This window comes from Microbacterium galbinum, from assembly GCF_023101185.1.
In the GTDB taxonomy this organism is placed as follows: Bacteria; Actinomycetota; Actinomycetes; order Actinomycetales; family Microbacteriaceae; genus Microbacterium; species Microbacterium galbinum.
Map to the genome: position 1 here is coordinate 3,029,487 of NZ_CP078077.1, position 227,944 is coordinate 3,257,430.

219 protein-coding genes, 5 tRNA genes and 1 other RNA gene (2 of these 225 only partly in view) are annotated in these 227,944 nt (G+C 68.4%); 86 read left to right on the top strand and 139 right to left on the bottom strand.

Annotation, left to right across the window (positions count from 1 at the left end; translation table 11 throughout):
- From rpoZ to KV396_RS14795, 26 genes are all read right to left on the bottom strand, one after another.
- Positions 1-239, bottom strand: partial view of a DNA-directed RNA polymerase subunit omega gene (gene rpoZ / locus KV396_RS14670; protein WP_247622455.1) — the 5' portion only. 19 nt of this gene lie to the left of the window's left edge; only the first 239 of its 258 coding nucleotides appear in the window; the start codon lies at positions 237-239; its stop codon lies off the left edge, out of view.
- 65 nt (positions 240-304) lie between these two features.
- Entirely contained in the window at positions 305-1,213 is a 909-nt protein-coding gene (gene gmk / locus KV396_RS14675) for a guanylate kinase (protein WP_247622454.1), read from the bottom strand.
- On the bottom strand, positions 1,206-2,051 hold the full coding sequence (gene pyrF, locus KV396_RS14680; RefSeq protein WP_247956176.1) for an orotidine-5'-phosphate decarboxylase: 846 nt from the start codon (positions 2,049-2,051) through the stop codon (positions 1,206-1,208). The genes gmk and pyrF overlap by 8 nt, the downstream gene beginning before the upstream one ends.
- Positions 2,048-5,335 carry a carbamoyl-phosphate synthase large subunit gene (gene carB / locus KV396_RS14685; RefSeq protein ID WP_247956177.1) on the bottom strand — a complete coding sequence of 1,096 codons (3,288 nt, stop codon included), beginning with the start codon at positions 5,333-5,335 and terminating at the stop codon, positions 2,048-2,050. Before carB ends, pyrF begins: the two co-directional genes overlap by 4 nt.
- Positions 5,335-6,480 carry a glutamine-hydrolyzing carbamoyl-phosphate synthase small subunit gene (gene carA, locus KV396_RS14690; RefSeq protein ID WP_247956178.1) on the bottom strand — a complete coding sequence of 382 codons (1,146 nt, stop codon included), beginning with the start codon at positions 6,478-6,480 and terminating at the stop codon, positions 5,335-5,337. The genes carB and carA overlap by 1 nt, the downstream gene beginning before the upstream one ends.
- The gene (locus tag KV396_RS14695; protein ID WP_247956179.1) at positions 6,477-6,989 is read right to left on the bottom strand and encodes a PH-like domain-containing protein; all 513 of its coding nucleotides are present in this window, start codon (positions 6,987-6,989) and stop codon (positions 6,477-6,479) included. Before KV396_RS14695 ends, carA begins: the two co-directional genes overlap by 4 nt.
- The gene (locus KV396_RS14700) at positions 6,986-8,290 is read right to left on the bottom strand and encodes a dihydroorotase (protein ID WP_247622449.1); all 1,305 of its coding nucleotides are present in this window, start codon (positions 8,288-8,290) and stop codon (positions 6,986-6,988) included. Before KV396_RS14700 ends, KV396_RS14695 begins: the two co-directional genes overlap by 4 nt.
- Positions 8,287-9,252, bottom strand: coding sequence for an aspartate carbamoyltransferase catalytic subunit (locus KV396_RS14705; RefSeq protein ID WP_247622448.1), 966 nt, complete (start codon positions 9,250-9,252; stop codon positions 8,287-8,289). The genes KV396_RS14700 and KV396_RS14705 overlap by 4 nt, the downstream gene beginning before the upstream one ends.
- Positions 9,249-9,779: a bifunctional pyr operon transcriptional regulator/uracil phosphoribosyltransferase PyrR gene (pyrR, locus tag KV396_RS14710; RefSeq protein WP_247956180.1), complete on the bottom strand. Its 531-nt coding sequence runs from the start codon at positions 9,777-9,779 to the stop codon at positions 9,249-9,251. Before pyrR ends, KV396_RS14705 begins: the two co-directional genes overlap by 4 nt.
- A gap of 68 nt (positions 9,780-9,847) precedes the next feature.
- Positions 9,848-10,363: a hypothetical protein gene (locus tag KV396_RS14715; RefSeq protein ID WP_247632190.1), complete on the bottom strand. Its 516-nt coding sequence runs from the start codon at positions 10,361-10,363 to the stop codon at positions 9,848-9,850.
- 4 nt (positions 10,364-10,367) lie between these two features.
- Complete coding sequence (locus KV396_RS14720; RefSeq protein ID WP_247956181.1) at positions 10,368-11,945, bottom strand: Rieske 2Fe-2S domain-containing protein; 1,578 nt, start codon at positions 11,943-11,945, stop codon at positions 10,368-10,370.
- A gap of 123 nt (positions 11,946-12,068) precedes the next feature.
- Positions 12,069-15,035, bottom strand: coding sequence for a DEAD/DEAH box helicase (locus tag KV396_RS14725; RefSeq protein WP_247956182.1), 2,967 nt, complete (start codon positions 15,033-15,035; stop codon positions 12,069-12,071).
- Between the two features lie 54 nt (positions 15,036-15,089).
- On the bottom strand, positions 15,090-15,500 hold the full coding sequence (gene nusB, locus KV396_RS14730) for a transcription antitermination factor NusB (protein WP_247622443.1): 411 nt from the start codon (positions 15,498-15,500) through the stop codon (positions 15,090-15,092).
- A 3-nt stretch (positions 15,501-15,503) separates the two neighbouring features.
- Positions 15,504-16,064: an elongation factor P gene (gene efp / locus KV396_RS14735; RefSeq protein ID WP_247622442.1), complete on the bottom strand. Its 561-nt coding sequence runs from the start codon at positions 16,062-16,064 to the stop codon at positions 15,504-15,506.
- 73 nt (positions 16,065-16,137) lie between these two features.
- Positions 16,138-16,575, bottom strand: a complete 438-nt coding sequence (aroQ, locus tag KV396_RS14740; protein ID WP_247632187.1) for a type II 3-dehydroquinate dehydratase — start codon at positions 16,573-16,575, stop codon at positions 16,138-16,140.
- Positions 16,572-17,660, bottom strand: a complete 1,089-nt coding sequence (aroB, locus tag KV396_RS14745; protein ID WP_247956183.1) for a 3-dehydroquinate synthase — start codon at positions 17,658-17,660, stop codon at positions 16,572-16,574. The genes aroQ and aroB overlap by 4 nt, the downstream gene beginning before the upstream one ends.
- Positions 17,657-18,175 (bottom strand): shikimate kinase, encoded by a 519-nt coding sequence (locus KV396_RS14750; RefSeq protein ID WP_247956184.1) that lies wholly within the window; start codon positions 18,173-18,175, stop codon positions 17,657-17,659. Before KV396_RS14750 ends, aroB begins: the two co-directional genes overlap by 4 nt.
- The gene (gene aroC / locus KV396_RS14755; protein ID WP_247632184.1) at positions 18,159-19,388 is read right to left on the bottom strand and encodes a chorismate synthase; all 1,230 of its coding nucleotides are present in this window, start codon (positions 19,386-19,388) and stop codon (positions 18,159-18,161) included. Before aroC ends, KV396_RS14750 begins: the two co-directional genes overlap by 17 nt.
- 70 nt (positions 19,389-19,458) lie before the next feature.
- Entirely contained in the window at positions 19,459-20,190 is a 732-nt protein-coding gene (locus tag KV396_RS14760) for a shikimate dehydrogenase family protein (protein ID WP_407665537.1), read from the bottom strand.
- A gap of 85 nt (positions 20,191-20,275) precedes the next feature.
- Positions 20,276-21,784 (bottom strand): endolytic transglycosylase MltG, encoded by a 1,509-nt coding sequence (gene mltG / locus KV396_RS14765; RefSeq protein ID WP_247956186.1) that lies wholly within the window; start codon positions 21,782-21,784, stop codon positions 20,276-20,278.
- A gap of 2 nt (positions 21,785-21,786) precedes the next feature.
- Positions 21,787-22,260: a Holliday junction resolvase RuvX gene (gene ruvX, locus KV396_RS14770; protein WP_247632181.1), complete on the bottom strand. Its 474-nt coding sequence runs from the start codon at positions 22,258-22,260 to the stop codon at positions 21,787-21,789.
- Complete coding sequence (gene alaS, locus KV396_RS14775; RefSeq protein WP_247632180.1) at positions 22,257-24,917, bottom strand: alanine--tRNA ligase; 2,661 nt, start codon at positions 24,915-24,917, stop codon at positions 22,257-22,259. Before alaS ends, ruvX begins: the two co-directional genes overlap by 4 nt.
- Before the next feature lie 58 nt (positions 24,918-24,975).
- Positions 24,976-25,164 carry a hypothetical protein gene (locus KV396_RS14780; protein WP_247622433.1) on the bottom strand — a complete coding sequence of 63 codons (189 nt, stop codon included), beginning with the start codon at positions 25,162-25,164 and terminating at the stop codon, positions 24,976-24,978.
- Between the two features lie 121 nt (positions 25,165-25,285).
- Complete coding sequence (gene rpsD, locus KV396_RS14785; protein ID WP_247622432.1) at positions 25,286-25,915, bottom strand: 30S ribosomal protein S4; 630 nt, start codon at positions 25,913-25,915, stop codon at positions 25,286-25,288.
- A 150-nt stretch (positions 25,916-26,065) separates the two neighbouring features.
- Positions 26,066-27,373: an acyltransferase family protein gene (locus KV396_RS14790; protein ID WP_247956187.1), complete on the bottom strand. Its 1,308-nt coding sequence runs from the start codon at positions 27,371-27,373 to the stop codon at positions 26,066-26,068.
- A 61-nt stretch (positions 27,374-27,434) separates the two neighbouring features.
- Complete coding sequence (locus KV396_RS14795) at positions 27,435-28,874, bottom strand: replication-associated recombination protein A (protein ID WP_247956188.1); 1,440 nt, start codon at positions 28,872-28,874, stop codon at positions 27,435-27,437.
- Positions 28,875-28,961: 87 nt separating this feature from the next.
- Here KV396_RS14795 and KV396_RS14800 point away from each other — a divergent pair, with 87 nt between their 5' ends.
- The 3 genes from KV396_RS14800 to KV396_RS14810 all read left to right on the top strand — a co-directional run bounded on the left by KV396_RS14800 (position 28,962) and on the right by KV396_RS14810 (position 31,341).
- Positions 28,962-29,261, top strand: coding sequence for a hypothetical protein (locus tag KV396_RS14800; protein ID WP_247956189.1), 300 nt, complete (start codon positions 28,962-28,964; stop codon positions 29,259-29,261).
- Positions 29,262-29,373: 112 nt separating this feature from the next.
- On the top strand, positions 29,374-30,726 hold the full coding sequence (locus tag KV396_RS14805) for a DUF349 domain-containing protein (protein ID WP_247956190.1): 1,353 nt from the start codon (positions 29,374-29,376) through the stop codon (positions 30,724-30,726).
- A gap of 63 nt (positions 30,727-30,789) precedes the next feature.
- Positions 30,790-31,341, top strand: a complete 552-nt coding sequence (locus tag KV396_RS14810; RefSeq protein ID WP_247956191.1) for a type IV toxin-antitoxin system AbiEi family antitoxin — start codon at positions 30,790-30,792, stop codon at positions 31,339-31,341.
- Here KV396_RS14810 and KV396_RS14815 read toward each other — a convergent pair.
- From KV396_RS14815 to pdxS, 10 genes are all read right to left on the bottom strand, one after another.
- Positions 31,328-33,577 (bottom strand): RelA/SpoT family protein, encoded by a 2,250-nt coding sequence (locus KV396_RS14815; protein WP_247632174.1) that lies wholly within the window; start codon positions 33,575-33,577, stop codon positions 31,328-31,330. The genes KV396_RS14810 and KV396_RS14815 overlap by 14 nt on opposite strands.
- A 75-nt stretch (positions 33,578-33,652) precedes the next feature.
- Positions 33,653-34,642 carry a protein translocase subunit SecF gene (gene secF / locus KV396_RS14820; protein ID WP_247622425.1) on the bottom strand — a complete coding sequence of 330 codons (990 nt, stop codon included), beginning with the start codon at positions 34,640-34,642 and terminating at the stop codon, positions 33,653-33,655.
- Complete coding sequence (gene secD, locus KV396_RS14825; RefSeq protein WP_247956192.1) at positions 34,642-36,369, bottom strand: protein translocase subunit SecD; 1,728 nt, start codon at positions 36,367-36,369, stop codon at positions 34,642-34,644. The genes secF and secD overlap by 1 nt, the downstream gene beginning before the upstream one ends.
- Positions 36,370-36,424: 55 nt before the next feature.
- Positions 36,425-36,817 (bottom strand): preprotein translocase subunit YajC, encoded by a 393-nt coding sequence (locus KV396_RS14830; RefSeq protein WP_247632171.1) that lies wholly within the window; start codon positions 36,815-36,817, stop codon positions 36,425-36,427.
- Between the two features lie 73 nt (positions 36,818-36,890).
- Positions 36,891-37,916 carry a Holliday junction branch migration DNA helicase RuvB gene (ruvB, locus tag KV396_RS14835; protein WP_247956193.1) on the bottom strand — a complete coding sequence of 342 codons (1,026 nt, stop codon included), beginning with the start codon at positions 37,914-37,916 and terminating at the stop codon, positions 36,891-36,893.
- The gene (gene ruvA, locus KV396_RS14840) at positions 37,909-38,511 is read right to left on the bottom strand and encodes a Holliday junction branch migration protein RuvA (protein WP_247956194.1); all 603 of its coding nucleotides are present in this window, start codon (positions 38,509-38,511) and stop codon (positions 37,909-37,911) included. Before ruvA ends, ruvB begins: the two co-directional genes overlap by 8 nt.
- Positions 38,512-38,520: 9 nt before the next feature.
- Positions 38,521-39,108, bottom strand: a complete 588-nt coding sequence (gene ruvC, locus KV396_RS14845; protein ID WP_247956195.1) for a crossover junction endodeoxyribonuclease RuvC — start codon at positions 39,106-39,108, stop codon at positions 38,521-38,523.
- Between the two features lie 45 nt (positions 39,109-39,153).
- Entirely contained in the window at positions 39,154-39,915 is a 762-nt protein-coding gene (locus tag KV396_RS14850; protein ID WP_247624689.1) for a YebC/PmpR family DNA-binding transcriptional regulator, read from the bottom strand.
- Positions 39,916-39,988: 73 nt separating this feature from the next.
- The gene (gene pdxT / locus KV396_RS14855; RefSeq protein ID WP_247956196.1) at positions 39,989-40,597 is read right to left on the bottom strand and encodes a pyridoxal 5'-phosphate synthase glutaminase subunit PdxT; all 609 of its coding nucleotides are present in this window, start codon (positions 40,595-40,597) and stop codon (positions 39,989-39,991) included.
- Positions 40,587-41,480, bottom strand: coding sequence for a pyridoxal 5'-phosphate synthase lyase subunit PdxS (gene pdxS / locus KV396_RS14860; RefSeq protein WP_247956197.1), 894 nt, complete (start codon positions 41,478-41,480; stop codon positions 40,587-40,589). Before pdxS ends, pdxT begins: the two co-directional genes overlap by 11 nt.
- A gap of 90 nt (positions 41,481-41,570) precedes the next feature.
- Here pdxS and KV396_RS14865 point away from each other — a divergent pair, with 90 nt between their 5' ends.
- The gene (locus KV396_RS14865) at positions 41,571-42,878 is read left to right on the top strand and encodes an aminotransferase class I/II-fold pyridoxal phosphate-dependent enzyme (RefSeq protein WP_247956198.1); all 1,308 of its coding nucleotides are present in this window, start codon (positions 41,571-41,573) and stop codon (positions 42,876-42,878) included.
- A gap of 46 nt (positions 42,879-42,924) precedes the next feature.
- Positions 42,925-43,776, top strand: coding sequence for a pyridoxal kinase PdxY (gene pdxY / locus KV396_RS14870; RefSeq protein ID WP_247956199.1), 852 nt, complete (start codon positions 42,925-42,927; stop codon positions 43,774-43,776).
- Positions 43,777-43,778: 2 nt separating this feature from the next.
- Here pdxY and KV396_RS14875 read toward each other — a convergent pair whose 3' ends face one another.
- The 3 genes from KV396_RS14875 to KV396_RS14885 all read right to left on the bottom strand — a co-directional run bounded on the left by KV396_RS14875 (position 43,779) and on the right by KV396_RS14885 (position 46,727).
- Positions 43,779-44,324, bottom strand: a complete 546-nt coding sequence (locus tag KV396_RS14875) for an HIT family protein (protein ID WP_247622415.1) — start codon at positions 44,322-44,324, stop codon at positions 43,779-43,781.
- Positions 44,321-46,246, bottom strand: coding sequence for a threonine--tRNA ligase (gene thrS, locus KV396_RS14880; protein WP_247633972.1), 1,926 nt, complete (start codon positions 46,244-46,246; stop codon positions 44,321-44,323). Before thrS ends, KV396_RS14875 begins: the two co-directional genes overlap by 4 nt.
- A gap of 121 nt (positions 46,247-46,367) precedes the next feature.
- A complete protein-coding gene (locus tag KV396_RS14885) occupies positions 46,368-46,727 on the bottom strand; it encodes a YnfA family protein (RefSeq protein WP_247956200.1) in 360 nt (119 codons plus the stop codon).
- 149 nt (positions 46,728-46,876) lie between these two features.
- Between KV396_RS14885 and KV396_RS14890 the strand changes: the two genes are divergently transcribed.
- The 5 genes from KV396_RS14890 to KV396_RS14910 all read left to right on the top strand — a co-directional run bounded on the left by KV396_RS14890 (position 46,877) and on the right by KV396_RS14910 (position 51,273).
- Positions 46,877-47,827: an alpha/beta fold hydrolase gene (locus KV396_RS14890; protein ID WP_247956201.1), complete on the top strand. Its 951-nt coding sequence runs from the start codon at positions 46,877-46,879 to the stop codon at positions 47,825-47,827.
- Between the two features lie 19 nt (positions 47,828-47,846).
- The gene (locus KV396_RS14895; protein WP_247622412.1) at positions 47,847-48,251 is read left to right on the top strand and encodes a DoxX family protein; all 405 of its coding nucleotides are present in this window, start codon (positions 47,847-47,849) and stop codon (positions 48,249-48,251) included.
- Between the two features lie 38 nt (positions 48,252-48,289).
- A complete protein-coding gene (locus tag KV396_RS14900; RefSeq protein ID WP_247956202.1) occupies positions 48,290-49,636 on the top strand; it encodes a cryptochrome/photolyase family protein in 1,347 nt (448 codons plus the stop codon).
- A gap of 91 nt (positions 49,637-49,727) precedes the next feature.
- Positions 49,728-50,891, top strand: coding sequence for a MalY/PatB family protein (locus KV396_RS14905; protein WP_247956203.1), 1,164 nt, complete (start codon positions 49,728-49,730; stop codon positions 50,889-50,891).
- Positions 50,892-50,979: 88 nt separating this feature from the next.
- Positions 50,980-51,273 carry a hypothetical protein gene (locus KV396_RS14910; RefSeq protein ID WP_247956204.1) on the top strand — a complete coding sequence of 98 codons (294 nt, stop codon included), beginning with the start codon at positions 50,980-50,982 and terminating at the stop codon, positions 51,271-51,273.
- Positions 51,274-51,844: 571 nt separating this feature from the next.
- Here KV396_RS14910 and KV396_RS16840 read toward each other — a convergent pair.
- The gene (locus KV396_RS16840) at positions 51,845-52,183 is read right to left on the bottom strand and encodes a helix-turn-helix domain-containing protein (RefSeq protein ID WP_407665538.1); all 339 of its coding nucleotides are present in this window, start codon (positions 52,181-52,183) and stop codon (positions 51,845-51,847) included.
- Between KV396_RS16840 and KV396_RS16845 the strand changes: the two genes are divergently transcribed.
- The 8 genes from KV396_RS16845 (at position 52,161) to KV396_RS14945 (ending at position 58,167) form a co-directional block, all read left to right on the top strand.
- Positions 52,161-52,412, top strand: a complete 252-nt coding sequence (locus KV396_RS16845; protein ID WP_407665539.1) for a helix-turn-helix domain-containing protein — start codon at positions 52,161-52,163, stop codon at positions 52,410-52,412. The two genes, KV396_RS16840 and KV396_RS16845, sit on opposite strands and share 23 nt — an antisense overlap.
- 192 nt (positions 52,413-52,604) lie before the next feature.
- Complete coding sequence (locus KV396_RS14915; protein WP_247957606.1) at positions 52,605-53,657, top strand: CHAT domain-containing protein; 1,053 nt, start codon at positions 52,605-52,607, stop codon at positions 53,655-53,657.
- 266 nt (positions 53,658-53,923) lie between these two features.
- Complete coding sequence (locus KV396_RS14920; protein ID WP_247956205.1) at positions 53,924-54,160, top strand: hypothetical protein; 237 nt, start codon at positions 53,924-53,926, stop codon at positions 54,158-54,160.
- A gap of 448 nt (positions 54,161-54,608) precedes the next feature.
- Positions 54,609-55,559 (top strand): hypothetical protein, encoded by a 951-nt coding sequence (locus KV396_RS14925; RefSeq protein ID WP_247956206.1) that lies wholly within the window; start codon positions 54,609-54,611, stop codon positions 55,557-55,559.
- 42 nt (positions 55,560-55,601) lie between these two features.
- Positions 55,602-56,651 carry a GIY-YIG domain-containing protein gene (locus tag KV396_RS14930; protein ID WP_247956207.1) on the top strand — a complete coding sequence of 350 codons (1,050 nt, stop codon included), beginning with the start codon at positions 55,602-55,604 and terminating at the stop codon, positions 56,649-56,651.
- Between the two features lie 201 nt (positions 56,652-56,852).
- Positions 56,853-57,137, top strand: a complete 285-nt coding sequence (locus tag KV396_RS14935; protein WP_247956208.1) for a hypothetical protein — start codon at positions 56,853-56,855, stop codon at positions 57,135-57,137.
- On the top strand, positions 57,134-57,676 hold the full coding sequence (locus tag KV396_RS14940; protein WP_247956209.1) for a hypothetical protein: 543 nt from the start codon (positions 57,134-57,136) through the stop codon (positions 57,674-57,676). The genes KV396_RS14935 and KV396_RS14940 overlap by 4 nt, the downstream gene beginning before the upstream one ends.
- A gap of 14 nt (positions 57,677-57,690) precedes the next feature.
- Entirely contained in the window at positions 57,691-58,167 is a 477-nt protein-coding gene (locus KV396_RS14945; protein ID WP_247956210.1) for a hypothetical protein, read from the top strand.
- 20 nt (positions 58,168-58,187) lie between these two features.
- Here KV396_RS14945 and KV396_RS14950 read toward each other — a convergent pair whose 3' ends face one another.
- Positions 58,188-58,517, bottom strand: coding sequence for a hypothetical protein (locus KV396_RS14950; protein ID WP_247956211.1), 330 nt, complete (start codon positions 58,515-58,517; stop codon positions 58,188-58,190).
- A gap of 609 nt (positions 58,518-59,126) precedes the next feature.
- Here KV396_RS14950 and KV396_RS14955 point away from each other — a divergent pair.
- Positions 59,127-59,516 (top strand): hypothetical protein, encoded by a 390-nt coding sequence (locus tag KV396_RS14955; protein WP_247956212.1) that lies wholly within the window; start codon positions 59,127-59,129, stop codon positions 59,514-59,516.
- Between the two features lie 58 nt (positions 59,517-59,574).
- Here KV396_RS14955 and KV396_RS14960 read toward each other — a convergent pair whose 3' ends face one another.
- Positions 59,575-60,810: a Fic family protein gene (locus KV396_RS14960; RefSeq protein ID WP_247956213.1), complete on the bottom strand. Its 1,236-nt coding sequence runs from the start codon at positions 60,808-60,810 to the stop codon at positions 59,575-59,577.
- 151 nt (positions 60,811-60,961) lie between these two features.
- Positions 60,962-61,630, bottom strand: a complete 669-nt coding sequence (locus KV396_RS14965) for a DUF3841 domain-containing protein (RefSeq protein WP_247956214.1) — start codon at positions 61,628-61,630, stop codon at positions 60,962-60,964.
- A 262-nt stretch (positions 61,631-61,892) separates the two neighbouring features.
- On the opposite strand from KV396_RS14965, the gene KV396_RS14970 reads away from it, so the two are divergent.
- Positions 61,893-62,825, top strand: coding sequence for an AraC family transcriptional regulator (locus KV396_RS14970; protein WP_247956215.1), 933 nt, complete (start codon positions 61,893-61,895; stop codon positions 62,823-62,825).
- A gap of 185 nt (positions 62,826-63,010) precedes the next feature.
- Here the strand turns inward: KV396_RS14970 and KV396_RS14975 are convergent, their stop codons facing one another.
- Positions 63,011-67,291 (bottom strand): DUF7927 domain-containing protein, encoded by a 4,281-nt coding sequence (locus KV396_RS14975; RefSeq protein ID WP_247956216.1) that lies wholly within the window; start codon positions 67,289-67,291, stop codon positions 63,011-63,013.
- Between the two features lie 1,236 nt (positions 67,292-68,527).
- Complete coding sequence (locus KV396_RS14980) at positions 68,528-72,835, bottom strand: DUF7507 domain-containing protein (RefSeq protein ID WP_247956217.1); 4,308 nt, start codon at positions 72,833-72,835, stop codon at positions 68,528-68,530.
- 603 nt (positions 72,836-73,438) lie between these two features.
- Here KV396_RS14980 and KV396_RS14985 point away from each other — a divergent pair.
- The 3 genes from KV396_RS14985 (at position 73,439) to KV396_RS14995 (ending at position 74,705) form a co-directional block, all read left to right on the top strand.
- A complete protein-coding gene (locus KV396_RS14985) occupies positions 73,439-73,789 on the top strand; it encodes a histone-like nucleoid-structuring protein Lsr2 (RefSeq protein ID WP_247956218.1) in 351 nt (116 codons plus the stop codon).
- 335 nt (positions 73,790-74,124) lie between these two features.
- Positions 74,125-74,520: a VaFE repeat-containing surface-anchored protein gene (locus KV396_RS14990; protein WP_247956219.1), complete on the top strand. Its 396-nt coding sequence runs from the start codon at positions 74,125-74,127 to the stop codon at positions 74,518-74,520.
- Complete coding sequence (locus KV396_RS14995; protein WP_247956220.1) at positions 74,517-74,705, top strand: LPXTG cell wall anchor domain-containing protein; 189 nt, start codon at positions 74,517-74,519, stop codon at positions 74,703-74,705. Before KV396_RS14990 ends, KV396_RS14995 begins: the two co-directional genes overlap by 4 nt.
- 132 nt (positions 74,706-74,837) lie before the next feature.
- On the opposite strand, the gene KV396_RS15000 is transcribed toward KV396_RS14995, so the two are convergent.
- From KV396_RS15000 to KV396_RS15015, 4 genes are all read right to left on the bottom strand, one after another.
- Positions 74,838-75,638 carry an LPXTG cell wall anchor domain-containing protein gene (locus tag KV396_RS15000; protein ID WP_247956221.1) on the bottom strand — a complete coding sequence of 267 codons (801 nt, stop codon included), beginning with the start codon at positions 75,636-75,638 and terminating at the stop codon, positions 74,838-74,840.
- A gap of 462 nt (positions 75,639-76,100) precedes the next feature.
- Positions 76,101-76,865 (bottom strand): hypothetical protein, encoded by a 765-nt coding sequence (locus KV396_RS15005; RefSeq protein ID WP_247956222.1) that lies wholly within the window; start codon positions 76,863-76,865, stop codon positions 76,101-76,103.
- 77 nt (positions 76,866-76,942) lie between these two features.
- Positions 76,943-77,236 (bottom strand): hypothetical protein, encoded by a 294-nt coding sequence (locus KV396_RS15010; protein ID WP_247956223.1) that lies wholly within the window; start codon positions 77,234-77,236, stop codon positions 76,943-76,945.
- Positions 77,237-77,414: 178 nt separating this feature from the next.
- Complete coding sequence (locus KV396_RS15015) at positions 77,415-78,137, bottom strand: hypothetical protein (protein WP_247956224.1); 723 nt, start codon at positions 78,135-78,137, stop codon at positions 77,415-77,417.
- Between the two features lie 572 nt (positions 78,138-78,709).
- Between KV396_RS15015 and KV396_RS15020 the strand changes: the two genes are divergently transcribed.
- Entirely contained in the window at positions 78,710-79,918 is a 1,209-nt protein-coding gene (locus tag KV396_RS15020) for a hypothetical protein (RefSeq protein ID WP_247956225.1), read from the top strand.
- Positions 79,919-79,973: 55 nt separating this feature from the next.
- On the opposite strand, the gene KV396_RS15025 is transcribed toward KV396_RS15020, so the two are convergent.
- The 5 genes from KV396_RS15025 to KV396_RS15045 all read right to left on the bottom strand — a co-directional run bounded on the left by KV396_RS15025 (position 79,974) and on the right by KV396_RS15045 (position 85,600).
- A complete protein-coding gene (locus KV396_RS15025; RefSeq protein WP_247956226.1) occupies positions 79,974-80,474 on the bottom strand; it encodes a GNAT family N-acetyltransferase in 501 nt (166 codons plus the stop codon).
- Positions 80,475-80,610: 136 nt separating this feature from the next.
- Positions 80,611-84,360 carry an ATP-binding cassette domain-containing protein gene (locus KV396_RS15030; RefSeq protein WP_247956227.1) on the bottom strand — a complete coding sequence of 1,250 codons (3,750 nt, stop codon included), beginning with the start codon at positions 84,358-84,360 and terminating at the stop codon, positions 80,611-80,613.
- A 944-nt stretch (positions 84,361-85,304) separates the two neighbouring features.
- Positions 85,305-85,376 (bottom strand) — tRNA-Val (locus tag KV396_RS15035).
- 26 nt (positions 85,377-85,402) lie between these two features.
- Positions 85,403-85,473 (bottom strand) — tRNA-Cys (locus KV396_RS15040).
- 54 nt (positions 85,474-85,527) lie between these two features.
- Positions 85,528-85,600: transfer RNA gene (locus KV396_RS15045), tRNA-Gly, on the bottom strand.
- A gap of 151 nt (positions 85,601-85,751) precedes the next feature.
- Between KV396_RS15045 and KV396_RS15050 the strand changes: the two genes are divergently transcribed.
- The 7 genes from KV396_RS15050 (at position 85,752) to KV396_RS15080 (ending at position 91,608) form a co-directional block, all read left to right on the top strand.
- Positions 85,752-85,824: transfer RNA gene (locus KV396_RS15050), tRNA-Val, on the top strand.
- A gap of 131 nt (positions 85,825-85,955) precedes the next feature.
- The gene (locus KV396_RS15055) at positions 85,956-86,744 is read left to right on the top strand and encodes a helix-turn-helix domain-containing protein (RefSeq protein ID WP_247632160.1); all 789 of its coding nucleotides are present in this window, start codon (positions 85,956-85,958) and stop codon (positions 86,742-86,744) included.
- A 105-nt stretch (positions 86,745-86,849) separates the two neighbouring features.
- On the top strand, positions 86,850-87,815 hold the full coding sequence (locus KV396_RS15060; RefSeq protein ID WP_247956228.1) for an ABC transporter substrate-binding protein: 966 nt from the start codon (positions 86,850-86,852) through the stop codon (positions 87,813-87,815).
- Positions 87,812-88,702, top strand: a complete 891-nt coding sequence (locus tag KV396_RS15065; RefSeq protein WP_247956229.1) for a siderophore-interacting protein — start codon at positions 87,812-87,814, stop codon at positions 88,700-88,702. The genes KV396_RS15060 and KV396_RS15065 overlap by 4 nt, the downstream gene beginning before the upstream one ends.
- A 10-nt stretch (positions 88,703-88,712) precedes the next feature.
- Entirely contained in the window at positions 88,713-89,741 is a 1,029-nt protein-coding gene (locus tag KV396_RS15070) for an iron chelate uptake ABC transporter family permease subunit (RefSeq protein WP_247956230.1), read from the top strand.
- The gene (locus KV396_RS15075) at positions 89,738-90,802 is read left to right on the top strand and encodes a FecCD family ABC transporter permease (RefSeq protein WP_247956231.1); all 1,065 of its coding nucleotides are present in this window, start codon (positions 89,738-89,740) and stop codon (positions 90,800-90,802) included. Before KV396_RS15070 ends, KV396_RS15075 begins: the two co-directional genes overlap by 4 nt.
- The gene (locus tag KV396_RS15080; protein ID WP_372491935.1) at positions 90,799-91,608 is read left to right on the top strand and encodes an ABC transporter ATP-binding protein; all 810 of its coding nucleotides are present in this window, start codon (positions 90,799-90,801) and stop codon (positions 91,606-91,608) included. Before KV396_RS15075 ends, KV396_RS15080 begins: the two co-directional genes overlap by 4 nt.
- A 9-nt stretch (positions 91,609-91,617) precedes the next feature.
- Here the strand turns inward: KV396_RS15080 and KV396_RS15085 are convergent, their stop codons facing one another.
- Complete coding sequence (locus KV396_RS15085; protein WP_247632155.1) at positions 91,618-92,394, bottom strand: SDR family NAD(P)-dependent oxidoreductase; 777 nt, start codon at positions 92,392-92,394, stop codon at positions 91,618-91,620.
- A gap of 85 nt (positions 92,395-92,479) precedes the next feature.
- Between KV396_RS15085 and KV396_RS15090 the strand changes: the two genes are divergently transcribed.
- The 3 genes from KV396_RS15090 to KV396_RS15100 all read left to right on the top strand — a co-directional run bounded on the left by KV396_RS15090 (position 92,480) and on the right by KV396_RS15100 (position 95,567).
- Entirely contained in the window at positions 92,480-93,031 is a 552-nt protein-coding gene (locus KV396_RS15090; protein WP_247956232.1) for a TetR/AcrR family transcriptional regulator, read from the top strand.
- Between the two features lie 24 nt (positions 93,032-93,055).
- Positions 93,056-94,105, top strand: coding sequence for a 2,3-butanediol dehydrogenase (locus KV396_RS15095; protein WP_247956233.1), 1,050 nt, complete (start codon positions 93,056-93,058; stop codon positions 94,103-94,105).
- Positions 94,106-94,238: 133 nt separating this feature from the next.
- Positions 94,239-95,567, top strand: a complete 1,329-nt coding sequence (locus KV396_RS15100) for a flavin monoamine oxidase family protein (protein WP_247632152.1) — start codon at positions 94,239-94,241, stop codon at positions 95,565-95,567.
- A gap of 28 nt (positions 95,568-95,595) precedes the next feature.
- Here KV396_RS15100 and KV396_RS15105 read toward each other — a convergent pair whose 3' ends face one another.
- Both KV396_RS15105 and KV396_RS15110 read right to left on the bottom strand, forming a co-directional pair.
- Complete coding sequence (locus tag KV396_RS15105) at positions 95,596-96,900, bottom strand: ABC transporter permease (protein ID WP_247956234.1); 1,305 nt, start codon at positions 96,898-96,900, stop codon at positions 95,596-95,598.
- Entirely contained in the window at positions 96,897-97,598 is a 702-nt protein-coding gene (locus KV396_RS15110) for an ABC transporter ATP-binding protein (protein WP_247622391.1), read from the bottom strand. The genes KV396_RS15105 and KV396_RS15110 overlap by 4 nt, the downstream gene beginning before the upstream one ends.
- 154 nt (positions 97,599-97,752) lie before the next feature.
- Between KV396_RS15110 and KV396_RS15115 the strand changes: the two genes are divergently transcribed.
- Entirely contained in the window at positions 97,753-98,940 is a 1,188-nt protein-coding gene (locus tag KV396_RS15115; RefSeq protein ID WP_247956235.1) for a sensor histidine kinase, read from the top strand.
- Complete coding sequence (locus tag KV396_RS15120) at positions 98,937-99,605, top strand: response regulator transcription factor (protein WP_247956236.1); 669 nt, start codon at positions 98,937-98,939, stop codon at positions 99,603-99,605. Before KV396_RS15115 ends, KV396_RS15120 begins: the two co-directional genes overlap by 4 nt.
- A gap of 70 nt (positions 99,606-99,675) precedes the next feature.
- Here KV396_RS15120 and KV396_RS15125 read toward each other — a convergent pair whose 3' ends face one another.
- The 4 genes from KV396_RS15125 to zapE all read right to left on the bottom strand — a co-directional run bounded on the left by KV396_RS15125 (position 99,676) and on the right by zapE (position 103,124).
- Positions 99,676-100,059 carry an SPW repeat domain-containing protein gene (locus KV396_RS15125; RefSeq protein WP_247622388.1) on the bottom strand — a complete coding sequence of 128 codons (384 nt, stop codon included), beginning with the start codon at positions 100,057-100,059 and terminating at the stop codon, positions 99,676-99,678.
- 81 nt (positions 100,060-100,140) lie between these two features.
- Positions 100,141-100,695 (bottom strand): type II toxin-antitoxin system PemK/MazF family toxin, encoded by a 555-nt coding sequence (locus KV396_RS15130; protein ID WP_247956237.1) that lies wholly within the window; start codon positions 100,693-100,695, stop codon positions 100,141-100,143.
- A 32-nt stretch (positions 100,696-100,727) separates the two neighbouring features.
- On the bottom strand, positions 100,728-101,966 hold the full coding sequence (locus KV396_RS15135) for an ammonium transporter (RefSeq protein ID WP_247622386.1): 1,239 nt from the start codon (positions 101,964-101,966) through the stop codon (positions 100,728-100,730).
- 114 nt (positions 101,967-102,080) lie between these two features.
- Positions 102,081-103,124 carry a cell division protein ZapE gene (zapE, locus tag KV396_RS15140; protein ID WP_247956238.1) on the bottom strand — a complete coding sequence of 348 codons (1,044 nt, stop codon included), beginning with the start codon at positions 103,122-103,124 and terminating at the stop codon, positions 102,081-102,083.
- 130 nt (positions 103,125-103,254) lie between these two features.
- Between zapE and KV396_RS15145 the strand changes: the two genes are divergently transcribed.
- Both KV396_RS15145 and KV396_RS15150 read left to right on the top strand, forming a co-directional pair.
- Positions 103,255-104,148 (top strand): sulfurtransferase, encoded by an 894-nt coding sequence (locus KV396_RS15145; RefSeq protein ID WP_247622384.1) that lies wholly within the window; start codon positions 103,255-103,257, stop codon positions 104,146-104,148.
- 19 nt (positions 104,149-104,167) lie between these two features.
- Entirely contained in the window at positions 104,168-104,599 is a 432-nt protein-coding gene (locus tag KV396_RS15150; protein WP_247622383.1) for a SufE family protein, read from the top strand.
- Here the strand turns inward: KV396_RS15150 and KV396_RS15155 are convergent.
- Complete coding sequence (locus KV396_RS15155) at positions 104,583-105,737, bottom strand: alpha/beta hydrolase family protein (protein ID WP_247956239.1); 1,155 nt, start codon at positions 105,735-105,737, stop codon at positions 104,583-104,585. The genes KV396_RS15150 and KV396_RS15155 overlap by 17 nt on opposite strands.
- A gap of 25 nt (positions 105,738-105,762) precedes the next feature.
- Here KV396_RS15155 and KV396_RS15160 point away from each other — a divergent pair, with 25 nt between their 5' ends.
- The 5 genes from KV396_RS15160 to KV396_RS15180 all read left to right on the top strand — a co-directional run bounded on the left by KV396_RS15160 (position 105,763) and on the right by KV396_RS15180 (position 111,877).
- Positions 105,763-106,344, top strand: a complete 582-nt coding sequence (locus KV396_RS15160) for a DUF3000 family protein (protein WP_247956240.1) — start codon at positions 105,763-105,765, stop codon at positions 106,342-106,344.
- Positions 106,337-107,530, top strand: a complete 1,194-nt coding sequence (locus tag KV396_RS15165) for a ribonuclease D (protein ID WP_247622380.1) — start codon at positions 106,337-106,339, stop codon at positions 107,528-107,530. The genes KV396_RS15160 and KV396_RS15165 overlap by 8 nt, the downstream gene beginning before the upstream one ends.
- Positions 107,531-107,603: 73 nt before the next feature.
- Positions 107,604-108,809, top strand: coding sequence for a thiolase family protein (locus KV396_RS15170; protein ID WP_247622379.1), 1,206 nt, complete (start codon positions 107,604-107,606; stop codon positions 108,807-108,809).
- Entirely contained in the window at positions 108,809-110,977 is a 2,169-nt protein-coding gene (locus KV396_RS15175; RefSeq protein ID WP_407665542.1) for a 3-hydroxyacyl-CoA dehydrogenase NAD-binding domain-containing protein, read from the top strand. The genes KV396_RS15170 and KV396_RS15175 overlap by 1 nt, the downstream gene beginning before the upstream one ends.
- Before the next feature lie 204 nt (positions 110,978-111,181).
- Positions 111,182-111,877 carry an SPFH domain-containing protein gene (locus KV396_RS15180; RefSeq protein ID WP_247622378.1) on the top strand — a complete coding sequence of 232 codons (696 nt, stop codon included), beginning with the start codon at positions 111,182-111,184 and terminating at the stop codon, positions 111,875-111,877.
- A 12-nt stretch (positions 111,878-111,889) separates the two neighbouring features.
- Here KV396_RS15180 and dxs read toward each other — a convergent pair whose 3' ends face one another.
- The 5 genes from dxs to dut all read right to left on the bottom strand — a co-directional run bounded on the left by dxs (position 111,890) and on the right by dut (position 118,750).
- Entirely contained in the window at positions 111,890-113,830 is a 1,941-nt protein-coding gene (gene dxs, locus KV396_RS15185) for a 1-deoxy-D-xylulose-5-phosphate synthase (RefSeq protein ID WP_247622377.1), read from the bottom strand.
- A gap of 155 nt (positions 113,831-113,985) precedes the next feature.
- Positions 113,986-116,820: an aconitate hydratase gene (locus KV396_RS15190; protein WP_282185355.1), complete on the bottom strand. Its 2,835-nt coding sequence runs from the start codon at positions 116,818-116,820 to the stop codon at positions 113,986-113,988.
- Positions 116,821-116,974: 154 nt separating this feature from the next.
- Positions 116,975-117,721: a DUF3159 domain-containing protein gene (locus KV396_RS15195; protein ID WP_247956241.1), complete on the bottom strand. Its 747-nt coding sequence runs from the start codon at positions 117,719-117,721 to the stop codon at positions 116,975-116,977.
- Positions 117,718-118,305 (bottom strand): DUF3710 domain-containing protein, encoded by a 588-nt coding sequence (locus tag KV396_RS15200; protein ID WP_247622374.1) that lies wholly within the window; start codon positions 118,303-118,305, stop codon positions 117,718-117,720. Before KV396_RS15200 ends, KV396_RS15195 begins: the two co-directional genes overlap by 4 nt.
- A complete protein-coding gene (gene dut / locus KV396_RS15205) occupies positions 118,298-118,750 on the bottom strand; it encodes a dUTP diphosphatase (protein ID WP_247956242.1) in 453 nt (150 codons plus the stop codon). Before dut ends, KV396_RS15200 begins: the two co-directional genes overlap by 8 nt.
- Before the next feature lie 12 nt (positions 118,751-118,762).
- Here dut and KV396_RS15210 point away from each other — a divergent pair, with 12 nt between their 5' ends.
- Positions 118,763-119,227 (top strand): DUF3093 domain-containing protein, encoded by a 465-nt coding sequence (locus KV396_RS15210; RefSeq protein ID WP_247956243.1) that lies wholly within the window; start codon positions 118,763-118,765, stop codon positions 119,225-119,227.
- Positions 119,228-119,316: 89 nt separating this feature from the next.
- On the opposite strand, the gene KV396_RS15215 is transcribed toward KV396_RS15210, so the two are convergent.
- On the bottom strand, positions 119,317-119,610 hold the full coding sequence (locus KV396_RS15215; RefSeq protein WP_247622371.1) for a DUF4193 domain-containing protein: 294 nt from the start codon (positions 119,608-119,610) through the stop codon (positions 119,317-119,319).
- Between the two features lie 198 nt (positions 119,611-119,808).
- On the opposite strand from KV396_RS15215, the gene sepH reads away from it, so the two are divergent.
- Complete coding sequence (gene sepH, locus KV396_RS15220) at positions 119,809-120,894, top strand: septation protein SepH (protein WP_247956244.1); 1,086 nt, start codon at positions 119,809-119,811, stop codon at positions 120,892-120,894.
- Between the two features lie 11 nt (positions 120,895-120,905).
- Here sepH and KV396_RS15225 read toward each other — a convergent pair whose 3' ends face one another.
- Positions 120,906-121,976, bottom strand: coding sequence for an alkaline phosphatase family protein (locus KV396_RS15225; RefSeq protein ID WP_247956245.1), 1,071 nt, complete (start codon positions 121,974-121,976; stop codon positions 120,906-120,908).
- A gap of 95 nt (positions 121,977-122,071) precedes the next feature.
- Between KV396_RS15225 and KV396_RS15230 the strand changes: the two genes are divergently transcribed.
- Positions 122,072-124,513: a DNA gyrase/topoisomerase IV subunit A gene (locus KV396_RS15230; RefSeq protein ID WP_247956246.1), complete on the top strand. Its 2,442-nt coding sequence runs from the start codon at positions 122,072-122,074 to the stop codon at positions 124,511-124,513.
- A 12-nt stretch (positions 124,514-124,525) separates the two neighbouring features.
- Here the strand turns inward: KV396_RS15230 and KV396_RS15235 are convergent, their stop codons facing one another.
- Entirely contained in the window at positions 124,526-125,344 is an 819-nt protein-coding gene (locus KV396_RS15235; protein WP_247956247.1) for an alpha/beta fold hydrolase, read from the bottom strand.
- A gap of 202 nt (positions 125,345-125,546) precedes the next feature.
- Between KV396_RS15235 and KV396_RS15240 the strand changes: the two genes are divergently transcribed.
- Positions 125,547-125,783, top strand: a complete 237-nt coding sequence (locus KV396_RS15240) for a hypothetical protein (protein ID WP_247956248.1) — start codon at positions 125,547-125,549, stop codon at positions 125,781-125,783.
- Between the two features lie 22 nt (positions 125,784-125,805).
- On the opposite strand, the gene KV396_RS15245 is transcribed toward KV396_RS15240, so the two are convergent.
- A complete protein-coding gene (locus tag KV396_RS15245; RefSeq protein WP_372491549.1) occupies positions 125,806-127,884 on the bottom strand; it encodes a DNA gyrase/topoisomerase IV subunit B in 2,079 nt (692 codons plus the stop codon).
- A 179-nt stretch (positions 127,885-128,063) separates the two neighbouring features.
- On the opposite strand from KV396_RS15245, the gene KV396_RS15250 reads away from it, so the two are divergent.
- Entirely contained in the window at positions 128,064-128,282 is a 219-nt protein-coding gene (locus tag KV396_RS15250) for a DUF7455 domain-containing protein (protein WP_247622365.1), read from the top strand.
- 79 nt (positions 128,283-128,361) lie between these two features.
- Here KV396_RS15250 and KV396_RS15255 read toward each other — a convergent pair whose 3' ends face one another.
- The gene (locus KV396_RS15255) at positions 128,362-129,399 is read right to left on the bottom strand and encodes an alanine racemase (protein ID WP_247956249.1); all 1,038 of its coding nucleotides are present in this window, start codon (positions 129,397-129,399) and stop codon (positions 128,362-128,364) included.
- On the bottom strand, positions 129,396-130,100 hold the full coding sequence (locus KV396_RS15260; RefSeq protein WP_247956250.1) for an alanine racemase C-terminal domain-containing protein: 705 nt from the start codon (positions 130,098-130,100) through the stop codon (positions 129,396-129,398). Before KV396_RS15260 ends, KV396_RS15255 begins: the two co-directional genes overlap by 4 nt.
- Positions 130,101-130,184: 84 nt before the next feature.
- On the opposite strand from KV396_RS15260, the gene KV396_RS15265 reads away from it, so the two are divergent.
- Positions 130,185-131,201: a sugar-transfer associated ATP-grasp domain-containing protein gene (locus KV396_RS15265; RefSeq protein WP_247956251.1), complete on the top strand. Its 1,017-nt coding sequence runs from the start codon at positions 130,185-130,187 to the stop codon at positions 131,199-131,201.
- Between the two features lie 67 nt (positions 131,202-131,268).
- Here KV396_RS15265 and KV396_RS15270 read toward each other — a convergent pair whose 3' ends face one another.
- The 3 genes from KV396_RS15270 to KV396_RS15280 all read right to left on the bottom strand — a co-directional run bounded on the left by KV396_RS15270 (position 131,269) and on the right by KV396_RS15280 (position 134,315).
- Positions 131,269-131,961 carry a coenzyme F420-0:L-glutamate ligase gene (locus tag KV396_RS15270; protein WP_247622361.1) on the bottom strand — a complete coding sequence of 231 codons (693 nt, stop codon included), beginning with the start codon at positions 131,959-131,961 and terminating at the stop codon, positions 131,269-131,271.
- Entirely contained in the window at positions 131,961-133,205 is a 1,245-nt protein-coding gene (locus KV396_RS15275) for an RNA polymerase sigma factor (RefSeq protein ID WP_247956252.1), read from the bottom strand. Before KV396_RS15275 ends, KV396_RS15270 begins: the two co-directional genes overlap by 1 nt.
- Before the next feature lie 168 nt (positions 133,206-133,373).
- Positions 133,374-134,315, bottom strand: coding sequence for a proteasome assembly chaperone family protein (locus tag KV396_RS15280; RefSeq protein ID WP_247622359.1), 942 nt, complete (start codon positions 134,313-134,315; stop codon positions 133,374-133,376).
- A gap of 114 nt (positions 134,316-134,429) precedes the next feature.
- Between KV396_RS15280 and KV396_RS15285 the strand changes: the two genes are divergently transcribed.
- From KV396_RS15285 to sucB, 3 genes are all read left to right on the top strand, one after another.
- Complete coding sequence (locus tag KV396_RS15285; protein ID WP_247956253.1) at positions 134,430-135,902, top strand: leucyl aminopeptidase; 1,473 nt, start codon at positions 134,430-134,432, stop codon at positions 135,900-135,902.
- A gap of 1 nt (position 135,903) precedes the next feature.
- Positions 135,904-137,277 (top strand): dihydrolipoyl dehydrogenase, encoded by a 1,374-nt coding sequence (gene lpdA / locus KV396_RS15290; RefSeq protein ID WP_247956254.1) that lies wholly within the window; start codon positions 135,904-135,906, stop codon positions 137,275-137,277.
- Between the two features lie 69 nt (positions 137,278-137,346).
- Positions 137,347-139,119: a 2-oxoglutarate dehydrogenase, E2 component, dihydrolipoamide succinyltransferase gene (gene sucB, locus KV396_RS15295; protein WP_247956255.1), complete on the top strand. Its 1,773-nt coding sequence runs from the start codon at positions 137,347-137,349 to the stop codon at positions 139,117-139,119.
- 11 nt (positions 139,120-139,130) lie between these two features.
- Here the strand turns inward: sucB and KV396_RS15300 are convergent, their stop codons facing one another.
- Complete coding sequence (locus KV396_RS15300; RefSeq protein WP_247956256.1) at positions 139,131-140,603, bottom strand: hypothetical protein; 1,473 nt, start codon at positions 140,601-140,603, stop codon at positions 139,131-139,133.
- Between the two features lie 169 nt (positions 140,604-140,772).
- On the opposite strand from KV396_RS15300, the gene KV396_RS15305 reads away from it, so the two are divergent.
- Positions 140,773-141,480, top strand: coding sequence for a DUF4191 family protein (locus tag KV396_RS15305; RefSeq protein ID WP_247622354.1), 708 nt, complete (start codon positions 140,773-140,775; stop codon positions 141,478-141,480).
- Positions 141,481-141,542: 62 nt separating this feature from the next.
- Here the strand turns inward: KV396_RS15305 and KV396_RS15310 are convergent, their stop codons facing one another.
- Complete coding sequence (locus tag KV396_RS15310; RefSeq protein ID WP_247622353.1) at positions 141,543-142,730, bottom strand: RimK family alpha-L-glutamate ligase; 1,188 nt, start codon at positions 142,728-142,730, stop codon at positions 141,543-141,545.
- A 25-nt stretch (positions 142,731-142,755) separates the two neighbouring features.
- On the opposite strand from KV396_RS15310, the gene KV396_RS15315 reads away from it, so the two are divergent.
- Complete coding sequence (locus tag KV396_RS15315) at positions 142,756-143,235, top strand: ATP-dependent zinc protease family protein (protein ID WP_282185356.1); 480 nt, start codon at positions 142,756-142,758, stop codon at positions 143,233-143,235.
- A gap of 4 nt (positions 143,236-143,239) precedes the next feature.
- Here the strand turns inward: KV396_RS15315 and KV396_RS15320 are convergent, their stop codons facing one another.
- Positions 143,240-143,671 carry an RDD family protein gene (locus tag KV396_RS15320; protein WP_247622351.1) on the bottom strand — a complete coding sequence of 144 codons (432 nt, stop codon included), beginning with the start codon at positions 143,669-143,671 and terminating at the stop codon, positions 143,240-143,242.
- A gap of 143 nt (positions 143,672-143,814) precedes the next feature.
- Between KV396_RS15320 and glnA (KV396_RS15325) the strand changes: the two genes are divergently transcribed.
- Positions 143,815-145,239, top strand: a complete 1,425-nt coding sequence (glnA, locus tag KV396_RS15325; protein ID WP_247622350.1) for a type I glutamate--ammonia ligase — start codon at positions 143,815-143,817, stop codon at positions 145,237-145,239.
- Between the two features lie 66 nt (positions 145,240-145,305).
- On the opposite strand, the gene glsA is transcribed toward glnA (KV396_RS15325), so the two are convergent.
- From glsA to KV396_RS15345, 4 genes are read right to left on the bottom strand one after another with little or no spacing between them, the layout of a single operon-like run.
- On the bottom strand, positions 145,306-146,244 hold the full coding sequence (gene glsA / locus KV396_RS15330) for a glutaminase A (RefSeq protein ID WP_247956257.1): 939 nt from the start codon (positions 146,242-146,244) through the stop codon (positions 145,306-145,308).
- A gap of 33 nt (positions 146,245-146,277) precedes the next feature.
- On the bottom strand, positions 146,278-146,616 hold the full coding sequence (locus KV396_RS15335) for a YciI family protein (RefSeq protein ID WP_247956258.1): 339 nt from the start codon (positions 146,614-146,616) through the stop codon (positions 146,278-146,280).
- A 43-nt stretch (positions 146,617-146,659) separates the two neighbouring features.
- The gene (locus tag KV396_RS15340; RefSeq protein ID WP_247956259.1) at positions 146,660-147,355 is read right to left on the bottom strand and encodes an ABC transporter ATP-binding protein; all 696 of its coding nucleotides are present in this window, start codon (positions 147,353-147,355) and stop codon (positions 146,660-146,662) included.
- Complete coding sequence (locus KV396_RS15345; protein WP_247956260.1) at positions 147,352-148,419, bottom strand: ABC transporter permease; 1,068 nt, start codon at positions 148,417-148,419, stop codon at positions 147,352-147,354. The genes KV396_RS15340 and KV396_RS15345 overlap by 4 nt, the downstream gene beginning before the upstream one ends.
- A 163-nt stretch (positions 148,420-148,582) precedes the next feature.
- Here KV396_RS15345 and KV396_RS15350 point away from each other — a divergent pair, with 163 nt between their 5' ends.
- From KV396_RS15350 to KV396_RS15360, 3 genes are all read left to right on the top strand, one after another.
- Positions 148,583-149,764, top strand: coding sequence for a sensor histidine kinase (locus KV396_RS15350; protein WP_247956261.1), 1,182 nt, complete (start codon positions 148,583-148,585; stop codon positions 149,762-149,764).
- The gene (locus tag KV396_RS15355) at positions 149,761-150,387 is read left to right on the top strand and encodes a response regulator transcription factor (protein WP_247956262.1); all 627 of its coding nucleotides are present in this window, start codon (positions 149,761-149,763) and stop codon (positions 150,385-150,387) included. The genes KV396_RS15350 and KV396_RS15355 overlap by 4 nt, the downstream gene beginning before the upstream one ends.
- A 111-nt stretch (positions 150,388-150,498) precedes the next feature.
- Positions 150,499-151,656: an AI-2E family transporter gene (locus tag KV396_RS15360; protein WP_323131830.1), complete on the top strand. Its 1,158-nt coding sequence runs from the start codon at positions 150,499-150,501 to the stop codon at positions 151,654-151,656.
- Here the strand turns inward: KV396_RS15360 and KV396_RS15365 are convergent.
- The 4 genes from KV396_RS15365 to KV396_RS15380 are packed head-to-tail and all read right to left on the bottom strand — an operon-like array spanning position 151,643 to position 157,151.
- On the bottom strand, positions 151,643-152,563 hold the full coding sequence (locus KV396_RS15365; protein WP_247622341.1) for a diacylglycerol/lipid kinase family protein: 921 nt from the start codon (positions 152,561-152,563) through the stop codon (positions 151,643-151,645). The two genes, KV396_RS15360 and KV396_RS15365, sit on opposite strands and share 14 nt — an antisense overlap.
- Before the next feature lie 48 nt (positions 152,564-152,611).
- Positions 152,612-155,587 carry a bifunctional [glutamine synthetase] adenylyltransferase/[glutamine synthetase]-adenylyl-L-tyrosine phosphorylase gene (locus KV396_RS15370; RefSeq protein WP_247956263.1) on the bottom strand — a complete coding sequence of 992 codons (2,976 nt, stop codon included), beginning with the start codon at positions 155,585-155,587 and terminating at the stop codon, positions 152,612-152,614.
- Positions 155,588-155,596: 9 nt separating this feature from the next.
- Positions 155,597-156,934 (bottom strand): type I glutamate--ammonia ligase, encoded by a 1,338-nt coding sequence (gene glnA, locus KV396_RS15375; protein WP_247622339.1) that lies wholly within the window; start codon positions 156,932-156,934, stop codon positions 155,597-155,599.
- A gap of 13 nt (positions 156,935-156,947) precedes the next feature.
- Entirely contained in the window at positions 156,948-157,151 is a 204-nt protein-coding gene (locus KV396_RS15380) for an SPOR domain-containing protein (RefSeq protein ID WP_247622338.1), read from the bottom strand.
- Positions 157,152-157,220: 69 nt separating this feature from the next.
- On the opposite strand from KV396_RS15380, the gene ppgK reads away from it, so the two are divergent.
- Positions 157,221-157,967 (top strand): polyphosphate--glucose phosphotransferase, encoded by a 747-nt coding sequence (gene ppgK / locus KV396_RS15385; protein WP_247622337.1) that lies wholly within the window; start codon positions 157,221-157,223, stop codon positions 157,965-157,967.
- A 61-nt stretch (positions 157,968-158,028) separates the two neighbouring features.
- Here ppgK and rnpB read toward each other — a convergent pair.
- The 4 genes from rnpB to KV396_RS15405 all read right to left on the bottom strand — a co-directional run bounded on the left by rnpB (position 158,029) and on the right by KV396_RS15405 (position 161,340).
- An RNA gene (rnpB, locus tag KV396_RS15390) (RNase P RNA component class A) lies at positions 158,029-158,391 on the bottom strand.
- A 35-nt stretch (positions 158,392-158,426) separates the two neighbouring features.
- The gene (locus KV396_RS15395) at positions 158,427-160,130 is read right to left on the bottom strand and encodes a bifunctional 3'-5' exonuclease/DNA polymerase (RefSeq protein WP_247956264.1); all 1,704 of its coding nucleotides are present in this window, start codon (positions 160,128-160,130) and stop codon (positions 158,427-158,429) included.
- Between the two features lie 19 nt (positions 160,131-160,149).
- Positions 160,150-160,881, bottom strand: coding sequence for a zinc ribbon domain-containing protein (locus KV396_RS15400; RefSeq protein ID WP_247956265.1), 732 nt, complete (start codon positions 160,879-160,881; stop codon positions 160,150-160,152).
- A gap of 33 nt (positions 160,882-160,914) precedes the next feature.
- The gene (locus KV396_RS15405) at positions 160,915-161,340 is read right to left on the bottom strand and encodes a YchJ family protein (RefSeq protein ID WP_247956266.1); all 426 of its coding nucleotides are present in this window, start codon (positions 161,338-161,340) and stop codon (positions 160,915-160,917) included.
- A 42-nt stretch (positions 161,341-161,382) separates the two neighbouring features.
- On the opposite strand from KV396_RS15405, the gene KV396_RS15410 reads away from it, so the two are divergent.
- Complete coding sequence (locus KV396_RS15410; protein ID WP_247956267.1) at positions 161,383-162,231, top strand: aldo/keto reductase; 849 nt, start codon at positions 161,383-161,385, stop codon at positions 162,229-162,231.
- 7 nt (positions 162,232-162,238) lie between these two features.
- Here KV396_RS15410 and KV396_RS15415 read toward each other — a convergent pair whose 3' ends face one another.
- Positions 162,239-163,075: a helix-turn-helix transcriptional regulator gene (locus KV396_RS15415; RefSeq protein WP_247956268.1), complete on the bottom strand. Its 837-nt coding sequence runs from the start codon at positions 163,073-163,075 to the stop codon at positions 162,239-162,241.
- 100 nt (positions 163,076-163,175) lie between these two features.
- Here KV396_RS15415 and KV396_RS15420 point away from each other — a divergent pair, with 100 nt between their 5' ends.
- A complete protein-coding gene (locus tag KV396_RS15420) occupies positions 163,176-163,940 on the top strand; it encodes an SDR family oxidoreductase (protein WP_247956269.1) in 765 nt (254 codons plus the stop codon).
- 57 nt (positions 163,941-163,997) lie between these two features.
- On the opposite strand, the gene KV396_RS15425 is transcribed toward KV396_RS15420, so the two are convergent.
- Positions 163,998-164,951, bottom strand: a complete 954-nt coding sequence (locus tag KV396_RS15425; protein WP_247956270.1) for an L-lactate dehydrogenase — start codon at positions 164,949-164,951, stop codon at positions 163,998-164,000.
- Positions 164,952-164,992: 41 nt separating this feature from the next.
- Here KV396_RS15425 and KV396_RS15430 point away from each other — a divergent pair, with 41 nt between their 5' ends.
- Both KV396_RS15430 and KV396_RS15435 read left to right on the top strand, forming a co-directional pair.
- The gene (locus KV396_RS15430) at positions 164,993-165,907 is read left to right on the top strand and encodes a methyltransferase family protein (RefSeq protein ID WP_247956271.1); all 915 of its coding nucleotides are present in this window, start codon (positions 164,993-164,995) and stop codon (positions 165,905-165,907) included.
- 274 nt (positions 165,908-166,181) lie between these two features.
- The gene (locus tag KV396_RS15435) at positions 166,182-167,270 is read left to right on the top strand and encodes an AAA family ATPase (RefSeq protein ID WP_247622328.1); all 1,089 of its coding nucleotides are present in this window, start codon (positions 166,182-166,184) and stop codon (positions 167,268-167,270) included.
- Positions 167,271-167,305: 35 nt separating this feature from the next.
- Here the strand turns inward: KV396_RS15435 and KV396_RS15440 are convergent, their stop codons facing one another.
- From KV396_RS15440 to KV396_RS15605, 34 genes are all read right to left on the bottom strand, one after another.
- Positions 167,306-167,620, bottom strand: a complete 315-nt coding sequence (locus KV396_RS15440; protein ID WP_247632109.1) for an HU family DNA-binding protein — start codon at positions 167,618-167,620, stop codon at positions 167,306-167,308.
- A 125-nt stretch (positions 167,621-167,745) separates the two neighbouring features.
- The gene (locus tag KV396_RS15445) at positions 167,746-168,309 is read right to left on the bottom strand and encodes a hypothetical protein (RefSeq protein ID WP_247632108.1); all 564 of its coding nucleotides are present in this window, start codon (positions 168,307-168,309) and stop codon (positions 167,746-167,748) included.
- Positions 168,310-168,312: 3 nt separating this feature from the next.
- Positions 168,313-168,723: a flagellar assembly protein FliW gene (locus tag KV396_RS15450; protein ID WP_247632107.1), complete on the bottom strand. Its 411-nt coding sequence runs from the start codon at positions 168,721-168,723 to the stop codon at positions 168,313-168,315.
- Entirely contained in the window at positions 168,720-169,607 is an 888-nt protein-coding gene (gene flgL / locus KV396_RS15455) for a flagellar hook-associated protein FlgL (protein ID WP_247632106.1), read from the bottom strand. Before flgL ends, KV396_RS15450 begins: the two co-directional genes overlap by 4 nt.
- Before the next feature lie 14 nt (positions 169,608-169,621).
- The gene (gene flgK / locus KV396_RS15460; protein ID WP_247956272.1) at positions 169,622-171,028 is read right to left on the bottom strand and encodes a flagellar hook-associated protein FlgK; all 1,407 of its coding nucleotides are present in this window, start codon (positions 171,026-171,028) and stop codon (positions 169,622-169,624) included.
- Between the two features lie 7 nt (positions 171,029-171,035).
- On the bottom strand, positions 171,036-171,518 hold the full coding sequence (gene flgN, locus KV396_RS15465; RefSeq protein WP_247956273.1) for a flagellar export chaperone FlgN: 483 nt from the start codon (positions 171,516-171,518) through the stop codon (positions 171,036-171,038).
- A 122-nt stretch (positions 171,519-171,640) separates the two neighbouring features.
- On the bottom strand, positions 171,641-171,889 hold the full coding sequence (gene csrA / locus KV396_RS15470; protein WP_247622321.1) for a carbon storage regulator CsrA: 249 nt from the start codon (positions 171,887-171,889) through the stop codon (positions 171,641-171,643).
- An 89-nt stretch (positions 171,890-171,978) separates the two neighbouring features.
- The gene (locus KV396_RS15475) at positions 171,979-174,045 is read right to left on the bottom strand and encodes a flagellar biosynthesis protein FlhA (protein ID WP_247956274.1); all 2,067 of its coding nucleotides are present in this window, start codon (positions 174,043-174,045) and stop codon (positions 171,979-171,981) included.
- Between the two features lie 38 nt (positions 174,046-174,083).
- Positions 174,084-175,187 (bottom strand): EscU/YscU/HrcU family type III secretion system export apparatus switch protein, encoded by a 1,104-nt coding sequence (locus tag KV396_RS15480; protein WP_247956275.1) that lies wholly within the window; start codon positions 175,185-175,187, stop codon positions 174,084-174,086.
- Positions 175,184-175,945, bottom strand: a complete 762-nt coding sequence (locus KV396_RS15485) for a flagellar biosynthetic protein FliR (protein WP_247956276.1) — start codon at positions 175,943-175,945, stop codon at positions 175,184-175,186. The genes KV396_RS15480 and KV396_RS15485 overlap by 4 nt, the downstream gene beginning before the upstream one ends.
- The gene (fliQ, locus tag KV396_RS15490) at positions 175,945-176,220 is read right to left on the bottom strand and encodes a flagellar biosynthesis protein FliQ (protein ID WP_247622317.1); all 276 of its coding nucleotides are present in this window, start codon (positions 176,218-176,220) and stop codon (positions 175,945-175,947) included. Before fliQ ends, KV396_RS15485 begins: the two co-directional genes overlap by 1 nt.
- The gene (fliP, locus tag KV396_RS15495; protein ID WP_247633968.1) at positions 176,217-177,026 is read right to left on the bottom strand and encodes a flagellar type III secretion system pore protein FliP; all 810 of its coding nucleotides are present in this window, start codon (positions 177,024-177,026) and stop codon (positions 176,217-176,219) included. Before fliP ends, fliQ begins: the two co-directional genes overlap by 4 nt.
- 155 nt (positions 177,027-177,181) lie before the next feature.
- On the bottom strand, positions 177,182-177,610 hold the full coding sequence (locus tag KV396_RS15500) for a flagellar biosynthetic protein FliO (RefSeq protein ID WP_247956277.1): 429 nt from the start codon (positions 177,608-177,610) through the stop codon (positions 177,182-177,184).
- A 2-nt stretch (positions 177,611-177,612) separates the two neighbouring features.
- On the bottom strand, positions 177,613-178,272 hold the full coding sequence (locus KV396_RS15505; RefSeq protein ID WP_247622315.1) for a FliM/FliN family flagellar motor switch protein: 660 nt from the start codon (positions 178,270-178,272) through the stop codon (positions 177,613-177,615).
- Positions 178,272-179,192, bottom strand: coding sequence for a flagellar motor switch protein FliM (locus tag KV396_RS15510; RefSeq protein ID WP_247956278.1), 921 nt, complete (start codon positions 179,190-179,192; stop codon positions 178,272-178,274). Before KV396_RS15510 ends, KV396_RS15505 begins: the two co-directional genes overlap by 1 nt.
- 3 nt (positions 179,193-179,195) lie before the next feature.
- Entirely contained in the window at positions 179,196-180,011 is an 816-nt protein-coding gene (locus KV396_RS15515; RefSeq protein WP_247622313.1) for an OmpA/MotB family protein, read from the bottom strand.
- Positions 180,008-180,817: a motility protein A gene (locus KV396_RS15520; protein ID WP_247956279.1), complete on the bottom strand. Its 810-nt coding sequence runs from the start codon at positions 180,815-180,817 to the stop codon at positions 180,008-180,010. The genes KV396_RS15515 and KV396_RS15520 overlap by 4 nt, the downstream gene beginning before the upstream one ends.
- A 2-nt stretch (positions 180,818-180,819) precedes the next feature.
- On the bottom strand, positions 180,820-181,035 hold the full coding sequence (locus tag KV396_RS15525; protein ID WP_247622311.1) for a flagellar FlbD family protein: 216 nt from the start codon (positions 181,033-181,035) through the stop codon (positions 180,820-180,822).
- Between the two features lie 105 nt (positions 181,036-181,140).
- Positions 181,141-182,307 carry a flagellar hook protein FlgE gene (locus KV396_RS15530; protein ID WP_247956280.1) on the bottom strand — a complete coding sequence of 389 codons (1,167 nt, stop codon included), beginning with the start codon at positions 182,305-182,307 and terminating at the stop codon, positions 181,141-181,143.
- 21 nt (positions 182,308-182,328) lie between these two features.
- On the bottom strand, positions 182,329-182,760 hold the full coding sequence (locus tag KV396_RS15535; protein WP_247622309.1) for a flagellar hook capping FlgD N-terminal domain-containing protein: 432 nt from the start codon (positions 182,758-182,760) through the stop codon (positions 182,329-182,331).
- 11 nt (positions 182,761-182,771) lie between these two features.
- On the bottom strand, positions 182,772-184,148 hold the full coding sequence (locus KV396_RS15540; RefSeq protein ID WP_247956281.1) for a flagellar hook-length control protein FliK: 1,377 nt from the start codon (positions 184,146-184,148) through the stop codon (positions 182,772-182,774).
- The gene (locus tag KV396_RS15545) at positions 184,145-184,567 is read right to left on the bottom strand and encodes a hypothetical protein (protein ID WP_247956282.1); all 423 of its coding nucleotides are present in this window, start codon (positions 184,565-184,567) and stop codon (positions 184,145-184,147) included. The genes KV396_RS15540 and KV396_RS15545 overlap by 4 nt, the downstream gene beginning before the upstream one ends.
- Positions 184,564-185,892: a FliI/YscN family ATPase gene (locus tag KV396_RS15550; RefSeq protein ID WP_247956283.1), complete on the bottom strand. Its 1,329-nt coding sequence runs from the start codon at positions 185,890-185,892 to the stop codon at positions 184,564-184,566. The genes KV396_RS15545 and KV396_RS15550 overlap by 4 nt, the downstream gene beginning before the upstream one ends.
- On the bottom strand, positions 185,889-186,545 hold the full coding sequence (locus KV396_RS15555) for a FliH/SctL family protein (RefSeq protein ID WP_247956284.1): 657 nt from the start codon (positions 186,543-186,545) through the stop codon (positions 185,889-185,891). Before KV396_RS15555 ends, KV396_RS15550 begins: the two co-directional genes overlap by 4 nt.
- Positions 186,542-187,621, bottom strand: a complete 1,080-nt coding sequence (locus KV396_RS15560; RefSeq protein ID WP_247622304.1) for a flagellar motor switch protein FliG — start codon at positions 187,619-187,621, stop codon at positions 186,542-186,544. Before KV396_RS15560 ends, KV396_RS15555 begins: the two co-directional genes overlap by 4 nt.
- Positions 187,618-189,255, bottom strand: coding sequence for a flagellar basal-body MS-ring/collar protein FliF (gene fliF / locus KV396_RS15565; RefSeq protein WP_247622303.1), 1,638 nt, complete (start codon positions 189,253-189,255; stop codon positions 187,618-187,620). Before fliF ends, KV396_RS15560 begins: the two co-directional genes overlap by 4 nt.
- A 2-nt stretch (positions 189,256-189,257) precedes the next feature.
- On the bottom strand, positions 189,258-189,578 hold the full coding sequence (fliE, locus tag KV396_RS15570; protein ID WP_372491548.1) for a flagellar hook-basal body complex protein FliE: 321 nt from the start codon (positions 189,576-189,578) through the stop codon (positions 189,258-189,260).
- Entirely contained in the window at positions 189,578-189,970 is a 393-nt protein-coding gene (locus KV396_RS15575) for a flagellar basal body rod protein FlgC (protein ID WP_247956285.1), read from the bottom strand. Before KV396_RS15575 ends, fliE begins: the two co-directional genes overlap by 1 nt.
- Positions 189,967-190,314 (bottom strand): flagellar basal body rod protein FlgB, encoded by a 348-nt coding sequence (locus KV396_RS15580; protein WP_247622301.1) that lies wholly within the window; start codon positions 190,312-190,314, stop codon positions 189,967-189,969. The genes KV396_RS15575 and KV396_RS15580 overlap by 4 nt, the downstream gene beginning before the upstream one ends.
- A gap of 109 nt (positions 190,315-190,423) precedes the next feature.
- Complete coding sequence (locus KV396_RS15585) at positions 190,424-190,699, bottom strand: hypothetical protein (protein WP_247622300.1); 276 nt, start codon at positions 190,697-190,699, stop codon at positions 190,424-190,426.
- A gap of 5 nt (positions 190,700-190,704) precedes the next feature.
- On the bottom strand, positions 190,705-191,118 hold the full coding sequence (gene fliS, locus KV396_RS15590) for a flagellar export chaperone FliS (protein ID WP_247956286.1): 414 nt from the start codon (positions 191,116-191,118) through the stop codon (positions 190,705-190,707).
- A gap of 20 nt (positions 191,119-191,138) precedes the next feature.
- Complete coding sequence (fliD, locus tag KV396_RS15595) at positions 191,139-192,500, bottom strand: flagellar filament capping protein FliD (protein WP_247622299.1); 1,362 nt, start codon at positions 192,498-192,500, stop codon at positions 191,139-191,141.
- A 101-nt stretch (positions 192,501-192,601) separates the two neighbouring features.
- Positions 192,602-193,465: a flagellin N-terminal helical domain-containing protein gene (locus tag KV396_RS15600; protein ID WP_247622298.1), complete on the bottom strand. Its 864-nt coding sequence runs from the start codon at positions 193,463-193,465 to the stop codon at positions 192,602-192,604.
- Positions 193,466-193,571: 106 nt separating this feature from the next.
- Positions 193,572-194,429 (bottom strand): sigma-70 family RNA polymerase sigma factor, encoded by an 858-nt coding sequence (locus KV396_RS15605; protein WP_247956287.1) that lies wholly within the window; start codon positions 194,427-194,429, stop codon positions 193,572-193,574.
- A 195-nt stretch (positions 194,430-194,624) separates the two neighbouring features.
- Between KV396_RS15605 and KV396_RS15610 the strand changes: the two genes are divergently transcribed.
- From KV396_RS15610 to KV396_RS16850, 3 genes are all read left to right on the top strand, one after another.
- On the top strand, positions 194,625-195,218 hold the full coding sequence (locus tag KV396_RS15610; protein ID WP_247632088.1) for a molybdopterin-dependent oxidoreductase: 594 nt from the start codon (positions 194,625-194,627) through the stop codon (positions 195,216-195,218).
- On the top strand, positions 195,215-195,940 hold the full coding sequence (locus KV396_RS15615) for an FAD-binding oxidoreductase (RefSeq protein ID WP_247956288.1): 726 nt from the start codon (positions 195,215-195,217) through the stop codon (positions 195,938-195,940). Before KV396_RS15610 ends, KV396_RS15615 begins: the two co-directional genes overlap by 4 nt.
- Before the next feature lie 86 nt (positions 195,941-196,026).
- Positions 196,027-196,281 carry a DUF6510 family protein gene (locus KV396_RS16850; RefSeq protein WP_407665605.1) on the top strand — a complete coding sequence of 85 codons (255 nt, stop codon included), beginning with the start codon at positions 196,027-196,029 and terminating at the stop codon, positions 196,279-196,281.
- Here the strand turns inward: KV396_RS16850 and KV396_RS15620 are convergent.
- A tRNA-Val gene (locus KV396_RS15620) sits at positions 196,241-196,313 on the bottom strand. The two genes, KV396_RS16850 and KV396_RS15620, sit on opposite strands and share 41 nt — an antisense overlap.
- Before the next feature lie 152 nt (positions 196,314-196,465).
- On the opposite strand from KV396_RS15620, the gene aceE reads away from it, so the two are divergent.
- The 6 genes from aceE (at position 196,466) to KV396_RS15650 (ending at position 204,096) form a co-directional block, all read left to right on the top strand.
- Positions 196,466-199,192: a pyruvate dehydrogenase (acetyl-transferring), homodimeric type gene (gene aceE, locus KV396_RS15625; RefSeq protein WP_247956289.1), complete on the top strand. Its 2,727-nt coding sequence runs from the start codon at positions 196,466-196,468 to the stop codon at positions 199,190-199,192.
- 31 nt (positions 199,193-199,223) lie between these two features.
- Positions 199,224-200,420, top strand: a complete 1,197-nt coding sequence (locus KV396_RS15630; protein ID WP_247633966.1) for a PucR family transcriptional regulator — start codon at positions 199,224-199,226, stop codon at positions 200,418-200,420.
- Between the two features lie 100 nt (positions 200,421-200,520).
- Complete coding sequence (locus KV396_RS15635) at positions 200,521-201,441, top strand: ACP S-malonyltransferase (RefSeq protein ID WP_247956290.1); 921 nt, start codon at positions 200,521-200,523, stop codon at positions 201,439-201,441.
- A complete protein-coding gene (locus KV396_RS15640; RefSeq protein WP_247622287.1) occupies positions 201,438-202,439 on the top strand; it encodes a beta-ketoacyl-ACP synthase III in 1,002 nt (333 codons plus the stop codon). Before KV396_RS15635 ends, KV396_RS15640 begins: the two co-directional genes overlap by 4 nt.
- A gap of 68 nt (positions 202,440-202,507) precedes the next feature.
- Complete coding sequence (locus KV396_RS15645; RefSeq protein ID WP_017202249.1) at positions 202,508-202,756, top strand: acyl carrier protein; 249 nt, start codon at positions 202,508-202,510, stop codon at positions 202,754-202,756.
- A gap of 95 nt (positions 202,757-202,851) precedes the next feature.
- On the top strand, positions 202,852-204,096 hold the full coding sequence (locus KV396_RS15650) for a beta-ketoacyl-[acyl-carrier-protein] synthase family protein (RefSeq protein ID WP_247956291.1): 1,245 nt from the start codon (positions 202,852-202,854) through the stop codon (positions 204,094-204,096).
- 65 nt (positions 204,097-204,161) lie between these two features.
- Here KV396_RS15650 and yczE read toward each other — a convergent pair whose 3' ends face one another.
- Entirely contained in the window at positions 204,162-204,860 is a 699-nt protein-coding gene (gene yczE, locus KV396_RS15655) for a membrane protein YczE (RefSeq protein WP_247956292.1), read from the bottom strand.
- A 72-nt stretch (positions 204,861-204,932) separates the two neighbouring features.
- On the opposite strand from yczE, the gene yczR reads away from it, so the two are divergent.
- Complete coding sequence (gene yczR / locus KV396_RS15660) at positions 204,933-206,336, top strand: MocR-like transcription factor YczR (RefSeq protein WP_247956293.1); 1,404 nt, start codon at positions 204,933-204,935, stop codon at positions 206,334-206,336.
- Positions 206,337-206,509: 173 nt separating this feature from the next.
- Here the strand turns inward: yczR and KV396_RS15665 are convergent, their stop codons facing one another.
- Complete coding sequence (locus tag KV396_RS15665; protein WP_247956294.1) at positions 206,510-207,013, bottom strand: DUF3145 domain-containing protein; 504 nt, start codon at positions 207,011-207,013, stop codon at positions 206,510-206,512.
- 183 nt (positions 207,014-207,196) lie between these two features.
- On the bottom strand, positions 207,197-207,970 hold the full coding sequence (locus KV396_RS15670) for a hypothetical protein (RefSeq protein WP_247622282.1): 774 nt from the start codon (positions 207,968-207,970) through the stop codon (positions 207,197-207,199).
- A gap of 175 nt (positions 207,971-208,145) precedes the next feature.
- On the opposite strand from KV396_RS15670, the gene KV396_RS15675 reads away from it, so the two are divergent.
- On the top strand, positions 208,146-210,146 hold the full coding sequence (locus KV396_RS15675; protein WP_247956295.1) for a DUF262 domain-containing protein: 2,001 nt from the start codon (positions 208,146-208,148) through the stop codon (positions 210,144-210,146).
- A gap of 48 nt (positions 210,147-210,194) precedes the next feature.
- Entirely contained in the window at positions 210,195-211,442 is a 1,248-nt protein-coding gene (locus KV396_RS15680; protein ID WP_247956296.1) for an alpha/beta fold hydrolase, read from the top strand.
- A 105-nt stretch (positions 211,443-211,547) separates the two neighbouring features.
- On the opposite strand, the gene KV396_RS15685 is transcribed toward KV396_RS15680, so the two are convergent.
- From KV396_RS15685 to glgA, 3 genes are all read right to left on the bottom strand, one after another.
- Complete coding sequence (locus KV396_RS15685) at positions 211,548-211,805, bottom strand: type B 50S ribosomal protein L31 (protein ID WP_021200734.1); 258 nt, start codon at positions 211,803-211,805, stop codon at positions 211,548-211,550.
- Between the two features lie 92 nt (positions 211,806-211,897).
- Positions 211,898-212,683 (bottom strand): ABC transporter ATP-binding protein, encoded by a 786-nt coding sequence (locus KV396_RS15690; protein WP_247622279.1) that lies wholly within the window; start codon positions 212,681-212,683, stop codon positions 211,898-211,900.
- Between the two features lie 17 nt (positions 212,684-212,700).
- The gene (gene glgA / locus KV396_RS15695; RefSeq protein ID WP_247956297.1) at positions 212,701-213,885 is read right to left on the bottom strand and encodes a glycogen synthase; all 1,185 of its coding nucleotides are present in this window, start codon (positions 213,883-213,885) and stop codon (positions 212,701-212,703) included.
- A 46-nt stretch (positions 213,886-213,931) separates the two neighbouring features.
- On the opposite strand from glgA, the gene glgC reads away from it, so the two are divergent.
- From glgC to KV396_RS15710, 3 genes are all read left to right on the top strand, one after another.
- Positions 213,932-215,176, top strand: coding sequence for a glucose-1-phosphate adenylyltransferase (gene glgC / locus KV396_RS15700; RefSeq protein ID WP_247622277.1), 1,245 nt, complete (start codon positions 213,932-213,934; stop codon positions 215,174-215,176).
- A gap of 47 nt (positions 215,177-215,223) precedes the next feature.
- Positions 215,224-215,859 carry a phosphoserine phosphatase SerB gene (serB, locus tag KV396_RS15705; protein WP_247956298.1) on the top strand — a complete coding sequence of 212 codons (636 nt, stop codon included), beginning with the start codon at positions 215,224-215,226 and terminating at the stop codon, positions 215,857-215,859.
- A gap of 72 nt (positions 215,860-215,931) precedes the next feature.
- Positions 215,932-216,630, top strand: a complete 699-nt coding sequence (locus tag KV396_RS15710; RefSeq protein WP_247956299.1) for an alpha/beta fold hydrolase — start codon at positions 215,932-215,934, stop codon at positions 216,628-216,630.
- 68 nt (positions 216,631-216,698) lie between these two features.
- On the opposite strand, the gene KV396_RS15715 is transcribed toward KV396_RS15710, so the two are convergent.
- Entirely contained in the window at positions 216,699-217,409 is a 711-nt protein-coding gene (locus KV396_RS15715; protein ID WP_247622274.1) for a beta-ketoacyl-ACP reductase, read from the bottom strand.
- Positions 217,410-217,552: 143 nt separating this feature from the next.
- Between KV396_RS15715 and KV396_RS15720 the strand changes: the two genes are divergently transcribed.
- The 4 genes from KV396_RS15720 to KV396_RS15735 are packed head-to-tail and all read left to right on the top strand — an operon-like array spanning position 217,553 to position 219,466.
- Positions 217,553-218,065, top strand: a complete 513-nt coding sequence (locus tag KV396_RS15720; protein WP_247622273.1) for a DUF4190 domain-containing protein — start codon at positions 217,553-217,555, stop codon at positions 218,063-218,065.
- A gap of 53 nt (positions 218,066-218,118) precedes the next feature.
- Positions 218,119-218,469 carry a DUF3099 domain-containing protein gene (locus KV396_RS15725; protein ID WP_247956300.1) on the top strand — a complete coding sequence of 117 codons (351 nt, stop codon included), beginning with the start codon at positions 218,119-218,121 and terminating at the stop codon, positions 218,467-218,469.
- Positions 218,466-218,660, top strand: coding sequence for a hypothetical protein (locus tag KV396_RS15730; protein ID WP_247632074.1), 195 nt, complete (start codon positions 218,466-218,468; stop codon positions 218,658-218,660). Before KV396_RS15725 ends, KV396_RS15730 begins: the two co-directional genes overlap by 4 nt.
- Entirely contained in the window at positions 218,657-219,466 is an 810-nt protein-coding gene (locus KV396_RS15735) for an SURF1 family cytochrome oxidase biogenesis protein (protein ID WP_247956301.1), read from the top strand. The genes KV396_RS15730 and KV396_RS15735 overlap by 4 nt, the downstream gene beginning before the upstream one ends.
- Positions 219,467-219,468: 2 nt before the next feature.
- Here KV396_RS15735 and KV396_RS15740 read toward each other — a convergent pair whose 3' ends face one another.
- The gene (locus KV396_RS15740) at positions 219,469-220,047 is read right to left on the bottom strand and encodes a pyridoxine/pyridoxamine 5'-phosphate oxidase (protein WP_247956302.1); all 579 of its coding nucleotides are present in this window, start codon (positions 220,045-220,047) and stop codon (positions 219,469-219,471) included.
- A gap of 35 nt (positions 220,048-220,082) precedes the next feature.
- Positions 220,083-221,681, bottom strand: a complete 1,599-nt coding sequence (locus tag KV396_RS15745) for an ABC-F family ATP-binding cassette domain-containing protein (RefSeq protein ID WP_247622268.1) — start codon at positions 221,679-221,681, stop codon at positions 220,083-220,085.
- Between the two features lie 162 nt (positions 221,682-221,843).
- Here KV396_RS15745 and KV396_RS15750 point away from each other — a divergent pair, with 162 nt between their 5' ends.
- The 4 genes from KV396_RS15750 to KV396_RS15765 all read left to right on the top strand — a co-directional run bounded on the left by KV396_RS15750 (position 221,844) and on the right by KV396_RS15765 (position 225,854).
- On the top strand, positions 221,844-222,461 hold the full coding sequence (locus KV396_RS15750) for a DedA family protein (protein ID WP_247956303.1): 618 nt from the start codon (positions 221,844-221,846) through the stop codon (positions 222,459-222,461).
- A gap of 5 nt (positions 222,462-222,466) precedes the next feature.
- Positions 222,467-223,720 (top strand): sensor histidine kinase, encoded by a 1,254-nt coding sequence (locus KV396_RS15755; protein WP_247956304.1) that lies wholly within the window; start codon positions 222,467-222,469, stop codon positions 223,718-223,720.
- Positions 223,717-224,385 carry a response regulator gene (locus tag KV396_RS15760; RefSeq protein ID WP_247956305.1) on the top strand — a complete coding sequence of 223 codons (669 nt, stop codon included), beginning with the start codon at positions 223,717-223,719 and terminating at the stop codon, positions 224,383-224,385. The genes KV396_RS15755 and KV396_RS15760 overlap by 4 nt, the downstream gene beginning before the upstream one ends.
- A 137-nt stretch (positions 224,386-224,522) precedes the next feature.
- Positions 224,523-225,854, top strand: a complete 1,332-nt coding sequence (locus KV396_RS15765) for an acyltransferase family protein (protein WP_247956306.1) — start codon at positions 224,523-224,525, stop codon at positions 225,852-225,854.
- On the opposite strand, the gene KV396_RS15770 is transcribed toward KV396_RS15765, so the two are convergent.
- Positions 225,823-227,187 carry an MFS transporter gene (locus KV396_RS15770; RefSeq protein WP_247956307.1) on the bottom strand — a complete coding sequence of 455 codons (1,365 nt, stop codon included), beginning with the start codon at positions 227,185-227,187 and terminating at the stop codon, positions 225,823-225,825. The two genes, KV396_RS15765 and KV396_RS15770, sit on opposite strands and share 32 nt — an antisense overlap.
- A protein-coding gene (locus tag KV396_RS15775; RefSeq protein ID WP_247956308.1) for a MalY/PatB family protein crosses the window boundary here: on the bottom strand, positions 227,184-227,944 show its 3' portion. The gene runs 394 nt beyond the window's last position; the window shows 761 of its 1,155 coding nt (coding positions 395-1,155); the start codon falls outside the window, past its right edge — the gene reads right to left on this strand; its stop codon occupies positions 227,184-227,186. The genes KV396_RS15770 and KV396_RS15775 overlap by 4 nt, the downstream gene beginning before the upstream one ends.

Consider the following 227,944-nt stretch of genomic DNA (forward strand, 5'->3'; position numbering starts at 1 on the left):
CGGAGCTTGTCCTCGTTGATCTCGTGCAGCGCGATCGTGAGCGGCTTGTCCTCGACCGAGGAGTCGACGAGCGGGCCGACGTTGTCGAAGAGGTTGCCCTCGTGCAGATCGGAGTAGTAGTCGTTGATCTGACGTGCGCGCTTCGACGCGTAGATCACGAGCTCGTACTTCGAGTCGACGCGGTCGAGCAGGTTGTCGATGGGGGGATCGATGATGCCCTTGGTGTGGTGTCCGGCCATGATGAGACCTCCTGATCAGGCGACGGGATCGTCGCGAAGACGGTGCGATGGGCGCGCGAGAGCACTCAGCGCGCAGAGCTTGAAGACAATTCTACGACCTCGTCGGCCGCAGCGGCGACCGTCTCGTTCACGATGAGGTGGTCGAACTCGTTCTGCGCGGCCAGTTCGACCTTCGCGGTGCGCAGTCGGCGCGCCCGTTCCTCGGGGCCCTCGGTGCCTCGTCCGACCAGCCGCTGCACCAGTTCGTCCCAGCTCGGCGGCAGCAGGAAGATGAGCGTGGCCGACGGCTCGGCGGCCCGCACCTGGCGCGCGCCCTGCAGATCGATCTCGAGCAGCACCGTCCTGCCCTCGGCCAGTGCGGCGTCGATCGGCGCCCGCGGCGTGCCGTAGCGGGAGCGGTTGTGCACGACGGCGTACTCCAGGAGCTCACCCTCGGCGATGAGCCGATCGAACTCGGCGTCGTCGACGAAGTAGTAGTGCACCCCGTCGACCTCGCCCGGTCGCGGAGCCCTCGTCGTGGCCGAGACCGAGAGGTGGATCTCGGGGTGGTTCTCGCGGATGTGCGCCGCCACGGTGCCCTTGCCGACAGCCGTGGGGCCCGCGAGGACGAGCAGTCGGCTGCGTGCCCCGCGCGGCTCCGGAACCGGGAAGCGGCCGTCGAGCCACTCCGCGAGCGCGGCGCGCTGACGCACGCCCAGTCCGCCGAGGCGCTTCACCGGGGAGATCCGCAACTCGTCGAGGACGCGATCGCGCTTGCCCGCTCCGATCGCCGGGAGCGCCAGCAGGAAGTCGGTGATCCGCAACGAACCCTCGACCGAGTCGGCATCCTCCGTCGCGCGCCGCAGCACCGCCTGCGGCGTCACCACGCGCGTGGTCAGATCGCGCTTGAGCGATGCGCGTGCACGCCGGCGTTCGACCGCCTTGCGCGCCGCCGCGGCGCGGTCGACCTCGGGAACCACCCGGACATCAGACATTCAGGGACTCCTCGTACTCTGCGACGCGCGCGGTCACGGCATCGGCCAATCCGTTCGGCCCGGCGGCGAGAACGCTCCGGCTCTCGCTCGCGATCACGCAGGGCGCCATGGTGCCGAAACGCGGGCGCAGATCCTGCGGGGTCGCGCCCTGCGCTCCGAACCCCGGGGCGAGGATGGGCGCGGGTGGGGCGAACGCCGCGATCGCGGCATCCGTCCAGACCACGGTCGCGCCGATCACGAAGCCCGCGCTCCCCCACTCGCCGTCGGAGACGGCGGCGGCGTTGCGCGTGGACACCTCGTCGATCACCTGCGCGGAAACGGTCGAGCCGCCAGAACCCGTCGACGCCTGCAGCGACCGCGCCTCGGGGTTGCTGGTCGCCGCCAGGACGAACAGCCCCTTCCCGTGCGTGTGCGCCAGAGCGAGAGCGCCATCGAGCGCCCCTACACCGAGGTACGGGTTCACCGTCAGCGCGTCGGCCTCGAGCGGCGAGCCCGGGGTCAGCCAGGCGGCCGCGTACGCATCCATGGTGCTGCCGATGTCGCCGCGCTTCGCATCGGCGATCACCAGCAGGCCCGCTCGCCGTGCAGCGGCCAGCACGTCCTCGAGGGCCGCGAAGCCCGCCGAACCGAAACGCTCGAAGAACGAGACCTGCGGCTTCACGAAGGCGACGCGCTCGGCGACGGCATCCACCGTGCGAAGACCGAACTCCCGCACACCTCGGGCGTCGTCGGCCAGACCCCACGACGCCAGCAGCGCCGCGTGCGGATCGATTCCGACACAGAGCGGGCCGCGCGCGAGGATCCCCGCGCGCGCCCGCTCACCGAAACCTGCACTCACACCGTGGCCTGACGGTCGAGCGCATACTCCTGCAGGCTCTTCACCTGGAAGCCCTCGTCGGCCGCGTCCATACCGCTCACGGCAGCGCCGAGCACGGCCATGGTCGTGAACAGCGCCTTGTCGGCGGCGACGGCCGCCGCGCGGATCTCGTAGCCGTCGGCACGCGCCGTGCCACCCGAGGGGGTGTTCACGACGATGTCGATCGCTCCGTCGTTGATCAGGTCGACGATGTTCTGCGCGCCCGACTCATGGGTCTCGCTGAACTTCTCCACGACCTGCACCGCGATGCCGTTGCGGGAGAGGATCTCCGCCGTGCCCTCGGTCGCGACGATCGTGAAACCGAGCTGCTGCAGCCGGTGCGCGGGCAGGATGACCGCCCGCTTGTCGGAGTCGGCGACCGAGATGAACACGGTGCCCGAGGTGGGCATGCCCCCGTATGCCGCCGCCTGGCTCTTGGCGAAGGCCGTCGGGAAGTCCTTGTCGATGCCCATGACCTCACCGGTCGAGCGCATCTCCGGTCCGAGCACGGAGTCGACGATCTTGCCGTCCTTGGTGCGGAAGCGCTTGAACGGGAGCACGGCTTCCTTCACCGCGACGGGCGAGCCGAGCGGCACCCGCGAACCGTCGTTCTCGGGCAGCATGCGCTCGGACTTCAGCTCGGCGATCGTGGAGCCGGCCATGACGCGGCTGGCCGCCTTCGCGAGCGGGATCCCCAACGCCTTCGAGACGAACGGGACCGTACGGCTGGCGCGCGGGTTGGCCTCGATCACGTAGAGCACGCCGGCGCTGATCGCGAACTGCACGTTCAGCAGGCCACGGACTCCGACGCCCTGAGCGATCGCGAGCGTCGCGGTGCGCACCCGATCGATGTCGCTGCGTCCGAGCGAGATGGGCGGAAGGGTGCAGCTCGAGTCGCCGGAGTGGATGCCGGCCTCCTCGAGGTGCTCCATCACGCCGCCGATGTAGAGCTCGGTGCCGTCGAACAGCGCGTCGACGTCGATCTCGATCGCGTCGTCGAGGAAGCGGTCGACGAGAAGGGGCTTGCCCTCCTCGATGACGACCTCGCCGGCGGTGCGCACGAAGTAGTCGCGCAGGCTCTCGGTGTCGTAGACGATCTCCATGCCGCGACCACCGAGCACGAAGCTCGGGCGCACGAGAACCGGGTAGCCGATGTCCTCGGCGACCGCCACGGCGCCGTCGACGTCGATCGCGGTACCGTGGCGCGGGGCCACGAGCCCGGCGGCGTCGAGGATACCGCTGAACAGTGCCCGCTCCTCCGCGAGGTCGATCGCGGCAGGACTCGTGCCGAGGATCGTGTACCCCGCCGCCTCGATGCCCTTCGCGAGCCCCAGCGGGGTCTGGCCGCCGAGCTGGCAGACGACACCCAGGATGGTGCCGCTGGCGGCCTCGGCGTCGAGGACCTCGAGGACGTCTTCGAGCGTCAGGGGCTCGAAGTACAGACGGTCCGAGGTGTCGTAGTCGGTCGACACGGTCTCCGGGTTGCAGTTGACCATGACGGTCTCGTACCCGGCATCCGACAGCGCGAACGACGCGTGCACGCACGAGTAGTCGAACTCGACTCCCTGTCCGATGCGGTTCGGTCCCGAGCCGATGATGACGACCTTGGTGCGTTCGGAGGGCTCGACCTCGGTCTCGAAGTCGTAGCTCGAGTAGTGGTACGGCGTGAGGGCGGGGAACTCGCCGGCGCAGGTGTCGACGGTCTTGTAGACCGGGCGGATGCCGAGGCCGCGGCGCACGCCGCGGATCTCGTCCTCGCTCTCGCCGCGGATCTCGGCCAGCTGCGCGTCGGAGAAGCCGTGCTCCTTCGCGTAGCGCAGGGTGGCGGCGTCGAGCTCGGGAGCGGTGCGCACGATCTCGGCGACCTCGTTGATGAGGACGATCTGGTCGAGGAACCAGGGGTCGATCGCGGTCGCGTCGAAGGCCTGCTCGATCGTCGCGCCCTTGCGCAGCGCCTGCTGCAGCACCACGATGCGACCGTCGGTCGGCGTCTTCGAGATCTCGAGGAGCTCTTCGACGGAGCGCTCCTCCGGACCCCAGTGGAAGCTCGAGCCGCGCTTCTCGAGGGAACGCAGCGCCTTCTGCAGGGCCGTGGCGTAGTTGCGACCGATGGCCATCGCCTCGCCGACCGACTTCATGGTGGTCGTGAGGGTGACGTCGGCGGCCGGGAACTTCTCGAACGCGAAGCGGGGCACCTTCACCACGACGTAGTCGAGCGTGGGCTCGAAGCTCGCCGGCGTCACGCCGGTGATGTCGTTCGGGATCTCGTCGAGGCGGTAGCCGAGGGCGAGCTTCGCCGCGAGCTTCGCGATCGGGAATCCGGTCGCCTTCGAGGCCAGCGCGCTCGAACGCGAGACGCGGGGGTTCATCTCGATCACGATGATGCGCCCGTTCTCGGGGTTCACCGCGAACTGGATGTTGCAGCCACCGGTGTCGACGCCGACGGCGCGGATGATGTCGATGCCGATGTCGCGCAGCTTCTGGTACTCGCGGTCGGTGAGCGTGAGCGCCGGAGCGACGGTGATCGAGTCGCCGGTGTGTACACCGACCGGGTCGACGTTCTCGATCGAGCAGACGACGACCGTGTTGTCGGACGTGTCGCGCATGAGCTCGAGCTCGTACTCCTTCCAGCCGAGGATCGACTCCTCGAGGAGCACCTCGTTGGTGGGCGAGTCGTGCAGACCCGCGCCGGCGATGCGCCGCAGGTCCTCCTCGTCGTAGGCGAATCCGGAGCCGAGGCCGCCCATGGTGAAGCTCGGGCGCACCACGAGCGGGTACCCGAGCTCGTCGGCGGCCGCCAGCACCTCGTCCATGGTGTGCGCGATGCGCGAGTCGGCCACGTCGGCGCCGGCGTCGAGCACCAGCTGCTTGAAGATCTGGCGGTCCTCGCCCTTGTTGATCGCCTCGAAGTTCGCGCCGATCAGCTCGACGTCGTACTTCTCGAGGATGCCGTGGTTGTGGAGCTGGATCGCCGCGTTGAGCGCGGTCTGGCCGCCGAGGGTCGGAAGGATCGCGTCGGGGCGCTCCTTCGCGATGATGGTCTCGATGACCTCCCAGGTGATCGGCTCGACGTACGTGGCGTCGGCGAAGTCCGGGTCGGTCATGATCGTCGCGGGGTTCGAGTTCACGAGGATGACGCGCACGCCCTCCTCGCGGAGCACGCGGCACGCCTGGGTGCCGGAGTAGTCGAACTCGCAGGCCTGGCCGATGACGATCGGGCCGGAGCCGATGACGAGGACGGAGTTGATGTCGTCGCGCTTGGGCATTACTTGGCGTCCTTCTGGCTGGCGATGACCAGGTCGCGGAACCGGTCGAAGAGGTAGTTGGCGTCGTGCGGTCCTGCCGCGGCCTCCGGGTGGTACTGCACCGAGAAGGCGGGGATGTCGAGAGCGCGGAGGCCCTCGACCACGTTGTCGTTGAGGCCGACGTGGCTGACCTCGACCTTGCCGTAGCCGTTCGGGCTGTCGAACGCGCCGTCGAGCGGAGCGTCGACCGCGAACCCGTGGTTGTGCGCGGTGATCTCGACGCGCCCGGTGGACTTGTCGAGCACGGGCTGGTTGATGCCTCGGTGTCCGAACGGCAGCTTGTAGGTGCCGAGGCCGAGCGCGCGCCCCAGCAGCTGGTTGCCGAAGCAGATGCCGAAGAACGGCAGGCCGTCGTCGAGCACGGCGCGCAGGAGCTCGACGTGGTCGCCGGATGCCGCGGGGTCACCCGGGCCGTTCGAGTAGAAGACGGCGACGGGGTCGATCGCGCGGATGTCGTCGATGGTCGACGTCTGCGGCATCACGTGCACCTCGAAACCGCGGGAGGCGAGGTTGTCGATCGTGGCCTGCTTCACCCCGAGGTCGAGGACGGCGAGGTTGCCGACCCGCTCCCCCAGCGCCGTCGTGATCGTGACGGCGTCGACCGAGACCTCGGCCGACAGGTTCTGACCCGCCATCTGCGGCGCTTCGCGCACGATGCGCACCTGCTCCTCGGCGTCGAGCGCGGCATCCGCTCCCGAGAAGATGCCGCCGCGCATGGAGCCGGCGGAACGGATGTGGCGCGTGATGGCGCGGGTGTCGATACCGCTGATGCCCACGATCCCGTCCTGCACGAGGACGTCGTCGAGCGAGGCGTTCGCGCGCCAGTTCGAGACGACGCGCGAGGGGTCGCGCACGATGTAGCCGGCGACCCAGATGCGGCGGGACTCGGGGTCCTCGTCGTTCATCCCCGTGTTACCGATGTGGGGTGCGGTCTGCAGCACGATCTGGCCGGCGTACGACGGGTCGGTGATCGTCTCCTGGTAACCGGACATTCCGGTCGAGAAGACGACCTCGCCGAGGGCGGTGCCGCGCGCGCCGTAGGCGCGGCCGGTGTAACGGGTGCCGTCCTCGAGGACGAGCACGGCGGATTCGGGAAGAGCGGTCATTCTGTGGCTCCTGTGTCGTGAGCGGCGGGGATGAGCCGTCGCAGGTCGGAGATGAGGTTCTGGGGATCGCCGGTGGCGAGTCGCAGGTAGGAATCGACGACGGTGTGGTCGTCGGCCCGCCAGTCGATCCGCACGAGTCCGCCCGGCTCGACCACGCGGTCGATGGTGACGGTCGCGCGGCCGATGTCGACCAAGCGGGAGGAGGCGAGGAACACGGTCGGTGCTCCGTCGAGGCAGAGCGCCACGCCGCGGTCCGTGATCGCGAGCTCACCGCGTGCGCGGTAGGCCAGCGGCGAGATCGCGAGGCGCTCGAGGGGCTGGTCGTGCTTCGTTGTCGAGACGTAGAGCACTTCATGACGCGACGCGACCTCGGCGTGCTCGGGCACTCCCAGCGGAGCGACGATCGCCGAATCGCGTCGCTGCCGTCGTCGCCACGAGAGCAGCATCGTCAGCAGGACGAGGAGGGCGACGGCGATGGTGATCGCGATCGCGATGTCCCGTGCGCTCATGCGTTCAGGCCCTCGACCAGCGAGCCGGCGTCGACCGTCAGCCGTCCACCGTGCACCGTGTACTCCACCCGACCGGGCAGGGCCCGACCGAGGTAGGGAGAGTTGGTGCTGCGCCCGTGCAGGTCCCCCTCGCTGAAGACGCCCTCGACCGAGGCGTCGTAGAGCGCGAGCTGCGCGGGCTGCCCGGCGAGGAGCGGTGTGCCGTGACCGGTGAGACGACCGATCCTGGCGGGGGTCGCGCTCATCACCCGAGCGACGTCTTCCCAGCCGAGCAGTCCGGTCTGCACCATCGACTGGTGCACGACGCGCAGGGCGCTCTCGAGCCCCACCATGCCGTTCGCGGCGGCCTGCCATTCGCACGCCTTCGCCTCGCTCGGGTGCGGCGCGTGATCGGTGGCCACGATGTCGATCGTGCCGTCCGCGAGGCCCTCGCGCACGGCGAGCACGTCCTCCTCGCGGCGCAGCGGCGGGTTGACCTTGTAGCGGGCGTCGTATCCTCGCACGAGCTCGTCGGTGAGGAGCAGGTGGTGCGGGGTGACCTCGGCGGTCACCGCGATCCCGCGCTTCTTGGCCCAGCGGATGATGTCCACCGACCCGGCGGTCGACAGATGGCAGACGTGCAGGCGCGACCCGACGTGCTCGGCGAGCAGCACGTCGCGCGCGATGATCGACTCCTCCGCGACCGCGGGCCAGCCCGTGAGCCCGAGCTCCGCCGAGACGGTGCCCTCGTTCATCTGGGCGCCCTCGGTGAGGCGCGGATCCTGTGCGTGCTGGGCGATGACGCCGTCGAAGGACTTCACGTACTCGAGGGCGCGCCGCATGATCAGCGGATCGAAGACGCAGAAGCCGTCGTCGCTGAAGACGCGCACCCGGGCGCGCGAGGAGGCCATCGCGCCGAGCTCGGCCAACCGCTCGCCCTTCTGCCCGACGGTGACCGCGCCGATCGGCTGCACGGTGGCGTAGCCGGCGGCCTCGCCCAGGGCGAGTTCCTGCTCGACGACGCCGGCGGTGTCGGCGACCGGCGAGGTGTTCGGCATCGCGAAGACGGCCGTGAACCCGCCGGATGCCGCGGCCCGCGTGCCGGTGAGGATGGTCTCGGATGCCTCGTAGCCGGGCTCCCGCAGGTGGGTGTGGAGGTCGACCAGGCCCGGCAGTGCGACCAGGCCCTCGGCGTCGATGACTCGAGCGCCGGCGCGGCTGAGACCGCTGCCGATCTCGGCGATCAGGCCGTCCTCGATGATGATGTCGGCACTGTCCGTGCCGAGCAGCTTCGCACCGGTGATGACGAGGGTCTCGCTCACAGGTCTCCCCCTCGTTCGTCGTCTCGTTCCCCTGCCAGCAGCAGGTACAGCACCGCCATGCGCACGGATACTCCGTTGGTGACCTGCTCCAGCACCGTGGAGCGAGGCGAATCGGCCGCTTCGGAGGAGATCTCCAGTCCGCGGTTCATCGGTCCGGGGTGCATCACAATGCTACCGTCCGGAAGACCGGCCACACGCCGTGCGTCGAGTCCCCAGCGCCGTGAATACTCCCGCTCAGTGGGGAAATACGCGGCATTCATCCGTTCGAGCTGGATCCGCAGCATCATGACCGCGTCCGGTTCGCCGGCCAGCGCCTCGTCGAGGTCGTAGACCACGCGGATCGGCCACAGCGATACGTTCTGCGGCACGAGCGTCGGCGGCGCGACGACGGTGACGTCGGCGCCGAGGGTCGTGAGCAGCCAGACGTTCGAGCGCGCGACCCGGGAGTGCAGCACGTCGCCGACGATCACCACACGCACGCCGGAGAGGTCGCGGCCTCGGCTGTCGGCACCGAACCGCCGCTTGCGGATCGTGAACGCGTCGAGCAGCGCCTGAGTGGGGTGCTCGTGCGTTCCATCGCCGGCGTTGACGACACCGGCGGAGATCCATCCGCTCGTCGCCAGCGTCTGCGGGGCGCCGGAGCCGGGGTGGCGGATGACGACCGCGTCGGCGCCGATCGCCTCGAGGGTCTGGGCCGTGTCCTTGAGGCTCTCGCCCTTCGACACGCTGGAGCCCTTGGCGGCGAAGTTGATGACATCGGCCGAGAGGCGCTTGGCGGCGGCCTCGAACGAGATGCGCGTCCGCGTCGAGTCCTCGAAGAAGAGGTTCACGACGGTCTTGCCCCGCAGGGTCGGGAGCTTCTTGACCTCGCGGGACTGCGTGTCGGACATGTCCTCGGCGACGTCGAGGATGCGAAGGGCGGTGGCGCGATCGAGGGTGCGGGTATCCAGGAGGTGCCTCATTCGCCGATCGTCACCTCCTCGGCCCCGTCGTTCTCGACGAGACGCACGTTGACGCGCTCGGTGCGCGCGGAGGGGATGTTCTTGCCGACGAAGTCGGGGCGGATCGGCAGCTCGCGGTGGCCGCGGTCGACCAGGATCGCCAGTCGCACGACGGACGGGCGGCCGATCGACTGGATCGCGTCGAGCGCGGCACGGATGCTCCGCCCGGAGAAGAGCACGTCGTCGACGAGCACGACCGTGCGCCCCTCGATACCGCCGGCGGGGATCTCGGTCGGACGCGGGGAACGCGTCGGATGCTTCGCCAGATCGTCGCGGAAGAGCGTGACGTCGAGCGCGCCCACCGGAACGGGACGCTGAGCGATGTCGCTGATCAGAGCGCCGAGGCGATGGGCGAGCGTCACTCCGCGGGTCGGGATACCCAGCAGGACGAGGTCATCGGCCCCTCGATTCGATTCGAGGATCTCGTGCGCGATACGGGTCAGAGCCCGCGAGATATCGGCTTCGTGCAAGACGGTGCGTGCACTCATCAGCCGCTCCCTTCTCCGCCTCACAGGACGGTGTTAAAGGTTGCTTTCCTCACCAGTCTAGCGGGGTGTCAGCGCCAGCCGAGCACGTCGCGGGCCCTCGCGTCCGAAGCGGGGCATTCATCCTCTGGTGCGGAGCGGAGGCGCTCGTGTGAAAGCATCGCCGACTCGGCACCGGCCGCAGAGGTGATCGCCGCGAGCGCGGCTGCGATGGGAGCCGCCGCCGTCTCGACGATTGCGGGAGTGCTCTCCGGGGCGGCGTGCGGATAGACGACGAGCTCGGCTATCCCGTTCGACACGCGCCGTGCCGTCGCGATGATGACGACCTGCGGCGTGTCGGACCGAGACGATTCCTCCCGGCGTCCGGCCAGGAAGCTCGCCAGGCGACTCCGCCGGTGCGCAGCCGCCCCTCGTCCGCTCGCTTCGAGGGCGACCGCGATCCATCCCGCCTCGTCGGCGGTATCGGCGAACGCGGACTCTCGCACAGCGAAACCCTGCTCGGCGAAGAAGTCCGTTGCGATGCGCAGGAGTCGATCGGTCGTCGAACGCACCACCCACCGCGCGCCCTCGAGGGCCGGGAGCGTCACGCGGTCAGCTCGCCTCGGCGAGCACGTCGCCGGCCGGCTCCTCGAGCTTCGAGGAGCGGATCGGGTGACCGCTCGTCGACAGGCAGCGACCGGTCTTCAGGTCCCACTTCCAGTCGTGCATGCTGCACGTGAGGATGCCGTCGCCGTCGACCGTTCCGGTGCGGGTGAGGTCGGCGCGCAGGTGCGGGCACCGACGCTGCACGAGCCAGTCGCCGATCTCGGCGTCCTCGGTCTGGTCGGTCTGCTCCTGGTACCAGTTCTCGACGTACTCGATGCGGTCGACCGACAGGCACTTGAGGAACGTCGTCAGGAACTCGTTGAACTTGCCGCTGCGCCCCACCTGGAACTGCATCGACAGGAAGATCGAGTTCGACCAGTCGATCTCGTGATCACGGATGTTCGTCGAGACGAGGTCGGCGGGGATCGTGTACCAGTAGACGCACTCCTCCCCCGCGTACTCGCGCACCTTGGCGCGCGGGAAGTCGACCACCATGTCGAGGTCGCCGATCCGGAAACGCACGTTGCCGCCGACGCCGAGACGGATCGTGCGGGACTTCTTCAGCAGCGGCTCCCACCACTCCTTGATCGCCGCGAGGATCTCTTCCGCGGGCAGCGCCTCGGCGCGCGAGGCCTCTTCGTCGCGGATCTCCTGCTGACGGCTGGCCCGCTGCTCCTCGAGGTAGTCCCACTTCTCGTCGAAGATGTGCGAGATCTCGGCATCGGTGTACAGCGTCTGCTCGGTCGTGACGTCACCCGAGGCGACCGTGACGACCGTGCCGGGGATGAAGAGCTGACCGTCGTACTGCGGCGCCAGCTCCTTCATGTGCGCGAGGAACTGCTTCTGGTCGGTGAAGATCGATTCGCCGTTGCGCCCCGTGCCGTTGAAGTCGAAGAGCTCGTCGCGCAGGAACATGGGCGGGCCCGCCATCGGGAACACGTGCGGCGCATCGACCTTCTCGATGTAGTACATCGCGCGCTTGTTCTGCGCCTCGCGCTTGAGCTGGGCGAAGTTCTGCTTCGCATCCATCGGGAGGTCGTAGACCATCGGCCACCAGATCGCGCCCGAGACCTGCGTGAAATACGCGTCAGGCTTGCCGAAGTGCAGCAGGCTGTCGAGGTCGAGCGGGTGCGAATCGTTCTGGTTCAGCACCGACCCGGTGCCGTCGTCGATGCTGAGCGAGGAGTCGCCGATCGGGCCGTCGCTGGGGGCGCGCAGCGGGGTGATCATGATCTTGAGGTCGCCGCGCTCGATGATCTCGCCCGCGGGCGCGTACGTGATGTTGGTGTAACCGAGGGCCCGGATGTCCTGCTCGAGATCGTCGATCGGGTACTCGGGCAGCAGCACCTCGATGTCCTTGCGGATGTACCGCTCGAGCAGCTTCGGGTCGAAGTGGTCGCGGTGACGATGCGAGATGTAGAGGAAGTCCGCTTCCCTCCCGAAGCGCTCCCAGTCGAGCGCGCGGTTGTCGGGGAAGGGGAACCAGGAGCCGAAGAAGGACGGTCCGAGCACGGGGTCGCAGATGATGTTCCCGCCGACCGTCTCGATGAACATCCCGGCGTGGCCGAGTCCCGTGATCCGCATTGCGCTCCTCCTGGTGCATCCCGGACGCCCCTGTTCGAGCGCCCTCCTGGACGGCACCGATTCTACCCGCGCCCCGCTGTGCGTCCGCAGCGACCGGGCCGTGGATAACCCGGTGTCGGGGACTCAGTCGTCGAAGAGTCCGCGGATGTCGTCCGCGGTGAGCGCCTGAGCGAAGAGGGCCTCGTCGTCCATCACGGCCGAGAAGAGCCGTGCCTTGCGCCGCTGCAGGTCGAGCACCTTCTCCTCGATCGTGCCTACCGAGATCATGCGATAGACGAAGACCTGCGCGGACTGTCCGATGCGGTGCGTGCGGTCGACGGCCTGCGCCTCGGCCGCCGGGTTCCACCACGGGTCCAGCAGGAAGACGTAGTCGGCCTCGGTGAGCGTCAGGCCGAACCCACCGGCTTTGAGGCTGATGAGGAAGACCGGCTGCGTGCCGTCCCGGAAGCCGTCGACGATCTCCTGTCGGCGCAGGGACGCTCCGTCGAGATGCGCATACGGGATGCCGGCGGCGGTGAGCCGTTCGGCGGCGAGGTCGAGGAACGACGTGAACTGGCTGAAGACGAGGGCGCGGTGGCCCTCCTCCTGCAGTTCGGCGACCCTCTCCAGCAGAACGTCGAGCTTGCGCGACCCGATCCGGCGATCGTTCGCATCGATGAGGGCCGGCGACAGGCTCAGCATCCGCAGCAGCGTCAGCGAACGGAACACGATGAACCGGTTGCGATCGAGATCGGGCAGCAGACCGAGCACCTTCTGACGCTCGCGCTGCAGCACGGCCTCGTACAGCGCGCGATGCGAGGCGCTGAGCTCGACCTCGAGGATCTGCTCCTGCTTCGAGGGGAGGTCGGGGGCCACGTGCTCCTTGGTGCGCCGCAGCACCAGGGGGCGGATCCGTCGCCGCAGCTGCGCGAGACGACGCTGACGGTAGGGGCCGCCCTCCTCGTTCTCGGGGACCTTGCCCTGCTCGATCGGCTGGATGTAGCGCTCACGGAACTTTCGGGCGGAGGGGAAGAGACCGGGTGCGGTGAGCTGGAGCAGCGCCCAGAGCTCGGTGAGGCTGTTCTCGAGGGGGGTTCCGGTCACGGCGATCGTCACGTCCGAGCGGAAGCCCGCGATCGCGCGGTGCAGTTTGGTCGCGGGATTCTTGACGAACTGGGCCTCATCGAGCACGATCCCCGCCCACTCGACCGCGGCGAAGGCATCCGCGTCGAGACGGGCGACCGCGTAGGTGGTGACGACCACGTCGGTGCCGAACGGCTCGGCCAGACCGGACGAGCGCGTCGCGCCGCGCACCTGCACCGCCAGCCCGGGGGCGAACCTGGCCGCCTCGGACTGCCACGTTCCGGCGACCGACGTCGGCGCGATCACGAGGAACGGCCGGCGCTCCCCCGTCTCGCGGGCATGCGCGATCAGAGTGAGGATCTGGAGTGTCTTCCCCAGGCCCATGTCGTCGGCGAGGATCCCGCCCAACCGGTGCTGCCAGAGGAAGGCGAGCCAGTCGAATCCCTCCTTCTGATACGGACGCAGCTCGGCGATGATCCCTTGCGGCATCGGTGCGGACGGCACACCCGTGGCAGCGCGCAGCCCTTCGGCCGTGGCCCGCCAGGTGACGGCGGGGAGAGCCTGATCGGCGAGATCCTCGAACTCCTCCCAGAGGTCGGTCTGATGACGGCTGATGCGGGGCCCGGTCTCCCACTCGTCGAGGTCGGCAGCCTCGTCGAGTAGTTCGCGCAAGCGGTCCAGCGCAGGATGCTGCAGCGAGAAGTAGCTCCCGTCGACGAGCAGGAGTTTCCTACGCCCCTTCGTCAGAGCGGTGAAGAGCGGTTCGAACGGGATCAGTCGGCCGTCGATGCGCACGAGCACGCCGAGGTCGAACCAGTCGGGGTCGGCGGACTCGACCGTCGAGACCGTCACCTCCGGTTCGCCGGTGAGCTCGTGATACGTCTTGCGTCGACCGGACACCTCGACGAGCACCCCCTCGACCTCGAGACGGGGGACGAGATGCGTGACGAACTCCGCGGCTTCGACGTCGTGGAACGTCCCTGTCGATGTGAAGCGCTCCCCCGTCGCCCGCTGCCAGACCGCGAGGATCGGTTCGAGGATTGCCGTCTCGGCCGCCCGATCGCGCACGCCGTGGGTGGACTCGTCGAGAGGCACGCGACCGAAGCCCCGGTACTCCCATTCGAACGCGAAGGCGATCGTGTCGCCGCGACGGAACGTGAGCTGGAGCACCGGTGTCGGCAGGGGCAACGGCGGAAGATCGACCCGCGCACTGCCGCGCACCTCGATGCGACGCGCCAGCAGCGGATACGCCTCGCGCAGGAACGCCTCTTCGTCTGCACGCGGCACGACCAGAGGGCCGGAAGCGGCGATCAAAGCGTGCACCGAGTCGCTGAGCGGGATCTCGGCCAGGACCACCCGCACCCGGTGTCCGTGGGAGGTCACGGCGTAGATGCCGCTGCGTCCGATCGGGCGGATGTCTGCGTCGCCGATCGTCTCACCGTCGAACTCGCCCACGGCCGACACCTCGAGGTCGCCCTCGTCATTCCTGGCGATGTCCGCGCGCACACCCGCACGGTCGGCCAGCACGACCTCGACATCCTTCTGCGTCGGGACGAGCGGGATTCCGAGTGCCGCGCCCGCGCGGAGGTGGGACCACAGCAGACGGGATTCGAGGTGGTCGACCAGCAACCAGTCACCCGCGGTGCCCGAGAGCAGTGAATCGCGCGCGATGCTCAGGAGGTCCGCGAACCAGCGCGAACGCTCACGCCCGTACCGCGCCGACGACCGCCGAACGGCGTCCCACGTGGCGCCGCCCTGTACCCACGCACCGCTGGCGGCGCTGCGCTCCAGAGGACGGATGCCGAGGAGGATCTCCCCCGTGCGCCGGGCGACGTCGCGAGGTGTCGCCGCACGGAGCGGTCGGGCCGCCCAGGGGTTGCCCCCACGCGACTCGCGGTAGCGGAGCTCGACACCGAGGGCGAGCGGAGCGAGGTCGTCGTCAGCGTCGTCGCGCGAACCGAGCAGCGCGCGCCACCCGTCGTCCGGACGCGACGGGTCGCGTCGCGCGGGATCGATCGGGAGCGCCATGGACCTCATCCTCCCCCGCACCTCCGACACGCGGCGGAGGTGCGATCAGAGCGTTCAGGCCGCGCGGGACACCCGACCGAGGACGCCGTGCACGAACGCGCCCGAGTCATCGGTCGAGAACTCCTTGGCGAGCTCCACGGCCTCGTCGATCGCGACGGCCGTCGGGACCTCGTCGTTGTGCAGGATCTCCCAGACGGCGATGCGCAGGAGTGCGCGGTCGACCGCCGGCATCCGCTCGATCTTCCACTCACGGCTGTGCGTGGTGATCTGCTCGTCGATCTCGTCGCGGTGATCGATGATGCCGTCGACGATCTCACGGGCGTACAGCCAGGAGGCCTCGCGAGCAGGTTCGCTCGCCGCCCGCTTGGCCTCGGCCGCGAGGGCGATGGCGACGTCGTCTCCGCGCACGTCGGCGGAGAAGAGGATGTCGAGTGCGCGCTTGCGCGCCTTCGTCCGAGCGCTCACGCCTTACTTCTCGCGACCCAGGTACTCACCCGTGCGGGTGTCGACCTTGATCTTGGTGCCGGTCTCGAGGAACAGCGGAACCTGCATCTCGTAGCCGGTCTCGAGGGTGGCGGGCTTCGTGCCGGCCGACGAGCGGTCGCCCTGCAGACCGGGCTCGGTGTACGTCACCTCGAGGATGACCGACGCCGGAAGGTCGATGTACAGCGGGTTGCCGTTGTTCAGAGCGATCGTGACCTGCTGGTTCTCGAGCAGGAAGTTCTTCGCGTCGCCGACCGTGGCCGCGCCGACCGTGAGCTGGTCGAAGTCGGTGGCGTCCATGAAGACGAAGCCGTCGCCGTCGTTGTACAGGTAGGTGAAGTCGCGGCGGTCGACGTTCTCGATGTCGATCTTCGCGCCCGCGTTGTACGTGCGGTCGACGACCTTGCCGGAGACGACGTTCTTGAGCTTGGTGCGCACGAACGCACCGCCCTTTCCGGGCTTCACGTGCTGGAACTCGATGACGCTCCAGAGCTGCCCGTCGATGCTGAGGACGACGCCGTTCTTGATGTCTGCGGTAGATGCCATGCGCTGAGAGTTCCGTTCCTGTGTGGTTTTCGCGGCCGCCCTCGCAGGGCGCGGACCCGGCCGACAGTAGATTCTACGGGATGAGGGCGGTGAGCCGTCGCACGGCCTCGGCGTACCCCTCCACGCCGCGCCCGATCACCCGCACGGCGGCGACGTCTTCGAGGTAGGAATGGTGGCGGAACTCCTCGCGCGCGTGCACGTCCGAGATGTGCACCTCGGCGAAGGGCAGGGCGATCCCGGTCAATGCGTCACGCAGCGCCACGGACGTGTGGGTGAGCCCGCCGGGGTTGATCACGATCGCGGCGCAGTCCTCGCGGGCGGCCTGGATCGCATCGATCAGGACGCCCTCGTGATTGCTCTGGATCGCCCGGATCTCGTAGCCCGCGGCGGCGGCGGCATCGGTCGTGAGACGCTCGACGTCGGAGAGCGTCGCCGTGCCGTAGACCTCGGGCTCGCGCGTGCCGAGCAGATTGAGGTTGGGGCCGTTGACCAGCAGAATCCGAGCGCTCACGCGCCGACCTCCTGGTAGGCGGCGAAGAGCAGCGACTCGTCGGGAGCCTGGAGAACGGTCGGCTTGGCGATGTCGTCGAGCAGGATGAAGCGGAGCATTCCGCCGCGGCTCTTCTTGTCGCGCTGCATCGTGGCCAGGAGTTGCGGCCAGGCGCCCGCGCGGTACGAGGTCGGGAGACCGAGCGACTCGAGAACCGCGCGGTGGCGCAGCGCCGTCTCGTCGGACAGGCGCCCGGCGAGACGCGAGAGCTCGGCGGCGAAGAGCATCCCCACCGAGATCGCCGCGCCGTGGCGCCAGCGGTATCGCTCGGCATGCTCGATGGCGTGTCCGAGCGTGTGGCCGTAGTTGAGGATCTCGCGCTGCCCGGCCTCTCGGAAGTCCTCCGAGACGACGGCGGCCTTCATCTCGATCGCGAGCTCGACGGCGCGGCGGAACTCGTCCGAGGCCGGATCCACGGCGCGTGCGGGATCCGCCTCGACGATGTCGAGGATCTCCGGTGCCCAGATGAAGCCGGCCTTCACGACCTCGGCGAACCCGGCCGTCGCCTCGTTGGCGCTGAGGCTGCGCAGCTCGTCCAGGTCGCCGATCACCGCACGCGGCGCCCAGAACGCCCCGACGAGGTTCTTGCCCTCCGCGGTGTTGATCCCGGTCTTGCCCCCGACGGAGGCGTCGACGAGACCGAGGACGGTGGTGGGCACCTGCACGAGCTGGATGCCGCGCAGCCAGGTCGCGGCCACGAAACCGGCCAGGTCGGTCACCGCTCCCCCGCCGTAGCCGATCACGGCATCCGTGCGCGTGAAGTCCGCCTGACCCATCACCTGCCAGCAGAAGGCCGCCACCTCGATGCGCTTGCCCTGCTCGGCATCCGGAATCTCTGCGAGCAGAACCTCGCGCGGACCGTTCTCGGTGTCCGCGAGGAGTCTGTCGCGCAGTTCGGCCGCCCGCGCGGCGAGCGTCGGAGGGTGCACCACGAGAATCTTGCGCACCGTGGGCGTCAGCGCCTCCGACACGCGGTCGAGGATGTCCCGACCGATCACGATGTCGTAGGCATCGTCTCCGGTGACGCTGATGGTCGTGGTGGTCATCGCTGCTCTCTCCTCCAGGTGACGATCTCGTCTGCGATCTTCTGCATCGGCCGGCGCGACGTGTCGAACGTCGCCGTGGCCACTTCTTCGTACCAGTCCCGGCGCGCCTCGAAGATCGAGGTCCATCGCTCCAGGGGATCCTCCGACTCGAGCAGCGGGCGCCCGGCTCCGCGGATCCGATCCGCGACCGCCTCGGGACTCACCGTGAGGAAGACCACGGGATGCGCGCCCAGCAGCGCGCGGGTCCCGGCATCCGTCACGGCGCCGCCGCCGAGGGAGATCACACCGCCCTCCGCGAGCGCGTCGGCGACCGCGAGCCGCTCCAGCTCGCGGAAGTGACCCTCGCCGTACTCGGCGAAGATCACGGGGATCTGGCCGTGGGCGGCGACGATGCGCTTGTCGGTGTCGATGAACGGCACGCCCAGGCGGCGTGCGACACGCCGCCCCACACTGGTCTTGCCCGCAGCCATGGGACCGACGAGCACCAGTGTGAGCGGATCAGTGCTGTTCGTCATGCGCGAGCAGCGCGGCCTCGGATGCCGGCGCGGTGCGCAACTCCGCCGGGATCGCCGCGAGGTATCCCTCAAGGTTGCGACGGGTCTCGCCGACGCTGTCGCCGCCGAACTTCTCGAGCACGGCCCGGGCGAGTTCGATGGCGACCATCGCCTCGGCCACGACGCCCGCCGCGGGGACGGCGCACACGTCGGAGCGCTGGTGGTGGGCCGTCGCGTCGTCGCCGGTCGCGATGTCGATCGTGCGCAGCGCATGCGGCACCGTGGCGATCGGCTTCATGCCGGCGCGCACGCGCAGCACGGTGCCGGTCGACATCCCGCCCTCGGTTCCGCCGGCACGGTCGGAGCCGCGGGTGATGCCGCCGTCGGTCGCGAAAAGCTCGTCGTGGGCGGCCGAGCCGCGACGACGTGTCGTCTCGAATCCGTCGCCGACCTCGACCCCCTTGATGGCCTGGATGCTCATGAGCGCCTGCGCGAGGCGGGCATCGAGCCGGCGGTCCCAGTGCACGTGCGAGCCGAGCCCCGGCGGGAGGCCGTAGGCGAGCACCTCGACGATGCCGCCGAGGGTGTCACCGTCCTTCTTCGCATCGTCGACCTCGGCGACCATCAGCGCGGAGGTGGTCGCGTCGAAGCACCGGAGCGGATCGGCGTCGAGGGCGTCGACGTCGTCCGGCGTCGGCAGCGGTGAATCCGCCGGCACGGCGACCGGTCCGATCGAGAGGGTGTGGCTCACGAGACGGATGCCGAGCTCGCTGAGGAAGGAACGGGCGACGGCACCCAGCGCGACGCGGGCGGCGGTCTCCCGAGCACTCGCACGCTCGAGGATCGGGCGGGCCTCGTCGAAGTCGTACTTCTGCATGCCCACGAGGTCGGCGTGACCCGGGCGGGGGCGCGTGAGCGGGGCGCCGCGGCCGCGGGACTTGTCGGTGAGCTCGGCGGGCTCGGGGTTCATGACCTCGGTCCACTTCGGCCACTCGGTGTTGCCGATGCGCAGCGCGATCGGGCTCCCCAGGGTCCTGCCGTGGCGGACGCCGCCGGAGATGCTCAGCTCGTCCTGCTCGAACTTCATGCGCGAGCCGCGCCCGTAGCCGAGTTTGCGACGCTGGAGGTCGGCCTGGATCGCCTCGGAGGAGATCGGGACACCGGAGGGAAGGCCCTCCATGATGGCGATGAGTTCGGGGCCGTGCGATTCGCCGGCCGTCAGCACGCGGAGCATTCCTCTAGTCTCCCATGCGCGGCCGCGCCCGCCGTCCGCGTTTCAGCGACGTGTCACAGAGCGCGCGGAGTCAGAGAGCGGCGCGCATCGCGGCCAGGACGGATGCCTCGTCGTCGAGCACGTGCGCCGGGTCACCGTGCAGGAAGACGCGGATCTGACGGATCGCCTGATGGAGCAGCATCCCGAGGCCCGACACGACGGGTGCGTCGCTCCACACCGCCGCCAGCGCCGATGGCCAGGGCGCGTAGGCGGCATCGAAGAGCACTCCCCCGCCACCCGCCAAAGGCAGGGCGACGTCTGCGGGAAGAGACGTACCCGACGGAAGCGTCGCGACCGTCAGATCCACCGGGGTGGGAGGCGAATCGAACGAGGCGACGGAGACGGTCACGCCGAGACTGCCGCCGAGATCGACCAGTGCCGCAGCGCGATCCGGCCGTCGCGCGCGGATCTCCGCCCGCTCGGCACCGATCTCCGCCGCAGCGACCAGGGCGGATGCCGCCGTCGCCCCGGCACCGAGGATGCGCACGGTGCTCGCCGCCCGCATCCCGTCATCGGCCAGGGCGTCGACGATCCCCCCGACGTCGGTGTTGAACCCCGCCGGCCCGCCGTCGAGCAGGAGCGTGTTCACGGCTCCCGTGAGCGTCGCATGGCGATCGCGCACCGCCGCGGCCCTGAACGCCTGTTCCTTGAGGGGCATCGTGAGCGAGAGTCCACGCCACGATCCGTCGAGCCCGGACAGCGCCGACGGCAGGTCGTCGGCGCTCACGCGGCGGCGGTCGTACTCCCAGTCCAGCCCGAGCACACGATAGGCCGCGGCGTGGAGCGCCGGAGACTTCGAATGCGCGATCGGATCCCCCCACACCGCGAGCCGGTGGGGGGAACGAGCGTCAGCAGCCGGCATCCGGATTCGCCCGGCACCATTCGCGCCACTTCTCGATGCCGGCCTGGTGCTCCTCGTACGTCTCCGAGAACTGCGTCTCGCCCGTCGACAGATCGATCGTGACGAAGTACAGCCAGGGACCGTCCTCGGGGTGCATCGCGGCATCGATCGCGGCGAAGCTCGGACTCGCGATCGGAGTCACCGGAAGACCCGTGCGCACGTAGGTGTTCCAGTCGTTGTCGTCTTCCAGAGCCTCGGCCGAGCTCGACACGACGCCCTCGTGCAGCGAGCCGTACCCGTACTGGGCCGTCGAGTCCATCTGCAGCTTCATGTCGATGTCGAGACGGTTCTCGATCACGCGGCTCACCTTCGCGAAGTCGGCCGTGCGGCCCTCGCGCTGGATGATCGACGCGATCGTCAGGATGCGCTCGGCGTCGGTATCGGGAACGCCGGCTTCGGTCAACGCCTCCCGTGTGCGATCGACCATGCGCTGGATGACCTGCGCCGCCGTCACCTCGGGATCGAAGGTGTACACGGCCGGGAACAGCCACCCCTCGAGGCTCGGCGCGTCGACGCCGTAGGCGGCGGGATCGGCGACGGCGGCTTCGAAGTCCTCCACCGGCAGACCGAGCGACTCGGCCATCGCCGCCAGGGAGGACTCGATCGTGCCGCCCTCCGACACCGACACCGTGTTCTCGAGCTTGTTGTCCTCGTTGCGCAACGCCTCGAGCGCGGCGGCGGCGGTCATCTTCTCCTGAAGGCGGTACACACCCGGGTAGAAGGTGACCGCGATGTTCTCCTCGATCAGGTAGTCGTAGAACACGTCCTCGGTCTTGGTGACACCGGCCTCGTAGAGTGCCGTCGACACCGGGCGTCCGGTATCGCCGTCCTTGATCGTGACGAAGGCTTCGCCGGAGGCTTGGCCGTCTTCGTAGTCCTTCGGCTCACCCCAGCCCATGACGTCGTTGATCTGCTCGCCGTAGGTGTTCATCGCCCAGGCGCCGGCGGCGGCGATACCGCCGACGATCACCAGGATGATGAGCAGCGCGATCAGACATCCGCGACGTCGCTTCTTCGGTGCCTTCGCCAGAGCGCGGTCGTCATCGGGAGCCACGAACAGAGCGTCGAGGCCTCCGCCGATCGGGGCCTCGCCCTGGACGGCTTCGGCGGTGGGAGCGGCGACGGGTGCCGGCTCCCTGCCTGCCGGCGCGATCCGCACCTCTTCGGCGGACGGATGCACGGGCTCGGCCGCCGACGTCACCGGGTCGACCGCCGGCTCGACTGCCGGGACGGGGGCGCCGACCGGGTCCACGGCGTCGGGCACGGCGGCGGGAGTCGCCTCGGGTGACGCGTCGCCTCGGCGCGCGGCCTCACGGGCGGCGCGCCGGGAGCCGGGCACCGGGGCGCTGTAATCGGCCGTCGGATGCTGCTGCGTCGGCTCGGGGAGGTTCGCGAAGAGATCGCCGAGCGGCTCGTTCGCATCGGGCGCGGAGGACGCGCCATCGCGTTCGGACATGTTCAGGGATGCTCCTCGTCGGACGGGACAGCGGCACCGGCCGGGTTTCCGGTGCTCTTCTCCATGTCGATCGCCTGCTGCAGCAGCACCACCGCGGCGACCTGATCCACAATGCTACGAGAGTTCTTCTGATTTCGACCTGAAGAACGCAGGGCCGCGTGCGCGGACACGGTGCTGAGGCGTTCGTCGACGAGCCGCACCGGGACCCCGGTGCGCGTGCGAAGGGCTGCGGCGAACTCCCGTGCGTCCACCGTCGACGCGGTGTCCGCGCCCTGCATGTTCACCGGGAGACCGACGACGAACTCCATCGGCTCGTACTCGGCCGCGAGCTCCACGAGCCGATCGATCGAGGTCTCCGAGCGCGGCACGGTCTCGACGGGGACGGCGAGCATTCCGTCTGGGTCGCACCGCGCGACGCCGACGCGGGCGCGCCCGACATCGATGCCGAGGCGCACCCCGCGTCGGAAACCGCTCACGCTGCGTGCAGCTCCTGGACGATGGCGTCGAGTGCGGCGGGCAGTGCCGCGGCATCCGTTCCGCCGCCCTGCGCGACGTCGTCACGCCCGCCGCCGCCTCCGCCGAGCACTCCGGCGGCGCGCTTCGCGAGCGCTCCCGCCTTCGCACCCGCTGTGCGGGCGGCGTCGTTGGTGGCGACGACGACGACCGGACGGCCGTTCACGACGGCGCCGAGTGCGACGACCGCGGCGTCGGAGCCGAGGCGGTCGCGGACGCCGAGCACGAGTTCGCGCAGATCGTCGGCCGAGGCCAGCTCACCGAGCGACTCCGTGGCGACGTGGAACGCGTCGATCCGGCGCGCCGCGTCGGCGATCGCGGGAATCTGTCCCGCGCGCTCCTTGGACTCGAACTGAGCGATGCGCTTCTCCGCCGCCTTGAGGTTCGCAGCGAGGTCGGAGATACGCTCGGCGAGCTGATCGCGCGGCGTTTTCAGCGAACTCGTGAGCTGCGAGACGATCGCACGCTCGGCAGCGAGCTCACGGAAGGCGTCGACGCCGACGAGGGCTTCGATGCGACGGTTGGATGCTCCCACCGACGATTCTCCGACCAGGCTGACGAGGCCGATCTCGGCGCTGGAGCCGACGTGGGTTCCCGCGCAGAGCTCACGCGACCACGGGCCACCGATGTCGACCATGCGCACCACGTCGCCGTACTTCTCGCCGAACAGCGCCATGGCGCCGGCTTCCTTCGCCTCGTCGAGCGAGACGATGCGCGTGGTGACCTCGAGGGCGTCGTGGACGGCCCGGTTCGTGATCTCCTCGATCTCGGTGCGCGTGTCGGCCGACAGCGCCTGCGACCAGGAGAAATCGAAGCGCATGTAGCCGGCGCGGTTCAACGAGCCCGCCTGCGTGGCGGTCGGACCGAGCGTGTCGCGGAGCGCAGCGTGCACGAGGTGCGTCGCGGAGTGCGCCTGACGGGCCGCGCGACGGTTGGCCGCATCGACGACCGTGGTGGCGGCGTCGTCGACGGCGACCGATCCGGTGCTCACCTGCACCGTGTGGCTGATGAGCCCGGGCACGGGACGCTGCACGTCGAGCACTTCGAGTTCGAAGCCGGGGCCCACGATCGTTCCCTTGTCGGCGACCTGACCTCCGGACTCGGCGTACAGGGTCGTCTCGGCGAGGACGACCTCGGCGATCTGGCCCTCCGATGCGCTGCGCACCGGCTGCCCGTCGACGAGGATGCCCAGGATGCGGGATTGCACCTCGAGTTCGGTGTACCCGTCGAAGCCGGTCTCGCCGAGAGCGCGCAGCTCCCGGTAGACGGAGACATCCGCGAGCTGACGCTTGCGGTTGCGAGCGTCTGCCTTGGCGCGGTCGCGCTGCTCGCGCATGAGCGTGTCGAACGCGCCGCGGTCGACCTCGAGCCCGGCTTCCTCGGCGACCTCGAGCGTGAGGTCGATCGGGAATCCGTAGGTGTCGTGCAGCAGGAAGGCCTCCGGGCCGCTCAGCGCCGTCTTGCCCTCCTTCTTGGTCTCGTCGAGCGCCAGGTCGAGGATCGTCGACCCCTGGGCCAGCGTGCGACGGAAGGTCTCCTCCTCGGCGAACGCCGACGCGGAGAGGGTCGACCAGTCGCGCTCGAGCTCGGGGTACGACGACTTCATCGCGTCGCGCGAGGTGGCGAAGAGTTCGGGGAAGACCGGCTCGTCGACGCCGAGCAGCCGCATCGCACGCACCGTGCGGCGCATGAGGCGACGGAGGATGTAGCCGCGGCCCTCGTTCGACGGACGCACGCCGTCGGAGAGCAGCATGAGCGAGGAGCGCACGTGGTCGGCGATGACGCGGAAGCGCACGTCGTCCTCGTGGACCTTGCCGTAGGTGCGGCCGGAGAGCTCGACGGCACGATCGAGGACGGGGCGCACCTGGTCGATCTCGTACATGTTCTCGACGCCCTGCTTGAGGAAGGCGACGCGCTCGAGACCCATGCCGGTGTCGATGTTCTTCTGCGGGAGCTCGCCCACGATGTCGAACTCGGTCTTTCCGCGGATGTTCTCGATGAAGTCCTGCATGAACACGAGGTTCCAGATCTCCAGGAACCTCGAATCGTCGGCCGCGGGGCCGCCGTCCTTACCGTACGCCGGTCCCCGGTCGAAGAAGATCTCGGAGTCGGGGCCACCCGGGCCGGGCTGACCCGTGTTCCAGTAGTTGTCGGCGCGTCCGAGGCGCTGGATGCGCTCGGGCTTCAGTCCGATGATGTCGCGCCAGATCGACTCGGCCTCGTCATCGGTCTCGTAGACCGTGACCCAGAGGTCCTTCTCGTCGAACGCGAAGCCGCCATCGGCCTCGCTGCTGGTGAGGAGTTCCCAGGCGTAGCGGATCGCGCCCTCTTTGAAGTAGTCGCCGAACGACCAGTTGCCGAGCATCTGGAAGAACGTGCCGTGACGGGCGGTCTTGCCGACCTCTTCGATGTCGTTCGTGCGGATGCACTTCTGCAGGTCGGCGATCCGCGGATGCGGCGACGGCACGACGCCCGTGAGGTACGGGACGAAGGGCACCATGCCCGCGACCGTGAACATCAGGGACGGATCGTCGCTGACGAGCGAGGCGGAGGGGACGATGACGTGGTCGTTCTTCTCGAAGAAGTCGAGATAGCGCTGCGCGATTTCCGCAGAATTCATAGGGGTGCCCGGGTGTCCTTGTTCGGAGGTGAGAAGTTCCGCGCGGTTGCGCGAGGGGTCAGTGGTCTTCCGGCTCGGTGAGCCGGGCCTCCTGCGCGCGGTACGCGTCGCCGATGAGCGCGGTGAAGCCGTTGATCCTGGCATCGACCTCGGCGAGGATGTCGTGCCCGCGGGGGTCCTTGTTCATGAAATGCGCAGCGACGAAGCCGCCGATCACGCCGATCAGGAACCACACCATGTTCTTCATGTCGTCATCCTTGCCTTGACCCGCGAAGGCGCGGTGTCTCCATCGTATGCAAAAACGACGAGAGGCGTCGGGTCACCCCGACGCCTCTCGTTTCGAACGCTGAGATCAGCGCCCTGTGGGCTCAGCGAGCCGCGTAGTACTCGACGACGAGCTGCACTTCGCAGGTCACGGGGACCTCGGCGCGCTTCGGACGACGGACCAGGCGGGCCTGGAGCTTGTCGAGCTCGACCTCGAGGTAGCCCGGAACGGGGGGCAGGACCTCGGCGTGACCGCCGGCTGCTGCCACCTGGAAGGGCTCGGTGCCCTCGCTCTTGGCCTTGACGTGGATGAGCTGTCCGGCCTTCACGCGGAAGGACGGGCGGTCGACGAGCTGGCCGTCGACGAGGATGTGGCGGTGCACGACGAGCTGGCGGGCCTGCGCCGTCGTACGGGCGAAACCGGCGCGCAGCACGAGAGCGTCGAGACGCATCTCGAGGAGCTCGACCAGGTTCTCACCGGTCAGACCCTCCTGGCGGCGGGCTTCGTTGAAGGTGTTGCGCATCTGCTTCTCGCGGATGCCGTACTGCTCGCGCAGACGCTGCTTCTCACGCAGACGGACGGCGTAGTCGCTGTCAGCCTTGCGCTTGGTGCGGCCGTGCTCACCCGGAGCGTAGGGACGCTTCTCGAGGTAGCGGGCGGCCTTCGGGGTGAGAGCGATGCCGAGGGCACGGCTCAGACGCACCTTGCGGCGGTCCTGGGACTTCGTGGTCACGAAGCTGTCCTTCCGATGACGTGGTCGCGTCTCTCGCGACTCACGGACGTATCACCCGCGTTCTTCCTCGGGGCGCACGCCGGGGCGCCGTCGAGGTGTGGTGTGAACGAGGAGATGCCCGAAAACTCGGTTTCGAGCCGCTCAAGTCTATCAGAGGCGCCGCGCGTCCCGCGATGCACCGGATTCCGCCGCCTCCTCCAGAGGCTCCGACTCTCGATCCGGACCGGGCCCGCCGACGGTGAGCCACGCGATCGCGAGTGCGATCGCCGCCAGAGCCACGGCGGTTCCGAGCGTGAGATAGCCCTGGGTGAGCACCCACCCGACGCCCGCCACGAGAAGCGCTGTCGCCGCGATCGCCGCCGGCAGCGGCATGGTGCGCGCCCTCTCGACCGGCCAGATCCGTTCGATCCGGGGGACGGCCGCGCAGAGCACGGCGAGCACCGCCACGATCGCGAGCGCCCACGGGATGCGTGTGATCCACCATGTGGGGGTGAGTACCGGCGGGAACGGCAGCCCCAGCGCCTGCTGTGCACCGACGACGATCGCCATCGCGACCGTATGCCACAGGTAGATGACCATCCCGTACATACCGAGGGCGCCGATGATCACGATCGCGGGGCGCAGACGCATGAGCGCGCGGATCGCCGGCTGAAGGAGCGTGAACAGGTAGACCTGCGCCAGACCGAGCAGGAGCAGGAGCACGGTCGGCGGGTTGAGGTTGGCGATCATGTCGGGGTCGTAGCCCAGCCCGAAGACGGCGACGCACATGAGGCCGTAGGCGGCGACGGCCAGCAGCAGGAGCAACCACCGCGGACGGCGCGAGTACCACTGATCCCGCACGCCGAAGCCGAGTTGCTGCACGAAGAGCCAGACGAAGAGCCAATTGAGGGCGCCGATCGGCAGACCCCCGAAACGAGAGACGAGATCGACGATCACGACGAGCGCGGCCAGGGTGAAGTACGTCGTCCAGGCCGCACGGCGGTGCAGCGCGGCCATCAGCGGTACGAACGAGGTGCAGATCGCGTACACCGCGATGAACCAGAGCGGCTCGGCGAGCCGGAACGCGAAGGTCCGGAGGAACTCGGCATCGGCTCCGCAGACCGCCATCACCGCGAGGGTGAGGAGCACGCCGAGCATCGCGAGGAACACCGGGCGCGCGAGTCGGAGGGCTCGGACGCGGATGTACTCCCCCGCCGTCTCCCCTCTCTTCTCGAGTCGGCGCCAGGTGGTGATGCCGGCGAAGCCTCCGGCGATGAAGAACGTGGGCATGATCATCCCGATCCAGGTGATCCAAGCCAGCGGCGTCCACTCCGCGAGTGCGTTGAAGGCACGGGGCGGATCGCCCTCGATGCCCATCTGGATCGCATGCAGCACGACCACCACCGGGAGGCAGATCGCGCGGACGAAGTCGATCGAGAGATCACGATCGGGCGGAATGCGAAGAGGAGAACGCGTCACCCGCACACTGTAGAGGGTCAGGCGTCCGCTGCGGGCGTCCGCTGCGCGCGGGGGCTGCGGGTCAGCGCCCGTCGAGAATGCGGCGGATCTTCTCGAGCCGCGCCGAGACATCGCGCTCGGCCCCCAGAGCCTTCGGCGCGTAGTAGCGGCGCCCCTGCAACTCGTCGGGGAGGTACTGCTGGGCCACGATGCCGAACTCGTTGTCGTGCGGGTACGCGTAGCCGCGGCCATGACCGAGCCGCTTCGCCCCCGGATAGTGCGCGTCGCGCAGGTGGAGCGGGACCCGGCCGAAGCCGCCCTTCCGGATGTCGGCGATCGCGGCGTCGATGCCCGCGTACGCCGCATTCGACTTGGCCGTCGTCGCGAGGTACACGGTCGCCTCGGCGAGCGGGATGCGCCCCTCCGGCATCCCGATGAAAGCGACGGCGTCGGCGGCGGCGACGGCGATCACCAACGCCTGCGGATCGGCGAGGCCCACGTCTTCGGAGGCGGAGATCACGAGCCGCCGAGCGATGAACCGGGGATCCTCTCCCGCCTCGATCATCCGGGCGAGGTAGTGCAACGCCGCATCGGCATCCGACCCGCGAATCGACTTGATGAACGCACTGATGACGTCGTAGTGCTCGTCTCCCTGACGGTCGTAGCGCAACAGCGCTCGGTCGACGGCCTGCGCGACGTCGTCGGCGGAGACTTCCGGGACGACGGATGCCGCACCGGCGGCTTCTCCCCCGGTATCGCCGCTCGCCACGTCGGCTTCGTCGTCGTCGGCGTCCTCAGCGTCCTCATCGTCGTCGCCGGCGTCTTCCGCGTCAGGCGGGCTCCCGTGCGAGAGCGCGACGGCCGCACCGGCCTCGAGGCCGGTGAGGGCACGGCGCGCGTCGCCGGAGGCGAGGCGGATGAGCGCGGCCCGCGCCTCATCGCTGAGCTTCACCGCGCCGTGCAGGCCGCGAGCATCGGTGACGGCGCGATCGACGAGCAGACCGATGTCGTCGTCGGTGAGAGGTTGCAGGGTGAGGAGGAGCGATCGCGAGAGCAGCGGCGAGATCACCGAGAACGACGGGTTCTCGGTCGTCGCGGCGATCAGGATCACCCAGCCGTTCTCGACACCCGGCAGGAGAGCGTCCTGCTGCGCCTTCGTGAAGCGGTGGATCTCGTCGAGGAACAGGATCGTCGTCTGACCGTAGAGGTCACGCTGCGTGATCGCCTCCTGCATGACCTCGCGCACGTCCTTCACACCCGCCGTGATCGCCGAGAGCTCGACGAAGCGGCGACCGGACGAACGGGCGATGGCCTGCGCGAGCGTCGTCTTACCGGTACCGGGAGGCCCCCAGAGGATGATGGAGACCGCGCCGGGCGACGATGCCTCGGGGTCGGCGAGGGCGACGATCGGCGAGCCGGAACGGAGCAGGTGCCGCTGACCGGCCACCTCGTCGAGCGAGACGGGACGCATGCGCACGGCGAGCGGTGTCTGCCCCGAGAGCAGGGCGGCGGCAGGGGTCATCCCTCCAGGCTAATGCGGTCCACCGACACCGGCGACGATATGCTCTGAGACGACGTCGCCCTGCGGCGTCGATGAGAGGAGCACGCAATGGCGGCACGCGGTTCGAAGAGCGCGCAGGAGCGCACCCAGGCCGAGCGCGCGCGGGTCTACGCGGCGCGCACGGCACAGCACCAGGAGAAGATCCGTCGCCGCGTGCGCGACAACGTGATCGCCGGCGTGGGTGGCGCGGTCCTCGTGCTCGCAGCGATCGCGAGCCAGGTGGCGCACGCACAGGTCACGGCACCGGAGCCCACGCCCACTCCCTCCTCGTCCGTCGAGCCGACCGCTCCGGTGGAGACCCCCGCCCCCACCGAGGCACCCGCTCCCGAGGAGACCCCGGCGGAGTGATCCGCGCCCGCTCCGACGCGGAGCGGAACGTCACCGCATCGCATCGTCGCGGCGTACTAGGCTGAACATCGTCCTTTCCGCCTCCCGCGGCCAACCGCGCAAGGAGAACACTGTGTCTGCCAACGAGTCCTCGAAGCCGACTCCCCCCGTCCCCGCTCCCCCGGCGAAGCCGCTGCCGCGCAAGCTGCCCGCCCCCGCCGCCGCCGTTCCGGCCGCGTCCACCGCCCCCGTCTCCAGCGATGCTGCGAAGTGGGGTCGCGTCAGCGAGGACGGCACGGTCGAGGTGCGCGAGGGTGAGAACTGGCGCGTCGTCGGCCAGTACCCCGACGGCACGCCCGACGAGGCGCTCGCCTACTTCGTGCGCAAGTACGAGGACATCGCCTTCAAGGTGCAGACCCTCGAACAGCGGCACCAGGCCGGCGGCGCGACCGCCAGCGATCTGGTCAAGCAGGCCGGGCACCTGGTCGACGAAGCCACGGATGCCGCCGCCGTCGGTGACCTCGCCGGTCTCCTCGAGCGGCTGCTCACGCTGACCGCGTCCCTTTCCGAGGCCACGGCCGAGGAGCAGCAGCGCGCGAAGGAGCTGCTCGACCAGGCCATCGCCGAGCGCACCGCGCTGGTGGAGCGCGCCGAGGCGATCGCCGCACGCGACCTCTCGAAGGTGCAGTGGAAGCAGGTCACCGCCGAGCTCGGTGAGCTCTTCGACGCCTGGCAGGCTCAGCAGCAGAACGGCCCGCGCCTGTCGAAGGGCCTGTCGCAGCAGCTCTGGAAGCGATTCCGCGACGCTCGTTCGGTCGTCGACAAGCACCGCCGTGCGTTCTACTCGGAGCTCGACGACACGCACAAGGCCGCCCGTGATGCGAAAACCCGCCTCATCGAGCGCGCCGAAGCCCTCGCCCCGCGCGGCACCGACGGGATTCCCGCCTACCGCACGCTGCTCGACGACTGGAAGGCCGCCGGCCGCGCAGGTCGAAAGGCCGACGACGCCCTCTGGGCCCGGTTCAAGGCCGCCGGAGACGCGCTCTACGCCGCGCGTGCCGAGCAGTCCGCCGCCGAAGAGGCCGAGTCCGCTCCCAAGATCGAGGCGCGTCAGGCTCTTCTGGAAGAGGCCAAGGCCGTCGCCGACGAGTCCAACATCAAGCGCGCCCGCGCCCTGCTCACGCGCATCCAGCGGCAGTGGGATGAGATCGGCCGCATCTTCCCCCGCGACAAGGAGCGCGCGCTCGACGACAAGCTCCGCGTCATCGAGCAGGCCCTCAAGGCCCGCGAAGAGGTCGACTGGAAGAAGAACAACCCCGAGACCAAGGCGCGCGCCAACGACATGAGCTCTCAGCTCCTCGAGGCGATCGAGAAGCTCGAGTCCGAGCTCGCCACGGCCGAGAAGTCGGGCGACAAGAAGGCGATCAAGGAAGCGTCCGACGCTCTCGAGGCGCGCCGCGCCTGGCTGAGCGCCCTCGGCGGCTGACGAGTTCTCCACAGCTCCCGTCCGAGCACACGACAGCGGGATGCCCTGGGCCACACTGGCCTGGTGCATCCCGCTTTCCTGTATCTGCCCGGCCAACGCCTGACACTGCCCGAGCTCACCGCCGCCCGCCTCGACGGCGACGTCGTCGACATCGGCGAGGCCTTCATCCCCGCCGACCTCGTCGAGGGCGCCGACGTGCGGGCAGCGTCGATCGCCACGATCGTGCACCCGGGCACCGCGGTCTGCGGGCCGAGCGCGGTATGGGTGCACGGTGCATGCGATGCGCCGCCGAACCCGCATCATCTTCGCCGTGCGGTGGCGAGGCGCATCCGCGCCGTGCAGAGTCCACGGGTGCGTTATCACGACACGCCACTCCCGGCCGAGGACCTCCTCCTCATCGGCGGCATCCCGATCACGACTGCCGAACGCACGCTGATCGATCTCGCGCTCGGGAGCCACCGGGAACCCGCTCTGGATCGCTGGGCGCACATGCTCATCGAGCACGATCCAGGTCTCATCGGGACCGCACGGGAACGCATCCGCACCCTGCGGCGCGTGCCAGGCTCTCGACGTGCCCTGGAACTTCTCGAGGGACTCGGTATCAGGAGGACGTGACGCGGTACACGTCGTACACCGCGTCGATCCTGCGCACGGCGTTGAGAACGCGGTCGAGGTGCACGGCATCGCCCATCTCGAACACGAACCGGCTGATCGCCAGTCGGTCGTCATTGGTGTTGACCGTGGCGGAGAGGATGTTGACGTGGTGCTCGCTCAGTACGCGCGTGACGTCGGACAGCAGACCGGAGCGGTCGAGGGCCTCGACCTGGATCTGCACGCGGAACACGCTCTTGGTGGTCGGCGCCCACGACACCTCGACGAATCGGTCCTGCTCGCTGCTCAGGGCCTTGACGTTGACGCAATCGCTGCGGTGCACCGAGACCCCGCTGCCGCGCGTCACGAAGCCGACGATCGGATCCCCGGGAACCGGCGTGCAGCACTTCGCGAGTTTCACGAGGATGTCGGCGGCGCCGCGGACGAGAACGCCGGAGTCGCCCGCACGCGGTTCGCGGGTCGGCACGCTGCCCGGCAGGTCGATGGCGCCGGTCGTGGTGTCGTTCGCGGCGACGTTGGCCGTGACCTTCTCGAGCACCGACTGGGTCGAGATATGCCCCTCGCCCACGGCCGCGTACAGCGCCGAGACGTCTTCGTAGCGCAGCTGCTGGGCGACCTCAGCGAACGAGTCCTGGCTCATCAACCGCTGCAGGGGCAGGTTCTGCCGGCGCATCGCGCGCGCGATCGCCTCCTTGCCCTGTTCGATGGCCTCTTCGCGCCGCTCCTTCGTGAACCAGCCACGGATCTTGTTGCGCGCTCGCGTGCTCTTGACGAATCCGAGCCAGTCCTGACTCGGTCCGGCATCGGGGTTCTTCGAGGTGAAGACCTCGACGACGTCGCCACTCTTCAGCTCGGACTCCAGCGGCACCAGGCGCCCGTTCACCTTCGCACCCATCGTGCGATGGCCGATCTCGGTGTGCACCGCATACGCGAAGTCGACGGGCGTCGCACCGGCCGGAAGACCGACGACGCGCCCCTTCGGCGTGAAGACGTAGACCTCCTTCGCGCCGATCTCGAACCGCAGCGAGTCGAGGAACTCCCCCGGGTCGGCCGTCTCGGCCTGCCAGTCGGAGATGTGCGCGAGCCAGGCCATGTCGGTGTCGGATGCCCGCACCTCGGCCTTGCCGCCGTTCATCCGCTCCTTGTACATCCAGTGCGCCGCAACGCCGTACTCGGCCTGCTGGTGCATCTCGTGCGTACGGATCTGGATCTCGACCGTGCGCCCCGCGGGGCCGATCACGGTCGTGTGCAGCGACTGATAGAGATTGAACTTCGGGGTGGCGATGTAGTCCTTGAACCGACCGGGCAGCGGCGTCCACCGCGCATGGATCGCACCCAGCACGGCGTAGCAGTCACGCACCGAAGCGACGAGCACGCGGATGCCGATCAGGTCGTAGATGTCGTCGAACTCGCGACCCCGCACCACCATCTTCTGGTACACGGAGTAGAGCTGCTTCGGTCGGCCCGAGACCTTGCCGCGGATGCGCAGATCACGCAGATCCTCGTCGATCTCCTCGACGACCTGGCTCAGATACTTCTCGCGCTGCGGAGTGCGCTGAGCGATGAGGCTGTGGATCTCGTTGTAGATCTTGGGGTGCAGCACCGCGAACGAGAGGTCTTCGAGCTCGGACTTGATCGCCTGGATACCGAGACGATTGGCCAGGGGCGCGTAGATCTCGAGCGTCTCCTTGGCCTTCTTCGCCGCCTTCTCCGGCGGGACGAAGCCCCAGGTACGAGCATTGTGCAGACGGTCGGCGAGCTTGATCAGGAGCACGCGGATGTCCTTCGACATCGCCACGATCATCTTGCGGACGGTCTCGGCCTGGGCGCTCTCGCCGTACTTGACCTTGTCGAGCTTGGTGACACCGTCGACCAGCATCGCGACCTCGTCGCCGAACTCGGCGGTGAGGTCGGTCAGCGCGTAGCCGGTGTCTTCGACCGTGTCGTGCAGGAGCGCCGCCGCGATGGCGCGCGGTCCGAGACCGAGCTCGGCGAGGATCTGCGCGACGGCGAGCGGATGCGTGATGTACGGCTCGCCGCTCTGCCGCTGCTGGCCGGTGTGCTTGTCCTTGGCGACCGCGTACGCGCGCTCGATCACCGAGAAATCACCGCGGGGGTGGTTGGCCCGGACGGTGCGGATCAGGTTGTCGAGGTCGTTGACCCTGGACGCGCGCGAGAAGATGCGGGGAACCAGACGCCGCAGGCTCGATCCCTGCGCCGGCGACTGTGCTTCCGCCATCCGCTCACCTCCGAATCAGAACATCAGACAATCCTACGTCCGTCCGGCGGGAGCGGCTCCCACCGGACGGATACGTCAGGCTTCGACCGTCGCGCGCAGGCGCGCTTCGCGGATCCGGGCGTCGCGCTCGCGGATCTGCGGCTCGTTCTCGCGGAAGAGCGAGTAGAGCGGAGCGGCGACGAACAGCGTCGAGTACGTCGCCACGAGGATGCCGACGAAGATCGACAGCGAGATGTCGGTGAGGGTCTCGGCACCGAGCCACAGCGATCCGATGAAGAGGATCGCTCCGACCGGGAGCGCCGCGACCACCGAGGTGTTGATCGATCGCACGAGGGTCTGGTTCACCGCCAGGTTGACGGACTCCCCGAACAGACGCGCCGATTTCTCGCCGTCTTCATGAGTGTTCTCGCGGATCTTGTCGAAGACGACCGTCGTGTCGTACAAGGAGTACGCCAAGATCGTGAGGAATCCGATCACCGCCGCCGGCGAGATCTCGAAGCCGGCCAGCGCGTAGACGCCGACGGTGATCACGAGCACGTCGAGCAGACCGATGATCGCTGCGGCCGACATCTTCCAGGTGCGGAAGTAGATCGCCAGGATCAGGAAGGTGAGGGCGAGGAAGATCGCCAGGCCCCACAGCGACTGGCGGGTGACGCTCTCACCCCAGGCCGGACCGATGAACGACGACGTCACCTCCGCAGTGTCGACGCCGTACGCGTCGGCGAGTGCCGCGGTGACCTGCTGCGTCTCATCGGCCGTCATCTGGTCGGTCTGCACACGGATGTCGTCACCGTTCACCACGACGACCTTGGTCGCCGACTCGGGCACGACCGACTTGACCGCGTCGGTGGCGATCTGCTGATCCGTGCTGTCGGGGGCCGCGACGGTGAACTGCGACCCGCCGGTGAACTCGATCGAGAACTGGATCGGACGGATCAGCGGCACCAGAGCCGAGCCCACGACCAGGATGATCGCGATGATGAACCACAGGCGGCGACGACCGACGAACGGGAAAGAGGTCTTCCCCGTGTACAGGTTGTTGCCGAACTCATTCATGGAAGGCATCAGGCGTCTCCCTCACTTCCGGCGTTGGTGGGTCTGTCACCCGCGAGAGCCTCCGCGCGCTTGCGCTCGGCGATGGTCTGACGACGCTCCGCCTCGCCGCGCGAACGCGAGTTGCGCGCGCCACGGCCGGCGGATGCCGTCGCGACCTCGCGGAACTGCGACCGATTGCGGTAGACGGCGCCCAGTGCTTCGGGGTCGAGCCCCGAGAGCTTGTGGCCGCCTCCGAAGAAGCGCGTGCGAGCGAGCAGTTGCATCACCGGGTGCGTGAAGATCACGAAGATGAACACGTCGATGATGGTCGTGAGGCCGAGCGTGAACGCGAACCCCTTCACCGTCGAGTCGGCCAGGATGTACAGCACGAGCGCGGCGAGGATGTTGATCGACTTCGAGATGTAGATCGTGCGCTTGGCGCGACCCCATCCGTCTTCGACCGCGGAGGTGATCGACTTGCCGTCTCGCAGTTCGTCTCGGATTCTCTCGAAGTAGACGATGAAGGAGTCGGCGGTGAATCCGATCGACACGATCAGACCGGCGACGCCGGCGAGTGAGAGACGGAAGCCGAGGCGCCACGCCAGGATGCAGATGACGATGTAGGTCAGCACACCCATCACCGCGATGGACGCGATGATCACCGTCCCGAGGGCTCGGTAGACGATGAGCGAATAGATCGCGACGAGGATCAGGCCGATGAGACCGGCGATGAGACCGATCTGCAGCTGCTGCGTACCGAGTGTCGCCGAGACGGTGTCGGAGCTCTGCACGGTGAAGCTCAGCGGCAGCGCTCCGTACTTGAGCTGATCGGCGAGAGTCGTGGCCGACTCCTGCGTGAAGCTGCCCGAGATGCTCGGCCGACCGTCGAGGATCACACCGTTCATGCGAGGCGCCGAGATGACGACGCCATCGAGCACGAACGCGAACTGGTCGCGCGGCGTCAGACCGTCGATGCGGTTCTGGTTGAGGCGGGTGCTGACCTTGCCGAACTTGTCGGCCCCATCCGGGTTCATCGTGAGCTGCACGAGCCACGCGCCGTTCTGCGGGTCGCGACCGCTCGCGGCGTCGTCGATCGCCGTTCCGTCGAGCTCGGCCGGGCCGAGCAGGAACTTGGCCTGACCGGTCTCGTCGCAGGCGATCATTGGCTGCTCGCTCGGCACGTTGGTGGGGTTGTCGGGGTTCGCGCAGTCGTAGGCGAGGAACTCCGCCTGCAGCTTGGGCGTGGCCCAGTTGAGGTCGCTGCCGTCGGTCGGCTCGGCCGTCGGCGTCGCCTCCAGCGAGGGGTCGGGGCTGGGGTACGGCGTCTCGTTACCGTCGTCACCGACGAAGGACGTCGTCGCGGCGGTCGTTGCCAGGACCGCTCGGAACTCGAGCTGCGCACTGCTGGTGATCCGCTCGCGCGTCTGCTCGTCGGCGACACCCGGGATCTGGACGACGATGTTGCGTCCGCCCTCGGTGGTGATGTCGGCCTCCGCCACGCCCGAGGCATCGACGCGCTGGCGGATGATCGAGGCTGCCTGGTCGAGCTGTTCCGCGGACGGCGCTGCCCCTTCCTCCGTCTCGGCCTGCAGCACGATCTGGGTGCCGCCCTGGAGGTCGAGTGCGAGCTCCGGAGCCCACGAGCTCTTCCCGAAGACGTACACCCCGGCCGCGTTGATGCCGAAGAGGACACCCGTCACGAGGAGCAGGCCGAGAAGGACCCGCCAGGCGTGACGGACAGGAGAGGATGAAGCCACGTGAGTTCAGCTTTCTGAGAGGCCGGATTCCGGGGTGCGGTCGAACGCCGCGGACTTACTTGTCGTCGGCGTCGCGGTCGAGGCGCGCGCGCGTCTCTTCCGGGGTCTCGGCGATCGGAGCGTCGGCTTCGACGACCAGGTCGTCGTCAGCGAGCTCGGTGTCGTCGGCGACGATGTCCTTGGGCTCGACGATGCGGAGGATCGCCTGGCTGTGCACCTCGATCACGACACCGGGGGCGACCTCGACCGACGCGGGGTGGTCGAGGTCATCGGGGTCGTAGGAGACGATCGTGCCGTAGATGCCGCCCTGCAGGAGCACGCGCACGCCGGGAACCGTCTTCGTCGCCTTCTCCTCCTGCTCGGCCTTCATCTGCTTCTGACGCTTGCGCGTGTTGAAGATCATGAAGACGAGGAGGACGGCCAGGAGACCGAAGAGGATGATTTCCATGGGGCGGAGCGCCTTTCTGAGGTGCACGCACCATCAACGGGCGCACAGAAGTTTCGGGGGAAGTCTTCTGTGATTATAGGTCATCGAAGCGAAGCGCTCCGTCGGGATGCGCCACACCCAGATGCGCATACGCCTCAGGCATGGCGACGCGCCCCCGCGGAGTGCGACCGAGGAAACCGATCCGGACGAGATAGGGCTCGACGACGCTCTCGACGGTCTCGGCCTCTTCGCCGACGGCGACGGCGAGGGTGCTCAGTCCCACCGGCCCCCCGCGGAACCGCCGCACGAGCGCTTCGAGAACGGCGCGGTCGAGGCGGTCCAGGCCGATGGGGTCGACGTCGTACAGTTCGAGAGCGGCGCGGACGTCGGCGATGGTCGCCGCTCCCCCACCGTGCACGAGCGCGTAGTCGCGCACGCGTCGGAGAAGGCGGTTCGCGATGCGGGGCGTCCCGCGCGATCGGCGGGCGATCTCGGACAGCGAATCGGACGGCAGATCGACGCGGAGGACCGCCGCGGATCGCGCGATCACCCGCTCGAGCTCGCCCTCCTCGTAGAACTCCAGATGACCGGTGAACCCGAATCGATCGCGCAGCGGATTCGGTAGCAGGCCCGACCGCGTCGTCGCTCCCACCAGGGTGAACGGTGCGAGTTCGAGCGGGATGCTGGTGGCCCCCGCCCCCTTGCCCACCATGATGTCGATGCGGAAATCCTCCATCGCGAGATAGAGCATCTCCTCGGCGGAGCGCGCCATCCGGTGGATCTCGTCGATGAAGAGCACCTCGCCGGGAACGAGGCTCGACAGGAGCGCAGCGAGATCGCCGGCGTGCTGGATGGCCGGTCCGCTCGACAGGCGCAGGGGGCGCTCGCTCTCGTGCGCGACGATCATCGCCAGCGTCGTCTTGCCGAGTCCGGGCGGGCCCGCGAGAAGGATGTGATCGGCGGGTCGGCTCTGGATGCGTGCGGCCTCGAGGAGGAGCTGGAGCTGGCCGCGCACCTTCTGCTGTCCGACGAACTCGCCGAGACTCGTCGGCCGCAGGGCGCCCTCGATCGCGAGCTCGGTCTCGTCGACGGGCTCGGAGGCGTCGAGTGCGTCAGCCACGTGCCGGCCCCAGCAGGGCAAGAGTGCGGCGGAGGAGCGGTGCGACGGCCGAACGCTCGGCATCGGATGCCTCTGCGGCCGTCTGCGCGGCGGCCTCGGCGGCGACCTTCTCCGACCATCCGAGTCCGATGAGGGCGGCCGCGACCTGACCCACCACGTCCACGGCGCCCGAGGGACTCGGCGCTGCCGCGACCGTCGGCTGCACCTTGCCGGCGAGCTGCACGACGATGAGCTTCGCGGTCTTGGGACCGATTCCGGACACGCGACGGAAAGGCGCGTCGTCCTCGGCGTTCACCGCCTCTGCGATCTGGTCGACGGTCAGGTGCGACAGCACCCCCAGGGCGGATTTCGGCCCTACGCCCGTCACGCTGATGAGGAGCCCGAAGACCTCGAGCTCGTCGCGCTCGGCGAACCCGAAGAGCGAGAGCGCGTCCTCGCGCACGATCAGGCTCGTGTGCAACCGCAACTGCTGCCCCACGGTGGCGGTGTGCGCGACGTCGGCCGGGACGGCGACGGAGAAGCCGACGCCGCCCACCTCGACGACGACTTGGTCGGAGGTCGAGTGCAGCACGGTGCCGTGCAGGGAGGAGATCATCCTCCCAGCCTAGGCCCCGCGTCGTACGTATGTTCGAGCGACACGCTCCGCGTCCGCCCAGGCGCGCTGGGCCGGCGTGAGCCCGCCCGCTGCGGATGGCGCCCCCGCGCCGCCTCGGCGCCAGGCGTGGCAAAGGGCGATGGCGAGGGCATCCGCGGCATCCGCCGGCTGCGGAGGCGCGTCGAGGCGCAGGATCCGGGCGATCATCGCCTGCACCTGGCGCTTGTCGGCAGATCCGTAACCGGTCACGGCGGCCTTGACCTCGCTCGGCGTGTGGGTCGCCGCGGGAAGACCCGCCTCTGCCGCGAGTAGCAGCGCGACTCCGCTGGCCTGAGCCGTGCCCATCACCGTGTGCGTGTTCTGCTGCGCGAACACGCGCTCGACCGCGACCGCCTGCGGAGAATGCGCGGCGATGACCTCACGGATGCCGGCGGCGACGATCGCGAGACGCTCGCCGATCGGCGCATCCGGAGACGAACGGATCACCCCGACGTGCACGAGCGTGCCGCGACGCGATCCGTCGACGTCGACGATGCCCACACCGCATCGCGTGAGGCCCGGGTCGATCCCGAGAACGCGCAGCGAAGAGGAGGTCACTCCCCCAGGCTAGGCCGCACCGTCGACGTCGGGCGCGTGGCGCGCCTAGCTGTCGTCGTTCTCGAGCTCGGCCTGCACCTCGGACGAGAGGTCGAAGTTGCTGAAGACGTTCTGCACGTCCTCACTGTCCTCGAGCGCGTCGATGAGGCGGAAGACCTTGCGCGCGGTGTCGGCGTCGATCTCGACCTTGAGGTTCGGCACGAACTCGACGTCGGCGGATTCGTAGTCGATGCCCGCTTCCTGCAGCGCGCTGCGCACGGTGACCAGGTCGGTCGCCTCGGTGATGATCTCGAAGCCCTCGGAGTGCGGCTCGATCTCCTCGGCACCCGCCTCGAGCGCCGCCATCATGACGTCGTCCTCGGTGGTCCCCTCGGCACCGACGACGATGACGCCCTTGCGCGAGAAGTTGTAGGCGACGCTGCCCGGGTCGGCCAGCGTTCCCCCGTTGCGACTGAGAGCCGTGCGCACCTCGGCTGCGGCACGGTTCTTGTTGTCGGTCAGACACTCGATCATGAGCGCCACGCCGTTCGGTCCGTATCCCTCGTACATGATCGAGGTGTACTCGACGGCCTCGCCGCCGATTCCGGCTCCACGCTTGACCGCGCGGTCGATGTTGTCCTTCGGGACGGAGGTCTTCTTCGCCTTCTGCACCGCGTCGAACAGCGTGGGGTTGCCCGCGAGGTCGGCGCCGCCGAGCTTGGCCGCGACCTCGATGTTCTTGATGAGCTTGGCCCAGGACTTGGCGCGCCTGGAGTCGATGATGGCCTTCTTGTGCTTCGTGGTGGCCCACTTGGAATGCCCGGACATAAGTCTCCACTCGTCGTATCCGCCCGTGGGCACGGCCCAGGGCATCGTCCAGTCTAACGAATCGAGACGTCGCCTACCGGGGTGCGCTCGCGTAGCGTCGTGCCTCGTCGAGGAAGAGCGCGTGGAATCCGGGCTCACCGTCCATCTCGGGATGGAAGCTCGTGCCGAGCAACGGCCCCTGGCGCACCGCGACCACCGCACCGTCGGGCAGGGCGGCGAGCATCTCCACCGCGGCCCCCGAGCGTTCCACGATCGGCGCCCGGATGAACGTCGCAGACACCGGGGCATCGCCGAGCACCGGCACGTCGAGGTCGATCTCGAACGATTCGGACTGACGTCCGAAGGCGTTGCGACGCACGTCGACGTCGAGGCCGCCGAAGGACTGCTGTCCCTCGATCGCGTCGAGCACGGTGTCGGCCAAGAGGATGAGCCCCGCGCACGTGCCGTACATCGGCATCCCCGCGCGGATCGCCGCGCGAATCGGCTGCTGGAGCCCGAACAGTCGCGCCAACTTGTCGATGACGCTGGACTCTCCGCCCGGCAGGACGAGCCCGTCGATCGCGTCGAGTTCCTCCGGGCGGCGCACGAGCACCACCTCCGCACCGAGCTCCGCGAGCAGGGCGGCATGCTCGCGCACGTCGCCCTGCAGCGCGAGGACGCCGACGGTCGGACTACCAGCCACGCTCGGAGAGCCGGTGCGGCGCGGGGAGGTCGGACACGTTGATCCCCACCATCGCCTCGCCCAGCCCGCGCGAGACCTGGGCGATCACACTCGGATCGCCGTGGAACGTGGTGGCCTTCACGATCGCCGCGGCGCGCTGGGCGGGGTTGCCCGACTTGAAGATGCCGGAGCCGACGAACACACCGTCCGCTCCCATCTGCATCATCATCGCGGCGTCCGCGGGTGTTGCCACGCCTCCCGCGACGAACAGCACGACCGGCAGCTTGCCCGTCGCCGCGACCTCGACGACGAGGTCGTAGGGCGCCTGCAGCTCCTTGGCCGCCACGTAGAGCTCGTCCTTGGTCATCGAACGCAGCACGTTGATCTCGCTCGTGATCTTGCGGATGTGCTTGGTCGCCTCCGAGACGTCACCGGTGCCGGCCTCGCCCTTCGACCGGATCATCGCGGCGCCCTCGTTGATGCGGCGCAGGGCCTCGCCGAGGTTCGTCGCCCCGCACACGAAGGGCACGGTGAAGCCGAACTTGTCGATGTGGTTGACGTAGTCCGCCGGCGACAGCACCTCGGACTCGTCGATGTAGTCGACTCCGAGCTCCTGCAGGATCTGCGCCTCGACGAAGTGGCCGATGCGCGCCTTCGCCATCACGGGGATCGAGACGGCGTCGATGATGCTGTCGATCATGTCGGGGTCGCTCATGCGCGAGACACCGCCCTGCGCACGGATGTCGGCGGGGACGCGCTCGAGCGCCATCACGGCGACGGCGCCGGCGTCCTCGGCGATCTTGGCCTGCTCGGCCGTGACGACGTCCATGATGACGCCGCCCTTGAGCATCTCGGCGAGACCGCGCTTGACCCGCGCGGATCCGGTGGTTGCCTGGTCGTTCATCGCATTCCTCTCGGCTGAGCCAATGACTCGTTTGATCTATGTCAAACCGTAGCATCGTCCCGGACGTTCTAGAATCGGTGTCGAGGACCCATGAGCGCCGAGATCACCGGAACGACCGCAGCAGACATCGCCGACAGCGTGCGCGGCCTGCGCGACCGCGGAACCCTCCGCCCCGGCGATGCGCTCCCCCCGGTCCGCGAACTCGCCGCCACTCTCGGTGTGAACCGCAACACCGCGGTGGCCGCCTACCGCCAACTCGCGCAGGCGGGGCTCGTCGTCTCGCGCGGGCGCGCCGGCACCACGATCGCCGGCGTCGAGGCGGTCGCCCAGGAGGGCTACGCGGCGGACACGGTCCTCCGCGACGTCGGCACGGGCAACCCCGACCCCCGGCTCATCCCCGACCCGTCCCCCGCACTCGCCCGCGTCACGGGGCGACCGGTGCTGTACGGCGAGCCCGTGATCGACCGCGGCCTCGACTCCTGGGCGCACGAGTGGATCGCCACCGACCTCGACCAGTCCGACTTCCGCGTCACCGTCACCAGCGGCGCGGTCGACGCCGTCGAGCGACTCCTCGCCCAGGCGCTCACCCGCGATGACGCGGTCGCGCTCGAGGACCCCTGCTTCCTCGCGAGCATCCACACGGTGCGACTCGGAGGGTACCGCGCCGTGCCCGTTCCGGTCGACGGCGAGGGGATGACGGTCGTCGGCCTCCGCGCAGCGCTCGACGCCGGCATCCGCGCCATCATCTGCACTCCGCGCGCGCAGAACCCCACCGGCAGCAGCCTGACGGCTGCGCGCGCGGCCGAGCTCCGCGCCGTGCTCGCCGACCACCCCTACGTGCTGATCATCGAGGACGACCACTTCTCGATGCTCTCGCAGCGCCCCTACGAGACCTTGATCGGACCGGGGCACCGGCGGTTCGCCCTCGTGCGCTCCGTCTCGAAGTTCCTCGGCCCCGACATGTGCCTGGCGCTCGCGGCCACCGACCCCGAGACGGCCGAGCGCCTGTCGATGCGGCTCAGCCCGGGGACGACCTGGGTGAGCCATCTGCTCCAGCGACTCACGCACGCCCAGCTGACCGACCCTTCCGCGCTCGCGACGATCGGAACCGCGGCCGCGCACTACGCCGAGCGCAACGCCACTTTCGCACAGCTCCTGCGCACCCACGGATTCGACGCCCCCGACTCCGACGGTCTCAGCCTCTGGGTCGAGCTCCCGCGCCCCGCGCGCGCCGTCGCCGAGAAGCTCATGCGCCGCGGATGGCTGGCCCGCACCGGCGACGAGTTCGCCCTCGACGAGAAGGCCGAGCCATCGCGGCATCTGCGGCTGACCGTCCATGATCTGTCCGACGCGGATGCCGCGGCCTTCGTCGCCGACCTCGTCGCGGCTTCCCGATGACCACCCGAAGCGGGAACGCACCCGCACTGAAAGAAAGGATCGGGAGATGAAGATCCTCTCCATCCAGTCCGCCGTCGCCTACGGTCACGTCGGCAACTCCGCCGCGGTGTTCCCGCTGCAGCGCATCGGCGTCGAGGTCCTCCCGGTCTACACCGTGAACTTCTCGAACCACACCGGGTACGGCGCCTGGCGCGGCCCGATGATCGATCCCGCCGAGGTGCGCGAGGTCATCACCGGCATCCAGGACCGTGGCGTCTTCGGCGGCATCGATGCGGTGCTCAGCGGATACCAGGGCGGTGAGGGCATCGGCGACGTGATCATCGACGCCGTCGCCCGGGTCAAGGCGGAGAACCCGAACGCCGTCTACGCGTGCGACCCCGTGATGGGCAACGCCAAGTCCGGCTGCTTCGTGGCGCCCGCGATCCCCGTGCTGCTGCGGGAGCGGGTCGTGCCGGTGGCGGACATCATCACCCCGAACCAGTTCGAGCTCGGCTTCCTCACCGAGACCGAGCCCGACACGCTCGAGTCGACGCTGGCCTCGGTCGACCTGGCGCGCGCGATGGGACCGCGCACGGTGCTCGTCACGAGCGTCGAGCGGCCGGACCGCGAGGAGGGAACCATCGAGATGCTCGCGGTCGACGACGAGGGTGCCTGGATCGTGCAGACGCCGCACCTTCCGATGAAGGCCAACGGGTCGGGCGATGTGACCGCTGCGCTCTTCACCGCGCACTACGTCGAGACCGGCAGTGCGCAGGTCGCCCTCGAGCGCACCGCATCGAGCGTCTACGACCTGCTGAAGGCGACGCTCGACTCCGGGGAGCGCGAGCTGCAGCTCGTCGAGGCGCAGGAGTTCTACGCGCACCCGCGCATGCAGTTCAGCGCCCGTCAGGTGCGCTGAGCTCAGGCCGCAGGCCAGGCGTTCGCGACGGCCTCCCGCACCTCACCGAGCAGCTGCGGGAGTGCCTTCGTCTTCGCGATGATCGGGAAGAAGTTCGCATCGGAGCGCCACCGCGGCACCACGTGCTGGTGCAGGTGCCCGTCGACACCCGCGCCGGCGACGGCGCCCTGGTTCATCCCGATGTTGAAGCCGTCGCAGCGCGACACCTCCGTCAGGACGCGCATCGCCGTCTGCGTCAGAGCGCCGATCTCGGCGACCTCTTCCGGGGTGGCCTGGTCGTACGTCGCGATGTGGCGGTACGGGCACACGAGCAGGTGACCCGAGTTGTACGGGAACAGGTTCAGCAGCACGTATGCCGTCTCACCGCGCGCGACGATCAGTCGCTCGGCATCCGGGTGCTTCGGCGCCTCGCAGAAGGGGCACTCCTCGCGCAGCGGCTCGGGCCCCGCCTGGATGTAGGCCATCCGGTGCGGGGTCCAGAGCCGCTGGAACTCGTCGGGGACTCCGGCGAAGTCCGACGCCGGCTCCAGCGGCTCCTCCGGGGTCACGCCAGGTCCCCCGCCGTCTGCACGAGCGTGTGCTCGGCGATCGCGGTGCGGATGCGGGCGACGGCATCCGCGATCGGGACACCGTTCTCCTGGGTGCCGTCGCGGTAGCGGAACGAGACCGTGCCGGCGGCGCGGTCCTGCTCACCGGCGATGAGCAGCAGCGGAACCTTGCCGGTCGTGTGCGTGCGGATCTTCTTCTGCATCCGGTCGTCCGACGTGTCGAGCTCGGCGCGCACACCGGAGTCGCGCAGCGTGGTGATGACTTCGCCGAGGTAGTCGGCGTAGTCCTCGGCCACGGGGATGCCGACCACCTGCACCGGCGAGAGCCACACCGGGAAGTCGCCGGCGTAGTGCTCGAGCAGGATCGCGAAGAAACGCTCGATCGAACCGAAGAGCGCGCGGTGGATCATGATCGGGCGCTTCTTCTGCCCGTCCTTGTCCATGAACTCGAGATCGAAGCGCTCCGGCAGGTTCGGGTCGACCTGGACGGTCGACAACTGCCAGGTGCGACCGATCGCATCGCGGGTCTTGAGGTCGATCTTCGGGCCGTAGAACGCGGCCTCACCCGGGACCTCGGTGAGCTTGAGCCCCGAGGCGACGGCGACGCGACGCAGGGCGTCGGTCGACGACTCCCAGAACTCGTCAGAACCGATCCACTTCGACTTCTCGTCGTCCTTCATCGACAGCTCGAGCTCGAAATCGGTGAGGCCGAAGTCCCGCAGCATCGAGAGGATGAAGTCGAGGACCTTCGCGACCTCTCCCTCGAGCTGGTCGGGCGTGACGAAGAGGTGCGAGTCGTCCTGAGTGAACCCGCGCACACGGGTGAGACCGTGCAGCGCACCCGAGAGCTCGTTGCGGTAGACCGTGCCGTTCTCGGCGAACCGCAGCGGCAGATCGCGGTAGCTGCGCGCGCGCTCCTTGTAGATCAGGATGTGCATCGGGCAGTTCATCGGCTTCAGGTAGTAGTCCTGGCCCTGCTTGGTGATGTTGCCCTCGTCGTCGCGCTCCTCGTCCATGACGATCGGCGGGAACATGCCGTCCTTGTAGGTGACGAGGTGGTTCGAGGTCAGGAAGAGGTCTTCCTTCGAGATGTGCGGGGTGTACACGTAGGTGTAGCCGCCCTCGATGTGACGCTTGCGCGCGTGCTGCTCCATCTCGCCGCGGATCATGCCGCCGCGCGGGTGCCAGACCGAGAGCCCGGATCCGATCTCCTCCGGGAAGGAGAACAGGTCGAGCTCCTTGCCGAGGCGACGGTGGTCGCGCTTCGCGGCCTCTTCGAGGCGGTGCTGATATGCCCGCAGCTCGTCCTTCGACGGCCAGGCGGTGCCGTAGATGCGCTGCAGCTGCGGGTTCTTCTCACTGCCGCGCCAGTAGGCGGCGGCGATGCGGGTGAGGTCCCAGCCGTTGCCGATCATGCGCGTGTTCGGAAGATGCGGGCCGCGGCAGAGGTCCTTCCAGACCACCTCGCCGTCGCGGGTGGTGTTGTCGTAGATCGTGAGCTCGCCCTCGCCGACCTCGACCGAGGCGCCCTCCGCCGCTTCCTTGCCGCCCTTGAGCCCGATGAGCTCGAGCTTGAACGGCTCGTCGGCGAGTTCGGCGCGGGCCTCGTCATCGGTCACCACGCGGCGCACGAACCGCTGGCCCTCGCGGACGATGCGCTGCATCTCCTTGGTGATCGCCTTGAGGTCCTCGGGCGTGAACGGCGAATCGACGCCGAAGTCGTAGTAGAAGCCGTCGGTGATGGGCGGGCCGATGCCGAGGTTCGCCTGCGGATTGATGCGCTGCACCGCCTGGGCGAGCACGTGCGCGGTCGAGTGGCGCAGGATTCCGAGCCCGTCGGGGCTGTCGATCGTGACCGCCTCGACCTCGTCGGCGTCGGTCACTGTGGTCGCGAGGTCCTTGAGGATGCCGTTGACGCGCATGGCGACGACGGATCGGTCAGAGAACAGGGCGAAGCCGTCTTTCGGCTGGGCGTTTTCAGGCACTGATCACTCCATCTGGGTCTGGATCTAGGCTACTCGCATGGCCGGGTCGTGCTGACCGTCACGCCCCCGGCTCGGTGGCCGTCTGCGTGACGACCGGAGCGAGGATGATGATCGCGGCTCCCACGAGGGCGATGGATGACCCCACCCAGTCCCAGACGGTCGGTTTGAAGCCGTCGACGATGATGCCCCACGCGAGCGATCCCGCGATGAAGACCCCACCGTACGCGGCCAGCACTCGGCCGAAGTTGGCGTCGGGCTGGAGTGCCGCGATGAACCCGTAGGCGCCGAGGGCCATCACCCCGAGCACGGCGAGGATCCACCCGCGCTCCTCCTTGATCGCCTGCCAGATCAGCCATGCTCCGCCGATCTCCGCGACGGCGGCCAGCACGAAGAGCACGATGATGCGGAACACGGTCATGCGGCCAGTCTGGCAGTCGCGTACCACCGGGCACGAGCGTCCGCTACCGCCGATGCGGTAGGCCGGAGTCCGCGCCCGGTCGATGTGCGCGCACGCGCCGTCGCGCGACGCTGGATCTGCGGCGCAGAGCGCGCCCGGAGAGGCTGGCGATGAAGAAGTTCGTGAAGAGAGGGCTCGTCACCCTCGTGGCCGTCACCGCGACGATCACCCTGGGTCTGGCGACGACGACCGTCGTGAACGTCGTCGCGACGGAGATCGAGAAGGAGGCGATCGAGCCGTACGGGATCTTCGTCAGCGTCGACGGTCATCGGATGAACGTCGTGATCACCGGCTCCGGTCCCACGGATATCGTCCTCCTCCCCGGATTTGGCACGGCGTCACCGGCGATCGACTTCTCCCCGCTCGTTAATGACCTCGCGACCGACCATCGCGTCGTCGTGATCGAACCCCTCGGCTACGGATTGAGCGACGGCACCGAACGCGCGCGGACGACCGAGAACATCGTCGCGGAGGTGCACGACGCCCTCGAGCAGCTCGACATCAACTCGTACGTGCTCATGGGGCACTCCATCGCGGGCATCTACGCACTCGAGCTGGCCGCGACGCACCCCGAGGAACTCCGCGGCTTCGTCGGGATCGACACCAGCGTGCCGGGGCAGCCACACATGGACACCGAGTTCCCGACAGGACTCATGGGCGCCGCCCGAACTCTGGGACTCGCACGCCTGTTGCTCGCGGTGGGCGGGGTCGGGCATGAGGGTGGGGCCTACTCCGATCATGACCGGGAGCAGATCGCGATGATCTCCCATCGCACGTCGATGGCGCCCACGTACCTCGACGAGATGGCGCACATCGCTCCGAACTTCGCGCAGGCCGAGGGACGTACCTTTCCCGATGATCTTCCGGTGCTGCTGTTCGCCGTAGCCGACAACGAGAAGAATCCGGACTGGGTCGCCCTGCACGAGGCCCAGGCGGCGAGCGTCGCCGACGGCACGGTGATACCCGTCGACGGCGATCACTATCTCCATCACACGCATGCGGCGGAGATCGCGGACGCATTCCGGAGCTGGGCGGCCGAACGGATGCCGTTTCCGCAGTGAACCGGGGTAGCGTGAGCGGATGACCCGTACGATCGCCCGGTGGATTCTCGCCGCAGGACTCGGCGCGATCGGCGTCCTGCACTTCGTCCAGACGCGCGGCTTCCGCGTGGTCGTGCCGGACTGGGCGACGCGCATGTCCGGGCTCGACAAGGAGACGATCGTGGTCGCCTCCGGTGCGGTCGAGATCGGGCTCGCCGCGGGGTTGGTCGCCCTTCCTCGGGAGCGCGCGCGGATCGGATGGGCCACTGCGCTGTTCTTCGCCGCCGTGCTGCCCGGCAACGTGCACCAGTGGCGCACCGGCCGTTCCACGCCCGGGCTCGACACCGACCGCCGTCGATTCGGGCGGCTGTTCCTGCAGCCGCTCCTCATGGCGTGGGCGGTGTGGGCCACCAGCGCCGAGGGTCGAAGTCAAGGCCGACGCTGACATTTCTCCGATCGCACGACGAGCGCCAGAATGGGGCGATGTCCTCCCCCTCGATCGTGTGGTTCCGTGATGATCTGCGTCTCGCCGACAACCCCGCGTTGCGCGCCGCGATCGATCGCGGGGAGCCGATCCTCGCCGTCTACGTGCTCGACGAGGAATCCCCCGGCATCCGACCGCTCGGCGGAGCGGCCCGCTGGTGGTTGCATCACTCACTCGCCTCGCTGAGCGAACGGCTGAGGGAGCGTGGGGGCGCACTGGTGCTGCGCCGCGGTCCCGCCGCCCGCGTGATCCCCCAGGTCGTGGCGGATACCGACGCCGGCGCCGTCTTCTGGAATCGCCGGTACGGCCGACCCGAGCGCGACATCGACGCCGAGCTGAAGACCGCTCTGCGGAACGACGGCGTCGAGGTCGCCTCCTTCGCGGGATCCCTTCTCCACGAGCCCTGGACGGTGACGACAGGGGCCGGTACGCACTTCTCCGTGTTCACTCCCTTCTGGCGGGCGTGCCTCTCGCTGCCCGCACCGCGACTCCCCCTCCCCGAGCCACGCGAGATCGACGGCATCCCCTCGGCTCCGGCATCGGACGACCTCGACGACTGGGCTCTGCTCCCCACCCGTCCGGACTGGGCGGAGGGACTGCGCGAGACCTGGGAACCCGGGGAACCCGCCGCCCGACGTCGGCTGCGCTCCTTCCTCGACGAGGACCTCGGATCCTACGACCGCGCACGCGACGAGCCTTCGGCCGGAGCCACCTCGCTCCTGTCCCCCCGCCTGCGCTGGGGGGAGATCAGCCCGTTCACGGTCTGGCACGAGGCGGTCTCCACGGACGGCGCGGGCGGGTTCCTCTCGGAGCTCGGGTGGCGCGAGTTCGCCTGGCACACGCTCTTCCACTTCCCCGACCTCGCGACGAAGAACCTGCGCCCCGAGTTCGACGCCTTCCCGTGGCCGCGGCTGAAGCCGTCGCACCTCGACGCGTGGCAGCGCGGCGAGACCGGCGTGCCCCTGGTCGACGCCGGAATGCGCGAACTCTGGCGCACCGGGTACATGCACAACCGGGTGCGGATGGTCACTGCGTCGTTCCTCGTGAAGAACCTCCTCATCGACTGGCACCGCGGCGAGGAGTGGTTCTGGGACACCCTCGTCGATGCCGATGGGGCGAACAACCCGTTCAACTGGCAGTGGGTCGCCGGCTCCGGTGCGGATGCCGCGCCCTACTTCCGCATCTTCAACCCCGAGCTCCAGGCCAAGAAGTTCGATCCGAAGCGCCTCTACATCTCGCAATGGGCATCGGATGCCCCCGCCGAGCCGATCGTCGACCTCGGGGAGACGCGGAAGGCGGCGCTCGCCGCGTACGACGTCGTCAAACGCGCACCCCGCGATCGGTGACCCGCCGCGGGGTCGACCCTCCGGCCCCGGCAGGGCGCGCTCCCCGTACGATCGAGGGAGCCCCCTCTCCCCTGCCGTGAAGGATCCCCGTATGTCCGTCGACCGCATCGACACCCTCACCGAGAACGATCTGCGAGAGGCGGGGAGCGTCAAGTGGACGACCTTCCCCGACACGATCGGCGCCTTCGTCGCCGAGATGGATTTCGGGGTCGCGCCCGCGGTGAAGGACGCGGTGGGCGATGCCCTCGAACAGGGCCTCACGGGCTACCTTCCACAGCATCTCGCCGACGAGCTCGCCGCCGCGACGGCCACCTGGTACGCCGCTCGCTACGGCTGGGAGATCTCGTCGGCGCAGGTGAAGCAGGTCCCCGACGTGATCACCGCTTTCGAGTACGCGATCGAGCAGTACACGGCTCCGGGGGCCGCCGTGATCGTCCCGACGCCGGCGTACATGCCGTTCCTCATGGTTCCCCCGATGCACGGGCGACGGGTGATCGAGGTGCCGAGCATCGTCGAGAACGGGCGCTGGGTGCTCGACCACGACGCGGTGGCGGCGGCCTTCGCCGAGGGCGGCGAGCTGCTCGTGCTGTGCAATCCGCACAACCCGCTCGGAACGGTCGCGACGCGCGAAGAGCTCGAACGGGTGGCGGAGACCGTGCACGACGCCGGCGGACGCGTATTCTCGGACGAGATCCACGCGCCGATCGTCTACGCCCCCGCCCGGCACATCCCCTACGCCTCGATCTCCGATGTCGCCGCAGGTCACACCCTCACCGCCACCTCCGCGTCCAAGGCGTGGAACCTCGCCGGTCTCAAGTGCGCGCAGATCATCGTCTCGAACGAGCGGGATGCGGAGCTCTGGGAACGCGAAGGAGCGTGGTCGGGGCACGGCACCTCGACGATCGGAGCGGTCGCCAACGTCGCCGCGTACGCCGATGGGGGCGAGTGGCTGCACGAGACGGTCGCCTATCTCGACGGTAATCGCCGAGCACTGGCCGCCCTGGTCGCCGAGCACCTTCCCCAGGTGCGGATGACCGTTCCGGAGGGAACCTACATCGCTCTCCTCGACTTCCGGGAGACCGGGCTGACGGGCGATCTGGGCGAGTGGTTCCGCGAGCACGCCGGTGTCGCGATGACGGACGGCGCCGCCTGCGGGGTGGCTGCGATCGGTTTCACGCGGTTCGTCTTCGCCCTGCCGCGGCCGCTCCTCGAGGAGGCGGTGCGTCGGATCGCAGCCGCGCTCAGCGCCCGCTGACCTGTGGAATGCTCCCGAGCCCTTCCGCTGGGCGGCTCGGCGTGGTTTGCTGTGGGCGGAGGGGTACCACTGGGGAAAGGGTACCGAAATGGGCGACGCCGATTCGCACGCCGACGCGCAGTTCGCAGCGGTCTGGACCGCCATCACGAGCCCGGTCGGGGGTCTCGCCGCCGGGATCATCGTCGCGCCCGCCATTCAGGACTACTGCCGGACGGGCTGGCTCGCGGGTGCGTGGGAGAGCGATTCTCCCGCGGGATGCGCACTCTTCCCCACGTGGATGTACGGAAGCAGCGCCTTCCCGACGGCACTCGGATTCGTCGCAGCGGCGATGGTCGGGGTGGTCGTCTGGCTCTTCGCGTACTTCGGCCACGAGAGTCACTGAAGTCCAGTTACCTCCCGGGCGAGCTCTTCGACGGCCGGAAACGCAAAAACCCCCGGCTGGACCGGGGGTTTCGTCTGTGCGCGATACTGGGATCGAAACTGGTGCTCAGGGGTCCCAGATCGCCTCGTACATGAGGCGATCCCAGTGTTTTCTAGGGCACGTGGTACACGTGGTACACCCAGGAACGGTCTAGGAACTCGAAGAATTGCCGCTCCCTGGTCCACGCAGGGTCCACGAAACATGGGTTCGAGAAGGAGCAGATTTCTGGCAACAGGTGCCCGAACACGTGCACCATGAGGCTGAAAGGGCGGCTCTCGTCACCGGATAGTTCGCTCATCCTTCGTGCTGTTTCAAGCCTCATAGTGTCTGCATCGGCCACTTGACGAAGCTCTCGGCCTCTCCTCACAGCAGGAGCTCGCCTTCTCTCGGATGCGATAGTCAGAGGCTGCAAGCGCGTCGCGATGACCATGCGGATGTCTCCGGCACGCGAGGGACGCTCAGGGCCTTGGCGGCCTATCGTCGGGCAACACACCCGAGGAGTCGTGGCTCGCGACAGCGAATCGTCAAGTAGCTACGCCGCGTTGTGTCGGCCGTAGAACACCTTGAACAGTGCAGCTTCCGTCACCCGAACGGGCCTACCCTTTCCACGACCACGTGGTCGGAAGACCTCGATCTCGCCAGCCTGCACCATACGGGTAACGGTGGACAGGCCTACGTTAAGGCGATCGGCGACCTCTCTCAGAGTGAAGGCCCTCAGCGGATCCGGCGTCGGCCGCTCAGAATCGTCGTTGGATCCTTGAAGAGACATGGCAACGACCTCTCTCCTCTCTGCCACGTGTGACTGATAGTCCGTGGACTCATAATCAGCATACCGCGAGCCTGGAAAAATGACAGTTCCTGCGCACCGCATCGCTTTCGGCGAGCACCTGCGCGAGCTGCGCCAGGTTCATGGATGGCCTTCACAGGAGGCTTTCGCTCATCACGTCGGTCTGGATCGAACCTATATCAGCGGCCTCGAACGTTCTCGGCGCAATCCCACGCTTGATGTCATCGTCAGGTTGGCACGGGGGCTTGACGTGCATCCTTCTGAGTTACTCGCGACCATCCCAAAGTGTGAGCAACAGGACTCGCGTACGTGACTCTAAGCACCGTAGCCGAAGTGGTGCCATCCCATAGAGAGTTCTTGGCTCGGAATCAACGTTCGGCGATTGTACTGAGCCATCTTTCCTTCGAGCCTCCCGGCCCAGGCAAGCCAGCTCCGCGCGCTCTGCCTTTCGTTGCCCGGCTTACATCAAGAATCGATGGTGTGACAGGCTGAAGCCGTGAACAGGATGCTTGTATGGACGTGTAGTGACGAGGATCTCCCTTACTCCGCCGAAGAGACCTCTCATCTTGAGTCCTTGCGTTCCGCTGACTTCGATGTCACTGTCGCGCCGCGATCATTGGATTGGGACAAGCTTGCAGCTTTCGCGAACGTGACCGAACCTTCGATCTTTCACTTTATAGGCCACGGCACGCGCGACGGAGACCTCGTGATTAGAGACGGAGCTAATCACGTGCGTCGACCTGCGACGGATGTTGTCAGGCTGGTTCGGGAAGCAAGCCCTGCACTAGAGGGCGTCTATCTCAGTGGGTGCTTCACAGCAAAGACTGCGCCGGAGCTGCTTGAGAGCCTGCCTCCGGCCGCAGGATGGGCGATCGGTACGACGGCCGAAGTTGACGATGAGCTCGCCACGCGGTTCGCCGAGCGCTTCTACGAGCACCTAATCGGAAGTGAGATGCGGCCACGGCAAGCATTCGAAGTTGCGCGCGTTTACGCGGAGTCCGATTGGGGGGAAGAGGTGTCGCACACTGCGTGGTTTAGGCGCTCTGATCTTCCGGCGGTGGAGGAGATGGCCAAGACGATCAGCTCCGCGCTCCGAACCATCTTCAACCGCTCCGCATTTTTGGAGCCCATGCGACAGGAACTTTCGATGCAGGCCCTCGATGACGCCCTGCTGGACGTGAGCCACACGCTCGGAACAGGGCAGGCGCTGTCGCGTCGCTATCAGACGCCGATCCCGGCTGCCTCAATTCCGGTCGAGTGGCTCCACGATCCCGCGATTCAATCCTTCGTTCGGGAGGCAAAGAGAGGCATCACCGCGGCGCGGCGCGCGCTTCGGGAGCTTTCGGAAGCCGCAGCAGGGGAAGACCACGTCGTAGGTAACGGTTTCCAGCTTGATCCGCACGCTCAGATCCAGTGGATGAGAAAGGTCAACGCCGTCGACTTAGCCCGCAACAAGGTTCTGCGGACTGCAAACAAGCTACTCACTCGCAATGGCGTGCCCCCTTTGCAAGTGATCTCGGTGTCGTTCGCTCGAAACGAGATGCCACATGTTTCCTGACTCTCTGCCGCGCGCGTGAGACCGTCAGGTCAGCATCCCTGAGAACACTGAAGTGCACAGATCATGCTCTGAATATGGGCGCAGGGCCCAAAACGCAGGGCACCGCTGACACTGACACTGACACTGACACTGACACTGACACTGACACTGACACTGACACTGACACTGACACTGACACTGACACTGACACTGTCATTGTCCCTGTCATTTGAAGTTGGAGAGCGTGTCCCTCCAAGACTGCGTCGGTCGCACCTGGGAATCGAGCAGTGCTTGAGCACGTCGGGTTCGTGGGAATCGTTCCGTTCGCAGAGACCAAGACCTCTGTTGCGCCGAGCACGCCGGGCCTCTACGCCGTGCTCCGCGACTCAGGGCTCGTGCCCGAGATGACCGAGTCGACGACATCGAGCCCGCTCCAGCCTCTGCAGAAGCGCTGGGTCGACGGTGCGAGCATCGTGTACATCGGGAAAGCCGGGATATCCGCAGCCGGCTCCTGCGATACGTGATACGTGGCAGAACCCACGGGCGCGGCCGATCGATCCGGCAGCTCGCTTATCAGGCGAGCTCATCGTCGCATGGCTCCTCTGTCACTCTGCGGTCGGGGGCGGGCCACGACCAGTGCCGGCCTGATGTGCCCGGCACCCAGCCTTCTGCTTCCAGCCCCGCCGCGAGGAGGTCGATGCTGTCGAGTAGGGATCCTGTCACCGCGAACCGGGTCACGGCTGCGACGGATTCGAGAACGCTGCTGGATGTCATCTCGATAGTGACGCACTCAGACGCTGTGACTGTCAAGACTGGCAGCGAGCAGCGCGGTGACGCGAGGCGTGAGACCGACGAACTTCACGATGCTCGCATCGCCGGCCTGGCCGTCCAAGACGTCAATGCTCATCCATACCAGCCGTCGGGCGCTATGTCAGACTGTGCTCACATCTCAGGAGTCGCAGGGGGAAACGCATGCCGACCGTCTTCATCGTCGATGGTTCAAATCTGCTGTTCGAAGACAGAAGGTACGCGGGGGCCGGACGACTGGACAGAGCACTGACTTCGTTGAAAGCCACGTATCCCGATGACGAGATCGTGGCGTTCGTCGATGCATCCGCCACAGTCACGGCGAAGAAGCGCGGCGATGACCGGGAACTGGGCAGAGTGCGCGATCGGCACAGAGTGCAGGTCACTCCCCCGGGTGTCCATGGCAAAGCCGACAGGTATATCTGCGATACGGCCGCCACCCTTCGGGACGCGGGGAGGGCCGTGCGAATCGTCTCTGGCGACAGTTACAAGGAACTGCAGGCCGAGTTCCCCTGGCTGCTCGAGAACAATAGATTCCTGGATGGGCGAGAGGTTGCCGGGTTGTGGACTTGGACGGATCGCAATGCTGTTCGAGCTCAACGCGCAAAGTCGCAGCCACAGACTTCGAACACTCGAAAGCAGCCGCACGCGTCGACCAGACCGACGACCGCCGAGCCGGCCGCGGACAGTCGTCTGCGCTCTCAGCCACACGGAGGATCCCAGCTGGCAGCCGTCGGAGTCATCGGTCGTCATCAGGAGGTCTTCCACATCCACGACGGTGGGCTCCGGCACCGCTGGTTCGCAGACGGCGAGTGGAGCCCGTGGCACGAGATGCCGTTGCCGAGCGAGGCTGCGCCGACTGCGGTAGCGGCGGGCGTCCACGGAGATTGGGTCGACCTGTTCATCGTCACTGAAGCCGGCGAGCTGTTCCACCGGTACTGGGAGGACGGGTGGAGCGAGTGGGAGGACTGGGGCCGCGGCTTCAACGGCTCGATCGCCGTGTCCAGCCTCGACGCGCCTCACCTTGAAGTCTGGGTGCAGCAGGAGAACAAGCTGGTGCATCGTTGGCAGTGGGACGGCGAATGGACCGCGGACTGGTACGAGTTCGTCGAGTAGATCGTGAAGGATCGCGTCTCGCCCCTGCGGAATACTGATCGCATGAGCGAGAGCACCTGGCATCAGCCCACGGCGGTGGCACCGCTTCGTGGTAATGAACGTTTCGCGGGAATCGAGGGCAGCGTCGTTGATTTCTGGCGCTTCGCCATGCCGGACCTGCGGATGAACAACGTCCGGGGGTACTTCGCCGAGTACCTGGTCTCCCGAGCGCTGGGGGTCGAACAGCTCAGGGTCGAGTGGGACGACTACGACGTCCTCTGGAAAGGCGTGAAGATCGAGGTGAAGAGCTCCGGCTACTTGCAGGCATGGGCACAGCAGGGCCCGTCGGCGATCGTGTTCTCCGGGCTTCGACGGAAAGCGCAGGGCGAGAACTGGGCTCTCGCGGATGAGGCGACCTACAAGGCCGACGTCTATGTGTTCGCCTGGCACACGACCCAGGAGCCCGACAAGTACGACGCCCTGGACGTCGATGCGTGGGCGTTCCATGTGCTCGCGAGAGAGCAGCTCGAGCAGCTCAATGTCGGGAGTCTCACGCTGTCGCGGCTGGAGGCGATCGGTACACGCACGGTCTACTCAGGACTTGCTGATGCGGTCGCTGCGGCCGCGGCGTTCGAGAGCGCTGTTCCTCTGGGATTGCCACTGCCGGCTCGGTGGGACCGGGGTGCGCTCGAGGAGGTGGGCTTCGAGGGATTCGCGCGCTTCTCAGAGCTCAAGACCTCATCTGCACCGAGCGTGCCGGGCATCTACATCGTGCTCCGCGAGTCAGAGCTCGTGCCCGAGATCACCGAGTCGACGACGTCGACCGCGCACGCGCCGTTCTCGCTGGAGCTTCTGCGGGCGAGCTGGGTCGATGGCGCGAGCGTCGTTTACATCGGGAAAGCCGAGAACATTCGCAGCCGGCTGCTGCAGTACGCGAGACGTGGCAGCAACCATGGAGGCGGCCGATCTATCTGGCAGCTCGCTGATCAGGACGAGCTCATCGTCGCATGGGTCCCGACGCCGGGAGAGTCCGCCGGAGCCGTCGAGATCCGCTACCGCGCAGCATTCACTCGCGAGCACGGGCGCTGGCCGTTCGCGAACAGGAAGAACTGACGCTCCCGCCCCGCGTCATGTGCCTCGATATCATCGAACCGCGGCATCCCGGCGCTCTGCAGCTCTGTCTGCGCGAGAGGGACGAGATCTGCCCGAACCGATGTGCGAAGTCGCGTGATGAAAGACCGCGACGAGCATCTTCTTAGTGAGCGCTCTCGCTCGATCCACTTCCCCTCACTCCCCCAGCAGGAAGAGCACATCATGACGACGACCACCCCTGATACCCGTCATGACATCGTTCATCTCGCACTCGTCGTGAAAGACGCGCGAGGCTTCACCCACTACTACGAGCAGCTGGCGACGACACCTGCGGCCGTGCGCGAGGCCTACGACCTGATGGCACGCGCGGCGCAGGACGTTCCCGCCTCGCAGGACGTGCCTTCCGTGGATGCGCTGGACGCCACCGATGCTGTTCTCGCCCGGCTGGGCGCAGGCGGTTCCCGTTTCATGTCTCGCCGTGTGCGCAAGACGAAGAAGGACTCATGACCACCCTGACGAAGCAGGACACGAAAATCGCGCGATCTCGATCCACGACGGAGTTACGAGTCGCCGCCGGGCTGCTCATCGCTCAGGGCGTCCTCATGGAGGGGCTGGTCGTGCTCGGCCTCATCGGGCTGGTCGCGGCGGGAGTCCTTCAGCAGACGGTCACCGAGAACGCGAAGATCTTCGCGCTGCCTTACCTGCAAGACAACCTCTACCTCATGATGATGATGAGCGGCGTCTTCGCCGTGCTTCGAGTGATTGGCGGCATCGCCTTGTGGCGTAACCGCCTGTGGGGTCTCGCGCTGTCACTGATCAACTGTGCCGTCACACTCGTGCTGATGATCTTCCTACTGCCCGCCGGCATCGTCGACGGCGTCCTCTCAGGTGGCGCACTCGTGCTGATCCTGCACGGCTGGCTCGGCAGGGATAACGATGGCCGCCCGCGCCTAGTGAGCACCACACGTCAACCGCTCCCGGCCTCTACCGCAGCGGCAGATGCACCCGAACGTGCAAGCCGCCGTCAGAGAAGGACCCAGGGATGAATGAGCCTCTCGGAATGGCGTCGGAGAGCGCCGCGCTCGTGGCCGCAGGCGCGGCACTGGCGAAGTTGCTGACGCCGGGTGACACAAAGATCGTGTACTCCCTGCTGGCGACGACCGCCGTCGCAGAGTCCCGGGTGATGGCGTTCAACCCTGATGGGCGCTATTCGACACCGGATGGTCGCGCGAACTCACCCCGCCTCACCGAAGAGCTGCGCGACGCAGCCCATGCACTTCGCGCCGCCTGCTACCGGCCGGGGGCAGGCACCTGGTTCGGTGCTGTACTGACAGTTACAGCCGCAGGCGACGTGTCTGCCGAGTACAACTACGACGACGAGCCGGCCTGGGACTCGCCCCTTGATCCGATCGCGTACGTCACAGACGCGAAGACGTTCCGCCGTGACGCCGAGCACCGGCCGCCATGGCTGGCCGCGCAGCTGGCGGAGGGAGAATCACGCATCGCGGCACGGGATGCGACGTCACCTCGGGACTAGCAGAGTTGTCGAGCCGAGATTCAGATCGAGGATGCAGTCACGCCAGGTAGAGCCAGCGCTCCGGTTGATGTACCCGTCGTGCTTATCGCGCGACGATACTGAGGTCGTCGGATGAACGCGAGGATGCCCGCGGTCACAGCCGCAGTCACGATCACTCCCCCGAGAGCCGTGATCGACAGTCTGAGAGGTGCCCACTCCAGCACGGCGATCGAGACCATGCTGAGCAGCAGACCCGTGGCCCACACACCGAGGAAGGACAGTCCGACGCCGCTGCGCCGAGCACCCAGCGCGATGCCGGCTACTGCCCCTCCGACGACGGCGAGCGTGGCACCGGTGGCGGAGAGCGTCATCAGAGAGTCTTCGATGTGGACGAACATGGTGGCGGACACGACTGCGGTACTCCTTGGTGCGAGAGATCTTCAGGGCAAAACCGGGACGACAGATATGCCGTCATTGATGAGACGCGGGAACTGGTGATTCATGACGCGAGTTCGCACATCGGTTCCAGAAAGTCCTGGCGTCAGCGTTGCCCGGCGCTCCGCGTGCAGCGAGGTTTCAGGAGGGCGGGAAGCCCCAGCATCCCGCCCTCTTGTTGAAAGTGGTCCCGAGATCGACGGAGGCGACCCCAGTGCGCCATGTCGATCCGGTCCCGAGCGCTCGTCCACCCCCTGCTTTGGATGAGCTGTCACTAGAGAGATGCAGGTGAGGATAATCTATTACGGCGTTTCCGCCGATGTCCTGATATTTCGCACGAAGGGCTGCCGAGCTTCCTGCTGTCACGCGCTGGTGGGTCAGCAGGCATGCCCGTCGTCGTACGCCGGGCTCAGAGAGTCTCCGTGCCCGCAACCTGGCCGACCGATGACGTGCCGATATCACTGCACCAGACGTCTGCGCAGCACTCGTGTCTTGGTGCGAGTGCATCGCGCTGAGAGGCAACGTCGCATGGTTGGCTTTTCTCTATGAAACGCACGCTGCCCCGGGTCCGGATCGCCGTCACGCTGTCTGCCGTTGCGGCACTTGTCGGGTGTTCACCTTCACCGGCGTCAGTGCAGCCGGAAGTGGACGCAGCGGTTGTCGCTTCGCTTCCGGAGGACTTCGCTGAGGCGACGACGACCTACGACGAGGCGTCGGATGAGTGTCTCACCATCGTGGCGATGCTCCCCGAACGCTACGGCCTGAGCGCCCGCTCAGTGCAGGAAGCTGTCGAGCTTCTGCGCGAGGGCGCGGCGACGTTGTCCTGTCGAGGTGTGCTCCGCGTTGTCGACGACGAGGGCGAAGTCCGCGACGTGAGTCATCTCCAGAAGTACTTGGATGTCGAAGCTCGGAACGGCGACCTCGTCATCCTCTGACGTCGCCGTCATGGTTGTGGTCTCGCGGCCCGGCAGAACTGGCGTCGGACACTCACCGTCAGTCGGCGGACACTCGCTCCAGAACGGGTGCGAAAACACCGTACTCGGGGCGTGGCGTGAAGGCATCCATGCGCCAGATGCCGGACTCGTATCGTCCCGGTGTGACTTCATCGACCAGCTCGAGTTCGATGAGCTTGCCCATATCGCGGCGGAAGAGTCGATCGGATGTGCCGTCGTACATCTCCGACACGAACGGGTTGAGGTAGCGGATCTGCTTGCGGGTCAGCTCGACCCCGTCCGGCATCGCGAGCACCACGGCACGGCGGCGACGTGCGGTATCCGTGGACGGTTCCATCTGGAACCGCTCATGAACATAGTTCACCCAGGCGACCACACGCTGATGGGCTTGCACTGTGCGGATCTGTTCGCGCAGCTGGTCTCGGAAGCCCAGCGCGCTGTACGCCACGAAGCCTGCGACATCCCTGCGCTTCGATGCGGCATCGAGCTTCTCGTAGTAACGACCACGCGTGCGGTTGTAGTAGTCCGACAGCAGATTGGTGCTGACGTACGGCACCAACCCGCAATGAGCGAGGATCGCGCATTCGATCAACCGTGCCGTGCGTCCGTTGCCGTCTCCAAAGGGATGGATCCAGGCGAGGTAGAGGTGAGAGAGGGTCGCGGCGAAGAACACCAGGAAGAAAGCCTGGTCGGGTGCGGAGTCTCGCTTCTCGGCCGCCTCGTCGAGGATGGTGTTGACCCATGTGCACAGTTTGTCCATCAGCAGCGGCACATCCTCGGCGGGAGCGCCACGGTAGTTGCCGACGACGATTGGGATGTCTCGGTACGACCCTGGATTGACGTGCTCGGCGACATCGAGATTCGCCATGAGCTCGCTGTGCTTGCCCAGGATCCACTCGGCGGAGATCCGGAACGCGCCGTCGGATTCCCAGACCTCGCGGCGAACGCTCGTGAGAGCGTCCAGTACGTTGCGCACTTCCTGCTCGAGGTACTGCTGCGATTCGGGGAGCCGTTTGTTGTTGTCGAGGATGTCGTTGACTTCCTCTTCGCTGAGGGTGTTTCCCTCGATCGCCGCCGACGCGAGTGCGCCTCGGCGCATGTACACACGGGCAAGCTCCAGAGCCACACCCGGCTGCAGCGGCGCACCGATCAGATGTTGGCACTTGGAGAACGATTCGCCCAGATGTGCCCAGACGATCTCGCTGAGGGTGCTCGTGGGGAAGTCGAACGTGATCCAAGGATGCGATGACTCGTAAAGTCGGGCGTCAGACGTCATCTGCGGAGTCTATCTAAGCGACCCCTCAATTGTCCAAGATGGTGTCCAACCTGATGTCCGGTTTAGCGTCCGTCAGTGGAAGTGAAGGATGGGGTCGCTCGGCAGGGCACGTGGGACGTTCCTCGATGCGAACGCCTGCCAGCGAGAGGAGCTAGACGCGGCTCTGGATCGACACTGCGTCGATGACGGCCTCGGTCCTGGTCTCGTGGACTGTTGCCTGCCACACAGAGCGCGACCGGATCCGCGACCGGTCGAAGATAGTCTCCCAGGAGCTTTCGAGCTCCGATCGCAGTTCCGTAGGCCACCTGCTGACCGGTACATGTCGCAGACCGGCAGCATCGCGCCGGGCGAGGAAGTCGTCGATGGTGGCGTTCCATCGTCTGTCGTACTCGTCCTCGGACTCGCCCGGCCGCGGCGGCACATCGAGAGTCGAGTTCAACACTGAGTGCCACTCGTCGAATTCCGACAGCAGCACACGCCCCCGCGGGATGCGACACGTCAGCATGACCTCGCCTGCAGCACGCCCGCACAGCAGGACCAACTCTGAGCGCGCAATTCTCGCCCACAGCCACCACGCGGTCGTGCCTGTGGTCGTCAGTCGCTCCGTCATCATCCGATTCATCCAGTCGTATGCGTCGGGCCACGCCGGCTCGGTGAGCTGGGGATCCTGACGCAGCTCCCCTGTCTCGAGCAAGGATGCGAACGCTGCCGCAGTCTGGATCGTGTGCAGCAGCAGGACATCCGCGTCGAGGTCGTACCCGATGCGGCCCGCGGGCACTGCCGCCTCTGGCAGCGCGGAGCGGGTCATGAATGGAGGCATGTCCACATCCTCTCCTGCCGTGGGACGCCATCAATGACGGCGGCGTGTCACATATTGAACGGCGATTCAGGGGCCATCGCGACGTGTGTTAGGAAGGAACTAACCCGTCGAATCGCGTAATGAATTCGGCTGAGCCGCGTCCCATCTATGGCACCGTCTTACGCCGCGTATGCGGTAGCAATTCGACGGAGTCCAAGAATTGTGTCGGTGCATGATGGGAAGCTGAATGCCGCATAGGCGAAGAAACCGCAGGGAATCGAATGTGGCATTCGTGCGCACGACTGTCGACGTGCAGGGGCTGGATGCGGCACGGAAAGATGACACGCTGAAGGATTATCTCGCGGCATCGAACATACGGATCGCGTCTTTGGGGGGCAAGCCGCTTCGGGGCGAGCTTTCGCGTTTTCGTGAGATCTCCTTCGCACGAGCCACTCTTCCGCAGTCGACGGTGGTATGGCCACGGGACCACTTGTCGCTCGACCGCGGCATCATCGTGATATCGCTGTCAGGTGGGCTGGAAGTGGAGTCTGAGGGCACTGTCTTCCGCAAGCCGCCCGGCTTGTTCCTCATCCCTCCCGGGCAGGAAGAAGTACTCTTCCACTCGACCGAAGAGGAGAACGAGCTCCTCTATGTCAGCACGAATGCCCGCCTCTTGGAGGACATCGATCTTTCGGGCACTCAGTACGACCCTCTGGTCCGTGTTCCGGACGGTGTTCTGGCCCCGCTCATCTCGTTCATCGAGACCGTCTGCGCGATATCCGTGGAAGACACGACCATGATCGCACCGCTCGAAGTCGCGGCGGTGGAGGTGGCGCGCTCGCTCGGCATTCTCATCGCTGACGGGGTCCCCGCCGGACTGAGCCTCTTCTCCCGCACGATGCGCGTGATCGCACGCGACTACCCCCGCCGTCGCCTGAAGCTCGCCGGTCTCGCCGAGGATCTCGATGTCTCGGAGCGCACGTTGCAGGCCGCCTTCGCAGCAGAGGGGACGTCGGTAATGCGGGAAGTGCGAGCGATTCGCGCGCGTGCCGCTCATGAGCGCCTTCTCACCAAACCGAGGACAACGTCCGCAGACCTGGCCTCCGCGGTGGGGTTCGGCTCGACTTCGTCTCTTATTCGCGCCATGCGAGAGTTCGCGCCCCACCCCGGAGCCGGAGTCGACACGGACGCCGACGCCGATGCCAAACGCCTGTAAGGTGCAGATCTTCGCTGAGGAAAAATCTCCGACAACGTTCAGAGCCGCAGTTGCGTATGCAACTGCGGCTCTGTCGTGTGACGCACGGCGTGAACGCGCAACTCGGCGGTGTTCGGTCCGCACAACAACTCAGGGGTGCGACGTCGCAGTCGCACCCCTGAGCGCTTAGATCACCTTCACGGCGATCAGGCGTTCGCACCCTCTCGACGCCGGCGGACACTCACGAGAAGTGCACCGGCTCCGAGCAGCAGCAGCGCGGTGAGAACCACTCCTGTTGCGATCTCCCCACCGGTGATGGCGAGTCCAGGACCAGGAGGGGTCTCGTGGGTCGTCTCCACCGGCGGCGGGACGATGGGCGGCAGGCCAGGAGGCGTTGCCGAGCCCTCGAGGTGGTTGTTCACGATGACGCCACCGGGCACGTTCGCATCCACCGTGACCGTGTACGTCACCACGACCTGTGCGCCGATGGGCAAGGTGCCCGTCCAGCTCAGCGTCGTCCCGGCGAGCGTGGGTGCCGGGGCCGCGTCACCGTTGACGGCGGCGGTGGGCGTACCCGTCAGGTCGGCGTGGTTGAGCACCTTCGACATGTCGTCGGTCAGGACCACAGGGTCGAGCACCGTGGCTCCGGTGTTGGTGCCGGTCACCGTGTAGGTGATGCGGTCGCCACCGTTGACGCGGGTGCCCGATGCCGGGTCGCTCGTCTTGGCGATCGTGAAGCCGGGCACCGGGTGCTCGGTCTCCACAGGCGGCGGCGTGATCGGCGGGAGGCCCGGAGGCGTTGCGGAACCCGATGCGACGTTGTTGACGATGGTGCCCGCAGGCACATCGGCATTCAGCGTCACCGTGTAGGTCAGCGTCACCGACTCTCCGACGGCCAGCGACCCGTTCCACGTCAACGTCGCTCCGTCCAGCAGAGGTGCCGAACCGAGAGACGCCGACGGGGTGCCCGTGAGCTCAGCATTGTTGAGCACCTCCGACAGGTCGTCGGTGATGGTCACCGGGTCAAGAACCAGAGCACCCGTGTTGGTGCCCGTCACCGTGTAGGTGATGGTGTCGCCACCCCGGACGGCAGAGCCGGATTCCGGGTCGCTCGTCTTGGTGAGTGAGAAGCCCGGTGCACCCGGGGTGGGGTGCTCGGTCTCCACCGGCGGCGGGACGATCGGCGGCAGACCCGGAGGCGTTGCCGAACCCTCCACGTGGTTGTTCACCACTGTCGCCGGCGGCACGTCAGCGTCCAGTGTCACCGTGTAGGTGAGGACGACTGCCTCTCCGACTGCCAGAGAACCGTTCCATGTCAGCGTCGTCCCGGTCAGCACAGGTGCTGCCCCGAGAGATGCCGTCGGCGTACCGGTGAGCTCCGCGTGGTTGAGCACCTGCGACATGTCATCCGTGATGATGACCGGATCGAGCACTGTCGCGCCCGTGTTGGTGCCCGTCACCGTGTACGTGATGGTGTCACCACCGCGAACAAGGGTTCCCGGAATGGGGTCGCTGGTCTTGGTGAGCGTGAAGCCGGGCACCGGGTGCTCGGTCTCCACCGGCGGAGGCGTGATGGGCGGAAGCCCCGGAGGTGTCGCCGAGCCTTCAGCAACGTTGTTGATGATCGTGCCTGCGGGCACGTCAGCATTCAGCGTCACCGTGTAGGTCAGGACCACCGACTCTCCGACTGCGAGCGAACCGTTCCAGGTGAGCTCGTTGCCATCGAGAACCGGGGCCGCTCCCTGCGATGCCGTGGGCGTGCCCGTGAGCGTCGCATTGTTGAGCACCTCGGTCAGGTCGTCCGTGATCGTCACCGGGTCGAGAACCGTCCCGCCCGCGTTGGTCCCCGTCACCGTGTAGGTGATGGAGTCTCCACCGTTGACGCTCGTTCCCGACACGGGGTCGGACGTCTTCGTCAGTGTGAATCCGGGCACAGGGTGCTCGGTCTCCACCGGCGGCGGCGTGATGGGCGGAAGACCCGGAGGCGTCGCCGAGCCTTCAGCGACGTTGTTGATGATCGTGCCTGCAGGCACATCATCGTTCAGCGTCACCGTGTAGGTGAGCGTGACCGATGCTCCGACTGCGAGCGTGCCGTTCCAGGTCAGCGTCGTACCCGTAACCGCGGGTGCAGCGCCCTGTGAGGCGGTCGGCGTACCGGTCAGCGTCGCGTTGTTCAGCACCTGAGACAGGTCGTCCGTGATCGTGACCGGATCCAGGACCGTCGCACCGGTGTTGGTACCGGTGACCGTGTACGTGATCGTGTCACCGGCGGCGACGGCCGTTCCCGACACGGGGTCGGAGACCTTCGTCAGCTCGAAGCCGGGCACCGGGTGCTCGGTCTCCACCGGAGGCGGCGTGATGGGCGGCAGACCCGGAGGCGTCGCCGAACCCTCGACCACGTTGTTGATGATCGTCCCAGCAGGCACATCCGCATCCAGCGTCACGGTGTAGGTCAGCGTGATGGATGCTCCGACGGCGAGCGAACCGGTCCAGGCGAGCTCGTCACCCGTCAGGACCGGAGCAGCCCCCTGCGATGCTGTCGGCGTACCCGTGAGCGTCGCATTGTTCAGCACCTCAGACAGGTCATCCGTGATCGTCACCGGATCGAGGACCGTGGCACCGGTGTTGGTACCGGTCACCGTGTAGGTGATCGTGTCGCCGCCGTTGACCTCGGAACCCGACACCGGGTCAGAGGTCTTCGTCAGCGTGAAACCGGGGTCGGCCGGCACCGAGACAGGCGTGTTGTAGATGATGCACGACACCTGGGTGCCCTGCTGCGTGTTCACCCCGAAGCCGGGGTTCGCGGTGGTTCCCGCGTTCGTGACCGTGATCGCAGCGCCGGTCTCCTGGTTGGTGCAGACGGCGTTGGAGCCCGCGACTGGGAACAGCTCGTAGCCGGTCTGCTGCGTCTCCAGCACCTGCACAGCACCAGACGTGGCGGGTGCCGTGTATGCGATACCGAAGTCGACGGTTCCATCAGCGGACGTCAGGGCCGTCGTGTCACCGACGAGCGAGACACCGGCTGCCGTGGTCGTCGCGGCCATCTCCCAGTTCTCACCCGGCGTCGCCTGAGCGATGGTGCCACCCTCTGGGACGATCATCTTCTGCACCTGCAGGCTGGCGTCGCAGTTCGCGGCCAGGGATGCGAGGTATTCGGAGGCCTGATCGAAGTCGGCCGCGCGGATGTAGTCCTCATTCTCGACCGTGCCGGAGATCGCACGGAGGTTGTACGCACTCGCAGGGGTCAGTGCCGGCCCGACACCCAGAGCGATGACATGCGAGCCCTGAGCCTTGAGCTGATTCGCCGAGAAGATTCCAGCATCGACGTCCTGCATAGAGTTGAACGCCGAGGAGCCAGCGTTAGGCTGCTCCGAGTAGGTGGTCGGGTTGCCATCGGTGAGCATCACGACGAGGTCGTAAGGGTTGCCGGAGTTGGCTGCGGCAGCGAGGCCACGGTCCCAGTTCGTTCCGCCACCTGAGACCCAGCCCGCATACTGCGCCTTGAAGGCGTCAGCCTCTGCGGCCGTCGTCACGGGCAGTGGTGTCGGGTTGTTGGTGGCACCGTTGCCTGGCGAAACCTGTGAGAACGAGAACAGCGACATCGTCGTGGGGCTTCCACGGAAGGCATCGACAAACTCACCCATCGTTTCCTTGAGCGAGGCGATTCCCGCATCCCCGAGCGACCCGGAGGTGTCCGCGACGATGGCGACGTTCAGACCGCACTGCCCCAGCGGTAGGGCGGGGTTGACACGAGACTGGTTGAACACACCAGTGGTGCGGGTGACGTTCGCCCCCTGCCCTTGACCGGGCGTGTTGTCGTCCGTGCGGACGCGCATGAAGCCGAGGTCGGGGTTTTCGAGTGCGGCAGTCGCCGTCATCGGCGTGGTCGACAGGTACGTCACACCGGCACGAAGCTGCGTATCGGTGCGGAAGCGGTAGTCGATGTCGAATTCTGGGGCAGCGCCAAAGCCGCCGACCCGCACGTCCGGATTCGAATACCAGCCCTCAGGAGAAGTTCCCGTCTGGGCAACCCAGAAGCGGGTGTCCTGCGGCACTCCCGTCGCCGACGGTGCTCCGGGGCGAATCGGGATGGTGAAGTTGCAGTCGCCATCGGCATCAGAGACACACGTCGTCCACGACCACGTGGAGTCGTACTGAGCACCTGAGGCCCCCTGCGTGAAGCCTGTCGGCGTCGGCTGCGATGAGGCCGTGCCCGCGCCGAAGAGTGAGAGCTGCACGCCGGCGAGGCCCTGCGCGGCACCCGTAGAACCAGCAGCGCGGTCGCCACCGACCTTCACGGAGATCACGGCGGTATCGGCCGCGGGCACAGGTACGACAGCCTGAGCGGACGGGACCGCTCCGAGGAGAGTCATGAAGGCCGTGGCCAGCACGACGAGCATCGCAAGACTCTTGCGACGGATGGAGTCCGAATACGGCCGCGCGTTCACGCCTAGTACGCCGCTCATTGAGCTCTCCCACCGAGACACGCCCTGTCAGGAGCGTGCTGTGAACCAGTAACCATCGAGATTCCCCTCTCAACGCGCGGTGCACCCGCGCCTCATGCATTCCCTCGCTGAGCATCGAGAAGTCGATTGCTTATCGGCACACAGCGCTAATACGACGGTGGCAGAAGAGATCTGCTCGAAGCCGGGTTTGCGAGCTTTGCCGGAGCAATTGCCGAAACTGCTGTACTGCATCACGGGAGCGCACCGTTCACCAGCTCCGGCTCGAAAACGGGTGCCTAATCATCCGCGTCTTGCAGCTGAGAGGAGGGATGTTCAGAATCAGCAATACCGCTATCAATTCGTGCCAGACCGGTCGTGCCGGATACCACTGTGCCAAAGTCCTGGAGGGGGGCATTCTCCCCTTGTCCGTACGGAGCTCTTGGTGGAGTCGACAGTTTCCCTTCGTGGACTCTGCCACGACACAAGAAAGCGCTCCAGGCGGGTAGACGGTGCGCAAGCGCGGCTCGTCCGTGGTGCGCACCGCCCGGCATATCCCGGCCGGTGCCCGGTTGTCCTCCCCGACCCGGGCATGGGGAGGGGAAGAGCACCCTTCGCTCTTCCCCTCCCCCTTCTTCCTGGCTCGACTGCGGGTACGCGCACGCGTCACGGCTGATGGCCGGAGACGTCATCTCCTCCGCGTCATGAAACGCCTGACACTGCGTCTCTCAGATATGACGTCTGCACGTGTTCTCCGCGTGCCACGAGAAGAGAAGGTCTCCGATGCGCCTGGCCAAAGACACACGCGTCCTCGAGTGGGCGCACGCGGAAGCGACGCTGGCAGCGGTCGTGGCGGATTTCACAGGAGCAGGGCTACCTGCGGGTCGCGTCATCGCCAGAGTCCGGCGAAACCGGCACGGTGAGCTGCGGGTTTTCTTGCGAGTCGACAGCCGAGCGATGCGGGCGAAGGCGGAAAGCGAGAACCATCTCGCCGTGATGGTGTGTTCGTTCCTGCAGCTGGGAGAGTCATTGCGCAGTCGCGACTGGCCACGCATCCCTGGCGTCGGCGTTCTCCGTCCCGCGATCCGCAACCACAAAGCTGTGTGGGTGACGCCCGCCGACCGTGCGTTCTGCGATCTGGGAACGCTCTTCGCGCCTGCGGCCGTCGCTCGATAGGTCACTCACGGGACGCTGTACCCACGCGAAGGGGCGGACCCTGGATGACCAGGACCCGCCCTTTCGTTCACTGTCTACTGCGTGACGTGGTCACGCAGTGCTGGGTCAGACCTGCTCGCGGCGACGACGGACGGCCATCAGCACTCCACCGCCGATGAGGAGCAGCAGCGCCATGCCGACCACGCCTGTCGCGATCTCGCCACCGGTGACGGCGAGGTTCGGTCCGGGTGTGAGGGTGACCCTGATCGTCGAGGAGTTCGACGGGACGGGGTCGCCACCCGTGATGGGGGTGCCCGAGGCGACGGCGGTGTTGGTGACCGCGCCGGCCGTGACATCAGCCTCGGTGGTGCGGTACGTCGCCGTGCAGTCCACGCTCGCGCCGGGTGCCAGCGAGGCTGCTCCGGGAGCGCAGGTGACTGCGGAGAGTACACCGGTTCCCGAGAACTCGGTCTCGATGACCGTCGCGTTCAGGATGGAGATGTTGCCGGTGTTGGTGATCCGGAACGTGTACGTGATCACCTGGCCCACGCCCACCACGCTGGCGTTGTCCGCGGTCTTGACGACCGTGAGCGCGGGCTGCGGGTCGGTGGGAACCTCAACCGTCGACGGGTCCGACGGGTCCGTCGGGTCGCCACCAGGGGTGGTGCCCGTCGCGGTCGCCGTGTTGGTGAGCGTCCCCGTATCGAGATCAGCTTGCGTCACCTCGTAGGAGGCTGCGCACTCGACGAACTGGCCAGGGAGGAGAACCACGTCCGTGGGACAGTTCACCGCCGACAGCTCACCGGTTCCGGAGAACTCGCCTTCCACGACCTCGGGGTCCGTGATGGTCACGTTCCCTGTGTTCGTGATCACGAAGACGAAGAAGATCTCCTCGCCCGCGGTGCTGATGTTCTGCACGTTCGCGGTCTTCACGATCGAGACCGACGCGTCCTGCGGGGTCGGCACGAGTGCGTCATCCGGGGTGGACGTGATGGGGTCCTCGCCCGGAGGCGTCGCGGTCGCGGTCGCCGTGTTGGTGACCTCTCCCGCGTCGATGTCGGCCTGCGTCAGCGCGTAGGTCGCCTCACAGGTGACCTGCCCGCCCGGGGCGAGCGATACAGCCTGCTCGGCGGGGCAGATGATCTCCGAGAGCTCCCCGGTGCCGGAGAACTGGGTCTCGTTGATGACGACCTCCGTGAGCGTGGTGTTACCCGTGTTCGTCACGACGAACGAGTACACGACCTCTGCACCGACGACGTACTCGTCGCCGGAGATCTCACCGGACTTGACGATGGTGAGCGCCGGAGCCTGCTCGACCGGAACCTCGACCTCGGACGGCGGAGTCTCCTCCACCGGGGTGCCGGTCGGGTCTTCGCCGCCGGCGGTCGCGGCGTTGGTGATGCTGCCCGCATCGACGTCCGCCTGCGTGACCACGTAAGTGGCCTCGCACGTGATGGTGTCACCGGGGGCAACCGTCGTCGTCAGGCAGACGAGAGCAGAGAGCTCTCCGGTGCCGGTGAAAGCGACCTCGGTCACGACGACATCACTGACCGTCACGTTGCCGGTGTTGGTCACCGCGAACGTGTACGTGAGCGTCTGGCCTGCCGCGGTGATGGTCCCCGTGTCCGAGGACTTCACGATGGCGAGGGACGCTGCCGGAGGGATCGTCACGGTCTCGTCCGACGGGTCGGACTCGATCGGGTCGCCAGTGGGCGGAGTGCCCTCTGCGGTCGCGGAGTTCGTGACCGTCCCGGCGTCGACATCTGCCTGGGTCAGCACGTAGGTCGCTTCGCAGGTGACCTGCCCCGCCGGTGCGAGAGGTGCCGTGGGGCAGACGATGTCCGACAGGTCACCGGTTCCTGAGAACTCACCCTCGTTGATGACGATGTCATCGAGGGTGACGTTGCCGGTGTTGGTCACCAGGAACGAGTAGGAGATCGTGTCGCCTACGGCGTTCGCCGTGTCCGGCGTCGCGGTCTTGACCACCGAGATGCCAGGAGTGGGCTCGGCCGTGACGACAGCGTCGTCCGGATCGGAGACGACCGGGTCACCGGTGGGCGAGGTCGCCTCGCCGGAGGCGGTGTTCGTGACCTCGCCGGCGTCGATGTCCGCCTGCGTGAGCACGTACGTGGCCTCACAGGTCACCGACGCGCCAGGAACGATCGACACTGCGGTCGCAGGGCACACGACCTCGGGTAGGACACCGGTGCCCGAGAACGCATCCTCGTTCACCGCCGCATCCGTCAGAGTGACGTTTCCGGTGTTGGTCAGCAGGAACGAGTACGTCACCGTCGCGCCAGCAGCAACGACCGAGTCGGGGGTGACCGACTTGACGAGCGTCAGCGCCGGAGCGGGAGTGACGGGGATGAGTGCGTCGTCCTCGTTGGACGTCACAGGGTCACCGCCCGGGGTCTCCCCCGTGGCGCTGGCCGTGTTGGTGACCTGCTCGGCATCCACGTCCGCTTGCGTCAGCGTGTAGGTCGCCGTGCAGGTGACGAACGCGTCAGGGGCGAGCGTTGCCGCCTCCTGGCCGCAGATGATCTCGGAGAGGTCACCGGTACCGGAGAACTCGTCCTCATTGATGACGATGTCCGTCACCGTCGTGTTGCCGGTGTTGCGCACCACGAACGAGTAGGTCACGACCTGGCCCTCGATGTAGGCGTCAGGCGTGTTCGGGGTAGCCGACTTCGTCATCTCGAGCTCGGGGCTCTGCGTGGCATCGACGTCTTCGGTGGAGTCGTTGGAGACCACCGGCTCGTCCGTGCCGACTGCTGTTCCCGTCGAGGTGGCCGTGTTGGTGAAGCCGCCGGCGTCGATGTCCGCCTGCGTCACGACGTAGGCCGCCTCGCAGGTGACAGCGGCACCGACCGCGAGCGGACCGGTCGGGCAGGTGATGTCGGACAGGTCACCGGTTCCGGTGAAGGTGCCCTCGGCGATGGCGATGTCCGTCACCGGGACGTTGCCGGAGTTGGTGACCTCGAACTCGTACGCCACGTTCTGACCGGCAGCGGTGACCGTGGTCACATCAGCCGACTTCACGAGCGTGAGCGCAGGAGCGGGAGCGACTACAGGAGTCTCGGTGTCTGACGGGGGCGAGGTGACCGGAGGGCCCACAGGCGGAGTACCGGTCGCCGTCGCGGTGTTCAGCACTGCGCCAGCGGTCACGTCTTCCGACGTGATCGTGTACGTCGCCGTGCAGGTCATGTCCGCGCCCACGGCGAGCGTGGTCGCCGGGCAATCGACAGAGCCGACCTTGGGGTCGTTGACGACGACACCCGTCAGCGCCACGTCACCGGTGTTGGTGACCAGGAACGAGAACGGAATCGTGTCACCTGCGTCGGTGATGCCGTTGCCGTTCACATCGGTGGGCGTACCCGCGTCCTTGACGATGGTGAGCGCCGGAGCCTGGAAGACGACCGTGGTGTCACCGGGAGGGTTCAGACCCACCTGGGTGACGTTGCCGGGGCCGTTGGTGAACGTTCCCGGGACCGGGGACGTGACCTGCACCGATGCGGTGCAGGAGACCTGACCGGCGGTGAGGTTACCGGTCACGGCCACCGAGCTGCCACCGGCGGTAGCAGTGACCACACCGGACGAGCAGGTCGTGGTCGCAGCCGTCGGGTTTGCGATGGTCAGGCCGGCAGGCAGGCTGTCGGTGAACGACCAGCCATTCTTCGCCGCGAGCTCGGAGGTGTTCGTGATCGTGAACGTCAGCGTCGACGTACCGCCGGTGGGCGCGATCGCTGGGCTGAAGGCCTTGTCCAGCTGAGGGGTGACATCCAGGACGCGGATGTTGTCGAACGCGCCGTCGTTGCCGTTGTCCGTACCCTGCTGGTTACGCATCACGATGCCCAGCGAGGTGCCGGGAAGAAGCGTCGACGAGTTGGCGACGAAGGTGCCGTATCGGACCTGCTCGTTGGGGTCGTTGGTGTTGGATCCCGGGGGGTACACACGCAGGTTTCCGGTGGTGCCCTGGTCCACGCACGGGTTGATGGGCGAGTCGGAGACAGGAATCTCTACCCCGGCGTCGGTGCGGAGATAGAAGCGCAGCAGGGGGTTCGGGAAACCACAGGCCGTGGCCGCCGCATCGACGGAGAAGGTGACGAAGCGATTCGGCTGCGGAATGGAGACCTGACCCACCGTGGCGAACTCGACCTGATTGGCCGAGATCGGGGTGACTCCGGCGACGCCAGCACCCGTGCCGTTGGAGTTCATCGACACGGCCCGGTTACCGCCCGCGTTACCGGTCAGCAGACCCAATGCGTACGCCTTCTGAGTCGTCAAAGCGAACTGACCCGCGTTCTCGCAGTAGTTCGCCGGCCGCGCTGAAGAGAAGGAAACGATGAAGCCGTTGCAGTTCACCGGGGACAGCCAGTACGAACTGGCCGTATAACTGATCCCCTGATCGCTGGCGTAGTTGGGAAGGCGGGTCACGCCGGTCCCATTCTGGAAGTCCTCTTCGTACAGGAGCGTCGGTGCGGACGGGACGCCGGGCTGGCCGGCGACCGCGAACGCGGGTTCGGGGGCGACCGTGGCCCCTACGGCGACGAAAGTACCTGCGAGCAGGGCCCCCGCCCCGATGCTGGCGAGGATTCGGCGGATCGCTGCGCGACCTCTGCCCCGTCCTCTACTCGGCGAATGGCTCGTCATCGTAATCCCCTCCGGGCGCGGTACTCACCGCACTCTCAGAAAAAACATAGGGGAGTCTCAGATAGCAGGGCAAACGACGATGCGCGTGGGATCCGTTCACGGCAAATCCTGATCGGAGGCCATTAACCCTGCATGCTGAGATGTTTTCACGGCCTGACCGGGGACTCCCCCTACGCATGTGACAGGTCTCCGCAAGGGGCTCGACAGAAAATGAACTTTCTCGTTCGGTTCGCAAACTTGAAGAAGTATTCAATGATTCGAACGACCACATGCGTGTGTGGTGCCCACACTCCGGGTAGTGGATCACGCCATCACTGAACCGAAATTCAGCACACGCACCTCTGCGCGCCGCTTTCGCGTTCTCCGGCCGGTCACTACGGTGATCTGATGGCCAGAATCCCGAAGCCCATCGAGTACACGAGTATCGACGATCTCTCCGGTGGAGAAGTCGCAGGCGAGGACCTTCAGACGGTGATGTTCTCGATCGGCACGAAGGCATATGAGATCGATCTGAGTTCGGAGAACGCCCAGAAGCTGGTCGAGCTCCTCGAGCCCTATGTGGATGCTGCACGGCCCGTGTCGAGGTCACGGCTTGCAAGGAAGCATGCGCGTGCCGCCGGCAATGGTCATCGCGATCTGGATGCTGTGCGCGTCTGGGCGCGGAAGAACGGGCACACAGTGTCTGACAAGGGCAGGATCCCGAACGACATCCTCAGCGCGTACAACGATGCGCATTGATACCGACATCACGACGGAGTGCTCGTGGAAAGAGAATCGGGGAGGGGCGTGAGGGGCACCCCTCCCCGCGCCCGCGCCGCTACAGCGGGGGCCCCGGTGGGAGAACCGGGACAGTGTTCGGGTCACTGCACTAGGTGAGACGCGAACTGACAGGATTCATTACGCGATAACGACAAATATTCACTGCGGCGCTCGGGTGTGTGGATGAGCGTTGCGGCGGGGGCGCTCACGCGATCTCCGAGCCGTAGGCGGCAGAATCCAGATGAGGGAGGCGGCCCCCACCGCCGCCCTCATCCGTGACGCACAGGTCCCATGCACCGACCGAGGAGTACACCGTGGACGGTGAGCTCTTCGACAAGGTGACCGCTGCAGGTGCGAGCATCACCGGTCAGACGACGTTCACACCTGCGCAGGCCGATGGCAGCGTCAGCGTGGACTTCGTCATCCCGAAGGACTTCGCCGGCAGGACCCTCGTCGCATTCCAGAGCGTCACCGCCGATGGCGTGACCGTTGCAGAGCACACCGACATCGACGCCGTCGCACAGACGGTCGTCGTAGAGGACATCGCACCGACGGACCCCCTGTCGACCCCACCGATCCACCCGTGGACCCGACTGATCCGCCGGTGGATCCGACTGATCCGCCGGTGGATCCCACGAACCCGCCCGTGCTCCCGACTGATCCGCCCGTCAATCCGACGGAGCCCACCGACCCGAGAACCACACCGGTGAACGACCCGACAACCGTGATGCCGCCGACGCCGGTCGGATCTGATGTCGCAGCGGCGCATCTCGCGACGACGGGCGGCGATGCGCACGTGTCCGGAGGAGTCGTAGCAGGTCTGGTCCTCGCGATCGGAGCGGCACTGACCATGATCGGTCGTCGCCGTTCCGAAGTGCTGAGCGAGGACGCGTGACACGTCTGAGCTGAAAAGACCCAACCCCTGCACGAGAACGTGCAGGGGTTGGGTCGTTGGCTGGTGACAGAACAGGACGAGGCCGACCATCCCTTTCGGGGTGGTCGGCCTCGGCCTCAGTCAGATGCGTGCTCAGGTCTCCGCAGCCACGCGAGTGATGATGGTGGAGATGCTGACGGTCGCAGCGTTGGAGGTGAGTCCGTTGCTGTCGGACACGGTGTACTGCACTGACGTGAGCAACTGTTCGATGTCAGCGATGCTGATGAACGAGCCCACGGGCACCGTCAGCGACACCGTGATGATGCCGGTTGCCGGGTCAACGCTGGCGACCAGGTGCTCGGTCTCGATGTTCCGCTGCACGCCAGGAGTGGAGGGGTCGAGGTCGATGGTCGCCGCATCGAGTGTGGCCGGTGCGGTTGCGGATGCGTTGGCGAGCACGTCGAAGGTGAACGCCGGCGCTGCGACGATGGCGAGCTGGTCGTCCGAGCCGGGGACGAAGTCACGCTGGCTGTTCTGCCACTCGAAGGTGGCTACCGTTCCAGCGCCGCCCGCAGCGACCGGGGCGACGGCTTCGGGCTCGGGCTCCACCGGGTCCGGGTTCTCCGGGTCCGTCGGGTCCGTCGGGTCGACGGGCGGGTCGACCGTGGGCTCGGGCGTGGGGGTCACGACCGGAGCGGTGGGCTCTGTAGTCGTGACGGTGTCGCAGTTGTCCGTCGCGGCGTAGGCCTGCGTCGGAACGAGCGCAGCTCCTGAACCGCCGAGCACGACGGCCGCGGCGAGAGCCCAGGCCATTGCTGCACGACCCGGCCGTCGTGTACGTCTCTTCGCACTGACGATCAGTGCCACTCCGACGACGGTCACCAGAACCCCCACGAGGAGGAGAGGCCACGAGAAGTCGCCTCCGGTCTCCGCGAGAATCGTGCAGTTATCCATGTTCTACCTCTCCCTCGGGGCACCCTGGGTACGGGTGCCTCGTATATGAGACCTTCCGTGCGCGATTTCATTACGCGGGCACAGAAAATCCTGCTCTGTTGCATTCGCAACCAGCCGGCGGCGGTGCCGGCCCGCACGCACCCCTTCACGCAGTCTCAGGTGCGCTTGTGGATGCGATTGTGGATGCGATTGTGTGATGTGCGGGTGAACCCCAACTGCTCATAGGCATCGCATGGCGGTGTCGTCCGCGTGACTGCAACGTCAGCCCGGGCGGACACGTCGAAGGACTCGCACGGCCAGGCGATAGGCGACGGGACCGTCCAGCGAGAAGCGGGCGGCGAGCGATTCGACATCCCACAGCGTTCAGCGTTCGAGCGCGAGACAGCGCATTTCAGCGCAACCTTCCATGAGACCGCAGCAGGATTTCAACTCTGAGCGAGGAGGAGCGCGAGGCCGCCCATCTCAGCTCTCGTTGCGTGGAAGTTCAAGCGCGATCTTGCGCTGTATCTCGAATGGAAGCACTCCCGCGAGTGGCGTCATCTGACGAAGGTCGTTGCCGTGCTCTCCCTCGAGGCGAGACAGATCGATCACAGCCTCGGGCCCTCGCCGGATCGCATCCTCCCACTCCGAGAGCCACCCGCGGGCGAGGGGGCTCCGAGCCCGCGGGATCTGCTTCGCGATGTTGCGGAGCATAATCTCTCGAGCACGCTCCCAGTCGGCCAGAACGTAAGGCTCGACGGCGGCGTGAAGGGCACGGCTGAGAATCACCGTGCGATCCACGCGTCCAGGGCTGCCGGCGCGAGGGGAGCGCCCAAGGGAGGGATACGCGACCCAAGACTCTGTGATTGGTGCGTCGTGGGGCACGACCGCGTGCTCGCTGGGTATGGACGCACGTCGGAGTTCAGGGTGAAACGCTTCCCATGCATCCTCGACAAACATGGGGAGATTCAGTTCCGACCAGTGCTCAATGAGCAGGTCGCGAGCGATGAACTGAGCGATCTCGGCTTCGCTGCCTGCCTCTCGCAGAACGGTCTCGTACATCGTGCGGATCCGGACCGGCTCCGCGAGGTCATAGCTGTGGGCAGGGGTCCAGTCGATCTGCACGGGAAGCGTCACGATGCCGGCGGCTGCGCCTCTGAGGTCGGCGAGGTTGTCGACGACGAAGATGGGCTTCGTGTGTGAGAACCCCATCCGCGTTCCAGGAGCGACCGCCTGATAGACCTCCATCCCGATACCTCCTCCGGCTAATCTGCAGGTCAGGACACGATAATCCCACCACGGATCCGAATCGTAGTCTCGACCTACTAATCGCGGTCGTGGAGATCCGTGTCCTTCTCCTGTGACTGCCAGTTGTCGAACAGCGCTCGAATGTCTGCCTCGGTGAGCGGGCGGGCCGTGCGCATGACGTAGTAGTCAACGAATCGCCGCACGTCATGGGAGTAGTACACAGGACCGTCCGCGCTGATGGCGTATGTCTTCGTCATCATGTACTCGCGGAACCTCACCATGTGTTCACATAGGACACCCTCGAGGAGCGCCTCGGAGTAGCCATACTCGTGATCGGGTTCGGGAAGCGGATCGGCAGCTGGCGTAGCCATAGTTCGATCATCCCGGTTTCACGACGCTTTCGTAAACATCATGGCTGGATGACGAAAGCCCTCCGCTTCCGTTGACGTAATGGAACCCTAGTGTTCTCGGCGTCTCGGTACAGGCTGGCAAACGGATGGTCGCGGGCGACATCCGTTCGGGTCAGCGCGTGTTCGTGTAGGGCGCGTACTAACGGATCGTCTTCGTGGAGACCGCCCGTAACCACCCGCTGGAGGTCTCACCATCAATGATGGCGTCCACGGCCTCCAGGGTCATCTCAACCATCGTCCCGTCCGTCCACCCCGAAGCCACGGCTTCGTCGACGAACACCGTCAGGTCCTGGGCTCCGCCCTGTGCTTTCAACATGACAAAGTAGTCGCCGGTTGCGCCGGTCATCCACAGATCGGACATAAAGAGTTCGCCTGTGAGCGTGAAGCGATCTCCTGTCTTGATGCCGCCCATTTCGGCAGAGTTAAGCTTGTCGAGGAGTTCATCGACAGTCGTTGACACTCCGTCCGACACCTCGGTCGCCGACTCTTCCTCCACAGGCGCACTCTCCTCGGAATCAGCCAACGGTTCACTGCTCGGCGCGACTGCTTGCGCGCTGGGCGTTTTCACCGGAGCTGGCTCCACGTCGCCGTCATCGTTGCTGAAGGTAGCCATGATGCCGATGAAAATAAACAAGACGACCAACACCCCGCCGATGATCGCAAGCACGCGCCACGGCGTCTTCGACGAGGGACGACGGAAGACGAGCTCTGAGCGTAGTTTGCCGGGATTTTGGCTGACCAGCTCCCAGCCGTCGCCCTCGCGTTTCGAGATCGTCTTTTCCTCGGTGCCCCGGATAACCTTGACTGTCTCGGTGTCGTACTTAACGTCCTTGTCGGACGGTGCGCCAGTCTTCAGAGCCACTGTTCTTCCTCTCGCTGATCCCCGAGAGAAACCATCGCTGCAGGGCATTCATCCGGAGTGTATCGAACTCGGAGAGCGCCACTGGGGGTGGAGGGACCAGCTGGTCGCAGCATCGACGGCTTCCGATACGGTGCTCGTATGAATCGGCCAGTGAACGACCGGCAGCTCGAAGTCCTGCGATGGATCGCCGACGGCTGCCCCGCGGGCAAATGGGCCGAGGACGACAACGTTCACAAGATCAGTGCCGCAGCGCCTAAGTCTCGAGGCCTCGCGACCGTCACCGGCCACGGCAGAACTTGGTCCGCCATGGTCACCGACGCAGGCACGCACTACCTAGAGCATGGCAGCTATCCACCCAGCGCCCCCTCGGCCACCGTCACCGCCGGCCGCCGCACACGTCGCGAAAGACTCCCCAACCTCGATCTCAGCGAGGGCGCGTCAGAGACACTCTCGGAGCGAACGCCCTCATCATTCAGTTCCAGGAACAAAGGCAACTCACTATCCCCGACCCGGAGGAGTCGGTCCGGGCGCGCTATCGACGAGTGCTGCGCGCATGCAGGGTCCACCACCTGGTGCCGGATGGGCAAGAGCTACGCTTCACCGGGCGCAGCTCCGGTGACATCGTCATCATGCTCGGTTCCGGATCAGCCGTTGGCACCACGAACTGGGACCGCATCAGAACGACGGCTCGAACGGTCACGACGAACCTCGACGCGCTCCGCACCGCTCTAGAGACGACGAAGATCCTGCACTCGGTCAACGAAGTGCTTCGTCCCCGCGCCATGGAAGTATTGCTGAGTCTCGCTGAGGAACTACGCGCGCACGGACTCAGGCTCGGGGTGAACGTTAAGCTCAAGACACCGAAGCTGTTCATCCAGGTCGACACCCGCCGCCGGAGCCTCGAACTGACAGAGCTCCTGGACGAGGTGCCTCACGTCCCGACGGACGCAGAGCAGCGAGAGCTCCGGCGCTCACCATGGAAGCAGATTCCGAAGTTCGACAGCGTACCGTCCAGTCGCCTGCAACTCGAGATCGAACGAGACGGTTCACACCAGGTCGACCTCGGACGCCAGAGCTACCGGTACGAGCACAATAGCGACAGCTGGTCCGACGAGAAGAAGAAACCGCTTAAGAGCCAAGTCCGCGAGATCGCACGCGCGATCAAGAAGGGCGTGGTCGACGACGCCGATGCGCTGGAGCGCGAGAAGCAACGCCATGCCGAGGCGCATGAAGCATACGAGCGCGAGAAGGCCACCGAGCGACGAGCATGGGAAGCGGTACATGAACGCGCCCGCGCGAAAGCCCTCCTCGTTCAACGAGAGGTGATCTTCGTGCGCGCGTTCGAAAGCTGGCAGGGAGCGCAGGAGCTCCGAGACTTCGCAGGGCAGCTCGAAGCCGAAGCAACCGCGAAAGGGCTGCTGGCAGAGCGACCCAGGCTGCAGGAGTGGGTGGAATGGGCGCGCAGCCGCGCGGACGAATTCGACCCGATCATGAACATCGAGCACCTCGATGACGGCATCTTCGACGCGGAGCCGTCGGCGAATAGCCCGCGACCCCACATGGAGGGCTGGGATCCGTCAGCACCGCACAAGGACTACAGCATCGCTCGCGACTTCCCGGAGAATCAGACGCAGAATGCGCCCGAGCCGCGGGGCGTGGCACCCAGGTATGCGCGACAGGCCAAGTTGATGGCGTCGCTAGGTCAGGTCGCCTGGATTCCTAACTGCGCTGCCGCGCTCAATAGCGTGAAGTCGGTCTGTGATCTACGCGGCTCCACCTAGCAGGTGCCCCTCGGGGTGCCGGTCGTGAAGTAGTGCTAGCGAGCATGGGTGGTGTCTATCGGGGTCGACTGACCTTCCAGACCCGATAACCTTGGCCTCGCCGAATGTCCAGGCAACGGTCCGGATACACGCCTAGGTTGACGCGTTCGAGCGTCGCACCCAAGTCGTTCGAGAATCGCGCGTTCATCGCACGCGCGGCGTTTTTGCTCTCCTGCGTCGCGAACACGATGTCGCGCACGGGCTCCTCTGATGCGGCGGCGGAGAGCAGTGTGCACCCGACTCCCCTCCGCTGCATAGAAGGAACTACCGCCACAACCTGCACGAACAATGGGTTGGATGCCTCCGCCCCCGGAGACGCGACGCAGAAGCCGACATGCACGCCTTCGATCTCAGCGAAGAACACCAGCCGATCTCTGATCGTCTGAGGATTAGCTTCCAGGGAAAGCACGGTGATGGGTTCGCATGCTAGCTGCATGTCCCACATGCGGCGGGCATCCTCCTCCGGCGTGGGCGAAGCCGAGCGGATCGAGACCTGCGATGGGATCAGTGCACGCAAGTCTTCATGCCAGCGAAGAAGTCGCTCGTCGCGAGAAGGAGGGAATGTTGGCTCGAAAGAAGCGAAGTCGTTCTAATCCAATGTTCCTCCTGAAGACAATCGAGGTTCCGAGGGTGCGATCCGATCGCGGTTGTGCTCAGACAAGGACTTCGACCGTCCGCCCAGATCCGAAGAGCTTCTTCGTGACCTTGATGCGGCCGGCGGTTTCGAGGTGCTTGAAAACGGTATCGAGAGAGGGAACTCCGCTGGGGTAATCGAACTTGGCACCGGGTCCGTCGGCGAGCTTGGTGTACGGCGCGCCAAGCATGCTGACGACTTCGACGACGTCGTCAGCGCTGATGTCCTTCGCTGAGAGCACCAACTGTCGCATAACCGCACCAACGGCTTTGGCAACACGTGCGATCCGCCGCACTTCGTCCAACGGCAGTTTGAGTGATTCCGTACGGGCGAACTCGCCGGCGGCGCGGAGTGCCCTTGCGTCGTCGTTCGGTACGTACTGCTGCAGACAAATGACGACGATCCGCTTCAGGCGTTTCGAGCTGTTCGGGCTGGTGAGGAACTCGGCGACGTATCCCTGCAAGATCGTCGGCGACATGAAGCTGGCGACCTTCTGAGACACCTCGAAGGCCTCGGACGTTGCCTCCCAGCCGCCCGGCGCGAAGTGGGAGAACGTAGGGAGGTCGTCCTCGAACAGCCCCGCTGCGAGACCACGAGCGAGGAGCTGGTCCGGACTAGGAGTGACGGAGCCCAGGTCAAACCCGTCAGCGGGGCTCACCTGACATGCCAACGCCACGCGATCCTCTGCGGTCAAGTGCTCCGAAGCGTTCAGGAGCTTGATCACGAGCTCGCCGCGTTCGTCATCCTCGATCTCGTCGAGGTCCAGCAGCTCAATGGGTTCAGCATCGTCTGGCGACAGGAACCCAGCGAGCTGCTCATCGACGCCGTGCTCCTTCGCGTAATCGACGACGTTGACGGCCGACGGCAAGACATGGTGTGACCCGACGAGCATCGGCCAGACCGGCTCAGGGGTCTGCTGGAGCTCCGCGATCTTCACGGCGTCGGAGCTACCTTCGATCACCACCCAGAGCTGGTCATCCGTCCAGGACTCATGCTGCTCGTTGATCACGTCGACGAGCACCGACTCTGACTGGACGATGCACTCGATCGTCTCGTCCCCCTGGACGGCCTTGAGATAGTCGTCGATGCGTGAGCGGCAGTGCTCCCACACGTGCTCGTTCTTCCTGACTTCATCCAGAGTGGGAGCGGTCTCTATCTCGAGCGCCTGCTTCAAGTTGGGGACGCTGATTTCGTACATCTGCCTGGCCACGACGTGCTCGCGAAGCGGCTTACTCAGGCGGCTCAGGTCGGGGACAACTATCTCCGCGGACTCGAGGATCTCGAGCACTCGCGCGATCCTGACCGGGGAATGCTCCGCCGTGATGGCCGTCATCCGCGGGTGGTACTGGTCAAGGAAGTCCATCGCCGCTTCACCGATGTCGTACGAGTCCACGGCCTGCGCGTGCAGCAGCGCCGCATTGAATAGTCGCAGCCTCGTCTCCAGATCTGGGATCGCGTGATGGTCCGCCAAGTACTCGAACACCTCGTGCCACGGGTCTTCGGCAAGCAGCTCGACGAGCTTCTCGTGCTGCGCATCCGGCATGTTGAAGTGGGACTCGAGGAAGGTCTGCACGTCCTTGCTCGCCTCATGAGAAACGATGTACGCGACGGCCTCCTTCGCGAGCACAGGCTGGTGTTGCAGCAGGTGGTCGACGACGTCGATGTTGAGCGCGCTCACCGTGCTCGTGAAGTCTGAAGGTACTTGCTCAAGCAGGTTGCTGACGGCGTTCTCCGTCTTGAACTTGAAGTCGAGGTACATCTCGTTCGGCTGGACGCTGTGGTTGTAGAAGTAAGCGACGTCGACTCCGACGAAGTTGCCGTAAAAGATCGCCGAGTACTCGGCGAAGTTTCGAGTGATGAAGCCCTTCCGGACGAGATCACGGGCGAGCTCCGATTCGAGATCGTCGTGGATCCATTGCGCGAACGGTGTCCGGCCCTCCGGGACTTTCCCGTATGCCGCGAGCTCGACGAAGTCAGCGCCCCGCAGGATCGCGATGTCGTCATCGGATTGCTCACTCATGCGTGTGAGTCTGTCGGCATCGGGGGTGCGCCAGCGGGCCACGCTGTTCAGCTCGGGGAAGAGACGATCGATCTGCTCGCCATCCATTGACGCCGCCCCGGCGTGCGTGTGATTGACCGTTATCGCTCGGCTCGAGGCGACTTGCGCCCAGAAGTCGACACCTTGAATTGCATCGAAGGCGAAGGTCTTTCCACCCGTCACGAACGAGACAGGATAGTTACTGTAGGGGTTTGGGAACGCAGCCTTCATGTCCTGCAGGCGCTGCCCCAGCGCTGAAGCAGTTTCCGTTCTCCTCGCACGGTGTGCCTCGAGCTGCACTGTCGTGCGGCGCTGCTTCTGCAGCCCCTCGATCAAGGCACGGACCTCATCTCGATGATGCTGTTCAAGATCATCGAGGGTGCTCGTCCTTTGAGCAATGTTCTCGAAGTCGGCCATGTGGAAGTTCTTGTACACGACGAGCGCGAACAGGTGATCGGCGGTCATGCCAGGAGCAGGGTTCTCACTCCAGAGGAGACGTTCGACGAACACGGCGAACTCGTTGCAGATGTTGATCATCAGGCGCATGTCGGTCGTGTGCCGCGCAACAAGGTCGAGCAATGGCCGCGAGACGTAGTCCTTGGGGAACCCGAGCGCTGTCAGGGCATCAGAGAGGTGGTCACGCGCGTTCCTGTGCGAGAGGAACGGCACCATCGGGATGACCATCTCGAAGAACTTAGTGCGGTTGGCCCGACGCACAGCTTCCGCAGCGAGATCTGGCTTAGGTACTGTCCCAACCACGGTGGGTGTACGGACCGAGGCTTCGGACGACTGCTCGTCGCGAGTGTCGTCCTTCAACGCCGCGTCCGATCCGAGTTGTTCGAACAGGCTGTCCTTGATGGCGTAGATGAACCTGAGCGGATGTTCCTTGCTCTTCCAGTGAGCAGAGGCATTCACCAGCGTGTTCAGCTCGCGCAGCGAATCAAAGATCTGCGGGTCATCGAAGCGGTCAAGATCCTCGAAGATCACGAACTCGGGCTCGACGGCGTCGAAGAACGCGACGATCTCGTCGAGGAAGCTGTCGAAGTAGGTCGTGGGTCCATCGCTCAGCGCGATCTTGGTGCCAGCCGTGCTTACCTCGGAGACGAACTTGTCTCCAATGAGCCAGCGGACCGCCCACACGACGAGCACCACAAGTGAGAAGAACAGCAAGCCCAGACCAAGCTGAACGAACACATTTGCCTGCGCGCCGGGCCAGTCCGCGGAGGGCCGGACACCGAGTAACCACAGGAGGCTGAGCGCGACCGCTGCGACGCCGAGCGCCTGCCACAGCGCCGTCCACTTCGTGAGCGGCTTCGGACGAGCGAATCTTGAACGACGGACCTGGCCGGGCTTGAGCCGGTATACGAGCTGCTTGACCAGTTCCTTCTGGATCCGGTTGGTGAGATCCTCATCGTCCTCGTCCGGGCCGAGCGTGTTGATGCTGATGCGGACGGTCTCCGCCTCGTGCTTCTTTTCGAACGCGTCGAGCACGCTGGACTTTCCGGCACCGTAGCGGCCGGTCAGAGCGATATTCCGGTTCTTCCTCTCCTCGATGGCCTGCTCGAGATGCCGGACATAGAGACTGTGGTGGTCCCCCTTGTACTCGGGCGCGAGGGTCCTGAGCTTAATCTTCCTCTCCGGAACCTCTTCACGTGAGGTCTCGTTCTCTACGGCGGCATTAGATTCCTGGATGGAGGCAGCACGATCGATAGCCGTGTGCGCATTCTTCACGAGTCGCCCTCTTCCGCCTCAGCATCATCGGTCATCCGGAGCCGACGCGATCGACAGAGGCATTCGCCGCCGTAGAGCGCAATAGAGACTGCTGACATGGGTGCTCCTATGGGTACGCCAGTGGGATCAAGCTACCGGAGAGATCCGACATTCGTTTGAAGTGACCGGGATCGATGACCCGGTTCCACGCATGAGCGTGCCCAGCAATATTGACGGGAAGTCCTACTCCGAACAGAACGCCCGGGGGTCCGCTGGAGAGCAGGTGGTGGCCGCCGGGCACAACTAAGGCAGCGACAACGTAGTCCTGCCCGACCACTTCGGTGCGCCACTCTACGAGTAGTGGAGAGAGAGCCGGATCGAAGTCGGTGTGTTGGATCCTGGGTCCTGCGAATCTTGGTTCTCTCGGGGCGGCGCTCGTTGAGGGGATGCCGTCGACTAAGCCCGAATGAGTGGACTTCGACCTAATACGTTCGCAGTCACTCGCGGCAAACAGAGTAGGTGCCACTGCGGCCCGAGCTATGACCGTGCCGGCGTCGGCCGAGCGGATCTGCGTTACCCACGTTCAAGCGTCGGCGTTTTCCCAGACAAGCGCTACTGGGATGAGTCTGGCCACGCGTCCGAGGAACTCTTTGCGACAAACGATCTACACGGCAGCCCTCTAGACGGCAAGAGTTTGCTCTGTCGGAACTAGGGGCAAGAGAAAATCCAGTTCATCAGCCTAAAACGAACCCGCTCGCACCATTCCGAACATGCGGTACCCAGATGCGAGGCGTCGCCACGAGCCAGTTAGAACCAGTCTGCGGTGCGCGAGTCACGAGTCAAGAAATGTCACGATCAGTCAGAGTCGGGTGACTGTAGACCGAGAAGGCGCGAGCCGTGGTCCACGCAGAGTCCACGAAGCTACTCAGTAAAACAAAAAACCCCCGGGACCGGGGGTTTTTTCGTGCGCGATACTGGGATCGAACCAGTGACCTCTTCCGTGTCAGGGAAGCGCGCTACCGCTGCGCCAATCGCGCCTATGAAGGCTATTCAGTTCTCAGTGAGGTGGCGACGGGATTCGAACCCGTGTAAACGGCTTTGCAGGCCGGTGCCTAGCCGCTCGGCCACGCCACCGTGTGGATTGACCCCACGTGCGGAAGGCCTTCCGAAGAAGACCCTCTGCACTCGAGCGGATGACGAGACTCGAACTCGCGACCCCAACCTTGGCAAGGTTGTGCGCTACCAACTGCGCTACATCCGCATTTCGTTCCCGGTTGTCCCGGGCACTTATGAAACATTAGCCGATGATCCGCGACTGTCCAAACCGGAAGCGAATCTCGCGCGTGTCTCGCCGGATGGTCATCACGGCCCGCGCGCGTCCGGTAGTATCGTTTCTCGACCCCCTGGGTCATGGGCGATTGGCGCAGTTGGTAGCGCGCTTCCTTCACACGGAAGAGGTCATCGGTTCGAGTCCGGTATCGCCCACACATCGCAGCCCCGCACGTCGCCTCGACGGAGCGGGGCTTCTTCGTTCCGCCCCATCCCCTCGGCGAGACGAGCGCGCGTGCTAACTTAGGGTGTCCTAATCTGCCCACGGCAAGGCAAGCGGAGGCTTCATGTCGCTCACCGAAACCGACTCCGAGGAGAGCGTCGTCTGGCGCATCGGAACGAACGAGTTCGACGTGGTCGACGGGGCCGCTTGGGACACTCACGCCCACCCCGATCGTCACGAACTGCTCTGGGGGGCGCGAGGCGTTCTCACCGCCGAGACCGAGCACGGACACTTCGCCATCCCCGCCACGCAGGGTCTCTGGATTCCCGCCGAGACGTCCCATCGCGTGATCGCCGCGGCCGGCACCTCGTTCCGCTGCACCTTCATCGACGGCGACATCGCCTCCCCCTCGCCGCGCACGACCGCGGTCGCCCTGCCCGACGTGATGCGCGCCGTGCTCGACCGACTCGAGGCTCCGCCGTACCTCGCTGCGGGACCGCGCCTGCATGCGGAGGAACTCGTGGTCAGCCTGCTCGAACCCGTCGAAGCATCCGTCGTCGACCTTCCCCTCCCCCTCGACCTGCGTACCCGAGCGATCGCCGAGGCGCTGCTCTCCGACCCCGCCGACGATCGCTCGATCGAGGAGTGGGGACATCACGTGGGCGCCAGCGCGCGGAACCTCTCACGCCTGTTCGTCGCCGAGACCGGCCTGAGCTTCTCCACCTGGCGCACCCGAGCACGCATGCGCCGCGCCATCGAATGGCTCTCCGCCGACTACACGGTCGCGCACGTGAGCCGGCGCTCCGGCTACGCGACGCCGAGTGCGTTCGTGCAAGCCTTCCGCCGGGAAGTCGGGCGCACGCCCGGCGAGTACGCCGCGCGACGCGACGAGGATTCCGCGAAGTCGGCGTGACCTCGACACGGTGTGGCATCTCCGCGACATCGGACGGATCCATACTGGGTAAGCCGAGCCTTACCTAAGCCCCGGCTCCCCGATCCTCTTCCGGAAGACCCTCCCATGCGCTCTACGCCCGTGTCCCTCGTCGCGCTCGCAGCGACCTGCCTCCTCCTGACCTCGTGCGCCGCCTCCTCCGCCGGCGGCTCCTCCACCGCGGACGACACGGTGGAGCTCACGACTCCGACCGGCGTCGACATCACGATCCCGGCCGAGCCGACGGCGGCGCTCGGCTTCTACACGACGGACCTCGACATCCTCATCACGCTCGGTTTCGACCTCGCCGGCACACAGCCGATCCGCGACGACTTCATGGCCTTCCCGGACTTCTTCCCTCAGGAGGAATTGGAGGGGCTGGAGACCTTCGGGAACTTCCCGGAATTCAACCTGGAGGCCGTGCTCGAGGCCGAACCTGACTTCATCCTCAGCGGCCTCGGCTACGAGGAGGACCTCGACGGGCAGCTCCAGAAGATCGCACCGACCTACACGTACAACGCATTCGACGGCGGCGACTGGCGAGACGTCGTCGCGAAGGCCGCGACCGATCTCGGACGCGAGGAGCAGTGGCAGGAGTGGGTCGACCAGTACGAGGCCCGCATCGCCGACATCCGCTCCCGCCTCGACGCCGCCGACATCCACCCCGTCGTCGCAGACGTCGGCTACTGGGACGGTCAGGTCACGACGTCCTGCTACGGCGTGCCCTGCCTCGTCTTCGCCGACCTCGGTCTGGAGATGGCGCCCCTGATGAACGCGACGGAGGACGGCCTGCCCGCGAGCGACGAGTACGCGGAACTGAGCCCCGAGCAGCTCGGACAGCTCGAGGGCATCGACGTCGTGTTCACCGGAGCCGAAGAGGATGGCACCGTCTGGGTCGAGGAGGACGAGGCCCTGCAGCAGAACGCGATCTGGCAGAACCTCTCGTTCGTGCAGGACGGCGAGTACTACCCCTACAACTACGAGATGATCTACGGCTCCCCCAGCGGCATGGACGCGTTCCTCACCGTCGTCGAGAAAGCGCTCCTCGGATGACCGTCAACCTCGTGCACCGCATCGTGGTGCAGCGCGTCGAACGGCTGAGCCCGGGCATGATGCGGGTCGTCTTCGGCGGCGAAGGTCTCGATGGATTCGTGACCACCGGGGTGGGCGATGAGTACTTCCGCGTCTTCTTCCCGACCGAGGGGCAGATCGAGCCGAACCTGCCGTTCCCGACCGACGATGGCTACTGGGACTTCCCGGAGGGTGTGGATCCGGCCCCGATGCGCACGTACACGGTGCGGGACTGGGATGCCGCGGCGCGTGAGCTCACCATCGACTTCGTCGTGCACGACGGGGGGATCGCGGCGGCGTGGGCCCTGCGCGCCCAGCCGGGCGACGTGCTCGGGGTCAACACGCCGAAGGCGCTCTATGCGGCGCCCGCCGACATCGAGTGGCAGCTGCTGATCGCCGACGCCACCGGCCTGCCGGCGGCCGCTCGCCTCGCCGAGAACGCGCCGAGCGGCGTCCGCACCCGTGTGGTCGTCGAGGTCGCGACGGCCGAGGACGAGCTGTCCCTGACCACCCCGGACGGTGTGGAGTTGCACTGGGTGCACGGCGGCAACGGGCACGGTCCCACGCGCATCGAGGAGATCCTGCGCGCATCCGAGCTTCCGACGGGGCGCGGGTACGTCTGGGTCGCCGGTGAGACGAAAGCCACGCGCGGCGTGCGCAAGCACCTCCGTCACGACCTGAAGCTCCCGGCGACCGACTACAAGGTCCTCGGCTACTGGACCGAGAACGCCGAAGCCTGGCGGGAGCGCTACGAATCCCTCGACGAGGGCACCCACGCGCGGCTCACGGCCATGTGGAATGACGACGGCCGCTCCGAGGAGGAGATCGAGGACGCCTACGACGCCGAGCTGGAGAAGCTCGGGCTGTGAGGTGCGCGGTATGACCTCGACGCTCGTCGAGGAGAGAGCGCCGCAGGTTTCGGGGGCACGCCGCGGCCTGGTGGTGCTCCTCCTCGCCGGCGCGCTCGCGCTCGTCTGCGTGGCGAGCGTGCTGTTCGGCTCGCAGCGGATCTCTCCGGTCGACGTCTGGCACGGCCTCACAGTCGGCACGGGTGACGACGGCGCCATCGTGCAGGGCATGCGCGTCCCGCGCACGATCGTCGGCCTCGCGGTCGGCGCAGCGCTGGGCATTGCCGGAGCACTGATCCAGGGCTTCACCCGCAACCCGTTGGCCGATCCCGGCATCCTGGGGGTGAATGCGGGAGCGAGCCTGGGCGTCGTGATCGGCGTCGCCTTCTTCGGCGTGAGCGCCGCGAGTGGATACATCTGGTTCTCGTTCGCCGGCGCGATCGCGGCGACGGTCCTCGTGTACCTGATCGGTTCGGCAGGCCGCACCGCCCCGGATCCGTTGCGGATGACGTTGTCCGGTGTCGCGCTCGGCGCCGTGATGGGCGGCGTCGTGGCGGCGATCGGTCTCCTCAACCCGAGCGTCTTCGACCGGATGCGCAGCTGGAACGCGGGCTCGCTCACCTCGCTCACCCCGGACGTCTACACGGTGCTGCCCTTCGTGTTCATCGGCCTCGTCCTCGCCGTCTGCCTCGCGCCGTCGCTCAACGCTCTCGCGCTGGGCGACGATCTCGCGACCGCCCTCGGATCCCGCGTCGCCCTCACGCGTGTGCTCTCGATCGTCGCGGTGACCCTGCTCTGCGGTGCGGCCACCGCCGCTGCCGGTCCGATCGCCTTCGTCGGCCTGATGGTGCCGCACGCCGTGCGCTGGTTCGTCGGGCCCCATCAGGGCTGGATCCTCCTCGGCACCGTCTTCGCCGCACCGCTGCTGTTTCTCACCGCAGACGTGGCGGGTCGACTCGTGCTCCGCACGGGCGAACTGCCCGTCTCGGTCGTGACGGCCGTCATCGGCGCCCCCGTCCTCATCGCCCTCGTGCGTCGTCGGAAGGTGAGCGGGCTGTGAGCGCCGACCTCCTGACCACACCGGTGGATGCCGGCCGCCATGTCTTCACGCCGCGGACGTCTTTCTTCTCCCGACGCATCGGTGTGCGGGCGACGATCGTCGCCCTCGCCGCCACGGCGCTCGCGATCGCGGTGGGTGTGTTCGCGCTCACCCTGGGCGACGCGGTCTTCACCCCGGGCGAGGTCGTCGCGACGCTGCTCGGCGTCGGGGAACCCCGGGCCGAGCTCGTGATCATCGAGTGGCGGCTCCCGCGAGTGCTGGGCGCACTCGTCTTCGGCGCTGCGCTCGGCATCGGCGGCGCGATCTTCCAATCGCTCACGCGCAACCCTCTGGGCAGCCCCGACGTGATCGGCTTCGACGCCGGGGCCTACACCGGCGCGTTGATCGTGATCACGACGTTCGGCGTCAGCGTCGCATCGACCGCCGCCGCCGCGCTCATCGGCGGCACCGCGACGGCACTGGTCGTGTACCTGCTGGCGTTCCGCCGCGGGTTCACCGGATTCCGGCTCATCATCGTCGGCATCGGAATCGCGTCGATGCTCGCCTCGGTGAACACCTGGATCGTCCTCAACGCGAACCTGAACGTCGCCCTGCTCGCCAGCGCCTGGGGCGCCGGCTCGCTCAACCTCATCACGGCAGAGCAGGTCGGCATCGCCGCGTGCGTGATCATCCCGATCGCGATCGCGGTCGCGATGCTCGCCGATCGTCTCCACATGCTCGAGCTCGGCGACGACGCGGCGACCGCCCTCGGGGTGCGCACCGGAGGGGTGCGTCTGACGCTCGTGATCCTCGGCGTGGGACTCACCGCGGTCGTCACGGCGATGGCGGGACCGATCGCCTTCATCTCGCTCGCCGCACCCCAGATCGCCCGCCGCCTCACCGGTTCGGCGAGCGTCACGCTCACGGCATCCGCCGCTCTCGGCGCACTGCTGCTGGTCGCGAGCGATGTGCTCGCGCAGCGGCTGTTCGCCCCGACCCAGATCCCGGTCGGCCTCGTCACCGTCTGCCTCGGCGGCGTCTACCTGGTCTGGCTGCTCATCCAGGAAGCGAGAAGACGATGACCGAGAAGACGATGACGACGACCGAGACCCTCACCCGCGCCCGCCTGCAGGGCGCCGACCTCACGATCGGCTACGACGGCCGCGTGGTGTCTGCGCATCTCGACGTCGAGATCCCCGCGGGCTCGTTCACGGTCATCGTCGGCCCGAACGCCTGCGGCAAGTCGACGCTGCTGCGTGCGCTCGCGCGTCTGCTGCGCCCCACGACCGGGCAGGTGCTGCTCGACGGTCGAGCGATCTCGGACCTGCCGACGAAGGAGATCGCGCGGCGACTCGGGCTGCTCCCCCAGACGTCGCTCGCCCCGGACGGCATCCGCGTCTCGGACCTCGTCGCCCGCGGTCGACACCCCCACCAGACGATCCTCCGCCAGTGGTCGCACACCGACCAGGCCGCCGTGGCCGCCGCCCTCGCGGCGACGGGCACGACCGAGCTCGCGGGGCGTCTGGTCGACGAGCTCTCCGGCGGACAGCGCCAGCGCGTCTGGGTGGCGATGCTGCTCGCGCAGGAGTCGCCGACGATGCTCTTGGACGAGCCGACGACGTTCCTCGACATCGCGCACCAGTACGACCTGTTGCGCCTGTTCCACGGCCTCCACGCCGAGGGGCGCACGGTCGTCGCCGTGCTCCACGATCTCAACCAGGCCGCGCGCTTCGCGGATCACATGATCATGATGCGCGATGGCGAGATCGTGGCCTCCGGGGATCCATCGGCGATCGTCACGGCCGAGCGGGTCGAGGAGGTCTTCGGACTGCCCTGCTCCGTGATCCCCGACCCGCACGCCGGGACGCCCCTGGTCGTGCCGCTGTGAGCCGTCGGCTCAGCCCATGAAGGGGCGCAGGTCCGGGTAGCCGGTCGTCGCCCACGCACCGTCGACGACGATGTTCTCGCCGTTGACGTACGACGCGTCGGCCGACGCGAGGAACAGCGCGACGCCCGCGATCTCGTCGGGATCGGCGGCGCGCTTCGCGGGTATGCGATCCAGGTAGGTGTCCATGACTCCCGGGACGGCCAGCAGTCCGCCCGTGAGCGGCGTGGCGACCAGGCCGGGCGAGATCGCGTTCACCCGGATGCCCTGCTCGGCGAGCTCGAGCGCGGCGTTCTTCGTGAGCATCACGACACCGGCCTTCGCAGTCGAGTACCCGGCACCGGAATGCATCGGCACCTGGGAGTTCAACGATGCGATGTTCACGATCGAACCCGCGCGGCCCTGGGCGAGGAACTGCTTCGCGCCGAGCTTCGTGCCCAGGAACGCGCCGTAGAGGTTCAGCTTGATGTTGAAGTCCCAGGTCGCGAGATCCATGTCGATGACGCGGCCCGGCTTCGAGCCGCCGGCGACGTTGTACACCGCATCGATCCGGCCGAATCGTTCGACGGCGGCGGCGAAGAGCGCCTCCATCGACTGCTCGTCGGTGACATCGGTGCGCAGGCCCGCCACGTTCTCGCCGAACGTCTCGGTGGCGGCGGCCACGGCATCCGCGTTGATGTCGGCGACGAACACCTTCGCACCCCGATCGACCAGGCGGCGCGTGATCGCCGCTCCGATCCCCGACACTCCGCCGGTGACGACCGCGACGCTGTTCTCGAACCCTGACATGACTTCCTCTCTGCGGCACCGTCGTGGTGCCGTCCTTCCCGCCACGTTACGCCTTATCTGACACATGTCGGATAAACTGGGCGACATGGATGCACGGGCGCGACGTTCACGGGAGCACCTCCGCGACGCCGTCCTCGATCTAGCCGGACGGATGCCGATCGCCGACGTGACCGCCTCCGCGATCTGCACCGCGGCGGGTGTGACCCGCGACACCTTCTACCGCCATGCCGAGAGCCCCGTCGACCTCCTCGCCGACGCCCTCTCGTCCGAGATCGCCGAAGCGATGGAGATCCTCCCGCGCACCGACGCGATCGGTGACGGCGAGCGGGCACTGCTCGAGCACGTCCTCCGCCGCGCGGACGTCTACCGCGGCGCGATGCACCCCCTGCTCGCCGCTCCCGTGCGCAGCAACCTCGAGCGGTCCATCCGGACGGGCCTCGAACTCTGGGTGCACCTTCACCCCGACATCGTTCCCCCGGACTTCCGCGACGATCCCTCGGCGATGGCTATCGCGTTCGCCTACGCCGCCGCCGGCACCGTGGGTTCCATCGAGGAGTGGCTGCGCAGCGGCGACGACGACATCGACCGCGCCGTGAGGCTCATCCTCGCGGCGTCCCCGGAGTGGTGGCTGCGCTGACGGCCGCCGGAAAAGGAGAGAAGGATGAAAGCCGCAGTTTTCCACGCGCAGGAGGACCTCCGCATCGAGGAGGTCGCAGATCCCTCCCCCGGACCCGGACAGGTCAAGCTGCGCAACGCCTTCGCCGGCATCTGCGGCTCCGACCTGCACGTCTACTACACGCCGGAGGCAGCGGGCCTCGACTTCGAACATCCGCATCCTCTGACCGGGTCGACCCTCCCCCAGATCCTCGGACACGAGTTCTCGGGCACGGTCGTCGAGCTCGGCGAGGGCGTCGACGGAATCTCGGTCGGCGACCGGGTGGCCGTCTGGCCGATCTACTACTGCGGTGACTGCGCTGCATGCCGCCGCGGTATGTACATCGCGTGCCAGAAGATCGGATTCCACGGCCTGAGCTCGGACGGCGGCGGCATGGCCGAGTTCACGACCGTCGACGCGTCGAAGCTGCACGTGCTTCCCGAGAACGTCGACCTGCGTCTCGGTGCCCTGGTCGAGCCGATGGCGGTCGCGTGGCACGCCGTCTCGCGCAGCGGCGTGGAGTCGGGGGGAACCGCCCTCATCGCCGGTGCCGGCCCCATCGGCATCGGCGTGTGGTTCGCCCTCAAAGCACGTGGCATCGAGAAGGTGCTCGTGTCCGAGCCCAGCGCGGATCGACGCGCGATCATCGCGGCCCTCGGCGCCACGGTCGTCGACCCGGTGACGGAGGATCTCGGCGCGGCCGTCACCGCTCTGACCGACGGCGACGGCGTGGACGTGGCGTTCGATGCCGCCGGCGCCGGCCCCGCCATCACCTCCTCGCTCGCGAGCCTCGTGCCGGGTGGCCGTGTCGTCGTCGTCGCGATCCACGAGCGCACGATGGACTTCCTGCCGACCCAGCTGGTGATGGCCGAGACCGAGATCGCCGGCGCGCTGGCGTATCTCCCCGAGGACTTCGACGCTGTCATCGCCGCGATGGCCGCAGGCGTGTACGACACGACCGGATGGGTGAAGGACGTGCCGCTGGATGGCGTCGTGGATGCGATCCACGCACTCCGTGGCGGCGCCGGGGCGAAGATCCTCGTCCAGTCGAACTGACGCGCACCTCAGGGCGATGGCCGGGACCCGACGCGATCGGTCCCGGCGATCGCCCTGAGCTCTTCCATCGGTGGGGTCCGACTGACTAACGTCGGGATCACCCCCTGCGATGCCCTCCGGCGAAGGAGCCCTCATGCACACCTCTGACGCGATCGTGATCGGTGCGGGAATCGCCGGCCTCTCTGCCGCGCGACTTCTTCGGGCGGAGGGCTTGAGCGTCGTCGTCCTCGAGGCGCGGGACCGCATCGGCGGCCGTGTGACGACCGATCGCTCCGCCGGCCGGGTCACGGATCTCGGCGCCTCCTGGATCCACGGCATCGACGGCAGCCCGGTCGCGGCCGCGGCGACCGCCTTCGGCATGCGCACGCAGGAGTTCACGGTCGGGGGCTACCAGCCCGACAGCCGTCCGATCGCTCACTACGGCCCCGACGGCATCCGTCTGTCCGACTCGGATGCCCGTGCCTACGTCGCCGACATCCATGCGGTGGATGCGGCGCTCCGCGACGCCATCGCCGCGTCGGCGGCCGATGCGTCGTATCGCGATGTGACGGAGGTCGCCCTCGCGATGCAGGGATGGAACGCCGACCGCATGCAGCGGGTGCGCGAGTACCTCGAGCATCGCGCCGAGGAGCAGTACGGCGCGTGGATCGAGGACCTCGCCGCTCACGGGCTCGACGACGACACGATCGACGGCGACGAGGTCGTCTTCCCCGACGGGTACGACAGCCTCGCGACGCATCTGGCGGAGGGGCTCGACGTACGGCTCGACCACCCCGTCTCCCGTGTCGAGTGGTCGGCGGAGGGCGTCGTCGCCACCACACCGCACGAGGTCTTCCGCGCGACGGCGGCGGTACTCACGGTGCCGGTCGGGGTGCTGCAGTCCCCCGCACTGGTGATCGACCCTGCGCTGCCCGAGCCGAATGCCGGGGCGCTGTCGCGCCTGCGCATGAATGCGTTCGAGAAGATCTTCCTCCGCTTCCCCGCGCGGTTCTGGGACGACGGCGTCTATGCGATCCGCCAACAGGGGCCGGAGGGCCGATGGTGGCACTCCTGGTACGACCTCACCGCCCTCGACGACGAGCCGACGCTGCTCACCTTCGCCGCGGGGCCGGCGGCGCAGCAGACGCGGGACTGGGACGACGATCAGGTCGTGGAGTCGGTGCTCGCGCAGCTGCGCCGGCTGTTCGGCGCCGACGTGCCGGCCCCCGTTGCGGTGAATCGCACGCACTGGCAGGACGATCCGTTCGCCCACGGTGCCTACGCGTACATGACGCTCGGCTCGACGACCGCCGATCACGACGACCTGGCGACCCCGATCGGCGGCGTGCTGCACATCGCCGGAGAGGCGACCTGGACCGATGACCCGGCGACCGTGCCTGCCGCACTCCTGTCGGGGCACCGCGCGGCGGCCCGGGTCCTCGGGCGCGAGGTCGCGGTCGAGCGGCTGTGGTCCCGGCCGTGAACTCCGGACCACAGCCACCGACCGCACCTCACTCGTAGCGCAGGGACTCGACGGGGTCGGCTCGCGCTGCTCGGGCGGCGGGCAGGGTCCCGGCGAGGAAGGCGATCACCATCACGAGGGCGATGATCGACAGGACCGAGACCGGATCGAAGGCGATGAGGGTCAATCCCGGCAGGTCCGCGAGGAGGCCATCGGCCAGGACCGCGCTGATCCCCGCGCCGGCGAGCATCGCGATCCCGACGCCGATCGCGCTCCCGAGGAATCCGAGGAAGGCGGCCTCGAGGCTGAACAGACCGAACACGCGTCCCGAGCCCATGCCCATCGCCTTCATCAGACCGATCTCGCGCGTGCGCTCCTGAACCGACATGTACAACGTGTTCACGATGCCGAACGCGGCGGCCAGCAGGGCGATGATCGCGAAGGCGTTGAGCACGAGCACGATTCCGTCGATGACGGTGGTGATGGTGCCGAGCTGGTCGGCCACGGTCGTCCCGGTGAACCCGGCATCGGCCAGACGGTCCTTCAGCGCCTGGATCTCGTCGTCCGTCGCGTCGGGTGCGAACCACACCGTCGCCGACGCGAAGCGGTCGATCTGATCCGCGGGCAGGCCGGTCGCCTGGGCCTCGACGAGCGCGTCGCTCATCGATCGGTTCACGAGGATGCTCGAGCCCGTTGGGCTTGCGAGCGCCTCCTCGGTGATGCCGACGACGGTCGCGTCGATCGTGTGCGAGGTGCGCGCCGCATCGGTGATCCCCAGCGTGACCGTGGAGCCGAGCGCATCGTCGTCGTCCGCGAACCCGAGGGCCTCGACGTAGGCGGCGGGCAGCGCGACCTCCGTCTCCGACGCGTCGTCGTCGGGATCCGTTCCGGCGGCGAGCACGGTCGTCTGCCCCGGCATGAGGCTCCCGACCGAGGCGACGAACGGCGTGCCGTCGCCGGCCCGGATGAAATCGGGGGTGATCGTGCGCGTGGGATCCACGCGCACGACGCCATCGATCCCCTCGATCTCGGCGACGTCATCGGGATCGAGCGCGATCACCGTCTGCCCGGGGATACCGCTCGAGACCGCGTCGGGGTCGTACTCGCGCGGTTCCCCGCCGGTCGCGCCCGGCACCGTCGTCGCATCGTCCGCCGCCCGCGTGACGCTCATCGCGTCGGCGGCGCCGACCCCCGAGACCGTGTCGTCGATGTACCGATTGATCCCGGTGCCGAGGCCGCCAGTCAGAGCGAGCGTGAAGGCTCCGACGAAGATCGCCAAGATGGTGAGGATCGTGCGGGTCTTCGCTCGGAACGTGTTCGAGATCGCCGATCCGACGAGGTCCGCGGCCCTCATGCGGCGACCTGCTCTTCGCTCTCGTCGACGATGCGCCCATCGCGGATGACGATCCGGCGATCGCAGCGCGCCGCGAGATCCTCGTCGTGGGTGACGACGATCAGCGTGATGCCGTGCTCGCGGTTGAGTCCGAACAGGATGTCCTCGACCACGGCGCCCGTCGCGCTGTCGAGGTTGCCGGTCGGCTCGTCGGCGAAGATGATGCGCGGATTGTTCACCAGTGCCCGCGCGATCACCACGCGCTGCTTCTGCCCTCCGGAGAGGTCCACCGCCCGGTTGCGCGCCTTGTCGGCGAGGTCGAGCTGCTCGAGTGCGGCCATGCCGCGCCGGCGGCGCTCGCCCGCCCGGACGCCCGCGATCTTGAGGGGCAGCACGACGTTCTCGAGCACGCTGTTGCCACCGGTGAGGAAGAACTGCTGGAAGACGAAACCGAACGTCTTGTTGCGCGTGCGGTTGAGCTGAGCGCCTCGCAGGCGAGCCGTCTGCACACCCTCCAGAGCGATCGTTCCAGTATCCGGGGCATCGAGCAGGGCGAGCAGGTGCATGAGGGTGGATTTTCCCGATCCGCTCTTGCCGACGATCGCGATCGATTCCCCTTCGCCGACGTCGAAGCTCACCCCCTTGAGCGCATCGAAGCGGGTCGGGCCACGCCCGTAGGACTTGTGGACATCCCTGATCTGAAGAAGGGGTGCGGGCATCGGAGAACTCCGTTCGGATCGACGGATATCAGCGTCCCTCTCGCGCCGGGGTCCGCACATCCCTCGATCGCGTTCCGCATGTACCGCGTCCGCGGTACTCCCGATGACCCGGGCGACCGACGCGACGGCGGCCGTTCCACGGCAGACTGAGGGGATGGCAGAGCACACCGACGTTCCCGAGGCGCCCGCGGATCCGCGCCCCCGGATGCCGGTATGGCTCCCCGACGTGCTCGTCGCTGTCGTCGTGCTCGTCTTCGCCCTGGCACCGACTCCGATCCCCGACTTCCGACCGACGAGCGTGCTCTCCCTCGTCCTCGTGCTCCTCCCCCTCGCGATCGTCCCGTGGCGACGGCGGTGGCCGCTCCTGACGCTCGCCGCGCTCCTGGTCAACTTCGGCGCCGCAGCCGCCACCGGCATCCTGTCGCCCGGTATCGGCATCGCGATCGGCCTCGCGATGTACCAGGTCACCCTGCGCACCATCCGTCGACGCGCGCTGCTGATCGCGGCGTGCGCCGTCGTCGCCGTGATGCTGTTGTCCCTGCTCTCGGCGATCGGCTCCGTGTACGACCCGCGGGCGTTCCAGTTCGGGCTGATCGTGGCGCTCTCGACCGCCCTCGGCGACGCGGCGCGCTCGCGGCGCGACTACATCTCCGCCATCACCGAGCGGGCGGAACGCGCGGTGCGCAGCCGAGAATCCGAAGCCCAGCGGCGCGTGAGCGAGGAACGGCTGCGGATCGCCCGGGATCTGCACGACGCGGTCGCGCATCAGATCGCGGTCATCAGTCTGCAGGCGGGAGTCGCGACCTCGGTGATCGACGATCGCCCGGAGAAGGCCAAGCAGGCATTGGCGACGATCCGCGGCGCCGCGCGCAGCGTGCTCGGCGAGATCGGAGACCTCATGTCGATGCTGCGCACGGCCGACGTTGGCGACGGGAGCACCGGCCCCCAGGCCGGCGCCGACCGCATCGACGAGCTCGTCGCTCAGTTCGCGTCGTCCGGGTTGGAGGTGACCGTGCGCACCGAGGGCGACCTCGACCGCGTCACCGGCGCGACCGGGCTCGTCGCCTACCGCGTTGTCCAGGAGGCACTCACGAACGCGCACAAGCACGGCACCGAGCATCGCGCCCACCTCCTGCTCCGCGCCGACGACGACGGCCTCGCGATCACGGTCACCAACCCGATGACCGCGTCGCCCTCCCCAGGCGGCAGCGAGTCCCCCGGTCTCGGTCTCCTCGGCCTTCGCGAGCGCGTGACCTCCGTGCGAGGCACGGTCGACGCAGGACCCGACGGCGGCAGCTGGAAGATCCGCGCCTGGATGCCGCGGTCGAAGGAGCAGTCATGATCCGCATTCTCATCGTCGACGACCAGGCACTGATCCGACAGGCGGTCGCCGACATCCTCGGCGCGCAGGACGACATCGAGGTCATCGGGCTTGCCGCGAACGGGCGGGAGGCGATCGACTTCGCTTCGGCGCATCGGCCGGACATCGTGATCATGGACATCCGGATGCCCGTGCTCGACGGCATCGAGGCGACCGCGCAGATCTGCCGGGCGCCGGGTCTCGAGGGCGTCCGCGTGCTCATCCTGACCACCTTCGAGGAGGACGAGTACCTCGTCCAGGCGCTTCGTGCGGGCGCCAGCGGCTTCATCGGCAAGGGCGCCGAGCCCGACGAGATCCCGCGCGCCGTGCGCTCCGTGCACGCCGGCGACGCCCTGCTCTCCCCACTGGCGACCCGCGCACTCATCGACCGCTTCGTCGCGATGCCGGTCCGAGGAGCGCCGGCACCGGGAGTCGCCGAGCTCGATTCGCTCACCGAACGCGAGCGAGAAGTGCTGCTGATGGTCGCTCGGGGTCGCTCCAACCAGGAGATCGCGGAAGAGCTGTTCATCTCGCCGCACACCGCCAAGACCCACGTGAACCGCATCATGACCAAGGTCGGAGCGCACGACCGTGCTCAACTCGTGATCCTCGCCTATGAGAGCGGTCTGCTCGTTCAGGGCGGCTGAGGGCCGTTCCTCCACCGCGCACGAGAGCGCCCCTCCCGCTCAGAACAGGAGGGGCGCCGTCGTCCGCGCGTCAGGCTCGGGCGGCCCGCGGCGTGGTCTGGGGCTGCGGCTGCGAGAACAGCACGACGATGATGACCGTCACGCCCACGACGACGTGCGGCAGCCAGACGTTGAGCGCTTCTCCGGAGAAGCCGAAGATCCACGGCGAGAGGGCGAGGAACAGGCTCGCGACGATGTCGAAGACGAGGTGCACGGGCATGGGGATGAACCCGAAGGGTCCCCATTCGTACTTCGTGAACAGGCTGTAGACGATGAGGCCGACGCCGAGCACGATCGGGATGATGACCGCTGCGCCACCGACGGCGGCGAATCCGAACAGCCATGGTGCCGCGATGAGTGCGATGCCGACGACGTAGTCGAGGACTCCGTGGACCTTCGTGGGGATGAAACGCATGATGCCTCCTTGTGCGGGAACCGCGGGAGCGGCTCATGCAAGGAGTTCGACACCCCGGCGCAAACGGATTGGAGGAATCTCCTACCGGTCGGCGCGCCAGCCGTAGCGCCGCTGGAGGGCGGCGGCGACCCGGTCGAAGCGCGCACGCGCGAGCACGGCGGCCTCGCGGCGCATGCCCGCATCGTGGACGCTGTAGAGCTGCTCGACGTCGACCCAGGACTCCCGCCCCTGGGAGTCCCACTCCCCCGATCCGATCGACAGGTAGTCGCGATCGCCGTCGTGGGAGCGGCTGGTCATCCGCACGGCGAACACCCGATCCGAGGACTCTCGGCCGATCACGAGCACCGGGCGGTCCTTGCCCCGCCCGTCGCCCTCCTCATAGGGCACCCAGGTCCAGATGATCTCCCCGGCATCGGGAGCGCCGTCGCGATCGGGGGCGTAGGAGATGACGACGTCGTCGAGGTGCGCGGGATCGAGGCGCACGGTCTCGATCCCGCGGGTGCGCCCGGCATCCGTTCTCGACGCCTTCAGCACGGCCGAACGTCCCGGCTCCTTGCGGGGCCGGGACGTTCGGGGTTTCAGTGCGTCGAGCAGCGCTTGCGCGATCGTGACGAGGATGCTCCTGGATGAACTCACACGTTCACACTACGTCGCTCGCGCTCGGGCGATCAGGCGTTGGTGAGCGCGTAGCCCTCCTCGCCGTGGACGACGGAGTCGACACCGGCGATCTCGTCCTCGCTGGTGACGCGGAAGCCGATCGTCTTCTCGATCGCGAAGCCGATGATGAAGGCGACGACGAAGGAGTAGATCAGCACGCCACCTGCGGCGATGGCCTGGACGGCCAGCAGGCGCCAGTCACCACCGGTGAACATGCCCTGTCCGGTGGCGAAGAAGCCGAGGTAGAGGGTACCGATGAGGCCACCGACGAGGTGGATGCCGACGACGTCGAGCGAGTCGTCGAAGCCGAGACGGAACTTCAGCTCGACCGCCAGGGCGCAGACGACACCGGCGACGAGGCCGAGGACCAGTGCCCAGCCGGGCGTCAGGTTGGCGCAGGCGGGGGTGATGGCGACGAGACCGGCGACGGCACCCGAGGCGGCGCCGACCGAGGTGGGCTTGCCGTCCTTGATCTTCTCGATGACGATCCAACCGAGGATGGCCGCCGCCGTGGCGCCGAGGGTGTTGATGCCGATGAGTCCGACACCGCCCATGTCCTCCGACAGCCACTCCGCACCGGCGTTGAAGCCGAACCAGCCGAACCACAGCAGAGCGGCACCGAGCAGCGTCAGCGGCACGTTGTGCGGCTTGAGGATGCCCTTCTGGAAGCCGATGCGCTTGCCGAGGACGAGAGCGAGGGCGAGGGCCGCGGCACCCGCGTTGATGTGCACCGCGGTACCACCGGCGTAGTCGATGACGGCGATGCCGCTGTCCTCGCCGAAGAGGGTGGTGCCGAGGTTCATGATCCAGCCGCCGCCCCAGACCCACGCGGCGATCGGGAAGTACCCGACCGTGGCGAAGATGCCGGCGAAGATCAGCCAGGAGCCGAACTTGGCGCGGTCGGCGATGGCGCCGGAGATCAGGGCGACCGTGATGATCGCGAAGGTCGCGCCGTACGCGACACCGAGAAGGGCGACGTTCGCGTCGGGGCCCTCGGACAGCGCCGAGAGACCGAAGTCGGCGAACGGGTTGCCCGCGAACTGCGTGGGGCTGTCGACCGCGCTCATCGAGTAGCCGAACAGGATCCAGAGCACGGCCACCAGTCCGATGGAGCCGAAGCTCATCATCATCATGCTGACCACGCTCTTCGCCTTGACCAGGCCGCCGTAGAAGAAGGCGACACCGGGGGTCATGAGAAGAACGAGGGCGGTCGCGGTGATCGCCCAGGAGATGTTGCCGGGAGCATCCATGGAATACCTCACATCCGAGTAACTGAGAGCACCAGTGTGGCGATGCCCGGTTTCGGGAAGGCGCGAGGAGTGTTTCGCTCCGGTTACACCCGGCGTCGGTGTGTAACCATCGCGTTACGCGCGGCTGGAATGCGTCAGTGCATTCAGCCGGGAGATGGCGCGCAGGTACTTCTTGCGGTACCCGCCGCCGAGCATCTCCTCGGCGAAGACCTGGTCCAGCGATACTCCGGTCGCGGCGATAGGGATCTGCGCGTCGTAGAGGCGATCGACGAAGGCGACGAACCGCAGCGCCTCGGACTGATCGGTGAGCACGCGCACATCGCGCAGCCCGACGAGTCGGAGGCCGTCGATCAGGCGGATGTACCGAGAGGGGTGCACGCGCGCCAGGTGCGCGACGGCCTCGTCGAATGCGTCGTCGGAGACCAGCCCGGACTCGGATGCCGTGGCGACCGCCGAGGCGTAGTCCTCATCGGAGAGCACGATCGAGTGCCCGTCGATCGCCCGCTGACGGAAGTCGACTCCGTCGATCCGCATCGTCTGGAAGCTGTCCGACATCTGATGGATCTCGCGGAGGAAATCCTGCGCGGCGAAGCGGCCCTCGCCCAGAGCATTGGGAGGGGTGTTCGATGTGGCCGCGAGCTTCGTACCCGAGGTGACGAGCTCGCCCAGCAGACGCGTCATGACCATCGTGTCGCCCGGGTCGTCGAGCTCGAATTCGTCGATGCAGAGGAGGTCGGCTCCGCGCAGCAGGTCCACCGTGTTCTTGTATCCGAGGGCCCCGACCAGGGCGGTGTACTCGATGAAGGATCCGAAGTACTTCCGTCGGGCGGGCATGGCGTGATAGATCGACGCGAGGAGGTGCGTCTTCCCGACGCCGAAACCGCCGTCGAGGTAAACGCCGGGCTTGACCGCCGCCTCCTTCTTCGGTCGGCTGAAGAACGACGCCTTCTTGACCGGCGCACCGCGCCCGGCGAAACGCAGGAGCGTCTCCTTCGCCTCCTCCTGGGAGGGGTACGACTCATCCGCGCGGTAGCTGTCGAACGTCGCGCCGTCGAACTGCGGCGGCGGAACGAGGCTCGCGAGCATCTCGGGACCGGTGACGGTCGGCTGGCGGTCGCTGAGGCGCACGACGCCCGTGGTGCTCTGCGTGTCGGTCATTCGTTTCCTGTGTCGAAGTCTTACGAATCCGGCGCCTGCGGCACCGCGGGGAACTATCGTCGAAGCGACGGAACAACACTACGCCGTCGCCGCCCGCCCCCTTCACTCGCACACCCCCGAGGAGCATCCCGTGACCATCGAGTTCGACACGTCGTCCGCAAAGTTCGCCGAGTACTCCGAGCCCGGCCGGCTCGTCACCACGGAGTGGCTCGCCGCTCACCTGGGAGAGCCGGGGCTGGTCGTGGTGGAGTCCGACGAGGACGTGCTCCTGTACGAGACCGGACACATCCCGGGCGCGGTGAAGGTCGATTGGCACACCGAACTCAACGACCCGGTCGTGCGCGACTACGTCGACGGCGAAGGCTTCGCCGAGCTGCTGAGCCGCAAGGGCATCGCCCGTGACGACACGGTGGTCATCTACGGCGACAAGAACAACTGGTGGGCGGCATACGCACTGTGGGTGTTCTCGCTGTTCGGTCACGAGGACGTCCGTCTGCTCGACGGCGGCCGCGACCGCTGGATCTCCGAGGGCCGCGAGATCACGCGCGAGGCGACGAACCGCCCCGCGGTCGAGTACCCGATCGTCGAGCGCGACGACACGCTCCTTCGCGCCTACAAGGAGGACGTGCTCGCCCACATCGGCAAGCCGCTCATCGACGTGCGCTCGCCCGAGGAGTACAGCGGAGAGCGCACGACCGCCCCCGCCTACCCCGAGGAGGGCACTCTGCGCGCCGGCCACATCCCCACCGCGCAGAGCGTGCCGTGGGCGAAGGCGGTCGCGGAGGACGGCGGGTTCAAGTCCCGCGCCGAACTCGACGCCATCTACCGCGACGGCGCCGGTCTCGCCGATGGCGACGAGGTCGTCGCGTACTGCCGCATCGGTGAGCGGTCCAGCCACACGTGGTTCGTCCTCAAGCACCTCCTCGGCTTCGAGAACGTGCGCAACTACGACGGCTCGTGGACCGAGTGGGGCAGCGCGGTGCGCGTTCCGATCGTGACCGGCTCGGAGCCCGGAGCGCTCTGAGCGTGTGACAATGACAGGGATGAGCGAAACGCACGTTCCTGAGACCCTCGCCGAGATCCGAGACGCCTTCCTCGACACGCCCGAGAGCGACCGCCTGCTGCTCCTTCTGGAGTTCGCGGACGAGCTCCCCGCGGTGTCCGAGGAGGTCGCGAACCATCCGGAGATGTGCGAGCGTGTCGCCGAGTGCCAGTCCCCCGTGTACATCTACGTCGAGATCGTCGATGGCCGCGTCGTCATGCACGCCACCGCACCGCCGGAGGCGCCGACGACTCGGGGGTTCGCGAGCATCCTCGTGCAGGGCATCACGGGGCTCACGCCCGACGAGGTGCTGGCGATCCCCGAGGACTACCCGCAGGCGATCGGTCTGACCAAGGCCGTCTCGCCCCTGCGCATCGGCGGAATGACGGGAATGCTCATGCGAGCGAAGAAGCAGGTCAGGCAGAAGCGCTGAATCCCTGCGCCGCGAGCCAGTCGCGGACCGCTGCGGTCCACCCGGTCTCGTCGTAGTTCCAGATCTTGGTGTGGCGCGCCCCCGAGAAGACCGGCATCGTGACGAGGTCCGGGCGCGCGTCCCGCAGGGCATGCGAGGCGTCCGCGGGTACGAAGCCGTCGTCGTCGCTATGCAGGATGAGCGTGGGGGCGGCGAGCTCCTCGGCGCGCGCGACCATGTCGAGGCGGTCGAACGCTATCGCGTCCTCCGCCCCGCTCAGTCGCGCGGTCACCGGAAGGGACAGCGCCCCCATCGCCAGTGCCGGAAGCGGTGCGCGGAGCCCCGCCTCTCGTGCCTGATAACGCAGTACGGTGCGCCAGTCGACCACCGGCGACTCGAGGATGAGCCCGGCGATGCGGTCGCGGTTGCCGGAGTTCACGGCCGTCTGCAGCGAGACGGCACCGCCCATCGACCAGCCCATCAGGATCACCCGCTCGGCTCCGTGCCGGAGGGCGTAGGCGATCGCGGCATCCACGTCACGCCATTCCGCGGCTCCGAGTGCATACGCTCCGCCGCGGCTTCGCGGGGCCTCGCCGTCGTTGCGATACGAGACCACGAGGTTCGGCAGCCCTGCGGCGTGGAGGACGGGCACCGCACGCAAGCACTCGGCCCTGGTCGTTCCACGTCCGTGCACCTGAATGACCCAGGTGCTCGACGCCGCGGGGAAGAACCACGCGGGGCAGGGTCCGGCGGGCGAACCGATGAGGACGTTGCTCCAGGGCAGATGCAGCTCCGATGGGGCGGAGTAGTACCAGCCGCTGAAACCGGCGTCGCGATCGACGCGCGCACCCGGCTCGATCTGGGTGAGGAGCTTGCGCCGCACGGTCGTGCTGTCGGCGCTGAGCACCGCACCCAGCTTGACGTATCCGTACGTTCCCGTCGTGTAGAGCCCGTAACGCCCGGGAAGCTCGGTGTCGAGCGTGCGAGCGAGCTCGATGGTCTGCGCTCCCGTGTCGACCGCGAGGATCTTCGTGTTGGGTCCGCTCCGGGTCGGCATCACGACCCGGCGGGCGATGCTCAGCACGAGCAGCGCGGACGCCGCTCCGAGTGCGAGCAGGACAGGGAGAAGGAGTGCAACGGCGTGCCTGAGACTCTTCATCGCTTCCTGACTCTAGCCTGTTGCCGTGACCGCACCCCCCGATGCCGGGACCCTCTTCGAGAACGCCGCCGCAGAACTGCGCGAGACGGCGTTCCGTGACGACATCACCGTGCACGAGATTCCGACCCCGACCGGCCTCGCGCCCTTCGCTCTGGCGCTCGCCGCCGATGTCCGCCCCGACGACGACGGCGACTCCGTGTACGGAACGGGTCGTTTCGTGCTGCTGCACGATCCGGACGAACCGGCGGGCTGGGGAGGATCGTGGCGGATCGTCATCTTCGCGCAGGCACCGCTCGAGACGGAGATCGGCACGGATCCGCTGCTCGCCGACGTCACCTGGTCGTGGCTCGTCGATGCCCTCGACTCCCGGGAGGCCCGGTACGGCGCAGCGTCGGGCACCTCCACCAAGACGCTGTCGAAGGGATTCGGGGGCCTCGCCCTCGAAGGCGACGGCGCACAGATAGAATTGCGGGCGTCCTGGACTCCGCAGGGCCCGTTCCGTCCGCACGTCGAGGCATGGGCCGAACTGGTCGGAATGCTGGCGGGTCTTCCGCCCGGTTCCGAGGGCATCGCCGTTCTCGGCGCGCGAAAGGCTGTACGTGACTGAATACTCCGTGATCTCGGATGCCGAGGAGTTCCGCGCCGCCTGCGCCGTGCTCGCGAACGGCACCGGACCGGTCGCCGTCGATGTCGAGCGCGCCTCCGGCTTCCGCTACTCCCAGCGCGCCTACCTCGTGCAGGTCTTCCGCCGGGACGCCGGCGTGTTCCTCTTCGACCCGCCCGCCATCGGCGACCTCACTCCGCTGAACGCGGCGATCGGCGACGTCGAATGGGTCTTCCACGCCGCGAGTCAGGATCTCCCCTCGCTGCGCGAGCTCGACCTCGACCCGCACACGATCTTCGACACCGAGCTCGCCTCGCGCCTGCTCGGGCACGAGCGCGTGGGTCTCGCCGCCGTCGTCGAGCACACGCTCGGCATCACGCTGAAGAAGGAGCACTCGGCCGCGGACTGGTCGACGCGTCCCCTGCCGGATTCCTGGCTCGAATACGCGGCCCTCGACGTGCTGCACCTGATCGACGTGCGCGATGCGCTCGCCCTCGAACTCGAGGAGCAGGAGAAGACGGCATTCGCCGCCGAGGAGTTCGCGGCGACCCTGAGTCGCGCACCCAAGCCGCCCCGCGAAGACCCCTGGCGCCGTCTGAGCGGACTGCACCAGGTGCGCGGTGCCCGCAATCTCGCCGTGGCGCGCTCCCTCTGGCAGGCACGCGAAGCATATGCGCAGGCCCAGGACGTCTCCCCCGGACGCCTCATCCCCGACCGTTCGCTGGTGGCGGCGGTCATGGCGAATCCGCAGAGCAAGCAGGCGCTCGCCGGCATCAAGGAGTTCCAGGGGCGCGCGAGCCGCACGCAGCTCGACCGCTGGTGGCAGGCCATCGTCGACGGACGGGCGACCGAGGAGCTGCCGCGCGAACGGGTTCCGAGCGACGCTCTGCCGCCCCCGCGCGCCTGGGCGGATCGCAACCCCGAGGCTGATGCACGCCTGAAAGCCGCGCGCCCCGTGGTCGAGGCGATCGCCGAGGAACTGCACATGCCGACGGAGAACCTGTTGACGCCCGAGTACCTCCGACGCGTCGCGTGGGCGCCCGCGGGAGACACCCCGGAAGCCATCGGCGGCGCACTGACGGCACTGGGCGCGCGCACCTGGCAGGTTGAACAAACCGCACAGAAGATCGCCGCCGCTTTTGTAGAAGCAGCGCAACAGCCCGACGAGGCTCCCGCCACGGCTTCGTAGGTTCGATCCAACCGATTCCTCCCCGTTTCGGGGCCTCCCTAGACTGAGGCCACCGCACAAACTTGGAGGCAGAGTGGCCGAGATCTCGGACGTCTTCTTCGTCGATGGAGTGCGCACCCCCTTCGGGCGCGCCGGCGAAAAGGGCATGTACTGGAACACCCGCGCAGACGACCTCGCCGTAAAGGCGACCATCGGTCTCATGGAGCGGAATCAGGCCGTCCCGGCCGACCGCATCGACGACGTCGCGATCGCCGCGACCTCGCAGACCGGGGATCAGGGACTCACGCTCGGTCGATCCGTGGCGATCCTCGCCGGACTCCCCCAGACCGTTCCCGGCCTCGCGGTCGAGCGGATGTGCGCGGGAGCGATGACGAGCGTGACGACCATGGGCGCCTCGATCGGGGTGGGCATGTACGACCTGGCCCTCGCCGGTGGCGTGGAGCACATGGGTCATCACCCGATCGGCGGCAACGCCGACCCGAACCCGCGATTCGTCGCCGAGAAGATGGTCGACCCCGGAGCGCTCAACATGGGCGTCACCGCCGAGCGCATCTTCGATCGTTTCCCGCACCTCACCAAGGAGCGCTCCGACCGGTTCGGCATGCTCAGCCAGCACAAGGTGCAGGCCGCCTACGACGCGGGCAAGATCCAGCCCGACCTCGTCTCGGTGGCGATCAAGGATGCCGAGGGCGCCTGGGGACTCGCGACCGAGGACGAGGGGCGCCGCCCCCAGACCACGATGGAGGACCTGGCCGCTCTGAAGACGCCGTTCCGCCCGCACGGTCGCGTCACCGCCGGCACCTCCTCACCCCTCACCGACGGCGCGACGATGTCGCTGCTCGCCGGCGGCGGCGCGGTCAAGGAACTGGGTCTCGCCCCGAAGATGCGCATGGTCTCGTTCGCGTTCGCGGGCGTCCAGCCCGAGATCATGGGTATCGGTCCGATCCCGTCGACCGAGAAGGCGCTGAAGAAGGCCGGCCTGTCGATCTCCGACATCGGGCTCTTCGAGCTCAACGAGGCGTTCGCCATCCAGGTCATCTCGCTGCTCGATCACTTCGGCATCGCGGACGACGACCCCCGCGTCAACCAGTGGGGCGGGGCCATCGCGCTCGGCCACCCGCTCGCAGCCTCCGGTGTGCGCCTGATGATCCAGCTCGCGGCCCAGTTCGCCGAGCGCCCCGACGTCCGCTACGGCCTGACCGCGATGTGCGTCGGCCTCGGACAGGGCGGTTCGGTCATCTGGGAGAACCCGCACTACGACGGCAAGAAGCGGAAGTGATGGCAGGCATGGCGAACACGGTTTCCGAACAGTACGCGAACGTCGACTTCGCACCGATCCGGGCGCTCACCGACGGCGAGGTGATCACGCAGTCGCCCGTCCGCGACATCCGCCTCGCGTCGGGAAAGGTGCTCGCGCTCATCACGCTCGACAACGGTCGCGACCACACCCGCCCGAACACCCTCGGGCCCGCGACGCTCACGCAGCTCGGCGAGACCCTCGACGCGCTCACCGCGCGAGCGGCCGCCGGAGAGATCCAGGCGGTCGGTATCACGGGCAAGCAGTACATCCTCGCCGCGGGCGCGGATCTCTCCGACATCGGCAAGGTCGGATCGCGCGACAACGCCCGGCTCATCGCGCAGCTCGGCCACAAGGTGCTGGGCAAGTTCGGCGAGCTCGGCGTGCCCTCGTTCGCCTTCGTGAACGGTCTCGCACTGGGAGGCGGACTCGAGATCGCGTTGAACTCGACCTACCGCACGGTCGACTCCTCTGCCGCGGCGGTCGCGCTGCCCGAGGTCTTCCTCGGCATCATCCCCGGCTGGGGTGGCGCCTACCTGCTGCCGAACCTGATCGGCATCGAGAACGCGCTCGAGGTGGTCATCTCGAACCCGCTCAAGCAGAATCGGATGCTCAAGCCGCAGCAGGCGTTCGATCTCGGCATCTTCGACGCGATCTTCCCCGCGGCGAACTACCTCGAGAACTCACTGGCCTGGGCCGACGCGGTCCTCGACGGCAAGAAAGTCGAGCGGAAGAACGAGCCCGGCAAGCTCGAGCGGCTCACCAAGTGGCCGATCGCGATCAAGATGGCGCGCGGCATGCTCGAGTCCAAGATCGGCACCGTGCCGAAGTCGCCCTATGCGGCGCTCGACCTGCTCGACAAGGCCAAGAGCGGCACCAAGGCCGAGGGGTTCGTCCGTGAGGACGAGGCCCTCGCCGATCTCGTCACGGGTGACCAGTTCGCGGCATCCATGTACGCGTTCGACCTCGTTCAGAAGCGTGCGAAGCGCCCCGTCGGGGCGCCGGACAAGGCCCTCGCCAAGAAGGTCACCAAGGTCGGCATCATCGGGGCCGGCCTCATGGCCAGCCAGTTCGCCCTGCTGTTCGTGCGCAAACTGCAGGTGCCGGTGCTCATCACCGACCTGGACCAGGCGCGCGTCGACAAGGGCGTGGCGTACATCCACGAGGAGATCGGCAAGCTCGAGGCCAAGGGCCGCCTGGACGCGGACTCCGCGAACAAGCTGCGCGCGCTGGTCACCGGCACCACCGACAAGAGCCTCTACACGGACTGCGATTTCGTGATCGAGGCCGTGTTCGAAGAGGTCGGCGTCAAGCAGCAGGTGTTCGGCGAGATCGAGAAGATCATCGCCGAGGACGCGATCCTGGCGACGAACACCTCGTCGCTGTCGGTCGCGGAGATCGGCGCAAAGCTGGAGCACCCGGAGCGTCTCGTCGGCTTCCACTTCTTCAACCCGGTCGCGGTCATGCCGCTGATCGAGATCGTGAAGACGCCGAGCACGTCGGATGCCGCGCTGTCGACGGCCTTCGTGGTCGCTCGCAATCTCGGCAAGAACGCGGTGCTCACCGCCGACGCTCCCGGATTCGTCGTGAACCGCCTGCTGGCGAAGGTCATGGGGGAAGCGGCCCGCGCCGTGTACGAGGGCACCCCGATCGTCGACGTCGAGAAGGCGTTCGGTCCGCTCGGCCTGCCGATGGGTCCGTTCCAGTTGATCGACCTCGTCGGCTGGAAGGTCGCCGCGCACGTCCAGGACACGATGGCGACCGCGTTCCCCGAGCGTTTCTACGCGAACGAGAACTTCCACGCTCTCGCAGAACTGGACGCGATCGTCGAGAAGGACAAGGGCGGCCGGGTCACCGGGTGGACGAAGCAGGCCGAGAAGCTGCTGAAGCCCGCCGTCGGTTCCACGCCGGCATCGGCCGCGACGATCCTGCAGCGCGTGCAGGACGGCCTGGCCGACGAGATCAAGCGGATGCTCGACGAGGGCGTCGTCCCGGAGGTGGAGGACATCGATCTCTGCCTGATCCTCGGCGCGGGCTGGCCGTTCATCGACGGCGGCGCCTCGCCGTACCTCGACCGGGAGGGCGCGTCGGATCGTGCCTTCGGAGGATCGTTCCACACCCCGCAGATCCGGGGCGTCGAGAACCGCTGATCACGCGCAGCGGAGGGGGTCGTGCAGCGCGCACGGCCCCCTCCGTCGTTCTCCACGCGCTCGGCTGACGGTCGGTCGTTCCGACCCCGCCCCGTATCCGTCCGGCGGCGGTCGGGCGAACACGCACCGAACAGCGCATGAACAGCGCGCCTTCACGCCCGTTCACAGCACTCCGATCGCGGACGAGGGGGCACAGTGGTGTGCATGGACATGCTCCTCTCGATGCTGGGTGGCAAGGGACTCTCGGGTCTGCTCAAGACCGGGACCGCGATCCTCACGATCCTGCTGGTCGTTCCGGCGCTCCTGAAGATCTTCATCGTGACGGTGGACGAGGGCTGGGCAGCGATCCGCACCCGCAACGGCAAGCCGATCATCCGGAACCGCCCGCAGCGGCGTCCGAGCAGTCGCGGCGGCGCTGTCGGCGAAGTGGTCGTGCTCCATCCCGGATCGCACGGCGCGTTCCCGCTGTTCTACTGGTACAGGCTCGTCGACGTGCGTTGCCGCGCGACCGACCTGCCCGCCCGCGAGATGACGGGAGCGAAGGGGCACCAACATCGCGTCCACGCGTCGTTCGAGTGGAGACCGATCCCCACCGGCCGCGATCTCCGGGTGTTCGAGCTCGACGTCGTGAACGTGAAGGAGCGCGCGTCGAACATCGTCGGCGCAGCCTTGCGTGACGTGATCCGCGGCTTCGACGGTGCGGAGCTCCCGCACAACGACGAGATCAACACCCGAGTCATCGCCGCGAGTGCTGACGAGGTACGGCGAGCCTGCGGCGTCGAGCTCGTGCGCGTCATGGTCACCGGCGATGCGCTCACCGACGGCTACCTGCTGTCGACGGCGCTCCGCGACACCGATCGCGACGCGCAGGCGGTCGCCGCGCTCCACGCGCTCAACTGATCAGCGCGGGTGTCAGCGCTTCTCGTGCAGCGGGAGGTCGATCGTGCCGGTCTCCCCGGCGCTCCGTGCGACGGGGATACGTGTTCCCAGCACTTGCGCGACGACGTCCTGCGCGATCTTCGACGCGGTGAGACCGGCGTCCGCCAGGATCTGCTCCCGTGACGCGTGGTCGAGGAACTCGTCGGGCAGACCGAGCTCGTCGACCGCCGTATCGATTCCTGCCTCGCGCAGCACCTGACGCACGCGCGTGCCGATCCCGCCGACGCGGATGCCGTCCTCCATCGTGATGACGAGACGATGACGTGCTGCCAGAGCGACGATCGACGGCTGCACCGGGATCGCCCAGCGCGGATCGATCACCGTCGCTCCGATCCCCTGGGCGCGCAACCGCTCCGCCACGTCCATTGCCATCGCCGCGAACGGGCCGATCGCCACGATCAGCACGTCTTCGCTCTCGCCTCGCGCGAGCACGTCCACGCCGTCGTGGAGGCGGTCGAGCGCGGGCAGTTCGGCGGCGACCTCGCCCTTCGGGAAGCGGATGACCGTGGGCGCGTCGTCGACCAGGACGGCCTCCTCCAGCGCCTCCGTGAGCCGGACGCCGTCGCGCGGAGCCGCGATACGGATGTGGGGCACGATCTGCAGCATCGCCAGATCCCACATGCCGTGATGGCTGGGCCCGTCGGGACCGGTCACCCCGGCACGGTCGAGCACGAACGTCACGCCTGCGCGGTGCAGCGCGACATCCATGAGCACCTGGTCGAACGCACGCCCCATGAATGTCGCGTACACCGCGACCACGGGGTGGAGTCCCCCGTATGCGAGGCCCGCCGCTGACGCGACGGCGTGCTGCTCGGCGATACCGACGTCGTACACGCGCTCGGGGAATCGCTCGGCGAACGGCGCCAGACCGGTGGGGCGGAGCATCGCGGCCGTGATCCCGATGACGTCCTCGCGGCGCGAGCCGATGTCGACGAGCGCATCGGAGAAGACATCCGTCCATCCGCGACCGCCCGACGAGAGCGTCTCGCCGGTCGCGGGGTCGATCTTGCCGACGGCGTGGAACTGGTCGGCGTCGTCGTCGCGCGCCGGCTGATAGCCGCGCCCCTTCTCGGTGATCGCATGAACGATCACCGGAGCGCCGTAGGACTTCGCGAGCTCGAGGGTCTCGAGGAGAGCGGGGAGGTCGTGCCCATCGACGGGCCCGAGGTACTTGATGTCGAGGTTCGAGTACAGGGCCTCGTTGTTCGTGAAGCGCGAGAGGAAGCCGTGCGTTCCGCCGCGGACTCCGCGGAACACGGCGCGCCCCACGGGACCGAAGGCGCGGAAGAGCCGATCGGACTTGTGGTGCAGGTCCTTGTACGCGGCGGCGGTGCGCACGCGGTTGAGGAAGCGCGACATGCCGCCGATGGTCGGGGCGTAGGAGCGCCCGTTGTCGTTGACGACGATCACGAGGTTGCGGTCGTTGTCGTCGGAGATGTTGTTGAGCGCTTCCCAGGTCATGCCCCCCGTGAGCGACCCGTCGCCGACGACCGCCACCACATGGCGGTCGGCGCGTCCGGTGGCCGTGAGGGCGCGGGAGACGCCGTCCGCCCAGCTCAGCGAACTGGACGCGTGCGAGGACTCCACGACGTCGTGCGGGCTCTCTCCGCGTTGCGGATAGCCGGCGAGACCGCCGCGCACGCGGAGACCCGAGAAGTCCTGGCGCCCGGTGAGCAGCTTGTGCACGTACGACTGGTGTCCGGTGTCGAAGATGAACGGATCGTCCGGCGAGGAGAACGTGCGGTGCAGCGCGATCGTCAGCTCGACGACGCCGAGGTTCGGACCGAGATGCCCGCCCGTGCGGGAGACGTTCTCGACGAGGAAATCGCGGATCTCCTGCGCCAGATCGGCCAACTGCTCGGCGCTCAGACCGTCGAGGTCCCTGGGTCCTGAGATGCTCGGAAGAATGGGCATCGGCACCTCCTCACCTGCTGTGTCGTCGGTCGCGGACTCGGTATCCGGGGCCTCATCGATGGTACCGCCAACCCCGGAGAATCCCCCGGGAGGCGCACCCCCTGGCATGACGAAGGGGACCCGGCTACGATGCGCCGGGTCCCCTGTCGGAGTTCTCAGACGAGCGAACGCAGAACGTACTGCAGGATGCCGCCGTTGCGGTAGTAGTCCGCCTCACCGGGGGTGTCGATGCGCACGACCGCGTCGAACTCGACGGCCTGCTTGCCCTCGGGCGAGTGCTCGCTCGGCGTGGCCGTGACGCGCACCGTCTTGGGGGTCACGCCGTTGTTGAGCTCTTCCAGGCCCTCGATCGAGACGATCTCGGTACCGTCGAGGCCCAGCGACTCCCAGCTCTCACCGGCGGGGAACTGCAGCGGGACGACGCCCATGCCGATCAGGTTCGAGCGGTGGATGCGCTCGAAGCTCTCGGTGATGACCGCCTTGACGCCCAGCAGGCTGGTGCCCTTCGCCGCCCAGTCGCGCGACGAGCCGGAACCGTACTCCTTGCCACCGAAGATGACGAGCGGGGTGCCCTGCTCCTGGTAGTTCATGCTCGCGTCGTAGATGTACGACTGCGGGCCGCCCGGCTGCGTGAAGTCGCGGGTGAAGCCACCCTCGACCACGGCACCGTCGTTGACCGCCGACACCATGAGGTTCTTCAGGCGGATGTTCGCGAACGTACCGCGGATCATCACCTCGTGGTTTCCGCGGCGCGAGCCGAAGGAGTTGAAGTCCTTGCGGTCGACGCCGTGCTCGGTCAGGTACTGCGCGGCCGGCGTGCCCGGCTTGATGTTTCCGGCGGGCGAGATGTGGTCGGTGGTGACCGAGTCGCCGAGGGTCGCCATGACACGAGCACCCTGGATGTCCTTCACCGGGGTGAGCTCCATCGTCATGCCCTCGAAGTACGGCGCCTTGCGCACGTAGGTCGAGTCCTCGTCCCACTGGAAGATCGCGTCTTCGGGAGTGGGCAGGCTGCGCCAGCGCTCGTCACCGTCGAACACGGTCGCGTACTGCTTGATGAACTGCTCGCGCGAGATCGACGAGTCGACGATCTCCTGCACCTCGTCGGGGGACGGCCAGATGTCCTTGAGGAAGACGTCGTTGCCGTCACTGCCCTTGCCCAGGGAGTCGTTCTCGAAGTCGAAGTGCATCGAGCCGGCCAGCGCGTAGGCGATCACGAGCGGCGGGCTCGCGAGGTAGTTCATCTTCACGTCGGGGCTGATGCGACCTTCGAAGTTGCGGTTGCCCGAGAGCACCGCGGTGACGGCCAGGTCGTGCGAGTTGATGGCCTCGGAGACCTCCTCGATCAGCGGACCGGAGTTTCCGATGCAGATCGTGCAGCCGTAGCCGACGGTGTAGAAGCCGAGACCCTCGAGGTCCTTGTCGAGACCGGACTTCTCGTAGTAGTCGGTGACGACCTTCGAACCGGGGCCGAGCGTGGTCTTGACCCACGGCTTCTGCTTGAGACCCTTCTCGAGCGCCTTGCGTGCGACGAGACCGGCGGCGATCATGACCGACGGGTTCGACGTGTTGGTGCACGAGGTGATGGCCGCGAGCGTGACGGCGCCGTTGTCGAGGATGTACTTCTCGCCGTCGGGGGTCGTCACCGGAACCGGCTTGGAGGCGTTCGCCGGTGCTCCGCTGTTGATGTGGACCGGACGCGTGGTCGGCTCCTCGTCGCCGGGGGCCTGACCGGGGTCGGACGCCGGGAACGAGTGCTTGGACTCGAGGTCGACGATCGAGTCGGAGGTCGACGGGGTCGCGTATCCGAGGATGTCCTGCTCGAACTGCGACTTGGCCTCCGACAGGAGGATGCGGTCCTGCGGGCGCTTCGGGCCGGCGATCGACGGGACCACGGTCGCGAGGTCGAGCTCGAGGTACTCGCTGAACACGGGCTCCTGCGAGGGGTCGTGCCACAGCTTCTGCGTCTTGGCGTACGCCTCGACGAGCGCGACAGCCTCTTCGCTGCGGCCCGTGAGGCGCAGGTAGTCGAGCGTGACGTCGTCGATCGGGAAGATCGCGGCGGTCGACCCGAACTCGGGGCTCATGTTGCCGATCGTGGCGCGGTTGGCGAGCGGCACGGAGGCCACGCCCTCGCCGTAGAACTCGACGAACTTGCCGACGACGCCGTGCTTGCGCAGCTGGTCGGTGATCGTGAGGACGACGTCGGTCGCCGTGACGCCGGCGGGGATCTCACCGCTGAGCTTGAAGCCGACGACGCGCGGGATGAGCATCGACACGGGCTGACCGAGCATCGCGGCCTCGGCCTCGATACCGCCGACGCCCCAGCCGAGCACGCCGAGACCGTTGACCATCGTGGTGTGCGAGTCGGTGCCGACGCACGTGTCGGGGTACGCGCGCAGCACACCGCCCACCTCGCGGTCGTAGATGACCTTCGCCAGGTGCTCGATGTTCACCTGGTGCACGATGCCCGTTCCGGGCGGCACGACCTTGAAATCGCTGAAGGCCGTCTGGCCCCAGCGGAGGAACTGGTAGCGCTCGCCGTTGCGCTCGTACTCGATCTCGACGTTGCGCTCGAGGGCGTTCTCGGAGCCGAACAGGTCGGCGATCACCGAGTGGTCGATGACCATCTCGGCCGGCGAGAGCGGGTTGATCTTGTTCGCGTCGCCGCCCAGGGCCGTGACGGCCTCGCGCATCGTGGCGAGGTCGACGATGCAGGGCACACCGGTGAAGTCCTGCATCACGACGCGCGCCGGCGTGAACTGGATCTCGGTGTTCGGCTCGGCCGCGGCATCCCACGATCCGAGCGCCTCGATCTGCGCCTTCGTGACGTTCGCGCCGTCCTCGGTGCGAAGGAGGTTCTCCAGCAGCACCTTGAGGCTGAAGGGGAGCTTGTCGAAACCGGGCACCGTGTCGATGCGGAAGATCTCGTAGTCGGTGCTGCCGACCGTCAGGGTGCTCTGGGCACCGAAGCTGTTCACCGTGGACACGATTCCGTCTCCTTCTGATCTGATGGAAGCGACAGGCGATTCCATCTTGCTCGCCTGGGAGGGGCCGGGGCTAGCAAGGCGGACCTAACCAGTCTGCGCCTTAGACCCTCCAGGCAGAAGCCCTGCAATTTATCTTGATGTCAAGATAAATCTATCACGCCTCGGACGTGGTCTCCGCCGCCTGCGCCGCTCGCTTCTCCGGCGGGTACAGCGCGCGCACGACGAGCCACGTCACGGCGACCATCGGCGCGAACAGCGGCAGCCCCATGATCAGCTTGAGCGTGCCCAGCGCCGTCACCTCGCCCGCGAGGTACAGCGGGAGCTGCACGGCGAGGCGCGCGAAGAAGAGGGCCGACCAGGCCACGCCGAGCCAGAGGAACGCGCGACGCTTGCGACGATCCTGACGCCAGGCCATGCCCTCCCCCATGAGGAAGCCCGCGGCGATGCCGATGAGCGACCAGCCGATGAGTGCGGTGACGAGCAGGACCGTGCCGTACGCGGCGTTCGTGATCAGCCCGGGCACGAAGTTGTCCTGTCCGCGCCCGGTGATCAGCGCCAGCGCGGCGGCCGCACCCGCGGCCACCAGCCCGCCGATCGCCGCGGACGGCGGCGACTTCTGCACGAGACGGACGATCGTGAACACGGCGGCGAGCCCCACCGACACCCCGAGGGCGAGGATGAGCGGCTCGGGGCGGATCGTGAACAGAACGACGAACGCCAGACTGGGCAGGACGGACTCGAGGATCCCGCGCCATCCGCCGATCGCCGACCAGACGACCGTGTGCGTGTTCGCACCCTCGGCGGGGTCGACACCGGCGCGGCGCGCCGCTCCGCTGAGCGCCGCGCCGAGGATCTCCGAGGCCGACTGCTCGCGGTCGCCCTGCGGGGCCGCCCCGCTCACGCCGATCCCGGCGTGGCCGGCATCTTCAGCGGAATGAGGTCGCGAGGCGGCATGGGCGAGCCGCCGCGCACGACGACGATCGAACGGAAGAGATCCTCGACCTTCGCGGCGGCGTCGGGGTCGGATGCCGCGGCACCGCCGATCACGCCGCGCAGGAACCACCGCGGACCGTCGATGCCGATGAAGCGCGCGAGGCGGAGTCCGCTGCCCTCGTTCGCGGCGGCGGGCACCTCCGCCAGCAGCTCCTTGCCGAGAGAGCCTTCGCGCTCTTCGACGCGGCCGCCCTGGGCCTTGACCTGGTCGCGGAGCTGGACTCGGGTCTCGTCCCACAGTCCGCCGGAGCGAGGCGCCGCGAAGGGCTGCACCTGCAGCGAGGAATCCGCGTAGTCGAGACCGACGGCGACGATGCGCTTGGACTGCTCCTCGACCTCGAGGCGGAGGTTGAGGCCCTCGCGCGGCAGGATCTTGATGCCGCCGAGGTCGATGTAGGGCCGGACCGGATTCGCCTCGGAGTCGTCGAACGGACCGTCGACGGCACGGTTCAGCGGTGCGGACTCCTGGGGAGTGGGGGTGTTGTCAGTCATTGCTCTTCCCTGCCTGATATCCGGTGGATCCGAATCCGCCCTCGCCGCGAACGCTCTCGGGCAGTTCGTCGACCGGGTGGAATACGGCACGCGTCACCGGCATGATGATCAGCTGCGCGATACGATCGCCGACCGCCACATCGTACGCGCTGCGGGTGTCGGTGTTGATCAGACTCACCTTGATCTCACCCCGGTAGCCCGCGTCGACGGTTCCCGGCGAGTTCACGATCGAGATGCCGTGCTTCGCCGCGAGTCCGCTGCGCGGCACGACGAAGGCGGCGTAGCCGTCCGGCAGCGCGATGCGCACACCCGTGGCCACCAGCGCGCGCTCGCCCGGCTCGAGGTGCACGGCCTCCGCGGCCGTCAGGTCCGCGCCGGCATCGCCGGGATGCGCATAGACCGGCGGCTGAGCGGCGATAATGGGGACATCAACGGAATCGGTCACCCCATGAGGCTAATGCAGAACCCCACCACCGACGCACGATCGCGCTACCGCGAGCGGCTCTCGCCGAGCCTGTGGCTCCTGGTCACGGTCGCGCTCGCCGGCCCCATGGTGGCGCTCATCTTCGTCCCGGTCGGCGCGACGATCGCGCTCGTCGCCGGAGCAGTCGTCTCGGCGCTCCTCGTGGCGCTCTTCATCGTCATCACCCCGGTCGTCTCGGTCGAGGACGGGGTGCTCCGCGCCGGCCGTGCACATATCGACGTCGCCCATCTGGGTGCTCCGCTCGCGCTCACGGGCAACGATGCGAAGGACGCCCGAGGAACGGGCCTGCCCGCTCGCGGATGGCACCTGATCCGCGGCGGCATCGACGGCATCGTGGTCGTCCCGAACGACGATCCCGCCGACCCGGTGACCGCCTGGACGGTCTCCACCCGCACTCCCGACCGCCTCGCCGCGGCCATCCGCACCGCGCAGCGCTGAGCGCGCCGCCCGCGATCGAGTACCACGCACAGACGACAACGCGCCCCTGACCGCGAGGGTCGGGGCGCGTGATTCGTCGCGCTGAGCCGTCAGGCCGCGCATTCCTTGCAGATCGGGCCCGCGGCCTCTTCGTGGTCGAGCTGCGAGCGGTGCTTCACGAGGAAACAGCTCATGCACGTGAACTCGTCCTGCTGCGCGGGCAGCACGACGACGTCCAGCTCGAGGTCGGAGAGGTCGGCTCCGGGGAGGTCGAAGCTGGACGGGTTGTCGGCGTCCTCGTCTCCGGTCGATCCGGAGAGCTTGTCGGGAACGCGCTCCTTCAGGGCTTCGATCGACTCGGAGTCGTCTTCGCTCTTACGGGGGGCGTCGTAGTCGGTTGCCATGCGGTTAGATCTCCACATTCATGGTGCGAGTGGTGGTGCGCCGTCGGGTATTCGGCGGCCATAGTTTGCATGACCGAGAGGCATTTCGCAAATGCCGGTGCGATCGACAGAGCAAACTCGCGGCGCGCCCACGGTATTCCCGCCCGGACCGGGCCACGCGTGACACCATGAATGCACACCCATCAGAGGGGCATTCGCATGGAAAACGTCACCATCGTCGGCACCGAGGCAGGAGTCCTCGTGCTCGCGACCGAGTCTGGCGAGCGGTTCGCGCTGGCCATCGACGACGTGCTGCAGCGCGAGCTGCGCAGGGCGACCCGGCAGGCCGAACCGGCCGCCCAGAAGCTCGCCGCCAGCCCGCGCGACATCCAGGCGCAGATCCGCGCCGGTCTCACGGCATCCGAGGTGTCCGCGCTGCTCGGAATCAGCGTCGACGACGTCGTGCGCTTCGAAGCGCCCGTGCTCGCCGAGCGCGAGCACGTCATCGGTCAGGCGCTCGCCGTCCCCGTGCTGATCGGCAGCGAAGTCGAACCCGACGCGCAGCCCACGTTCGGCACGGCCATCCGCGCCAAGCTCTCCGACGTCGCGGCGACCGCCGAGCGTTGGGCGAGCTGGAAAGAGGAGTCCGGCTGGATCATCAAGCTGGAGTTCACGGCGAACGAGGTCGATCACGACGCGCGGTGGAGCTTCGATCCCCGCCGCAGCGCTCTGTCGCCCCTGAACGCCGACGCCACCCAGCTCTCCCGCCAGGGGTCCCTCCCCGACGGGCTCATCCCACGTCTGCGCGCCGTGGAGTCCGACCGCACCTCCTCGCCCTACAAGGACGACAGCCGGTTCGACTCCGGAGCGTTCGGCCCGCGTCTCGTGCCGGCCCCCGAGGTCTCCGTCGAGGAGCCGTCCGCTCCCGAACGATCGAACGCGGCGGCGCAGGCCGCGGCGATCAATCGCGCGCCCGAGACGCAGAGCACGAATCCTGAGACGGCCGATCTGCTGGAGGCGCTCCGTCGTCGCCGCGGACAGCGCGAGGCTCCGCCGGCCATCGACGACGCGCCGACTGCCGAGCAGAGCCCGCCGGCCGCAACCACCGACGACGAGCCGGATCGCAACCTGATCGCGCTCTTCGAGGACGCATTCGAGCCGGAGCAGTCCGACGAGCCCCGCACGGATGCTCCCCCGTCCGCGCGCGACTCCTCCGATTCGAACGAATCCTCCTCGCGGAAGCGGCGCCGGAACGCGATGCCCTCCTGGGACGAGATCGTCTTCGGAGCGCGCACCGACGAGTGACGCTCGTGGGTTCAGTGCGCGAACGCACCGAGCCCGATCAGCGGAACCTGACGCTCCTCGGGAGTGAGTCCGCCGTGCTGTCCCACCATGCCGCGACCGCGTTGATCGGCGGCGGTGCCGTCGTAGATCGCCCCGTTCCCCCGTGGGACGGCGAGCAGGTCGCCGATGCGCGCCGCCGCGGCATCCGCGACCCGCGGTCCGAACAGGCCCGCGGCGGTCGCCTCATCCCGTGAGGCGACGTCGGCGAGGCCCGCGAGGTCGGAGCGCCACCGGGCGATGACCTCCTCGGGGTCGGCTGCGGGGTCGAGATAGGCGTGGATCATGCGCGGCTCTCCCCCGACGTGTCGGATACCCGTCAGATGAGCCTCGTCGAGAACGATCTGCCGCCGTTCGGGAACATCGATCATGCCGTGATCCGACGTGACCAGCACTCCCACGCCGGACGGTACGCGCGCGGAGAGTGCGGCATCGACGTCCTCGAGCGCGGCCAGCCACTCCGTGGAGGCCATCCCGTGCTTGTGCCCCGCCTTGTCGACCTCGGGCAGGTAGCAGTAGACCAGGGAACCGGCGTTCTGTTCGGCGAGGGCGTAGGCGAGTCGCACGCGATCGGCCGCACGCGCCTCCGCAGCGAAGGCGGCGCCGCGCATCGTCGCGCGGGTGAATCCGCTCTGCGCATAGGCGGCGAGTCCGACCGCGAACGCCCCGTGCCCGGTCGCTGCCGCACGCTCGAAGATCGTCGGAGCCATCTGCCAGGTCGCGGGGTCGAGCCCCTCGCTCTCCCATCCCGTGAGCTGATTGACGAGAAGGTCGCGATCCGGGTCGACGACGCGGTAGCCCATCAGACCGTGCTCGCCCGGCCAGACACCGGTGAGGATGCTCGTCAATGCGGAGGCGGTCGTCGAGGGGAACACCGATGTCGCGACGTCGCGCTTGGTCATCTGCGCCGTCAGGTTGCGCGCATGACCGGCGTGCGCGCGGAGGCCGATGGCACCGAGTCCGTCGATCACGACGAGCACGACCGACGCCGCTCGGGGAAGACGCCCGGCATCGCCGCTCAGCGCGGAGAACACGTCGTCCGCCACCCCGACGATGCTCCGGGCTAACGCGGACTCGGACGGTAGCATGAGGGACACCCGAGCCAGTCTGACACAGGCCCCCGCACGCCCTCAGGAACCCCATGCCGAAAACGCCGCCGCCCGAGCCCGTCGAGGAGCGCATCCAGGACATCGATCTCTCCAGCGAGATGCAGGGGTCCTTCCTCGAGTACGCGTACTCCGTGATCTACTCGCGCGCCCTCCCCGACGCCCGCGACGGCCTCAAGCCGGTGCAGCGCCGAATCCTGTACCAGATGGCCGAGATGGGGCTGCGCCCCGACCGCGGACACGTCAAGAGCGCCCGTGTCGTCGGCGAGGTGATGGGAAAGCTGCACCCGCACGGTGACTCGGCGATCTACGACGCGCTGGTGCGTCTCGCCCAGGACTTCGCTCTCCGCGTGCCGCTCGTCGACGGGCACGGCAACTTCGGCTCCCTGGACGACGGGCCCGCGGCCGCCCGCTATACGGAGGCGCGCCTCGCCGCTTCCGCTCTCGCCCTCACCGAGAACCTCGATGAAGACGTGGTCGACTTCGTCCCCAACTACGACGGCCAGTTCCAGCAGCCGGCCGTGCTGCCCGCCGCGTTCCCCAACCTCCTGGTCAACGGCGCGAGCGGTATCGCCGTGGGTATGGCGACCAACATGGCGCCGCACAACCTGATCGAGGTCGTGGCCGCCGCGACGCACCTGCTCGAGAACCCGGACGCCACGACCGAAGAGCTCATGGAGTACGTGCCGGGCCCGGACTTCCCGTCCGGCGGAGTCCTCATGGGCCTCGACGGTGTGAAGGACGCCTACACGACCGGTCGCGGCGCGCTCAAGGTGCGCGGGAAGGTCTCGATCGAGCCCCTGGGCCCGCGTCGCACCGGCATCATCGTCTCGGAGCTGCCCTACATGGTCGGCCCCGAGCGGCTGATCGAGAAGATCCGCGATGCCGTCCAGGCCAAGAAGCTCCAGGGCATCAGCGACGTCACCGACCTCACCGACCGCAACCACGGCCTGCGTGTCGCGATCGGCATCAAGACCGGGTTCGATCCGAATGCCGTGCTCGAGCAGCTCTATCGCCTGACCCCGCTCGAGGACTCGTTCAACATCAACAACGTCGCCCTCGTCGACGGCCAGCCCCGCACGCTCGGCCTCAAGGAGATGCTCAGCGTCTACGTGGCCCACCGGCTCGAGGTCATCACCCGCCGCAGCCGCTACCGTCTGGCCCGGCGCGAGGAGCGCCTGCACCTCGTCGAGGGCCTCCTGATCGCGATCCTCGACATCGACGAGGTCATCCAGGTCATCCGATCGTCCGACGACTCCGAGCAGGCCCGCATCAAGCTGCGCGACGTGTTCGATCTGAGCGAGCTCCAGGCCGAGTACATCCTCGAGCTTCGACTGCGTCGACTCACCAAGTTCTCGCGCATCGAGCTCGAAGCCGAGCGCGACGCGCTCCTCGCCGACATCGCGGCGCTCCGCGAGCTCCTCGGCAGCGATGCGCTGCTGCGTCGGGCGGTCGCCACCGAACTCGACGCCGCCGCGGACGCCTACGGCACCCCCCGCCGCACGCTGCTCATGAACGCCGCACCGCCGAAGCCCCGCGCGACGAAGGGCGCCGTCGACCTGCAGATCGCGGATGCGCCGACCGTCCTCGTGCTGTCGACGACCGGGCGCGCGGTGCGGGTCGACCTCGTCGACGGACAGGAGCTCACGGTTCCCGCGCGTCGCAGCAAGCACGATGCGATCCTCGCGACGGTCGAGACGACGGTGCGGGCGGAGATAGGCGCGCTGACGAGTGCCGGGCGCGTGGTGCGCTTCTCCCCCGTCGACCTGCCCTCGGTGCCGTCCAGCTCGGTGCAGCTCGCCGCAGGCACGCCGCTGCGCGACTACCTCGGGATCACGACCCGCGGGGAACGCATCCTCGGATTCGTTCGATTCGACAGCGAGACCCCGATCGCGCTGGGGACGGCGCAGGGAACGGTGAAGCGCATCGTCCCGACCTCGATTCCGGTGCGTCCCGACGTCGAGGTGATCGGGATGAAGGCCGGGGACTCCGTCGTGGGTGCCGCGGACGCACCCGACGACTCCGAGGTGGTGTTCGTCACCACCGACGCCCAACTGCTGCGCTTCTCGGCCTCGGCCGTGCGCCCGCAGGGCGCCCCCGCAGGCGGCATGGCCGGCGTGAAGCTCGGGGCGGGAGCATCCGTGCTCTTCTTCGGCGTCGTCGGCGCGGGATCGGATGCCGTCGTGGCGACGGTCTCGGGCTCCGACAGCATCCTTCCCGGCACCGATGCGGGGCGCGCGAAGGTGTCGTCGTTCGAGGAGTACCCGTCGAAGGGTCGCGCCACGGGCGGCGTGCGCGCGCACGCCTTCCTGAAGGGTGAGGACCGGCTGACGGTGGCCTGGGTCGGGGCCAGCCCCGCGCAGGCCGTCGACCCCACCGGCGCCGTGCGGAAGCTGCCCGAGTCCGGAGCTCGACGCGACGCCTCGGGTCAGCCGACGGACGGTGTCATCGGCAGTATCGGACGCACGCTGGTCTGATCTCCACCGCGCTCATCGCATCGCGGCGACGAAGCGGTCCTCGGCGAGGATACCCAGGAGTGCGGCGGACGTCTCGTCCGGCGCATCCCAGGTGACGACGTGTCCGGCGTCGGGAATGACGTACTCGGCGACCCCCTCGACGTCCGCCCATCGCGGCATGGCTACGGCGATGTTGCCCGTCCGATCCTCGGCCCCGCGAATCAGTCCGAGGGGCACCGGCGAGCGATAGGCCGGCTCGGGCGCGACCAGGGATACCGTCGCGCGCCAGACATCGAGGAAGACCGGCTTCGGCATCCGGGCGAACGTCTCCTCCGTGCGCGCGATCGCGGATGCCCACACGGCCGAGGCACGCGCCATCATCCCCGGCAATCGACGAGACGGCACCAGAGCAAGCATCGGAGCGGCGAGACGAAGGGCGAGGCGTTCGACACTCGACAGCGGTCCGGCGTTCCAACTCGCATCCATCACGATCACTCCGCTGACCCGGTCGGGCTGGGCGGCCGCGTACGCCTGGGCGAGGTTACCGCCGAGCGAATGGCCGACGATGACGGCTCGGTCGATCCGGCGCTCCGCCAGCAGGGCCGCGATGTCGCCGAGGGCCGCGTCCGCCGAGAACCGCGCCCCCTCGTCGAGGGAGGACTCCCCATGCCCGCGGAGGTCCGCACGCAGCACGCGCAGGCCGGCAGCCGTGAGAGCCTCCGCCTGCGCGTCGAACATGGTGTGGTCCATCCCGGCACCGTGCAGGAGCAGCACCGGGTGCCCGTCTCCCCCGCCATCGGCGAAAGCGATCACGGCTCCGGGCCGGTCGAGACGTCGGTCGAGAGCGCTCATGCTCCGACCCTATGACGATCTCGGCGTCGATCGCCTCGCGCGACGGACGGTCGGAGGAGTCGATGATGAACTCGCGACGTGGAGCGACGCGACGCCTCGGCTCAGCCGACGGATGGTGTCATCGGCAGTATCGGACGCACGCTGGTCTGATCTCCACCGCGCTCATCGCATCGCGGCGCGGCCTCTCGGGTAGCCTCGGAGGGTGGCAAAGAAGATCGGACTCATTCTTGCGGGCAGCGTTCTCATCGGAGTCTTTCTCGCCTGGATGCTCGCCAAGGGAACGGACGAGGCTCAGGCGTGGATCGATCCGAATCCGTGGCTCGGCTTCGTTGCCTGGGGCCTCGCGTTGCTCTGCCTCCTCGGTGGTGCCGCATTGATCGCTCGCGTCGTGTTCCGCGCGGACGCAGGTCGAACGGACGACGTCGGCCCCTCTCGATGAGCCTTGCTCGCGGAAACGCGACCTAGGCGTCGATCGCCTCGCGCGACAGACGGTCGGAGGAGTCGATGATGAACTCGCGACGCGGAGCGACCTCGTTGCCCATCAACAGTTCGAAGACACGACCGGCGGCTTCGGCATCCTCCATGCGCACGCGTCGGAGCAGACGCCCCGAGCGGTCCATCGTGGTGTTCGCCAACTGCTCGGCATCCATCTCACCCAGACCCTTGTACCGCTGGATCGGCTCCTGCCAGCGCTTGCCGGCCTTGCGGAGCTTGGCCAGCAACGCGTGCATCTCCTGCTCGCTGTACGTGTAGATCGTCTCGTTCGGCTTGGAGCCCGGGTTCATGACCACGACACGGTGCAGCGGCGGCACTGCGGCGAACACACGCCCGTGCTCGATGAGCGGCCGCATGTAGCGGAAGAAGAGGGTGAGCAGCAGGGTGCGGATGTGGGCGCCGTCGACGTCGGCATCGCTCATCAGGATCACCTTGCCGTACCTCGCGGCGTCGATGTCGAAGCTGCGCCCCGAGCCGGCACCGATCACCTGGATGATCGATGCGCACTCCGCGTTCGACAGCATGTCGCCGATCGACGCCTTCTGCACGTTGAGGATCTTGCCGCGGATGGGGAGCAGCGCCTGGAACTCGCTGTTGCGCGCGTTCTTCGCCGTCCCCAGGGCCGAGTCGCCCTCGACGATGAAGAGCTCGCTGCGCTCGACCTCGTTCGTACGGCAATCGACGAGCTTGGTCGGCAGCGTCGACGACTCGAGAGCGTTCTTCCGACGCTGCGTCTCCTTGTGGGCGCGCGCCGAGACGCGGGCCTTCATCTCGGCGACGATCTTATCGAGCAGCTGCGTCGCCTGACTCTTGTCGTCGCGCTTCGTCGAGCTGAAACGAGCCGCGAGATCCTTGCGGATCACCTGGGCCACGATCTGGCGCACGGCGGGCGTGCCGAGCACCTCCTTGGTCTGCCCCTCGAACTGCGGCTCGGGCACGTTGACCGTGAGCACGGCGGTGAGCCCGGCGAGCACGTCGTCCTTCTCGAGTTTGTCGTTGCCGACCTTGAGCCGACGGGCGTTCTGCTCCACCTGTGCACGCAGCACCTTCAGCAGCTCCTGATCGAAGCCCTGCTGGTGCGTACCGCCCTTGGGCGTCGCGATGATGTTGACGAACGACCGGGTCGTGGTCTCGTAACCCGTCCCCCACCGCATCGCGATGTCGACCTTGCACACGCGCTCGACCTCGGTCGCCACCATGTGGCCGTCGGCCTGCAGCACGGGAACCGTCTCCTTGAAGGTCCCCTCGCCCTGCACGCGCCAGGTGTCGGTGACAGGCGGGTCACTGGCGAGGTAGTCGACGAACTCCGAGATGCCGCCCTCGTAGTGGTAGCTCGTCTCGACGTTCTCCTCCGCGCGCTCGTCGCGCACGACGATCTCGAGCCCCGGCACGAGGAACGCGGTCTGCCGAGCGCGCGTCTCGAGGTCGCCGAGCTGGAAGGCGGCGTCCTTGGTGAAGATCTGACGGTCGGCCCAATAGCGGATACGCGTGCCCGTGACGCCTCGCGGAGCCTTGCCGACGACCCGCAGCTCGCTCTTCTGCTCGAACGGGGTGAAGGCCGCATCCGGTCGCTTGCCGTCGCGGTCGTCGAAGAGGCCCGGCTCGCCGCGATGGAACGACATCGCGTAGGTCTTGCCGCCGCGATCGACTTCGACGTCGAGACGCTCGGAGAGCGCGTTCACGACGGAGGCTCCCACACCGTGCAGACCGCCGGAGGCCGCGTACGACCCTCCGCCGAACTTGCCACCGGCGTGCAGCTTGGTGAAGACGACCTCGACACCGGTCAGACCGGTGCGCGGCTCGACATCGACCGGGATGCCGCGGCCGTTGTCGTGCACCTCGACGCTGCCGTCCGGGTGCAGGATGACATCGATCTTCGCGCCGTTGCCGGCGACGGCTTCGTCGACGGCGTTGTCGATGATCTCCCAGAGGCAGTGCATGAGCCCGGGCGATCCGTTCGAGCCGATGTACATACCGGGACGCTTGCGGACAGCCTCGAGGCCTTCGAGCACCTGGAGATGATGGGCGGAATACTCGGCGGTCACAATCTCCGATTCTATGTTCGAATACCCCGCACGGCCCGCCGACACTCCCCGGACCGGCCCACCGCGTGCCGCGCGCGTACGCGGTGAGCGAAACACGCCGTGATCCGGGCATGCTCCCACCCACTCCGTGGTTGTATTGAGCACGCTCCCCAGCGAACCCGAATCGAGGAGGCACCGAGATGAACGCAACGACCGAACGTGAGACCTCCGTGGTCGAGTTCCGCCTGACCGCAGCAGACCGCTGCGACTCGTGCGGCGCGCAGGCCTACATCGCAGCCGAGGTCAACGGCTCCGAGCTCCTGTTCTGCGCCCACCACGGACGCAAGTACGAAGAGAAGCTCCGCGCCATCGCGACGAGTTGGCACGATGAGACCGCGCGTCTCGTCGAGGCCGTCTGACCCCGACTCCACGAAGGCCCTCCCGCGGTGACGCGTCGAGGGCCTTCTGCATACCCTCCCGCGGTTCCGCGTCTCGGCGTCAGACGACGACGCGGCGCACGCGCGAGGTCAGCCGGGTGAGGATCTCCTCGCCCACGGTGTCGATCCGCTCGGCGAGAGTCGTCGCGGACGACTCCCCCCACTCGCCCGCTCCGAAGACGCGCACGACGTCGCCCACCGTAGCGCCCGGCCACCCGGCGACGACGCTCCGGGTCTGATCGATGCGGCGCAGCTCCCGCGCCCCCTGGGGTGTGCCGACGGCGACCCCTGCGAGCGTCGAGGGGATGCCGTCGAAGCTCCCGATCGCGACGACCGCATCGCCGTCGACGACGTCGACCACCGAGGCGGTCAGCGTCGCGACCGGACGGATGCCGTCGAGCTCGGGGCCGTCGGCCGAGCGGACCCCGTAGCAGAACGCGCCGATGCGCGACAGCGTGCCGCGCAGTTCGGGCCGCCACCACGAGGCCGCAGACGCCGTCAGATGGAGGAAGGTCGGAGCGGCGCCCGTGTCGCCCACCTGCCGCACGGCCTCGAGGAAGACCGCCTGAGCCTCGTCGTCCTCGGCATCGCTCGCTTCGGCGATGTGGCTCCAGATGCCGACGAGTTCCAGCACGCCTGCCGCCTCGGCCGCCCGCGCGGTGGCGACGGCGTCCGCCCAGTCCTCCGGCAGGATGCCGTTGCGGTGCAGCCCGCTGTCGATCTTGAGGTGCACGCGCGCACGCACCTCGATCGCCGTCGCCCGGGCGATCACCCGGTCGAGGTAGTCCGCCGTGCCGATGCCCAGATCGACATCGTGCAGCAGCGCCTCGTCGATCTCCGCGTCGGTGGACGTGACCCAGGCGAAGATGCGCGCGCCGCCGCCCGCGACTCGCCGCACATCGATGGCGCTGCGCACGTCGAAGCTCCCGATCCAGGTCACGCCGGACTCGATCGCCGTCTCGACCGCCCAGGGCAGCCCATGGCCGTACGCGTCGTCCTTCACGACGATCATGAGCTCGGACGGCGCGATGCGCCGCTGCACCGCCGCGATGTTGGCGCGCAGAACGTTTCCGTCGAGCCGCAGTTCGGGACGCGTCACGCCTCCCACCCCCGATCCGCGTGGATGCCGGCGACGGTGATCAGCTCGGGCATCGTGAGCCCGGTGACCTCCGACCATCGCGCCAGTCCGGGAGCAGCGGGACCCGTGCCGCCGAAGTAGGTCGCCTCGGTTCCGACCGCGGCATCCGCCCCGCCGAGGTCGACCACGCAGACATCCATCGCGACACGCCCGACGATAGGTCGTTCGCGTCCGTCGATCTCGACGGACGCGCGGTTGCCGAGCGCCCGCATGATCCCCTGGGCGTAGCCGCCCGTGATCAGCGCCACCGTGGTGTCGCTCTCGGCCCGGAACGTGTAGCCGTACGACACCGCATCGCCTGCCCGCAGGCGCTTGGTCGAGAGCACGAGACCGTGCAGGCGCATCACCGCGCGCACCGGCATCATGCCATCGCGATCGGGAAGGCCGTAGAGCAGTGTCGAGTCGATGTCGGCCTCGCCGTCGAGCGTCGCCGCGATGCCCTCGAGAGCGAGCGCCTCGAGCACGCCCGGCGAATCGACGAGCACGCGCTCGGCGCCGACCGCCGTCACCGCGTGCGCGACCGCGAGCACGCCGTGCCCCCAGGCATCGCGTCGCAGGTCGGCGACGTGCCCGCCCGCGTGGAGCGCGGCGGCAGCGCCGGAGGCCAGAGCGGAGCGGGAGATCATCGCCCGCGGCCGGGCACTCGAAGTCGTGTCACGCACGGTTTCCAGCCTATCGGTGTCTCCCAGGAGACGATCGGTGCCCACCGTAGACTGGGGAGAACCCCCTCTCACCTTCGGAGTCACATGTCACGTCTTTCCCTCGCGCCCCGCATCCGCTACCTGATCGGACGCGCACGACGCATCGACGTCGGATCGGTCGTCGAACGCGCGAAAGAGGCGTCGGAGCAGCACCACAAGGCCGTGCCCGCGATCGTCGTCGACATGCTCTGGTCGGCGGCACGGCACAACGTCGGGTTCCAGGACTACATCGACTACGACTTCGCGATGCTGACCCGCGCGGAGCGCGAGACGTACATGACCCACCCCGTCTCCAACCAGCTCTCGCAGCGCTACGACCACCCGGACTTCCGGTGGATCTTCCAGGACAAGGTCGAGTTCGACAAGCACTTCTCCGCCCACCTGCACCGGGAGTGGCTGGTGGTCGAGGAGGGCAATGCCGACGCCGTGCGTGAGCTCACGCAGCGTCTCGGCACGATCGTCACAAAGGAGCCGGTCGGCCAGGCCGGCACCGGTGTGCACCGCTACCACGCGGCCGACATCGAGGACTGGGACGAGTTCCACCGCGGACTCCTCAACAGGGGCGAACTCCTCATCGAAGAGGTCATCCGTCAGCACGACGCCCTCGCCGCGGTCTGCCCCGGCACCGTCAACACCACGCGGATCACGGCGTTCTTCGACGGCGAGAAGGCGCACATCCTCGCGATGGCGCAGAAGTTCGGCCGCGGGGCGGTCAGTGACCAGATGACCTTCGGCGGCTTCTACACGATGCTCGACGAGAACGGCCACGCCGTGGGCGCCGGCTACGACTCGCACGGCCATGTGCACGAGACGCACCCCGACTCGGGCTTCCGGATCGCCGATTTCCAGCTCCCCTACATGGACGAGGTGCGCGCCTTCATCGATCAGGTCGCGCGCGTCGTCCCGCAGGTGCAGTACGTGGGTTGGGACATCGTCGTCTCCCCCGAGGGCCCCGTGCTCGTCGAGGGCAACTGGGGTGCGGGCGTGTACGAGAACAAGCCGAGCGTCACCGGCATCCGCACCGGACACAAGCCGCGCTACCGCGAGGTCATCGGCTTCTGAGATACCGACGAAAGGGCCCCGGATGCCGAAGCATCCGGGGCCCTTTTCCGTGTCGTTCTCGACGGGGTCAGATCTCGCGGACGATGCCCAACGGCGTGGACTCCAGGCCCTGGCCGAGGGGGTTGTCGCCGAGGATCTTGACGAGCCGACGTTCGCCGTCCTTGTCGAGGGTCGATCCGAGGATGTTCCCGCCGATGTCGTTGATGTCGACGACGGCGACCTCCGCCGTGCCGCCCAGCAGCGTCTTGAGGCGCGCAGCGACCTCTCGCGGGTTCTTCGGCCCGAGCACGACCGCCTGGTTGTAGGGCGGGATCGTGTGCTTGGTGGGGCCGTCGATCGCGCGCGCCTTGTCGCCGGCGATGCGGTAGAAGTCGCCGCGTCGGCCGAACGCCTTCGTCACTGCGGACACCGCGGCGGCGAAGAGGATGCGCGGAGTTCCGCATTCGCGCAGTGCCATCTCCATCGTCTCCGGCATGCCGAGCCCGATCCCGTAGGGGGTGCGGGTGACGTACTTCGACAGGAAGAGTGCGAGCTTGCGCGGCTGGATCTCGTCGAGACGGTACGAGCGCCCCTGCGTGATCGCCACGATCTTCTCGGTGACGAAGAGCAGATCACCCGGCTGCACGGCGGACGCCGCGTACTCCGTGATGACCTGGTCGATGTCGTCGTCCGGCATCACGACGCGCGTGCGCAGCGGAATGCGCGCGAACGTCTTCCCGTCGACGCTGGTCTCGAGCGCCTTGCCCTCGTTCGCCTGCATCACTCGAGGTAGTCCCGCAGCGACTGCGAGCGGCTCGGGTGGCGCAGCTTCGCCATCGTCTTGGACTCGATCTGACGGATGCGCTCACGCGTCACGCCGAAGGTGTCACCGATCTGGTCGAGCGTCTTGGGCTGACCGTCGCCGAGGCCGAAGCGCATGCGGATGACACCCGCCTCACGCTCGGACAGCGAGTCCAGCAGCTGCTCCAGCTGGCGCTGCAGCATCGTGAAGCCCACCGCGTCGGCGGGGACCACGGCCTCGGTGTCCTCGATGAGGTCACCGAACTCGCTGTCGCCGTCTTCACCCAGCGGGGTGTGCAGCGAGATGGGCTCGCGCCCGTACTTCTGCACCTCGACGACCTTCTCGGGCGTCATGTCGAGTTCGCGGCTGAGCTCTTCGGGGGTGGGTTCGCGTCCGAGATCCTGCAGCATCTGGCGCTGGACGCGGGCGAGCTTGTTGATGACCTCGACCATGTGCACCGGGATGCGGATGGTGCGGGCCTGGTCGGCCATGGCACGGGTGATCGCCTGACGGATCCACCAGGTGGCGTACGTCGAGAACTTGAAACCTTTGGTGTAGTCGAACTTCTCGACCGCGCGGATGAGACCCAGGTTGCCCTCCTGGATGAGATCCAGGAACTGCATGCCGCGGCCGGTGTAGCGCTTGGCGAGCGAGACGACGAGACGGAGGTTGGCGCCGAGCAGGTGGCTCTTCGCGCGCTGACCGTCACGGGCGACCCACTGCAGGTCGAGTCCGAGCTGGCTCGTCTTCTCGGCAGCGGTCATCGCCGACAGCTTCTCTTCGGCGAAGAGACCCGCCTCGATGCGCATCGCGAGCTCGACCTCTTCGGCCGCGTTCAGCAGCGCGACCTTTCCGATCTGCTTGAGGTAATCCTTGACAGGGTCGGCCGTCGCGCCGGTGATCTGCGTCGAGTAGACCGGGACGTCCTCGTCGTCGTTCGACGAGATGACGATCGCGCCGGTCGGCAACGGCTCGGTGAACTTCGGCTTGCTGTCGTCGTCGTCCTCGTCGTCGCCCGAGGCATCGTCGTTCGCGGCGGTGGGGGCCTCGTCTTCTTCGACGACGTCGTCCGCCTTCTTCTTCTTGACCGGAGCGCGCTTCGCGGCCGCGCGCTTGGCGGCGGTCTTCGGAGCAGCCTTCTCTTCGACCTCGACCTTCACATCGAGGTCGGCGTCGTCGGCAGTCTTCTTCGTCCGGGATTTGTTGGTCGTGGCAGGAGTCACGTTTCGCCTTTCACGGAGCGGCAGAGCCCCTCCGGGACATTTCGGACACTAGTAAGACCCTTGTCAAGTCCGCTCCCCGGAAGGAACGATTGACAACGGGTCAGACACCCAGTATCGCACACGCAGAAGGATGCGGGTGCATTCGCGCCGAGATCGTCGCGTCGAACGTCACCCGCGCCCCGACTTGTCGTCGTCTCCCGACGGCCGAGAGGCGAGGTAGCGCTCGAGTTCGGCGGCGAGCTCGTCGGCGCTGGGGAGGTCGCGCTCGTTGAAGCCGCCCTCGTCGTAGCTGCCGTCCTCGGGGTTGCGGCCGGCCATGTAGGCGTCGTAGCGACGCTCGAGGTTGTGCACCATCTGCTGCAGTTCCTCGTTGCCGATCACCTGCTCGTCGATCTTGGCGAGGTAGTCCTCGCGGCGTTCCTGGATCTCGTCGAGCATGAGCACGAGCCCGGTCGACGCCATGAGCTTCTCGGCCGCCGCGATCACGGCGTTCGGGTTCTCGGTCTCGGCGAGGTAGTGCGGCACGAGCAGCACGAACCCGACGGCGCGATCGCCGCGCTCCGCGAAACGGAATTCCAGGAGGTGGCCGGCCGTCGCCGGCACCTGGGTGCGCGGGCGCCACACCGAGTGCACGACGCTGAGGTCGCGACGGTTGCCGCTGACGGTGGTGCCGATCGGGCGCGTGTGCGGGACCGGCATCGCGATCGAGTGCACCCAGTTCAGTCCGGAGACCTCGAACTCGGTGGCGAGATCGAGCACCGTGCGGGCGAAGGCGTTCCACGCGAAGTCGGGCTCGTACCCGGCGAGCAGCAGGAACGGCTGCCCGAGGGCGTCGGTCGCGAGGGAGAGCTCGAGCTTGGCGGGGCGGAACTGCGTCAGGTGATCCTGATCGAACGAGATCACCGGACGGCGGGCGCGATAGTCGAGCAACACGTCGTTGTCGAACACCACGACGGGCTGCGGGTCGGCGGTCTCGCGGAGGTGCTCGATGAGTCCGGAGACGGCGTTGCCCGCATCGGTGAAGCCGGTCAGCAGCATGACCAGCGGAAGTCCGGGCGGCACCGCCGGAGCGTTCGCGACTCGTTCGTGGATCTCACCGGAGAAGGGCATTCCTCCATGCTACGAGCACGGCGGCGCGCAGGGGCTGGCGGGGTCTTGCTGAGAGCGAACACACACCCGTCCGTCCGCGCCCGCGCCGCCTGCAGCTTGCCTAGGATGGAGGACATGACGCTTCCCGTGCTCTCGCACACCCCCGATCAGTTCCCCGGAAGCGCTGCCGATGCCGCAGTGCTCGTCGTGCCCGATCTCGCCGATGCGGCGACGTCGCTCGAGTCGTATCCCGGACTCGCCGAGGCCCTCGCGGCGGTCGGCTTCACCGGTTCGGCGTCCGCCTTCGTACGGGTGCACGCCCCCGAGGTGACGAGCCTGCCGTTCGCCGTGGTCGGCATCGGAGCCACCCCGTCGGCCGAAGCCGTGCGGAACGCCGCGGGCGCCGCCCTGCGTTCGCTGACCGGGTTCGAAACAGTCTCGCTGGCGCTGGCACCCGGCCTGGAGGAGTACGCCGAGGCGGCGGCGGAAGGCGCCGTTCTGGGCGGCCACCGCTTCGACGGCTACCGCTCCAAGAAGCCCGCCGTCCGGGCCTCCGCCGTCATCCTGCACGGTGCGCTCGACGACGCGTCGGTCGCCCGGATCCAGGCCACGGGCGATGCCGTGGCGCTGGTCAAGGATCTCGTGAACGTCCCGGCCGAGTGGCAGAGCCCGGCCGATCTCGCCCAGAGCGCGGTCGACAGCGTCGCCGACCTCGACGTCACCGTCGAGATCCTCGACGAGTCGGCTCTGACGGAGCAGGGCTACGGCGGCATCCTGGGCGTCGGACAGGGGTCCGACCGCCCGCCGCGCCTCGTGCGCCTCGACTACTCCCCCGCCGGCGCGACGCAGCACATCGCCCTGGTCGGCAAGGGCATCACCTTCGACACGGGCGGCCTCTCGCTGAAGCCCGCGGCATCGATGGTCGGGATGAAGTTCGACATGGCGGGTGCCGCCACCAGCCTCGCGGCGCTCCGCGCGATCGCGACGCTGGAGCTCCCCGTGCGGGTCACCGCGTGGCTCTGCATCGCCGACAACATGCCCTCCGGCCGGGCGACGCGCCCCGGTGACGTGCTGCGGATGCTCGACGGCACCACGGTCGAGGTGCTCAACACGGACGCCGAGGGACGCCTGGTCATGGCCGACGGGCTCGTCGCCGCGAGCCGGGAGAACCCCGACGTGATCATCGACGTCGCCACCCTCACCGGTGCGATCGTCATGGCTCTCGGGCACCGCCACACCGGCGTCATGGGCGACGACGACGCCGTGACACGATTCCTCGCGGCGGCCGAGTCCGTCGACGAGCCGGCTTGGCGGATGCCGCTGCCGGACTACATGGAGGATTCCCTCGACTCGCCCATCGCCGATCTCATCAATGCGAACATGAGCGACCGCGCCGCGGGTGCCTCGTTCGCGGGGCTGTTCCTCCGTCGATTCGTCGGACGCGTCTCCGACGATGCGGACGCTCCGCGCATCCCCTGGGTGCACCTCGACATCGCCGGTTCCGGCGAGAACGGCAGCGCGCCGTTCGGATTCACCGAGAAGGGCCCGACCGGGGCGATGGTCCGGTCGATCGTCGCCTTCGCGGCCGCATCGGCACAGGAGGCCTGACATGACGACGCACACCTTCGACATCGTGGTCCTGGGCGGCGGCAGCGGCGGCTATGCGGCCGCGCTGCGCGCGAGCGAGCTCGGCAAGTCCGTCGCCCTGATCGAGAAGGACAAGGTCGGCGGCACCTGCCTGCACCGCGGATGCATCCCGACCAAGGCGCTGCTGCACGCCGCCGAGGTCGCGGAGCACGTGCGCGACGCGGCCGCAGTCGGTGTGACGGCGTCGTTCGACGGAATCGACACCGCGGGCGTCCGCGCCTACCGTGAAGGCATCGTCGCGAAGAAGTTCAAGGGCCTCGAAGGGCTCGTCAAGGCCCGGGGCATCACGACGGTGGCAGGCGTGGGACGTCTGAACGCCGATCGCAGCGTGAGCGTCGGCGACGATGTCTACGTCGGCGCTGACGTCGTTCTCGCGACGGGCTCGTACAGCCGCACGCTCCCCGGGCTCGAGATCGGCGGGCGCATCCTCACGAGCGAGCACGCACTCGCCCTCGACGAGGTCCCGAAGAGCGTTCTCATCCTCGGCGGTGGCGTCATCGGCGTCGAGTTCGCGAGCGTGTGGCGCTCGTTCGGCGCCGACGTGACCATCATCGAAGCTCTGCCCCATCTCGTCCCGAACGAGGACATCGCGATGAGCAAGGGCCTCGAGCGCGCCTTCCGGCGCCGCGGGATCCAGTACTCGCTCGGCATCCGCTTCCAGACCGCGACCCAGAACGACGCCTCCGTGACCGTGACCCTCGAGGACGGCAAGGAGTTCACCGCGGACTACCTGCTCGTCGCGGTCGGCCGCGGCCCGGTGACCGCCGATCTCGGTTTCGAAGAAGCCGGTGTGGTGCTCGACCGCGGATTCGTGACCGTCGACAACGACCTGCGCACCGGCGTTCCGGGCGTGTGGGCCGTCGGCGACATCGTGCCGGGCCTGCAGCTCGCGCACCGCGGATTCCAGCAGGGAATCGCGGTCGCGGAGCGGATCGCTGGCCTGTCACCCGTGAACGTCCCCGACAGCCAGATCCCCAAGGTCACCTACTCCAGCCCCGAGGTGGCCTCGGTGGGCGTGACGGAGGAGGCCGCGGTCGCCGAGCACGGCGCGGATGGGATCGTCTCGTACGAGTACAACCTCGCCGGCAACGGCAAGAGCGAGATCATCGGCACCGGCGGCCTGGTGAAGGTCGTGCGCCGAAAGGACGGGCCCGTCCTCGGCGTGCACCTGCTCGGAGATCGCGTCGGCGAGCTGATCACCGAGGGCCAGCTGGCCGTCGCGTGGGAGGCCCACCCCGAGGACATCGCACCCCTCATCCACGCACATCCGACGCAGAGCGAAGCGCTCGGAGAAGCCTTCCTCGCCCTCGCGGGCAAACCCCTGCACGCCCTCTGAACACCAACCGGTGCCCAGGGTCACTAAGCTAGACAAGCGTTTGAACAACTTTCTGAAGGAGACTCCGTCATGAGCACATCCGTTATCCTCCCCCCGCTCGGAGAGAGCGTTACAGAGGGTACGGTCACCCGCTGGCTCAAGCAGGTGGGTGACACTGTGCAGGCGGACGAGGGCCTGCTCGAGATCTCGACCGACAAGGTCGACACCGAGATCCCCTCGCCGGTCACCGGCGTGATCGAGGAGATCCTGGTCGCCGAGGACGAGACCGTCGAGGTCGGCGCCCTGCTCGCCCGCATCGGTGACGGCAGCGCGTCCGCACCGGCGGCCGACGCCCCCGAAGCCGCAGCTCCCGCTGCCGAGGCCGCTCCGGCCGAGGCCGCCGCTCCCGCCGCAGAGCCCGCTCCCGCCGCAGAGCCCGCTCCCGCCGCGGAGGCCGCTCCGGCCGCAGAGGCCGCTCCCGCCGCCGCAGCTCCGGCCGGTGACGCCAAGGACATCGTCCTGCCCGAACTCGGCGAGAGCGTGACCGAGGGCACCGTCACCCGCTGGCTGAAGCAGGTCGGCGACGAGGTCGCCGTCGATGAGGCCCTTCTCGAGATCTCGACCGACAAAGTTGACACCGAGATCCCGTCGCCCGTCGCCGGTGTTCTGCAGGAGATCCTCGCCGCCGAGGACGAGACGATCTCTGTCGGTGCCGTGCTCGCCCGCATCGGATCGGGCGCCGCTCCCACCGCTGCGCCGGCCGCACCCGAGGCCGCCGCTCCCGCACCCGAGGCCGCCGCCCCGGCGCCCGCGGCTGCACCGGCACCGGCCGCCGCCCCCGCACCGGCCGCTGCTCCGGCACCTGCTGCGGCTCCGGCACCTGCTGCGGCTCCGGCACCTGCTGCGGCTCCGACACCTGCTCCGGCTCCCGCTGCTGCTCCGGCTCCCGCTGCCGAGAACGACAACCTGTACGTCACCCCGCTGGTGCGCCGCCTGGCTTCGCAGCAGGGTGTCGATCTCGCCTCCGTGACCGGCACCGGCGTCGGCGGACGTATCCGCAAGGAAGACGTGCTGAAGGCCGCCGAGTCGGTCGGCTCCGCTCCGGCCGCCGCGGCTCCCGCCGCACCCGCTCCGCTGGAGGTGTCGCCGCTGCGCGGCACGACCCAGCCCATGTCGCGCCTGCGCAAGGTGCTGGCGGAGCGCGCTGTCGCCTCGATGCAGCAGACCGCGCAGCTGACCACCGTCGTGGAGGTCGACGTCACGGCTCTCGCGGATTACCGCGACAGCGTGAAGGCTTCGTTCCTGCAGAAGACCGGTGACAAGCTCTCGTTCCTGCCGTTCTTCGCTCTGGCCGCCGCTGAGGCGCTGCGCGCCTTCCCGATCGTGAACTCCACGGTCGACGGCGACCAGATCGTGTACCCGGCGACCGAGAACCTCTCGATCGCCGTCGACACCGAGCGTGGCCTGCTGACCCCGGTCCTGCGCGACGCCGCGTCGAAGAACATCGCGGAGATCGCGCACGAGATCGCCGATCTCGCCGCCCGCACGCGCGACAACAAGCTGAAGCCCGACGAGCTCGCCGGCGGCACGTTCACGCTGACGAACACCGGTTCGCGCGGCGCGCTCTTCGACACCCCCGTCGTCTTCCTGCCGCAGTCGGCGATCCTCGGAACGGGAACGGTCGTCAAGCGCCCCGGCCTGGTCAAGGTCGGTGGTTCGGACGCGATCGCGATCCGCTCGTACGTGTACCTCGCGCTCTCGTACGACCACCGCATCATCGATGGCGCGGACGCAGCCCGCTTCCTCGGTGCGGTGAAGGCCCGCCTCGAGTCGGCGCAGTTCGCCGCTCAGCTCGGAGCCTGACGACCGACGCCTCATGATGGCTGGTCCGCGACGTCGTACACGTCGCGGACCAGCCATTTCTCGTTCATCCACACGAGGACGAGAATGCGCGGTGCCGCCGGTGACTCCGCACGGATCACCGCGACGTCGCCGTACTCGTCGACCGGAGAGATGGCGGGCTCGGTGCCGGCGACCTCGCCCAGCTCCACGACATCGACCGTCGATCCCTCGGCGATCACGTCCGGACACGATGAGGCCCCGGCTTCGGCGCAGGAGGCTGCTCCGATGAGCAGCGATGCAGCCGCCGTAACCGCCGTCTCGTCGGACGCGGAGGTGCTCGTTCCGAGATCCTCGGCCGCCGGCGTCGGGCTCGGAGCCCCCGCCGTCTCGTCTGCGGTCGCCGGCTCCGTGGCCGTCGCGCTCTCGGGCGCCGTCCGAGACGGAGCGCGGTGCCCTTCGGCAGCCTCCCCCGACTCGCCGCCGGGCCACAGCAGGCCGCCTGCCAGCACCGCGACCGCCGCCGCAGCGGCGATCAGAAGGCTCCGACGACGTGAACGGGGCGCGACGCGCTCGTCGGTTCGATTCCGTGTGCCACTCGCTGACGGAGAGGCCGAGCGTCCGACCGAGGACCGCCGGTCCCGATTCGGTAGCGCACGAGCGACGCGCTGCACCGCCTCCGCGACGCTCCCCCGGAGCGCTTCGAGCGCCTCACCGACGAGGCTGGGCCGCTCCGCCCTTCTCGCCCGACGCGACTCCACCGATCCGGTCCCCGCGATTCCTCGGCGCCCCAGTGCCTGCCGCTCGCTCGGACGGGCGTTCGCCGCTCGGGCGACGTCTCGCGCGCGCTCGGGCGTGAGCACGTCGCACCGCAACGGGCGCGGTGACGCGATCTGCAGGAGAGCCTCCTCCCACTCCTCGATCCGACGTTGCGGTACGCGCGGCTGGTCCGCGCCCAGATGCAGCCCCATCTGCACCTGGGCGAGGACGCGCCCCATTCCCCTGTCGCGGCACCCCTCCGCGACGAGCTCGACCACACGCGCCGCGCCCGCGCACGCGGCCTCGCCCTCCCCGACGACGAACACGGGGCGTCCCTCCCCGGTGACCCACCAGGTGCCGCTCTCGCGTGCCCCCGGCTCCCCGAGTTCGTCGATCCCCCGCAGCACGCTCGCCACGAGCGTGCTGCACTCCCCCAGCGACAGATGCTCGTCGACGACGTGTCGACGCGCGAGAAGGCTCGTCACCCTCTCGGTGCACCACGGCAGCAGCACGTCGTGCCCGTCGCGACGCCGCACGACGTCGAGCGGTGCGGCGATGTGCTCGGCGCCGGCGAAACCCCAGCCGGCCCATCCCGCCAGCGCCCCGGCATCCACCTGCACCGCCACGCCCTCCCCGCGGGTGACGAGCAGTCCGCCGAACGGAGTCTCCGCCGCGTCGAGCGAACGGACGACCCGGTGCGCATCCGGCACGAGCGGTGGCGTCGGGGTGCCGGCTGCGTCATCTGTCATGTCCCCATGACAGCGCACTGCCAGGGGCACGACAGCGGGAAACGGACTGATGGGGATGGATCCGCACGATCCGTGCTCTGTGCAGGAGCGGTCGACGCCCTGACGATCGCGCTCCGCTCGGCGCGAACGACGGCATCAGCGGCACCGGGGACTCGGTAGGCTTGTCCCTATGGCAAAGACTCCCGAACCCGAGAAGCGTCCTGGGTTCTTCTCCCAGATCAAGTCCCTCTTCAGGTTCACCAAGGAGGCGTACCCCTGGCTGCCCTGGGCGCAGCTCGCGATCCTCATCGGCGGCATCCTCATCGGACTCGTCGTCGGATACCTGATCCCCCCGCTGCAGTGGTGGACTCTTCTGCTCTGGGGCATCACCGGACTCATGCTCGGCGTCCTCGCCGCGATGTTCCTCATGACCCGCCTGTCGACCTCGGCGATGTACACGAAGATCGACGGCATGCCCGGCGCCACCGGCCACGTCATCAGCACCAGCCTCGGACGCCGCTGGCAGGCATCCGACACCCCGGTCGGCATCAACCCCAAGACCCAGGAGGCCGTGTACCGCGCGGTCGGCCGCGGCGGCATCGTCGTCGTCGGCGAGGGCGCGCGCGGACGCCTCACCCGTCTGATCAACGAGGAGCGCAGCAAGGCCCAGCGCGTCGCCAACGGCGTGCCCGTCACGGTGCTCTACGTCGGACACGGCGATGACGAGGTCGCGATCTCCGACCTCGCCAAGACGATCAAGAAGATCCCGAAGGCGATCGACAAGGCCACGATGGCCGCCGTCATCCGCCGCATCGAGTCGGTGTCGCAGTCGCTGTCGTCGCTGCCGATCCCGAAGGGGATCGACCCGACCAAGGTGCGCGCCCAGCGTCCGCGCTGAGCCCCGACAGACGAAGATAGGCGAAGCGCGGCCGTTCCCCTCGGGGGACGGCCGCGCTTCTCTCATTCCGAGAGGGGCTGGCGGGGCAGGCGCCGCACCTTGGCGCGCCGGCGGCGACGCTCGGGCACCATGGAGCGCATCTCGTCGAGCTTGCCGAAGCAGAACAGCCGGTCATCGGCCTCGAGCACGACGTGCTTGCGCGGGTTGGGGATCACCGTCACCCCGCGGTGCAGCGTCAGCACGGTGATGTCGCGCTCCCACAGGCCCGCCTCGCCGAGCGTCTTGCCCACGAGGTCGACGGCACCGTGCACCATGAGCTCGGCGACGCCGTACCCGGTCGAGACCGTGAGGCGCTGACGCACATCGATCTCGGGGAACGCGACCTGTCCGGCGATGTAGTCGATGATCGCTCCCGCGACGTCGAGCTTGGTCGCCGTCTCGATGCCCTGGAGACCCGGCGAGGAGTTCACCTCCATCACGAGAGGGCCGTCATCACCCTCGAGCATGTCGACGCCGGCGACGCGCAGGCCCATGATCTGAGCGGATCGGACGGCGGCGCGCTCGTACACCGGATCGAGCTCGACCGCCTCGACCGATCCGCCACGGTGCACGTTCGATCGGAACTCGTCGCCGGCCGCCGAACGGCGCATCGCCGCGACGACGCGATCGCCGACGACGAGCGCGCGGATGTCGCGGCCCCGGCTCTCGGCGATGAACTTCTGGATCAGCACGTTCTGCTTCGTGGAGTGCAGCGTCTCGATGATCGCCTCCGCCACCTTGACCTGCGGGGCGAGGATCACGCCGATCCCCTGCGTGCCCTCCAGGAGCTTGATGACGACGGGAGCCCCGCCGACGCGCTCGATGGCCGGGCGCACGTCGGCGCGGTTGCGCACGAAGGCGGTGGGCGGCATGGCGATGTTGTGCCGCGACAGGATCTGGTTCGCGCGCAGCTTGTCACGGGCGCTCGAGATTCCGTTGGCCGTGTTCGGGGTGTAGACGTCCATCTGCTCGAACTGCCGCACGACGGCGGTGCCGAAGTACGTGATCGAGTTGCCGATGCGCGGCAGGATCGCGTCGTAATCGCTGAGCTGACGCCCCCGATAGTGCAGGTCGGGTTCGTCCGCGGTGAGGTCGATCGCGAAGCGCAACGTGTTCAGCACCTTGACGTTGTGCCCGCGCTGGAGCGCGGCGGCACGGAGGCGCTGGGTGGAGTACGCCTGGGGCGCACGGGAGAGCACTGCGAGCTTCACGAAGATTTCCTGCCAGGATGGTCGGGTGACGAAGACATCCCATTCAAACACTCTTACGGGGTGGCGAGAATGGGTGAGCCTGCCCGATCTCGGCGTGGACTGGATCAAGGCCAAGATCGACACCGGCGCACGTACTTCATCGCTCCACGCGTTCGACATCCACGAGTTCGATCAGGACGGCGCGCCGTGGGTCAGATTCAAGGTGAAGCCCTGGCAGGACAGTCAGGCGGATGCCGTCGTCGTCGAGTCCCCCGTGCACGACCGCCGCGCGGTGCGCAGTTCCTCCGGCCACGCGCAGGAGCGCCTCGTGGTGGAGCTCCTCATCCGCCTCGTCGACCGCGAGGTGCTGGCGGAGGTCACGCTGAGCAACCGCGACGAGATGGGCTTCCGCATGCTCATCGGCCGGGAGGCGCTCCGGCAAGGGTTCTCGGTCGACCCCGCGCGATCGTTCCTCGGGGGCCGGGCGCCGCGTGAGGCCCGTCGCCGGAACCGCGGCAGGATCTGACCGCTCAGGTGCGGATCAGCACCGTGCCCACGACCTTGTCGTGGAGTCCGCGCTGGTCGGCATCGAAGATCACCGCGGGGATCACGACGATGAGCAGCGCCGTGCGCACGATCGGTCGCCACAGGCCCACCCAGCCGCCGTCGAGGCGCACCACGCGCATCCCGAGGATGCGGTGCCCGGGGCTTCCTCCCGCCGTGGGGATGAAGAGGATCTGCAGCAGGGCGAACACGGCCATCGGGCCGAACTGGCTGAGTCCCGCCTCGGCGGGCAGGGCGAACTGGTCGAAGCCGAGGAACGCGGTGGCGATGATCGTCGCCGCGACGTAATCGATCAGGAGCGCTCCGATACGTCGGCCGAGGCGGCCGACGCTCCCCGTGCCCGACGCGGGCAGTCCGAGGCGTTCACCGGGGTAAGCGTTCACAGCATCCGTCACCATCCCAGCCTACCGAGGGCCGATATGCGCTCCGACCGGCGAGGCGCTGTAACACGCCCGAAACAAAGTCGATACCGTGGAGAAATCCCCCGACCGTACTCTGCGAGTGGCCCCGAAGCCATCGATCCGTCTTACAGGAGTCGTACATGTTCAAAGATTCGTCCGAGGTTCTGAGCTACATCAAGGAGAACGACGTCAAGTTCCTTGACATCCGTTTCACCGATCTCCCCGGTGTGCAGCAGCACTTCAACATTCCTGCATCGACGGTCGACGAGGCGTTCTTCACCGAGGGCCAGCTGTTCGACGGCTCCTCGATCCGCGGCTTCGCCAGCATCCACGAGTCCGACATGCAGCTCATCCCCGATGTCACCACCGCGTACATCGACCCCTTCCGCGAGGCGAGCACCCTCGTGATGATCTTCGACATCTACAACCCGCGCACGGGTGAGATCTACTCGAAGGACCCGCGCCAGGTCGCCAAGAAGGCCGAGAAGTACCTCGCCTCCACCGGCATCGCCGACACCGCGTTCTTCGCCCCCGAGGCCGAGTTCTACATCTTCGACGACGTGCGCTACTCCGTCACCGCCGGTGAGAGCTTCTACAAGGTCGACTCCGAAGAGGCCGCGTGGAACACCGGTCGCGAGGAAGAGGGCGGAAACCTCGCCAACAAGACCCCGTACAAGGGCGGCTACTTCCCCGTCAGCCCGGTCGACAAGACGGCCGACCTGCGCGACGACATCACGCTCAAGCTGATCGACGCCGGCTTCATCCTCGAGCGCTCGCACCACGAGGTGGGTACCGCGGGTCAGCAGGAGATCAACTACCGCTTCGACACGATGGTGCACGCGGCCGACGACATCCTGAAGTTCAAGTACATCGTCAAGAACACCGCCAACGAGTGGGGCAAGGTCGCGACCTTCATGCCCAAGCCGCTCTACGGCGACAACGGCTCCGGCATGCACACGCACCAGTCGCTCTGGAACGACGGCAAGCCGCTGTTCTACGACGAGGCAGGCTACGGCCAGCTCAGCGACATCGCGCGCTGGTACATCGGTGGCATCCTGGCGCACGCGCCGGCCCTGCTCGCCTTCACCAACCCGACGCTGAACAGCTACCACCGTCTGGTCAAGGGCTTCGAGGCTCCGGTCAACCTGGTCTACTCGGCCGGCAACCGCTCCGCCGCGATCCGCATCCCGATCACCGGCTCCAACCCCAAGGCCAAGCGCATCGAGTTCCGCGCGCCGGATGCCTCGGGTAACCCGTACCTGGCCTTCGCCGCGCAGCTCATGGCCGGCCTCGACGGCATCAAGAACCGCACCGAGCCGCACGAGCCCGTCGACAAGGACCTCTACGAGCTTCCGCCCGAGGAGGCCAAGGGCATCCCGCAGGTGCCGAACTCGCTGCTCGACTCGCTCGACGCTCTCGCGGCCGACCACCAGTTCCTCCTTGAGGGCGGCGTGTTCACCAAGGAGCTCATCGAGACCTGGATCTCCTACAAGTACGAGAACGAGATCCTCCCGATGGCGCAGCGCCCGCACCCGTTCGAGTACGAGCTGTACTTCGGGGTCTGATCCCGGATCGAGAAGAGCGCCCCACCGGCTTCGGCCGGTGGGGCGCTCTTTCGTTCTGCAGCGGCGTCACCCGCGCGGCATCGCGAACGCGTGGAGGCCGAGCTCCCGGCTCAGGACCTCGCTCACGTGATGTCCGCGCACGCTGGTCCCCTGCTCGTCGAGTGGCGGACTCACCACGGCCGCTCCCAGAGCCGCCGGCGCAGCGAGGACGATCGCGCCGGACACGCTCGACTTCGCCGGCACACCGACCTGTCGCATCCACCTCCCCGACCCGTCGTACACGCCGCAGGTCGCCATGACCGAGACGACGTCGCGTGCCACGTCCGCCCCCACGACCTCGACGCCGGTGAGGGGGTTCCGCCCTCCGGCGGCGAGCGTGGCGCCCATGGCTGCCAGATCGCGCGCGTCGACGAGAACGGCGCACGCGCGGGCGTAGACGGCGACCGCCTCGTCGGCGCCGACCTGCAGCGTGCCCTCCGAGCGCATCAGGTGAGCGAGCGCGTGATTGCGATCACCGAGCAGGTGCTCGCTCTCGGCGACGCTCTCGGAGACGCTCAGGTCACGACCCGCGAAAGCCGACAGTCCCGCGAGGATCCGTCGACTCCTGGCGGCGGCATCCGCGCCGTCCACCAGCGCCGAGGTGAGCAGCGCGCCGGCGTTGACCATCGGGTTGGGCGGGCGACCGGTGCCGCTCTCCAGCTTGATCGCGTCGAAGGCCTCCCCCGTCGGCTCGATGCCCAGACGATCGAGAGCCGCGGCTCCATGGTCCTGGAGCGCCAGGGCGAAGAGGAACGGCTTGACGGCGGATTGGATGCTGATCTGCATGCCGGCCTGAGCGGTCTCCCTCGTCTCGCCGTCGAGCGTGACGAGCGCGATGCCCAGCAGATCGGGGTCGGCATCGGCGAGTTCCGGGATGCTGTCGTCGACGGCGCCCCCTCGCTCGCGCAACGCCCGGTCGCGCACGCCGTCGAGATCGTAGGAGAGGGGATCGACCGCGGAGTTCATGGTCCCAGCCTGTCACGCCCGGGCCGAGGCTCGTCAGCTCGCCGGGTCGTACCCGAACTCCCGGAGCTCCTGAGGGCACCGGCATGCGTGCGCGACGCGCGCCGCCCAGTCGACGGCATCCGCTCGCGTGGGCAGCTCGAGGACGAGGAATCCTCCGGTGGTCCGCGACCCGGGGTACGTCTCGTCGCTCACCGCACCGCGACCGGTCACGAGCACCGGAGCCACGTCCTCGTCGATCCCGCCGCCGAAGACGTAGACGCCCGCGGCCTTCGCCTCGTCGATCACAGCGTGCGAGGTCTCGACGACTTCCGGGAACTCCTCCTCCGTCAGATCCATCGCTTCGGCGGGGAAGGAGATCAGGTACTTGGTCATGCTCCGATGGTGCGTCGCGGGGGCGGGAGTGCGCAAGAGCCAGTCAGCGCGTGACCGCGGCCGGGTGATCGATACGTCCGTCGACGAGCTGGACCACGGAGTGCATCCGTGGCAGATGGACGAGATCGTGGGTGACGAGCAGCGTCGACGTGCGCCGCTCGTCGGTCAGACGCAGCAGGAGGTCGATGATGCTCGCGCCGCGCTCCTGGTCGAGTGCGCTGGTCGGTTCGTCGATGAGGAGCACGCTCGGTTCGTTCATCAGCGCACGCGCGATGTTCACGCGCTGACGCTGTCCTCCCGAAAGCTGGTGCGGACGCTTGTCGAGGTGCTCCGCGAGGCCGACATCCCTGAGGAGCGATTCGGCACGTCGGGTCGCGGCCGCACGGCGTCGCCGCGGACGACCGCCACCGAGCTCGTTCATGACCACGAGTTGCTCGTGAGCGGTCAGTGACGGGAGAAGATTCGATTGCTGGAAGACGATTCCGATGGACGTGCGGCGCAGTTCGGACGCCCGATCCGCCGTCAGAGTCGTGGCATCGACGCCGTCGATCACGACACGACCGGAGTCCGGCCGGATCAGCGTGGCCGCGACCGCCAGCAGGCTCGACTTGCCCGAGCCGCTCGGCCCGGTGATCGCCGTCACCTCGCCCGGGGACGACGAGAGCGTGACGTGGTCGACGGCCGTGATGCGATCGCTTCCGTCGGGGAAGGTGAGGGAGATGTCTTCGAGGCGGATCATCGGTTGCTCCCGAGTGCGGTGAGGGGGTCGGCGGAGGTGACGGAGCGGAGGGCGAACGCGGCGCCGGCGAGACCGAGAACGATCATGAGCACGGCCGGAAGCACGGTGGTGAGCGGACTCAGGAGGAACGGCAGCGCGGCACCCGCAAGAGCTCCGAGGATGGACACGACGCCGATCCCGGCGCCGATGCCCACCACGAGCACCAGCGCCGCCTGTCCGAGCGCATCGCGCACGAGCACCGAGGTGCGGGCGCCGAGGGCCTTCAGGATCGCGATGTCGGGTGTGCGCTGCATCGTCCACACGGTGAAGAACGCGCCGATGACCAGCGCCGAGATGCCGAAGAGCATCGCGACCATGAGGAGCAGGGACCCGATCTCCGAACGGAAGGCGCTCAGCGCCGTCAGCGAGCCGACGATGGTCGTCGATCGAGTGCCGATCCGGCCGTCCGCCGCGTCCCAATCGGGTGAACCGGTGACCGCGAGCACCGTGGCGAAGGCATCCGGATCACCGGTCGCTGCCGCGTACGCCTGCCAATCCGCGAGGGTCATCCGCACGACGGGCGTGTGGCTGTACCAGTCGTCTCCCCCGATACCCACGACCGTGTACGCGGTGCCCGCGATCGTGACCGGGTCGCCGAGGTGCGCGTCGAGCTCGTCCGCTGCGGGACGCGAGAGCACGAGCTCTCCGGAGGCGATCGGCGACTGCGGTGCGAAGCCGGGCTGCACGCCGAAGACGGCGATCGACGTGACGGTGTCTTCCGACTCCGCTCTGGTCTGACTGATGCCGAGGGGGTGCACGGATTCGACACCGGCGGTGGATCCCCACTCGGATGCCTGCTCCGCGGTCACTCGTGACTCGGCGAAGATCGGGCCGTCGTCGGCACCGGGATCGGCGAAGACCACGCGGTCCCCGGGGATGCCGACCACGGCGGAGATGTTCTGGACCGCGAGGCCGCCGGTCAGGCCACTGAGAAATCCGACCAGGACGGTGATGAGCGCGACGACGGTGCCGATCAGGACGAATCGTCCGCGGGCGAAGCGCAGGTCGCGGAGGGCGATGTACATGCGGGGTTCCTCTCCTACCGTCGGAATGACGACGCTTCCACTCTCCTGTCTCGGGGGTCCGCGCTCATCGGCCGTGTGCACGGTCCTGACCGGCCGTTCGGTGGGGGACGGAGTCGTCCTTTCGGACGATGCGGTGCGCACCCCGAAGCGTAGGATTCGAGGCATGGCCCACACCCCGCTCACGCCCGTCTTCACGGGGTTGCGGACGGGATTGCACCTGCTGTTCGTCGCGCTGTGCGGACTCGTCATCGTGCGGGCCTTCCTCGCTCCGACCCCGACGAGCATCCCCGCGATCGCCCTCACCGTCGCGCTTCTGGCGACATACGGGTGCGGGGCTGCGCTGGCTCGCTCGACCTCTCGCTCGAGCTGGCTCACGGGTGTGTGGCTCGCGGCGGTCAGCGTCGAATGGGTGCTCCTGGTCTTCCTCACCGCCGAGGCCGCGTATCTGGTCTTCCCCCTGTTCTTCCTCTACCTGCACGTGCTCGGGCGCCGATGGGGCACGCTCGCCCTGCTCCTGGCGACCGGGGTGGCGATCTGTACGCTCGGTCTTCACAGCGGATGGACCGTCGGCGGGGTCGTGGGACCCCTCGTCGGCGCCGGCGTCGCCCTGCTGATCGGCCTCGGCTACGAAGCCCTCGCTCAGGAGGCACGGCAGCGGGAAGATCTCATGCGCGAACTGCTCGCGACCCGCGACCGATTGGCGACCACCGAGCACGAGTCGGGAGTGCTGGCGGAGCGCGCACGTCTCGCACGGGAGATCCACGACACGCTCGCGCAGGGCCTGTCGAGCATCCAGATGCTGCTCCATGCCGCCGAGCGGACGGATCCGGAGCGCCCGGGGATCGAGCACATCCGCCTCGCCCGTGAGACCGCCGCAGACAACCTCGGCGAGGCGCGCCGGTTCATTCGCGAGCTCGCTCCCCCGGACCTCGATGACCACGGTCTCGCCGGGGCCCTCCGCCGTCTGGCCGACGACCAGTGGTCGACGCAGGGACTCGACGTCGACGTGCGCGTCTCGGAAGCGGTCGATCTCCCCATGCACGTGCAGACCGCGCTGCTGCGGATCGCCCAGGGAGCGATGTCGAACGTCGTGCAGCACGCCGATGCGCGCACCGCGACGATCGCCCTCACCCTGAGTCCCGGCGACCTGGAGTTCGTGATCTCCGACGACGGCCGCGGGTTCGACGCCGGCCTGGACGCCGACCGCCCCGCCCGTTCGGACTCGTTCGGACTGCGCGCGACGCGCGAGCGCGTGGATCAGCTCGGCGGCACCCTCGACGTCCGTTCCCTTCCGGGTACGGGGACCACGCTGCGCGTCTCCTTGGCTCTCGAGGGCCGCGCATGATCCGCCTCCTGGTCGTCGACGACCATCCCATCGTCCGCGCCGGACTGGTCGCTCTGTTCGCGCTCGACGACGACATCGAGGTCATCGCGGAAGCCTCGACCCCGGACGAGGCCGTCGCCGTCGCGGAACGCGCGAACCCCGATGTCGTGCTCATGGATCTGCAGTTCGGCGCGGGAACGGCCGGATCCGGTGCCGACGCCACGCGGAGGATCCGGGCACTCGACGCACCGCCCTACGTGCTCGTGCTCACGAACTACGACTCCGACGCCGACATCCTCGGAGCGGTGGAGGCGGGCGCGAGCGGCTACCTGCTGAAGGACGCGCCGCCGCATGAGCTCTCCGCGGCGGTCCGCGCGGCCGCGGCCGGGGAGAGCGCACTCGCGCCCGTGATCGCCACCCGGCTGCTGCAGCGGATGCGCGCCCCGAAGGCGAGCCTGAGCGCGCGCGAGATCCAGGTGCTCGAACTCGTCGAAGCCGGCCGCACCAACACCGAGATCGCGAACGAGCTCTTCGTGAGTGAGACGACGGTCAAGTCGCATCTCGCGCACATCTACACGAAGCTCGACGCGACGTCGCGCACGGCCGCGGTATCGGAAGCCCGGCACCGCGGCATCCTGCGCTGACCCGCCATCCACAGGCACAGAACAGTGGCCTGCGCAAGCCCGCGTGTCCTTGCTTGACCCGGGTCGGACGCGGTGGTCAACTGAGAGGTCTGCACTACGAGGGGATCCATCATGCGCCGCAGGAAATCAGTCACGAGGACCGAGACCATCGAGTCGGGCCCCGCGACGGGCCGCACCTCGCGGCAGGTCAGCTCGGTCACGGCCGCGGCCCGCACGAATCCCTTCATGTTCGGACTGCTCGGCGCACTCGGCGTGCTGGTGGCCCTCGCGATCGGCGGGATGGTCGGCCAGCTGGCGACGGTGTTCGTCTACATCGGCGTCGCGATCTTCCTCGCCCTCGGACTCGACCCCATCGTCTCGTTCATCGAGCGCAAGCTCCCGCGGCCCGCCGCCGTCGCGATCGTCGTCGCCGTCGTGGTGCTCGCCTTCGCGGGCATCATCCTCGCGATCGTCCCGATCCTCGTGGAGCAGATCACCAACCTCGTCAACGACGGCCCGCAGATGGTCGAGGACTTCATGGCGAGCGCCTGGTTCAAGGACGTGACGGCGCAGTTCGGATCGACCTTCGAAGACGCGGCCCAGGGGGTTCTGAGCTTCGTGCAGGATCCCGGCAACATCCTCAACATCAGCGGCGGGGTGTTCGCGGTCGGCGCGGGTATCGCCGGCGGCTTCACGGGCGTGACGATCGTGCTCATCCTCACCCTCTACTTCATGGCCTCGCTGCGCAGCATGAAGAAGGTCGCGACGCGCTTCGTGCCCGCCTACCAGCGCGACACGTTCAGCGGCCTGCTGGAGGACGTCTCCGGCGCCGTCGGGCGCTACGTCATGGGTCAGGCGAGCCTCGCCCTCGTCAACGGCATCCTGAGCCTGATCTTCCTCAGCATCATCGGTGCGCCGGTGCCGGCACTGCTCGCCCTCATCGCCTTCATCGGATCGATGATCCCGCTGGTCGGCACCCTGGCCGCGTCGATCATCAACTCGCTGATCTGCCTGTTCATCAGCCCCGTGACCGCGCTCATCGCCATCATCTACTACCTGGTGTACATGCAGGTCGAGGCCTACGTGCTCTCGCCGCGCATCATGAACAAGGCCGTCGCCGTGCCCGGCGCGCTCGTCGTGATCGCCGCCGTCGCCGGCGGTGCGCTCGGCGGCATCCTCGGAGCCCTGGTCGCGATCCCGGTGGCGGCGAGCATCATCATCATCGTGCAGAAGGTCGTGTTCCCCGCTCAGGACCGCAAGCAGGTGCCGCCGACGCTCACCGCACCGTGAGAGCGCCCGGCTGCACCCGCACCGCGAACTGAGTGATCTCGCCCATCTCCTCACCGTCGATCTCGAAGACGAGCGGCTGGGCGAGCGAGACCGCGATCCTCTCCACGGCGAGATGCTGCGCCGAATCGGTGCTGACCGCCTCGTCGCCACCGGTGAGCAGCCGCCGGATGCCGTTGTCCCACACCACCGAACGCAGGGTGTTCATCCACTGGAGCGCGCCCTCCGAGCTGATGAGGAGGATGTCGAGCAACCCGTCGTCGAGCTGCGCATCGGGGAGCAGGCGGAGTCCGCCCTGGAGCATGCCGCAGTTGCCGATGAGCATCGTGTGCCCGCGCACCTCCTCGGGTTCGCGATCATCCACGGTCACGGTGATGTCGGTCATCTCCGTGCCCGCCAGCGCGCGCCCCATGGCTTCGACGTACGCGAGCCATCCCGCCCGGTCCTTGAGGTCGTCGTTCGTCTCGACCAGCATCTGCGCATCGATCCCGAACCCCACCATGACGGCGAACGCGCGAGTCTCGCCGTTGAACTCCACCCAGCCCAGGTCGATGTGCTGCGGAGTGGCATCGCGCACGCGCTCGAGGGCCGCGACCATACCGGTCAGCGGCACTCCCAGATTGCGCGCGAGCAGGTTGCCGGTCCCCTGCGGAACGATCCCCAGAGCGACCTCCGTGCCGGCCAGGGCTTCAGCGACGGCACGGACCGTCCCGTCACCGCCCACCGCTACGACCACCTCACACCCGTCCGCGACGGCCTCCGCGGCCATCCCGCGCCCCGGATCGTCAATGCTCGTCTCCCACCACCGGATCGGGGCGTCTGTTCCGAAGACCTCGTCGACCGCGGCGCGCACCTCGTCTCCGTCGATCTTGGACGGATTCCACACGATGCCGATGCTCGAGACGCTCATGAGGCCAAGCCTGGGGCCGAACGCGTCTCGCCGCAAGTCGACACGGGTCTAGCCGTAGAACTCCTGCTCGAACGCCTTGCGGGCGCGTCGAGTGACGCCCAGGTAGTCCTCCTCGAGCTCGGTGGCCGAGCGGTCGGGATAGCCGAGGATCCGCGCGATCCCGTCGAGCTCGCGGCGATCCGCGGGGAGCACATCGCTGGTCGTTCCGGTGAGGATCGTGATCGCCGAACGCAGACGGCTCGACAGCAACCAGGCCTCACGGAGGCGATCGGTGGCCTCGGCCGGGAGGAGTCCGGCATCGACCGCCGCGCCGAGCGCTCCCAACGTCGACGTCGTACGCAGGCCCGGCACGGCGTGCGCGTGCTGCAACTGGAGCAGCTGTACGAGCCACTCCACATCGCTGAGCGTCCCGGGGCCGAGCTTGAGGTGGCGACGCGGATCGGCCCCCTGGGGAAGCCTCTCCCCCTCGACGCGCGCTTTGATGCGCTTGATCTCGCGGGTGCCCTGCAGATCGATCGACGCGGGGTAGCGGATCGTGTCGGCCAGCTCGGTGAAGCGCGCGATCAGCTTGGCGCTGCCGGCGACGCCACGCGCCCGAAGGAGCGCCTGCGCCTCCCACGACAGCGACCAGCGGCGGTAGTACTCGGCATACGCCTCGATCGATCGCACCACCGGTCCGTTGCGACCCTCCGGGCGCAGTCCCGCGTCGAGATCGAGCGGAAGCCGATGGTCGGTGACCTGTTCACGGAGACCGGCGACGATCTTCGTCGCGAGCGTCTGCGCGCGGTCGGGATCGACGCCGTTCGCCGCGTACACGTAGAGGATGTCGGCATCCGATCCGAAGCCCAGCTCCGCTCCCCCGAACCGGCCCATGGCGATCACCGCGAAGTCGAGCGCATCATCCTCGGGCGGCACGACCTCGCGCAGCACCGCACGCAGCGCGGCCTGGATAGTCGCCTCGGTGATGTCGGTGAGAGCGGTCGCGACGTCCTCGATCGTCAGAACGTCGAGCACCCCGCCCATCGCGGTGCGCAGCAGCTCGCGACGCCGCAGCGCGCGCACGGCACGCAGCGCGTCGCCGATCGTCTCGTGCCGCGTCTGGATCGCCCTGGCCTCCTCCGACAGCGCGGCGCCGCCGCGCGGACGCAGGGACTCGGTGCTGTCGAGCCAGGCCACGGACTCCGGGATCCATTCCATGAGCTCGCCGATGTACCGCGACGTCGACAGGATCCGGGTGAGGCTCTCGGCCGCCCCCGAGGAATCCCGCAGCATCCGGAGGAACCAGTGCGTGTTGCCCAGGCGCTCGCTGATGCGGCGGAACGCGATCAGGCCGTAATCGGGATCGGTGCCGTCGGCGAACCATCGCACCATCACCGGCATGAGGTGGCGCTGGATCGTGGCCTTGCGGCTGAGTCCGCTCGTGAGCGCGCCGATGTGTCGCAACGCGCCCGCCGGATCGCGGAAGCCGATCGCCGCCAGACGATCGTGCGCCTGCGCGGTCGACAGGGAGCGCTCGCCCTCGGGCAACGCGGCGACCGCGCTGAGGAGGGGACGGTAGAAGAGTCGCGTGTGGATCTCGCGCACTTCGCGTCGCACGCTCTCCCAGCGCGCCCAGATGCCGTCACCGCTGTCGGCCAGCGCCGTGCTGCGCGCGAGGACCCGGAGTCCCGCGGGCGTCCGCGGCAGGAGGTGGGTGCGGCTGAGCTCCTTGAGCTGGAGCCGGTGCTCCATCAGTCGCAGGACCCGGTAGTCGTCGGCGAAGGTCGTCGCCTCGACCCGCCCGATGTACCCGCCCTCAACGAGGGCCTCCAAACTCTCGAGGGTGCCACGGGTGCGCAGGGTGGCGTCCGTGAGCCCGTGCACCAGTTGCAGCAGCTGGACGGTGAACTCGATGTCTCGCAGTCCGCCCTCGCCGAGCTTGAGCTGGTACGGGGCATCCTCCGGATCGATGTGCTCCTTGACGCGCTCGCGCATGCGCTGCACGCTGTCGACGAAGTCCTCGCGGGCCGCGCTCGACCAGATCTTCGGCTGCACGGCGCCGATGTACTCCGCCCCCAACTCCGGATCGCCGGCGAGGGGCCGCGCCTTCAGCAGGGCCTGGAACTCCCAGCTCTTCGCCCAGCGGTCGTAATAGGCCAGATGGGATCCGAGCGAGCGGACCAGAGCACCCTGCTTGCCCTCCGGCCGCAGGTTCGCGTCGACCTCCCAGAGAGGCGGCTCCTTCTCGATGCCGCTCAGGCCGCGCATGGTCTCGCGGGCGAGCTTCGTCGCCAGATCGATCGCACGCGACTCGGAGACGATCTCCTCATCGGCCGTGCCGCCGACGAAGATCACGTCGACGTCGCTGACGTAGTTGAGCTCCCGCGCACCGGCCTTGCCCATGCCGATGATCGAGAGGCGGACGGCCGCCACCTCGCGCTGATCGACGCTCTCGCGCAATCGACTGCGCGCCACGGCCAGCGAGGCCTCGAGCGCCGCACCGGCCGCGTCCGCCAGCGCCGCTGCGACATCGGCGAGAGCCTCGACCGGTGCGGTCCGGGTGAGGTCGTAGGCGGCGATCGCCGCGAGGCTGCGGCGGTAGGCGACCCGGAGCGCCACGACCTCGTCGTCACCGCCGGACCGTGCGAAGCCGTCGACGGCGCCGACACCGGCGAGCATCGCCCGGGTGAGCTCGTCGGCGGTCGGCAACGCATCGACCTCGTCGGCGAGCACCGCGAGCTCCGCGGGGTTGCGGAGGAAGAAGTCCGCCAACCCCTCGGATGCCCCGAACACCCGCCAGGTGCGGCGCTGGGTGTCTCCGCCGTCGAGCAGGGCCGCCAACGGCGCGGGATCGCGTCGCGCCACCCGCAGCATTCCGCGCACGGCCGCGTCGGGGTCGGCGGCGTCCGCCCCCGTCAGCAGCTCGGCACGCGAGCGGCCGAGCAGTTCGGCGAGCTCGGCGAGGGCCTCCGCGGCCTCGCCGAGCTCATCGAATCCGAGTCGAGCCAGCGCGGACAGCGAGAAGGAATCGTCCGGACGGGCCATGCGCACGGCTCAGAGCAGCTCGAGGTTGTTCTTCAGCTCGAGCGGCGTGACCTGGCCGCGGTACGCCTCCCACTCCTTGCGCTTGTTGAGCAGCACGTAGTTGAACACCTGCTCGCCCAGCGTCTCGGCGACGAGCTCGGAGTCCTCCATGTACTCGAGGGCGTGGTCGAGGCTCGCGGGCAGCGACGAGTAGCCCAGCGCGCGGCGCTCGGCGTCGCTGAGCGACCACACGTTGTCCTCGGCCTCGGGCGGGAGCTCGTACTCGTCCTCGATGCCCTTGAGGCCGGCGGCCAGCATGAGCGCGTACGCCAGGTACGGGTTCGCGGCGGAGTCCAGCGCGCGGTACTCGACGCGCGACGACTGCCCCTTGTTGGGCTTGTACATCGGCACGCGCACGAGCGCGGAGCGGTTGGCGTGCCCCCACGTGACGAAGCTCGGGGCCTCGTCGCCGCCCCACAGGCGCTTGTACGAGTTGACGAACTGGTTCGTGACGGCCGAGATCTCGTTCGCATGGCGCAGGAGGCCGGCGATGAAGTGACGCCCGGTCTTCGAGAGCTGGTACTTCGCGCCCTCTTCGTAGAACGCGTTCTGGTCGCCCTCGAACAGCGACATGTGCGTGTGCATGCCACTGCCCGGGTGGCCGCTGAGGGGCTTCGGCATGAAGGTCGCGTACACGCCCTGCTCGATCGCCACCTCCTTGATCACCGTGCGGAACGTCATCACGTTGTCGGCGGTGGTGAGGGCGTCCGCGTAGCGCAGGTCGATCTCGTTCTGACCGGGTCCGCCCTCGTGGTGGCTGAACTCGACCGAGATGCCGAGGTCTTCGAGCATCCGCACCGAACGACGACGGAAGTCGTGCGCCGTGCCACCGGGCACGTTGTCGAAGTACCCTGCGGAGTCGACCGGAACCGGTCCCTCCGGACCGTACTGCGACGACTTGAGCAGGTAGAACTCGATCTCGGGGTGCGTGTAGAACGTGAACCCGGCATCCGCCGCCTTCGCGAGCGTGCGCTTGAGCACGTGGCGCGGGTCGGCGACCGCGGGCTGGCCGTCGGGCGTCGTCAGGTCGCAGAACATGCGGGCGGTCGGGTCGATCTCGCCCCGCCACGGCAGAGTCTGGAACGTCGTCGGATCGGGCTGCGCGAGCAGATCGGACTCATGGCTGCGCGTGAGCCCCTCGATGGCCGAGCCGTCGAAGCCGATGCCCTCGGCGAACGCGCCCTCGACCTCGGCCGGCGCGATGGCGACCGACTTGAGCGTGCCGATGACGTCGGTGAACCACAGGCGGACGAACTTGACGCCGCGCTCCTCGATCGTCCGGAGGACGAAGTCTCTCTGCTTGTCCATATCGTGCGGAGCCTCAGCCCTTTCCTTCGTCCCAGCCGGATTCGGCCGCTTCTTCATCGGCCCAGGCGCGGGAGCGCGCCTTCAGCGTCTCGGGTGCGTTCGCGGCCTCGGCCTCGGTGTCGAACGGGCCCACGCGGTCGATCGACTGCGAGATCATCCCGAATTCGACCTGCTTGGTCTCGAGGTTGTACCAGTACTTGTGTTCGCCGTCGGACATGGCCCGTCCCTTCGTCGTCTGATGTCATCGATCCTACTGGCGCGAACGCCTGTCGCTATGCTGTGGGTCATGGCAAAAGCGATCGGCGTCGACATCGGCGGTACCGGAATCAAGGCAGGAATCGTCGACCTCGAGCACGGCACGATGGCGTCCGATCGGGTACGGGTGCCCACGCCCGAGGGCGCGGCTCCCGGCGACGTGCTGCAGGCCGTGCAGACGGTGCTGAAGACCCTCGACGTGCACGAGTCGACCCTCCCCCTCGGCGTGGCCTTCCCGGCCATCGTGAAGCGCGGCAAGACGCTGTCGGCCGCCAACGTGTCGAAGGAGTGGGTCGACTTCGACGCCGAGCGCTTCTTCCGCGACGGCCTCGGCCGCAACATCGTGTTCGTGAACGATGCGGATGCCGCCGGCGTCGCCGAGGCACGACACGGTGCGGCGCGCGACGTGCGCGGATTCACCCTGCTCACGACCCTCGGCACCGGCATCGGCTCGGCCTTCATCAACGACGGCGTACTGCTGCCCAACACCGAGCTCGGTCACCTCAACTTCCGCGAGTACGAGTCCGTCGAGCAGTGGGCCGCGACCTCGGCGCGCGAGCGCGAGGGGCTCACCTGGGCCGAATGGGCCGAGCGCCTGCAGGCGTTCTACTCGCACATCGAGTTCCTCTTCAGCCCCGACCTGTTCGTGGTCGGCGGCGGCGTGTCGAAGAACGCGGGCGACTTCCTCCCGCTCCTCGACCTGAAGACCCCGATCGTCCCGGCGATCCACCGCAACAACTCCGGCATCATCGGTGCAGCCTCGCTCGCGGGCGACTGACACCCTCGAGACCGCGAGAAGGCCCGGTGACCTGATGGTCACCGGGCCTTTCACGTCGAGGCGAATGGGCCGACCTGTACGCCGGGTTCTGTTCCGGGGTTCTTCGCCCCTTCGACGGCCATCTCTCTCGGCGACACGTTGCCGTGCCGCTCCAGCGGTCTACCCGAGGACTCGGCGAGCCGCGTCAACATCCTCTGTCTGACCTTGCTCCGGGCGAGGTTTACCTGGCGGGACATGTCACCATGTCCCCCGGTGGTCTCTTACACCACCCTTTCACCCTTACCCCCGGCGAACCGGGGGCGGTCTGCTCTCTGTGGCACTGTCTCGCGGATCACTCCGGGTGGGTGTTACCCACCGCCCTGCCCTGTGGAGCCCGGACGTTCCTCGGTGCGGTTGCCCGCCACGCGACCGTCCAGTCGACCCATTCGCATCTGCCAGTCTACGACGCCCGGCCGCGCCTCATTTCTCGGCGGACTCGGTGATGCGCAGATCCAGTGGCACGTCGATCGGGAACGAACCGAACAGGCGTGCGGTCGCGACGGCCGCCGCCTCGCGCACGGCGTCGGCGGCGGCATCCGCGAGCTCGACGGGGACGTGCAGGATCACCTCGTCGTGCAGGAAGAACGCGAGGTGCGCGGCCTCCGCGAAGGGGCCGGATGCTGAGGCCGGTGTCGCAGCAGGCGGCAGGCCGCGCAACCGATGACGGATCTCGGCGAGCCAGATCAGCGACCACTCCGCCGCGGTGCCCTGCACCACGAAGTTACGGGTGAAACGCCCCCAGTCGCGAGCGCTGCGCCGCGCCTGCGCGACCAGCGCCGCGTCGACGTCCGCTCCGGTGGCCGCGGACTGGAGCGCCACCCACTCGGGTGACGGCTTCGGCGACGAGCGTCCGAGCCAGGTCGAGACCACCCCGCCGTCCTCCCCCGCGCGTGCGGCGGCATCGACGAGCGCCATCGCTCGCGGGTAGACCTTGCGCAGTCGCGGCACGAGCCGGCCGCTGTCGCCCGTCGTCGCACCGTACATGGCACCGAGCACGGCGTACTTGGCCTCTTCGCGTGTCGCCACCGCGCCCGAGTCGACGACTCCGGCGTACAGATCGGTGCCCTGCGCCGCACGCGCCATCGCGGCATCCGAGGCCATCGCCGCGAGCATGCGCGGCTCGAGCTGGGCGACATCGGCGACCACGAGGGTCCACCCGGGGTCCGCCCGTACGGCGGGGCGCAGACTGCGCGGCAGTTGCAGCGCTCCCCCGCCGGCCGATGCCCAGCGCCCGGTCACGACGCCACCGGGGATGTACACCGGGCGGAACCGCCCGCGGTGCACCCAGTCGGCGAGCCAGACCCACCCGTTGGCGCTGAGCAGACGCGACATCTTCTTGTAGGCCAGGAGCGGTTCGACGACCGGGTGCTCGTACTGCGCGAGCTCCCATTTGCTCGTCGACTCGACGGGGACCCCGGAACGATGCAGCGCCCGCAGCAGCTTCGGCTGGCTGTCGAGATGGAGGGTGGCGTCGCCGAGGATCGCGCGCACCTGTTCGCCGAGCGCGACCATCTTCGCCGGGAGCCCGCCGGCGAGCGATCGAGCGCCGAGCGTCTCGGTGAGGATCTCGTCGTGCACGCCCTCGTTCCAGGGCACCCCCGCCGCGCGCATCTCCTCGGCCACGAGGCCGCCGGCGGATTCCGCGGCGCAGAGCAGGGCGAGCCGGCCGTCGGATGCCGCGGCGATCACCCGGCGCTGCGCGCGGTACTGCTCCAGGGCGTCGGCGACCGGATCCGCGCGCGTCGAGTCCGTGTCGAAGAGATCGAACAGCCCGGGTGCCGTATCGGGCGCCTCGCGGCGCACCCAGTCCTCGGACGGCTCCAGAGGGTGCGGGATGGATGCCGTGTCGCGGAGGATCGCGTGGCACAGCACCAGATCATGGGTGCGTCCGACCCGCACGCCGTCGGCGAGAAGCGGTGCATAGGTCTCGCGCGCGCTGCGGATCACCCAGCGCGGCGCGTCGCGCTGCTCGGACTCGGCGACCCAGCCCGGCAGATCGCGCTCGCTCAGTCTCTCTCGGCTGATCTCGACGTCTGCGGCATCGAGATCGACGGCGACGTATGCGCCGCCTCCGTCGGCGACCAGCAGAATGCGTCGCTCGGACGATGTGGGCGACGCGCTCACGACGAGGGCGCCGCGTGCATCACAGTCCCGATTCCTCCGTGCGCACCAGGATGCAGCCGCACTCGGGGCAGTACACGACCGCGTCCTCGGCGGCGCGACGGATCTCGGCGATGTCGGTGCTGGGGAGCATCATGCGGCACCCCTCGCACGTGCCACGGGTCAGCAGGGCCGCACCCGCACTGTTCGCGGCGCGACGCGTGTACTCGGCCAGCAGCGGCGCGGGAATGCTCTCGGCCACGGCTGCACGATCGCGGGCGAGCTGGACGCCGAGCTCGGCAGCGGCGGCGACGTCGGCCTTGCCCTGCGCGCTGAGCGTCGAGCCCTCGGCCGTCGTGATGTCGATGAGTGCCTGCTGAGCGGCCACGGCAGCCTCGGCCTCTTCAACCCGCCCCATCACGTCGAGCTCGGCGTCTTCGAGGTCGCTCTGGCGGCGGGTGAGACTCGCGATCTCGTGCTCGAGGGCCTGCGCCTGCTTGGGGTCGGTCGCGACCGCGAGGCGCTCGGCGTCGCGTGCCCGGCGCTGCTCGACGAGCTTCACGTCGGACTCGAGACGGGTCAGCTCGGTGCGTGCGTCGTCGCGGGTGCCGGTGAGCGCGGTGAGCTCGCGCAGCTGCTCCTGACGGATCGCCACCAGCTCGTTGATGCGCGCGGCCTGCGAGGGATGGGTGCGGGCACGATCGGCCTGCGCGATGCGCCGGTCGAGGTCGGCGATGTCGAGCAGGATGCGCTGATGTTCGGAGCTGGCGTTCACGCTGTCCAATCTATCGTCTGGCGGGGGCCGCCATCACAGCAGGTCGCCGTCGACGTACAGCCACCGGCGCTCCTCGCGCACGAACCTGCTGCGTTCGTGCAGCACGCCACGGGCTCCGTCCTGGAGCCAGTGCGCCGCGAACTCCACGACCCCGGCACGATCGAAGGGGCCACCCGCCTCCCGATCGAGCACCACGAGTCGCCGCCAGCGCAGGTCCGGTTCGATCTCGATCGATGCCGGTCGCGTGGAGGCGTGCCAGGTCGCGCGCAGGTGGGCGACGTCGCCGATCACGAACGCCGTGTAGCGCGACCGCATCAGCCGCTCGGCCGTCGGGGCGGTGGTCTCGGCCCGGAGGATCGGACCGCAGCATCCGCCGAAGAGGTCGCCCGATCCGCAGGGGCACCGGGCGGAATCCGTGATCGCTGCGTCATGCGGCGCCATCTCCGCCTCGGGTGTCATCCCTCCAGCGTACGCTCGAGACACCGACCGAGAAGGAGCACCGTGAGCACTCAGCCCGCCATCCCCACGTTCACCGCCCACAACGGATTCGCCCTGCCGGCGATCGGCCTGGGGACGTACGCGCTCAACGGTGATGCCGGGGCGGATGCCGTGACCGGCGCCATCGGTGCCGGGTACCGCCTCATCGACTCCGCCTTCAACTACGAGAACGAGGGTTCCGTCGGACGCGGGGTCGCGGCATCCGACGTCGATCGCGACGAGATCATCGTGACCACGAAACTTCCCGGTCGCCATCACCCCGCCGAGAAGGCCCGGACGAGCATCGAGGAGAGCCGGTCGCGTCTCGGCCTCGACGTCACCGACCTGCACCTCATCCACTGGCCGAACCCGAGCCAGGACGAGTACGTGCAGGCGTGGGCGGCGCTCGTCGACGCGCAGCAGCGCGGGGTCGTGCGCCAGATCGGCGTCTCGAACTTCCTGCCCGAGCACCTCGAGCGCATCGAGCGCGAGACCGGGGTGCGTCCCGTCGTGAACCAGATCGAGGTGCACCCCTACTTCCCGCAGAGCGACCAGCTCGCGTACCACCGGGAGCACGGCATCCTCACCGAGGCGTGGAGCCCGCTCGGCCGGGCGAAGGAACTGCTCGACGAAGACGTGATCCGCGAGGTCGCGGCCTCGCACGGCATCACTCCGGCACAGACGGTTCTCGCCTGGCACGTCGCCCGCGGCACGGTCTCGATCCCGAAGGCCTCGTCGCTCGAGCACCAGGTCGCGAACCTCGCCGCCGCCGAGGTCGCGCTCGACGAGGCGGAGGTGCTGGCGATCACGGGTCTCGGGTGTGCGGACGGGCGACTCTTCGACGCCGATCCCGCGCACCACGAGGAGTCCTGACCGAGGATCAGACCTTCTGCGTCCCCAGCACGCGCAGGAACTCGAGCTTGCTCGCCGCCTCGCTGCCCGGCGCCGCGGTGAGCACGATGAGCGCCTGGGACTCGTCCTCGGTGAACAGCGCCTGACAGTCGACCTCGATCTCACCGAGCTCGGGATGGATCATCGTCTTGTGCTGCTCGAAGCGCCTGCTCACCTCGTGGTTCTCCCAGAGCCCGATGAACTCCTCGCTGCGCGCCGAGAGTTCTCCCGCGATCTCGCCCGCCCGCGATCGCGCCCCCATCACGCCGTGCGCGGCGCGCAACGAGGCCACCAGGGCGCGGCTCTGGCGGGCGTGGTCGGCCTCGGGATAGCGCCGCCGCTCGCTCTCGGGCATCGCGAACCACCGGTAGATGCCGCTGCGCTCGAGTCCCGTCAGCGCGCTGGCGTCGCCGAGGAGGGCCCGAGCGGCGTCGTTCTGCACGAGCACCTCGTCGAGGACCGAGACCACGAACGCCGGGGTGTCGTGCAGGCGGTCGAGCACGCGCAGGATGCCGGGCCGCACGTACTCCGTGACGTGCGCGCGATCGGGGGCGCTGTAGCCGCACAAGCGGTAGAGGTAGTCGCGCTCGTCTTCGCTGAGCCGGAGCGCACGAGCGAGCGATGAGAGGATCTGCGCGCTGGGCTGCGGTCCACGGCGCTGCTCGAGGCGCGTGTAGTAGTCCGTCGACATCGTCGCGAGCTGAGCGACCTCCTCGCGACGCAGCCCGGCCGTACGCCGACGCGGCCCCGGCGACAACCCCACGTCGTCGGGGGTCAACGCCTCCCGGCGACGGAGGAGGAAGTCGGCCAGCGCATCACGATCCACCCCCCGAGTATCCCGCGAGTCGCCGACCCGATCCAGGGATCGTCGCTCCCTGGATCAGCCGTCTCTGGAGCGGTCCATGCGATCGACGGAGGCTGGACGCATGAACATCAGCGGAAACACCATCTTCATCCCCGGAGCGACGAGCGGCATCGGCCTCGCGCTCGCCCTCGCCCTGCGCGATCGCGGCAACACCGTGATCGTCGGCGGCCGGCGCACCGACCGTCTGGAGGCGATCGCCGCCGAGCACCCGGATCTCGGAACCGTGCGGATCGACACCGCGGATGCCGGGAGCATCGAGGACGCCGCCCGCACGGTGCTCGCCGAGCATCCCTCCCTCAACGTGCTCGTGACGATGGCGGGCATCATGCGCACGGAGGACTGGCGCACGCCGGACGGTTTCCTCGCCACGGCCGAGGAGATCGTCACCACGAACGTCCTGGGGCCGATCCGCCTCATCGCGGCGTTCGTCGAGCACCTGCGACGTATGCCCGACGCCACGATCATGACGGTGTCCTCCGGGCTCGCCTTCGCTCCGCTGCGGGTCACGCCGACGTACAACGCGAGCAAGGCGGCGATCCACATGCTCAGCGAATCGCTGCGTCTCCAGTTCGAGGGATCGAGCGTCTCGGTCATCGAGCTCGAGCCCCCGGCCGTGCGCACCGACCTCATGCCCGGGCACGCCGAGAACGACGCGGCGATGCCGCTCGACGAGTTCATCGCGGAGGTCATGACACTGCTCGAAACCCGGCCCGACGCCTCGGAGGTGCAGGTCGAGCGAGTGAAGTTCCTCCGCTACGGCGAGGCGCGCGGGGACTACGCACAGGTGGTCGCCGCACTCAACAGCACCGACCCGCACGGGAAGTGAGAGCGGCCGGGGCACCGGCCCCGGTGCCCCGGCCCACATCTCCGGGGGCGAATGCGGTCAGGCGCGCAGGGTCGTGGCGGCCGAGCGGAGCGCGTCGGCGGATCCGCGCAGCAATGCCAGCTCGGAGTCGGAGAACGACGTGTTCCGGATCGGCACGGCACCCGAGGCGCTGACGATCGACGGCACCGAGAGTGCGACGCCGTCGATCCCGTGGAAGTCGTCGAGCACCGTGCTCACCGGCATCACCGCGTGCTCGTCGTGCAGGATCGCCTCGACGATGCGTGCGCTCGAGAGACCGATCGCGTAGTTGGTCGCTCCTTTGCCGCGGATGACCTTATAGGCCGCGTCGCGGACGTCGACGGCGATCTCGTCGAGCTCGGCGAGCGTGAAACGGGGATGCTCGGGGGTCTCCCATTCGAGGATCGGCACGGTTCCGATCGTGGCCCGCGACCACAGGGGGAACTCGGTGTCGCCGTGCTCGCCCACGATGTGCGCATGCACGCTCGCCGTCGAGACGCCCGCTCGCTGCGCCAGCTTCCAGCGCAGCCGCGAGGTGTCCAGCACGGTACCGGACGCGAAGATGCGCTCGGGCGGCAGACCCGTCTCCTGCTGGGCGATGACGGTGAGCACGTCACAGGGGTTGGTGACGATCACGTACACGGCGTTCGGGGCCACCTCGAGGAGTTCCGGCATCATGCGTCGGATGATCCCCGCGTTCACGTCCGCGAGCTCGATCCGCGTCTGACCGGGCCTCTGCTTCGCCCCGGCGGTGATCACGACCACGTGGGAGCCTGCGGCGACGGAGACGTCGCTGCCGCCGATGATGTCGCTCGTTCCCGTGAACTGCGTACCGTGCGCGAGGTCGAGCACCTCGGCCTCGACCTTCTCGGTCGCGATGTCGTAGAGGGCGATGTGCCTCGCGGACCCCCGGATCAGCGCTGCATAGGCCACGCTCGATCCGACGCTGCCCGCGCCGACGACCGTGAGCTTCGAGTTCTCGATGATCTCCATCCGCCCAGTGTGGCAGGTGGCCGGGTGGATAGCATGGGGCGGTGTTCGCCGGCATCCGCATCGCTCCCCCGGCGGCACGCGCGTACTTCGCACTGCAGGCCGTGGCCGGCGGATGCTGGTGGCTCGGAGTGCTCCTGCTCCCCGTGATCCGCGCGGCGACGCTCGACGGACTCCCCGTTCTCCCGATCGCGATCGCCGACATCCCTCTCTTCGTCGGAGGGTCGGCGCTCGCCGCGTGCGGCGTGCGGGCGGCGGTCTGGATCGTCACCTCCTGGACCGTGCTCGTGGCGGGCGGGATGGTCGTGTATGCGACCGTCACCGGTCTGGCCGGGTGGGGTGCGCTGCTCATGGTGACCGCCGCGGCGGGGAGTCTCGCCGCCGGCATCGTGATCATCGTCTGCCGGGCACCCTTCGAGTGGATCGCCCGTGGACCGTTCGCCTTCCGTACCTCCCGCGCCCAGGGGCGCGCCCGGGTGATGGCGCGCACGGGACTTCAGACCCTGTTCTTCTGGGGCGTGTTCCTCGGGCTCCTCCCGCTGCTCATCGCCATGGTCGAGGCTCGGTGGGGGCTTCATCTCGAGCTGCCTCTCGCGCTCCGTCTGACCGGTGTCGCGCTGTTCCTCGCCGCGACCGCCCTGGGCCTCTGGTCGGCGATCACGATGTCGCTACTCGGCGAGGGCACGCCGCTCCCCTCCGAGATGGCGCGCCGTCTCGTCATCGCCGGTCCGTACCGCTTCGTGCGCAACCCGATGGCCGTCGCCGGCATCTCCCAGGGCATCGCGGTCGGGTTGATGCTCGGCTCCTGGCTGGTCGTCGTCTACGCGCTGTGCGGCTCGCTGGTGTGGAACACCGCCGTGCGTCCGATCGAGGAAGCCGATCTCGCGGAGCGGTTCGGCGACGACTATGCCGACTACCGCCGCCGAGTCACCTGCTGGGTGCCGCGGTTCGCCGGCTGACGGTTCGCGCGCACCCTGTCGAGCGACCCGAGTGCACGTAAACGAAGAGATTTCGGCCCCGACACGCCGTTTCTCGCTTGTCGTCCGGCCCAGAGACGTGAAATGGTATCCCGGGCGGATCCCCCACCGCTCGTCCTCCGGTTCCTGCGTGACTCCCCTACTCGTCGGAACCTCGTGCTCCATCCATGCCGCTCCGCCCATCGCGGGCAGAGCGAGTCACCGAGCGAGCCACGAAACCCCACCGATCGACCATCGGGGAGCGAAGGAGGAGGGTGTGGCCAGCACTTACATCGAGACCGGCGGTCACGTGCGGGTGTACGACGACGCCGTGCGCACCCACCAGGCGTTCCCGCTGGGGACCTATCGGGTCAGCTTCACCTCGAAAGAGGGCTTCAGCCTCGTGCGCATCGATGATCTGACCGTCGGAGCGGAGCGCGTCTACGGAGGCCGCGATCGCAAAGTCGCCAAGATCTTCCGCTCCTACGCTCTCTCCGACCGCAGCCTCGGGGTCATGCTCTCGGGCGACAAGGGCATCGGCAAGTCGCTGTTCCTGCGCATGGTCGCCGAGGCCGCGCGCGAGCAGGGCCTGCCCGTGGTGGTCGTCTCCGAGGACCACGACGGCATCGTGGAGTTCCTCGACAGCCTCGACGAGTGCCTCATCGTCTTCGACGAGTTCGAGAAGATCTTCCCGGCGGGCCGCCGAGGAATCACCGACGGGTTGAATCGGCAGAACCAGTTCCTATCGCTGTTCGACGGACTCTCCTCGGTGAAGCGCGTCTACTGCCTCTCGGTGAACGCGATCGCCGACGTGAGCACCTATCTGGTCAACCGCCCCGGCCGGTTCCACTACCACCTGCGCTTCGACTATCCGGGTCCCGACGAGGTGCGGCAGTACCTTCTCGATCAGGCACCGAACGCGCACCCCGACGAGATCGAGAACGTGGCGTTGTTCTCGCGGCGGGCGCGGCTGAACTACGACCATCTGCGGGCGATCGCCTTCGAGCTGCAGCAGCCCGACACGCTGTTCGCCGAGATCGTCGACGATCTCAACATCAAATCGGTCGAGCCCGGCACGTATCGCATCGAGGCGCGCTTTCCCGACGGCAAGGTCTGGTTCGACGAGGTCGAGATGAACCTGTTCGAGCGCGGAGACGTCGGGCGCACGTTCGAGCTGCGCAACGGAACCCGCTCGCTCTTCGCGTCGTTCGTGCCGCGCGATCTGATCTTCGAACCCGACGGCAGCATCTTCGTGCCGATCGATCGACTCGATCTGCTCGGTGACGACGACGAGGAACCGGAGGTCTATCCGACGACCGTCAGCCTCGCGCTCGTCGCCCCGGCGACCTATGGATTCGGACTCTGACGTCCGGGCCCGTGTCGTTCAGTCGGTGACGTCCTTCAGTCGGTGACCTTGACGCGACGATTGACCTCGCGGGTCGCGGAGAACTTCAGCACCGTGTAGTCGGTGACCTCGCCGGCGCCCTCGTCCTTGCCGAACTGCACGCGGTGTCCCTTGTGGGTCTGCGGATAGAACTTGCCGAAGTTGGTGAGGGTGACGGTGTTGCCCTGGCTGACGAGATCGAGGAGTTCGTCGATCATCGCGTTGTACGCCGTCTGAGCGGCGAAGACCGAGATCCCTCCGCGTCGCGCGAATCGCTGTACGAATTCGCGCTTGCTCACGCGATTGGCCTCGAGCGTCTTGGATGTGCTCATGCTCTGTACCGTCCCCTGGTGTGTTCGCTCGTCGCCGAGCGTCTTGCGCTGCGCCCCTGACAGCTGCACCGGTGATTCGTCGAAGGCCCCCCTGCGACGAACCGGGATCAGCGAGGCCCCAGCCCTTACCCCTCAGAGGATAGTGCCTCTTCCTTGGTATATGCGGTGAACTCCGGTTTCACCTGATTCTTCCGTATTTTCGCGATTTCTCGGGCCGAGCGCGCGGCGGCGGTCGACATCTCGATCTGCGTACGGATGTCGAGGCCGCGTTCGTCGGCGCTCACCGAGAGCTCGGTCGGCTCGAGCGTCTTGGTGTTCACCACCACGTCGCCGTCGTTGATCAGCAGATCAGCCTTCACACCGTAGGCGCGGCCGACGACCGCCCCGCGCGCATCGAGCAGCGACGCGGTGTTCTCGCCGGCGGCCTCGGCGATCGCGGCGAGTTGGGCCACGGTGTAGCGGGCAGAGTTCTCGTACTCCGCATCGGACGGCTCCTCCTTCGAGGGGACGAGTGCGAGTTCGGTCTCCCCCGGTGCCCGACGGTCGCCGGGGTGCACCCGCGCATCGAGGTGGTGGACGGCGCCGTCCGCATCGTCGCCGACGATGAAGCGGTCATCGTAGGCGAGGACCACGAGGTTGACCCCCTTCGTCGCACCGGGACCGTGCGTACGAGAGCGAAGATCGACCATCCGTCACCGTCCGCCGAGAAGCGAACGGATCGGGTAGGTCTGATCCTCGAGGATCACCTGCACCGCGCGCCCGTTTCCGGGGTGGACGACGATCGGCGCGCGCAGATTCACGTGCACACCCTCGTCCCCGGGGTTGGCCACGACCAGCATCCGGAGCGCATCGTCCGCGGATGCTCCGATCTCGGCGCGGACGGATGCCGGAACCTTCGGCGCGTAAGCAGGATCGACGAACGGCGCCTCCACCACGAACAGGCGCACCTCGGCATCCGTCGCGCGGAGCGCGTACAGACCGTCGGCCCCCTCGATGCTCTCGAGGGTGAACGTCGTGTACGGGGCCAGGCCGAGCATGGGCGAGGTGAACTCGATCACGCGGGCTGCCGACTCGATGTTCGCTCGGGCGGTCGTCGCGGTCATCGCAGGAACTCCAGGAGGTTGGTCTGCAGCGACTTGGCGGTCACCTGCAGGGCGGATTGGAAGACGAGCTCGGCGGACTGCAACCGCACGAGGACCTCGAGGCTGTCGACGTTCTCGACCTCGGCACGACGCGCCTCGAGGTCGGTGGAGGTGGCGAGGTTCTGCGAGGCCGCGCGCTCGATCTGGACCTGCCGGGCACCGGTCGTGCCGCGCGCGGCGATGACGTCCTTCAGGCGCGCGTCGATGTCGTCGAGGCGCGGGCCGACGTTCGCTCCGCTGCGCAGTTCGGCCGCGATGTCCCTCAGAAGCGCGAAAGCGCTGTTCGCTCCCTCGCCGAAGGCCTGCGAGCCGTCGAAATCGACGCGAACCGTCTCGTTGTCGCTGATACGTCGCTGCACGCCGTCTCCCGGGCTGCCGTGGAACGCGAAGGTGTCGGGGTCGAACGCGGCACCGGCATCGCCGGTCCCGGCGAAGACGCTGCGGCCCAGCACCGTCGTGTTCGCCTGAGCGAGCAGCTCCGCGCTGATCGTCTCGAGCTCCTGCGCGATGGATTCCCTCGCCGTCGGGCTCAGTGCCCCGGAGTTCGCTCCCTGCGCCGTCAGATCGCGGGCCCGGTTGAGCAGGTCGGTGCTCGCTCCGAGCGCCGTGTCGACCGTGGTGACCCAGGCCATACCGTCGCTCAGATTCCGTGCGAACTGTGCGACCCGCGCCTGTTCGCCGTGCACGCCGAGCGTCGTCGCGGCGGCGGCGGGATCCTCGCTCGGCGAGCGGAAGGCGCGCTGCGAGGCGGCCTGGTTCTGCAGGCGCTCGCGGTCCGCGAGGTTGGTCTGCAGCGTGCGCAGCGACTGCTGCGTCATGGTGCTGCTCGTGATGCGTCCGATCATGGTCGACTCCCGGGTCAGCGGCCGACCAGGCCGGTGCGGTTGATGAGCAGGTCCAGCGCCTCGTCCATCGCCGTCAGCACGCGGGCGGCGGCCTGGTAGGCGGTCTGGTAGGTCAGCAGGTTGATGGTCGCCTCGTCGCCGTCGACCGAGGCGTTCGACTGCTGCGCGGTGACCGCGGCCACGGCGCCCATGTCGGCGATGTCGGCCCTCTGCAGATCACCGGCGACCGCGACCGCGAAGCCGGTGACGAACGTCGCCCAGGTCTTGCTCGGCCCCGTGGCGGAGGCACCGAGAGCACTGATGCGGTCGGCGATCGTGGTGTCCTTCGCTCCGGCTCCCGGCGCCGCCAGCGCGAGCTGATCGAGCCCGGTGGGCACGACGCTCAGTCCGAGCGCCGCGGGCCCCGTCGTGTCGAGGGCGAAGAAGTCGCCCCCGGCCGCGCCGCCGGCCGTCACCCCGGTGCGGTGCACGTCGTTGACCGCCGCGGCGAGAGCGGCTGCGGTGTCGTTGTACGCGGCGGCGACGCCGGCGAGCGTGCCACCGTCCGCCGCCGGGGCGAGTGCGCTGATGGTGCCGCCGATCACGCCGCCGCCGACGGCGACGGGAACGTCCGGCCGATCGGCCCATGACACGACGATACGACCGGCATCCGAGATCTCGCGCGGACCGCTCACCTGGAGCGATCGGCTGCGGTCGCCCGAGACCAGCGCATTCCCGTCGACACGGAGGGTGAGAGTGCCGTCCGACTCGACGACGCCCGTCGCCCCGATCGCCGAGGACAGCTGCTGGGCGAGCACGTTCCGCTGATCGATCAGTTCGTTGGCATTGCGTCCGGCGTGCAGCGCGTCGCGGATCTGACCGTTCAGCGTCGCGACCTGACCCGCCACCGCGTTCACGTCGGCGATGTCGCGATCGACCTGTCCGCGCAGATCGCCCCACTGGCCCGCGACGGCCTGATAGCCCGCCGCGATCTGACCGACGAGCACCTGAGCGTTGGTGAGCACGACCTGCGCCGCCGCCGGTTCCGGGGTGTTCGCGAGATCCGACCATCCGGCCCAGAAGCGGTCGAGGTTCGCGGCGAGGCCGTCCGCGGTCGGCTCCGCCATCGTGCTCTCGGCGCGGGCGGCCGCGGTCGCCCGCGCGCTCCAGAATCCGGAGGTCGAGAGGGCATCGCGCACCCGCGCGTCGAGCACGGCATCCCCGAGGCGTGCGACACCGGTGACGGAGACGCCTCCGCCGATGCCGAGGCCGCTCTTCCACAGCCCGGTCTGCCCCACGCCGGAGAGCGGAGCCTGATCGACCCTCTGCCGGGTGTACCCGGTGGTCGTCTGATTGGCGATGTTCTGACCCGTCACGGTCATCCCCGCGCGGGCGGCGGAGAGGGCGGATTCCGCCAGACGAAGACCTGAGAACGAAGACATGGTCACCTCACATCCGGGTGTCGAGAAGTCGGGCGTCGCCGCCGCGGACGACGTCGCCGCTGGGCGTGTACTCGCCGGTCGGCTCGCCGAGTCCGGCGATGGTCTCCTGGGTCACGCGGATCGCCGTGCGCAGACGCTGCTCGTTGACCTGCTTCATCTGCTCGATCTCGTCGGCCAGCGCGGTCATCGCGGAGAGGTGACCCTCGAGCACCTCCCGCCATCCGTCGGAGGGCGCCGCGGCGATCAGCTGCCGCAGAGTCGTCGCCTCGGGTGCACCCCACTCGTCGGCCACGGCCACGACGAGTGCATCACGCGAGAGCGCGACGATCGGCATGGCGGCGAGAACGCGCTCGATCTCGGTCGACGCGTGCCGGATCCACCGGTTGCGGCCGGTCGCGAGCAGCATCTGCTGCTCGTCCAGTTTGAACAGCAGCGTCTCGAGCAGCTCGCGCTCGCGCAGCAGGTGCATGCTCAGGTCGTGAGCGGCCACAGGGCGTCACCTCGTCGGGTCGGGTCGTCGATGACGGGAATCCCCGTCACATCTACGACTATCGCGACATCGCGGAGGCGAGTAACTCGACACGGATGGGGAGAACTCCCCATTGACACCCGTCAGGAAGCTCCACTCAGACGTCGCAGGGCACCGAGGAGCGCGCTCTCCGCCGACTCGTCACCCGCGGTCTGCACCGCCTGCTGATTGGCATCGCCGACCGCGAGCACGATCTCCGCACGGTTGATGCGGGTGTCGCGAGGGGCGTCGATCCCGACCCGGACGCCGCTCGGGGTGACCGCCAGGATCGTCACCGTGATGTCGTCGCCGATCACGATGCTCTCGTTCGCGCGCCTCGTCAGAACCAGCATGTCCGTCCGCCTTCCCTGGCTGCGGCGCACTCGCGCCATCCTCTTCCCCAAGGTAGTGCATGCCCTCGTAAACGAGCGGAATCTGCAGATCAGCCCGCCGCGCTGGGGAGAGCGGACGGAGCGATGCGCACGACCCCGACGACGTCGGTCGCGTGACCCGCCGCCCCGGCCTCGTCGTACGAGAGCACGGGGAGCGACTCGACCTGCGGTGCGAGCATCCGCCGCACGGCCTGACGCAGCGACGGCGCGCAGACGAGCACCGGTTCGGGCCCCGCCTGCGTGAGCTCCGACACCGTGCGGCGCACGCTCTCGAGCACCTGCAACGTCGCCTCCGGCGTGAGAACGATCTGGGGATTGCCGTCGACGACACGCATCCCCTCGAGCATCTGCTGCTCCAGCATGGGATCGAACATGACGACCCGGATGCGCCCGTCCTCGGCGAAACGTGCGGCGATCGCGGGTCCGAGCGCCGCACGCGCGGCATCGATGAGTCCGGGGATTTCGGTCGACGTCTTTCCCCGGAGCACGAGCGCCTCGTAGATGCGCGCGAGGTCGTTGATCGGCACGCGCTCCGCCAGGAGTCCGGCGAGCACCCGCTGGATCGCCGCCAGCGAGAGCACCGCGGGAGTGAGCTCCTCGACCGTCGTGGGGCTCGTCTGCTTCAGGTGCTCGGTCAGCTGGCGCACGTCTTCGAGCGAGAGGAGGCGGTGCGCCTGGCTCTGCACGATGTCGGACAGGTGGGTGATGATGACGCTCGCGCGATCGATCACCGTTGCCCCCGCCATGTCGGCCGCGTGCGACATCTCGGCCGGCACCCACTTGCCCTCGAGCCCGAACACCGGGTCGACGACGGCCTCGCCGGGGAGCTGCTCGAGCCCCGTGCCGATCGCCAGCACGTGACCGCGGGGCACGGCTCCGCGACCGACCTCGACACCGGCGATGAGGATCGCGTAGGTCTGCGCCGGCAGATCGATGTTGTCGCGGGTGCGCACGGGCGGCATGAGGATGCCGATGTCGAGGGCGAGCTTGCGACGGAGGGACTTGACCCGGGTGAGGAGATCCCCCGAGCCACCGGCGGCGAGGTCGACGATGTCGGTGGAGAGCGAGATCTCGAGCGCGTGCACCCGCATGCGGTCCATGAGGTCGTCCGGTCCCTCCGCTCCGGCTTCGGCGGCTTCCTGCTCGAGCGCATCGGCCTCGCGCGCGGCATCCCGATCCTCGCTCGCCTTCACGCGCGACGCGGCGAAGAGCAGCACGGCGCCGATGCTCGCGAACACGAGCAGCGGCATCCCGGGGATGAATCCCATCGCGACCGCCGCCAGCCCGGTGATGACGAGCGCGTTGCGCGACTGCAGCAGCTGTCGCGCCGCGGCCTGCCCCATCTCTGCCTCGACGTTCTCACGCGTGACGATCATGCCCGTCGACACCGCCATCAGCAGCGCGGGGATCTGCGTCACGAGCCCGTCGCCGATGGTCAGGATGCTGTACGTCTCGAGCGCCTCCCCCATCTCCATGCCGCGCTGCGCCATGCCGATGATGATGCCGCCGACGAAGTTGATGACGACGATCACGATGCCGGCGATGGCATCGCCCTTGACGAACTTCGACGCGCCGTCCATCGCCCCGTAGAAGTCGGCCTCCGCGGCGACCTCGGCCCGGCGCCTGCGCGCCTCGGCGTCGGTGATGAGCCCGGCGTTGAGGTCGGCGTCGATCGCCATCTGCTTGCCGGGCATCGCGTCGAGGGTGAAGCGCGCGCCGACCTCCGCGACGCGCTCCGCGCCCTTGGTGACCACCACGAATTGGATGACGGTGAGGATCAGGAAGATCACCGCACCGATCACGAGCGACCCGCTGATCGTGATCTGCCCGAACGCCTGGATCACCTGGCCCGCGTGCGCCTCACTGAGCACCAGGCGCGTGGACGCCACGTTGAGTCCGAGGCGGAACAGCGTCGCGACGAGCAGCAGGCTCGGGAACACCGAGAAGTCCAGCGGCTTCTTCACGAACATGGCCGTGAGCAGGATCAGGAGCGCGAACGAGATGTTCACGACGATGAGCACGTCGAGCAGCGGCGTCGGGATCGGCACGATGAGCAGGAGGATGATCCCGACCACCCCGACGGGGACGGCTCCCTTCGACAGCAGCTGACCGATCATGCGTCCTACCTTCTCGTTTTCCGTGTCTGGGGTTCGGGTCAGAGCCCGCGGTCGCGGGTGCTCGCGAACGGCATGGTGTGGGTACCGCGCGCCGAGCCGCGCCGCTTGAGGTGCTCGATGAACGCCAGCACCTGGGCCACCGCGGTGTAGAGCTCCTCGGGGATCTCGCGGCCGATCTCGCAGGCCGCATGCAGGGCGCGGGTGAGCGGGATGTCACGCACCAGCGGCACCCCCGACTCCTCGGCCCGCTCGCGGATCTTCTGCGCCACGATGCCGGCGCCCTTCGCGACGACGCGCGGGGCGGACTTCCCGGGCTCGTACCGCAGCGCGACGGCGACGTGGGTGGGGTTGACGAGCACGACGTCGCTGTCGCCGACCGCCGCGATCATGCGGTTGCGACTGAGGGCGATCTGGCGCGATCGCCGCTGCGAACGCACGAGCGGGTCGCCCTCGCTCTTCTTGTGCTCGTCCTTCGCCTCCTTCTTCGTCATGTGCGTGTGCTTGCGGTTGCGGCGCAGCACGACGGCGACGTCGATGGCGGCGAGCAGGATGCCGACGACGACGGCGACCTGCAGGAGGGCCATCACTCCCCCGGTCGCCTGCTCGAGGAGCCAGGTGATGTTGTGGCTGCCGCTGGCCATGAGCACGGGGACCAGGCCGGACACCACGATCCAGAGCGCGAGACCGATGGCCGTCGTCTTGAGCAGCGCCTTCGCACCCTCCCAGAGCGCCTGCCGTCCGACGACGCGCTTGAGCCCGGTGACGAGGTTGAACTGCTCGGTGCGCATCGTCACACCGCGCAGGTGGATGCCGCCCTGTGCGACGGCGGTCGCGGTCGTCGCGAGGAGCACGACGACCAGCAGCGGCAGCAGGATGCCGCCCATCGACGTCAACGCCGCCCCCAGCACCTCGACCGCGGCGTCGGCGGTCGGATGACCCGCCACCGGCGCCACCCGCAGGAAGAGCTCGGTGAGCACCTGGGTCGCCGAGGCGATCGCCGGGAGCGACATGATCGCCGCCGCTGCGATGCAGACCCAGGCCGTGAAGTCCTGGCTGCGACCGATCTGGCCCTTCTTCCGCGCCTCCTTCAGGCGACGATCGGTCGCCTTCTCGGTGCGTTCTCCGGTATCGGTCTCGCTCATCGGGTCACCTCCAGGAGCAGCCGGGCGGCGTCGTCGGCGATCGCCGCGACCACGCCGGGGAGCGCCGCGTACACGAAGCCCACGAGCAGGAGGGTGAGCCCGATCTTGATCGGGAAGCCCATCGCGAAGGCGTTGAGGGCCGGGGCAACGCGGGTCACGAGGCCGAGTCCGATGTCGGCGAGGAAGAGCACGATCAGCAGGGGGCCGGCGATCTGCACGGCGCTGAGCATCATCTGCCCCGCCGCTCCCACGAGCGCTTCGGCGGGATGGGCGAGATCGATCATCCCCGTGACCGGCACCGCGTCGAACGAGCGGAAGAGTCCGCCGAGAACGAGCTGGTAGCCGTCGGAGGCGAACAGCAGCACGATCGCGGTCATCTGGAACAGGCGGGTGAACTGGGCGCCGTTCACCGCCATGCCGGGGTCGAAGGCCTGCGCGAGCTGGAAGCCGCCGAAGGTGTCGACGAGGTAGCCGGAGCTCTGGATCGCACTGAAGAGCACCATCACGAGGAAGCCGAGAAGCGCGCCCGTGAGTGCCTGCCCGACCAGTGCGAGCAGGAATCCTCCGGTGTCCAGACGCTCGTAACCCGCGGTGACGACCGGCGACACCGCCAGCGCGAGACCTGCGCCGAGCATGGCGCGAATGCGCATCGGCACCGTCCCGTGGCTGAACGGGGGCGCGATCACGAGGAACGCCGTGATCCGCACACAGGCCAGAGCCGTCGCCTCGAGCCAGGTGAAATCGATCGGGATGTGCATCAGCCGCCGTTCAGCAGCGACGGTATGCGTGCGAACAGTTCGTTCGAGAACGCGATCATCTCGGAGATCATCCAGTGCCCGCTCACCAGCAGCGCGATTCCGACCGCCACGAGCTTGGGCACGAAGGAGATCGTCATCTCCTGCACCTGGGTGATGGACTGCAGCAGCGAGATCGCGAAGCCGACCACGAGTGCCGTGATCAGGAGCGGGGCGCACAGCTTCGCCGCGAGGATGAGCGCCGCCTGGCCGATGTCGATGACCGCTTCGGGATTCATCCCCCACCTCCGGCGTAGGACTGCACGAGGGCGGTGATGACCATCCCCCACCCGTCGATGAGCAGGAACAGCAGGATCTTGAACGGCAGCGAGATCATGACGGGCGGGAGCATCATCATGCCCATCGACATCAGGGCGCTCGCGACGACGAGGTCGATGACGAGGAACGGCACGAAGATGATGAAGCCGATGAGGAAGGCCGCACGCAGCTCGCTGAGCATGAACGCGGGCACGAGCGTCTGCAGGGGGATGCTGGACGGGTCGCTGGGGTTATCCATCTGCGCGGCGCGGTGCATCAGCGCGATGTCCTCTTCGCGCGTGTAGGCGAGCATCCACTGCCGCAGCGGTTCCTGGGCGAGTTCGAACGCCCGGCCGAAGTCGATCTGCCCATCGGTGAACGGCGCGACGGCGACCGTGTTGATGTCGGTGAGCACCGGCCACATGATGAACAGGGTCAGGAAGAGGCTGAGGCCGGCGAGCACCTGGTTCGGCGGGATCGACGGCAGCGACAGGGCGTTGCGGGTGAGGGCGAGCACCACGAAGATCTTCGTGAAGCTCGACATCATCAGCAGCAGCGCGGGTGCCACGCTGAGCACCGTGATGCCGAGCAGCGTCACGATGCTGTCGGACGGCGTGCCGTTGATGCCGTTGATGGTCACGCCCTCGCCGTCTCCCGACTGCGCGGGGACGACGGATGCCGCGGCGTGGGCGCCCGTGGCGCCCCAGATCACGAACACCGCCACGAGCAGGAGCGCGACGGCGGCGAGGACCCCGATCCGGCCGTGGGCTCGCCGCGCGTGCGCCATCGGCGCGGCGGCGAGGGCTGATGCGGGCACGGCGGCACTCCGAAGATGGGTGTCGTGGCCGATCCGTAGCCAGGGGGACGAGCGATCCGTGCTCACACGCGACTATCGCGACAGGGGTTCTCCCGCGTAACCGCGCGAAGGGGCGAGCACGCCGATCAGGCGACGGAGGTGAGCGGCGGGCGTTCCGTGTCGTCGCCGCGCTCGTCGTCGATCGTCTCGTCGTCGATCGTCTCGTCGATCTCGGCCGGAGCCTCCTGCGTGTCGACCACGCTCACACCGCCCTCGGTGACGCCGAGCACGTAGCGGATGCCCCCGAACTCGGCCACCACCAGCTGCGCCTTGGCACCGATCCCGGTGCGGGCGACGACGGTGATCTTCTCGGGACGCGGCCGCGCGGACTTCGACGCCGAGGATCGCGGCGGACGGAGCACGGACAGCCGCCCGAGCTTCTTCGGCAGGAGTCCGTCCAGCGGGCCCCCGCCCTTCGCACCGGCCTTCTGCAGACGTCGGCTGAGGAACAGCAGCAACCCGAGCACCGCGGCCAGGGCCACGATCATCCGCAGCGCGACGAGGACGTCGTCCATGTTCAGACGCTCTCGGCGCCGTCGAGGATGCGTTCGACGCGGATCGCGAAGTCGCCGTCGGCCACGACCACGGTTCCATGACCGATCAGACGCCCGTTGAGCTTGATGTCGGCGGGAGAACCCGCGGCACGGTCGAGCTCGACCACGTTGCCCGGCTCGAGCGCGAGGACGTCGCGCACCGGCATCCGCGTGCGGCCGATCTCGACCACGAGCTCCATCTCGACGCCGGCGATGCGATTGATGCGCTGCGGTCCCGTGGAGCCCGAGCCCGTTCGGTCGCCGTCGATGCGCACCGAGGCGCGCGCGGCGATCGCACCGGTCGAATCGACCAGGTCGAACACCTGCGTGCCCGGAGCGGCGAACACCTCGGTCGCCGCGACGGTCTCTCCGGAGCCGAGAGCCCCGGGCCCGAGCACGATCGACGCCGCCTCGAAGATCGGATGCAGCCGGTCGGCGAGATCGGCCTTCTTCGATCCGTCCTCCAGCTGCGCGGGATCGATGACCTGGATGGCGAGCCGTGCCCCCGGTGTGCCGGTGAAGGTCACGGCGATCGCCTCTCCCACCGCGCCGGGGTCGGTCGACGGCGTCGGGATGACGGGGAAGCCGAACGGCAGCTTGCCGGCGATCGCCGCGGCGATGGCGGTCTCGTGGAAGGTGCTCATCAGTGGTTCTCCTCGTGGGTGGTCGTGATCGTGCAGGCGAGGCGCGATCCGCGGCTGCCGGGCGTCGCGCGCGCAATTGCCGTGTCGCCCGCCATCAGTTCGTAGGGCATCGTCTCGGGGTGGGGCAGACGCAGCAGATCGCCCGGGGCGAGGTCGAGCACCTCCCCCGCTCCGATCGTGATCGGAGCGAGACGCAGCGTGATCTCGAGCGGAGTGCTGTGCACCTGGTCGCGCGTATGACCCGCGCCGCGCGTCGCCGCGGCATCCGCCCCCGCCTCGGCGAGATGGTCGACGACCGCGGAGGCCGGCAGCATGATCGAGGCGACCGTGCGTGTGTCGCCCAGGCGCATCGTGTATCGGGCGACGATCACGGCGGCCGACGCCGAGATGACCTGGAGGTATTGCGGGTTGTAGTGCACACCGCCGAAGACGGGCTCGCCGGGGAGCAGCGGACCGAGGCTCGCGGACAGGTGCTCGAACGTGCCCTCCATGAGGTTGCGCACTAGGGCGAGCTCGATCGGCGTGAACGTGCGGGCATCCGGGAGGGAGGTGCTGCGCCCTCCCATCATCTGCACGACCCAGAGCAGCGCGCTGTCGAGTCCGAACTGCACGACGCACGGCTCGTCGCGATCGGCGAAGGCGCCGGCGACCATGGCCGTGGTGCTCGGCAGCGTCTGCGCGTACTCCTCGTACGACACGAGTTCGACGTCGTCGAGGGTGAGGTGCGTGCGCACGCGGATCTTCGCGGTCAGCTGCGACGACCACAGGCGGGCGAAGGACTCGAACGACGCCTCCAGCCGGCGGATGCTGTCGCGCCCGAGCTGCGCGGGGCGACCGAAGTCGTACGCCGGATAGCGCCCGGCGGGGTCGTCCGGCACGGCGTGCCCGGTCATGGCGGTCTCCTCGGAGATGATGGACACGTCTCAGCCTTTCCCGGCCGCGTCGGCGAGTGCGGGGAGCAGCGCCCGCACCTGGTCTTCCTCGGTGGACTCGACGACGATGTCGACCCGTCGGTTGCTCGCGAGCGCCTCCGGGCTGTCGCCCTCGACGAGCGGACGCGTGTCGGAGAACGCGGTCGCCTTCACCCGCGCACCGCCGACGAGTTCGTGCTCGACCAGGAAGCGCGCCACCTGCGTGGCGCGACCTCCCGACAGCTCCCAGTTCGTCGGGAAGGGCGCGGCCGAGAGACGCCGATCGGCATGCCCCTCGACGCTCACCTGATTGTCGACGGTCGTCAGCACGTCGCCGATCGCGTCGAGCACGGCGTCGGCCTTGGCCGAGAGATCCGTGCTGTTGTCGCCGAAGAACGTCTCCGCGCCGACCAGACCGACCTTGAGCCCCCGGTCGTCGATCACGAACTCGACCGTGTCCTGCAGCCCCTGGGCGGCGAGCGATGCCCGCATGCGCTCCCGCAGTTCCTCGAGCGACTCGTACTCCGCCGCAGCGCGCTGGGTGAGGTCGGGCTCGCCCTCCTCGTCGAGCATCTCCGGCGGGATCACCAGCCCCTCGGAGATGTCGGCACCGCCGGTGGTCGTCTCCTCCTGCCCGAAGCCGGTCGCGAGGCTGTTCGCCAGCAGCTCGAACTTGGTCTTGTCGACGTTCGAGACGGCGAACAGCACGATGAACAGGCACATCAGCACCGTGACCATGTCGGCGTACGACACGGCCCAGCGCTCGTCCGGCTCGTCGTGCGATTCGTCCTCGTGGCCGCGCCCGCCCGCGCGGCGGGCCGTGCTCACAGGCCCTCCTCCGAGCCCTGCGCCTCCGCGCCCTTCGTCGGCTTCGGAGCCCGTCGCTTCGGCTTGACGGTCGACAGCGCCTCGAGGCGCTCCTGCAGCAGATGCGGCGCGCTGCCCGCCTGGATGGCGAGCATCCCCTCGCTGACGATCATCATGCGCTCGAGCTCGACGGCCCCGATGCGGTTCAGGCGCCCGGCGATCGGGTTCCAGATGAAGTTGGCCGAGAGGAGCCCCCACAGCGTCGCGACGAACGCCGCCGCGATCATCGGACCCAGGTGATCGGGCTCGTCGAGCTTCTCGAGCACGTGGGTCAGCGACACCACCGTGCCGACGATGCCGATCGTGGGCGCGTACCCGCCGAGCGACGAGAAGAACTTCGCGGCGATCCGCGTCCGCGACGAGGCAGCCGTGATCTCGTCGTCCATCATGAGGCGCAGGTCGTCGGCATCCGTCCCGTCGGCGAGTGCCTGGAGCGCCTGCCGGGTGAACTGGTCGGGAGCCGAATCGAGCTCCTGCTCGAGGGCCAGCAGGCCGTCGCCGCGGGCCTTCTCGGCGTAGCCGACGAGGAACGGGATCACGGCTTCGGGCGTCGAGCGGGGCCCGCGCACCATTCGGCCCAGGCTCTGCACGGCCAGGCGCGTGTCGCGCAGCGTGTGGCTGGCGATGCCCACGCCGATCGTCGAGCCCAGCACGAGGATCATCGGTGCCGGGATGAGCAGCGCCTCGAAGCTCGCGCCCTCCATGGTGATCATCGCGACGAGAGCGCCGAACGCGAGGACGACGCCGATGAGGAATGCGGGATCCACCGTCAGTCCCCCGACTTCCGGCCGAGCGCCTGGGCGGCGTCGAGCACGCGGGCACGATAGGCGACGATCAGCTCGACGACCGTGTCGAGGCTCTCCTCGACCACGTACACCCCGCCGTCGATCATGTGCAGGGTCGTGTCGGGCGAGGAGTACACGCGCTCGATGAGATCGGGGTTCACCGCGAACCGTGTGCGGTCGAGGCGGGTGACGATGATCATCGAGGAGTCTCCGGGCGAGGGGCGTCGGGTGAGAGGCGGTTCAGCCCCGACTATCGCGACGTGGCCCGCCCCGGGTAACCAGGGCGGGCCACGTGCGATGCGGGATCAGCGCTTGAGCTGGGTGAGCTCCTGCAGCACTTCGTCGCTCGTGGTGATGATGCGGGCGTTCGCCTGGAAGCCGCGCTGCGCGACGATCAGGTTCGTGAACTCCTGCGAGAGATCCACATTGCTCATCTCGAGCGCGCCGGAGACGAGGCTGCCGAATCCGGCCTGGCCCGCCTCGCCGATCTGCGCGGGGCCCGAGTTGACCGACAGGCGGTACGACGAACCGCCGGCCTTCTCGAGCCCTTCGGGATTGGCGAACGTCGCCATCGCGATCTTGCCGAGGGTCTGGGTCGCACCGTTGCTGAACGTGCCGACGATCGATCCGTCGCCCGTGATGCTGTACGACTTGAGCGTGCCGGCCGCTGCACCGTTCTGATCGGTGACGGCGACCGTCGACAGGCTCGCGTACCCGGTGACCGCGGTGAGGTCGACGGTCACGGCGCCCGCGGTGAGGGTGAGCCCCGCGCCCGTCTGCTTGCCGTCCGTGAACGCGAGGGCGCCCGTCGTGCCGCTCACGGGCTCGGAGACGTCCCAGCCCGCGGCCGTGCGCGTGAATGTGAGGCTCAGCGTGGTCGGCGTGCCCTGGGCGTCGAAGACCGTGACGTCGCGCACGATCTCGTCACCGGCGGCGGCGGTCGAGGGCAGGTTCCCGGTGACCGTCGCTCCGGTCGTGGCGCGAGCGGGCGAGACGGCATCGAGGGGCAGCACGATGTTGCCGACGGCCTGGCCGGTGTTGACGACGCCGTTCTGCGCCGACCAGCCCTGCACGATCGCCCCGTCGGCGGTGACCATCTTGCCGGTCGGGTCGAACGAGAATCCTCCCGCACGGGTGTACAGCGTCTCGCCGCCCGCGCGCACGGCGAAGAAGCCGTCGCCCGAGATCATGAGGTCGCCGCCGCGTCCGGTGGCCTGTGCGGAACCCTGGGCGAAGTTGGTGCGCACGCCCGCGACCTGCACGCCGAGACCGACCTGGGCGGGGTTGCGCCCGCCCACCTGGTCGTCGGGGATGCCGGCGTTGCCGATGAGCTGCGAGAGGGAGTCCTGGAAGACCACGGACGAGCCCTTGAAGCCCGCGGTGTTGACGTTGGCGATGTTGTTTCCGGTCACGTCGAGCATGGTCTGGTGCGAGCGGAGTCCGGAGATGCCGGAGTAGAGCGAGCGGAGCATGGTGTTCTCTCTTCCTGTGTGTCAGGTGGTCGGTGCGGTCGGGGTGGCGACGCCCGTGATGGCGTCGAGTGCGATGGTCTTGTCGCCGATGGTCACCTGCGGCACGGGGCCGTCGAACGAGACCTTCGTGACGACGCCGGTGACGGCCTTGCCGTCGGCGTCCTCGTAGCTCGCCTCCTGCCCGATGAGGGCGGCGGCGGCCTGGCGCATGTCGAGTGCGAAGGCCTCGGCGCCGTTGTCGGCGAGGGCCGTGAGCTGCTCCATCATGGCGAGCTGCGTGGTCTGCGAGATCATCTCGTTGGTGTCCATCGGACTCGAGGGGTCCTGGTGGGTGAGCTGGGTGACGAGCAGCTTGAGGAAGACCTCGCCGTCGAGCACCTGCTTTCGGGCGGCGGGATCGGTGGTGCTTCCGGTGTGGATCGCGGTGGGTGCGCTCACGGCGTCGACGGTCACGGGGTGTCCTCTCAGGCGAAGGTGTCGAGACCCGCGCCGGCGACGGCGAGGGCGGAAGTCGGGACGGAACGTCGATCGGGCGCATCGGCACGAAGACCCGGGGCGACCACGGGGCCGCTGCCGCGCCTGTCGCCCGCCTGTCCCCCGGCGCCGGGATCGGTTCCGGGCTGCGCGAACCGATCGGAACCTCCGGCATCCGTCGACGATGCGGATGACGAGGTGAGCGAGAGGTTCGCGTGGGGCAGCACGGCGGCGAGGTCGCGACGCAGATCGGAGACGATCGCACGCAGCGCTTCGCGCCCGGCGTCGGTCGCTCCGACGAGTTCGACGTGCACGTCCCCGTTCTGGCCGATGTGCGCCCGCACGGTCACGGGGCCGAGGGTGTCGGGACTCACCGTCATCGTGAGTTGGTGGCTGCCGGCCGGGCGCTGGGCGATGTTGACGACGACCGGGGACACCTGGGTGGCGACGGACCGGGCGGATGCCGGGGGCTCCGGCGGCGAGACGACCGCGACGGCGGGCGCCGACGCTGTCGCCGCGGGTGCGACGACCGGGGCGGACGGCGTCGCGGCCGCGGGGCCTGCGGGCCGATCCGAGGGGTCTGCGACGGTGCTGGGCGCAGGTGCGGCAGCCGTCGTGACCCCGGATGCCCCGGTCGACGATGGTGCGGACGGCGCAGCGGCGGGAAGAGCGGATGCCTCCACCCGCGTCGCGGCAGGCGCGGGAGTGAGGGTCGTCGGTGCAGCCATGACCGGCGGGGCACCGTGCACCGGCCCAGCGGCGGACGACGGGCCCGTCGACGGCACGGAAACAGTGGGGTCCGGGGCCGCGGATGCGCGAGCGGGAGCTACGGCGCCGTCGAGCGGGGCATCGGCATCCTCTCCCCCGGTCGCCGACGTCGGCGGCGCGAAGAGCGTGGAATCGATCCCGTCGTCGGCCGTCGCGTCGGAGCGGGAGGCGGAAGCGGTCTCCGTCGTTCCGGGCGTCGATCCATCATCGGCGGCGAGCGTCGTGACCGTCGGCGCATCGGCGGGAACCGCGGTCGGGGCCGGCGTCGGAGCCGGAGCCACGGCCATCGCGCTGATCATCGCGACGGCGTCGACGGGGACCGCACTCACCGATGTCTCGTCCGGCGCCGACTCCGTCGCATCCGTGGCGTGCTCTCCGGCACTCGGAGCGGCCTCGAGCTCCGTCGTCACGGTCGGCGCGAGGCGCACCGATCCGTCCGTGCCGGTCGGGGCGTCGAGCATCCGTTCCGCGAGTTCCAGCGCGGCCCCGAACGACCTCGTCTCCGCGGGCGTCCCGCGTCCGGTCGGGGCCGCGCCCCCGGCGACGAGCGCGGCGAACGGGTCGGACGACGCCGTTCCCGCGGCGATCCCCGCCCTCATGCGGTGCGCTTCTCGCGCCGGCTGCGCACGACGGCGATCTCGTCGAGAGCCGTCTGCTCCGCGTGCTGCGCGATCCGGGCGCTCTCGACCCGGTGGGCGTCCTCGAGGCGTTCGAGGCCGCGGAGCTCTCGGCGGGCCTCGACGTGGGCCGCCTTCGCCTCCGCCTCCTCGGCACGGCGCATCTCGGTGAGCGCCTGCACGTCGCTCAGGGCACTGCGGCCGGCGGCGCGAGCCGCGGCCATCGCGAGCAGGGTCGGCGCGTCGTCGACCTGTGCGCTGATCTCGGCGAGACTCACGACCGCTCCTTGTTCGGCGGTCTCGGCCTGCAGCCGCGCGGATGATGTGCGGGACAACTGCTCCGCGGCGACGCGCTCCTGCGCGTCGCGCACGCGCAGGAGGCCGGCGAGGGGGAACGTCATGGCGTCAGTCCTCCGAACTCGGTGGTGAGGGCGGCGAGGAGCCGCCAGGAATCCTCGGTTGTGGTCAGATCGTCCATGCGCTGCGTCAGGAACGCGGCGATGGCCTGCTCGTTCGCGAGGGCGGCATCGACCAGTGGATTCGCCCCTGGCCGGTACGCACCGATGTCGATGAGGTCGTTCGCGCTGCGACGCGCGGCGAGCACGCTGCGCAGCGCCACCGCATGCGCTCGCTGCTCGGAGGTCGTGATCTTCGAGACGACGCGCGAGATCGACCCCAGCGCATCGACGGCCGGGAAGTGGCCGCGCACCGCGAGGGCGCGGTCGAGCACGACGTGGCCGTCGAGGATGCCGCGGGCCGCGTCGGCGATCGGCTCGTTGTGGTCGTCCCCGTCGACGAGCACGGTGTACAGGCCGGTGACGGATCCGACCGGCCCCGTGCCGGCACGTTCGAGCAGGCGGGCGAGAACGGAGAAGGTCGACGGTGGATACCCGCGGGTCGCCGGTGGCTCGCCCGCGCTCAGTCCGATCTCACGCTGAGCCATCGCGACACGCGTGAGGGAGTCCATCATGAGCACGACGTCGTTCCCCTCCGCCCGGAAGCCCTCGGCGATGCGGGTGGCGACGAACGCCGAGCGCATGCGCACCATCGCCGGCTGGTCGGAGGTCGCGACGACCACCACCGAGCGCGCCAGGCCCTCGGGCCCGAGGTCGTCCTCGAGGAACTCCCGCACCTCTCGACCGCGCTCGCCCACCAGAGCGATCACGGTGACGTCGGCCGTCGAGCCGCGGGCGATCATCGACATCAGCGATGACTTGCCCACCCCCGATCCTGCGAACAGACCAAGGCGCTGTCCCGTGCCGACCGGGGTCAGCGTGTCGAGCACGCGGACGCCCAGTCCGAGTTGGCGGTCGATCCGCTGACGGTTCAGGATGCTCGGAGCCTCGTGATCGAGCGGGGCGAACGCGGTGTCGCGGCCGAGCGGCCCCTTCCCGTCGATCGGGCGGCCGAGACCGTCGAGCACCCGCCCGAGCAGTGAGCGACCCGTCGGCACGCGCAGGCGCTCGCCGGTGTGCAGCACGCGGGCCCGCGCGGTGATCCCGTCCAGCGGTCCGAGCGGCATGCACCGCGCCGATCCGCCATCGACCGCGACGACCTCGGCATCCACGCGGCGTCCGTCCGCCACGTCGATCCGCACGCGGTCGCCGACCGCGGCATCGATGCCCACGACCTCCGCTCCGAGGCCGAGCACGGACTTCACCGTGCCCGATCGCTCAGGGCGCGCGGCCTGGAGCACGCGCTCCCACGACACCGTGCGCGCAGTCATGCCAGAGCCTCGCGATCGGTATCGTCATCGCGGTCTTCGCCGCTCAGGGCATCGCTCGCCCGACGCAGTGCCTCCGTGACGCGCACGTCGACCGCGCCATCGGCGATCTGCACGATGGCGCCACCGGGCGATACGGATGCATCGTCGATCATCTCGACGCCGTGCAACGCGGCCACGGCATCCGCATCCGCGCGCAGGATCTCGCCGTCCCGTGGATGCACGGCGACGCGCGTCCACCGGTCCACGGGCATCTGGGCGAGGGCCCTGCGGAGCGCGTGCGCGGCCGAGCGCGCCGGGTCCGACAACTCCGCGCCGAGGATCGCGGCCGCGAGCTCCACCGCGAGCTCCTCGATTCGGTCCGCCGAGAGAGCGCTGGTCGTCCGGACGCGATCCGCCACCGCCGATCGCGCATCGTCGAGTGCGGTCAGGGCGCTCTCGTACCGGACCGCCCGCGCATCGCGATCCTGTTGGAGCCGCTCGGCCTCGGCGGCCCGCTGCGCCCGCGCCTCGTCGAGCGCGATCCGGCGCCCCTCCGCGAACCCTTCCGCATAGCCGCGCGTGCGCGCCCGAGCGGCCTCGTCGCGCACGTCGGTCGGGGTCTCCCCCACGCGCGGCACGACGAGTGGGGTGAAGGCGGTGTCGGAGAGCGTCATTCGATCAGCTCGTCCTCGTCCTCACGGGAGATCGTGATCTCCTCCGCCGCCTCGAGCTCGCGGATGATGCGCACGACCTCGGCCCGCGCCTCGTCGACCTGACGCACGCGCACCGATCCGAGCACCCGCGCCTCCTCGGCGAGGTTCTCCTTGTTCCGCTCGGTCATGTTGCTCGTGACCTTGAGAGCGATCTGCTCGTCCGCCCCCTTGAGAGCGAGAGCCAGGACCCGCAGGTCGATACCGCGCAGCACGCGCTGCGCATCCCGGTCCTCGAGACGCGTGAAGTCGGCGAACGTCACCATGCGGCTGCGGATGTCCTCGGCCAGGGCGAGGTCGCGTCCCTCGAGGCTCGCCAGCAGCGACTTCTCGAGCGCGGTGTCGGAGCGGCTGATGATCTCGACCAGGGGCTGCACGCCGCCGATGGACTCGTGATTGTCGCGCATGGCGAAGACCCCGGTGCGCGAGCGCAGGGAGTCGGCGACGATCGAGATGGCCTCCTGCGTGGCGGTGCCCATCGTGGCGATCGCCTGCGCGACGTCGGTGCGCAGCGGATCCTGCAGGGCGGCGAGCACGGCGGCGGCACGATCCGCCCGCAGGTTCGCGAGCACGACCGCGACCGTGGTCGGCAGCTCTCCCTCGAGGATCGTGGCGAGCTGGGCGGGATCGGCCGCGTTCAGGAAGTCGAACGACACCGCGCCCTGCGACATGACCCTGCCGACCATGCCGACCGCCTTCTCCCGGCCGAAGGCGGTCTCCAGCAGTCCGGTCGCAAGCTCCTGCCCGCCGCGCGAGGGCACCGATCCGCCCGTCGCGATGCGGGTGAAGGCGGCGAGAGCGCGGGCCGTGGCGGCGAGGTCGACGCCGCCGAGCTGCGTGAGCTCCGCGGCGAGCAGCTCCGACCGGTCCTCGCCGAGCAGACGGAGCACCTCGGCGCTCGCCTCCCGGTCCATGTTCAGGAGCACGATGGCCGCCTGGCGCAGCCCGCTCATCGGAGCGATCGCCTGACCGGACGCGGCGACGACGGCCTCCGTGATCTGCTCGGTCGGGGCATCCGGGGATTCGATCTGCATGCTCATACGGTCGACTCGTCCATCAGGCTCGCCAGCGCGGTCGCGGTGGCTTGGGGTTCGCGGCGGGCGATGTCGTCGATCTCACGGCGACGACGCTCGACGAGGATCTGCTCTCGCTCGGGCTCCTCCTCGACGTCGAGCAGGGTCGGTGAGACCTGCGGCAGCAGCGGTGCCGTCAGGGCTTCGCGGTCCTGCAGACCCTTGAGCGACTTGAGCTTCTGCTCCTCGCTCTCGGTCAGGGTCGCGAGGTACTCGATCGGGCCCTCGTCGGTGTAGGCGATGCGACGCTTCATGCGCAGGCGGATCGACAGGAAGACGACGAGGATGATCACGGCGAGCAGGATCGAGCCGCCGATGATCGCCGACCGCACGAGCTCCTGCTGGAACTGCGCGGCCTGCTCGGCCTCGGCGGCCGCCAGTGCGGTCTGCGCGGCGTTCGCGCCGGCGCCGGCGAACTCCACGAACTCGACGGCGATCGTGTCGCCGCGCTCGACGTCGATGCCGGCGGCCGAGGCGACGAGGGTCTCGATCTGCGCCGCGGTCACGCCGGTCACGGTGCCGCGGTTGAGCGCGATGCTCACGGTCTGCCGGGTCACCTCGCCGGCGGGGGTGATCGTCTTCTCGGTCGACTTGTTGACGGCGTTGTTGCGCGAGGTCTCCTCGAACTCGTACGCGCCGTCGCCGTCCGCACCGTTGGGCACCGCGATGTTGTCGGGGCCGAGCACACCGGTGCCCCCGCCCTGCCCGCCGGTGTAGGTCTCGGTCTTCGTCTGCTCCGAGGCGCTCAGGTCGCCCTCGGGGGCCGAGTAGGTCTCGTCCATCCGCTCGGAGGTCGAGTTCGCGACGTCCGCCGACACCGTCACGGTCGCGTTCCCCGGGCCGACGATCGTCTCCAGCATCCGGTTCACCGACGCCGCCACCCGGGCCTCGTGCTCGGTCGCCTGCTTCGACGAGTTGCCGGCCACGCCCGAGCCGACGGCCGAGAGTACCGTGCCGTTCTGGTCGGTGACCGCGACGTCCTCCGGCGTCATGCCCGGAACCGACGCGCTCGTGAGGTGGATGATCGCCTCGATCTTCTCGTCGCTGAGCGTCGACCCGTTGCGGGTCTTCACGAACACCGATGCGGTGGGGGTCTGCTGCTCCGAGACGAACACGCTCTCCTCGGGGATGGCCAGCTGCACCGACGCCGTGCTGATTCCGTCCATCGCGCCGATCGTGCTCGCGAGCTCGCCCTCGATCGCGCGCTTGTAGGTCACCGACTGCTGGAACTCGCTCGCGGTGACGCCCATCTTGTCGAGCAGGGTGTAGCCCTCGCTCGTGTCGCCCGGGAGGCCGGCGGATGCCGCCGCCAGTCGCTGTGCATAGACCTGATCGTCGGGCACGAGGATCGTGGCGCCGCCCTCGGCGAGCTCGTAGCCGACGCCCGCCGACTTGAGCTGATCGACGACCGCCGAGGCGTCGCCGGCGCTGAGTCCGGTGAAGAGCGGGCTCATCTGCGGCTTGGTGAGCCAGGCCCCGAGTGCGACGGCACCCATCACCAGCAGCGCGACGCCGATGATCGCGATCGTGCGCTGAGCGACGCTGAAGCCCGAGACGATCAGCTTCACGCGTTCGAAGGAGTTCGTGATCACCTTCGGCATGATCAGGCCTGCATCCGCATGATCTCGTTGAACGCCGAGACGCTGCGGTCACGGATCGCGACCACGAGGTCGAGCGTCACGCCGGCGCGGGCGGAGGCGATCATGGCCTGGTGGATGTCCTGCAGGTCGCCGGTGACGGCCTGCACGGCGAGCTCGTTCGAGGTCGACTGCAACTGCTGCAGGTTCTCGATCGCGCCGGACATCGACGTCGCGAAGGCGCCCGCCGAGGCGGACGATCCGGTGCCGTCGGCACCGGATTCGAAGCTGAGGGCCGACATCGGACTGACGCCTGTGGCGGAGATCGCGTCGATGGGGGTCGACATCAGTTGCGTCCGATCTGCAGGGCGGCCTCGTAGGTGGTCTTGGCGCGGTCGACGACGGCGGCGTTCGCCTCGTAGCCGCGCTGGGCGAGGATCAGCATGCTCATCTGGTCGCCGAGTTCGACGTTCGGGTACTGGACGTACCCGTCCTCGTTCGCATACGGATGCTGGGGGTCGTAGACGAGCTTCGCCTCGGCCTCCGATTCGACGACCCCGGCGACGAAGACGCCCGGGCTCTCGGTACCCGCCTGCACCGTGACGAACTTCTCCCGGAACGCCTCTTCACCGGCCGGGGTGGCGGTGTTGACGTTCGCGATGTTGTCGCTGAGCGCGTCGAGCCACTTGCGGTGCACGTTCAGTCCGGTGCCGGCGATGCCGATCGCGTCGAAGGTCATGCGGATGCCTGGCCGATCGCCTTGGTGATCGAGGCCGCCTGGCCGCCGATCGCCTGGCTGGCGAACTGGAACCGGAGCACGGTGTCGATGTTCGACAGCGTCTCGGTGTCGAGGTTCACATTATTGCCGTTCAGGCGGGTGGGCTCGAGCGAGCGCTCGACGGTCGCGGCGACCGACCCCGATCCGCCGTCGACCGCGCGACGCAGCTCGTCCTCGAACTGCACCCGCTTCGCCTGGTAACCCGGCGTGTTGACGTTCGCGATGTTCTCGGCGATGGAACGCTGGCGCAGCGCCAGACCGTCGAGCGCGCTGATCAGCGCGGAGGAGGTTACGGATTCGAGCACGGCGGCACCCCGGATGTGTGGTGGAGAAGCCGATCCGTGGCCTGCGTCGAGCGATCCGTGCTCGTGGCCGACTATCGCGACAGTGCGGTGTCGGCGTAACCGCCGCCGCTCATCCTTCGACGTCGAGGTAGGCGGGAGCGTCGGGCGACCCCGTCGGCACCCGACGGAGCGCGGCGAGTTCACGCGCCACGTTCGCCCGCGAGGCGGTGAGACCGCGGATCATCATCTGCTGACGCGCCAGCACCGCCTCCGCGCGTTCGCGCAGCTCTTCGGGCACGGGTCCGGGAGGCGGCTCGAAGGTCGGGTCGAGCTGGTCGTCGGCGGCATCGAGCGCCCGCTCGAACGTATCGAGCACGGCCAGCCACGACGCGAGGTTGTCGGTCATGCGACTCAGCCCAGCGCGGATGCCGGGGCGGGAGCCGCGGCCGAGGTCACCGCTGCGGCCTGGTGCCACGCTTCGCGGAGCGGCGCGACGAGTTCGCGGCATTCCGCAGTGGCCAGCCGATCGCGGCCGATGTTCGCGGTGATCAGGCGACCGGTGACGTAGGTGTACACCGCGCGCAGGTCGGCCGCGCCGTCCCAGGCGTCGGTGAGCGACCCGTTCAGCTCGGCGACGATCTGCTGGGCGTGGGTGAGGTGGGTGCCCGCGGCCGACCAGTCCTCGGCATCCTGCGCGGCCCCGGCTCGATCGATGTCGACGAGCAGGCGGTCGTACAGCAGGGTGAGCAGCCGCTCGGGCGAGGCCGAGGCGACCTGCTGCTCGAGGTACTGCTGCTTGGCGCGTTCCAGGGATGTCAGGGGCATCGCTTGTCTCTCCTCGGCGATCAGGACTTGGTGGCGGTGAGGGCGGCGAGCTGCCCGGTGAGCCACGACGACTGGGATTCGAGCTTCGACAGCTGCACCTCGAGCTGCGAGTACGTGCGCTCCAGGGTCGCCCGACGCTGTTCGAGACGGACGTCCCACCGCTCGACCTGCGTCTTGAGGGTCTTGACCTCGGACTCCTGCCCGGTGATGCGCTGCGTGAGCAGACCGTCGTACTTGTCGGAGTAGGTGTCGGCCACGCCCTCGAGGCGACCGGCGACGCCCGAGAACAGCTCCTGGGTCTTCTCGGGATCGTCGGCGAGTGCCTGGGCGAACTTCTCAGCGTCGAACGACAGCACACCCTTCTCGTTGATCGAGATGCCGATGCTCGAGGGCGACACCCCGTCGATCGGGTGCTGCACGGCGTTGGCCAGGGCTGTGCGGAGGTTGCGCACGGTGCTGTCGCCGGTGAACACGCCGAGGGTGGTCTTCTCCCCCACCGCGCCGACCGTGGCCTTCGAACCGTTGTCGATGCGGGTGAGGAGACCGGCGATCTCCTTGATGAACGCCTCGGCCGTGGCCGTCTGCGCCTTCGCATCGAGGGCGACGGTGACCGTGACCGGGTCGGCGCTGGGCTTCGTGACGGTGACGGTGACGTCGTCGCCGACGGTGATCGTGTTGCTCGCGCTCGTCAGCACCTGCTCGGCCGAGGTCCCCGCGAAGAGGCGGATGCGGGCGTCGGCACCGGCCGTCAGCACGGCGGCTCCCGGCTCCGTGCCGAGGTCGATCGCGGTGCCCGCGTCGAGATCGTCGCCGTTGCCGCGGTGCAGCGTGAAGGTGTTCTCGGCACCGGTCTCTGCGGCGTTCAGTTGGATGCGCGAGAGCGGGGCGCCGTCGGCATCCGTCCCGGCGGGCACGACGGTCGCCGTCACCCCCGCCTTCGCGGCGTTGATGGCTTTGGCGAGATCGTGGGGCGATGCACCGGCGGGCGCGATCTCGGTGCGGGTGCCGTCGGCGGCCACCAGCGTGAACGCTCCTCCCCAGGAATCCGCGCCCGCAGCCGCGGTGACGACCGAGTGCGCGGTGGCGACGGCGTCGACGACGATGCTCGTCGAGAAGGCGCTCGCCTTCGGCCCCGCGTTCACGGTGACGCTCTCGGACGACGACGTGGCGGTGAAGGCGGCCAGCGAGGTGGCGGACGCCGCGGTCTTGGCCTTCTCGACCAGCGCCTGCAGCGAGGTGTTCAACGACTGCAGGTTCGTGATGATCGAGGTGCGGTCGGTGATCTTGGTGGTGATCAGCTTCTTCGGGATCGCCGACACGTCCATGAGCGCGTCGATGAGCTCGCCGGTCTTCAGTCCGGAGACCAATCCGTCCAGTTTCATCCTCGGATGCCTTCCCTCGGGGCGTGTCGCAGGTCTTAGGGGAAGGCGCCCGGGCGGAGTGTCCCCCGCCCGGGCGCCCGGTGCGCCTCAGGCGCGGCGGCTCAACGGAGCAGCTGGAGAACGCCCTGGCCGGACTGGTTCGCCTGCGCGAGCATCGCGGTGCCCGCCTGCTGCAGGATGTTCGCAGCCGTGTACTTGACCATCTCGGCCGCCATGTCGGTGTCGGCGATGCGGCTCTTGGCCGCCGAGAGGTTCTCGGCCGAGACCTGCAGCGAGTTGATCGTCGACTCGAAGCGGTTCTGCACCGCACCGAGGTCGGCGCGGGCCGACGAGACGCTCTTGATCGCGGCGTCGACCGTGTCGATCGTCGCGGCGGCGACGGTCGGGTTGGCGAAGCCATCCGCAGTGGTGAGGATGTCGTCGCGCAGGTCTGCCGCCAGCGTGGCGATGTTCGCCGTGCCGAGGTTCACGGTGATCTGGCTCGAGGCGGAACCGTCGGCGCCGACCTGGAAGCTCAGCACACCGTTGCCCGCCGCGCCGGCGGTGCCGTCGAGCAGCTGGATGCCGTTGAAGTTGGCGCTCTCGGCGATGCGGTCGAGTTCGTCCACGAGCTGCGTCACCTCGGTGGTGATCGCCTTGCGCGAGTCCGCGTTGTTCGAGTCGTTACCGGCCTGCACCGCGAGGTCGCGCACGCGCTGCAGGATGGAGTGGACCTCGGTGAGCTGGCCTTCTGCGGTCTGGATGACCGAGATGCCGTCCTGAGCGTTGCGGGCTGCGACGTTCAGGCCGTTGACCTGCGAGCGCAGGCCCTCGGAGATGGCGAGGCCGGCGGCGTCATCGGCTGCGCGGTTGATGCGCAGGCCGCTCGAGAGCTTCTCGAGCGACTTCGAGACGTCGTTCTGGTTGCTCGACAGGTTGCGGTACGAGTTGAGCGCGCTGACGTTGGTTGCGATCTGAAGACCCATGAGTATCCTCCGTGGTTATGGGACTGGAAGCGGGTCCATCCGTGGACCTGCACATCCCACATTCGCGACAGCTCGCGCGGTCCGTAACCGGTGACCGACGGGAAAGTCAGATCGCGGGAAGGAGGTCTTCGCTGCGGTGCGCGCTCGCGGGCTTCTCCGGTCCGAAGAGCGCTCCGAAGAACTCGGCCTTCGCGGGGCTGGTGCGGTCGCCGGCGGTCCCCTGCTCCCAGGCCTCCATCGCCTCACGCATGAGAGCGAGACCGCGCGAGCGCAGCTTCGACACGTAGGCGTGGCTCACCTCCATCTCGTCGGCGAGGTCCTTGACCATGCGGTCATCGAGGTAGATCCCGCGGATCACCCGGCGCATCGCGTCCGGCAGCGCATCGAGCACGCGCACGACCATGTCACGCGTCTCGTTCTGCTCCGCGGCGAACTCGGGGAGCACGATGCTGTCGGTGAGATCGACCGCCTGTCGACCCGATTCGGGATCGAAGTGCTCCTCGAAGCTCGTGGCCGTGCGCACCATCGCATCCAGGTGCAGCATCTCGGCGACCGCCGCGATGTCGAGACCCGCTTCCTTCGCGACCTCGGCGGGTGTGCCGGCACGACCCGTGCGAGCGAGCACGGCGTCGCCTGCGGCGCGGATGAGCTCGATCTTGTCGCGCCCGCGCTCCCCGGCGGGGTCGGCGCGACGCATCTCCGAGAGCATCGCCCAGGTGATCTGCGTGCGGGCGAAGGCACCGAAGGGGATGCCGCGCTCGGGTTCGTAGGTCATCGCCGCGCGGGCGAGCCCGAGGCGAGCGGCCGACATGAGGTCGTCGAGGTCGACGTGCTCCGCCGTGCGGGCCTTCTCCAGCGCGAGGAACGTCGCCAACGCCATGTTGTCGCGCGCGAGCCGCTCGGCGGTGGCCGGGGCCGTCGCGCGCGATCCGGAGACAGCAGAGGAAGCAGAATCCTGCAGCAACGTGGCTCCTTGAGTTATCAACTGATTTACGTGTGAAGCTAGCAGGTTTTACACGTAGACAAGTAAATAATTGATTTCGCAGGAGTGTCGGATCGACTTCGCCACTCGTGGCGATGCGCGGACGTTGGACAGATGTCGTAGCGCGGCCGTCGCCCATCCGCTTGAATGACCCCACACGAGCGAAGGCAGGCGAGCATGAGTGTGATCTCCCGCGGATTCGGAGCGCGCAGACGAGAGTCCGATGAGCGGCTCCCTCCCGGTCAGTATCTGACCGGGGACTTCCCCGTGCTGTCGGCCGGACCGACGCCCCGGATCCCGACCGAGTCCTGGGAGTTCGTCGTCGTCGGTCGCGACGGGATTCGGCACACCTGGACGTGGGAGGAGTTGCACGCGCTCCCGATCGAGACGATCACCACCGACATCCACTGCGTGACCCGCTGGTCCAAGCTCGGGACGCAGTGGCGCGGGGTCGCGGTCGAACGCCTCCTCGACGCAGTCGGCGACGATGCGGCATTCGCCGAGGTCTTCTCCTACGGCGGGTACACGACCAACCTCTCCCGCGACGACCTCGTCGGAGGGCGCGCGTGGATCGCGCTGGAGTTCGACGGCGAGCCCCTCGCCCCCGAACACGGCGGACCCGCCCGCCTGCTCGTTCCGCACCTCTACTTCTGGAAGTCGGCGAAGTGGGTGCACGGGCTGAACCTGCGCGAGCACGACGCACCGGGATTCTGGGAGCAGAACGGCTACAACATGCACGGCGACCCCTGGAAGGAGGAACGGTACTGGTGACGACCGCACCGCTGTGGCGCCCGGCGACCGTCGTCACGACACGCAGCGCCGGAAGCCACGGGCGCATCCTCGGACTGCAGGTCGACGGCTGGCCGGGCAATCTCGCCGGGCAGCACGTGGACGTGCGCCTCACGGCCGAGGACGGATACCAAGCCGTGCGGTCCTACTCGCTCGCCTCCTCCGGCCCCGGCGAGGTTCTCGAACTCGCGGTCGACGAGGTTCTCGACGGCGAGGTCTCCCCCTACCTGGTCGAAGACGTGCGGCCCGGCGATCAGTTGGAGATACGCGGACCGATCGGTGGCTACTTCGTCTGGACCCCCGATCGCCCCGAGCCCGTTCAGCTGATCGCCGGCGGATCGGGCATCGTTCCCCTCATCGCCATCGCCCGTGCGCACGAGCGCTCCGGCAGCAGCGCACCCATGCGGCTGCTGTACGCCGTGCGCTCGGCGTCGGACGCCTTCTACCTCGACGACATCGACCGCCTCGCCGGCAACGGCCTCGTCATCGACTGGGCCTATTCGCGCGTCGCCCCGCCCGGCTTCGCACGTCCCGCCGGTCGGGTGGATGCCGCGACCATCCTCTCGTCGACCTATCCGCCGTCGCTGCAGCCGTCGGTCTATGTATGCGGGCCGACCGGTTTCGTCGAGGCCGTCGCCGATCTCCTCGTCGCGGCGGGGCATCCGCCCGACCGCATCCGCACCGAGCGCTTCGGAGGAGCCTGATGGAACACACTCCCGAACCCCGGCCCGTCCGGCGCGTCGACGGCAACGCCGCCGGCGGGTATCTGCTCGAGATCTTCGGCAGGGACATGACCGGCGCGCGCGCGCGATGCGCGCACTGCCTGCGCGCCGCGGTGGTGGCGGATGCTGTCGCTGAACTCGACGACAACGGCATGATCCTGCTCTGCCGCGGGTGCGGTCGCACTCTGCTGACGTATCTGTGCGCGGGCGGGAGCGCGACGCTCACGATCGGCACCCTCACCCACCTCGAGTGGGACGAGGATCGTGCGATGGATTCTGAGGTGGGCCCTGCCGGGATCGAACCGACGACATCCACGGTGTAAACGTGGCGCTCTACCAGCTGAGCTAAAGGCCCTGGTGCGTCCAGTGTATCCGTATGCGGATGCGCACCCGCATGGTGGAAGAGGGCTAGGCTGAGGACGGCGCGCGTTGTGCACAGCCGACAAGGCTGCCCGCGTCGCTTCCCGTTTCCTTGGCATGACCTGCCAGCTTGACGAAAGGCTCCCCGTGACCGTCCACGACCAGGATCCGTACTCTCAGGACTCTCTCGACAGCGACCCGGAAGAGACGGGTGAGTGGCAGCAGTCGCTCGATGAGCTCGTCGATGCCAAGGGCCACGGCCGTGGGCGCGAGATCATGCTCAGCCTGCTGAAGCGCTCGAAGGAGCTGCACCTCGGCGTGCCGATGGTTCCGACCACCGACTACATCAACACGATCGCACCCGAGAACGAGCCCGAGTTCCCCGGTGATGAAGAGGTGGAGCGCCGCTACCGCGCGTGGATCCGCTGGAACGCCGCCATCACGGTGCACCGCGCACAGCGTCCCGGCATCAGCGTCGGCGGGCACATCTCGACCTACGCGTCGTCGGCCGCGCTCTACGAGGTGGGCTTCAACCACTTCTTCAAGGGTGCCGACAACCCCGGCGGCGCCGACCAGATCTTCATCCAGGGCCACGCCTCGCCCGGCACCTACGCCCGCTCCTTCCTCGAGGGCCGACTGAGCGAGGACCAGCTCGACGGCTTCCGCCAGGAGAAGTCGCACGCCCCGCACGGCCTGCCCTCCTACCCGCACCCGCGCCTGATGCCGGAGTACTGGCAGTTCCCGACCGTGTCGATGGGCCTCGGCCCGATCAACGCGATCTACCAGGCGATGTCGAACAAGTACCTCGAGAACCGCGGCATCAAGGACACCTCGCAGTCGCACGTCTGGGCCTTCCTCGGCGACGGCGAGATGGACGAGGTCGAGAGCCGCGGACAGCTCCAGGTCGCGGCCAACGAGGGACTCGACAACCTGACCTTCGTCGTCAACTGTAACCTCCAGCGTCTCGACGGCCCGGTGCGCGGCAACGGCAAGATCGTGCAGGAGCTCGAGTCGTTCTTCCGCGGTGCCGGCTGGAACGTCATCAAGGTCGTCTGGGGCCGCGAGTGGGACGACCTCCTCGCCCGCGACACCGAGGGTGCGCTGCTCAACCTCATGAACGTCACGCCCGACGGCGACTTCCAGACGTTCAAGGCCGAGTCCGGCGGATACATCCGCGAGCACTTCTTCGGTCGCGACGAGCGCGCCGCCGCCCTCGTCGAGAACTACTCCGACGACGACATCTGGAACCTCAAGCGCGGTGGCCACGACTACCGCAAGGTCTACGCCGCGTTCAAGGCCGCGACCGAGCACAAGGGCAAGCCCACCGTCATCCTCGCGAAGACCGTCAAGGGCTACGGCCTCGGTCCGCACTTCGAGGGCCGCAACGCGACCCACCAGATGAAGAAGATGACGCTGGACAACCTCAAGACGTTCCGCGACGCCATGCACATCCCGATCACGGACGCGCAGCTCGAGGAGAACCCGTACCTGCCCCCGTACTACAACCCGGGCCCCCAGGACGAGACCATCCAGTACATGCTGGAGCGCCGCAACAACCTCGGCGGCTTCCTGCCCGAACGTCGTTCGACGCACGTCGGTCTCTCGTTGCCCGACGACACCGCCTACGCACTCCCGAAGAAGGGCTCTGGCACGCAGGAGATCGCCACGACCATGGCGTTCGTCCGACTGCTGAAGGACCTGCTGCGCTCGAAGGACTTCGGCCACCGCATCGTGCCGATCATCCCCGACGAGGCGCGCACCTTCGGTATGGACGCGTACTTCCCGACGGCGAAGATCTACAACCCGAACGGCCAGCACTACACCTCGGTCGACCGCGAGCTCCTCCTCGCCTACAAGGAGAGCCCGCAGGGCCAGATCGTGCACGTCGGCATCAACGAGGCGGGCGCCCTCGCGGCGTTCACCGCTGCCGGCACGTCGTACGCCACGCACGGCGAACCGCTGATCCCGATCTACCTCTTCTACTCGATGTTCGGTTTCCAGCGCACGGGCGACGCCCAGTGGGCCGCGGGCGACCAGATGGCGCGCGGTTTCATCATGGGCGCCACCGCCGGTCGCACCACCCTGACGGGTGAGGGCCTGCAGCACGCCGACGGGCACTCGCACCTGTTGGCCGCGACCAACCCCGCGACGATCTCGTACGACCCCGCGTACGGCTACGAGATCGCGCACATCGTGCGGTCGGGTATCGAGCGCATGTACGGCGGAGAGCACGAGGACCCGAACGTGATGTACTACATCACGCTCTACAACGAGCCCATCGTGATGCCCGCCGAGCCCGAGAACGTGGACGTCGACGGCATCGTGCGCGGCATCCACCGCATCGCGGTCGGCGAGGGCGAGGGCCACCGCGCCCAGCTCTTCGCCTCGGGCGTCGGACTCCCCTGGGCCCTCGAAGCGCAGGAACTGCTGAAGAACGACTGGGGCGTGATCGCCGATGTCTGGTCGGTCACCTCGTGGACCGAGCTGCGCCGCGACGGCCTCGCCGCCGACGAGCACAACTTCCTGCACCCGGAGGAGGAGCCCCGCACGGCCTACCTCACCCAGAAGCTGCAGGGCGCCGAGGGTCCGGTCATCGCGGTGAGCGACTTCATGCACGCCGTCCAGGACCAGATCCGCCCGTGGGTCCCGCAGCGTTTCGCGACGCTCGGCGCCGATGGCTTCGGGTTCTCCGACACCCGCGCCGCGGCACGTCGCTTCTTCAAGATCGACGGCCCGTCGATCGTGGTGCGCACGCTGCAGTCGCTCGCCGAGGACGGCGTCGTCGACCGCTCGCTGGCCGCGCAGGCCATCGCGAAGTACAGCCTTCACGATGTCAACGCCGGAACCAGCGGCAACGCGGGTGGCGAAAGCTGAGTCATCGGTGACAGGTTCGTCTCCCGCTGGCATGGACAAGGCCGCGACCCTCGCCTGGCTGCGCCGGATCTCCGGTGACATCGCCTCGGTGACGATCAAGCGCCTGGAAGACACGCTGCCCTGGTACGCCGACATGCCACCAGCCCGCCGCTCTGCGGTCGGGCTGGTGGCCCAGGCGGGCATCACGTCGTTCATCCAGTGGTACGACGACCCCACCTCGACGCCGTGGATCGCGGCCGACATCTTCGCCGCCGCCCCGCGGGAGCTGCTGCGCAGCGTGAGTCTGCAGCAGACCCTGCAGCTGATCCGCGTGACCGTCGAGGTCACCGAGGAGCGCGTCGCCGGCAAGGGTGAGAACATCCGCGAGGCGATCCTGCTCTACTCGCGCGATGTCGCCTTCGCGGCCGCCGACGTCTACGCACGCGCGGCGGAGGCCCGGGGACTCTGGGATGCCCGACTCGAGGCGCTCGTGGTCGACTCGATCCTCACGGGCGAGGCCGACGAGGAGCTCCCCAGCCGGATCGCCGCCCTCGGGTGGCACGGTCATGGTGAGGTCGCCGTGCTCGTGGGCACGACTCCCCCACAGTTCGACGTCGACCAGGTGCGGCGCACCGCCCGCAAGCTGGCGGTCGACGTACTGATCGGCGTGCAGGGGTCACGACTTGTCCTCGTGCTCGGCCGCGCCCGTGACGAGGAGCAGGAGACCGACGACGACGAGCTCACGTTCCTCGAGATCGCGTCTCGACTGGAGCCCTCGTTCGGCCCGGGCTACGTCGTGCTCGGTCCCGCCGTCGTCGCGCTCGTCGACGCCAGCCAGAGCGCCCGCGCAGCACTCGCCGGTTTCGCGGTCGCCCGCGCCTGGCGCAGCGCCCCGCGTCCGGTCGAGGCCGACGATCTGCTGCCGGAGCGGGCACTCGCCGGTGATCCGCTGGCCAAGCAGACGCTCATCGAGCGGATCTACCGCCCGCTGCAGGCGCATTCGACCGACCTGGTCACGACACTCTGGAGCTATCTCGACAACGGCCGCTCGCTCGAGGCGACGGCCCGCGAGCTCTTCGTGCATCCGAACACCGTGCGCTACCGACTCAAGCGCGTCAGCGAGGTCATCGGCTGGGATGCCACCGGCCCGCGCGAGGCGTTGATCCTGCAGACGGCCCTGATCCTCGGTTCGATCGGCGCCGCCGACCAGTCCCGACGCCGCCCGTCGCAGCGCCGGGTGCCGCGCTGACCCGCGTTTCCCGCGGCGCTGTGCGCCACACACAAGCGTTCTTCGGAATCTTGTGATGAATCATCCACCGCTTGCCTCCGATCATTGGCAGACTGGGGATGTGATTGTCGTCGTATGCCCTGGTCAGGGCTCGCAGACCCCCGGTTTCCTCGCCCCTTGGCTTGAGCTCGACGGGGTGGCCGAGCGCCTCGCGTCGTACTCCGACGCAGCAGAGGTCGATCTCCGCCTCCACGGCACAGAATCGGATGCCGACACCATCCGCGACACGCGCATCGCGCAGCCGCTGATCGTGGCCGCATCGCTCATCGCGGCCGACGCCCTGAACGCCCGCGCCGGGCGCCGGGCCGACGGCATCGCCGGCCACTCGGTCGGCGAGATCGCCGCCCTGGTGGGCAGCGACGTGATCGATGCCGAGACGGGCATGCGCCTGGTCGGCATCCGCGGACGGGCGATGGCGGATGCCGCGGCGCAGACCCCCACGGGCATGAGCGCGGTCCTCGGTGGCGATGAGGCGGCCGTCCTCGCCCGACTCGACGACCTCGGTCTATCGCCTGCGAACTACAACGGCGGCGGCCAGATCGTCGTCGCGGGCGAGCTCCCCTCGCTCGAGGCCCTCGCCGCAGAACCGGTCAAGGGCACCCGGGTGATCCCGCTGCAGGTGGCCGGTGCCTTCCACACCACCTTCATGGCTCCCGCCGTGGCCGTGCTGCGGGACGCCGTCGCCGAGGTCACCCCCGCCGACCCGACGCTGACCCTCTGGACGAACCGCGACGGATCGGTCGTCACCCGCGGCGCGCAGGCTCTCGACTACCTGGTCGACCAGGTCTCGTCGCCCGTGCGCTGGGACCTCTGCATGGCGTCGTTCGCCGATCAGGGCATCACCGGCCTGATCGAGCTCGCTCCCGCCGGTGCGCTCACCGGACTCGCCAAGCGCGGTCTGCGCGGCGTTCCGAGCGTCGCCGTCAAGACCCCCGAAGACCTCGATGCGGCCGTCGCGCTGCTGAACGGAGAAGCCGCATGAGCGCCACCCTGACGCAGGCCACGGGCCCCGCTTTCACCCGCATCTACTCGTATGGTGCCGCGCGCGGCGAGAACGCCGTGCCCAACGACGACCTGATCGGTCCGATCGACTCGAGCGACGAGTGGATCCGCCAGCGCACCGGCATCATCACGCGTGCGCGCGCCGACAAGGGCACCGACGCGATCGACCTCGCGTCCGAAGCCGCCGCCGAGGCGATCGAGAAGGCCGGGATCCCGGCCGACCAGATCGACCTCGTCATCGTCGCGACCATCAGCAACCCGAAGCAGTCCCCGTCGGTCTCGGCGATCGTCGCCGACCGCGTGGGCGCGAACCCCGCAGCGGCCTACGACATCAACGCCGCCTGCGCGGGATACGCCTACGCCGTGGCCCAGGCCGATGCCCTCATCAAGGCGGGTGCCGCCCGCTACGCGCTGGTGATCGGCGCCGAGAAGCTGTCCGACATCGTCGATCCCGCCGATCGGAGCATCTCGTTCCTGCTCGGTGACGGCGCCGGCGCCGCCGTGATCGGCCCGAGCGACACCCCCGGCATCGCTCCCGCAGTGTGGGGTTCCGACGGCTCGAAGGCGGATGCCGTGGGCATGAACGGCACCCTGACGCAGTTCCGCGACGGCGAGGTGCCGTGGCCGACCCTCCGCCAGGAAGGTCAGACGGTGTTCCGCTGGGCGGTCTGGGAGATGGCGAAGGTCGCCCGCGAGGCGCTGGACCGCGCCGGCGTCGAGGCATCCGACATCGCCGCCTTCATCCCCCACCAGGCGAACATGCGCATCATCGACGAGTTCGCCAAGCAGTTGAAGCTCCCGGAGACCACGGTGATCGCCCGTGACATCGAGACGACGGGCAACACCTCGGCCGCATCGATCCCGCTGGCCAGCCACCGTCTGATGGCCGAGCACCCCGAGCTCTCGGGCGGTCTCGCCCTGCAGATCGGCTTCGGCGCGGGCCTCGTGTTCGCGGCTCAGGTCGTCGTGCTCCCCTGACCCGGGCCCGACTTTCCCTAGACTGTTCCACGGTTCCGAAAACAACCCGTAAGAAAGAGGAAGACCACATGGCTTTCACCAACGATGAGGTCCTCGCCGGCCTCGCAGAGCTCATCACCGACGAGACCGGCATCAACGCCTCCGAGGTCGCTCTCGAGAAGTCGTTCACCGACGACCTCGACATCGACTCGATCTCGATGATGACGATCGTCGTCAACGCCGAGGAGAAGTTCGGCGTCACCATCCCCGACGACGAGGTCAAGAACCTGAAGACCGTCGGCGACGCCGTCAACTTCATCGTCGCGGGCCAGGAGTAATCCACGAGGGATGCCACCCCCGCACCGTCGGGGCGTGGCATCCTCCGTCCTGCCCCCCACCCTGCTCTGAATCCCGTCCGACAAGGAACCACACCATGACCAAGCGCATCGTCGTCACCGGCATCGGCGCCACGTCCGCCATCGGCGGGACAGCTCCGGAGAACTGGACCAACCTCCTCGCAGGCGCCTCCGGCACCCGCGCACTCGAGCACGACTGGGTCGCCCAGTACGAGCTCCCCGTCACCTTCGCCGCCGAGGCGATCGTGCGGCCCGAGGAAGTCCTCCCGCGCCATGAGGCCAAGCGCCTCGACCCTTCTTCCCAGTTCGCCCTGATCGCCGCCCGTGAGGCATGGGCCGACGCGGGCTCCCCCGAGGTCGCCCCCGAACGCCTCGGCATCGACTTCGCCACCGGCATCGGCGGTCTCTGGACCCTCCTCGACGCATGGGACACCCTGCGTGAGAAGGGACCTCGCCGCGTCATGCCGCTCACCGTCCCGATGCTCATGCCCAACGCCGCGGCCGGCAACCTCTCGCTCCAGTTCGGCGCCCGCGCCTACGCGCAGACCGTCGTGAGCGCCTGCGCCTCGAGCACCGAGTCGATCATCCACGCGTTCCACCACCTGCAGGAGGGGCTGGCCGACGTCGTCATCGCCGGTGGCACCGAATCGGCGATCCACCCGATCACGATGGCCTCCTTCGCCTCGGCGCAGGCCCTGTCGCGTCGCAACGACGACCCCGCGACCGCTTCCCGTCCCGGCGCGATCGACCGTGACGGCTTCGTCATGGGCGAGGGTGCGGCAGCGCTCATCCTCGAGACCGAGGAGCACGCGAAGGCCCGTGGTGCGAAGATCTACGGCTACGTGCTCGGCGGCGGCGTGACGGCCGACGCCTACCACATCACCGGCAACGACCCCGAGGGCACGGGAGCGGCGCGCGCCGTCACCCAGGCGCTCGAGGAGGCGGGCATCACCGCCGATCAGGTCACGCACATCAACGCGCACGCGACGTCGACCCCGGTCGGAGACCCGAACGAGTACGTCGCGCTCAAGAAGGTCTTCGGCGACCGCATCGACGAGATCCCCGTGTCGGCGACCAAGGCGTCGACTGGTCACCTGCTCGGCGGCACCGGCGCACTCGAGGCGATCTTCGCGCTGCTCGCGCTGCGCGACCGCGTCGCCCCGCCCACCATCAACATGACCGAGCCCGACCCCGCTGTGCCGTTCCGCCTCTCCGGCGAGCCGACGCCACTGGGTGACGGCCCACAGTACGCGATCAGCAACTCCTTCGGCTTCGGCGGTCACAACGCCGTTGCGGTGTTCGCAGCGGCCGACAACGACTGAGTCCCGCACACGACGACGGCCCCCGGAGATACTCCGGGGGCCGTCGTCGTGTGTCGAGGGCGCGTTCAGCTCGGCACGGACGCCGCGGGCGGGGCGAGCCGCTGGGACCGTGCCACGCGCATCCGGGTGATCCGCGGTAGGAACCAGCCGATCAGCGGACCGACGCCGAAGGCGAAGAGCACCGTGCCCACGCCGACCGGCCCCCCGAGCACGAACCCGACCAGCAGGACGCTCCCCTCGATCAACGTCCGCACGATCCACACCTTCCAGCCGGTGCGGCGCACGAGTCCGGTCATGAGTCCGTCGCGCGGTCCCGGGCCGAAGTCGGCGGCGATGTAGAGTCCGGTCGCGAAGGCGAGCAGCAGCAGACCGAAGATGAACATCGGCGCTCCGATCCAGACGGTCGGCGGAGCGGGCAGCACGAGCAGCGTGAGGTCGGCGGCGGGGCCGACCATCAGTGCGTTCAGCAGCGTGCCGAGGCCGACTCGCTGCCGCAGGGGGATCCACAGCAGCAGCACGACGATCGAGACGAGCACGGTCACGGTGCCGTAGCCGATGCCCGAACTCCCCGAGACGCCGAGTGCGAGGACATCCCAGGGAGCGACGCCGATCCCGCCCCGCACCATGAACCCGAGCGCCACGCCGTAGAGGAAGAGACCGAGCACGAGCTGCCCGAGGCGCTCGACGAGGTCGCGCCGACTCGTGGCGGTGACGGGCAGGAAGACGGAGCGCAGGTGCATCTCTCCATGGTGGATGCCGGTCACGCTCCGAATCCGAGTCCACTCCCCCAGAAGTGGCCTGCAGAAATCAGTCCACTTCTGCGCCATGCTGGAGGCATGGGATCACGACTCGTCGAACAGCTCGGAGCGCAGAACGCCGCCGGCGCCACGGCGTCCACCCTCGCCGACCAGATCCGAGCGCTCGTGCTCGACGGTCGCCTGACCGTCGGCGAGCGGCTTCCGAGCGAACGTGCGCTCGCCCTGGAACTGCGCCGCTCCCGGTCGACGATCACCCGCGCGTACGGGCTCCTCGAGGCAGAGGGCTATGTCGCCCGGCTGCACGGCGGGAACACCCGCATCACCCTCCCGCACGCCGACATCGTGACCATCCCGACCGACGACGACTCGGCCATCGACCTGTCGATCGCCTCGATGGACTCCACCCCCGGCCTGTACGACGCCACCGTGCGCTCCCTCCCGCGCCTCGCCGCGATGCGGGGCACGAGCGGCTATTCGTTGCGCGGCCTCCCCGAGCTCCGCGAGGCCGTCGCCGCTCGCTTCTCCGAGCGCGGCGTCGAGACCTCGGCCGACGAGATCATGATCACCTCGGGCGCTCTGAACGCCCTCAACCTGGTGCTCGCGACGATCGGACGACGGGGAGAGCGCGCGCTCGTCGAGCAACCGACCTTCCCACACGCGCTCGAGGCGCTTCATCGTCACGGCTACCGCCTGGTGCCGACCCCCGTCGACGTCGAGGGCTGGGACGCACGACACCTCGCCGAGACGCTCCTGAGCGTACGCCCGCATCTCGCCTACCTGATCCCGGACTTCCACAACCCGACGGGCGCGACGCTCCCCGATGACGAACGATCGCGCCTCGTCGCCACCGCGCGCAGCGCCGGGACCACGCTGATCGTCGACGAGACGACCACGGAACTCGACATCGACCGCGGGTGGGCGCCCACACCGATGGCGGCGTACGACCCCCGCGTCGTGACCGTCGGCTCGATGTCGAAGATCGCCTGGGGCGGCATGCGCATCGGCTGGATCCGCGCCGAACGGTCCCTCATCACTCGACTCCTCGCGGTGCGCCCCTCGTTCGAGCTCGGCACGGCCCTGCTCGAGCAGTGCATCGCCGTCGAGCTGCTCGCCGACATGCCGGCCCTCACCGCACACGTGCGCACGCGCTTGCGGGCAGGACGCGCGGCGGTCGAGGCGGGACTCGCCGCGCTTCCCGGCATCCGGATGCCGTCGACGCCCGGCGGCCTCTCGGCGTGGGTCGATCTCGAAGTTCCGGTCTCGACGGCGCTGTCGCTCGCGGCGCGCGAGCGGCAGCTCATCCTGCCGCCCGGGCCGCGGTTCACCACCGGAGGCGTGCTGGAGCGCCGGCTGCGCATCCCCATCACGCTGCCCCCGGAGCGGACGGCCGAGGCGATGACGCGCGTCGCCGAGTCCTGGGCGCATGTGCAGGGCGGGGCGGCTTCCCACGGCGACGACCTCCGCCACGCCGCGGTGATCTGACCGGGCCGCCGGCTCTCCGACGACGGCACCTCCGACGACGAAGACCCCGCCGCTGCGAACAGGGGCGGGGTCTTCGTCTATGGAGCGGGGGACGTCTTCTCAGCGTCCGGGACGAATCACCGGCATCCGATACTCACGCCTCCCGCGCTCCAGGTCTGTGGGTGGTCGGCACGTCAGCCGACCTTGTGCAGCCACACGACGCGGGCGTCGTCGCTCGCGTGCCGGAACGGCTCGAGCTCGTCGTCCCACGCGGAGCCGAGGGCGACGTCGAGCTCGCGCTGCAGCTCGATCGCACTGCCGGCGGCGATCTCCATCGCATACCGGATGCGATCCTCGCCGATGACGATGTTGCCGGCGGCATCCGTCTGGGCGTAATGGATGCCGAGGTCCGGGGTGTGCAGCCAGCGTCCACCGTCGCTGCGGGGAGTCGGATCCTCGGTCACCTCGAAACGCAGGTGCTCCCACCCGCGGATCGCGGTCGCGAGAGCGGCGCCGGTGCCCACCGGGCCATCCCAGTAGAACTCGGCGCGGCGCGCGCCGTCGAGCACGGGCTGGTCGGCCCAGTCGAAGTTCACCGCACGCCCGATAGCGCGACCCACCGCCCACTCGAGGTGCGGGCAGAGCGCGCGAGGCGCCGAGTGGATGTACACCACTCCGCGTGCGTAAGCCGTCGCCATGATCTCTCCGTTTCATCAGGTGCGTCTTCCCCAACGACCTGAACCGAAATCAGCGACGATATGCGGTTATGCGCCCATTCTCGCCCACGATCCTGGAAATCACAAGCATGTGATTCCACGGGAAAGGCCCCGGTCGCGACGACCGGGGCCTTTCGTGGAGACGGGTCTCCGAGGTGCAGAGGATCAGGCCTCGCTCATCGCCTGCTTGACCTGCTGGCCCTTGGCGGCGTAGTACGCGGCGCGCGCGGCATCCTTGCGGGCCTGCTCGGCGTAGCCGTGCTCGAGCACCTCCTGCGGAACCTCGACGTTGGGAACGTCATCGGTGCCGTGGTACTTCTCGATGTACGCGTCGAGCTCGGGACCCGACGTCCACGAGGTGATGAGGCAGTAACGCGGCTCGGTACCGTTGTGCGTCGCGGCGTGCCACAGGCGCTGCGTGTCGACGATGAGCTGCGCGCCGGCCGGAAGCGCGATGCGGTACTCGATGCTCGGGTCGGTGCGGTTCTCGCGCAGGACGAAGTAGCTGTCCTTGTCGTCGGTGAGGTTGAAGAAGCCGCGCACGACCCAGCCCGTGCCGTCCGGGTTCAGACGGTTGTTGTCATCCTGGTGCAGGTTGTAGAGGCAGTCGCCGTACGGGGTCGGCTGCAGTTCGATGACCCGGCAGCGCCCGACGTTGGCACCGGGCTCCTGCGCGCGGCGCGTGAGGTTCGGGGCCTTGGCGGTCTGCGAATCGATCCAGACGCCGTCCTTGTCGGTGCGCGGCGGCTTGTGGTTCCAGAAGCCGTTGCACTCGATGTCTCCGAAGGCGCTGGCGAGCGGCGCGAATCGCGTGTCGCCCGAGGACTTCCAGTCGTTGTACTCGATGTCCAGCCACTCTTTGGGGTCGAGTTCCTGGTTGTAGCTGTCGAGGACGACGAAGCCCTTCTCCTCCAGCGCTTTGGACTTGATGTATCCCATGATCGAGTCATGTTCCTTTCATCGGGGGCCAGCACGTTTTAACAGGCCCTGATAAGGCAAGCCTAACAGCGAGCGGTGCGTGCGCTTCGGAGGCGGCCGTGAATAACCGAATAGACTGAAAACGGTGCCGGGTTCACCCTCGACATCGCGCGCTACGGGAGGACGAGACACCAGTATGAGCACCGCCACCAACGTCGAGGCGACAGCAGTCAACACGATCGAGTGGCTCGCGGCGGGGTCGACCACCATCGTCGTCCCCGTGTACCAGCGGCAGTACCGGTGGGACATCGGCGGGTGCGAGAGACTGCTCTCCGACATCCGCTCCGTGGCGGACGCCGACGAATCCCACCGCCACTTCATCGGCTCGATCCTCTCCGCGCAGGACGGCGCGACCGACGACGACCTGATCCTCATCGACGGGCAGCAGCGCATCACGACGCTCACCCTCCTCATCGCCGCTCTGCACCACAGTGTGCGAGGCACCGACCCGCAGCTCGCCGCCGAGCTCGAGAGGGTTCTCGTGCGCGCCGACGATCCGTCCCGCACCAAGCTGCGCCCGCACGACGCCTGGGCCGGGCTGTATGAATCGGTCGTGCTCGATCGGCGCGACGACGCCGACCGGGAATCCCGCTTCGATGACAATTACGCGTTCTTCCGGAGTCAGGTGCACGCCGACGAGGTCGCACGCATCTGGCGAGGGCTGCAGCGACTCGAGCACGTGTCGATCACGCTCGGCGCGCAGGCGAACGCGCAGCAGATCTTCGAGAGCCTGAACTCGACGGGGGAACCCCTGCGCGACCACGAGCTCATCCACAACTACATCCTGATGGGGCTCACCCACGCCGAGCAGCTCGATGTGGAGGCCCGCTTCTGGCTGCCGATCGAACGCCACACGGGTGAGACGATCGGCGCCTTCTGGCGGCACTACCTCGTGATGACGACCGGGCGCGAACTGGCGGCGAACGGCGAGCACGGCGTCTACAGCGCCTTCCGCCACTCGTTCCCCCGGGTCGATGCGGAGCGGCTGCAGGCGGATGCCGAGGTCTGGCGCCACTACGCCGAGATCTACGGTATCCTCCTCGACCCCTCGCTCGAGAGCGATCCGGAGATCGCCCGACAACTGCGCTTCGTGAACACATTCGGTCGCGCGGCCTACCCGCTCGTGCTCAGCGCCTACAGCGACCACTCCCGCGGGGTCATCGAGCGCGGCGAACTGATCGAGACTCTCGAATGGATTCAGGCGCTCTACCTGCGCCGCACCCTCGTGAACCTGCCCAACGAGCGCCTGGTCGCCCGGCTCTGCCGCGCCCGCTCGCAGGGGCGGGAGGCGCTGGCTCGCGCCTTCGCACGCATCACCCCCTCCGACGAGCGGGTCAGCGCGGTGCTGAAGTACAGCGAGCTCCCCTACGCCGCCTACGTGCTCGGCCGTCTCGAAGGCGTCGAGGATCCCCTCGAGTTCGACGTCGAGCACATCGTGCCCACCGTCCCCGGCGACGCGTGGTCGGGTGACGGGGCGCGCACGTGGAGCGAGTACAGCGAGGACGAGCAGAACAGCCACCGCGCGCTCGCCCCGACGCTGGGCAACCTGACGCTGCTGGAACAGCACCTCACCGAGAGCGTCTTCGGCGCCTCGTTCCCGGTCAAGCGCGCGGATGCCTACGCGCGGAGCAGCGTCGCCGCGACTCGCGACCTGGATGCCATCGACCAGTGGAACACCGCGGCGATCACGGCCCGCACCGTGCGCCTCACCGCCGAGCTGCTGCAGATCTGGGCGCGGCCGGCCCTGCCCGAGATCGACGACGACGGACTGACCCCGATCCTCGACGCCGTCCGCCGTCGCGGCTGGCCCGCCGGTTGGGAGCGCGAGTTCGACTACGTCGAGTACCGCGGCGAGCGGTGGGAGGTGTACGACGTCAAGCATCTCTTCAACCGCGTCCTGCGTCGCGCCTGGACCGACACCCGTGCCGCCGCCCTGTCGTACTCGGCAGCGCACGGCGGCCCCATCTACGACGGCATGGCCTGGAAGGGGCAGTGGGACGAACTCACCGACGGCCACCACCTCTACATGGGCTGGGACTCGAACTATATGATGAGCGCCGTGCAGGGGGTGCTCGAGGAGGCCGGCATCGCCGCCGAGGTGTTCGTCAAGTACTCCTACATCGGCAACGTGATGTAGCGCCGGCTGCGCCTTCGCCCTGGGCCGCTGCTCGATAGGATCGAAGACGTGACTACCGTCGTGCGCCGCCTGCTGGATCTGACCGTCGAAGAGCACACGCTCACCGTCCCCCTCGTCTGGGGTGATCCCGCCGACAGCCGCACCATCGACGTGTTCGCCGCTGTCGTCTCGCGTCCCGGCGGCGAGACGCTCCCCTACCTGGTGTTCCTCCAGGGCGGCCCGGGCAGCGAGGCGCCCCGCCCGTTCCACGCCGCCACCTCGCCGGCCTGGCTCGACGAGGCACTCGCGCACTATCAGGTCGTGCTGCTCGATCAGCGCGGCACGGGGCGCTCGACTCCCGTCTCCGATGGCGACCTGGCACTCGGTTCCTCGGTCGTCGCCGAGCACCTCACGCACCTGCGGGCCGACGCGATCGTGCGCGACTGCGAGGCGATGCGCCAACACCTCGGCGCCGAGCAGTGGAGCGTGCTCGGCCAGTCCTTCGGCGGCTTCACGACCCTCGCCTACCTCTCCACCGACGCCGACTCCCTGACCGACGTGTTCATCACGGGAGGGTTGAGCGCGATCGGACGCCACCCCGACGACGTCTACGCCCTCTGCTACGACAAGATGCGCGATGCCTCGGAGCGCTACTACCGGCGCTTTCCTGAGCACCGCGATGCGATGCGGCGCCTGGTCGATCGTGCGGCCGCCGGTGACATCGTGCTCCCCGACGGCGAGGTCGTCTCGGTCTCCCGCCTCCGCTCCTTCGGGTCGGCCCTCGGAACGGATGGCGGATGGCAGACGGTGTGGTCGCTTCTCGAATCGGATCCGACGAAGAACGCGTTCCGCTACGACCTCATGAATGCGATGCCCTACGGCGGACGCAACCCGCTCTACTTCGCCTTCCACGAGTCCAGCTACGCCGATGGCCACGCCACGCGGTGGTCGGCCGAGCGCACCGAGCCCGCGGACTTCCGCGACGACCCGACGCTGTTCACCGGCGAGCACATCCGCCGCGAATGGACCGAGACGGTGCCGGCCTTCCAGCCCTGGCGGGACGTCGCACTCGAGCTCGCCGAGTTCGAGTGGCCCTCGGTGTACGACGCCTCGGCGATCGCCGCGTCCGAGGCGACCGGCGCCGCCGCCGTCTATGTGAACGACGTGTACGTGCCCTACGAGTTCTCGCTCGAGACCGCGAAGCTGCTGCCGGGCGTCCACCTGTGGCAGACGAGCGAGCACGAGCACAACGGGCTGCGATCGGGCCCCGTGCTCAGCCGTCTCATTGACCTCGCGCACGGTCGACGCATCCGCTGAGCATGTCCGTCGCTCGGCGGATGCCGACGACGTGAACGCACGTCGTCGCGAGTACGACGAAGGCCCCGCTCTTCGAGGAGAACGGGGCCTTCGAGGCGGGGGTCCTTACTTGGACGATCCGCCGAAGCCCTTGAAGCGCTGGTTGAACTTCTCGACGCGGCCGGCCGAGTCCATGATGCGCTGCTTGCCCGTGTAGAACGGGTGCGAGGCCGAGGAGATCTCGACGTCGATGACGGGGTACTCCACGCCGTCCAGCTCGATGGTCTTGTCGCTCGAGACGGTGGAGCGGGTGAGGAAGGTCTCGCCCGAACCGAGGTCGCGGAACACGACTGCCTTGTACTCGGGGTGGATGTCAGTCTTCATGGGATTCCTTAGTTGCTGCCCTGGATTGTGCCAGGGACGAGGGAAGTCTGCGGTGCAGAGTGCACCAAGGGTCGATCTTATCAGATGACGGATCAGGATGCCGCGCGAGCCGCGTAGCGTCCGTCCTCGCTGCTGAGCGTGATCGGCATGCCGAACGCTTCGGTGAGCGCTTCGGCCGTGAGCGTCTCGCGGATCGGACCGGCCGAGACCACGCGCCCTTCACGCAGCAGCATGACGTGCGTGAAGCCCACCGGGATTTCCTCGACGTGGTGCGTGACCATGAGCATGGCCGGAGTCGTCGGCGACGAGGCGTAGCCGCTGAGGAGCGCGAGGAGCTCCTCGCGCGATCCGAGGTCGAGCGAGGCGGTCGGCTCGTCGAGCAGGAGGAGTTCGGGGTCGGTCATCACGGCGCGGGCGATCTGGACGCGCTTCTGCTCACCGTCGCTGAGAGTGCCGAAGGTGCGATCGGCGAGGTGGTCGAGCTTCCACTCCCCCAGCACGCGCAGCGCGCGGCGCTCGTCGATGTCCTCGTAGTCCTCGTTCCAGCGCCCGAGCACGGAGTACGCGGCGGTGAGCACGGTGTTGAGAACGGTCTCGTCGCGCGGAACCCGCTTGGCCATCGCCGACGAGGCGAAGCCGATGCGCGGGCGCACCTCGAACACGTCGGTGCGACCGAGGGTCTCGCCCAGCACCGTCACGGTTCCCGAGGTCGGGTGCATCAGCGTGTCGGCGAGCTGCAGCAGCGTGGTCTTGCCCGCGCCGTTGGGTCCGAGGACCACCCAGCGTTGGTCGTCCGCGACCTGCCAGGTCACGTGGTCGATGATGTTTCGCCCGTCGCGGCGCACGACGACATCGGTGAAATCCAGAGCGATCGGCATGCGACCAGCCTATCGGCTCAGGCGGTGAGCTCCGCGTAGAGCGCGCGGGTCGCGTCGGCGATCGACGACCAGCTGAACTCGCGCGTAGCCCGCTCTCGTCCGGCATCGCCGTAGACCCGCGCCTGCGCCGGATCCATGGCCACCTCGGTGAGCACGGCCGCGAGGTCGGCGACGTACCGATCGGGGTCGACCGGGGTACCTGTGCCGTCCTGCACCTGCTCGATCGGCACGAGGCGACCCGTCACGCGGTCGGCGACCACTTCGGGGATGCCTCCGGTCGCGGTGCCGACCACGGCCGCACCGCAGGCCATGGCCTCGAGGTTGACGATGCCCAGCGGTTCGTACACCGAGGGGCACACGAAGGTCGTGGCGGCGGTGAGGATCGCCGAGAGCTCGTCGCGCGGCAGCATCCGCTCGATCCAGATCACGCCGTCGCGGGTCTGCTGGAGCAACCGCACGCCCTCCTGAACCTCGGCCATGATCTCGGGGGTGTCGGGAGCTCCGGCGCAGAGGATCAACTGCACCTCGGGCGGCAGCAGCCGCGCGGCCTGCAGCAGATACGGGAGTCCCTTCTGGCGGGTGATGCGCCCGACGAAGACCACCGACGGACGGTTCCGGTCCATGCCGACGGATGCGAGGAACTCCGGGTTCTGCACGGGGCGCCAGCGTTCGACGTCGATCCCGTTGTGGATCACCCGGACCTTCGCGGGGTCTACCTGCGGGTAGCTGCGCAGGATGTCCGCCCGCATGCCCGCGCTCACGGCGATCACAGCCGCGGCGTTCTCGTAGGCGAGCTTCTCGATGCCGCTCGACACGGCGTAGCCGCCGCCGAGCTGTTCGGCCTTCCACGGGCGCAGCGGCTCGAGGCTGTGCGCGGTGAGTACGTGCGGGATGCCGTGCAGCTGCGCGGCGAGGTGTCCCGCGAAGTTCGCGTACCAGGTGTGACTGTGCACGACGTCGGCGCGCTCGATCGCGGCGACGATCTCGAGATCCGTTCCGAGCGTCTGCAGCGCGGCGTTCGCGGAGGCGAGTTCGGAGGGCGTGGAGTACGCGGCAGTACCCCGCTCGTCGCGCGGCGCACCGAAGGCGCGGACGCTCACGTCGATGCTTTCGCGGAGCGCCGCCACGAGCTCGGCCACGTGCACCCCGGCACCGCCGTAGATCTCCGGCGGATACTCCTTCGTGATCATTTCGACTCGCATGTCTGAACGCTAGTACAGCGGGCCGGATCGCACCTAAGGTGGAGCCATGTCCGCTCCAAAGAAGATCTTCGGCATCATCCTCGCCGGCGGCGAGGGCAAGCGACTCATGCCGCTCACGGCCGATCGCGCGAAACCCGCGGTGCCCTTCGGCGGACAGTACCGATTGATCGACTTCGCGATCTCGAACCTCATCAACTCGGGCCTGCGGCAGGTCGTCGTGCTCACGCAGTACAAGTCGCACAGCCTCGACCGCCACATCTCGCAGACGTGGCGCATGTCGGCGCTGCTCGACTCGTACGTCACCTCCGTTCCGGCGCAGCAGCGCCTCGGCAAGCGGTGGTTCTCGGGCTCGGCCGACGCGATCCTGCAGAGCATGAACCTGCTCAACGACGAGAAGCCCGACATCGTCGTCGTGATCGGCGCGGACCACGTCTACCGCATGGACTTCCGGCAGATGATCGACGCGCACATCGCCTCGGGTGCGAAGGCCACCGTCGCCGGCATCCGCCAGCCCCTCGCTCTCGCGTCGCAGTTCGGCGTCATCGACACCGATCCCGAGGATCAGGGCCGGATCCGTGCGTTCCTCGAGAAGCCGACCGATGCCACCGGTCTGCCGGACGCGCCGCACGAGGTGCTCGCCTCGATGGGCAACTACGTCTTCGACGCCGACGCTCTGATCGCGGCTGTCGAGACCGACGGCGAGTCCCCGACCTCCGGCCACGACATGGGCGGCGACATCATCCCCTACTTCGTCGGGCGCGGCGAGGCCGGTGTCTACGACATGAAGCGCAACGAGGTGCCCGGCTCCTCCCCGCGCGATCGCTCCTACTGGCGCGACGTCGGAACGATCGAGTCGTTCTTCGACGCCCACATGGACCTGATCTCGACCCTGCCCGTGTTCAACCTGTACAACACCGACTGGCCGATCCACTCGCAGACCGTGAACTCGCCCCCCGCGAAGTTCGTGCGCGACTCGGTCGGCCGCATCGGCAACGCGATCGATTCGATCGTCTCGCTGGGGTCCGTGCTGTCGGGAACGCACCTTGAACGCAGCGTGGTGGGTCCGTGGACTCTCGCCGGGGGCGGATCGACGATCACCGATTCCGTCGTATTCGACCACGTGCACGTCGGAGCCGGATCCCGCGTGCATCGGGCGATCCTCGACAAGAACGTGGTGCTCGCCGACGGTGCGACCGTCGGTGTCGATCGGGAACGCGATCTCGCCCGCGGGTTCACGGTCACCGAGACGGGCATCACGGTTGTCGGCAAGGGACTGTACATCGAGCGCTGAGCGTCATCCGTCCGGCGGCGACGTCCGCGCTCGGTAGGCTCGACGTCGTGACCCCTGCGCGCTTCCTCGTCGTCCTCGATGCCGATTCGACCCTCATCCGCAACGAGGTGATCGAGCTGCTCGCCGACGAGGCCGGGCGCCGCGACGAGGTGCAGGCCGCGACCGAGGCCGCGATGCGCGGCGAGGTCGACTTCGCCGAGAGCCTGCGCACCCGCGTCGCGGCGCTCCGCGGCGTCTCGGTCGATGCCTTCCCCCGCGTTCTCGCGCGCATCGAGCCCACGCCGGGCGTGCGCGAGCTGACCGCCGCGGTTCACGCACGCGGCGGAGTCGTGGGCGTCGTGTCCGGAGGATTCCACGAGATCCTCGACGACGTGGCCCCGACCCTCGGCGTCGATCGCTGGCGGGCCAATCGGCTCCGCGTGGCCGACGGGGCGCTGACCGGCGAGGTCGACGGCGCGATCGTCGATGCCGCAGCCAAAGCCGAGTCGCTCCTCGAGTGGGCCGCCCAGCTGGGTGTCGCCCGGCACGCGACGATCGCGATCGGAGACGGGGCGAACGACCTGAAGATGATGGCGGCGGCCGGCCTCGGACTCGCTTTCAACGCCAAGCCCGCCGTGCGCAACGCGGCGAGTCTCGTGGTCGGACCGCAGGACCTCGCCGAGGTCATCGCTCTTCTCCCCTGATCGGCCCCGCGGGGTTCGGCGGTGTTCTGCGACCCCCTCGCGGATGTCGGAGGCCGGCGCTAACGTCGGCGCATGGACATCATCCTCATCCCGGGCCTGTGGCTCGATGCCGAGAGCTGGAACGACGTGACACCCGTGCTGACGCGCGCGGGGCATCGCGTGCACCCTCTGACCCTGCCGGGAGTCGGTGCGCCCGCGACCCGATCCACCGACATCGGCATCGCCGACTGGGTCGATGCCGTCACGCAGAAGATCGATGAGCTCCCCGGAGAGCGGGTGGTCGTCGTCGGACACAGCGGCGGGGGAAACGTGGCCTGGGGCGCGGCGAACGCCCGCGCCGACCGCGTCTCCCGCGTGGTCTTCGTCGACACCGTTCCGCCGCCGCCCGGTCACGGCATCAGCGAGTTCGAGGTCGTCGACGGTGTCGTGCCGTTCCCCGGGTGGGACTTCTTCCCCGATGAAGACGTGTTCGATCTCGATGCCGACACGCGTGCGCGCACCGCACCGACCGCGAAGAGCGTTCCCGCGCGCGTGCCGACCGACGCGATCGCCTTCGAGGGCGATGCGCGCTTCGGAGTGCCGGTGACGATGCTGATGGGCGGACTCGACCAGGAGACGCTCGAATCGGAGATCTCCGACTGGGGTCCCTACGGCGACGAGTACAGCGCGATCGACGACGTCGAGGTCGTGCGAGTCGGCTCCGGTCACTGGCCGCAGTTCACGATGCCCCAGCGTCTCGGCGAACTGATCCTCGCCGCCGTCGCCCGCTGACCGACCGTCGGGGCGCGGTCAGCGGCGAGGCCGCTCGGAGAATCGAGGGGAGATCAGCGCGACGGGCGTCAGTGGCCCATCCCGAGGCCGCCGTCGACGGGGATGACGGCGCCCGAGATGTACGCCGCGTCGTCACCCGCGAGCCAGGTCACGACGCCCGCGACCTCGTCGGGGCTCGCGAATCGTCCCGCGGGGATGTTGGCCTTGTACTGCTTCTGGGTGTCTTCGGGTAGCTCGGCGGTCATGTCGGTCTCGATGAAGCCGGGAGCGACGACGTTGGCCGTGATGCCGCGGCTGCCGAGTTCGCGCGTCAGCGAACGTGCGAAACCGACGAGGGCGCTCTTCGACGCCGAGTAGTTGATCTGACCGGCCGAGCCGTACAGCCCGACGACGCTCGAGATCAGGATGACGCGGCCGAAGCGTGCACGCAGCATCCCCTTCGACGCGCGCTTGACCACGCGGAAGGTGCCCCCCAGGTTGGTGGCGATGACGCTGTCGAAGTCGTCCTCGCTCATGCGCAGGAGCAGGGTGTCCTTGGTGATGCCGGCGTTCGCCACGACGATCTCGATCGGGCCGAGCTTCTCCTCGACCTCGGTGAATGCGGCGTCGATCGCGGCGGCATCCGTCACATCCGCGCGCACCGTGAGCGTGCCGTCGGGGCCCTCGCCGCTGCGCGCGGTGACGGCGACTCGATAGCCCTCGCGCACGAATCGCTCGGCGATCGATCGGCCGATGCCCCGGTTGCCTCCGGTGACGAGGACGACGCGCTGCTCACTCATGTTCATTCACTCCCGCTGTTCACGACGATCCGGCATCCGAACCGACACCGATCCTACCGAGGATGCTCCCCCCGAGTCGGGCGCGCGGCGTTTGACACCCGCGCAGCGGGCTGGGAGCCTGATCTCGACGAAAGGGTCTCCGCGTGAGCGACAACACCACTCCTCCTCCAGCCGGCGGAACGCCGTACACTCCTCCGCCCGCCCCTCCCGTGCAGCCCACCCAGGCGTACCCGGGAGCCGCTCCCGTCTACGGCGCACCTGCCGCCCCCGGCTACGGGCAGCCGCAACCGCCGGTCCAGCCCGGCTATGGCGCGCCCCACCAGCCGTACGGCTACGCGCAGAATCCGTATCCCGTCTACCCGGCACCGCGTCCGACCAGCGGACTCGCGATCACCTCGCTCGTATGCGGCATCGTGAGCCTTCTGTTCAGCTGGCTCTTCCTCCCGGCGCTCGCGTCCATCGCCGCGGTGATCACCGGGCACATGGCGCTGAAGAAGACGAAGAACGACCCGACCGTCGGCGGACGCGGAATGGCGTTCGCCGGTCTCATCCTGGGGTACGTCGTGCTCGGTATCGGCGTGCTGACGATCGCGATCTCGCTCATCAGCCTCCTCGCGTTCGGAGCGTTCACCCTCCCCTTCCTCTACAACAGCTGATCGACCCACGAACGCACTCCAGCCCCCGCCCACCGGCGTAGGCTGGAGGCATCGTGAACCGCAAGCGCACCGTCCCCGCCGTGACCTCTCTGCCGCAGTCGCCGGCAGCCGAGTCCGATCACCGCGTGCGCCGCTATGCGATCACGATGACGATCCGCATCGTGTGCTTCGGCCTCATGGTCTTCGTGCAGCCTTACGGCTGGTACACATGGGTCTTCGCCGCCGCGGCCGCGGTGCTCCCGTACATCGCCGTGGTCTTCGCGAACGCCGGCAGCGACAGCACCGAATCGGGGGCGGAGTCCCCTCGGCAGGAGATCGAGGCGACACCCGCGGTCGTCCCGGAGCCGATCGAGGAAGCTCCCGGCATCATCACGATCCACGAGAAGCCGCAGGATCGCACGTGACCGATCTCATCTGCTCGCGCGCCGGCTGCCGGAGCGCGGCGACGAAGCAGGTCGTCTGGCGCAATCCCCGCATCCACGCTGCGGACCGCGAGAAGATCTGGCTGGCGTGCGACGAGCACGTGGACTACCTGCACGACTACCTGGCGGCCCGCGACTTCCCGGTGACCGTCCGAAACGGAGTACCCGCGTGAGCAAGCGCCTGACCCGTTGGATGGTCTACGTCCTCATCGCGATCGGCTTCGCGGTCGCCTGCGCGTTCCTCTCCAACTGGCAGTTCGAGAGGAACGAGTCCCGCGCCGAGCAGATCGAACTGGTCGAGCAGAACTACGATGCCGACCCGGTCCCGCTCGGAGACCTGATCGGCGACGACGACCTCCTCCAGCCCGGCGATGAGTGGCATCCGGTGCTGCTCCGCGGCGAGTACCTCACCGACCAGCAACTGCTCGTGCGCAACCGGCCGCACGGCGGCACCAGCGCCTTCGAGGTCCTCGCGCCGTTCCGTGACGTCGACGGTCGCGTGTTCATCGTCGACCGCGGCTGGGTTCCCCCGGGCGACGGCGATACCCCGGATGCGGTTCCCGAGGCCCCGAGCGGCACCGTCGAGGTCGTCGCGCGACTCCGCCCGAGCGAGCAGGTCCCGGCCTCCGGGCGCGGTGCCCCCGACGGGCAGGTGCCGACCATCAACCTGCCGACGATCGCCGGCCTCGTGGAGGGCGACGTCATCACCGCCGCCTACGGACAGCTGATCAGCGAAGATCCCGCGGGTACGCCGCTCGGAGGCTTCACGTCGCCCACCGACGATCCGGGGCCCCACCTGTCGTACGCGATCCAGTGGATCCTCTTCGCGATCATGGGCTTCATCTTCATCGGCTACATCATCCGCACCGAGATCGTGAAGCACCGTGAGGAGGTCGAGGGCCGACCGGCCCCCGTCAAGGAGAAGCGTCGCCGTGACAAGGACGCCGACGTCGAGGACGAACTTCTCGACGCCCGCTGAGGTCAGCTCCCCGCCGCCCCGGCATCCGTTCGTGCCCATGCGCGGCCGTCGCGTTCGTAGACGACGCGGGAGTGCCGACGATCCTGCGAGCCCTGCCAGAACTCGATGCGCTCGGGCACGAGGCGCCACAGCACCCAGCCACCCGGCTCGATTCCCGCGCGGGCAGCAGCCGAGCGCACGGAGAGATCGGCGGCGCTCTCCTCCCTCGCGGCTTCGACGACCCGCCCGCGCACGCGGACCGCTCGCACCAGGGGCTGCCACCAGAAATTGAGCGCGGCAGCAGGATGCGCCGACAGCTGAGCGCCCTTGCGCGACGCTCGAGGACCCGCGAACGCCCAGCCCCGTTCGTCGACGTCCTTGAGGATCAGCGCCCGCGCGTCCGGGATGCCGTCGGGGCCGACCGTCGCCAGCGTCGCCACGTGGGGCTCGGGCACTCCGGCATCCACGGCCGCGCCGATCCAGTCGCGGAACAGCTCGAGCGGAGAATCCGGCAGCAGCGTCGCGTCCCAGACCGGCGCGTCACCGATCAGAGTGGGTTGCGCCCGCAACCAGGAGGAGATCGTGCTCGGCGGGGTCGGCATGCTCTCGACTATGCCACCGATCCCTCGCGCGCGCGTCAGGCGAGCTCGATCAGGTCCTGGTACTCCTGGTTCCAGATGTCCTCCACGCCGTCCGGGAGGATGAGCACGCGCTCGGGATTCAGCGACTGCACGGCGCCCGGGTCGTGCGAGACCAGCACGACGGCCCCCTCGTAGTGCGCGAGGGCGTCGAGGATCTCCTCGCGCGACGCGGGGTCGAGGTTGTTCGTGGGCTCGTCGAGGAGCAGCAGGTTCGCCGACGACACGACGAGGGTCGCGAGCGAGAGACGGGTCTTCTCCCCACCGGAGAGCACACCCGCCGGCTTCAGCACGTCGTCCCCCGTGAACAGGAAGGAGCCGAGCACGCGGCGCGCTTCCGTCTCGGTGATGTGCGGGGCCGCCGAGACCATGTTCTCGAGCACCGAACGATTCACGTCGAGGTTCTCGTGCTCCTGCGCGTAGTACCCGACCTTGAGGCCGTGGCCGGGCTCGAGCTGTCCCGTGTCGGGCTGATCGACGCCCGCCAGCATTCGCAGGAGCGTCGTCTTGCCGGCACCGTTCAGACCCAGCACGACGACCTTCGAACCGCGATCGATCGCCAGGTCGACGTCGGTGAAGATCTCGAGCGAACCGTACGACTTCGACAACCCCGACGCCATGAGGGGCGTCTTGCCGCAGGGCGCGGGCTTCGGGAAGCGCAGCTTCGCGACCCGATCCTGCTGCCGCACGTCGTCGAGTCCGGCGAGGAGCTTCTCGGCGCGCGCGACCATCTGGTGCGCGGCCGCGGCCTTCGACGCCTTCGCCCCGAAGCGCGCGGCCTGCAGCTGCAGCGTCGTCGCCTTCTTCTCGGCGTTGGCGCGCTCCTTCTTGCGGCGCTCCTCGTCGGCCACGCGCTGACGCAGGTAGTTCTTCCAGTTCATGTTGTACGTGTCGATGACCTGGCGGTTGGCATCGAGGTAGAACACGCGGTTGACGGTCTCGCCGACCAGTTCGACGTCGTGGCTGATCACGATCAGCCCGCCCTTGTACGTCTTGAGGAACTCGCGCAGCCACACCACGCTGTCGGCGTCGAGGTGGTTGGTCGGCTCGTCGAGGATCATCGTCTCGGCATCCGAGAAGAGGATGCGGGCGAGCTCGATGCGACGACGCTGACCACCCGACAGCGTCGACAGCGGCTGGTCGAGGATGCGGTCGGGAAGCGAGAGGTTGTGGGCGATGGATGCCGCCTGCGCCTCGGCGGCGTAGCCGCCCTGCGCCTCGAACTGCTCGGTCAGCGCCGCGTAGCGCTTCATGGCCTTCGCGGCGACGGCGGGGTCGTCCGATCCCATCGCGAGCGACGCCTCGGTCATGCCGAGATTGAGCTGGCCGAGACCACGGGCGTCGAGGATGCGCGTGCGCGCCAGGTCCTCCGGGTTGCCCGAGCGCGGGTCCTGCGGCAGATAGCCGAGCTCCCCCGAACGCGTCACGCTGCCGCCGGAGGGCAGGACGTCGCCGGCGAGCACCTTGGTGAGGGTGGTCTTGCCCGCTCCGTTGCGGCCGACGAGACCGATCTTGTCACCGTCGCCCACGCGGAACGACACGTTCTCCATCAGGAGGCGAGCGCCCACGCGGATCTCGAGTTCGTGCACGGCAAGCACAGCGGGATGTCCGTTCGTTCGGGAGGAAGGTGGCCGAGCGGCCAGCCTCCCAGTATAAGCGCCCCGACGGGACGGGCATCCCAGGAAGATCACTCCCCGGTGTGACGCGGTCGATACCGCAGAGGGATGACCGTCCTGCCACCGGGTTCGTAACGTTCGAGGGTGGACGTGATCAATGACCTCATTCTCCAGGCCGTGGCCTCGCCGTGGCTCGTGCTCGTGCTCTTCGCCGTCGCGGTGATCGACGGCTTCTTCCCTCCCGTGCCGAGCGAGACGGTGCTCGTCGCCGCCGCGGCCGCGTCGGTCTCTGGCGGAGGGCCGAACCTGCTCCTCCTCGGCGTCGTGGCTGCGCTCGGCGCCGCACTGGGCGACAACATCGCGTTCCTCATCGGTCGGCGTCTCGGTACGTCCCGCGCGGGCTGGATGCGACGGCCGCGCGTCCGCGCCGCGTTCGCCCATGCCGAGCGCGCGCTGGAGACCCGCAGCGCCGCGCTGATCCTCGGCGCCCGCTACATCCCGGTCGGTCGTGTGGCGGTGAACATGACGGCCGGGGCCCTGCGCTTCCCCTGGCGCCGGTTCCTGCCGCTCAGCCTCGTCGCGGGCGCGAGCTGGAGTGCGCTCAGTCTCGCGATCGGTCTGCTCGCCGGCAGCTGGATCAAGGACCAGCCGCTCCTGAGCGCCGGCGTCGGCATCGTCATCGCCCTGCTGATCGGCATCGTGATCGACCGCGTGTCCGCCGTCCGACGCCGCCGGAGCGCGCCCGCCCACCTGGCAGGATGAAGATCATGACCCGTGTCCGGCGTGCTCCCCGTCACTCCCGGCGGACGATCGCGTTCATCGGGCTCTGGACGGTGACCGTCGGCCTGTACTCGGTGTTCGTCCCGGTCCACGCCGCCCTCTACGGAACCCCGGTCGCACTGGCGTTCCTGCTCGGTGCCGCGGTCTGCGGCGCCCTCCCCCTCTCGATCGCCCGCCCGCGCACGGCGATCGTCGTGTTCTGCACGGCGGTCCTCATCGTCCCGCTCGTCACCGACACCGCCCTCGCTGCGACCGCCCCCTGGCCGTGGTCGGTCCCCGCCACACTCGCGTTCGTCGGCCTCGTCGGGCTCGTCACCGGTATCCACGGGGTGCGGCCGGGACTGCTCCTCCTCGTGCTCGCGCTCGTCGCATCGCTCACCGCCCCGCTGTTGCGCCCCGACATCATCGAGACGGCGAACGTCGCGGCGACGGCGACTGCCGATCTCATCGTCACCGCGTCCGTCGCGGTGGCCGCATTCCTCCTCGCGCTGCTGATCGCCAGCCGCCTGCGCATCGGCGTCGAGCTCACGCGCGAGCGCGAGCACTCCGCCCTCGAGGAGTCGCGGCGCGCCCTGATCGAAGAACGCACCCGGATCGCCCGCGAACTCCACGACGTCATCGCGCACAGCATGTCGGTCATCCAGGTGCAGGCGTCGACGGCGCGATACCGCCTGCCATCGATCGACGACACCGCCGCGGCCGAGTTCGACGACATCGCCGCGACCGCGCGCACGTCGCTGAGCGAGATGCGACGGATGCTCGGGGTGCTGCGAACCGAGGATCAGGCCGTGGAACTCGCTCCGCAGAACGGCATCGACGACATCCCCGCGCTGGTCGACACCATCCGCCGCGCGGGCGTCGACGCCGGTCTCTCGCTCGTGGGCATGGATGCCGCGACATCCGCTCCCCCGGCCGTCCAGATCGCGGCCTACCGGATCGTGCAGGAGAGCCTCAGCAACGCGGTGCGGCATGCGTCCGGCAACGCGGTGACCGTTCAGCTGCAGGCGGATGTCGGCACTCTCCGCATCCGCGTGCGCAACGCCGCCCCCGCGGAGGCGCAGGATCGCGGCGCCGGGCACGGCCTGCGTGGAATGCGCGAGCGCGCCGAGGTGCTCGGCGGCAGTCTCTCGGCGGGCCCCGCTCCCGACGGCGCCTGGCTCGTCGAGGCTGCCCTTCCCCTGGCCGGAGGGCGCGACGATTCGCCGTCCCCGGCATCCGCCCCTCCGAAGGAGAACCCGTGACCATCAGCGTCCTCATCGCCGACGATCAGGCCATGGTGCGCGCAGGTTTCGCCGCGCTCCTCGACGCGCACGACGGCATCCGCGTCACCGGACAGGCTTCCACGGGAACCGAAGCCGTGTCGCTCGCCGCACGGCTCGACCCCGACGTGATCCTCATGGACGTGCGGATGCCCGACCTCGACGGGATCGAGGCGACCCGCCGCATCCTCGGCTCCTCGTACCCCGCGGCGCACGTGCCCCGAATCCTCATGCTCACCACCTTCGACATCGACGACTACGTCTACGACGCTCTCGAGGCGGGGGCGAGCGGGTTCCTGCTCAAGGATGCGCTCCCGGAGGAACTGGTGCACGCCGTGCGCGTCGTCGCCGGGGGCGACGCGCTGCTCGCCCCGAGCGTGACCCGCCGGGTGATCGCGCAGTTCGCCGGACGTCGTCCCCGTACGCCCCGCGCGGCTTCCGCCCTCGCCGAGCTCACCGACCGTGAGCGCGAGGTGCTCGTGCTGATCGGCCGCGGGCGGTCCAACGGCGAGATCGCCGCCGAACTCTTCATCGCCGAGCAGACGGTCAAGACGCACGTCGGCAAGGTGCTCGCGAAGCTCGGACTCCGCGACCGTGTGCACGCGGTGATCCTGGCCTACGACACCGGACTCGTCGAACCGTCCTGACCGCACCCTCCTGGCCGTGCCCCTCGGCGACGGCGGCGCCCTCACCCCTCGGTACGGGGTCGAACGGCACCGCGGGGTGATGCCCTCCGCCGCACCGCGTCCATAACCTCCGGGAAGACCGTTCCCCAGGAGGATTCATGGCCATCGTGCAGGCACCCCCCGTCCGAGACATCCCGAGCGCCGAGGCTCGCGGCACCCGCGACACCGGCATCGACCTCGTCCGCTCGCTCTGCGTGATCGGCGTGGTGCTGCTGCACGCGATCATGGTCGGCGTCTCCGTGGTCGACGGACGCCCCGTCTTCGACAACGCCAGCACCGGCACGTGGTGGATCGTGCCCGTCAGCTGGGCGCTCCAGGTCATGCCCCTGTTCTTCGTCATCGGCGGGTTCTCCGGACTGCTCGCCTACCGTTCGGCGGTCGCCCGCGGGGACGACGCGCGGAGCTTCATCGCGGGGCGGGTGCATCGACTGCTGCGGCCCGCCGTGGTCACGATCGCCGTGATCGGCGTCGCGCTGTGGGCATTGACGCTCTCCGGGGTCCCCGCTGACCTCATCGCCGTCGCGGGTTACCGGTACGGGCAGCCGCTGTGGTTCCTCGCGGTCTTCCTGCTGTGCCAGGCACTCCTGCCCGCGCTCGTGCACCTGCACCGGAGTCGGCCGCTCCTGATCCTCGCCGTGCTGGTCGCAGCCGCAGCCGCCGTCGACGCGGCGAGGGCGATCAGCGGAGTCGACGCCCTCGGGTTCCTCAACCTGGCGTTCGTCTGGCTCGCGCTCCAGCAGATCGGGTTCTTCCTCGCCGACGGCAGCATCGACTCCGTGCCCCGTCGCACCCGGGCGCGCATCGGCGTGGGCGCGGCGCTCACCCTCCTTCTCGGTTTCGCCACCGGCCTCTGCTCCCCCGACCTGATCGCGCACATCAACCCGCCGACCTCCGCGCTGATCCTCGTCGGTATCGTGCACACCTGCGCCCTGTCGCTGAACCGCGCCCGCCTGTCCGCGCTCAGCGCTCGCCCTCTTGCCGCGGTCGTGAGCGGATTCATCGGCCGACGGACGATGACGATCTACCTCTGGCACATGCCGGTACTGCTCGCCATGGCGGGCGTGACGGCGATCGTCGCGATCAGCGACGGCAGCACGCTCCCGGTGGCGGGAAGTGCCGCGTGGTGGGCGGATCGTCCGCTCTGGCTCGCGACGGCACTGACGCTCACCGCCCTCGTTGCCGTCCCGTTCACGCGCATCGAGACGCGTCGTCCGCCGATGGCGACCGACGCGACCCGGCGCATCGCGCTCTCGGTGCTGAGCGGTCTGATCGGCGTGGTGCTGCTGCTCGTGACCGGCACGACACCCGTCACGGCGATGATCGCGGTCGGCCTGCTCGTCGTCGCTCTCCGCCTGGCGGCTGCGCCGTTACACGGCCGATGGAGCCCCCGTTCGGCTCTCAGGAACGTTCGGCCGCGTGCCCGAGCCTGAGACCCGGGATCGCCGCTGCACCGACGAGCGCGAGGCAGAACACGAACACGACCCAGAACGTGCTCGCTTCGCCTCCGAGCGTCGCGACGGCGAGACCGGCGAAGGCGATCGTGACCGCCGAGCCCGTCGAGTCCGAGATCGAGAGTGCCGAGGAGTTGAATCCCTGGTTGCTCTCATCGGAGTATGCGAGCGTGAGCACGGTCAGCCGTGGGTACAGCAGGCCCATTCCGCCGCCGGCGAGACCCCACCCGATCACGACCACGAGCGGCGAGATCCCGAACAGGGCGGCGAGGAGCACGCACAGCAGGGCGACCAGCAGCAGCGAGAGGCTGATCATGGTGATGCGGTGGTTTCCAAGCCGTTCGCCGTACTTCCCCTGCAGTGCGGATGCCCCGGCCCACGCGAGCGCGGCGAACATGAGGGCGATGCCGGCCCAGGTCGCCGTGAATTCGAAGCGCTCCATGAGCAGGTACGGGATGTACGCCTCCGCGGCGAAGAAGGCACCGGCGACGATGCCGCGCATGAGCACGACGCTCGGCAGCCCCCGTCCGGCCCGGAGCGCCCCTCGGGGCAGCAGCGGGAGGATGGCGATGCCGATGACCGCCAGCGCGCCGATCGCGACCGGCCAGCGCACCTGCGGCACCATGTCGGCGGTGAAGCCGATCACGACGGCGAGAACGGCGACGACGACCGCGAGCAGCAGTCGGGTCGCGATCGTCCGCCGGTCCTGCGGCTCACCGTGCCCGAGATCGACCCCGCTCAGGCGCACCGCGATCACCGTGAACGCGATGCCGGTGAGCACGGCTACCCCGAGGAACGTCCAACGCCAATCGATGTGCTCGGCCACCGCTCCGGCGAGGAAGGGGCCGATCATCGACGGCACGACCCAGGCCGCGGCGAACGCGGCGAAGATCCGCCCGTGCAGGTGCGGCGGATACAGCCGCGCGACGACGACGTAGAGCGCGACGGTCTGGCCACCGGCGCCCAGCCCCTGCACGAGTCGCCCGACGAGGAACTGGTGCATCGTGACGGCGAAGCCCGAGATCAGGAGTCCCACCAGGAACAGCGTGACCGCGACGTAGAGCGCACCCCGCGGCCCGCGGGCGTCCGACCAGGCGCCCGCGGCGACCATGCCGATGACACCGGTCGCGAGGGTACCCGAGAAGGCGACCGCATACAGCGCTCCGCCGTCGAGGGCCTCGCTGACGATCGGCATCACCGTCGTCACCGCGAGGGCCTCGATCGCGGCGAGGAAGATCAGCGCGATCGCGCCGGTCGTGACCCAGATGCGGCTCCGGTCCCAGATCGACGCGACGGGCGACGGGGCCGTCATCGCCCGACGAGCGCCGCGATGCGCTCGATGGCCTCGGTGAGGATCTCGGGACTCGTGCCGAAGTTCAGGCGCGCGAACCCCGTTCCCTCGTCGCCGAACGCCGAGCCGTTGTGGAGGGCGACCTTGGCCTCGCGCAGGATGCGTCGCGAGGGGTTGTCGCCCCACCCCAGGGGTCGCAGGTCGATCCAGGCGAGGTATCCGGCATCCGGCAGGCGGTAACGCGCCCCCGGAAGGTGCCGCACGAGGAGATCCTCGAGAAGGATGCGGTTCTGGTCGAGCGTGCGGAGCAGACCGTCGAGCCAGGGGTCGCTCTCTTCCGAGAACGCGGCGACGGCAGCGATCAGACCGAACTGTCCCGTGCGCCAGACGACCTCGATGGGCAGGTCGCGCAGGACGGCGTACGTCGTCTCATCGGCTGTCACCATGAGCGCGCACTTGAGGCCGGCGAGATTGAACGCCTTGCTCGCACTGACCACGGCGTAGCCGACCCGGCGGGCGGCATCGTTCACGGCGAGGAACGGAGTGAATCCCGTGCCGGGCTGCGCGAGCGGTGCGTGGATCTCGTCGGAGACCACCGCCGCACCGAACTCGGCGGCGAGATCCGCGAGGGCTGCCAGGGCGTCGCGATCGTGCACCGTCCCGGTCGGGTTGTGCGGGTTGCAGAGCAGGATGGCGGTGGCGCCGTCGTCGAAAGCCGCGCGGATGCCGTCGAGATCGAGTTCCCAGCGCGTACCGGTGTCGCGCAGGGGCACGCGCT

What these genes read in the sequence shown, in the direction of transcription:
- gmk (WP_247622454.1), bottom strand. Translation starts at nt 1,213, where the DNA reads ATGTCTGATGTCCGGGTGGTTCCCGAGGTCGACCGCGCCGCGGCGGCG.
- carB (WP_247956177.1), bottom strand. Translation starts at nt 5,335, where the DNA reads ATGCCCAAGCGCGACGACATCAACTCCGTCCTCGTCATCGGCTCCGGC.
- carA (WP_247956178.1), bottom strand. Translation starts at nt 6,480, where the DNA reads ATGACCGCTCTTCCCGAATCCGCCGTGCTCGTCCTCGAGGACGGCACC.
- KV396_RS14695 (WP_247956179.1), bottom strand. Translation starts at nt 6,989, where the DNA reads ATGAGCGCACGGGACATCGCGATCGCGATCACCATCGCCGTCGCCCTC.
- KV396_RS14705 (WP_247622448.1), bottom strand. Translation starts at nt 9,252, where the DNA reads ATGAGGCACCTCCTGGATACCCGCACCCTCGATCGCGCCACCGCCCTT.
- pyrR (WP_247956180.1), bottom strand. Translation starts at nt 9,779, where the DNA reads ATGAGTGCACGCACCGTCTTGCACGAAGCCGATATCTCGCGGGCTCTG.
- KV396_RS14720 (WP_247956181.1), bottom strand. Translation starts at nt 11,945, where the DNA reads ATGCGGATCACGGGACTCGGCCACGCCGGGATGTTCATCGAGACGGTC.
- KV396_RS14725 (WP_247956182.1), bottom strand. Translation starts at nt 15,035, where the DNA reads ATGGCGCTCCCGATCGATCCCGCGCGACGCGACCCGTCGCGTCCGGAC.
- efp (WP_247622442.1), bottom strand. Translation starts at nt 16,064, where the DNA reads ATGGCATCTACCGCAGACATCAAGAACGGCGTCGTCCTCAGCATCGAC.
- aroB (WP_247956183.1), bottom strand. Translation starts at nt 17,660, where the DNA reads ATGACCACCACGACCATCAGCGTCACCGGAGACGATGCCTACGACATC.
- KV396_RS14750 (WP_247956184.1), bottom strand. Translation starts at nt 18,175, where the DNA reads ATGACGAACAGCACTGATCCGCTCACACTGGTGCTCGTCGGTCCCATG.
- aroC (WP_247632184.1), bottom strand. Translation starts at nt 19,388, where the DNA reads ATGCTCCGCGTGCTGACGGCCGGCGAATCGCACGGCCCCGAACTCATC.
- mltG (WP_247956186.1), bottom strand. Translation starts at nt 21,784, where the DNA reads ATGTCCGAACGCGATGGCGCGTCCTCCGCGCCCGATGCGAACGAGCCG.
- alaS (WP_247632180.1), bottom strand. Translation starts at nt 24,917, where the DNA reads ATGAATTCTGCGGAAATCGCGCAGCGCTATCTCGACTTCTTCGAGAAG.
- KV396_RS14780 (WP_247622433.1), bottom strand. Translation starts at nt 25,164, where the DNA reads ATGAAGAACATGGTGTGGTTCCTGATCGGCGTGATCGGCGGCTTCGTC.
- KV396_RS14795 (WP_247956188.1), bottom strand. Translation starts at nt 28,874, where the DNA reads ATGACCCCTGCCGCCGCCCTGCTCTCGGGGCAGACACCGCTCGCCGTG.
- KV396_RS14800 (WP_247956189.1), top strand. Translation starts at nt 28,962, where the DNA reads ATGGCGGCACGCGGTTCGAAGAGCGCGCAGGAGCGCACCCAGGCCGAG.
- KV396_RS14815 (WP_247632174.1), bottom strand. Translation starts at nt 33,577, where the DNA reads ATGGCGGAAGCACAGTCGCCGGCGCAGGGATCGAGCCTGCGGCGTCTG.
- secF (WP_247622425.1), bottom strand. Translation starts at nt 34,642, where the DNA reads ATGCCTTCCATGAATGAGTTCGGCAACAACCTGTACACGGGGAAGACC.
- KV396_RS14830 (WP_247632171.1), bottom strand. Translation starts at nt 36,817, where the DNA reads ATGGAAATCATCCTCTTCGGTCTCCTGGCCGTCCTCCTCGTCTTCATG.
- ruvA (WP_247956194.1), bottom strand. Translation starts at nt 38,511, where the DNA reads ATGATCTCCTCCCTGCACGGCACCGTGCTGCACTCGACCTCCGACCAA.
- KV396_RS14850 (WP_247624689.1), bottom strand. Translation starts at nt 39,915, where the DNA reads ATGTCCGGGCATTCCAAGTGGGCCACCACGAAGCACAAGAAGGCCATC.
- pdxS (WP_247956197.1), bottom strand. Translation starts at nt 41,480, where the DNA reads ATGAACGACCAGGCAACCACCGGATCCGCGCGGGTCAAGCGCGGTCTC.
- KV396_RS14865 (WP_247956198.1), top strand. Translation starts at nt 41,571, where the DNA reads ATGAGCGCCGAGATCACCGGAACGACCGCAGCAGACATCGCCGACAGC.
- pdxY (WP_247956199.1), top strand. Translation starts at nt 42,925, where the DNA reads ATGAAGATCCTCTCCATCCAGTCCGCCGTCGCCTACGGTCACGTCGGC.
- thrS (WP_247633972.1), bottom strand. Translation starts at nt 46,246, where the DNA reads ATGCGCGTCAACGGCATCCTCAAGGACCTCGCGACCACAGTGACCGAC.
- KV396_RS14885 (WP_247956200.1), bottom strand. Translation starts at nt 46,727, where the DNA reads ATGACCGTGTTCCGCATCATCGTGCTCTTCGTGCTGGCCGCCGTCGCG.
- KV396_RS14890 (WP_247956201.1), top strand. Translation starts at nt 46,877, where the DNA reads ATGAAGAAGTTCGTGAAGAGAGGGCTCGTCACCCTCGTGGCCGTCACC.
- KV396_RS14895 (WP_247622412.1), top strand. Translation starts at nt 47,847, where the DNA reads ATGACCCGTACGATCGCCCGGTGGATTCTCGCCGCAGGACTCGGCGCG.
- KV396_RS14900 (WP_247956202.1), top strand. Translation starts at nt 48,290, where the DNA reads ATGTCCTCCCCCTCGATCGTGTGGTTCCGTGATGATCTGCGTCTCGCC.
- KV396_RS14905 (WP_247956203.1), top strand. Translation starts at nt 49,728, where the DNA reads ATGTCCGTCGACCGCATCGACACCCTCACCGAGAACGATCTGCGAGAG.
- KV396_RS14910 (WP_247956204.1), top strand. Translation starts at nt 50,980, where the DNA reads ATGGGCGACGCCGATTCGCACGCCGACGCGCAGTTCGCAGCGGTCTGG.
- KV396_RS16845 (WP_407665539.1), top strand. Translation starts at nt 52,161, where the DNA reads ATGACAGTTCCTGCGCACCGCATCGCTTTCGGCGAGCACCTGCGCGAG.
- KV396_RS16840 (WP_407665538.1), bottom strand. Translation starts at nt 52,183, where the DNA reads ATGCGGTGCGCAGGAACTGTCATTTTTCCAGGCTCGCGGTATGCTGAT.
- KV396_RS14915 (WP_247957606.1), top strand. Translation starts at nt 52,605, where the DNA reads ATGCTTGTATGGACGTGTAGTGACGAGGATCTCCCTTACTCCGCCGAA.
- KV396_RS14925 (WP_247956206.1), top strand. Translation starts at nt 54,609, where the DNA reads ATGCCGACCGTCTTCATCGTCGATGGTTCAAATCTGCTGTTCGAAGAC.
- KV396_RS14930 (WP_247956207.1), top strand. Translation starts at nt 55,602, where the DNA reads ATGAGCGAGAGCACCTGGCATCAGCCCACGGCGGTGGCACCGCTTCGT.
- KV396_RS14935 (WP_247956208.1), top strand. Translation starts at nt 56,853, where the DNA reads ATGACGACGACCACCCCTGATACCCGTCATGACATCGTTCATCTCGCA.
- KV396_RS14940 (WP_247956209.1), top strand. Translation starts at nt 57,134, where the DNA reads ATGACCACCCTGACGAAGCAGGACACGAAAATCGCGCGATCTCGATCC.
- KV396_RS14945 (WP_247956210.1), top strand. Translation starts at nt 57,691, where the DNA reads ATGGCGTCGGAGAGCGCCGCGCTCGTGGCCGCAGGCGCGGCACTGGCG.
- KV396_RS14950 (WP_247956211.1), bottom strand. Translation starts at nt 58,517, where the DNA reads ATGACGCTCTCCGCCACCGGTGCCACGCTCGCCGTCGTCGGAGGGGCA.
- KV396_RS14955 (WP_247956212.1), top strand. Translation starts at nt 59,127, where the DNA reads ATGAAACGCACGCTGCCCCGGGTCCGGATCGCCGTCACGCTGTCTGCC.
- KV396_RS14960 (WP_247956213.1), bottom strand. Translation starts at nt 60,810, where the DNA reads ATGACGTCTGACGCCCGACTTTACGAGTCATCGCATCCTTGGATCACG.
- KV396_RS14965 (WP_247956214.1), bottom strand. Translation starts at nt 61,630, where the DNA reads ATGCCTCCATTCATGACCCGCTCCGCGCTGCCAGAGGCGGCAGTGCCC.
- KV396_RS14985 (WP_247956218.1), top strand. Translation starts at nt 73,439, where the DNA reads ATGGCCAGAATCCCGAAGCCCATCGAGTACACGAGTATCGACGATCTC.
- KV396_RS15000 (WP_247956221.1), bottom strand. Translation starts at nt 75,638, where the DNA reads ATGGATAACTGCACGATTCTCGCGGAGACCGGAGGCGACTTCTCGTGG.
- KV396_RS15005 (WP_247956222.1), bottom strand. Translation starts at nt 76,865, where the DNA reads ATGGAGGTCTATCAGGCGGTCGCTCCTGGAACGCGGATGGGGTTCTCA.
- KV396_RS15010 (WP_247956223.1), bottom strand. Translation starts at nt 77,236, where the DNA reads ATGGCTACGCCAGCTGCCGATCCGCTTCCCGAACCCGATCACGAGTAT.
- KV396_RS15055 (WP_247632160.1), top strand. Translation starts at nt 85,956, where the DNA reads ATGTCGCTCACCGAAACCGACTCCGAGGAGAGCGTCGTCTGGCGCATC.
- KV396_RS15060 (WP_247956228.1), top strand. Translation starts at nt 86,850, where the DNA reads ATGCGCTCTACGCCCGTGTCCCTCGTCGCGCTCGCAGCGACCTGCCTC.
- KV396_RS15065 (WP_247956229.1), top strand. Translation starts at nt 87,812, where the DNA reads ATGACCGTCAACCTCGTGCACCGCATCGTGGTGCAGCGCGTCGAACGG.
- KV396_RS15070 (WP_247956230.1), top strand. Translation starts at nt 88,713, where the DNA reads ATGACCTCGACGCTCGTCGAGGAGAGAGCGCCGCAGGTTTCGGGGGCA.
- KV396_RS15080 (WP_372491935.1), top strand. Translation starts at nt 90,799, where the DNA reads ATGACCGAGAAGACGATGACGACGACCGAGACCCTCACCCGCGCCCGC.
- KV396_RS15085 (WP_247632155.1), bottom strand. Translation starts at nt 92,394, where the DNA reads ATGTCAGGGTTCGAGAACAGCGTCGCGGTCGTCACCGGCGGAGTGTCG.
- KV396_RS15090 (WP_247956232.1), top strand. Translation starts at nt 92,480, where the DNA reads ATGGATGCACGGGCGCGACGTTCACGGGAGCACCTCCGCGACGCCGTC.
- KV396_RS15095 (WP_247956233.1), top strand. Translation starts at nt 93,056, where the DNA reads ATGAAAGCCGCAGTTTTCCACGCGCAGGAGGACCTCCGCATCGAGGAG.
- KV396_RS15100 (WP_247632152.1), top strand. Translation starts at nt 94,239, where the DNA reads ATGCACACCTCTGACGCGATCGTGATCGGTGCGGGAATCGCCGGCCTC.
- KV396_RS15105 (WP_247956234.1), bottom strand. Translation starts at nt 96,900, where the DNA reads ATGAGGGCCGCGGACCTCGTCGGATCGGCGATCTCGAACACGTTCCGA.
- KV396_RS15110 (WP_247622391.1), bottom strand. Translation starts at nt 97,598, where the DNA reads ATGCCCGCACCCCTTCTTCAGATCAGGGATGTCCACAAGTCCTACGGG.
- KV396_RS15115 (WP_247956235.1), top strand. Translation starts at nt 97,753, where the DNA reads ATGGCAGAGCACACCGACGTTCCCGAGGCGCCCGCGGATCCGCGCCCC.
- KV396_RS15120 (WP_247956236.1), top strand. Translation starts at nt 98,937, where the DNA reads ATGATCCGCATTCTCATCGTCGACGACCAGGCACTGATCCGACAGGCG.
- KV396_RS15125 (WP_247622388.1), bottom strand. Translation starts at nt 100,059, where the DNA reads ATGCGTTTCATCCCCACGAAGGTCCACGGAGTCCTCGACTACGTCGTC.
- KV396_RS15135 (WP_247622386.1), bottom strand. Translation starts at nt 101,966, where the DNA reads ATGGATGCTCCCGGCAACATCTCCTGGGCGATCACCGCGACCGCCCTC.
- zapE (WP_247956238.1), bottom strand. Translation starts at nt 103,124, where the DNA reads ATGACCGACACGCAGAGCACCACGGGCGTCGTGCGCCTCAGCGACCGC.
- KV396_RS15150 (WP_247622383.1), top strand. Translation starts at nt 104,168, where the DNA reads ATGAGCGAAACGCACGTTCCTGAGACCCTCGCCGAGATCCGAGACGCC.
- KV396_RS15155 (WP_247956239.1), bottom strand. Translation starts at nt 105,737, where the DNA reads ATGAAGAGTCTCAGGCACGCCGTTGCACTCCTTCTCCCTGTCCTGCTC.
- KV396_RS15175 (WP_407665542.1), top strand. Translation starts at nt 108,809, where the DNA reads ATGGCAGGCATGGCGAACACGGTTTCCGAACAGTACGCGAACGTCGAC.
- KV396_RS15180 (WP_247622378.1), top strand. Translation starts at nt 111,182, where the DNA reads ATGGACATGCTCCTCTCGATGCTGGGTGGCAAGGGACTCTCGGGTCTG.
- dxs (WP_247622377.1), bottom strand. Translation starts at nt 113,830, where the DNA reads ATGCCCATTCTTCCGAGCATCTCAGGACCCAGGGACCTCGACGGTCTG.
- KV396_RS15200 (WP_247622374.1), bottom strand. Translation starts at nt 118,305, where the DNA reads ATGACTGACAACACCCCCACTCCCCAGGAGTCCGCACCGCTGAACCGT.
- KV396_RS15210 (WP_247956243.1), top strand. Translation starts at nt 118,763, where the DNA reads ATGCAGAACCCCACCACCGACGCACGATCGCGCTACCGCGAGCGGCTC.
- KV396_RS15215 (WP_247622371.1), bottom strand. Translation starts at nt 119,610, where the DNA reads ATGGCAACCGACTACGACGCCCCCCGTAAGAGCGAAGACGACTCCGAG.
- sepH (WP_247956244.1), top strand. Translation starts at nt 119,809, where the DNA reads ATGGAAAACGTCACCATCGTCGGCACCGAGGCAGGAGTCCTCGTGCTC.
- KV396_RS15230 (WP_247956246.1), top strand. Translation starts at nt 122,072, where the DNA reads ATGCCGAAAACGCCGCCGCCCGAGCCCGTCGAGGAGCGCATCCAGGAC.
- KV396_RS15235 (WP_247956247.1), bottom strand. Translation starts at nt 125,344, where the DNA reads ATGAGCGCTCTCGACCGACGTCTCGACCGGCCCGGAGCCGTGATCGCT.
- KV396_RS15250 (WP_247622365.1), top strand. Translation starts at nt 128,064, where the DNA reads ATGAACGCAACGACCGAACGTGAGACCTCCGTGGTCGAGTTCCGCCTG.
- KV396_RS15265 (WP_247956251.1), top strand. Translation starts at nt 130,185, where the DNA reads ATGTCACGTCTTTCCCTCGCGCCCCGCATCCGCTACCTGATCGGACGC.
- KV396_RS15270 (WP_247622361.1), bottom strand. Translation starts at nt 131,961, where the DNA reads ATGCAGGCGAACGAGGGCAAGGCGCTCGAGACCAGCGTCGACGGGAAG.
- KV396_RS15280 (WP_247622359.1), bottom strand. Translation starts at nt 134,315, where the DNA reads ATGCCCTTCTCCGGTGAGATCCACGAACGAGTCGCGAACGCTCCGGCG.
- KV396_RS15285 (WP_247956253.1), top strand. Translation starts at nt 134,430, where the DNA reads ATGACGCTTCCCGTGCTCTCGCACACCCCCGATCAGTTCCCCGGAAGC.
- lpdA (WP_247956254.1), top strand. Translation starts at nt 135,904, where the DNA reads ATGACGACGCACACCTTCGACATCGTGGTCCTGGGCGGCGGCAGCGGC.
- sucB (WP_247956255.1), top strand. Translation starts at nt 137,347, where the DNA reads ATGAGCACATCCGTTATCCTCCCCCCGCTCGGAGAGAGCGTTACAGAG.
- KV396_RS15300 (WP_247956256.1), bottom strand. Translation starts at nt 140,603, where the DNA reads ATGACAGATGACGCAGCCGGCACCCCGACGCCACCGCTCGTGCCGGAT.
- KV396_RS15305 (WP_247622354.1), top strand. Translation starts at nt 140,773, where the DNA reads ATGGCAAAGACTCCCGAACCCGAGAAGCGTCCTGGGTTCTTCTCCCAG.
- KV396_RS15320 (WP_247622351.1), bottom strand. Translation starts at nt 143,671, where the DNA reads ATGGTGACGGATGCTGTGAACGCTTACCCCGGTGAACGCCTCGGACTG.
- glnA (WP_247622350.1), top strand. Translation starts at nt 143,815, where the DNA reads ATGTTCAAAGATTCGTCCGAGGTTCTGAGCTACATCAAGGAGAACGAC.
- glsA (WP_247956257.1), bottom strand. Translation starts at nt 146,244, where the DNA reads ATGAACTCCGCGGTCGATCCCCTCTCCTACGATCTCGACGGCGTGCGC.
- KV396_RS15335 (WP_247956258.1), bottom strand. Translation starts at nt 146,616, where the DNA reads ATGACCAAGTACCTGATCTCCTTCCCCGCCGAAGCGATGGATCTGACG.
- KV396_RS15340 (WP_247956259.1), bottom strand. Translation starts at nt 147,355, where the DNA reads ATGATCCGCCTCGAAGACATCTCCCTCACCTTCCCCGACGGAAGCGAT.
- KV396_RS15345 (WP_247956260.1), bottom strand. Translation starts at nt 148,419, where the DNA reads ATGTACATCGCCCTCCGCGACCTGCGCTTCGCCCGCGGACGATTCGTC.
- KV396_RS15350 (WP_247956261.1), top strand. Translation starts at nt 148,583, where the DNA reads ATGGCCCACACCCCGCTCACGCCCGTCTTCACGGGGTTGCGGACGGGA.
- KV396_RS15355 (WP_247956262.1), top strand. Translation starts at nt 149,761, where the DNA reads ATGATCCGCCTCCTGGTCGTCGACGACCATCCCATCGTCCGCGCCGGA.
- KV396_RS15360 (WP_323131830.1), top strand. Translation starts at nt 150,499, where the DNA reads ATGCGCCGCAGGAAATCAGTCACGAGGACCGAGACCATCGAGTCGGGC.
- KV396_RS15365 (WP_247622341.1), bottom strand. Translation starts at nt 152,563, where the DNA reads ATGAGCGTCTCGAGCATCGGCATCGTGTGGAATCCGTCCAAGATCGAC.
- KV396_RS15370 (WP_247956263.1), bottom strand. Translation starts at nt 155,587, where the DNA reads ATGGCCCGTCCGGACGATTCCTTCTCGCTGTCCGCGCTGGCTCGACTC.
- glnA (WP_247622339.1), bottom strand. Translation starts at nt 156,934, where the DNA reads ATGGACAAGCAGAGAGACTTCGTCCTCCGGACGATCGAGGAGCGCGGC.
- KV396_RS15380 (WP_247622338.1), bottom strand. Translation starts at nt 157,151, where the DNA reads ATGTCCGACGGCGAACACAAGTACTGGTACAACCTCGAGACCAAGCAG.
- ppgK (WP_247622337.1), top strand. Translation starts at nt 157,221, where the DNA reads ATGGCAAAAGCGATCGGCGTCGACATCGGCGGTACCGGAATCAAGGCA.
- KV396_RS15405 (WP_247956266.1), bottom strand. Translation starts at nt 161,340, where the DNA reads ATGACACCCGAGGCGGAGATGGCGCCGCATGACGCAGCGATCACGGAT.
- KV396_RS15420 (WP_247956269.1), top strand. Translation starts at nt 163,176, where the DNA reads ATGAACATCAGCGGAAACACCATCTTCATCCCCGGAGCGACGAGCGGC.
- KV396_RS15425 (WP_247956270.1), bottom strand. Translation starts at nt 164,951, where the DNA reads ATGGAGATCATCGAGAACTCGAAGCTCACGGTCGTCGGCGCGGGCAGC.
- KV396_RS15440 (WP_247632109.1), bottom strand. Translation starts at nt 167,620, where the DNA reads ATGAGCACATCCAAGACGCTCGAGGCCAATCGCGTGAGCAAGCGCGAA.
- KV396_RS15445 (WP_247632108.1), bottom strand. Translation starts at nt 168,309, where the DNA reads ATGGTCGATCTTCGCTCTCGTACGCACGGTCCCGGTGCGACGAAGGGG.
- KV396_RS15450 (WP_247632107.1), bottom strand. Translation starts at nt 168,723, where the DNA reads ATGACCGCGACGACCGCCCGAGCGAACATCGAGTCGGCAGCCCGCGTG.
- flgL (WP_247632106.1), bottom strand. Translation starts at nt 169,607, where the DNA reads ATGATCGGACGCATCACGAGCAGCACCATGACGCAGCAGTCGCTGCGC.
- flgK (WP_247956272.1), bottom strand. Translation starts at nt 171,028, where the DNA reads ATGTCTTCGTTCTCAGGTCTTCGTCTGGCGGAATCCGCCCTCTCCGCC.
- csrA (WP_247622321.1), bottom strand. Translation starts at nt 171,889, where the DNA reads ATGCTGGTTCTGACGAGGCGCGCGAACGAGAGCATCGTGATCGGCGAC.
- KV396_RS15475 (WP_247956274.1), bottom strand. Translation starts at nt 174,045, where the DNA reads ATGATCGGTCAGCTGCTGTCGAAGGGAGCCGTCCCCGTCGGGGTGGTC.
- KV396_RS15480 (WP_247956275.1), bottom strand. Translation starts at nt 175,187, where the DNA reads ATGAGCGAGACCGATACCGGAGAACGCACCGAGAAGGCGACCGATCGT.
- KV396_RS15485 (WP_247956276.1), bottom strand. Translation starts at nt 175,945, where the DNA reads ATGCACATCCCGATCGATTTCACCTGGCTCGAGGCGACGGCTCTGGCC.
- fliQ (WP_247622317.1), bottom strand. Translation starts at nt 176,220, where the DNA reads ATGAATCCCGAAGCGGTCATCGACATCGGCCAGGCGGCGCTCATCCTC.
- fliP (WP_247633968.1), bottom strand. Translation starts at nt 177,026, where the DNA reads ATGGCGCACGCGCGGCGAGCCCACGGCCGGATCGGGGTCCTCGCCGCC.
- KV396_RS15500 (WP_247956277.1), bottom strand. Translation starts at nt 177,610, where the DNA reads ATGGACGACGTCCTCGTCGCGCTGCGGATGATCGTGGCCCTGGCCGCG.
- KV396_RS15505 (WP_247622315.1), bottom strand. Translation starts at nt 178,272, where the DNA reads ATGAGCACCTTCCACGAGACCGCCATCGCCGCGGCGATCGCCGGCAAG.
- KV396_RS15525 (WP_247622311.1), bottom strand. Translation starts at nt 181,035, where the DNA reads ATGATCATCGTCACCCGCCTCGACCGCACACGGTTCGCGGTGAACCCC.
- KV396_RS15530 (WP_247956280.1), bottom strand. Translation starts at nt 182,307, where the DNA reads ATGCTCCGCTCGCTCTACTCCGGCATCTCCGGACTCCGCTCGCACCAG.
- KV396_RS15540 (WP_247956281.1), bottom strand. Translation starts at nt 184,148, where the DNA reads ATGAGGGCGGGGATCGCCGCGGGAACGGCGTCGTCCGACCCGTTCGCC.
- KV396_RS15545 (WP_247956282.1), bottom strand. Translation starts at nt 184,567, where the DNA reads ATGACGTTCCCCCTCGCCGGCCTCCTGCGCGTGCGCGACGCGCAGGAG.
- KV396_RS15550 (WP_247956283.1), bottom strand. Translation starts at nt 185,892, where the DNA reads ATGACTGCGCGCACGGTGTCGTGGGAGCGCGTGCTCCAGGCCGCGCGC.
- KV396_RS15555 (WP_247956284.1), bottom strand. Translation starts at nt 186,545, where the DNA reads ATGACGCTCTCCGACACCGCCTTCACCCCACTCGTCGTGCCGCGCGTG.
- KV396_RS15560 (WP_247622304.1), bottom strand. Translation starts at nt 187,621, where the DNA reads ATGAGCATGCAGATCGAATCCCCGGATGCCCCGACCGAGCAGATCACG.
- fliF (WP_247622303.1), bottom strand. Translation starts at nt 189,255, where the DNA reads ATGCCGAAGGTGATCACGAACTCCTTCGAACGCGTGAAGCTGATCGTC.
- fliE (WP_372491548.1), bottom strand. Translation starts at nt 189,578, where the DNA reads ATGTCGACCCCCATCGACGCGATCTCCGCCACAGGCGTCAGTCCGATG.
- KV396_RS15575 (WP_247956285.1), bottom strand. Translation starts at nt 189,970, where the DNA reads ATGACCTTCGACGCGATCGGCATCGCCGGCACCGGACTGAACGTGCAC.
- KV396_RS15585 (WP_247622300.1), bottom strand. Translation starts at nt 190,699, where the DNA reads ATGACCGACAACCTCGCGTCGTGGCTGGCCGTGCTCGATACGTTCGAG.
- fliS (WP_247956286.1), bottom strand. Translation starts at nt 191,118, where the DNA reads ATGCCCCTGACATCCCTGGAACGCGCCAAGCAGCAGTACCTCGAGCAG.
- fliD (WP_247622299.1), bottom strand. Translation starts at nt 192,500, where the DNA reads ATGAAACTGGACGGATTGGTCTCCGGACTGAAGACCGGCGAGCTCATC.
- KV396_RS15600 (WP_247622298.1), bottom strand. Translation starts at nt 193,465, where the DNA reads ATGGGTCTTCAGATCGCAACCAACGTCAGCGCGCTCAACTCGTACCGC.
- KV396_RS15610 (WP_247632088.1), top strand. Translation starts at nt 194,625, where the DNA reads ATGAGTGTGATCTCCCGCGGATTCGGAGCGCGCAGACGAGAGTCCGAT.
- KV396_RS16850 (WP_407665605.1), top strand. Translation starts at nt 196,027, where the DNA reads ATGACCGGCGCGCGCGCGCGATGCGCGCACTGCCTGCGCGCCGCGGTG.
- KV396_RS15630 (WP_247633966.1), top strand. Translation starts at nt 199,224, where the DNA reads ATGGACAAGGCCGCGACCCTCGCCTGGCTGCGCCGGATCTCCGGTGAC.
- KV396_RS15640 (WP_247622287.1), top strand. Translation starts at nt 201,438, where the DNA reads ATGAGCGCCACCCTGACGCAGGCCACGGGCCCCGCTTTCACCCGCATC.
- KV396_RS15645 (WP_017202249.1), top strand. Translation starts at nt 202,508, where the DNA reads ATGGCTTTCACCAACGATGAGGTCCTCGCCGGCCTCGCAGAGCTCATC.
- KV396_RS15650 (WP_247956291.1), top strand. Translation starts at nt 202,852, where the DNA reads ATGACCAAGCGCATCGTCGTCACCGGCATCGGCGCCACGTCCGCCATC.
- yczR (WP_247956293.1), top strand. Translation starts at nt 204,933, where the DNA reads ATGGGATCACGACTCGTCGAACAGCTCGGAGCGCAGAACGCCGCCGGC.
- KV396_RS15665 (WP_247956294.1), bottom strand. Translation starts at nt 207,013, where the DNA reads ATGGCGACGGCTTACGCACGCGGAGTGGTGTACATCCACTCGGCGCCT.
- KV396_RS15670 (WP_247622282.1), bottom strand. Translation starts at nt 207,970, where the DNA reads ATGGGATACATCAAGTCCAAAGCGCTGGAGGAGAAGGGCTTCGTCGTC.
- KV396_RS15675 (WP_247956295.1), top strand. Translation starts at nt 208,146, where the DNA reads ATGAGCACCGCCACCAACGTCGAGGCGACAGCAGTCAACACGATCGAG.
- KV396_RS15685 (WP_021200734.1), bottom strand. Translation starts at nt 211,805, where the DNA reads ATGAAGACTGACATCCACCCCGAGTACAAGGCAGTCGTGTTCCGCGAC.
- KV396_RS15690 (WP_247622279.1), bottom strand. Translation starts at nt 212,683, where the DNA reads ATGCCGATCGCTCTGGATTTCACCGATGTCGTCGTGCGCCGCGACGGG.
- glgA (WP_247956297.1), bottom strand. Translation starts at nt 213,885, where the DNA reads ATGCGAGTCGAAATGATCACGAAGGAGTATCCGCCGGAGATCTACGGC.
- glgC (WP_247622277.1), top strand. Translation starts at nt 213,932, where the DNA reads ATGTCCGCTCCAAAGAAGATCTTCGGCATCATCCTCGCCGGCGGCGAG.
- KV396_RS15710 (WP_247956299.1), top strand. Translation starts at nt 215,932, where the DNA reads ATGGACATCATCCTCATCCCGGGCCTGTGGCTCGATGCCGAGAGCTGG.
- KV396_RS15715 (WP_247622274.1), bottom strand. Translation starts at nt 217,409, where the DNA reads ATGAGTGAGCAGCGCGTCGTCCTCGTCACCGGAGGCAACCGGGGCATC.
- KV396_RS15740 (WP_247956302.1), bottom strand. Translation starts at nt 220,047, where the DNA reads ATGCCGACCCCGCCGAGCACGATCTCCTCCTGGTTGCGGGCGCAACCC.
- KV396_RS15755 (WP_247956304.1), top strand. Translation starts at nt 222,467, where the DNA reads ATGACCCGTGTCCGGCGTGCTCCCCGTCACTCCCGGCGGACGATCGCG.
- KV396_RS15765 (WP_247956306.1), top strand. Translation starts at nt 224,523, where the DNA reads ATGGCCATCGTGCAGGCACCCCCCGTCCGAGACATCCCGAGCGCCGAG.
- KV396_RS15770 (WP_247956307.1), bottom strand. Translation starts at nt 227,187, where the DNA reads ATGACGGCCCCGTCGCCCGTCGCGTCGATCTGGGACCGGAGCCGCATC.